At 60.1% G+C, this 230,686-nt stretch carries 210 protein-coding genes and 2 pseudogenes (2 of these 212 only partly in view); 95 read left to right on the top strand and 117 right to left on the bottom strand.

Annotated features, from left to right (window positions below; translation table 11 throughout):
- Window positions 1–1,133: the 5' portion of an MFS transporter gene (locus ACZCWR_RS29450; RefSeq protein ID WP_487305199.1), read on the bottom strand. It extends 307 nt beyond the left edge of the window; only the first 1,133 of its 1,440 coding nucleotides appear in the window; the start codon lies at window positions 1,131–1,133; its stop codon lies off the left edge, out of view.
- Between the two features lie 214 nt (window positions 1,134–1,347).
- Between ACZCWR_RS29450 and ACZCWR_RS29445 the strand changes: the two genes are divergently transcribed.
- Both ACZCWR_RS29445 and ACZCWR_RS29440 read left to right on the top strand, forming a co-directional pair.
- The gene (locus tag ACZCWR_RS29445; protein ID WP_487305198.1) at window positions 1,348–1,947 is read left to right on the top strand and encodes a nuclear transport factor 2 family protein; all 600 of its coding nucleotides are present in this window, start codon (window positions 1,348–1,350) and stop codon (window positions 1,945–1,947) included.
- 3 nt (window positions 1,948–1,950) lie between these two features.
- Window positions 1,951–2,748: a sugar phosphate isomerase/epimerase family protein gene (locus ACZCWR_RS29440; protein ID WP_487305197.1), complete on the top strand. Its 798-nt coding sequence runs from the start codon at window positions 1,951–1,953 to the stop codon at window positions 2,746–2,748.
- Window position 2,749: 1 nt separating this feature from the next.
- On the opposite strand, the gene ACZCWR_RS29435 is transcribed toward ACZCWR_RS29440, so the two are convergent.
- Together ACZCWR_RS29435 and ACZCWR_RS29430 are read right to left on the bottom strand one after the other, a co-directional pair.
- A complete protein-coding gene (locus ACZCWR_RS29435; protein ID WP_487305196.1) occupies window positions 2,750–3,529 on the bottom strand; it encodes an IclR family transcriptional regulator in 780 nt (259 codons plus the stop codon).
- A gap of 103 nt (window positions 3,530–3,632) precedes the next feature.
- Complete coding sequence (locus tag ACZCWR_RS29430; protein ID WP_487305195.1) at window positions 3,633–4,541, bottom strand: alpha/beta fold hydrolase; 909 nt, start codon at window positions 4,539–4,541, stop codon at window positions 3,633–3,635.
- A gap of 93 nt (window positions 4,542–4,634) precedes the next feature.
- On the opposite strand from ACZCWR_RS29430, the gene ACZCWR_RS29425 reads away from it, so the two are divergent.
- Complete coding sequence (locus ACZCWR_RS29425; protein ID WP_487305194.1) at window positions 4,635–5,024, top strand: MerR family transcriptional regulator; 390 nt, start codon at window positions 4,635–4,637, stop codon at window positions 5,022–5,024.
- 3 nt (window positions 5,025–5,027) lie between these two features.
- Here the strand turns inward: ACZCWR_RS29425 and ACZCWR_RS29420 are convergent, their stop codons facing one another.
- Window positions 5,028–5,882: a CAP domain-containing protein gene (locus tag ACZCWR_RS29420; RefSeq protein ID WP_487305193.1), complete on the bottom strand. Its 855-nt coding sequence runs from the start codon at window positions 5,880–5,882 to the stop codon at window positions 5,028–5,030.
- Window positions 5,883–6,011: 129 nt separating this feature from the next.
- Window positions 6,012–6,635 carry an FMN-dependent NADH-azoreductase gene (locus ACZCWR_RS29415; protein WP_487305192.1) on the bottom strand — a complete coding sequence of 208 codons (624 nt, stop codon included), beginning with the start codon at window positions 6,633–6,635 and terminating at the stop codon, window positions 6,012–6,014.
- A 127-nt stretch (window positions 6,636–6,762) separates the two neighbouring features.
- On the opposite strand from ACZCWR_RS29415, the gene ACZCWR_RS29410 reads away from it, so the two are divergent.
- The 3 genes from ACZCWR_RS29410 to ACZCWR_RS29400 all read left to right on the top strand — a co-directional run bounded on the left by ACZCWR_RS29410 (window position 6,763) and on the right by ACZCWR_RS29400 (window position 8,825).
- Window positions 6,763–7,179 (top strand): CopG family transcriptional regulator, encoded by a 417-nt coding sequence (locus ACZCWR_RS29410; RefSeq protein WP_487305191.1) that lies wholly within the window; start codon window positions 6,763–6,765, stop codon window positions 7,177–7,179.
- A gap of 31 nt (window positions 7,180–7,210) precedes the next feature.
- Complete coding sequence (locus ACZCWR_RS29405; protein WP_487305190.1) at window positions 7,211–8,221, top strand: extracellular catalytic domain type 1 short-chain-length polyhydroxyalkanoate depolymerase; 1,011 nt, start codon at window positions 7,211–7,213, stop codon at window positions 8,219–8,221.
- A gap of 157 nt (window positions 8,222–8,378) precedes the next feature.
- The gene (locus ACZCWR_RS29400; protein WP_487305189.1) at window positions 8,379–8,825 is read left to right on the top strand and encodes a YjjA family protein; all 447 of its coding nucleotides are present in this window, start codon (window positions 8,379–8,381) and stop codon (window positions 8,823–8,825) included.
- Window positions 8,826–8,896: 71 nt separating this feature from the next.
- Here the strand turns inward: ACZCWR_RS29400 and ACZCWR_RS29395 are convergent, their stop codons facing one another.
- On the bottom strand, window positions 8,897–12,949 hold the full coding sequence (locus ACZCWR_RS29395; RefSeq protein WP_487305188.1) for a bifunctional nitrate reductase/sulfite reductase flavoprotein subunit alpha: 4,053 nt from the start codon (window positions 12,947–12,949) through the stop codon (window positions 8,897–8,899).
- Window positions 12,950–13,241: 292 nt separating this feature from the next.
- Window positions 13,242–14,636, bottom strand: a complete 1,395-nt coding sequence (locus ACZCWR_RS29390; RefSeq protein WP_487305187.1) for a glycosyl hydrolase — start codon at window positions 14,634–14,636, stop codon at window positions 13,242–13,244.
- Between the two features lie 279 nt (window positions 14,637–14,915).
- On the opposite strand from ACZCWR_RS29390, the gene ACZCWR_RS29385 reads away from it, so the two are divergent.
- The 6 genes from ACZCWR_RS29385 to ACZCWR_RS29360 all read left to right on the top strand — a co-directional run bounded on the left by ACZCWR_RS29385 (window position 14,916) and on the right by ACZCWR_RS29360 (window position 21,462).
- Window positions 14,916–16,169: a cation:proton antiporter gene (locus ACZCWR_RS29385; protein ID WP_487305186.1), complete on the top strand. Its 1,254-nt coding sequence runs from the start codon at window positions 14,916–14,918 to the stop codon at window positions 16,167–16,169.
- A 91-nt stretch (window positions 16,170–16,260) separates the two neighbouring features.
- Window positions 16,261–16,989, top strand: coding sequence for a GntR family transcriptional regulator (locus ACZCWR_RS29380; RefSeq protein ID WP_487305185.1), 729 nt, complete (start codon window positions 16,261–16,263; stop codon window positions 16,987–16,989).
- A gap of 11 nt (window positions 16,990–17,000) precedes the next feature.
- Complete coding sequence (locus tag ACZCWR_RS29375; protein WP_487305184.1) at window positions 17,001–18,512, top strand: sugar ABC transporter ATP-binding protein; 1,512 nt, start codon at window positions 17,001–17,003, stop codon at window positions 18,510–18,512.
- 20 nt (window positions 18,513–18,532) lie between these two features.
- Complete coding sequence (locus ACZCWR_RS29370) at window positions 18,533–19,558, top strand: ABC transporter permease (RefSeq protein ID WP_487305183.1); 1,026 nt, start codon at window positions 18,533–18,535, stop codon at window positions 19,556–19,558.
- A 50-nt stretch (window positions 19,559–19,608) separates the two neighbouring features.
- Entirely contained in the window at window positions 19,609–20,550 is a 942-nt protein-coding gene (locus tag ACZCWR_RS29365; RefSeq protein ID WP_487305182.1) for a substrate-binding domain-containing protein, read from the top strand.
- A gap of 186 nt (window positions 20,551–20,736) precedes the next feature.
- Window positions 20,737–21,462 (top strand): DeoR family transcriptional regulator, encoded by a 726-nt coding sequence (locus ACZCWR_RS29360; protein ID WP_487305181.1) that lies wholly within the window; start codon window positions 20,737–20,739, stop codon window positions 21,460–21,462.
- Between the two features lie 872 nt (window positions 21,463–22,334).
- On the opposite strand, the gene ACZCWR_RS29355 is transcribed toward ACZCWR_RS29360, so the two are convergent.
- From ACZCWR_RS29355 to ACZCWR_RS29315, 9 genes are all read right to left on the bottom strand, one after another.
- On the bottom strand, window positions 22,335–23,396 hold the full coding sequence (locus tag ACZCWR_RS29355) for an ABC transporter permease (RefSeq protein WP_487305180.1): 1,062 nt from the start codon (window positions 23,394–23,396) through the stop codon (window positions 22,335–22,337).
- Window positions 23,393–24,922 (bottom strand): sugar ABC transporter ATP-binding protein, encoded by a 1,530-nt coding sequence (locus ACZCWR_RS29350; protein ID WP_487305179.1) that lies wholly within the window; start codon window positions 24,920–24,922, stop codon window positions 23,393–23,395. The genes ACZCWR_RS29355 and ACZCWR_RS29350 overlap by 4 nt, the downstream gene beginning before the upstream one ends.
- A gap of 62 nt (window positions 24,923–24,984) precedes the next feature.
- The gene (locus ACZCWR_RS29345) at window positions 24,985–25,989 is read right to left on the bottom strand and encodes a substrate-binding domain-containing protein (RefSeq protein WP_487305178.1); all 1,005 of its coding nucleotides are present in this window, start codon (window positions 25,987–25,989) and stop codon (window positions 24,985–24,987) included.
- A gap of 46 nt (window positions 25,990–26,035) precedes the next feature.
- Window positions 26,036–27,076 carry an ABC transporter permease gene (locus ACZCWR_RS29340; RefSeq protein WP_487305177.1) on the bottom strand — a complete coding sequence of 347 codons (1,041 nt, stop codon included), beginning with the start codon at window positions 27,074–27,076 and terminating at the stop codon, window positions 26,036–26,038.
- Entirely contained in the window at window positions 27,073–28,008 is a 936-nt protein-coding gene (gene rbsK / locus ACZCWR_RS29335) for a ribokinase (RefSeq protein ID WP_487305176.1), read from the bottom strand. The genes ACZCWR_RS29340 and rbsK overlap by 4 nt, the downstream gene beginning before the upstream one ends.
- Window positions 28,005–28,478 (bottom strand): RbsD/FucU family protein, encoded by a 474-nt coding sequence (locus tag ACZCWR_RS29330; RefSeq protein WP_487305175.1) that lies wholly within the window; start codon window positions 28,476–28,478, stop codon window positions 28,005–28,007. The genes rbsK and ACZCWR_RS29330 overlap by 4 nt, the downstream gene beginning before the upstream one ends.
- Before the next feature lie 59 nt (window positions 28,479–28,537).
- Window positions 28,538–30,937: an aldehyde dehydrogenase family protein gene (locus tag ACZCWR_RS29325; protein ID WP_487305174.1), complete on the bottom strand. Its 2,400-nt coding sequence runs from the start codon at window positions 30,935–30,937 to the stop codon at window positions 28,538–28,540.
- A gap of 41 nt (window positions 30,938–30,978) precedes the next feature.
- Complete coding sequence (gene deoC, locus ACZCWR_RS29320; protein ID WP_487305173.1) at window positions 30,979–31,986, bottom strand: deoxyribose-phosphate aldolase; 1,008 nt, start codon at window positions 31,984–31,986, stop codon at window positions 30,979–30,981.
- 126 nt (window positions 31,987–32,112) lie between these two features.
- The gene (locus ACZCWR_RS29315; protein WP_487305172.1) at window positions 32,113–32,955 is read right to left on the bottom strand and encodes an alpha/beta fold hydrolase; all 843 of its coding nucleotides are present in this window, start codon (window positions 32,953–32,955) and stop codon (window positions 32,113–32,115) included.
- Window positions 32,956–33,059: 104 nt separating this feature from the next.
- Between ACZCWR_RS29315 and ACZCWR_RS29310 the strand changes: the two genes are divergently transcribed.
- A complete protein-coding gene (locus ACZCWR_RS29310) occupies window positions 33,060–33,428 on the top strand; it encodes an ArsR/SmtB family transcription factor (protein ID WP_487305171.1) in 369 nt (122 codons plus the stop codon).
- On the top strand, window positions 33,415–33,912 hold the full coding sequence (locus ACZCWR_RS29305; protein ID WP_487305170.1) for an SRPBCC family protein: 498 nt from the start codon (window positions 33,415–33,417) through the stop codon (window positions 33,910–33,912). The genes ACZCWR_RS29310 and ACZCWR_RS29305 overlap by 14 nt, the downstream gene beginning before the upstream one ends.
- 14 nt (window positions 33,913–33,926) lie before the next feature.
- Here the strand turns inward: ACZCWR_RS29305 and poxB are convergent, their stop codons facing one another.
- The 4 genes from poxB to ACZCWR_RS29285 all read right to left on the bottom strand — a co-directional run bounded on the left by poxB (window position 33,927) and on the right by ACZCWR_RS29285 (window position 39,154).
- Window positions 33,927–35,648 (bottom strand): ubiquinone-dependent pyruvate dehydrogenase, encoded by a 1,722-nt coding sequence (gene poxB, locus ACZCWR_RS29300; RefSeq protein ID WP_487305169.1) that lies wholly within the window; start codon window positions 35,646–35,648, stop codon window positions 33,927–33,929.
- 281 nt (window positions 35,649–35,929) lie between these two features.
- A complete protein-coding gene (locus ACZCWR_RS29295; protein ID WP_487305168.1) occupies window positions 35,930–37,276 on the bottom strand; it encodes an MFS transporter in 1,347 nt (448 codons plus the stop codon).
- Window positions 37,277–37,436: 160 nt separating this feature from the next.
- Window positions 37,437–38,327 (bottom strand): SMP-30/gluconolactonase/LRE family protein, encoded by an 891-nt coding sequence (locus ACZCWR_RS29290; RefSeq protein WP_487305167.1) that lies wholly within the window; start codon window positions 38,325–38,327, stop codon window positions 37,437–37,439.
- Window positions 38,324–39,154 carry an NAD-dependent epimerase/dehydratase family protein gene (locus ACZCWR_RS29285; RefSeq protein WP_487305166.1) on the bottom strand — a complete coding sequence of 277 codons (831 nt, stop codon included), beginning with the start codon at window positions 39,152–39,154 and terminating at the stop codon, window positions 38,324–38,326. Before ACZCWR_RS29285 ends, ACZCWR_RS29290 begins: the two co-directional genes overlap by 4 nt.
- A gap of 237 nt (window positions 39,155–39,391) precedes the next feature.
- Here ACZCWR_RS29285 and ACZCWR_RS29280 point away from each other — a divergent pair, with 237 nt between their 5' ends.
- Window positions 39,392–40,396, top strand: a complete 1,005-nt coding sequence (locus ACZCWR_RS29280; protein ID WP_487305165.1) for a LacI family DNA-binding transcriptional regulator — start codon at window positions 39,392–39,394, stop codon at window positions 40,394–40,396.
- A gap of 61 nt (window positions 40,397–40,457) precedes the next feature.
- Here the strand turns inward: ACZCWR_RS29280 and ACZCWR_RS29275 are convergent, their stop codons facing one another.
- Entirely contained in the window at window positions 40,458–41,747 is a 1,290-nt protein-coding gene (locus ACZCWR_RS29275; RefSeq protein WP_487305164.1) for an MFS transporter, read from the bottom strand.
- A gap of 382 nt (window positions 41,748–42,129) precedes the next feature.
- Here ACZCWR_RS29275 and ACZCWR_RS29270 point away from each other — a divergent pair, with 382 nt between their 5' ends.
- The gene (locus ACZCWR_RS29270; RefSeq protein WP_487305163.1) at window positions 42,130–43,002 is read left to right on the top strand and encodes a DMT family transporter; all 873 of its coding nucleotides are present in this window, start codon (window positions 42,130–42,132) and stop codon (window positions 43,000–43,002) included.
- A gap of 15 nt (window positions 43,003–43,017) precedes the next feature.
- On the opposite strand, the gene ACZCWR_RS29265 is transcribed toward ACZCWR_RS29270, so the two are convergent.
- The 5 genes from ACZCWR_RS29265 to ACZCWR_RS29245 are packed head-to-tail and all read right to left on the bottom strand — an operon-like array spanning window position 43,018 to window position 46,679.
- Window positions 43,018–43,827 (bottom strand): SDR family oxidoreductase, encoded by an 810-nt coding sequence (locus tag ACZCWR_RS29265; protein WP_487305162.1) that lies wholly within the window; start codon window positions 43,825–43,827, stop codon window positions 43,018–43,020.
- Window positions 43,828–43,857: 30 nt separating this feature from the next.
- Window positions 43,858–45,090, bottom strand: a complete 1,233-nt coding sequence (locus ACZCWR_RS29260) for an NAD(P)/FAD-dependent oxidoreductase (protein ID WP_487305161.1) — start codon at window positions 45,088–45,090, stop codon at window positions 43,858–43,860.
- Window positions 45,091–45,093: 3 nt separating this feature from the next.
- A complete protein-coding gene (locus tag ACZCWR_RS29255) occupies window positions 45,094–45,402 on the bottom strand; it encodes a non-heme iron oxygenase ferredoxin subunit (protein ID WP_487305160.1) in 309 nt (102 codons plus the stop codon).
- A 34-nt stretch (window positions 45,403–45,436) separates the two neighbouring features.
- Window positions 45,437–46,516, bottom strand: coding sequence for a fatty acid desaturase family protein (locus tag ACZCWR_RS29250; RefSeq protein WP_487305159.1), 1,080 nt, complete (start codon window positions 46,514–46,516; stop codon window positions 45,437–45,439).
- 28 nt (window positions 46,517–46,544) lie between these two features.
- Window positions 46,545–46,679, bottom strand: a complete 135-nt coding sequence (locus ACZCWR_RS29245) for a hypothetical protein (protein ID WP_487305158.1) — start codon at window positions 46,677–46,679, stop codon at window positions 46,545–46,547.
- Between ACZCWR_RS29245 and ACZCWR_RS29240 the strand changes: the two genes are divergently transcribed.
- From ACZCWR_RS29240 to ACZCWR_RS29230, 3 genes are all read left to right on the top strand, one after another.
- Window positions 46,663–47,715 carry a LacI family DNA-binding transcriptional regulator gene (locus ACZCWR_RS29240; RefSeq protein ID WP_487305157.1) on the top strand — a complete coding sequence of 351 codons (1,053 nt, stop codon included), beginning with the start codon at window positions 46,663–46,665 and terminating at the stop codon, window positions 47,713–47,715. The two genes, ACZCWR_RS29245 and ACZCWR_RS29240, sit on opposite strands and share 17 nt — an antisense overlap.
- Before the next feature lie 382 nt (window positions 47,716–48,097).
- Window positions 48,098–49,186, top strand: a complete 1,089-nt coding sequence (locus tag ACZCWR_RS29235; protein WP_487305156.1) for a glycosyltransferase family 2 protein — start codon at window positions 48,098–48,100, stop codon at window positions 49,184–49,186.
- 63 nt (window positions 49,187–49,249) lie between these two features.
- Entirely contained in the window at window positions 49,250–49,513 is a 264-nt protein-coding gene (locus ACZCWR_RS29230) for a hypothetical protein (protein WP_487305155.1), read from the top strand.
- A gap of 3 nt (window positions 49,514–49,516) precedes the next feature.
- On the opposite strand, the gene ACZCWR_RS29225 is transcribed toward ACZCWR_RS29230, so the two are convergent.
- On the bottom strand, window positions 49,517–50,908 hold the full coding sequence (locus ACZCWR_RS29225; protein WP_487305154.1) for an HdeD family acid-resistance protein: 1,392 nt from the start codon (window positions 50,906–50,908) through the stop codon (window positions 49,517–49,519).
- Window positions 50,909–51,044: 136 nt separating this feature from the next.
- Between ACZCWR_RS29225 and ACZCWR_RS29220 the strand changes: the two genes are divergently transcribed.
- From ACZCWR_RS29220 to ACZCWR_RS29200, 5 genes are all read left to right on the top strand, one after another.
- Window positions 51,045–51,629, top strand: a complete 585-nt coding sequence (locus tag ACZCWR_RS29220; RefSeq protein ID WP_487305153.1) for a DUF1349 domain-containing protein — start codon at window positions 51,045–51,047, stop codon at window positions 51,627–51,629.
- Between the two features lie 103 nt (window positions 51,630–51,732).
- Window positions 51,733–52,812, top strand: coding sequence for a LacI family DNA-binding transcriptional regulator (locus ACZCWR_RS29215; protein WP_487305152.1), 1,080 nt, complete (start codon window positions 51,733–51,735; stop codon window positions 52,810–52,812).
- A 68-nt stretch (window positions 52,813–52,880) separates the two neighbouring features.
- On the top strand, window positions 52,881–53,855 hold the full coding sequence (locus ACZCWR_RS29210) for a substrate-binding domain-containing protein (protein ID WP_487305151.1): 975 nt from the start codon (window positions 52,881–52,883) through the stop codon (window positions 53,853–53,855).
- A 66-nt stretch (window positions 53,856–53,921) separates the two neighbouring features.
- Window positions 53,922–55,439 carry a sugar ABC transporter ATP-binding protein gene (locus ACZCWR_RS29205; protein ID WP_487305150.1) on the top strand — a complete coding sequence of 506 codons (1,518 nt, stop codon included), beginning with the start codon at window positions 53,922–53,924 and terminating at the stop codon, window positions 55,437–55,439.
- A gap of 15 nt (window positions 55,440–55,454) precedes the next feature.
- Window positions 55,455–56,732, top strand: a complete 1,278-nt coding sequence (locus ACZCWR_RS29200; protein WP_487305149.1) for an ABC transporter permease — start codon at window positions 55,455–55,457, stop codon at window positions 56,730–56,732.
- Here ACZCWR_RS29200 and ACZCWR_RS29195 read toward each other — a convergent pair whose 3' ends face one another.
- Window positions 56,733–57,521, bottom strand: coding sequence for an aldolase (locus tag ACZCWR_RS29195; protein WP_487305148.1), 789 nt, complete (start codon window positions 57,519–57,521; stop codon window positions 56,733–56,735).
- A gap of 267 nt (window positions 57,522–57,788) precedes the next feature.
- On the opposite strand from ACZCWR_RS29195, the gene ACZCWR_RS29190 reads away from it, so the two are divergent.
- Complete coding sequence (locus ACZCWR_RS29190; RefSeq protein ID WP_487305147.1) at window positions 57,789–57,992, top strand: cold-shock protein; 204 nt, start codon at window positions 57,789–57,791, stop codon at window positions 57,990–57,992.
- 193 nt (window positions 57,993–58,185) lie between these two features.
- Entirely contained in the window at window positions 58,186–58,692 is a 507-nt protein-coding gene (locus ACZCWR_RS29185) for a hypothetical protein (protein ID WP_487305146.1), read from the top strand.
- A gap of 97 nt (window positions 58,693–58,789) precedes the next feature.
- Here ACZCWR_RS29185 and ACZCWR_RS29180 read toward each other — a convergent pair whose 3' ends face one another.
- Window positions 58,790–59,557, bottom strand: coding sequence for a sulfite exporter TauE/SafE family protein (locus ACZCWR_RS29180; protein WP_487305145.1), 768 nt, complete (start codon window positions 59,555–59,557; stop codon window positions 58,790–58,792).
- 82 nt (window positions 59,558–59,639) lie between these two features.
- On the opposite strand from ACZCWR_RS29180, the gene ACZCWR_RS29175 reads away from it, so the two are divergent.
- Together ACZCWR_RS29175 and ACZCWR_RS29170 are read left to right on the top strand one after the other, a co-directional pair.
- Window positions 59,640–60,530: a LysR family transcriptional regulator gene (locus tag ACZCWR_RS29175; protein WP_487305144.1), complete on the top strand. Its 891-nt coding sequence runs from the start codon at window positions 59,640–59,642 to the stop codon at window positions 60,528–60,530.
- 85 nt (window positions 60,531–60,615) lie between these two features.
- A complete protein-coding gene (locus tag ACZCWR_RS29170) occupies window positions 60,616–60,909 on the top strand; it encodes a hypothetical protein (protein ID WP_487305143.1) in 294 nt (97 codons plus the stop codon).
- On the opposite strand, the gene ACZCWR_RS29165 is transcribed toward ACZCWR_RS29170, so the two are convergent.
- From ACZCWR_RS29165 to ACZCWR_RS29145, 5 genes are all read right to left on the bottom strand, one after another.
- The gene (locus ACZCWR_RS29165) at window positions 60,906–62,012 is read right to left on the bottom strand and encodes a mandelate racemase/muconate lactonizing enzyme family protein (RefSeq protein ID WP_487305142.1); all 1,107 of its coding nucleotides are present in this window, start codon (window positions 62,010–62,012) and stop codon (window positions 60,906–60,908) included. The two genes, ACZCWR_RS29170 and ACZCWR_RS29165, sit on opposite strands and share 4 nt — an antisense overlap.
- A 12-nt stretch (window positions 62,013–62,024) precedes the next feature.
- Complete coding sequence (locus ACZCWR_RS29160; protein ID WP_487306181.1) at window positions 62,025–62,816, bottom strand: carbohydrate ABC transporter permease; 792 nt, start codon at window positions 62,814–62,816, stop codon at window positions 62,025–62,027.
- 88 nt (window positions 62,817–62,904) lie between these two features.
- Window positions 62,905–63,846, bottom strand: coding sequence for a carbohydrate ABC transporter permease (locus tag ACZCWR_RS29155; protein WP_487305141.1), 942 nt, complete (start codon window positions 63,844–63,846; stop codon window positions 62,905–62,907).
- 11 nt (window positions 63,847–63,857) lie between these two features.
- Window positions 63,858–65,183, bottom strand: a complete 1,326-nt coding sequence (locus ACZCWR_RS29150) for an ABC transporter substrate-binding protein (protein WP_487305140.1) — start codon at window positions 65,181–65,183, stop codon at window positions 63,858–63,860.
- Between the two features lie 40 nt (window positions 65,184–65,223).
- Window positions 65,224–66,294, bottom strand: coding sequence for an ABC transporter ATP-binding protein (locus ACZCWR_RS29145; RefSeq protein WP_487305139.1), 1,071 nt, complete (start codon window positions 66,292–66,294; stop codon window positions 65,224–65,226).
- A 171-nt stretch (window positions 66,295–66,465) separates the two neighbouring features.
- Between ACZCWR_RS29145 and ACZCWR_RS29140 the strand changes: the two genes are divergently transcribed.
- Together ACZCWR_RS29140 and ACZCWR_RS29135 are read left to right on the top strand one after the other, a co-directional pair.
- On the top strand, window positions 66,466–67,275 hold the full coding sequence (locus ACZCWR_RS29140; RefSeq protein ID WP_488876504.1) for an IclR family transcriptional regulator: 810 nt from the start codon (window positions 66,466–66,468) through the stop codon (window positions 67,273–67,275).
- Between the two features lie 137 nt (window positions 67,276–67,412).
- Window positions 67,413–68,636, top strand: coding sequence for a DUF2252 domain-containing protein (locus ACZCWR_RS29135; RefSeq protein ID WP_487305137.1), 1,224 nt, complete (start codon window positions 67,413–67,415; stop codon window positions 68,634–68,636).
- Here ACZCWR_RS29135 and ACZCWR_RS29130 read toward each other — a convergent pair.
- Window positions 68,615–69,283: a hypothetical protein gene (locus ACZCWR_RS29130; RefSeq protein WP_487305136.1), complete on the bottom strand. Its 669-nt coding sequence runs from the start codon at window positions 69,281–69,283 to the stop codon at window positions 68,615–68,617. The two genes, ACZCWR_RS29135 and ACZCWR_RS29130, sit on opposite strands and share 22 nt — an antisense overlap.
- A 44-nt stretch (window positions 69,284–69,327) precedes the next feature.
- A complete protein-coding gene (locus ACZCWR_RS29125) occupies window positions 69,328–70,779 on the bottom strand; it encodes a SulP family inorganic anion transporter (protein ID WP_487305135.1) in 1,452 nt (483 codons plus the stop codon).
- Between the two features lie 80 nt (window positions 70,780–70,859).
- Here ACZCWR_RS29125 and ACZCWR_RS29120 point away from each other — a divergent pair, with 80 nt between their 5' ends.
- The 3 genes from ACZCWR_RS29120 to ACZCWR_RS29110 all read left to right on the top strand — a co-directional run bounded on the left by ACZCWR_RS29120 (window position 70,860) and on the right by ACZCWR_RS29110 (window position 73,629).
- Window positions 70,860–71,168 carry a hypothetical protein gene (locus ACZCWR_RS29120; RefSeq protein ID WP_488876503.1) on the top strand — a complete coding sequence of 103 codons (309 nt, stop codon included), beginning with the start codon at window positions 70,860–70,862 and terminating at the stop codon, window positions 71,166–71,168.
- 103 nt (window positions 71,169–71,271) lie between these two features.
- A complete protein-coding gene (locus ACZCWR_RS29115; RefSeq protein ID WP_487305133.1) occupies window positions 71,272–72,045 on the top strand; it encodes an SDR family NAD(P)-dependent oxidoreductase in 774 nt (257 codons plus the stop codon).
- Between the two features lie 12 nt (window positions 72,046–72,057).
- The gene (locus tag ACZCWR_RS29110; protein WP_487305132.1) at window positions 72,058–73,629 is read left to right on the top strand and encodes a ribulokinase; all 1,572 of its coding nucleotides are present in this window, start codon (window positions 72,058–72,060) and stop codon (window positions 73,627–73,629) included.
- A 48-nt stretch (window positions 73,630–73,677) separates the two neighbouring features.
- On the opposite strand, the gene ACZCWR_RS29105 is transcribed toward ACZCWR_RS29110, so the two are convergent.
- Complete coding sequence (locus ACZCWR_RS29105) at window positions 73,678–73,935, bottom strand: hypothetical protein (RefSeq protein WP_487305131.1); 258 nt, start codon at window positions 73,933–73,935, stop codon at window positions 73,678–73,680.
- Between the two features lie 475 nt (window positions 73,936–74,410).
- Between ACZCWR_RS29105 and ACZCWR_RS29100 the strand changes: the two genes are divergently transcribed.
- Together ACZCWR_RS29100 and ACZCWR_RS29095 are read left to right on the top strand one after the other, a co-directional pair.
- On the top strand, window positions 74,411–75,277 hold the full coding sequence (locus ACZCWR_RS29100; RefSeq protein WP_487305130.1) for a glucose 1-dehydrogenase: 867 nt from the start codon (window positions 74,411–74,413) through the stop codon (window positions 75,275–75,277).
- A gap of 67 nt (window positions 75,278–75,344) precedes the next feature.
- Window positions 75,345–76,421: an alpha/beta fold hydrolase gene (locus tag ACZCWR_RS29095; RefSeq protein WP_487305129.1), complete on the top strand. Its 1,077-nt coding sequence runs from the start codon at window positions 75,345–75,347 to the stop codon at window positions 76,419–76,421.
- A gap of 12 nt (window positions 76,422–76,433) precedes the next feature.
- Here the strand turns inward: ACZCWR_RS29095 and ACZCWR_RS29090 are convergent, their stop codons facing one another.
- The gene (locus ACZCWR_RS29090) at window positions 76,434–77,774 is read right to left on the bottom strand and encodes an aminotransferase-like domain-containing protein (RefSeq protein ID WP_487305128.1); all 1,341 of its coding nucleotides are present in this window, start codon (window positions 77,772–77,774) and stop codon (window positions 76,434–76,436) included.
- An 86-nt stretch (window positions 77,775–77,860) separates the two neighbouring features.
- Here ACZCWR_RS29090 and ACZCWR_RS29085 point away from each other — a divergent pair, with 86 nt between their 5' ends.
- Window positions 77,861–78,346, top strand: a complete 486-nt coding sequence (locus ACZCWR_RS29085) for a PaaI family thioesterase (RefSeq protein WP_487305127.1) — start codon at window positions 77,861–77,863, stop codon at window positions 78,344–78,346.
- Between the two features lie 3 nt (window positions 78,347–78,349).
- On the opposite strand, the gene ACZCWR_RS29080 is transcribed toward ACZCWR_RS29085, so the two are convergent.
- The 15 genes from ACZCWR_RS29080 to ACZCWR_RS29010 all read right to left on the bottom strand — a co-directional run bounded on the left by ACZCWR_RS29080 (window position 78,350) and on the right by ACZCWR_RS29010 (window position 93,265).
- Window positions 78,350–79,699, bottom strand: a complete 1,350-nt coding sequence (locus ACZCWR_RS29080; RefSeq protein WP_487305126.1) for a reverse transcriptase family protein — start codon at window positions 79,697–79,699, stop codon at window positions 78,350–78,352.
- A gap of 227 nt (window positions 79,700–79,926) precedes the next feature.
- Entirely contained in the window at window positions 79,927–81,996 is a 2,070-nt protein-coding gene (locus ACZCWR_RS29075) for a TonB-dependent receptor (RefSeq protein ID WP_487305125.1), read from the bottom strand.
- Between the two features lie 264 nt (window positions 81,997–82,260).
- Entirely contained in the window at window positions 82,261–82,518 is a 258-nt protein-coding gene (locus tag ACZCWR_RS29070; RefSeq protein ID WP_487305124.1) for a hypothetical protein, read from the bottom strand.
- Window positions 82,519–82,557: 39 nt separating this feature from the next.
- The gene (locus ACZCWR_RS29065; protein WP_487305123.1) at window positions 82,558–82,818 is read right to left on the bottom strand and encodes a hypothetical protein; all 261 of its coding nucleotides are present in this window, start codon (window positions 82,816–82,818) and stop codon (window positions 82,558–82,560) included.
- Window positions 82,819–82,860: 42 nt separating this feature from the next.
- Entirely contained in the window at window positions 82,861–83,121 is a 261-nt protein-coding gene (locus ACZCWR_RS29060) for a hypothetical protein (RefSeq protein WP_487305122.1), read from the bottom strand.
- A gap of 416 nt (window positions 83,122–83,537) precedes the next feature.
- Window positions 83,538–83,798, bottom strand: coding sequence for a hypothetical protein (locus tag ACZCWR_RS29055; protein ID WP_487305121.1), 261 nt, complete (start codon window positions 83,796–83,798; stop codon window positions 83,538–83,540).
- A gap of 282 nt (window positions 83,799–84,080) precedes the next feature.
- On the bottom strand, window positions 84,081–84,875 hold the full coding sequence (locus tag ACZCWR_RS29050; protein ID WP_488876502.1) for an SDR family oxidoreductase: 795 nt from the start codon (window positions 84,873–84,875) through the stop codon (window positions 84,081–84,083).
- A gap of 24 nt (window positions 84,876–84,899) precedes the next feature.
- Window positions 84,900–86,363: an FGGY family carbohydrate kinase gene (locus tag ACZCWR_RS29045; protein WP_487305120.1), complete on the bottom strand. Its 1,464-nt coding sequence runs from the start codon at window positions 86,361–86,363 to the stop codon at window positions 84,900–84,902.
- A gap of 7 nt (window positions 86,364–86,370) precedes the next feature.
- Window positions 86,371–87,453 carry an ABC transporter permease gene (locus tag ACZCWR_RS29040; protein ID WP_487305119.1) on the bottom strand — a complete coding sequence of 361 codons (1,083 nt, stop codon included), beginning with the start codon at window positions 87,451–87,453 and terminating at the stop codon, window positions 86,371–86,373.
- A 45-nt stretch (window positions 87,454–87,498) separates the two neighbouring features.
- On the bottom strand, window positions 87,499–89,034 hold the full coding sequence (locus tag ACZCWR_RS29035; protein WP_487305118.1) for a sugar ABC transporter ATP-binding protein: 1,536 nt from the start codon (window positions 89,032–89,034) through the stop codon (window positions 87,499–87,501).
- A complete protein-coding gene (locus ACZCWR_RS29030) occupies window positions 89,031–89,663 on the bottom strand; it encodes a DUF2291 family protein (RefSeq protein ID WP_487305117.1) in 633 nt (210 codons plus the stop codon). The genes ACZCWR_RS29035 and ACZCWR_RS29030 overlap by 4 nt, the downstream gene beginning before the upstream one ends.
- A gap of 65 nt (window positions 89,664–89,728) precedes the next feature.
- Window positions 89,729–90,673: a substrate-binding domain-containing protein gene (locus ACZCWR_RS29025; protein WP_487305116.1), complete on the bottom strand. Its 945-nt coding sequence runs from the start codon at window positions 90,671–90,673 to the stop codon at window positions 89,729–89,731.
- Window positions 90,674–90,723: 50 nt separating this feature from the next.
- Entirely contained in the window at window positions 90,724–91,521 is a 798-nt protein-coding gene (locus tag ACZCWR_RS29020) for a GolD/DthD family dehydrogenase (RefSeq protein WP_487305115.1), read from the bottom strand.
- Between the two features lie 27 nt (window positions 91,522–91,548).
- A complete protein-coding gene (locus tag ACZCWR_RS29015; RefSeq protein WP_487305114.1) occupies window positions 91,549–92,493 on the bottom strand; it encodes a transketolase family protein in 945 nt (314 codons plus the stop codon).
- Window positions 92,486–93,265: a transketolase gene (locus ACZCWR_RS29010; protein ID WP_488876501.1), complete on the bottom strand. Its 780-nt coding sequence runs from the start codon at window positions 93,263–93,265 to the stop codon at window positions 92,486–92,488. The genes ACZCWR_RS29015 and ACZCWR_RS29010 overlap by 8 nt, the downstream gene beginning before the upstream one ends.
- 250 nt (window positions 93,266–93,515) lie before the next feature.
- Here ACZCWR_RS29010 and ACZCWR_RS29005 point away from each other — a divergent pair, with 250 nt between their 5' ends.
- Window positions 93,516–94,283 carry a DeoR/GlpR family DNA-binding transcription regulator gene (locus ACZCWR_RS29005; protein WP_487305112.1) on the top strand — a complete coding sequence of 256 codons (768 nt, stop codon included), beginning with the start codon at window positions 93,516–93,518 and terminating at the stop codon, window positions 94,281–94,283.
- Here the strand turns inward: ACZCWR_RS29005 and ACZCWR_RS29000 are convergent.
- A complete protein-coding gene (locus tag ACZCWR_RS29000; RefSeq protein ID WP_487305111.1) occupies window positions 94,274–94,927 on the bottom strand; it encodes a DsbA family oxidoreductase in 654 nt (217 codons plus the stop codon). The genes ACZCWR_RS29005 and ACZCWR_RS29000 overlap by 10 nt on opposite strands.
- A gap of 113 nt (window positions 94,928–95,040) precedes the next feature.
- Here ACZCWR_RS29000 and ACZCWR_RS28995 point away from each other — a divergent pair, with 113 nt between their 5' ends.
- Complete coding sequence (locus tag ACZCWR_RS28995) at window positions 95,041–95,949, top strand: LysR family transcriptional regulator (protein WP_487305110.1); 909 nt, start codon at window positions 95,041–95,043, stop codon at window positions 95,947–95,949.
- Here ACZCWR_RS28995 and ACZCWR_RS28990 read toward each other — a convergent pair.
- Window positions 95,901–96,716, bottom strand: a complete 816-nt coding sequence (locus ACZCWR_RS28990; RefSeq protein ID WP_487305109.1) for an alpha/beta fold hydrolase — start codon at window positions 96,714–96,716, stop codon at window positions 95,901–95,903. The two genes, ACZCWR_RS28995 and ACZCWR_RS28990, sit on opposite strands and share 49 nt — an antisense overlap.
- A gap of 1,120 nt (window positions 96,717–97,836) precedes the next feature.
- Between ACZCWR_RS28990 and ACZCWR_RS28985 the strand changes: the two genes are divergently transcribed.
- Both ACZCWR_RS28985 and ACZCWR_RS28980 read left to right on the top strand, forming a co-directional pair.
- Window positions 97,837–98,865 (top strand): SGNH/GDSL hydrolase family protein, encoded by a 1,029-nt coding sequence (locus ACZCWR_RS28985; protein WP_487305108.1) that lies wholly within the window; start codon window positions 97,837–97,839, stop codon window positions 98,863–98,865.
- A gap of 183 nt (window positions 98,866–99,048) precedes the next feature.
- Window positions 99,049–100,086: a hypothetical protein gene (locus ACZCWR_RS28980; protein WP_487305107.1), complete on the top strand. Its 1,038-nt coding sequence runs from the start codon at window positions 99,049–99,051 to the stop codon at window positions 100,084–100,086.
- Here the strand turns inward: ACZCWR_RS28980 and ACZCWR_RS28975 are convergent.
- On the bottom strand, window positions 100,083–101,270 hold the full coding sequence (locus ACZCWR_RS28975) for a M20 aminoacylase family protein (RefSeq protein ID WP_487305106.1): 1,188 nt from the start codon (window positions 101,268–101,270) through the stop codon (window positions 100,083–100,085). The two genes, ACZCWR_RS28980 and ACZCWR_RS28975, sit on opposite strands and share 4 nt — an antisense overlap.
- 16 nt (window positions 101,271–101,286) lie before the next feature.
- Window positions 101,287–102,597, bottom strand: a complete 1,311-nt coding sequence (locus ACZCWR_RS28970) for an MFS transporter (RefSeq protein WP_487305105.1) — start codon at window positions 102,595–102,597, stop codon at window positions 101,287–101,289.
- A gap of 188 nt (window positions 102,598–102,785) precedes the next feature.
- Here ACZCWR_RS28970 and ACZCWR_RS28965 point away from each other — a divergent pair, with 188 nt between their 5' ends.
- Both ACZCWR_RS28965 and ACZCWR_RS28960 read left to right on the top strand, forming a co-directional pair.
- Complete coding sequence (locus ACZCWR_RS28965; protein ID WP_487305104.1) at window positions 102,786–103,694, top strand: LysR family transcriptional regulator; 909 nt, start codon at window positions 102,786–102,788, stop codon at window positions 103,692–103,694.
- Window positions 103,695–103,938: 244 nt separating this feature from the next.
- Window positions 103,939–106,203 (top strand): multicopper oxidase family protein, encoded by a 2,265-nt coding sequence (locus tag ACZCWR_RS28960; protein ID WP_487305103.1) that lies wholly within the window; start codon window positions 103,939–103,941, stop codon window positions 106,201–106,203.
- Here ACZCWR_RS28960 and ACZCWR_RS28955 read toward each other — a convergent pair.
- Entirely contained in the window at window positions 106,188–107,411 is a 1,224-nt protein-coding gene (locus ACZCWR_RS28955) for a YbfB/YjiJ family MFS transporter (protein WP_487305102.1), read from the bottom strand. The two genes, ACZCWR_RS28960 and ACZCWR_RS28955, sit on opposite strands and share 16 nt — an antisense overlap.
- A gap of 110 nt (window positions 107,412–107,521) precedes the next feature.
- Complete coding sequence (locus tag ACZCWR_RS28950) at window positions 107,522–108,433, bottom strand: LysR family transcriptional regulator (protein ID WP_487305101.1); 912 nt, start codon at window positions 108,431–108,433, stop codon at window positions 107,522–107,524.
- 982 nt (window positions 108,434–109,415) lie between these two features.
- On the opposite strand from ACZCWR_RS28950, the gene ACZCWR_RS28945 reads away from it, so the two are divergent.
- Both ACZCWR_RS28945 and ACZCWR_RS28940 read left to right on the top strand, forming a co-directional pair.
- Window positions 109,416–110,159, top strand: coding sequence for a response regulator (locus tag ACZCWR_RS28945; RefSeq protein WP_487305100.1), 744 nt, complete (start codon window positions 109,416–109,418; stop codon window positions 110,157–110,159).
- The gene (locus tag ACZCWR_RS28940; protein WP_487305099.1) at window positions 110,156–111,487 is read left to right on the top strand and encodes an ATP-binding protein; all 1,332 of its coding nucleotides are present in this window, start codon (window positions 110,156–110,158) and stop codon (window positions 111,485–111,487) included. The genes ACZCWR_RS28945 and ACZCWR_RS28940 overlap by 4 nt, the downstream gene beginning before the upstream one ends.
- Here ACZCWR_RS28940 and ACZCWR_RS28935 read toward each other — a convergent pair.
- The 6 genes from ACZCWR_RS28935 to ACZCWR_RS28910 are packed head-to-tail and all read right to left on the bottom strand — an operon-like array spanning window position 111,484 to window position 116,370.
- Window positions 111,484–112,251, bottom strand: coding sequence for a glycosyltransferase family 2 protein (locus ACZCWR_RS28935; protein ID WP_487305098.1), 768 nt, complete (start codon window positions 112,249–112,251; stop codon window positions 111,484–111,486). The genes ACZCWR_RS28940 and ACZCWR_RS28935 overlap by 4 nt on opposite strands.
- 39 nt (window positions 112,252–112,290) lie before the next feature.
- Window positions 112,291–113,112: a lysophospholipid acyltransferase family protein gene (locus ACZCWR_RS28930; protein ID WP_487305097.1), complete on the bottom strand. Its 822-nt coding sequence runs from the start codon at window positions 113,110–113,112 to the stop codon at window positions 112,291–112,293.
- On the bottom strand, window positions 113,105–113,971 hold the full coding sequence (locus ACZCWR_RS28925; RefSeq protein ID WP_487305096.1) for a MipA/OmpV family protein: 867 nt from the start codon (window positions 113,969–113,971) through the stop codon (window positions 113,105–113,107). Before ACZCWR_RS28925 ends, ACZCWR_RS28930 begins: the two co-directional genes overlap by 8 nt.
- On the bottom strand, window positions 113,968–115,296 hold the full coding sequence (locus ACZCWR_RS28920) for an NAD(P)/FAD-dependent oxidoreductase (protein WP_487305095.1): 1,329 nt from the start codon (window positions 115,294–115,296) through the stop codon (window positions 113,968–113,970). The genes ACZCWR_RS28925 and ACZCWR_RS28920 overlap by 4 nt, the downstream gene beginning before the upstream one ends.
- Before the next feature lie 22 nt (window positions 115,297–115,318).
- Window positions 115,319–116,035: a 3-oxoacyl-ACP reductase FabG gene (fabG, locus tag ACZCWR_RS28915; RefSeq protein WP_487305094.1), complete on the bottom strand. Its 717-nt coding sequence runs from the start codon at window positions 116,033–116,035 to the stop codon at window positions 115,319–115,321.
- A gap of 41 nt (window positions 116,036–116,076) precedes the next feature.
- A complete protein-coding gene (locus ACZCWR_RS28910) occupies window positions 116,077–116,370 on the bottom strand; it encodes a phosphopantetheine-binding protein (RefSeq protein WP_487305093.1) in 294 nt (97 codons plus the stop codon).
- A 426-nt stretch (window positions 116,371–116,796) separates the two neighbouring features.
- On the opposite strand from ACZCWR_RS28910, the gene ACZCWR_RS28905 reads away from it, so the two are divergent.
- From ACZCWR_RS28905 to ACZCWR_RS28850, 12 genes are all read left to right on the top strand, one after another.
- On the top strand, window positions 116,797–117,450 hold the full coding sequence (locus ACZCWR_RS28905) for a COG4648 family protein (protein ID WP_487305092.1): 654 nt from the start codon (window positions 116,797–116,799) through the stop codon (window positions 117,448–117,450).
- Window positions 117,447–119,141, top strand: coding sequence for an AMP-binding protein (locus tag ACZCWR_RS28900; protein ID WP_487305091.1), 1,695 nt, complete (start codon window positions 117,447–117,449; stop codon window positions 119,139–119,141). Before ACZCWR_RS28905 ends, ACZCWR_RS28900 begins: the two co-directional genes overlap by 4 nt.
- Before the next feature lie 4 nt (window positions 119,142–119,145).
- Window positions 119,146–120,108, top strand: a complete 963-nt coding sequence (locus tag ACZCWR_RS28895; RefSeq protein WP_487305090.1) for a lysophospholipid acyltransferase family protein — start codon at window positions 119,146–119,148, stop codon at window positions 120,106–120,108.
- Between the two features lie 4 nt (window positions 120,109–120,112).
- The gene (locus ACZCWR_RS28890) at window positions 120,113–120,703 is read left to right on the top strand and encodes an outer membrane lipoprotein carrier protein LolA (RefSeq protein WP_487305089.1); all 591 of its coding nucleotides are present in this window, start codon (window positions 120,113–120,115) and stop codon (window positions 120,701–120,703) included.
- A 7-nt stretch (window positions 120,704–120,710) separates the two neighbouring features.
- Window positions 120,711–123,065 (top strand): MMPL family transporter, encoded by a 2,355-nt coding sequence (locus ACZCWR_RS28885; RefSeq protein ID WP_488876500.1) that lies wholly within the window; start codon window positions 120,711–120,713, stop codon window positions 123,063–123,065.
- Window positions 123,062–123,886 (top strand): polysaccharide deacetylase family protein, encoded by an 825-nt coding sequence (locus ACZCWR_RS28880; protein ID WP_487305087.1) that lies wholly within the window; start codon window positions 123,062–123,064, stop codon window positions 123,884–123,886. Before ACZCWR_RS28885 ends, ACZCWR_RS28880 begins: the two co-directional genes overlap by 4 nt.
- Window positions 123,883–124,602, top strand: a complete 720-nt coding sequence (locus tag ACZCWR_RS28875) for a class I SAM-dependent methyltransferase (protein WP_487305086.1) — start codon at window positions 123,883–123,885, stop codon at window positions 124,600–124,602. Before ACZCWR_RS28880 ends, ACZCWR_RS28875 begins: the two co-directional genes overlap by 4 nt.
- A 108-nt stretch (window positions 124,603–124,710) precedes the next feature.
- Complete coding sequence (locus ACZCWR_RS28870; protein ID WP_487305085.1) at window positions 124,711–125,925, top strand: beta-ketoacyl-[acyl-carrier-protein] synthase family protein; 1,215 nt, start codon at window positions 124,711–124,713, stop codon at window positions 125,923–125,925.
- Window positions 125,922–126,731 carry a beta-ketoacyl synthase chain length factor gene (locus ACZCWR_RS28865; protein ID WP_487305084.1) on the top strand — a complete coding sequence of 270 codons (810 nt, stop codon included), beginning with the start codon at window positions 125,922–125,924 and terminating at the stop codon, window positions 126,729–126,731. Before ACZCWR_RS28870 ends, ACZCWR_RS28865 begins: the two co-directional genes overlap by 4 nt.
- Window positions 126,728–127,183, top strand: a complete 456-nt coding sequence (locus ACZCWR_RS28860) for an ApeP family dehydratase (protein ID WP_487305083.1) — start codon at window positions 126,728–126,730, stop codon at window positions 127,181–127,183. The genes ACZCWR_RS28865 and ACZCWR_RS28860 overlap by 4 nt, the downstream gene beginning before the upstream one ends.
- A gap of 681 nt (window positions 127,184–127,864) precedes the next feature.
- Window positions 127,865–128,701: a hypothetical protein gene (locus ACZCWR_RS28855; protein WP_487305082.1), complete on the top strand. Its 837-nt coding sequence runs from the start codon at window positions 127,865–127,867 to the stop codon at window positions 128,699–128,701.
- A gap of 9 nt (window positions 128,702–128,710) precedes the next feature.
- Complete coding sequence (locus ACZCWR_RS28850; protein WP_487305081.1) at window positions 128,711–129,163, top strand: hypothetical protein; 453 nt, start codon at window positions 128,711–128,713, stop codon at window positions 129,161–129,163.
- Between the two features lie 387 nt (window positions 129,164–129,550).
- Here the strand turns inward: ACZCWR_RS28850 and ACZCWR_RS28845 are convergent, their stop codons facing one another.
- The 3 genes from ACZCWR_RS28845 to ACZCWR_RS28835 all read right to left on the bottom strand — a co-directional run bounded on the left by ACZCWR_RS28845 (window position 129,551) and on the right by ACZCWR_RS28835 (window position 132,111).
- On the bottom strand, window positions 129,551–130,318 hold the full coding sequence (locus ACZCWR_RS28845) for a class I SAM-dependent methyltransferase (RefSeq protein ID WP_487306179.1): 768 nt from the start codon (window positions 130,316–130,318) through the stop codon (window positions 129,551–129,553).
- A gap of 233 nt (window positions 130,319–130,551) precedes the next feature.
- Window positions 130,552–131,280, bottom strand: coding sequence for a hypothetical protein (locus tag ACZCWR_RS28840; RefSeq protein ID WP_487305080.1), 729 nt, complete (start codon window positions 131,278–131,280; stop codon window positions 130,552–130,554).
- A gap of 243 nt (window positions 131,281–131,523) precedes the next feature.
- Window positions 131,524–132,111: a flavin reductase family protein gene (locus ACZCWR_RS28835; protein ID WP_487305079.1), complete on the bottom strand. Its 588-nt coding sequence runs from the start codon at window positions 132,109–132,111 to the stop codon at window positions 131,524–131,526.
- Window positions 132,112–132,260: 149 nt separating this feature from the next.
- Between ACZCWR_RS28835 and ACZCWR_RS28830 the strand changes: the two genes are divergently transcribed.
- Window positions 132,261–132,992 carry a PadR family transcriptional regulator gene (locus tag ACZCWR_RS28830; RefSeq protein WP_487305078.1) on the top strand — a complete coding sequence of 244 codons (732 nt, stop codon included), beginning with the start codon at window positions 132,261–132,263 and terminating at the stop codon, window positions 132,990–132,992.
- A gap of 3 nt (window positions 132,993–132,995) precedes the next feature.
- Window positions 132,996–133,835, top strand: coding sequence for a siderophore-interacting protein (locus ACZCWR_RS28825; RefSeq protein ID WP_487305077.1), 840 nt, complete (start codon window positions 132,996–132,998; stop codon window positions 133,833–133,835).
- Here ACZCWR_RS28825 and ACZCWR_RS28820 read toward each other — a convergent pair.
- The 9 genes from ACZCWR_RS28820 to ACZCWR_RS28780 all read right to left on the bottom strand — a co-directional run bounded on the left by ACZCWR_RS28820 (window position 133,832) and on the right by ACZCWR_RS28780 (window position 141,908).
- Window positions 133,832–134,707 carry an isocitrate lyase/PEP mutase family protein gene (locus tag ACZCWR_RS28820; protein ID WP_487305076.1) on the bottom strand — a complete coding sequence of 292 codons (876 nt, stop codon included), beginning with the start codon at window positions 134,705–134,707 and terminating at the stop codon, window positions 133,832–133,834. The genes ACZCWR_RS28825 and ACZCWR_RS28820 overlap by 4 nt on opposite strands.
- A gap of 23 nt (window positions 134,708–134,730) precedes the next feature.
- Window positions 134,731–135,348, bottom strand: coding sequence for a 3-isopropylmalate dehydratase small subunit (gene leuD, locus ACZCWR_RS28815; protein ID WP_487305075.1), 618 nt, complete (start codon window positions 135,346–135,348; stop codon window positions 134,731–134,733).
- Window positions 135,345–136,751, bottom strand: coding sequence for a 3-isopropylmalate dehydratase large subunit (gene leuC / locus ACZCWR_RS28810; RefSeq protein WP_487305074.1), 1,407 nt, complete (start codon window positions 136,749–136,751; stop codon window positions 135,345–135,347). The genes leuD and leuC overlap by 4 nt, the downstream gene beginning before the upstream one ends.
- 2 nt (window positions 136,752–136,753) lie before the next feature.
- Window positions 136,754–137,530 (bottom strand): ABC transporter permease, encoded by a 777-nt coding sequence (locus tag ACZCWR_RS28805; RefSeq protein WP_487305073.1) that lies wholly within the window; start codon window positions 137,528–137,530, stop codon window positions 136,754–136,756.
- The gene (locus tag ACZCWR_RS28800; RefSeq protein WP_487305072.1) at window positions 137,527–138,285 is read right to left on the bottom strand and encodes an ABC transporter permease; all 759 of its coding nucleotides are present in this window, start codon (window positions 138,283–138,285) and stop codon (window positions 137,527–137,529) included. Before ACZCWR_RS28800 ends, ACZCWR_RS28805 begins: the two co-directional genes overlap by 4 nt.
- Window positions 138,282–139,142, bottom strand: coding sequence for an ABC transporter ATP-binding protein (locus ACZCWR_RS28795; protein WP_487305071.1), 861 nt, complete (start codon window positions 139,140–139,142; stop codon window positions 138,282–138,284). Before ACZCWR_RS28795 ends, ACZCWR_RS28800 begins: the two co-directional genes overlap by 4 nt.
- 7 nt (window positions 139,143–139,149) lie before the next feature.
- On the bottom strand, window positions 139,150–140,148 hold the full coding sequence (locus ACZCWR_RS28790; protein WP_487305070.1) for an ABC transporter substrate-binding protein: 999 nt from the start codon (window positions 140,146–140,148) through the stop codon (window positions 139,150–139,152).
- 154 nt (window positions 140,149–140,302) lie between these two features.
- A complete protein-coding gene (locus tag ACZCWR_RS28785) occupies window positions 140,303–141,001 on the bottom strand; it encodes a GntR family transcriptional regulator (protein WP_487305069.1) in 699 nt (232 codons plus the stop codon).
- A 19-nt stretch (window positions 141,002–141,020) separates the two neighbouring features.
- Entirely contained in the window at window positions 141,021–141,908 is an 888-nt protein-coding gene (locus ACZCWR_RS28780) for a LysR substrate-binding domain-containing protein (protein WP_487305068.1), read from the bottom strand.
- Window positions 141,909–142,049: 141 nt separating this feature from the next.
- Here ACZCWR_RS28780 and ACZCWR_RS28775 point away from each other — a divergent pair, with 141 nt between their 5' ends.
- Window positions 142,050–142,838, top strand: a complete 789-nt coding sequence (locus tag ACZCWR_RS28775) for a glutaredoxin domain-containing protein (RefSeq protein ID WP_487305067.1) — start codon at window positions 142,050–142,052, stop codon at window positions 142,836–142,838.
- Window positions 142,839–143,041: 203 nt separating this feature from the next.
- A complete protein-coding gene (locus ACZCWR_RS28770; protein WP_487305066.1) occupies window positions 143,042–143,737 on the top strand; it encodes a GntR family transcriptional regulator in 696 nt (231 codons plus the stop codon).
- Here the strand turns inward: ACZCWR_RS28770 and ACZCWR_RS28765 are convergent.
- A complete protein-coding gene (locus tag ACZCWR_RS28765; protein ID WP_487305065.1) occupies window positions 143,708–144,214 on the bottom strand; it encodes a universal stress protein in 507 nt (168 codons plus the stop codon). The genes ACZCWR_RS28770 and ACZCWR_RS28765 overlap by 30 nt on opposite strands.
- Window positions 144,215–144,338: 124 nt before the next feature.
- Here ACZCWR_RS28765 and ACZCWR_RS28760 point away from each other — a divergent pair, with 124 nt between their 5' ends.
- The 5 genes and pseudogenes from ACZCWR_RS28760 to ACZCWR_RS28740 all read left to right on the top strand — a co-directional run bounded on the left by ACZCWR_RS28760 (window position 144,339) and on the right by ACZCWR_RS28740 (window position 147,972).
- Window positions 144,339–145,610, top strand: coding sequence for a LysR family transcriptional regulator (locus ACZCWR_RS28760; RefSeq protein ID WP_487305064.1), 1,272 nt, complete (start codon window positions 144,339–144,341; stop codon window positions 145,608–145,610).
- A 47-nt stretch (window positions 145,611–145,657) separates the two neighbouring features.
- Window positions 145,658–146,329 carry an O-methyltransferase gene (locus ACZCWR_RS28755; protein ID WP_487305063.1) on the top strand — a complete coding sequence of 224 codons (672 nt, stop codon included), beginning with the start codon at window positions 145,658–145,660 and terminating at the stop codon, window positions 146,327–146,329.
- A 114-nt stretch (window positions 146,330–146,443) separates the two neighbouring features.
- A complete protein-coding gene (locus ACZCWR_RS28750; RefSeq protein WP_487305062.1) occupies window positions 146,444–146,959 on the top strand; it encodes an anti-sigma factor in 516 nt (171 codons plus the stop codon).
- A pseudogene (locus ACZCWR_RS28745) lies at window positions 146,956–147,102 on the top strand (sigma factor); the annotation flags it as partial. The gene ACZCWR_RS28750 and the pseudogene ACZCWR_RS28745, both read left to right, overlap by 4 nt.
- Before the next feature lie 84 nt (window positions 147,103–147,186).
- Window positions 147,187–147,972, top strand: coding sequence for an anti-sigma factor family protein (locus tag ACZCWR_RS28740; protein WP_487306178.1), 786 nt, complete (start codon window positions 147,187–147,189; stop codon window positions 147,970–147,972).
- Window positions 147,973–147,976: 4 nt separating this feature from the next.
- Here the strand turns inward: ACZCWR_RS28740 and ACZCWR_RS28735 are convergent, their stop codons facing one another.
- Window positions 147,977–149,560, bottom strand: coding sequence for a SulP family inorganic anion transporter (locus ACZCWR_RS28735; protein WP_487305061.1), 1,584 nt, complete (start codon window positions 149,558–149,560; stop codon window positions 147,977–147,979).
- An 81-nt stretch (window positions 149,561–149,641) separates the two neighbouring features.
- Window positions 149,642–150,274, bottom strand: a complete 633-nt coding sequence (locus ACZCWR_RS28730; RefSeq protein ID WP_487305060.1) for a carbonic anhydrase — start codon at window positions 150,272–150,274, stop codon at window positions 149,642–149,644.
- Window positions 150,275–150,456: 182 nt separating this feature from the next.
- Here ACZCWR_RS28730 and ACZCWR_RS28725 point away from each other — a divergent pair, with 182 nt between their 5' ends.
- Window positions 150,457–151,278 carry an alpha/beta fold hydrolase gene (locus tag ACZCWR_RS28725; RefSeq protein ID WP_487305059.1) on the top strand — a complete coding sequence of 274 codons (822 nt, stop codon included), beginning with the start codon at window positions 150,457–150,459 and terminating at the stop codon, window positions 151,276–151,278.
- On the opposite strand, the gene ACZCWR_RS28720 is transcribed toward ACZCWR_RS28725, so the two are convergent.
- The 3 genes from ACZCWR_RS28720 to ACZCWR_RS28710 all read right to left on the bottom strand — a co-directional run bounded on the left by ACZCWR_RS28720 (window position 151,268) and on the right by ACZCWR_RS28710 (window position 154,320).
- Window positions 151,268–152,104 carry a polysaccharide deacetylase family protein gene (locus tag ACZCWR_RS28720; protein WP_487305058.1) on the bottom strand — a complete coding sequence of 279 codons (837 nt, stop codon included), beginning with the start codon at window positions 152,102–152,104 and terminating at the stop codon, window positions 151,268–151,270. The two genes, ACZCWR_RS28725 and ACZCWR_RS28720, sit on opposite strands and share 11 nt — an antisense overlap.
- The gene (locus ACZCWR_RS28715) at window positions 152,101–153,186 is read right to left on the bottom strand and encodes a glycosyltransferase family 4 protein (protein ID WP_487305057.1); all 1,086 of its coding nucleotides are present in this window, start codon (window positions 153,184–153,186) and stop codon (window positions 152,101–152,103) included. Before ACZCWR_RS28715 ends, ACZCWR_RS28720 begins: the two co-directional genes overlap by 4 nt.
- 375 nt (window positions 153,187–153,561) lie before the next feature.
- Window positions 153,562–154,320, bottom strand: coding sequence for a FadR/GntR family transcriptional regulator (locus ACZCWR_RS28710; protein ID WP_487305056.1), 759 nt, complete (start codon window positions 154,318–154,320; stop codon window positions 153,562–153,564).
- 500 nt (window positions 154,321–154,820) lie between these two features.
- Here ACZCWR_RS28710 and ACZCWR_RS28705 point away from each other — a divergent pair, with 500 nt between their 5' ends.
- On the top strand, window positions 154,821–155,204 hold the full coding sequence (locus tag ACZCWR_RS28705; protein ID WP_487305055.1) for a hypothetical protein: 384 nt from the start codon (window positions 154,821–154,823) through the stop codon (window positions 155,202–155,204).
- Window positions 155,205–155,252: 48 nt separating this feature from the next.
- Here ACZCWR_RS28705 and ACZCWR_RS28700 read toward each other — a convergent pair whose 3' ends face one another.
- Entirely contained in the window at window positions 155,253–155,495 is a 243-nt protein-coding gene (locus ACZCWR_RS28700; RefSeq protein ID WP_487305054.1) for a hypothetical protein, read from the bottom strand.
- A 145-nt stretch (window positions 155,496–155,640) separates the two neighbouring features.
- Between ACZCWR_RS28700 and ACZCWR_RS28695 the strand changes: the two genes are divergently transcribed.
- Window positions 155,641–158,322 carry an excinuclease ABC subunit UvrA gene (locus tag ACZCWR_RS28695; RefSeq protein WP_487305053.1) on the top strand — a complete coding sequence of 894 codons (2,682 nt, stop codon included), beginning with the start codon at window positions 155,641–155,643 and terminating at the stop codon, window positions 158,320–158,322.
- Here ACZCWR_RS28695 and ACZCWR_RS28690 read toward each other — a convergent pair.
- A complete protein-coding gene (locus tag ACZCWR_RS28690; RefSeq protein ID WP_487305052.1) occupies window positions 158,286–158,825 on the bottom strand; it encodes an HD domain-containing protein in 540 nt (179 codons plus the stop codon). The two genes, ACZCWR_RS28695 and ACZCWR_RS28690, sit on opposite strands and share 37 nt — an antisense overlap.
- A gap of 112 nt (window positions 158,826–158,937) precedes the next feature.
- Window positions 158,938–159,654 carry a YdcF family protein gene (locus tag ACZCWR_RS28685; protein WP_487305051.1) on the bottom strand — a complete coding sequence of 239 codons (717 nt, stop codon included), beginning with the start codon at window positions 159,652–159,654 and terminating at the stop codon, window positions 158,938–158,940.
- Between the two features lie 384 nt (window positions 159,655–160,038).
- Here ACZCWR_RS28685 and ACZCWR_RS28680 point away from each other — a divergent pair, with 384 nt between their 5' ends.
- The 5 genes from ACZCWR_RS28680 to ACZCWR_RS28660 all read left to right on the top strand — a co-directional run bounded on the left by ACZCWR_RS28680 (window position 160,039) and on the right by ACZCWR_RS28660 (window position 166,135).
- Window positions 160,039–160,287 (top strand): acyl carrier protein, encoded by a 249-nt coding sequence (locus ACZCWR_RS28680; protein WP_487305050.1) that lies wholly within the window; start codon window positions 160,039–160,041, stop codon window positions 160,285–160,287.
- Window positions 160,284–161,555: an acyl-CoA dehydrogenase family protein gene (locus ACZCWR_RS28675; protein WP_487305049.1), complete on the top strand. Its 1,272-nt coding sequence runs from the start codon at window positions 160,284–160,286 to the stop codon at window positions 161,553–161,555. The genes ACZCWR_RS28680 and ACZCWR_RS28675 overlap by 4 nt, the downstream gene beginning before the upstream one ends.
- 5 nt (window positions 161,556–161,560) lie before the next feature.
- Entirely contained in the window at window positions 161,561–162,622 is a 1,062-nt protein-coding gene (locus ACZCWR_RS28670) for an amino acid--[acyl-carrier-protein] ligase (RefSeq protein WP_487305048.1), read from the top strand.
- Entirely contained in the window at window positions 162,619–163,605 is a 987-nt protein-coding gene (locus ACZCWR_RS28665; protein WP_487305047.1) for a DUF1839 family protein, read from the top strand. The genes ACZCWR_RS28670 and ACZCWR_RS28665 overlap by 4 nt, the downstream gene beginning before the upstream one ends.
- A gap of 64 nt (window positions 163,606–163,669) precedes the next feature.
- Window positions 163,670–166,135 carry a glycosyl hydrolase 2 galactose-binding domain-containing protein gene (locus ACZCWR_RS28660; protein WP_487305046.1) on the top strand — a complete coding sequence of 822 codons (2,466 nt, stop codon included), beginning with the start codon at window positions 163,670–163,672 and terminating at the stop codon, window positions 166,133–166,135.
- Here ACZCWR_RS28660 and ACZCWR_RS28655 read toward each other — a convergent pair.
- From ACZCWR_RS28655 to ACZCWR_RS28625, 7 genes are all read right to left on the bottom strand, one after another.
- On the bottom strand, window positions 166,123–167,940 hold the full coding sequence (locus ACZCWR_RS28655; protein ID WP_487305045.1) for an alpha/beta fold hydrolase: 1,818 nt from the start codon (window positions 167,938–167,940) through the stop codon (window positions 166,123–166,125). The two genes, ACZCWR_RS28660 and ACZCWR_RS28655, sit on opposite strands and share 13 nt — an antisense overlap.
- 115 nt (window positions 167,941–168,055) lie before the next feature.
- Window positions 168,056–169,312, bottom strand: a complete 1,257-nt coding sequence (locus ACZCWR_RS28650; RefSeq protein WP_487305044.1) for a glycosyltransferase — start codon at window positions 169,310–169,312, stop codon at window positions 168,056–168,058.
- The gene (locus ACZCWR_RS28645; protein ID WP_487306177.1) at window positions 169,206–170,534 is read right to left on the bottom strand and encodes a glycosyltransferase; all 1,329 of its coding nucleotides are present in this window, start codon (window positions 170,532–170,534) and stop codon (window positions 169,206–169,208) included. The genes ACZCWR_RS28650 and ACZCWR_RS28645 overlap by 107 nt, the downstream gene beginning before the upstream one ends.
- Before the next feature lie 56 nt (window positions 170,535–170,590).
- Window positions 170,591–171,832 carry an MATE family efflux transporter gene (locus ACZCWR_RS28640; RefSeq protein WP_487305043.1) on the bottom strand — a complete coding sequence of 414 codons (1,242 nt, stop codon included), beginning with the start codon at window positions 171,830–171,832 and terminating at the stop codon, window positions 170,591–170,593.
- Window positions 171,829–173,295: a DUF6418 domain-containing protein gene (locus ACZCWR_RS28635; RefSeq protein WP_487305042.1), complete on the bottom strand. Its 1,467-nt coding sequence runs from the start codon at window positions 173,293–173,295 to the stop codon at window positions 171,829–171,831. Before ACZCWR_RS28635 ends, ACZCWR_RS28640 begins: the two co-directional genes overlap by 4 nt.
- Window position 173,296: 1 nt before the next feature.
- A complete protein-coding gene (locus tag ACZCWR_RS28630) occupies window positions 173,297–174,496 on the bottom strand; it encodes a glycosyltransferase (protein ID WP_487305041.1) in 1,200 nt (399 codons plus the stop codon).
- A 95-nt stretch (window positions 174,497–174,591) separates the two neighbouring features.
- Complete coding sequence (locus tag ACZCWR_RS28625) at window positions 174,592–176,826, bottom strand: polysaccharide biosynthesis tyrosine autokinase (protein WP_487305040.1); 2,235 nt, start codon at window positions 176,824–176,826, stop codon at window positions 174,592–174,594.
- 226 nt (window positions 176,827–177,052) lie between these two features.
- Between ACZCWR_RS28625 and ACZCWR_RS28620 the strand changes: the two genes are divergently transcribed.
- Window positions 177,053–178,324 carry a glycoside hydrolase family 71/99 protein gene (locus ACZCWR_RS28620; RefSeq protein WP_487305039.1) on the top strand — a complete coding sequence of 424 codons (1,272 nt, stop codon included), beginning with the start codon at window positions 177,053–177,055 and terminating at the stop codon, window positions 178,322–178,324.
- Between the two features lie 6 nt (window positions 178,325–178,330).
- Here ACZCWR_RS28620 and gmhB read toward each other — a convergent pair whose 3' ends face one another.
- From gmhB to ACZCWR_RS28600, 4 genes are read right to left on the bottom strand one after another with little or no spacing between them, the layout of a single operon-like run.
- Window positions 178,331–178,882, bottom strand: a complete 552-nt coding sequence (gmhB, locus tag ACZCWR_RS28615) for a D-glycero-beta-D-manno-heptose 1,7-bisphosphate 7-phosphatase (protein ID WP_487305038.1) — start codon at window positions 178,880–178,882, stop codon at window positions 178,331–178,333.
- The gene (locus ACZCWR_RS28610; protein ID WP_487305037.1) at window positions 178,872–179,603 is read right to left on the bottom strand and encodes a nucleotidyltransferase family protein; all 732 of its coding nucleotides are present in this window, start codon (window positions 179,601–179,603) and stop codon (window positions 178,872–178,874) included. The genes gmhB and ACZCWR_RS28610 overlap by 11 nt, the downstream gene beginning before the upstream one ends.
- Window positions 179,600–180,181, bottom strand: a complete 582-nt coding sequence (locus ACZCWR_RS28605) for a D-sedoheptulose 7-phosphate isomerase (RefSeq protein WP_487305036.1) — start codon at window positions 180,179–180,181, stop codon at window positions 179,600–179,602. The genes ACZCWR_RS28610 and ACZCWR_RS28605 overlap by 4 nt, the downstream gene beginning before the upstream one ends.
- Window positions 180,178–181,221, bottom strand: coding sequence for a GHMP family kinase ATP-binding protein (locus tag ACZCWR_RS28600; RefSeq protein WP_487305035.1), 1,044 nt, complete (start codon window positions 181,219–181,221; stop codon window positions 180,178–180,180). Before ACZCWR_RS28600 ends, ACZCWR_RS28605 begins: the two co-directional genes overlap by 4 nt.
- A 448-nt stretch (window positions 181,222–181,669) precedes the next feature.
- On the opposite strand from ACZCWR_RS28600, the gene ACZCWR_RS28595 reads away from it, so the two are divergent.
- Complete coding sequence (locus ACZCWR_RS28595) at window positions 181,670–182,284, top strand: HAD family hydrolase (RefSeq protein ID WP_487305034.1); 615 nt, start codon at window positions 181,670–181,672, stop codon at window positions 182,282–182,284.
- A 17-nt stretch (window positions 182,285–182,301) separates the two neighbouring features.
- On the opposite strand, the gene ACZCWR_RS28590 is transcribed toward ACZCWR_RS28595, so the two are convergent.
- Window positions 182,302–182,691 (bottom strand): tautomerase family protein, encoded by a 390-nt coding sequence (locus ACZCWR_RS28590; protein ID WP_487305033.1) that lies wholly within the window; start codon window positions 182,689–182,691, stop codon window positions 182,302–182,304.
- 132 nt (window positions 182,692–182,823) lie between these two features.
- Here ACZCWR_RS28590 and ACZCWR_RS28585 point away from each other — a divergent pair, with 132 nt between their 5' ends.
- Entirely contained in the window at window positions 182,824–183,720 is an 897-nt protein-coding gene (locus tag ACZCWR_RS28585; RefSeq protein WP_487305032.1) for a LysR substrate-binding domain-containing protein, read from the top strand.
- A gap of 4 nt (window positions 183,721–183,724) precedes the next feature.
- Here the strand turns inward: ACZCWR_RS28585 and ACZCWR_RS28580 are convergent, their stop codons facing one another.
- Genes ACZCWR_RS28580 through ACZCWR_RS28560 form a run of 5 tightly spaced genes read right to left on the bottom strand, consistent with a single transcriptional unit; the run spans window position 183,725 to window position 188,998 of the window.
- Entirely contained in the window at window positions 183,725–184,891 is a 1,167-nt protein-coding gene (locus ACZCWR_RS28580; RefSeq protein ID WP_487305031.1) for an ABC transporter permease, read from the bottom strand.
- A gap of 12 nt (window positions 184,892–184,903) precedes the next feature.
- Window positions 184,904–186,058 carry an ABC transporter permease gene (locus tag ACZCWR_RS28575; protein ID WP_487305030.1) on the bottom strand — a complete coding sequence of 385 codons (1,155 nt, stop codon included), beginning with the start codon at window positions 186,056–186,058 and terminating at the stop codon, window positions 184,904–184,906.
- A gap of 6 nt (window positions 186,059–186,064) precedes the next feature.
- Window positions 186,065–186,790 carry an ABC transporter ATP-binding protein gene (locus ACZCWR_RS28570; RefSeq protein WP_487305029.1) on the bottom strand — a complete coding sequence of 242 codons (726 nt, stop codon included), beginning with the start codon at window positions 186,788–186,790 and terminating at the stop codon, window positions 186,065–186,067.
- Window positions 186,759–188,030 (bottom strand): efflux RND transporter periplasmic adaptor subunit, encoded by a 1,272-nt coding sequence (locus tag ACZCWR_RS28565; RefSeq protein ID WP_487305028.1) that lies wholly within the window; start codon window positions 188,028–188,030, stop codon window positions 186,759–186,761. Before ACZCWR_RS28565 ends, ACZCWR_RS28570 begins: the two co-directional genes overlap by 32 nt.
- 41 nt (window positions 188,031–188,071) lie before the next feature.
- A complete protein-coding gene (locus tag ACZCWR_RS28560; protein ID WP_487305027.1) occupies window positions 188,072–188,998 on the bottom strand; it encodes a LysR substrate-binding domain-containing protein in 927 nt (308 codons plus the stop codon).
- Between the two features lie 117 nt (window positions 188,999–189,115).
- Between ACZCWR_RS28560 and ACZCWR_RS28555 the strand changes: the two genes are divergently transcribed.
- The 5 genes from ACZCWR_RS28555 (at window position 189,116) to ACZCWR_RS28535 (ending at window position 195,692) form a co-directional block, all read left to right on the top strand.
- Window positions 189,116–190,198, top strand: a complete 1,083-nt coding sequence (locus ACZCWR_RS28555; protein ID WP_487305026.1) for a tartrate dehydrogenase — start codon at window positions 189,116–189,118, stop codon at window positions 190,196–190,198.
- Between the two features lie 158 nt (window positions 190,199–190,356).
- Window positions 190,357–191,679, top strand: a complete 1,323-nt coding sequence (locus tag ACZCWR_RS28550) for an MFS transporter (RefSeq protein WP_487305025.1) — start codon at window positions 190,357–190,359, stop codon at window positions 191,677–191,679.
- A gap of 206 nt (window positions 191,680–191,885) precedes the next feature.
- Window positions 191,886–192,689, top strand: coding sequence for a hypothetical protein (locus tag ACZCWR_RS28545; RefSeq protein ID WP_487305024.1), 804 nt, complete (start codon window positions 191,886–191,888; stop codon window positions 192,687–192,689).
- A gap of 257 nt (window positions 192,690–192,946) precedes the next feature.
- Window positions 192,947–194,530, top strand: coding sequence for a sensor domain-containing diguanylate cyclase (locus ACZCWR_RS28540; protein ID WP_487305023.1), 1,584 nt, complete (start codon window positions 192,947–192,949; stop codon window positions 194,528–194,530).
- Window positions 194,531–194,639: 109 nt separating this feature from the next.
- Window positions 194,640–195,692, top strand: coding sequence for an FUSC family protein (locus ACZCWR_RS28535; protein WP_487305022.1), 1,053 nt, complete (start codon window positions 194,640–194,642; stop codon window positions 195,690–195,692).
- Window positions 195,693–195,816: 124 nt separating this feature from the next.
- Here ACZCWR_RS28535 and ACZCWR_RS28530 read toward each other — a convergent pair whose 3' ends face one another.
- From ACZCWR_RS28530 to ACZCWR_RS28510, 5 genes and pseudogenes are all read right to left on the bottom strand, one after another.
- Entirely contained in the window at window positions 195,817–197,046 is a 1,230-nt protein-coding gene (locus tag ACZCWR_RS28530; protein ID WP_487305021.1) for a CaiB/BaiF CoA transferase family protein, read from the bottom strand.
- A 68-nt stretch (window positions 197,047–197,114) separates the two neighbouring features.
- Window positions 197,115–198,401, bottom strand: coding sequence for an MFS transporter (locus ACZCWR_RS28525; protein WP_487305020.1), 1,287 nt, complete (start codon window positions 198,399–198,401; stop codon window positions 197,115–197,117).
- Window positions 198,402–198,432: 31 nt separating this feature from the next.
- The gene (locus tag ACZCWR_RS28520) at window positions 198,433–201,447 is read right to left on the bottom strand and encodes an FAD-binding and (Fe-S)-binding domain-containing protein (protein ID WP_487305019.1); all 3,015 of its coding nucleotides are present in this window, start codon (window positions 201,445–201,447) and stop codon (window positions 198,433–198,435) included.
- A 23-nt stretch (window positions 201,448–201,470) separates the two neighbouring features.
- A pseudogene (locus ACZCWR_RS28515) lies at window positions 201,471–202,234 on the bottom strand (2-keto-4-pentenoate hydratase).
- Window positions 202,231–203,451, bottom strand: coding sequence for a pyridoxal-phosphate-dependent aminotransferase family protein (locus ACZCWR_RS28510; RefSeq protein ID WP_487305018.1), 1,221 nt, complete (start codon window positions 203,449–203,451; stop codon window positions 202,231–202,233). The pseudogene ACZCWR_RS28515 and the gene ACZCWR_RS28510 overlap by 4 nt, the downstream one beginning before the upstream one ends.
- A 164-nt stretch (window positions 203,452–203,615) precedes the next feature.
- On the opposite strand from ACZCWR_RS28510, the gene ACZCWR_RS28505 reads away from it, so the two are divergent.
- The gene (locus tag ACZCWR_RS28505; protein ID WP_487305017.1) at window positions 203,616–204,365 is read left to right on the top strand and encodes a GntR family transcriptional regulator; all 750 of its coding nucleotides are present in this window, start codon (window positions 203,616–203,618) and stop codon (window positions 204,363–204,365) included.
- Between the two features lie 75 nt (window positions 204,366–204,440).
- A complete protein-coding gene (locus ACZCWR_RS28500) occupies window positions 204,441–204,803 on the top strand; it encodes a hypothetical protein (protein WP_487305016.1) in 363 nt (120 codons plus the stop codon).
- Between the two features lie 7 nt (window positions 204,804–204,810).
- Here the strand turns inward: ACZCWR_RS28500 and ACZCWR_RS28495 are convergent, their stop codons facing one another.
- Window positions 204,811–204,936, bottom strand: coding sequence for a hypothetical protein (locus ACZCWR_RS28495; protein ID WP_487305015.1), 126 nt, complete (start codon window positions 204,934–204,936; stop codon window positions 204,811–204,813).
- A 121-nt stretch (window positions 204,937–205,057) separates the two neighbouring features.
- Here ACZCWR_RS28495 and ACZCWR_RS28490 point away from each other — a divergent pair, with 121 nt between their 5' ends.
- Window positions 205,058–205,981, top strand: a complete 924-nt coding sequence (locus ACZCWR_RS28490) for a DNA-3-methyladenine glycosylase family protein (RefSeq protein ID WP_487305014.1) — start codon at window positions 205,058–205,060, stop codon at window positions 205,979–205,981.
- Between the two features lie 8 nt (window positions 205,982–205,989).
- On the opposite strand, the gene ACZCWR_RS28485 is transcribed toward ACZCWR_RS28490, so the two are convergent.
- Window positions 205,990–207,135, bottom strand: coding sequence for a peptidyl-alpha-hydroxyglycine alpha-amidating lyase family protein (locus tag ACZCWR_RS28485; RefSeq protein WP_487305013.1), 1,146 nt, complete (start codon window positions 207,133–207,135; stop codon window positions 205,990–205,992).
- 146 nt (window positions 207,136–207,281) lie between these two features.
- Between ACZCWR_RS28485 and ACZCWR_RS28480 the strand changes: the two genes are divergently transcribed.
- The 4 genes from ACZCWR_RS28480 (at window position 207,282) to ACZCWR_RS28465 (ending at window position 211,670) form a co-directional block, all read left to right on the top strand.
- On the top strand, window positions 207,282–207,704 hold the full coding sequence (locus ACZCWR_RS28480) for a hypothetical protein (RefSeq protein WP_487305012.1): 423 nt from the start codon (window positions 207,282–207,284) through the stop codon (window positions 207,702–207,704).
- A 105-nt stretch (window positions 207,705–207,809) separates the two neighbouring features.
- The gene (locus tag ACZCWR_RS28475) at window positions 207,810–208,622 is read left to right on the top strand and encodes a hypothetical protein (protein ID WP_487305011.1); all 813 of its coding nucleotides are present in this window, start codon (window positions 207,810–207,812) and stop codon (window positions 208,620–208,622) included.
- A gap of 132 nt (window positions 208,623–208,754) precedes the next feature.
- Window positions 208,755–210,107 (top strand): TAXI family TRAP transporter solute-binding subunit, encoded by a 1,353-nt coding sequence (locus ACZCWR_RS28470; protein ID WP_487305010.1) that lies wholly within the window; start codon window positions 208,755–208,757, stop codon window positions 210,105–210,107.
- 12 nt (window positions 210,108–210,119) lie between these two features.
- Window positions 210,120–211,670: a phospholipase D family protein gene (locus tag ACZCWR_RS28465; RefSeq protein WP_487305009.1), complete on the top strand. Its 1,551-nt coding sequence runs from the start codon at window positions 210,120–210,122 to the stop codon at window positions 211,668–211,670.
- A gap of 9 nt (window positions 211,671–211,679) precedes the next feature.
- On the opposite strand, the gene ACZCWR_RS28460 is transcribed toward ACZCWR_RS28465, so the two are convergent.
- Window positions 211,680–212,657: an aldo/keto reductase gene (locus ACZCWR_RS28460; protein WP_487305008.1), complete on the bottom strand. Its 978-nt coding sequence runs from the start codon at window positions 212,655–212,657 to the stop codon at window positions 211,680–211,682.
- Window positions 212,658–212,763: 106 nt separating this feature from the next.
- Window positions 212,764–213,684 (bottom strand): LysR family transcriptional regulator, encoded by a 921-nt coding sequence (locus ACZCWR_RS28455; protein WP_487305007.1) that lies wholly within the window; start codon window positions 213,682–213,684, stop codon window positions 212,764–212,766.
- A 334-nt stretch (window positions 213,685–214,018) separates the two neighbouring features.
- Between ACZCWR_RS28455 and ACZCWR_RS28450 the strand changes: the two genes are divergently transcribed.
- Window positions 214,019–214,873, top strand: a complete 855-nt coding sequence (locus ACZCWR_RS28450; protein ID WP_487305006.1) for an oxidoreductase — start codon at window positions 214,019–214,021, stop codon at window positions 214,871–214,873.
- Between the two features lie 38 nt (window positions 214,874–214,911).
- Here the strand turns inward: ACZCWR_RS28450 and ACZCWR_RS28445 are convergent, their stop codons facing one another.
- The 3 genes from ACZCWR_RS28445 to ACZCWR_RS28435 are packed head-to-tail and all read right to left on the bottom strand — an operon-like array spanning window position 214,912 to window position 221,939.
- Complete coding sequence (locus ACZCWR_RS28445; protein ID WP_487305005.1) at window positions 214,912–215,820, bottom strand: transglutaminase family protein; 909 nt, start codon at window positions 215,818–215,820, stop codon at window positions 214,912–214,914.
- Complete coding sequence (locus ACZCWR_RS28440; protein ID WP_487305004.1) at window positions 215,817–218,432, bottom strand: circularly permuted type 2 ATP-grasp protein; 2,616 nt, start codon at window positions 218,430–218,432, stop codon at window positions 215,817–215,819. The genes ACZCWR_RS28445 and ACZCWR_RS28440 overlap by 4 nt, the downstream gene beginning before the upstream one ends.
- Before the next feature lie 42 nt (window positions 218,433–218,474).
- Window positions 218,475–221,939: a transglutaminase family protein gene (locus ACZCWR_RS28435; protein WP_487305003.1), complete on the bottom strand. Its 3,465-nt coding sequence runs from the start codon at window positions 221,937–221,939 to the stop codon at window positions 218,475–218,477.
- Window positions 221,940–222,099: 160 nt separating this feature from the next.
- Between ACZCWR_RS28435 and ACZCWR_RS28430 the strand changes: the two genes are divergently transcribed.
- On the top strand, window positions 222,100–223,161 hold the full coding sequence (locus tag ACZCWR_RS28430) for a zinc-binding metallopeptidase family protein (protein WP_487305002.1): 1,062 nt from the start codon (window positions 222,100–222,102) through the stop codon (window positions 223,159–223,161).
- Window positions 223,162–223,168: 7 nt separating this feature from the next.
- Here the strand turns inward: ACZCWR_RS28430 and ACZCWR_RS28425 are convergent, their stop codons facing one another.
- Entirely contained in the window at window positions 223,169–224,179 is a 1,011-nt protein-coding gene (locus tag ACZCWR_RS28425) for an alpha-E domain-containing protein (protein ID WP_487305001.1), read from the bottom strand.
- 71 nt (window positions 224,180–224,250) lie between these two features.
- Complete coding sequence (locus tag ACZCWR_RS28420; RefSeq protein WP_487305000.1) at window positions 224,251–225,723, bottom strand: circularly permuted type 2 ATP-grasp protein; 1,473 nt, start codon at window positions 225,721–225,723, stop codon at window positions 224,251–224,253.
- Between the two features lie 420 nt (window positions 225,724–226,143).
- On the opposite strand from ACZCWR_RS28420, the gene ACZCWR_RS28415 reads away from it, so the two are divergent.
- The 5 genes from ACZCWR_RS28415 to ACZCWR_RS28395 all read left to right on the top strand — a co-directional run.
- Entirely contained in the window at window positions 226,144–226,848 is a 705-nt protein-coding gene (locus ACZCWR_RS28415; RefSeq protein ID WP_487304999.1) for a YceH family protein, read from the top strand.
- Window positions 226,845–227,573, top strand: a complete 729-nt coding sequence (mnmC2, locus tag ACZCWR_RS28410; protein ID WP_487304998.1) for a tRNA (5-methylaminomethyl-2-thiouridine)(34)-methyltransferase MnmC2 — start codon at window positions 226,845–226,847, stop codon at window positions 227,571–227,573. The genes ACZCWR_RS28415 and mnmC2 overlap by 4 nt, the downstream gene beginning before the upstream one ends.
- Window positions 227,574–227,727: 154 nt before the next feature.
- The gene (locus ACZCWR_RS28405; protein ID WP_487306176.1) at window positions 227,728–227,934 is read left to right on the top strand and encodes a DUF3311 domain-containing protein; all 207 of its coding nucleotides are present in this window, start codon (window positions 227,728–227,730) and stop codon (window positions 227,932–227,934) included.
- Window positions 227,931–229,412: a monocarboxylate uptake permease MctP gene (gene mctP / locus ACZCWR_RS28400; protein ID WP_487304997.1), complete on the top strand. Its 1,482-nt coding sequence runs from the start codon at window positions 227,931–227,933 to the stop codon at window positions 229,410–229,412. The genes ACZCWR_RS28405 and mctP overlap by 4 nt, the downstream gene beginning before the upstream one ends.
- A gap of 31 nt (window positions 229,413–229,443) precedes the next feature.
- On the top strand, window positions 229,444–230,686 hold the 5' portion of the coding sequence (locus tag ACZCWR_RS28395; protein ID WP_487304996.1) for an amidase. It continues 209 nt past the right edge of the window; the window shows 1,243 of its 1,452 coding nt (coding positions 1–1,243); its start codon is at window positions 229,444–229,446; its stop codon lies beyond the right edge, outside the window.

The raw sequence follows: 230,686 nt of genomic DNA, 5'->3' as shown, positions 1-230,686 counted from the left end.
GAACTCACGCGCATGCGAGTGGGAAATAACTCGGGATAGAAGCTCGGATAAACCGCGTTCTGCCCTTGATAGACCAAGCCCCACATGAGGATCGACAGCACGATGGCAAGCCCGACGTTGTGAATGCTGATTGCATAGAGATACGCGAACGAAAGCACCCCGGAACCCAGCGATGCCACGATGATCGGAATGCGCCGTCCTATGCGGTCGGAGAGCGCGCCCCAAAGCGGAATGACGATCATCCCGCTGACATTGCCGAGCACCGGAATCCATAAGTACCAACTCTTGCTAAAGCCGATGCCATACGCCTGCTGCACCGCATACGCCCCGCCAAATACGGTCGCGACGACCGGAATGACGTTCATGATCGACATCAGCATGACGCGGAGCATGTCGTCCCAGCAATGCCTGAATGCAAGCCTGACCGGCGAGCGCGGCGGTCCCTTATCGTCGCCCGTCTGCGCAAAGGCCGGCGTTTCGTGCACCTTGCGTCGGATGAAATAGCCTGCGACCAGCACGAACGCGCTCATCAGGAAAGGAATGCGCCAGCCCCATGAATTGAATGCGTCGTCGTTCATGAAGTGACTCAGCGGCAGGAACACGGCTGCCGCCAGCAATTGCCCGGCCGTCACGCCCTGCATGCCGAAACTGCCGTAATAGCCGCGTCGGCCGAATGGCGCGTGTTCGAGAATCATGGAACTCGCGCCGGAGATTTCACCCGCGACCGCGAAGCCCTGAATGAGCCGCAACACCACGAGCAGCACCGGCGCCCAGAATCCGACTTGTTCATAAGTGGGCAGAAACGCGACCGCCATGGTCGAGAAGCCCATCAGGAACATGCAGACCAGAAGCACCGATTTGCGTCCGTGCGTATCGCCCCAGTGACCGAGCACGAAAGCGCCAATCGGGCGCGCGACATAGCCGATGCCATAAGTCGCAAGCGATGCGGCGATCGCCACTTTCGCATCGCCCTTCGGAAAGAAGATTTGCGGAAAGATCAGCGCCGCGGCCTGTGCGTAGATGAAAAAATCGTAGTACTCCAGCGCGGAGCCGATCCATCCGCTCATGGCCGCAAGCTTCGACTGATGCGCGCCCGGTGGTTCGTGTGACTGACGCTCGATTGCGTTCGACATGGATGTCTCCGTGATGGCTCGGTTAAGTTTCCATCTGTGTGTTTGTTCCATGTTAGAAACTTCGACTTTTTCTTGTCAACGCCTTTCCATTCACAATTTCCATATGAGAACAAACTAGGGATAGTCCGTATACGGCCCAAGTATCGCTTGACGCCGCGAGACCGGATGAATCACTATGAAAACAACTTTCCATATGAGAACACGAGGTTACACGATGAATGAAGCCATGCAGGAACGGATCGCCATCCGCGAAGCCATCGAGAACTGGGCGGTGTGGCGCGATGCCGGCGACTGGGAGCGCTTCGCGACGCTTTGGCATCCTGAAGGCGTGATGATGGCGACGTGGTTTCAGGGCACCGGCCCTGAGTTCATCCGCGTGACGCAGGAAGGATGGGCGCGCGGCGTGAGCATCCTGCATTTCCTGGGGGGAACGTCGGTCGATCTCGCGGGCACGCGCGCCATCGCGCAAACCAAGATGACCATCTCCCAGCGAGGCGATGTGGAAGGTCATCGTTGCGACGTGGTCTGCACCGGGCGCTTCTATGACTTTTATGAAAAACGCGATGAACAGTGGCTTTTGCGTTTGCGTCAGCCGATCTATGAGAAGGATCGGCTGGACCCGGTGGAAACCGGCGTCAAATTGAATCTAGACCCCGAAATACTGGGGCTTTTCCCGGAGGGTTATCGCCATCTCGCTTATATTCAGACGAAGATCGGCTATAAGGTCAAACGCGACATGCCCGGCCTGACCGGCGCCGAAGTGCAAGCGCTCTATGCGCGCGGACGCGCGTGGCTCGAACACGGCACGCTTTGAATCATGCGCAAGCTGTCCTTGCATCATCTCACCATGTTGGATGCACATCCGCTTCAACTCGTCGATGCGGCGCACGCGGGCGGATTCGATTATTACGGACTCCGTGTGGTCGCGCCCACTTCGGCAGATAGCGTCGTCGATGTCGCGCATGATCCCGTCCTTATCCGAACGCTCGAGGCGCGCATGCGGGACACCGGCGTGCGGCTGCTCGATATCGAAGCGATCTGGTTGCAGGAAAACACGCGCATCGATAGCTTGCTGCCTGCGCTGGAAGCGGGTCATCGTCTGGGCGCGAAGCATGTATTGACCGTGGGCTACGATGACGACCGCGCGCGCCTCATGGACAACTTCTGCGCGCTGTGCGAAGCCGCCGCGCGTTTCGACATGACGGTCGGACTCGAACTGATCACGTACTGCGCCATCGGCACGCTGGACGATGCGCTCGCGACGATTCACGCCAGCGCGCAACCGAACGCGCGCTTGCTGATCGACGCGCTGCAATACTTTCGCTCGGGCGCGGAGATCGGCGATATGAATCGCGTGGACCCTGCGCTCATCGAATACGTTCAGATATGCGACGGGCCGCTGGCCTCGCCGGTTTCAATAGCCGAGCGACGCACGGAAGCACGCACCGCACGCTTGCTTCCCGGCGATGGCGAGTTTCCCCTGCGCGATCTACTTGCCAGGCTGCTGGACGACCTCACGCTTGCCGTGGAAGCGCCCACGGTTGCCTTGCGCGGCCTTCCCTTCGATGAACAAGCCCGCACGATCATGGCGAGGATGAAGCGCTTTCTCGCGTGACTTATTCCGCGAGATATTGACGCTGGATGCGTGCGGCGGCGGCTTTGAGAATCGCCACCGAGCGCTCGCCTACTTCGGCGGAAAAGCGCACGGCGGGTATGGCGAGATTGAGCGAGCCGAGCGGAAAGCCCGTGGTCGAGAGAATCGGCACGCCGAGACCGACAATGCCCGGCGTGTATTCTTCCATCGAATGGGCGAAGCCACGCTTGCGCACGTCGTCCAGTTCGGCCAGCAAGCCTTTTTTCGTGGCGATGGTGTTCTTTGTGAAGCGCTCGAAGGACACGGAACGCATGTACTCGTTGCGCATGACATCGGGCAGATACGCGAGAATCGCCTTGCCGCCGGACACGGCATAAAGCGGCGCGAGGTCGCCCAGCCTCATGTGCGATTGCAACCGCTGCTGGCTGACGACCGTCGCGACCACCTCGACCTGCTCGCCCTTGAGTTGATTAAGCGCGCACGATTCCGCCGTTTGCTGCGTGATGTCGTTGAGCACCGGCTCCGCGCACGCGATCAGATCGCGCATCTGACTGGACTGCTGCGCGAGTTTGAGAATGGCGTCGCCGAGACGATAGCCCTTGGTTTCAGGCACGAAACGCAGATAACCCCGGTCGGTCAGATTGCGAATGAGTTTGGTAAGACTGCTCTTCGGAATATCGAGTGCTTCGGCTATTTCCGCGTGCGACATCTCGCGGCCCCAGCGCGCGAGCAATTCGAAAAGATCGAGCACGCGATCCGCCGATTTGACCGTGCCGCCCGCATCGAATTCTTCACGCCGCATGATGTGCTCCTCGTTCATATGGAGGAACAGTTTATCGCCGCGACGTGAGGAGTCAAGTTTTCGCTGCGGTTCGGCTCCAGACGCATTCCCATGGAGGAACTCATCAATGTTTCGATGCAGCTTCCATGAAAGCGCTCAGATCGCGATTGAAACGCTGCGGTTCCTCGATGAACGGCGCATGCCCCGACTCCGCATAAAGCGCGCTGCGCACCGCCGGATTGAAAGACTTGGCACGCGCGATGGCAGGCTTCGCCTTGACGAGCGCATCGCGTGCACCGTAGATCAGCAATACCGGCACGCGTGCTTTTCCGAGCCCTTCCTGTGCGGGAACGCTCATCGATTGAACAGCCGATTGCATGTCCCACGATGCCATCGCCGCATTGGCGAGCAAGCGTTCGAAGGTAGCCTGGTCCGGCTGACGATTGAAGCACAAGCCAAGAAACGTGCGCTCGCCATCGAGATGCGTGCGCAGGTCCGGCGATGTCATGTCGTGATACACCTCGGGATGCGCGACGATCTGATCGGGCTTGAGTTCGATCACGCCATCCACGTAGACCGCGCCGGCAATCGCGTCATCGCCGTGTGTGGCGAGATAGTTCGATATGACCGCACCGCCAAGGGACCAGCCGACCAGCACCGGGCGTCGCGCATGCGTCGCCTCGATCACTGCGGCGAGATCGTCGCCCCAGCGGCGGCCATCGGTGTAGGCATCCGCATGAGTGGGTTTGCCGGACAGGCCATGACCGCGAAGATCGTAGGTAATGAGGCGATAGCCCTTCAATTGCGGACTTTTTATTTGTGCATCCCAATTCAGGCGGCTGCCCAGCAAACCATGAATGAACACGATGGGCTGACCGCCGGGATCGCCCGATTCCTGCACGGCGAGCGTGACGCCATCGGGTGTATCGACGGTGTAATTCCGGCCTTGCGCGAACGCGACGGGAGAAGCGGAAGCGAATGCGAACAAGGCCGTCAAGACCCGCATCGCGCCACGAATGAATTGAAAGGACATGAACGTTTTCCTCTATTGAATCGAATGGAATACGTTCTAAGTCTCGCGCCTCACACTAATGTCAGAGTCAAGCAAAAGTGCTAACTTTCCAACATGACGAAATCCACCGAACACACACTGCTGAGTATCGGCGAACTCGCACGCGCGACGGGTGCGAGCGTGCGCTCTATTCGTCATTACGACGAGAACGGTCTGGTCACGTCCGTTCGTGCGGACAACGGTTATCGCGTGTTCGCGCATGCGGCCATCACGCAGGTCAGGCAGATTCAACGCCTGATCGCGACCGGCTTCAGTCTCGCAGATATCCGCTCGTTTCCCGATTGCATGCGCCTGATCGAAGGTGCGGCGGCGTGTCCGGAAACCGGTGCGTTACAGCGCGAGCGTCTGATGTCGATCGAACGACAGATCGCGGATCTCGAACGGCGCCGCGCGCGTTTGCTCAAGACGCTCAACGAAGGGACTGTTCCGCCGCTCGAACAATGATGCTCAGGGCACGGCCTGCGCAAGCGGTTGATGTGCATCCATGGTCGTGAATGCCCACGTCAGATCGAAGCGCGATCTCGCTGACAGCTGGCGCAACGTGCCGCGCGCGCGGACGGTATAGCGTGTCGCAACCTCCAAAGGTTCCAGAGGCGTGCAGACAGCGGTATTGCGCGCGGCATCGGCGGCAGTAAGCGGCGCGATCCGGCAAGGCACTTTCGTGCCGTGTGCATCGCGCAGTTCGACGCTTTGCAGTTCGATATGCGCGTTCGGACCGCCTGACAGCGTGACGGGATAGCCGAGAACTTTTCCGTGAAAGCCGCTGAACGGTCCCATCGGGTCCGGTTGCTCGTTATTTTCCCATGCAGTCGGGACTTGCCTCTGACCATCGTAAGGCCATGCGATTAGTTCGTTGTCCGCAAGTGATGGCGCAATGTCCGCGAAATCGATGACGGCAACTGCGCTCGTCCCCGCCATCAGGCTTTCACCGGCACGCGCCCAATCGAACAACAACGCGCCTCGGTGATATGGCGACGCGAAAATATGCACGACCGGTGACGCGGCATGCTGCGCACCGCCGATCAGCGCCAGCACTTCGCTGGCGTTGCGCGCCTGCGTATGCAGACGAATGCGCGTCAGAATGTCTGTTCCCGTAAATCCCGGCTGGCCTTCGATTTCCTCGTGCGTGCCCACATGATTGAGCGCAAGGTAACGCGCGTGAGCGAAGGCAGCGGCATCCAGCCCCGGGTCGGCCGCGATCGGCGGCAGGCCCACTTCAGCGCGCCGGTCGTTCACGTAGCCGATGGCGGTCGTCGCCGAAACATGCATGGAAGCGGCGGCGCCCGGTGCGGTTCGCAGCACGACGGGTGGCCCCGAATAGGCGTATTCGTCTTGTCTAACCGTTTTCGATACGCAGCCCGCGAGGACAGCGATGACAGATAGTAAGGTTAGCTTGATAATCCGCATTGAGCCTTCGTCGAATGTTTCGGCTTACAGGCTCGCGGCAAGTGCCCGCGCCTTCTCGCTCGCTTCCTCGCGAGACGCGTGATCCTGCTCGGGACCGGCCAGCGTTTTCTCCACGCTGATCGTGTGAATATCCGTAATGCCGACCATCTTCGACCAGCACGTCATATAAGCCGACTGAAAATCGTACTGATCCGGCGGAAAGTCCGCACCGAGTTGCACGCCGCGCGCCGCGATGGTGACGACCGTCTTGTCATTCAACATGCCGTTGAGGCCGCGCTCATCGAATGTGAACAGCACGTCCTTCTGCGAGATGACGTCGAACAGATGCTTCAGACGATAGGGAATGCCGAAATTCCACATAGGCACGCTGAACACAATCACGTCCGCCTGCCTGAAGCGTTCCGCCAGCGTATGGACGATGCGCCATGCGTCGGCCTGCGCGGGTTCGAGTTCGCGGCCTTCGATGCCTGCGTACTTCGCCTCCAGAATCGGACCATCGAAGACTGGAAGATCGGTCTCCCACACATTCAGTTCGTCGATGGTGGCGCTGGAATGGCGAGCCTTCCACGCCTCGATGAACGCGTGCGCGACCTGCCGCGACGCCGAGCGTTTCGTCCGAGGTGATGCAATCACATGAAGCAGCCGCATAGGGCCTCCTGTCGTGAGCATCGTCACAGTAACGCAAGGAATGCTCCCGCGCATTAAACGTTGACTCCATCCAGAAATCAGCCTATAACCATCCATATGGATGGTAACCGGATGGTTGGACAGAAATATGGCAAAAGAAGTGCTCGATCGATCGCGTGGAAGCGAAACCGAAAAAATCACGATCAACCTGGGTCCGGTGGACCTCGGACAGATCGATCTTCTCGTGGAAGAAGGCTTCTACTCGAACCGCACGGACCTGATTCGCACGGCAATCCGCAATCAGTTGTCGATTCACGCGCCCGTCGTCAAGGACACCGTGACGCGGCGCGAACTGGTGCTCGGGCTTCAGTACTTCTCAAGAGAAGACCTCGAAGCCGCGCGGGCCGCGAATCAGCGCTTGCGCATTCAAGTGCTGGGACTCGCGAGCATTGCCGCCGACGTATCGCCGGAACTTGCACTGGCCACCATCGATTCGATCCTCGTTCGCGGCGCGCTTCATGCTTCGCCGGCCGTCAAGGCCGCGCTGGCGGATCGCATCCGATAACCGCGACGCTCTCCTAACAATTGGAACAAAAATGAAGCTCAACGAAGGTTTTCTCGATTCGATGAAGGAAGCGTTCGCGCTCTTTCAAGGTAACGATGCGGCGGCAGCAGCGGAAGTCGTCAAGCGCGCGATGCATGGCGAGCACACGCAGAGTGAAGTCGTGGAGGCGCCCAAATCAGCACGCGCACCCAAGGCCGATGTAGAAGATCGCGGCCACTTCAGCACACAACGCTTCACGAACGCCGCAGGCCAGCGCAGCTACAAGCTCTACGTGCCGGGCGGCGAACGGACCGGTCTTTTGCCGCTCGTCGTCATGCTGCACGGCTGCACACAGGACGCCGACGATTTCGCAGCCGGCACGCGCATGAATGCGCTCGCGGAAAAGCATGGCTTCATCGTCGCTTATCCGATTCAGCCGCAGGGCGCGAATGCATCGAAGTGCTGGAACTGGTTCAAGCCGGGCGATCAGCAGCGCGAGCAAGGCGAGCCATTGCTGATCGCAGGCATCACGCGCGAGATCATGACGAACCACGCGGTGGACCCGAAACGCGTGTATGTCGCGGGCTTGTCGGCCGGTGGCGCGATGGCGGCGATCATGGCGCAAACCTATCCCGATCTTTACGCCGCCGCTGGCGTGCATTCCGGCTTGCCAGTCGGCTCCGCGCACGATCTGCCCTCCGCGCTCGCGGCCATGCGTGGCGGCAAGAGCCGCGCGAGTCATCGCGACATACAAACGCCACGCTGCCCGCTTATCGTGTTTCACGGCGATGCGGATGCCACCGTGCATTACGCCAATGCCGATGAACTGCTGCGTGGTTTCGTAGCGACGGCGAATGCATCGAATCCAAGTCAGGGAGCGCGCAAGCATACGGTGAAGCGCATGTCATCGCAGAACGGCTTGAAAGCGGAACTCTGGACCGTTCATGGCGCGCCGCATGCGTGGTCCGGCGGTGCATCGAGCGGAAGCTATACCGACCCGAGCGGCCCCGATGCCAGTGCGGAGATGGTGCGGTTCTTTCTCGAACAGGCGCACGCTCGTTGAATTTTGTTGAACTGCGTCGCGTGAAAGGTGTCTTCGTTCAATCACTGAAACTTTGCGGTCGATCGTTGAACCGGCTATTCATGCGTTCGATGGTCAAGACAATTGTCGACCTCAAAAGAACTATAGTGAGAGTCTGACTTACCCAAACGGAGGCACCATGACCTTATCGAAGCGCCATCTCTGCGCCACTGCATTGCTTACCGCCACGGTGCTCTGTGCGCCCCTCGCGCACGCCCAACTCGGGAACCTGCTCAATCAAGGCAAGGACAGCGGGTCCGGCGGCGGATTGAGCAGCCTGGGCGGGCTCGGCAGCGGCATGTCGCTCAATTCGCTCACATCGAATAGCACGGGCAATGTCGCGGGCGTGCTGCAGTATTGCATCAAGAACAACTATCTTGGCGGTAATGCCACGTCGGTCAAGGACGGGCTCATGAGCAAGCTCGGTGGATCGTCGTCGAGCGATAGCGGCTACACGGACGGCGCGAAGGGCATTCTTAACAGCGGCAACGGCAAACAAGTCGACTTGAGCGGCGGCGGATTGAAGGAACAAATCACGAAGCAGGTGTGCGACAAGATTCTTTCGCAAGGCAAGTCGCTTTTGTAAGCGTTGCGTCAGGACTCACAGGCGGCTGCGGTTGAGCTTCGACGCGGTTTCCGCCGCGTCGCTTTGCGAAATCAATACACGTCGCGCACGTAGCGCTTGTCTCGCGTGAGCGTTGCGACATAATCCGCCGCCTTCTCATCCGACATACCGCCATGCGAGGCGACGATCTGACGCAGCGCCGCATCCACGTCCTTCGCCATGCGGCTCGCGTCGCCGCAAACATAGAACGACGCGCCATCCTGAAGCCACGACCACAGTTCCGCGCCCTGCTCGCGCATGCGGTCCTGCACGTAGATTTTTTCATGCTGATCGCGTGAGAACGCCGCGTCGAAACGGTTGAGCAAGCCGCTTTGCTGCATCGCCTGCAATTCGTCGCGATAGTAGAAGTCCGTGGCGGCGTGCTGTTCGCCGAAGAAAAGCCAGTTGCAGCCCGTATCGCCGCGTGCGCGCCGCTCGTGCAGAAAGCCGCGAAACGGCGCCACGCCGGTGCCGGGACCGACCATGATGATCGGCACATCGCCGTCGCGCGGCGGGCGGAAATGCGCGCTTTTCTGCACGAATACGGGGATGCTCGCATCGTTCGCGCGGTCGGCAAGGAAGGTCGACGACACGCCCTTGCGTTTGCGGCGTCCATTGTCATAGCGCACGGCAGAAACCGTCAGATGCACTTCGCCGATATGCACCTTCGGGCTGGACGAGATCGAATATAAACGCGGCTGCAAGCGTCTCAACACACTCAGCAGCTCGTCTGCGGACATGTGCGCAGGATATTCATGCAACACGTCCGCGAACTGTTGTCCCCATAGCCACGAGCGCAGATCCGCCTTGCGTTCTTCGCTCAACAAGTTGCGCAAGCCGCTCTCGCGTGTGCGCGATGCGATGAAGTTCAGCGCATCCGCACTGGGCCGCGCGATTTCGAAGTGGCTGCCGAGCGCATCCGCGAGGGACATGTCGCCCACGCCCGCGACTTGCACCGGTGCGCGGCCATCGAGCTTCGTCAGGACGAGTAGTTCATCGACAAGTTCAGGGCAGTTGGTCGGCCACACACCGAGCGCGTCGCCCGCTTCGTAGTCGAGACCGGATTCGCCCGTGGCGAGCGCGAACGAGCGCGTGTCCTTCGAGGCACCCATGCGATTGAGCCGCACGTTGCGCAGCAGGCGTGTTGGCGCGGGCTTCGTTTTCGTCGCGACATGATTCGCGTTGGTCTTGAGGACATCCGGTATCGCGCCTTCAGCGGGCACGGCATGCAGCGCGGCATCGTCTTCCTTGATGCGTGCCACCACGCGTTCGATCCACGCATCCGCGCTGGGCTGGAACTCGGTGTCGCAATCCACGCGTTCCAGCAGACGCACCGCGCCAAGCTCCGCGAGACGTCGGTCGATATTGCGGCCGTGTCCGCAGAACTGATCGTAGTTGCGGTCGCCGAAGGCCAACACCGCATAATGCAGCGATTCCAGACGCGGCGCGGAATCGGCCTTGAGCGAAGCCCAGAAGTCCTGACCATTGTCGGGTGCATCGCCGTCGCCGAAGGTGCTTGTCATCACAAGCAGATAATGCGTCTTCGCCAGATTCTCGACGGCATGATCGGACATGCACGCGGTACGGATCTCAAAGCCCGATTCCATCAACTGCGTGGCATAACGTTCGACGAGCGATTCCACGTTGCCCGTCTGCGATGCCCACAAAAACGCGACCTTGGGCCGCGTATGCGCAATCTGCACTTCTGGATTCGCAGGCATGGCTTCACGGCTGAACATGCCCGCGAGCAAGCCATCGACCCACACACGCGTGGCCGGTGCAAACGGCGCATTGGCGGGCAGCACCGGCACGCCGCGCGCTTGCGTATCGGATGTCGCACGCAACCCGCTCACGAAGCCGCTCAGATACAGGCGATCGCTTTCGCTCAACGAAGGCGTGGCGATATTGCCCAGTCCGAGCAGACCTGCGAGCGCGTCGATGCGTGACATATCGGATTCCTGATGAACAATCTCAACGGGTGCGGCGGCGGCCGCGCGGCTCAGACTCACCGCGCAAAATTTGAGTTCGGGCTGCTGCGAAATGGGATCGATGGCATCGCTCGTGACCGCGTTGATACACAGGTCATCGCCGAACATGTCGTTCCAGTGCATGGGCGCGAAGCAGTTGCCGGGCCGCACGCGATCCGTGACGACAGCGGGCAGCACCGCGCGCCCGCGTCGCGAGCGAATCTCGACCTGATCCTTAGCCGCGATGTTCAGCGTCGCCGCATCTTCGGGATGCAGTTCCACGAACGGACCGGGATTGAGCTTGTTGAGCATCGGCACCTTGCCGGTCTTGGTCATGGTGTGCCACTGGTGCTGAAGGCGACCCGTATTGAGCACGACGGGAAACGTATTGTCGGGTATTTCCGCAGGCGCGACATGCGGGCGCGCGAAGAACACGGCGCGTCCGTTCGGCGTGGGGAATGTCAGGCGTTTATCGGATGCTTCGTTCACGTAGCGAATCGGATTGCGATCATGCTTGTCATCGGGCGCGCACGGCCATTGAAGCGGCGTTTCGCGCAGGCGTGCATGACTCGCGCCACGCAGATCGTAGCCGGTCTTCGGGTTCGAGAAGCGCTTGATTTCCTCGAAGACTTCGGCGGCGCTCGTGTAATCGAAGGCTTCGGCATAACCCATTGCAGAGGCGATACGCGCGATGATCTGCCAGTCGGGCAATGCATCGCCCGGTGGCTCGACGGCTTTTTGCATGAGCGTCATGTTGCGCTCGGAATTGATCATCACGCCTTCGGCTTCGGCCCACAGCGCGCCGGGCAGAAGGACATCGGCATAACGGTTTGTTTCCGTGTCCAGAAACGCATCCTGCGTGACGACGAACTCAGCGGCCTTCAGTCCATCGATCACGGTCTGTCTGTTTGCAACGCTTGCCGCCGGATTCGTGCAGACGATCCAGCACGCCTTGATATCGCCCGCCGCCATGCGCGAGAACATCTCGATCGTGCCGCCGCCCACGCTCGTTTTAAGCGTGCCGTGCGGCACTTGCCAGATATTCTCGACGAACGCGCGGTCGTCATCCACGAGCACTGAACGCTGACCCGGCAAACCCGGACCCATGTAACCCATTTCGCGGCCACCCATTGCATTGGGCTGACCCGTGAGCGAAAACGGCCCGCTGCCGGGACGGCAAATCTTGCCCGTCGCCAGATGCAGATTGCAGATGGCGTTGGTGTTCCATGTGCCGTGCGTGCTTTGATTCAAGCCCATCGTCCAGCAGCTCATCCACTCGGGCGCGTCGCCGATCATGCGTGCCGCTTGCCGCAAATCGTTCTCGTCGATGCCGGTCATCTCCGCGACTTTCGCGGGCGTGTAGTCGGCGAGGAACGCGGGCATCGCGTCCCATCCTTCGGTGTACTGCGCGATGAAATCTGCATCTGCATGGCCGTTTTCATGCAGCAGATGCAACAAGCCGTTCAGCAGCGCGAGATCGGTGCCGGGACGAATCTGCATGAAAAGACTCGCCTTCTCGGCAGTCGCATTGCGGCGCGGGTCCACTACGATCAGCTTCGCGCCCGCCTTCACGCGGTCCATCATGCGCAGAAACAGAATGGGATGACAGTCGGCCATGTTCGCGCCGATCACGAAGAACAGGTCCGCGCGGTCGAAGTCCTGATACGAACCCGGCGGCCCGTCTGCACCCAGCGAGAGCTTGTAGCCGCTGCCCGCGCTCGCCATGCACAGCCGCGAATTCGACTCGATGTTGTTCGTGCCGACATAACCCTTCGCGAGCTTGTTGACGAGGTATTGCGCCTCGATCGACATTTGGCCAGAGACGTAGAACGACAGTGCATCGGGGCCGTGCTCATCGAGGATCGCGCGCAGACGGTGCGCGGTGTCGGCAATGGCCTGATCTATAAGCATCGGCGCGGGATCGTCGGCGCGGCGGCGTCTCACGAATGCTTTCTCCAGCCGTCCCGACTTGCGCAAAGCGACGTGTGCGGAAGAACCCTTCGTGCACAGCCTGCCAAAGTTGGTCGGATGATCCTTGTTGCCGGAAATCTTGATGACCTGTTCGTTCTCGACGTGCAGCGTCATGCCGCAGCCGACGCCGCAGTATGGGCAGACCGTATCGACGGTTCGGGCCGTCATGCATGGCTCCGTGCAGCGAACATCAGTTGGCTCTCCAAAAGAAAAACGGCGTCCACGAACGAGGCCGCGTGGCCGGTTCGAGGACGCCGTTGTCCGAATTCCCTGTTTTGATGCGTGTGGCCCGTCGTTGGGCCGGTTGCGTCATGACAAGGCAACTTTCGGGCCATCTGCGCTTTAAGTCGCCGGGGAAGCCTTAAACAAAGGCGTTTCCGGCGATTTACCGTCTTCAATATGCCGCGCGTCTATCACCATTGATGGTGCGACGCAGCACCGAAATCGTGCTTCCCACGCCCTACTTCGGGTTAGCGACGACAAACCGCTTGAATGCCTCGTAAGCCGGCTTGAGCGTCTTGCCGTCGTTCTTCATCAGACCGTACGGGCCTTCGCCGGTCTCGGGATCGTCATAGAGTTGATAGACCTGAATCGACTGGATATCGTACTTGTCGGCCACGGACAGGAAGCCTGCCATCATCTTCGTGCCGACCATGTAATCCGCGATTTGCTGGTCGCTGCCATGCCACGGACGCACGCCGAATTCCGTCATCCAGATCGGCTTGCCGAACTTCTGCAACTCGGCCAGCACGTCATGACAGCCGGTGCCCCCGCATGCCCGCGTGATATCGCCCTGATCCGAATACCAGTGCCATGCCGTGATGTCCCAGTTCACGATGGGATGCCCCGTCGTGCCGTCCGGCTGCGTGCCGTTCGCGAGCATCTGATAGAAGCCGTAATGCAGCCACGTATCCCCGCCGATGACGATCTTGCCATGCGGGTCCACCGAGCGAATGCCCGCGATCATGCCGCGGATCACGCCGCGCGCCTTCTGATATTTCGCGTTGTCGAACTGCTGCGGATAAACGCCATCGACATTACCGGCAATAGCTTGCGCGCCAAGTTCGTTGCTAACTTCGTAGTACGGATATTTTCTGGCAGTGGCCGTTTGCTGACCGAGCGTATAACCGACGTTGTACGCGTCCTGTTCGTTCGAGCGCGCGCTGATACCGCTCAGCAGGACCGGATACACCGTCACGCCGCCTTCGGCCATGGTCGCGGCGATTCCCGCGAGCTTGTTCGCCGAGGCCAGGTTATACACCTCGTTGCGATACAGCTTCACATGCAAGTCCTGCAACTGCTGAAGCTGAAGCGCGGGCGAAGAAAGGCCATAAGCGCCGCCGCCGTTGTTGTGGCCGTTCGCGCCGTAGAAAATGCGCTTGCTCATATCCGCTTTCGCGCCCGCGATGTTATAGACGTTCACGTTGACGCTCAACACCGACTTCGCGCCCGTCTTGCTGTTGGTCGCCGTGAACTCCCACGTATGCGCGCCGTTCGAGAGGTTGGTCGTGTCGTAGTTGGTCAGGAAGGAGCCGCCCGATGGCGTCACGTTCGCGACCGTCTTGCCCGTGTGCTTGTCGATAGCAGTGACGTTCGTCCAGTTCGTGGCGAGCGGTCCTTTCACGACGACCGTGCCATTGAGTTCTGCGTTCGGCAAGGGCGCGTTGATCTGAAATGCAGGACCGCTGGTGCTCGCGACGGCTGCTGCGGCTTTCGCGGTGGAGCCCACGTCGAATGCATCGCTGCCACCGCCACCGCATGCGGTCAGAAGCAGGCCGGCGAATATCGCGGCGGCGATCATGCTCGCCTTTGGCGCGCGAAAGATGCCCGTAGATTGGTTGGTCTGGTCTTTCATATTTTTATCAGGGATACGAAATACATGAATGAGCGCGGTACACGATCGGTTCGCGATGGATGCGCGATTGCACCGCTTCGGAAGGTCTCCTTGTCGCAAGACTTCTTTCGCCTTGCTTACATGAAAATTAACGGCGACCTGTGCCCAAGGTTTAGTGCGATCGGGCGAAATGTTTCCGGGAAGTTTTCGTGACGAACGTAACTTTTGCCGGTTTCGCGCATTGACAAGCGTTCCGGGTCACCGTCAGACTTCCGCGACAACTGAATACGATCTTGTCCAATGCCCATTTCCCAGCTTTCCGTTTTCTTCTTTCTTCAGGCCGCCGTGATCGTGCTCGCGAGTCAATGCGTCGGCAAACTGGCCCGGCGCGTGGGTCAGCCGCAGGTGGTCGGTGAGATGATCGCGGGCGTGTTGCTCGGGCCATCGCTGTTTGGGCTCGTGCTGCCGCATTGGCAGCAGGCGCTCTTTCCTAAAGCGACCATGGGCATGCTCTACGTGGCCGCGCAACTCGGCGTTGGTCTCTATATGTTTCTGGTGGGAACCGAGTTTCGCGCGGACCAGTTTCGCGCGCGCGCACGCAGCGCCATGAGCGTGTCGGTCGCGGGCATCGTCGTGCCGTTTGTGCTTGCGTTCGCGCTCGCGCCGTGGCTTCACACCATTCCGGGATTGTTCGCCGTGAAGACGCGGGTGTTCGAAGCGTCGCTGTTTTTGGGCGCGGCCATCGCCATCACGGCGTTTCCCATGCTCGCGCGCATCATTCACGAACGCGGGCTGGCGGGGACGTCGCTCGGCACGCTGGCATTGACAGCAGGCGCATTCGACGATGCCGCCGCGTGGTGCATTCTCGCCATCGTGCTCGCGAGCTTCGGCGGCTCGTGGATGAGCGCCTATGCGGCCATCGGCGGCGGTGCTGCGTTCGCAGTGTTCATGATCTTCGCGGGACACAAGCTGCTTGCGCGGCTCGCGAGCGGACTACATGCGGACTTGCCCTTGCCGCATAGCGTGCTGGCCGTGGTGCTCGCGCTGTTCTGCCTGTGCGCCTTTGCGATGGACGCCATCGGCATTCATGCTGTATTCGGCGGCTTCCTGCTCGGCGTGGCCTTGCCGCGCGGACCGCTCACGGAAAAGCTACGCGAGATGCTGCAACCCTTCGTGGGGGTCTTTCTCTTGCCGATGTTCTTCACCTACTCCGGCTTGAACACGCGTCTGGACATGCTGATGGACCCGGCCATCATGGCTGCGGCCATCGCCATCTTGCTGGCTTCGTTCGGCGGAAAGGGGATCGCATGCTGGGCCGCCGCGCGCATGAACGGCGAACCTTCCGGCGATGCCATGGCGATCGGCGCGCTCATGAACGCACGCGGTTTGATGGAGCTCATCATCATTAACATCGGGCTCGCGGCGGGCGTGATTCTGCCGGGCCTGTTCTCTATTCTCGTATTGATGGCCGTAGTCAGCACGCTTATGGCCACGCCGCTATTCAATTGGATCGTGCGGCGACAGGCTTGCCAAGACCGCATTTCCCACACTTAGAGACGCCGCTTAACCTAGCGTTATCACGCGTTGACAAAGCGTGCCTTGCTTTCTAGCATGCTAGCATCTTCAACGGTGATTCCAGGCGCGCGTGAGCACTTCGTCCGATCCGGCAAGCGTCATCAGCACTCCGTATGATGCACTGCGCAAAGCGAAAAGCGGCGACCGGGGCAGCCTGACGGATGCCGTCGAAGAAGCGTTGAAAGACGCCATTCTCACGCTGGCTTTCGAGCCGGGTTTGATGATCGACAAGCTCGCGGTCTGCGAACGCATGGGTGTGTCGCGCTTTCCGGTTTCTGCTGCCTTGGCGCGGCTCGCGCATGCGGGGCTAGTCGAAGTGTTGCCGCAGCGTGGCACGCGCGTGAGGCCCATTGCCCTCGAAGACATTCATCAGCACTTGTTCATTCGCAGCGCGCTCGAAGTCGAGACCGTGCGCAGTGTGGCCGCCACGCACGACAAGGCCACGATCGATGCCCTCGCGCTTAATCTCGATCAGCAGCGTGCCTCCGTGAAAAGCGGTCAGCGCCTGGCGTTTCACACACTCGACCTCGCCTTCCACGAAATTCTGCTCGATGCGATCAGCCTGCCGCGCGTGAAAGAGATCGTCGCGGTATCGCGCAGTGCGCTGGATCGGGCGCGCCAGCTTGTCGCGAGTCCCGAGCGCATCGTGCATACGCTCGACGAACATCAACATATTTTCGATGCCATCAAAAACGGCCGCGCCGATTCCGCCGCCAAGGCCATGCATGATCATCTCGCGCAAGTGGTGAACGAGCTTCGCCGCGCGGCACATGAACGCCCCGACATCTTCGCGCCATGAGTGACATTCCGATGACGCCTCTCATCTCAGTCAACCAACTCTGCAAGCGCTTTCCCGGCGTGCGCGCGCTGCATGAAGTGCGCTTCGATCTTCTGCCCGGCGAAGTGCATGCATTGATGGGCGAAAACGGCGCGGGCAAATCCACGCTCATGAAAATTTTGGCGGGCGTCTACACGCGCGATTCTGGCGAGATGCTGATCGACGGCAAGCCGGTCGACTTCACCAGCCCCGGCGAAGCGCAGGCGCTCGGCATCGGCATCATTCATCAGGAGTTGCAACTGATGAATCATCTGACGGTGGCGCAGAATATTTTCATCGGGCGCGAGCCGCGCAAGATGCTCGGGCTTCTGCTCGATGAAGACACATTGAACCGTCAGGCAAGCGATATTCTCGCGCGCATGCATGTGGCGCTCGATCCGCGCACCATCGTCGGCACACTCACGGTCGCGAGTCAGCAGATGGTGGAAATCGCCAAGGCGCTGTCCTTCGATTCGCGCGTGCTCATCATGGACGAACCGACCTCCGCGCTCAACGACGCTGAAATTGCCGAACTGTTTCGCATCATCTGGCAACTGAAGGAACGTGGTGTCGGCATCGTTTATATCTCGCACAAGATGGACGAACTGGAGCAGATCTCGGACCGCGTGACGATCATGCGCGATGGCGAATATGTCGCGACCGTCAACACGAAAGAGACCAGCGTGGAGACGATCATCGGCATGATGGTGGGACGCACGCTGACCGATCTCACGTCGTTCCTGGGCGGCTCGAATCAGGGCGATGTCGCGCTTGAGGTGCGCAATCTCAATGCAGGCCCGCTCGTGCGCGATGTGAGTTTCACCTTGCGACGCGGCGAGATACTCGGCTTCGCGGGCTTGATGGGCGCAGGCCGGACCGAAGTGGCGCGCGCAGTTTTCGGTGCGGACCCGGTGGAATCGGGCGAGATATTCGTGAAGGGCGCGAAGGCTTCCATCAAGCGGCCGAGCGATGCGGTCGCGCGAGGCATCGGCTATCTCTCCGAAGACCGCAAGCGTTTCGGTTTAGCCACGGGCATGGACGTGGAATCGAACATCGTCATGTCGAATCTCGGCAAGTTCCTTTCTGCACGCATGTTTCTGCGCCGCGCGAAAATCCGTAGGACAGCCACGCATTTCATCAAGCTGCTGGCGATACGCACGCCCTCGCCCACGCAACCCGTGCGGCTGCTTTCGGGCGGCAATCAACAAAAGATCGTAATTGCAAAGTGGCTTGAGCGCGATTGCGACGTGTTGTTCTTCGACGAACCCACGCGCGGTATCGATGTCGGCGCCAAGAGCGAAATCTACAAGCTCCTTCGTTCGCTCGCGCAGCAAGGCAAGGCGATCGTGATGATCTCGTCCGAATTGCCGGAGATTTTGCGCATGAGCGATCGCATCGTCGTGATGTGCGAGGGACGCATTACCGGTGAGTTGTCTTCGAGCGACGCGACGCAAGAGCGCATCATGCAGCTCGCGACGCGGCGTGAAACCCTGAAAGCGGCCTGAAGCCGCAAGAGACCGAACCCATGACCCAACCCACCGATACCGCGACCGTCGCGCGAGAGAAAGGCACGACGGGTTTGCGCGCGCGCGTTTTTTCGCCGACTGCCTTGCAGAAGCTGCTTGCATTCGCGAGCCTGATCTTGCTGCTCGTATTCTTCAGCTTCGCATCGCCCGCGTTCATGCAGATGGACAACATGCTCGGCATTTTGCAGGCCACGGCGGTGAATGGCGTGCTGGCGATTGCCGCGACGTTTGTCATCATCACGGGCGGCATCGATTTGTCGGTGGGCACGTTGATGACATTTACCGCCGTGATTTGCGGCGTGTTCCTCACTTACTGGCATTTGCCGATGTGGATCGGCGTGATTGCGGCCATCGTGACGGGCGCATTGTGCGGAACGGTGTCCGGCACGCTCACGGCCAAGATGAAGATACCGCCGTTTATCGCGACGCTCGGCATGATGATGCTGCTCAAAGGATTGTCGCTCGTCGTCTCCGCAGACAAGCCGATCTACTTCACTGACACCGAAAACTTCTACATGATTTCGCAGGACTCGCTCATCGGCTACTTCCTGCCGAGCGTGCCGATTCCGAATGCCGTGCTCATTCTGTTCTTCCTAGCGGTTGCCAGTTCCATCACGCTGAACCGCACTGCGTTGGGACGTTATACCTTCGCGCTCGGCAGCAACGAAGAAGCCGTGCGTTTGTCCGGCGTGAACGTGGACCGCTGGAAAATAGGTATTTACGGGCTTGGCGGTGCGATTTGCGGTATCGCGGGTTTGCTGATTGCATCACGCCTGAATTCGGCGCAACCGGCGCTCGGACAAGGCTATGAACTCGATGCCATCGCAGCAGTGGTGATCGGCGGCACGTCCCTTTCGGGCGGCTCGGGAACGATACTTGGCACGATCATCGGCGCGTTCATCATGAGCGTGCTGACCAACGGTCTGCGCATTCTGTCGGTGGCGCAGGAGTGGCAGATCGTGGTGACCGGTCTCATCATTATTCTCGCGGTGTATGCGGACATTCTGCGCCGCCGCAAAAGCTGAAGTATTCGGAGATTCATACAACGAGGCCAACCCTCTGGAGGAGAACCACCATGTCGAAAAGAAAAATCCTGAGCGTCCTGATTGCAGCGAGCGTGTCGATGGGCGCGGCAACCGTGAGCCACGCGGACGAGCCGTATATTCCGCTTATTTCCAAGGGCTTTCAGCATCAGTTCTGGCAAGCGGTGAAGGCCGGCGCCGAGCAATCGGCTAAGGAACAAAAGGTTAGGATTACCTTCGAAGGCCCGGAGACGGAAGCCATGGTCGATAAACAAATCGACATGCTTTCCGCTGCGCTTGCCAAGAAGCCGCAGGCCATCGGCATCGCGGCGCTGGACAGCAAGGCCGCCATTCCGTTGCTCAAGCGCGCGCAGAACAACAAGATTCCGATCATCGCGTTCGACTCGGGCGTGGATGGCGACATTCCCTTGACCACGTGCGCCACGGACAATCTCGCCGCCGCCGCGCTCGCCGCCGACAAGATGGCCGACGCCATCGGCAATGCGGGCGAAGTGGGTTTGATCGTGCATGACCAGACGAGCCGTACCGGCGTGGACCGGCGCGACGGCTTTCTCAACGAGATGAAATCGAAGCATCCGAACATCAAGATCGTGTCGGTGCAATACGGCGGCGGCGACCACTTGAAGTCGGCTGAAATCGCCAAGGCAATGATTCAGGCGAACCCGAATATCAAGGGCATTTTCGGGGCTAACGAAGGTTCGGCGGAAGGCGCGGCCATCGGCGTGAAAGAGTCCGGCAAGAAGCTCGTGTTGATCGGATATGACTCGGGCAAGGAACAAAAGGACGATATCAATTCGGGCTTGATGCTTGGAGCCATTACACAGAATCCAATTGGCATTGGCAAATGTGTCGTGGATTCGGCGGTCAAAGCGCTTAAAGGCGAGAAGCTCCCGAAGAAAGTCGATACCGGCTTTTACTGGTACGACAAGAGCAATATGAACGATCCCAAGATCTCGGCCGTGCTCTACGATTGATTTCTCTATAAGCCCACGAAAAAGGAAGCCTTCCGAGGCTTCCTTTTTTTATGGTGTCCGGATTTACCCGTGCCATGCACTTAAAACGACATCCCTCACCCCTTGCATTGTTATAATCCTCTCAATCGACGACCAAAACCTAACACCGCGCGTCACGCGTGAAAGCGCTTCGAACGCGCCGCCCCGATGGCCAAGAACGACCGCTTGCGCACGCTTTCGAGCGCGCTGGAAAAACAGAACGTCATGCGTCTGCGCGATGCCGCCGCGTTGCTCGGCGTATCGGAAATGACGGTACGGCGTGACATCGCGGCGAACCCTCGCCAGTTCACCTATCTCGGCGGCTATATCGTCAGCGCCGCGGATGTCCCCAATGACGCGGGCTATACCATCGAGGAAGAGAAGGATCATTTCGCGCAGGCGAAGGCCATTGCGTCTACTCAAGCGGCGCGGTTGCTTGTTGATAGCGAAACCATCTTCATCGATTGCGGCACCACGCTTACCACGCTCGCGCGGCAGATTCCGGCGGAGATGCATCTCACCGTCGTGTGCTATTCGCTCAATGTCGCGGAAATTTTGCGGCGCAAGCCGAACGTGCGCATGATTCTGCTTGGCGGCGTCTACGTGCCTTCGTCGGAATCGTTCGCGAGCGATGAAAGCGTGGAGACGCTCAGGCGCATGGGCATCAATCAGGCGTTCATGTCGGCGGGCGGTGTGGATGAAGCGCGTGGTGTCACGTGCTGGAACTTTCATGAGGTCGCCATTAAACAGGCGGCGATGGCGAGTGCGGTGAAACGTCATCTTGTGGTGGATGCGAGCAAGTTCGGTAAGGTCAAGGCTGTGCGGTTTTCTCAGCTTTCCGAATTCGATTCGGTTATCACGGAGGCGGGACAGGCGCTTAATAGCCGCGCTTGAGTGGTTTTATCTAGCTGGTGCTATCGGGTAGCGTCAGGTTAGGTGTTGCGTGCAAGGGGCTGCTGTTGTTTGGGGTTTTATTGCAGTAGCCGCCTCCCCGGCGGGGGGGTAACTTTCTTTGCTGCTGCAAAGAAAGTCACCAAAGAAAGCAGCTTTTTACACCATGCACGCTGGCTGGAAAGTGTGGCCTGAATTAACGATACAGTGGCCGCAATAGGACTTGCCACGCATAACGAGCCGCTTAGGCAACCTGGCGATTTCGCGCTCGAATTCTTTGGCGTTAGTGGACCGCGCTCATTCAATCGGCCATGCGCTGCGCGCGCCGAGAGCTTTAGGACGGAATCCCGCAGCCTATCAGCGCCCAGCCACATTAAACTTCTCCGCAAGATTGCTATTCGGTCCTACCTTGGTTAGTGCTCCGACTAAAAGTTGACTTGCGTTGGTGTGAGCGCTTTGCCCAGAAGTACTTGCCAAGGTAGGGCCGAATAACGATATAGCGGTGCGGTGTGAGGTGGCTGGGCGCTTATAGGCTGCGGGATTCCGTTCTTACGTTCTCGGCGCGCGAAGCGCATGGCCGAAAGAATGAATGCGGTCCACTAAGACTCAAGGATTCGAGCGCGTAATCGTTAGGTTGCCCGTACGCTTAACCAACCGAGGGACGTCCTAACGCGGCCACTGTATCGGTTAATCCAGACCAACCCTCTCCAGCCATCGTGCATGGGGTAAAAAGCTGCTTTCTTTGGTGACTTTCTTTGCAGCAGCAAAGAAAGTTACCCCCCCGCCGGGGAGGCGGCTACTGCAATAAAGACCCAAAAACCAGCAGCCCCTTGCACGACAAAACAAGAAAACCAACCCGACAGCAAAAAAACTGCCTACTGCCGACGCCCCAACGCAAACAACGTCCCCGCGACCAAAATAAACGCACCAATAATCACCTTCTGCCAAGTACTAGGCACCCCTATAAGAATCAACACGCTATTAATAAGCGTCACCAACACGACACCAAGCAACGTACCCACCACCGTTCCCGTGCCACCCGTAATACGCGCACCGCCGAGAATAACCGCCGCAATCACATCCAATTCCGTGCCAACGAGATCGAACGGATTGGCAAGCCGGTTCGTCGATACATGCAAAATGCCCGCGACGCCCGCAAGCAAACCGGTATAGCCGAACACAAAGAGATGAATCGCGCGCAGGTTATAGCCAAGACGTTCGGCAATGGCGAGACTGCCGCCCATTGCATAGACGCCACGGCCCATCATCGTGCGATTGAGCAGCCACCACGTCACCACGGCTGCGATCACAAGCGCCAGCACCGAAACAGGCAGCACAGCCCGCAGGCCATCGGATGTGCGGTAATAGAACAGCGGCAATTGCCCGAACGTATCCATGCTGTGCGGAATGTTCATGAAGAACTGCGTGCCGACGAAGGTCAGCAGCAAGCCGCGATAAAGATACTGCGTGCCGATGGTCACGATCAGCGAAGGCGCCTTCAGGCGATGCACGAGCATGCCGTTGATCACGCCGAATATCACGCCGCCGATAGCGCCGGTGATAAGGATCAACGCGAACGGACAGTCGGGCCACCACGCGAACACTGCCTTGGTGATCGAATACATCGTCAATGCAGCAATGGCCGTGAACGATACGTCGATGCCACCGGATGCCAATACCACCAGCGTGCCGAGCGCAAACAGCGATACCGTGGTCGCCGAATGCAGCATGTCGAACAAGGTCGCAAACTGAAAGAAGCGCGGATTGATACTACCCACGACCAGACACGTCAGCAGGATCAGGCCAACCGTGAACCATTCAGGATTGCGCATCAGTTGCGCGACAAGATTACCCTTGCGCACGCGCGGCGTGACGTCGCTGACCGGCAGCGCTTTCGTCTCGCTTCCCGTGCGGCGGATGGATTCGCTCATGCTCATGCTGCCTCTGAAAGTAATGCGTGATAAAGCTCGGCCTCGCTCATGCGGTCGGCGCGATATTCGCTCGCAATGCGGCCTTTCTTCATCATGAGGATACGGTCGCAGTTCTGCAGCAGCTCGGGCAGATCGTCGCTGATCAGCACGATACCGATGCCCTCCTTCGAAAGCCGCTGCATGATGCGGTAAATGATGTCCTTCGATCCCACATCCACGCCGACTGTCGGCCCGTGCAGAATCAGCACGCGCGGATCGATAGCAAGCCACCGGCCGATCAGCACGCGTTGCTGATTGCCGCCCGAAAGCGATTGCACCGGCTTGTCCACATCGGGCGTGGCGATCTGCAAGTCCTTCACGGTGCGTTCTGCCAATTCCTGCGCGCGCGTTCTGTCGATCTGGCCAAAGCGGTCGCGCAGGCTCGAAATCATCGCGGTGATCACGTTGTCGCGAATCGGCTTGTCGAGAAAAAGCCCTTCGTTCAGGCGGTCTTCCGGCACGTAGCCGATGCGTTGGAGCTTGGCATCGGCGGGCGATTGCAGACGCACGCGATTGCCGTCGAGCGTGACTGTGCCCATGTCGGCGGGCGCGACGCCGGCAAGCGCGCGCGCCAGTTCGTTGCGGCCTGAATCGAGCAAACCGGTGACGCCAAGAATCTCGCCCTTGTGCAGTTTGAAGGATACTTCGGAGAACTGGCCTTTGCGGCCCAATCCCTGAACATCGAGCACGATCTGCGGCGCGCTTTCTTCGCCGTCCGCGCGATAGCGTTCCGTCGAAAGATGCTTACCCGTCATGAGTTCGCTGATCTGCGCCTTGGTGTAATTCTCGATCGGCCCTTGCGCCATTTTCTGACCGTCGCGCAGCACGATCACTTCGCCGCCAATGGCATAGCATTCGTCGAGCTTATGGCTCACGAACAGCACTGCAACACCATCCGCGCGCAATTTCGCCAGCACGGCGATCAGATTGTCCACTTCCTTTTGCGTAAGCGATGTCGTCGGCTCGTCCATGATGACGAACTTCGCCTCGCTCGCGATAGCGCGCGCGATAGCGACCAACTGACGCGTGGCAAGCGGCAATTGCTCGATGAGCGTCTTTTGAAAATCGGCATCGCCCGGCAGGCCGACCGCTTCGAGCGCGCGCGCGGCGGTGGCAGCGAGTGCGCGTCGGTCGAACGTGCGCGCGAGCTTGCCCGCATGCGTGGCGAGTTCGGCGGTCAGCGCGACGTTCTCCGCCACACTCATGTTGGGCAATAGTGAGAGATCCTGATAAACGGTCTCGATGCCCGCCGCAAGCGATTCGAGCGGCGAAAGCTTGCTGTGCCGCGCGCCTTCAATGACAAGTTCGCCTTCATCCGGCGGCTGCGCGCCTGAGATGATCTTGATGAGCGTGCTCTTGCCGCAGCCGTTCTCGCCGAGCAAGTGATAAATCTGCCCGCGTTGGAACGAAAGACTCACGCCACGCAGCGCATACACGCCGGTAAAGCGTTTATGAATATCGACGACTTCGAGGAGCGGTGTCTCTTGGGTCATGGCTTATGTCGTTCATGCGGCGCGCGCTTCACATCGAAGCCCGCGCCGCGAACATCACATCATCAGAAGTTGTAGTTCTTGTAGTTCGTCTTGTCGACGTCCACCCAGCCGGTGCCGCGCACGATCACGCCCTTGCCCGGACCCTTGCTGACGGTAACTTTGTTATAGCCGACGATGCCCAGGTCCGCGCCATTCTGCACTTCCTTGCCATCGACGAGCATTTGCGCGACCTTGTTCATCGCCAAACCAGCAAGCTTAGGATCCCAGAATGCAATGCCATTGATCGCACCGCTTTCGAGGAACTTGGCGGCTTCTGTCGGCAGGCCCGTGCCATACACGCAGATCTTTCCGACCTTGCCCGCCTCTTCCACCGCGCGGCCAATGCCAATCACATCCAGCGACGACGAGCCTTGAAAGCCCGTCAAATCCGGATGCTTGCGCAACACTTCCTTCGCGACCTGATACGCGCGTTCACCATCGTTATTGGTTTCGAGCTTAGGCTCGACCAGATCCATCTTCGAATACTTGGCCTTCGCGTTATTGATACCGCCATCGGCCCATTGCACTTGCGAGCGGCTACCGAGCGAGCCGACCAGCACGGCCCATTTGCCTTGCTGACCCATGCACTTGGCCAGACGTTCGTTCAGGCCCGCACCATAAGCCGAATTATCGAAGGCTTCGATATCGACCATCGTGTTCTTGGCGTTGTCCGCTTCGTGCGTGACCACCTTGATGCCGCGATCCATCGCCTTCTTGAGCGCGGGTTCGAGCGTCGGCGGATCGTACGGAACCACTGCAATTGCAGTGACTTTCTTCGCGATCAAGTCTTCGATGATCTTGAGTTGCTGCGCCGCGTCCGCGCGTCCCGGTCCGGTCTGATACGCATTGATGTTCGGGTTTTCCTTGCCGAACTCCTTCACGCCTTCATCCATGCGATTGAACCAGTTGATGCCCGTGACCTTCACGACCGTCACGATGGTCTCATTCGTCGCGGCCTGCGCGGCGGCGATTGCGCCCGCTGCGAGTGCGACCGCCGTGAGCGCGGTGCCGAGTTTATTCAGTTTCATTGCAGTCTCCTTTTTGTTTCGAATGATGGAAGGCGATAAAAAACGTTCAACGTCCCGTCGATGCAGGCGGCGGCACCTTCGGCGTGGGCGGTGCGCCCTTCATGCCGAAGATCGCGCGCACACGCTCGCCACCGGCAAACGCCAGCGACAACAGCAGCAAAAAGCCCCAGGCGCAATCGCCAAAAAACTGCGAGACACCCAAGAGATTAAAGAGGCTCGACAGAAATTGCAGCACCGTGGCGGCCAAAAACACACAGACGATACGCCCATAGCCGCCCGCCGGATTCACGCCGCCCATCACCGCGATCAGGATGGCGATCAGCAGATACGAATTGCCGTAGTCCCATTTCGCGCTGGACGTATGCGTCGCGCTAATCAGGCCTGCGAGCGATGCGAGCACGCCGCACATGCCATACGTGAGAATCAGCATGCGTGCGCGCGGAATGCCCGCATAAAACGCGGCCTTGGGATTCGTGCCCATAAGATAGAGTCGCAAGCCGAACGGCGTGCGTCGCAGTATCCAACCAAGCAACAACACTGCGGCGACGAAGATCCATAACGAGATCGGCACTTGCAGGAAGGTGCCGTTGCCGATGTTCGAAAGCGGATCGACATATTCGACGCGCACCGATGCGCCATTGCTCAATACCACGGAAATGCCCGTGAAAAGCAGTTGCGTGCCGAGCGTGCAGAGAATCGGCGTGAGTCTTAGACGTGCGATAACAACGCCATTGAGCAAGCCGCCGATCGCACCGACGATCACGACGATGCACACGAACACGCCTGTATAAAGCGCTGGCGAATCATCGGCGGAAACCATGTGCGGCAACATCATGGCCGCGACCATGCCCGATAGATTCGCGAGCCCCACGCCCGACAGATCGATACCGCCATTGCCCGACACCATCGACAGCATGATGCCGAGCGCGAGCAAGCCCAACTCGGGCAACTGTCCGCCCATCGACTGAAGATTATCGATGTCGAGAAACTGCCCATGCGAGAGCACGGTCGCGACGATCACCACCAACAGGTTCGCGCCGATCAGAAAGTTGAACTGCCGGTCGGCGAGCCACTTCGACGCTTTCATTGCAACACGCTCCCTTCCTTGAGCACGGCGTTGATTTCTTCGAGACGCGGCATGGAAGGCGCGGTGCCGGGGCGCGTTACTGAGAGACTGGCGAGTGCGCAGCCGAAGCGCACGGCATCTTGCGGGCTTTCGCCGCGTGCCAATGCTGCGGCGAAACCGCCTGTGAAGCCGTCGCCTGCGCCTGCGGTTTCTACTACACGTCCGCACTTGAATGCGGGAACGAGCGTCGATTCTTCACGCGTATGCAGCAGCGCGCCTGCTTCGCCCAGGGTCACGATGACCGCGCGTGCGCCCTTGTCGAGCAACACGTCGGCGGCACGGCGTGCATCATCGGGATTACTGATTTCTATGCCAGTCAACGCGGCCGCCTCTGTTTCGTTCGGCGTGATGTAGTCGCACAGCGGATAGATGTCGTCGGTGAGCGGCATCGCGGGCGCGGGGTTGAACACGGTGATGACGCCATGTTTGCGCGCGAGTTCGAGCCCGCGCTGCGCAGCCGGGATCGGTTGTTCGAGTTGAGTGACGAACACGCCCGCTCGCGCGATATCGTCTTCGATCTTGTCCACGTCTTCAGGCCCGAGCGTACCCGCCGCGCCCGCAGCAACGATGATCGCATTGCCCCCGGTGTTTTCATCGACGTAGATGTGCGCTGCGCCCGTGGCCGTGTCCTGCATGACCGTGGCGCGCGACGTGATGCCTTCCGCGCTCCATGTAGCCTGCGCGATCTCGCCGAACGCATCGGCGCCGATGCGCGTGCAGAAGATCACATCCGCACCCGCGCGCGCGGCCGCCACCGCCTGATTCGAGCCCTTGCCGCCCGGGCCCATCTTGAACGCGGAACCCGCGACGGTCTCGCCGAGCAAAGGCATGCGTTGCGCGCGGAACGCGAGGTCCGTCACGTAGATGCCGAGAATGACGACGCTCTTTTTCATCGCGCATCTCCAACGGCTGCATCGGGCGCGAGTTGCACGCCCTTCTTGAAGATGAAGCAACCGTAACCGCGCGCTTCGCCTGTCGCGATCACGCAGTAAGCGTTCTTTGCGCGCTCATAGAAAGCGAAGCGTTCGATGGACGCGAAGCGTGTTTCGCGGCCTTCTGCCTCATTCACTTCGCGTTGTGCTTCTTGTTGCACCGCGGGCAGAGTCTTTGCATCGCCGACGACTTCCATGCGGCCTGCGGGATCATCCACGAACGTATCGAGCGGCAGCACGGACAACACCGCGCGCACGGCACGCGGCGCGCTCGCGCCATCCACGCGCAGCACGCGGCCCAGCACCGTTTTACGCGCTACAGAATCAGCGGGAAAATGCGCGTCGCAGATCACCACTTCGTCGCCGTGCCCCATTGCGGCCAGAGCGTAGAGGATGTCGGCGTTCAACAGCGGATCGATATTCTTAAGCACAGCGTCTCCTCCATGCGTGGGCGCGTCTCGTGTCGAGATCTGCGCCCGATGAATGCGGATCAATCTCCGTAAGGAATCCAGATGTTCTTGACCTGCGCGGCCTGACGCAAGAAAGCCAGGCCTTCGCTTGCGGCATCGTGCCAGTCGAATGCGCGTCCCTGATCGACGAAAGTACGCTTCAGGTTGCTCACGGATTCGCGTTCAGCCATTGTCGAAAGCGTTGCGCCGTGGAAGCACCAGAGTGCATCGACATCATCGTGTTGCGCCAAAGTTTGCGCTAGCGAGCGCGTATCGCCCGTGACGATGTTCAGCGCGCCGCCCGGTACGTCCGACGTATCCGCGATCTGATAGAAGTCGGTTGCCATCAACGGGCATGTTTCGCTCGGCACCACGACCACGCGATTGCCCAGTGCAAGCGCGGGCGCGAACAGCGATACAAAGCCCAGCAACGGCGCTTCATCCGGACATACGATGCCGATCACGCCAAGCGGTTCGTGCATGGCAAGCGCGACGCCATGCAAGGGCGGTGCATGCACTGCGCCATCGAACTTGTCGGCCCATGCGGCATACGTGAAAAGCCGCGCGATGGATGCGTCCACCTCACGCTTCGCGTCTTGCGTGGTGTAAGCGGAACGGACGGTTAGTTGCCTGACGAATTCATCTGTACGAGCACTGAGATTTTCCGCGAGGTAGTACAGCACTTGCGCGCGATTGTGCGCACTGGCCGACGGCCACTTCGTCATGCTGCGTGCGGCAGCCACCGCATTGCGAATGTCCTTGCGATTGCCCTCGCCCACTTCGCCGACGATCTCGCCAGACGGCGCGCGCACAAGCCGTGAATAACCGCTATCCGGACGTGCCTGCTTGCCGCCGATAAACAACTTCGCTGTCCGATCGATCGCGCTGACGTTGCCCGCATCGACCAATGAATCGGGCGATGCCGGAGCGGGCTTTGCATCGCCACGCATCGGCAATTTGGCCCATGCTCGCGGCTTCAGATATTCATACGCGCCTTCGCGGCCGCCTTCGCGACCGAAGCCCGATTCGCGGTAACCGCCGAAGCCCACGGCTGCATCGAAGAGATTCGTCGCATTGATCCACACCACGCCGCATTGCAGTTGCGGCGCGACATCCAGCGCGCGGCTGATGTTCTCGCTCCACACGCTCGCGGCGAGCCCATAGCGCGTGTTGTTCGCGAGCGCGACCGCTTCGTCAGGCGTACGAAAGCTCATCGTCACGAGTACCGGTCCGAAGATTTCTTCCTGTGCGAGCGTCGAAGCGGGCGATACGTTTGTCACGAGCGTCGGCGGGAAAAACGCGCCGCCTTCCGGCAATGCGAGACGTGCAGGTTGATGAATCACGCAGCCTTCATCTTCACCCTTCTCGATCAGCGAATTGATGCGTTCGAGCTGCACCTGATCGACAATCGCGCTCATGTCGATGCCCTTGTCCAGCGAGGTTCCCACGCGCAGCGTATCCATGCGGCGCTTGAGCTTTTCGACAAAGCGCGCTTCGATACCTTCCTGTACGAGCAGACGCGAACCTGCACAGCACACTTGCCCCTGATTGAACCAGATGGCATCGACGATGCCTTCCACGGCGCTGTCGAGGTCGGCATCATCGAATACGATGAACGGCGACTTGCCGCCGAGTTCGAGCGTCAGTGACTTGCCTGAACCAGCGGTAGCTGCACGAATGTGCTTGCCGACTTCGGTCGAACCGGTGAACGCGATCTTCGCGACGCCTTTATGTTCGACGAGCGCTGCGCCCGTGCGACCATCGCCCGCAACGACGTTGAGCACGCCCTTGGGCAAGCCTGCGCGATGCGCAAGTTCCGCGAACAACAAGGCCGTCAACGGCGTGTATTCCGCAGGCTTGAGGACCACCGTATTGCCGAGCGCGATAGCAGGCGCGATCTTCCATGCCAGCATGAGCAGCGGAAAATTCCACGGCACGATCTGCCCGACCACACCGAGCGGCGCCCAGTCCGCAAGCTCGCGATCTTGCAACTGCGCCCATCCCGCGTGATACAGAAAGTGCCTTGAAACAAGGGGGATATCGATATCGCGCGACTCGCGGATCGGCTTGCCGTTATCGAGTGATTCAAGCACGGCGAACAGACGGCTGTGACGCTGCACCATGCGCGACAGCGCATAGAGATGCCGCGCGCGGCCCGGTCCGCCCAACGCCTGCCAGCCTTCGAGCGCGCCTTGTGCGGCTTTGACGGCAGCATCGACATCGGCTTGCGTGCCTTGCGCGATGGACGCGAGCACGCGTCCCGTCGCCGGTTCACGTGTGTCGAATCGTTCGGATTCGTCGGAGTCCGTAGGATTGCGCCATGCGCCATCGATGAAGTGGCCCAGACGCCCTTCGTGTTGATCGAGCCACTCGCGCACGGCGCGATCGTCTTCGGGTGCGGGTCCGTATTCCATCGAGGAGAAGTATTCGGCTACGCTCATGAGGCTTATTTTCAGGGGATAACGCGTGGATTTCGTGAGGATCAGGCAACCGGATGGCGATTGAACGCCGAATAGTGGCCGCTGACATGATGTTCGAGTTGGCGCTCGATATCGGCAAGCAAACTCGATGCGCCGATGCGGAACAGATCGGGTTCCAGCCACGCGCGCCCCAACTCCTCCTTCATGAGGATTTGATATTCGAGCGCGGTTTTCGCGGTGGATACGCCGCCCGCCGGTTTGAAACCGATCGCGATGCCCGTGCGCGCCAGATACTCGCGAATCATGCGCACCATCACGAGCGATACATCGAGCGTGGCGTTCACGCTTTCCTTGCCGGTCGACGTCTTGATGAAATCGGCACCCGCCATCATGCAGATCATCGATGCCTTCGCCACGTTCGACAGCGTGCGGATATCGCCGGTGCCGAGAATCGCCTTGACGTGCGCATCGCCGCAGGCGGCGCGGAACTCGCGCATTTCGTCATAGAGCGCGCGCCAGTTTCCCGTCAGCACATACTCACGGGTAACGACGATATCGATTTCCGACGCGCCATCCCGGACCGATGCCTCGATCTCGCGCAACTTGAGTTCATGCGGATTGAGGCCAGCCGGAAAGCCGGTCGAAACCGCCGCGACGGGAATGCCGCTGCCTTCGAGCGCGTTGACCGCGGCCTTCACATATCGGTGATAGACACATACCGCGCCCGTTTTGATGGAACCAGGCGGCATGCCTAGCGCATCGAGCAAATCCTCACGCAACGGACGACGCGCCTTTCCGCACAGCCGTTCGACGCGCGCGGTGGTGTCATCGCCGCTCAACGTAGTCAGGTCGATGCAGGTGATCGCCTTGAGCAGCCACGCGGCTTGTGCGTCTTTCTTCACGCTGCGGCGCGTGCCGAGCGTGGACGACCGGCGCGTTACCGCACTCTGGTTCACGCGCAGGCCGTCGAGCCATGCAAGGTCGTAAGGCACGCCGGGATTGCGCGCGGAGGTGGCGGCCTGCGTCTTGCCCGGCCACGCGACGATGGACTTCGATGCGGTTTCCAACATGAGATCGGCTCGAATGACCTGCCGTGCTTTGTGCATCGCACAACAGTTTTTGATAGATTGATCTCAGTTTATACCAAGTTTGTTACGATCGTAACATAGGGAAAGTGCGGAGTTCCCGAGTTGCCTTCAACCAATCAGGCGAAGAAAACTGAGCAACTCGCCGACGATGGCTTCGGGTGCATCCTCCTGCATCAGATGCCCGCAGCGAGGCACGCGCGTGAACTTTGCATCATGAATTTTGCATGCAAGTTCTTCGCCGCGCGCGACGGGAATCCACTGATCGTCTTCGCCCCAGAGAATCGAAACCGGGCATCGGAGTTCGTTGTAGCGACTTTGAACTTCGTCCGTGTAGCGCTGATCCATTTGCGCAATCTGGCGATAGAACGCCGCTTGTCCCGGCTCGCCGGTCCACGGTTCCGTATAGACGCGCAACACGTCCGCTGACATGGGACGATGCACCGCGCCTTGCAGATAGGCATCGAGCATGGCCTGATGCATGTAGGGCGGCACACCGGCGAACGCGGCTTCATGTTGACGCACATGCCGCACAAAGGGCGAGCCCCACGGCGCAATGGCAACCGGATCGATCAGCAGAAGCGAACGGTATGAACAACCGTCGAGGATGGCGGCACGCAGGGAAGTCGCGCCGCCGAAATCATGCGCAACGACATCCGGCTGTTCAATGCCGCAATGCCGCAGAAATGCCGCGAGCACGCGATGCTGCACGCCGAGCGAGACATCCTGCCCTTCCCGCTTATCCGATAAGCCGTAGCCAAGCAGATCGAAGTAATGCACGCGACGGAAACGCGCAGCAATAGGCGCAATACGGCGCCACACTTGCGAAGAAAACGGCGTGCCGTGCACCATCACAAGCGGCGGTCCTTCGCCGATTGCGCCATGCCGTATGGCCTGTCCTTCGAAATCGAACACCTGATCGAGCGGCAGCGCGCCCGCGAACGATGCACTCATGTCCGGTCCTCTTGATGCAGACTCATGAGGATAGACCAGACCCTTGACGAATGCTGAGCGACCTTTTATATTCCTTTCAGGCTATATAACCGAAAAGTGATCGAATGAGTGTGAAGGAACGCAATCTGAATCACGTATTCGCCGCACTTGCGGACCCAACGCGTCGCGCCATCGTGGCACGACTTGCGGCGGGCGAGGCCACCGTCAATGAACTGGCCGAGCCGTTCGACATGACGCAGCCTTCCATCTCCAAGCATCTGAAGGTATTGGAACGCGCCGGGCTGGTTTCGCGTTCCAAAGCAGCGCAGACGCGCCCTTGCCGGCTCGAAACCGCCGCGCTGGATGCCGTGGTGAGCTGGGCCGAAACCTATCGCGCCCAGTGGGAAGCAAGCCTCGACAGACTGGATAACTATCTCAAGACGACGAAGCGTTCGCCGTCATCAATCAAAGGAAAAAGACATGCCGCAAAATGATTCCACCGTGGTTTTCGAGCTTGACCGTACCGTCGATGCCTCACGCGAGCGCGTATGGCGCGCATGGAGCGAAGCCGATGAACTCGCGCAATGGTGGGGACCGCAAGGAAGCAAGATCGAAGCGCATCGCTTCGAGTTTCGTGCAGGCGGCTTCTTTCACTACGCCATGCAGTTCGCGAATCTGCCGCCTATGTATGGGCGCTTCAGCTATCGCGAGATCGTGAATGGCGAGCGCATCACATGGCTCAATTCGTTTGCGAACGAGCATGGCGGTATCGCGCGTGCGCCTTTCAATCCGCTGGTGCCGATGGAGATCGAAAACGTCGTGACGTTCACGGAAGAAGGCGGGAAGACGCGTATCGCATTGCGTGCCTCGCCCTTTGGCGCCACACCGGAAGAACGGCTTTTCTTCGACGGATTGCGGCCGTCACTCGAACAAGGTTTTGGCGGTACGTTCGAGCAACTGGCCGCTTATCTCAAGTAAGAATGTGTCGAGACTCAGCGTAGATTCGTCCGCGCGAGTTCGACTATTTCGTTACCCTGACTATTTAAAATCGCGCGCAGCATGTAGAGACTGAAGCCCTTCGCCTGCGAGAACTCCACGTTGGGCGGCATCGCGAGTTCGTATTTGTCGATGACGACATCCACGAGCGCCGGGCCGTCGTGCGCGAAGGCCTCTCGCAGCGCGCCTTCGAGTTGTTCCGACTCTTCCACGCGTACCGACCATATGCCCGCACCCTTCGCGATCTGCGAGAAATCGGTCTTGCTCAAATCGACATTGGTATCGATGTAACCCGCCGCCTTCAGTTCCATCGAGACGAAGCCGAGCAGGCTGTTGTTGAATACCACGATCTTGATGGGCAGCGCGTGCTGCTTGGTCGTGAGCAAGTCGCCCAGCAGCATGGCGAGGCCGCCATCGCCCGACATCGAAATGACCTGACGCTTCGGATGCGCGCCCTGTGCGCCGAGCGCCTGCGGCATGGCGTTGGCCATCGAACCGTGATTGAACGAGCCGTGAAGCTGGCGCTTGCCGTTCATCTTCAGATAGCGCGCGGACCAGATCGTGGGCGTGCCGACATCGGCGGTGATGATGGCGTCGTCATCCGCGAGTTCATCGATCAGGCGTGCGACATATTGCGGATGAATCGCCCTGCCCGGCGCGGACGGACACGCCAGCCGGTCGAGATCCTTGCGCGCATCCTTGTAATGCTTCAGCGCGTTGTCGAGAAAGCGACGCTCGGTCTTGCGCGTGAGTTTGGGCAGCAACGCGGCCACGGTTTCCTTCACCGTGCCGACCACGCCGAGTTCGAGCGGCGCGCGCTTGCCGAGTTGCGAGCCGCGCCAGTCGACCTGCACTACCTTCGCGTTCGGCGGATAAAACGGTCGATACGGAAAGTCGCAGCCGAGCAGAAGCAAGGTGTCGCAGGACATCATCGCGTGATAGCCGGAACTGAAACCGATCAGGCCCGTCATGCCGACATCGAACGGATTATCGTATTCAATAAACTGTTTGCCTCGCAGCGCATGGACGATGGGCGCGCCGAGCGTGTCGGCTAGCGCGACCACTTCGTCGTGCGCACCGGCCACGCCGCTGCCGCACATGATGGTCACCGCATCGCATCCGTTCACGATGCCTGCGAGTTGGTCGATGACCGCATCGGAGGGATGAATGGCCGGAACGGCCGCAGGCGCGAAACGCGGCTCGATGGCCGGGCCTTCCAGGAGCGCGACGTCGCCAGGCAAAACGATCACCGCGACGCCGCGTTGTTCGATAGCGGAACGCATCGCCCGTTCGAGCACGCGCGGAAACTGCGATGCATTGGTCACGAGTTCCACGAAGTAACTGCACTCCCTGAACAATTCTTGCGGATGCGTCTCCTGAAAGTAGCCGAGACCGATCTCCGTGGACGGAATGTGCGCGGCAATCGCGAGCACCGGCTGCTGGTTGCGGTGACAGTCGTACAGCCCGTTGATGAGATGCAGGTTGCCCGGCCCGCAACTGCCCGCGCATACCGCGAGCTTGCCCGTCGACGCCGCTTCCGCGCCCGCCGCGAAGGCCGCGGATTCTTCGTGGCGCGTGTGCATCCAGTCGATCTTTCCTTCGCGCCTGAGACTGAATGCCAGCCCGTTTAGGCTGTCTCCCGTGACGCCCCAGATACGCTCGACGCCCGCAATCGCCAGCGTCTTCGCCAGATAATCCGCAATCGTGTTCTTCGCCATGACGGCTCCCTGAAGGAAGGAGAGAAGCACCATGCATCTTTCATTTTGAATGCCACCTTACGGGAATCGCGTCCATCGTCAGGAACCGCGATGCCGCGAGCGTTCGCAAGGCAGCCCAGAGTGTACGACGCGAATTCCGTGCTGTCAGAGACGGTGCCTATCCGTCATGGGCCGAGATTTGCATTTTGCGTTTTGCGTTTTGCGTTTTGCATTCATAACGCAAAAAGGCCGCGTCCGAACCATCCGGACGCGGCCTTCTTCATGCAATCCTTCGAAAAACCTCAGCGAGCCACTTGCGGCTCCGCATCGTCGATATCGTGCGCACCCTGTATCGTCTCAAGCGCCGAATCGTGATGCAGCAGCAGTACCGCCGCGACGCCGATCAGACCCGCACCCGACAGGCACAGCAACCCCGCGCCAAAGCTGCCGGTGCTGTCCTTGATCCAGCCCATCGCATACGGACCGAAGAAGCCCGCCAGATTGCCGAGCGAATTGATCGCCGCGATGCCGCCCGCCGCCGCCGCGCCCGAGAGGAACGAAGCCGGCAGCGTCCAGATCACCGGCAGGCAGCCGAAGATGCCAAAGCCCGCGATGGACAGCGCGATCATCTTCAAGACCGGATTGTCCAGCCCCGCCGATGCCGCGATACCGCCCGCCGCGACCAGCAGCGCAATCGCGACGTGCCAGCGGCGTTCGAGCTTGCGATCCGAATGACGTCCCCACAAGATCATGCTCACGACGCCGACCGCATACGGCAGCGACGTCACGAAACCCGTCTGCAGGTTGGTCAAACCGAACGCCTTGACGATCTGCGGCAAGAAGAAACTCAATCCATAGTTCGTGGCATTCGCGCCGAAATAGATCAACGCGATGGCCAGCACGCGCGGATTCAAAATCGCTTCCTTCACGCTGAACGCATGCTTCGCTTCACGATGCGCGCGCTCCTGTGCCTGACGATCCATCAGCCACTTGCGTTCGTCTTCGGCGAGCCAGTGCGCATCGGCGGGCTTGTCCGTCAGATAGAAGAACACGACGAACGCCAGAATCAGCGCCGGGCACGCTTCGATCAGATAAAGCCATTGCCAGCCCTGCATGCCGGCAAGCCCATCCATTTGCAACAACGCGCCGGAAATAGGGCCGCCGATGACCGTGGACAGCGGAATGGCCGCCATGAAATAGCCGACCACACGGCCCCGGTATTTAGCCGGAAACCACAGCGTCAGCAGAAAGATGATGCCGGGAAAGAAGCCCGCTTCCGCGATGCCGAGCAACACGCGCAGCCCGTAAAACACGTAGGCGTTCGACAAACCCGTCGCCTGCGCGATATGCGGAATGTACGCCATCAACGCTGCGAGAATGCCCCACGTGAACATGATCCGCGCGATCCAGCGCCGTGCGCCGAAGCGTTCGAGCAGCAGGTTCGACGGAACCTCGAAAAAGAAGTAAGCAATGAAAAAGATACCCGCGCCGAAACCGAACATACTCGCTGAAAAGCCGAGTGCCTTGTTCATTTGCAACGCGGCAAAACCCACGTTGACGCGGTCTAGATACGCGATGAAATAACAAAGAATCAGGAACGGTACGAGGCGAAGCATCACGCGCTTCATGGTGCGGGCTTCAAGGTCCATCTATGTCTCCTCCGGATAGGAAGTCGTTAGATCGCTTCTTGGGTTTCTTGTTCGAAAGACGCTATCTGCGGAGCCTACTCTTTACGGAGACACTACAAAAGTAGTGTTTTGCCTGTTGTATGCGGGATGCGCCGATCCGGTGCAGCGTCCCCCGCATTGATTATGCGACCGGTAACACGCCTGCGTAATTCACTTCGGGCAAACCCTTAACGCCGGGGTTCAGCGCGAACACGCAGCCGTCATATTCGGTTGCACCTGTGCCCGGCCGAATGCTCGTGACATAGAGCGTCGAGTAATCGTCGCCACCGAATGCGCACATGGACGGCTTGCTTGCCGGTAGCGCGATTTCGCGATCGAGCGCGCCTTGCGGAGTGAATCGCAAGAGGCGGCCTGCGTCGTTGGCGCAGGTCCAGTAGCAGCCGTCGGCATCCACCGCCGCACCGTCCGGACGTCCCGCATGATGATGCAGGTCCGCAAACACGCGGCGATTGCGCGGCGTGCCGGTTTCAGGCTCGAAGTCGAACGCCCAGATCAGGCGCTTGGTCGGATGCGAGTCGGAGAGATACAGGGTCCTGCCATCGGGCGACCATGCGAGGCCGTTTTGCGTGACAAGGCCATCGACGATGGGCGCGGACAACTTGCCACGCTCATCGAAACGGTAGAGCTTGCCAGCAGGATTGCCGAGCGCCATGTCCTGCACCATCGTGCCGGCCCAGAAACGCCCTTGGCGGTCGCACCGGCCGTCGTTCATGCGCATGCCGGACACAAGGTGTTCCGGCGCTGCCAGAAGCCGCGTACGGGCTTCTCCGTGCTCGCCCAGGGTAACGCTGTGAAAACCGCTTTCCATGCCCGCTATGACGGTCCCTTGCGCGTCGAACGCAATGCACGCGACTTGCTCGGGACACTGCCACTCGTCGCGTCGGCCGCTCGCAACGAGCAGCCGCACGATTTTGCGCGCCGGAATATCGACCCAATACAGCGCGCTTTCTTTCGCACGCCATAGCGGACTTTCCCCTACCGTGGCGCGCCCTGCCGCTTCAATAACGCTCAACGCTTCTTCTCCATCGGTTCGCCGAGCACGAACGCGCCGCCTTGAAACTGTTGCGCGGGGTCGTCGCGTTCGTCCGTGGGCGCGCGCGTCGGGAACAGGCCGTCGAACTGCGTGGAGCTGTCCTGCGGATTGAAGCCGAGGAAACCGGCCTTCGCGTTGTCCCACCACTTCACCGGATTGTCGGAAGCGCCATACACCACCGCATGGCCGACGCGATTCGTGAACAGCGAGCAACGCACGAGTTCGACGAAATCGCGGTAGCTGAGATACGTCACGAGCATGCGCGGATTCTTCGGTTCTTCGAACGACGAACCGATACGCAGACACACCGTTTCGATACCGAAGCGATCGAAGTAATAGCGCGACAGCGATTCGCCGAAGCACTTGGTCACGCCATAAAGACTGTCCGGACGTTGCGGCGCATCGGCATCGATTACTTCGGTAACCGGATGAAAACCGATCGCGTGATTAGAACTCGCGAACACGATGCGCTTCACGCCATGACGCCGCGCCGCTTCGTAAATGTTGTACGTGCCGCGAATGTTCGCTTCGATCAGATCGTCGAACGGCGCATCGATGGAGATGCCGCCGAGATGAACGATGGCGTCCGTGCCTTCGACCAGACGCATGACCGCGTCGCGGTCCGCGAGATCGGCGGCGCTGACTTCCTCGTGCGCGGCGGCGTCGTCGAGCGGGGCGATGTCGGTGAGGCGCACCACGTCGGCCCAGTTCGCGAGCGGTTCGCGCAACTGACGGCCCAGGTTGCCGGCCGCGCCGGTCAGAAGCAGGCGCTTGAACGGTTTGGCCGCTGCGGTTGACTGGTTCATCGAAAAACTCCTGTGAATCGGGAAATCATTGAGTCATTGGAAGCACGCCGAGCGTGCCCGAAAGCAAATCATTAGAAAACGTTTTCGGCTGGTCCGCGAGTCTTCGCGGCATGGCCCCGGTGCTCGATCTGGCGTTATGAATGATGCATGCAAAATACCAAACGCGCAGCCGTTGTTTCCCGCTTTTCTGCGACAATGAGTTAAATCTGGAAACCCAAGGCGAAAACGTTAACCTGCATGAAAAAAACATCCCCGACCATTCGTGACGTCGCGGCCGCGGCGGGTGTATCAGTGGCGACCGTCTCCAAGTACATCAACGGCGCGCAACGATTCTCCGCACCGGTCGAAGCCCGGCTCAAGGCGGCGGTCGATTCGCTCGGCTACCGTTCCAATCCGCTCGCGCGCTCGATGATCACGGGCCGCACGCGCACCATTGGCCTGACCATCCTCGACATCAGCAATCCGCACTTCACCAACGTCGTGAAAGGCGCGAACCGGATCGCGCTCAGGCACGACTACACGCTGCTGCTCGTCGATATCGACGAAAACCAGGCGCGCGAACGGCCGCTGATCGAAGCGCTCGCCCAACGCGTGGACGGTCTGCTCGTCAGCTCGCGCCTGCCCGACGAAGACGCGCAATGGATGCTCGATCTCGGCAAGCCCGTCGTGCTGCTGCGCAACGCCGAACTGCCGATTCCGAGCGTGGGCATCAACAGCCGCCTTGCTACCTACATGCTTGCGCGCCATCTGCTCGACCTCGGGCATCGGCGCATTGCGTATCTTGGTTTCGAGCATGCACGCATCAACGATGAACGCATTCGCGGCGCGCGCGATTGTCTTGCCGAAGCAGGCCTCGAACTCGACGTCTACGAAGCGCACGCGCCGACTTCCGTCGCCGGCGAAAACGCCTGTTCCCGCGTGATGCTCGGACCGAAGCGGCCGCAAGCGGTCATCTGCTACAACGACCTGATCGCGCTCGGCTTCATGAAGGAAGCCGCCTCGCTCGGCATTCGCGTGCCGCAGGACGTGTCCGTCACCGGCGTGGACAACGTGCCTTATGGCGCATATGCCGCACCGGGCCTCACGACCGTCGACATCCAGAGCGAGAAGATGGGCGAGCTTGCCATGCAAAAACTCATCGACGCCCTCGCCGGCCATGCCGATCCGGTCAATCACATGTTCGAGCCGCGTCTGATCGTGCGCGAATCGACCGCTGCTGCCTGTGCTGCTTTGAATACATAATTCATCATTCATGATGCATCATCCGCCTCGAACAAGAGCGGACGATGCATCGCAAGACTACTTATGCCGGGAGCTTCGCCGGCGCCATCTTCGGCGTGAGGATATGCATGATCGCGAAGGCAATCAGATACGCCGATGCCCCGATCGCGAACAGCACCCAGTAGTGTCCCGTGCGTTGCAGGACCTGACCGATCACCTCCGAGAACAGCACGCCGCCGATGGAACCGGCCATGCCGCCGATGCCCACCACCGCGCCCACCGCCCGACGCGGGAACAGGTCGGAAGCCGTCGTGAACAGATTCGCGGACCAGCCCTGATGCGCCGCCGCAGCAAGACCGACGATCGCCACCGCCACCCACAGGTTTTCAGCTTGCGACACGAATGCGATCGGCAACACGGCGCATGCGCAGATCAGCATGGCGGTCTTGCGCGCGGCATTCACCGTCCAGCCCGCGCGCAGCAACGCCGATGAAATCCACCCACCGCCGATGCTGCCCACGGTCGTGATCGCATAGATCACCACGAGCGGCAGGCCGATATGCTGCATGTCCATGCCGCGCGACTCGTTAAGCCACTTCGGCAGCCAGAACAGATAGAACCACCACACCGGGTCCGTCAGGAACTTGCCGACGATGAACGCCCACGTCTCGCGCTGCTTGATGAGCACCTTGAAGCCCGGTGCGCCTGCTTTCGCGTGAGCGGCGTCGGCGGCCTTGGCTTCGTCGCCTTCGTCGGCGATTTCGTCTTCATACGCGCTGCCGTCCGGCTGGCGATACATCACGAACCACACCGCGAGCCACACGAGACCGATCGCGCCGATCATCACGAAGGCCGCGCGCCAGCCGAAGGCCACCGCGAGCGCCGGAATGATGGCGGGCGCGAACACCGCGCCGATGTTCGCACCCGAGTTGAAGATGCCGGTGGCAAGCGCCCGTTCGCGGCGCGGGAACCACTCGGCGGTCGTCTTGATCGCCGCCGGAAAGTTGCCGCCTTCGCCGATGCCGAGCAGCGCACGCACCATGGCGAAGCCCATCACCGAGCCGACCGCCGCGTGCAGCATCGCCGCGATACTCCAGATGAACATGGCCATTGCATACGAAATGCGTGTGCCGAGCCAGTCGACGATCCGCCCGAAGCACAGCAGACCGATGGCGTAAAACGCCGAAAACGCGATCACGATCCGGCCGTACTGCACCTGCGTCCAGCCGATGTCATGCTGCAACACCGGTGCGAGCAGGCCGAGAATCTGCCGGTCCATGTAGTTGATGACGGTGGCGAAAAAGAGCAGCGCGCACACGGTCCAGCGATATCGGCTGGCAACGCGTGCGACGCCGGCAACGGCAGTGTTCATTCGAGTCTCCGGGGACGCGGCGGCGCTCGTCGTGCCGCGTTCTCTGTTGCATGTCGGCGACGAGCGCCGTTGGCGTGGCCATGCGGTTTTGCATTCAAAATGCCGCACGCCATCCGTGGTTTGGAAAACGTTTTTTGGAGAATAGAGAAATTCGCCCGAAAAGCCAGCCCCGTGTTTGCCCTAATAAACGCGTTTTCCTTGCTTCCAAGCCTGTCGGGGAGCCATTCGAAGCCGATCCGCGATTCGAGTTAATCGTTTTACTCTTTGTTTCCTTGGTCGTTTTCTACGGGATGGCGAACGCATTTTGTGTTTTGCATGCCGCATGCAACCTGCCCGCCTGTATGATCGATGCCCGATAACAAAACGATACAAAACGCATCTCATGCCTGCTCGCCTGACGGGGTTCATCTTTTTGCTCGTGACCGCCACCGGGTGGGCGCTGAACTGGCCCGCCATGAAGGTGTTGCTGCGTGAGTGGCCGCCGCTTTTCTCGCGCGGCGTGGCGGGCGTGGCGGCGGCGCTGCTGCTCGGCGTCGTCGCCGTGTGCATGGGCGAGGATATTCGCGTGCCACGCACGTGGATTTCGCGCTTGCTGCTGGCCTCATCCACCAATGTCTTTGCGTGGATGGGGTTCTCCACGCTGTCGATGAAATGGCTCTCCGTCGGCGAAGGCGCGCTGCTTGTCTACACCATGCCGATCTGGTCGATGCTGCTCGCATGGCCCATTGCCGGGCGCAAGCCCTCCGCCGCCGGTTTCTGCGCACTCGCGCTCGGGTTGGCCGGCGTCGGCGTGTTGCTGTCGGCGCATGGCCTGTCGTTCGATTCGGGCAAGATCGCGGGCATCTCGTTCGCCCTGCTCGCCGCCGTGCTGTTCGCGCTCGGCACGGTTATCACGCATGCAGCCGTGCCGATTCCGCCCATCGCGCTCGTCGCATGGCAAGTGGGCATCGGCTGCGCGCCGATGATCGTGCTGGGACTTTTGATCGAACATCCGCGACTGTCCGCGCTCAAGGGCGATGGCTGGGCGGTGCTGATCTACATGAGCCTGGTGCCGATGGCCGTGTGCTATCTCGCGTGGTTCGCGACGCTCAGACGCTTGCCCGCCGAGCTCGCCTCGATCGGCATGCTGCTGGTGCCGATCATGGGAATAGTCGCGGCGGCGCTCGCGTTGGGCGAATCGCTCGGCGCGCGGGAAGCGATCGCGATGGCGCTAACGTTGTCCGGCGTCGCGCTGGCCATGCGTCAGCGGCGCTGATTGCCGATAAACGAATTAAAGCGGTGCCTTGGGATGAGGCGCATCGTCATACGCGCCCCAGATCGACTGGTCATAGTTCACCATCGAGCCGGTCATGAGGCCGGATTCGTCGCTGGCCATGAACGCGATGGCGCGCGCTGCCTCTTTCGGATCGATCAGCCGTCCGAACGGTTGCTCGGCAGCCGCGCGCGCGAGCCAGTCGTTGTCCGCACCGTGATGCGTGCGCTGAATGCGATCCTCGCCGTCACTCGCCATCCAGCCGAGATTAAGGCCGTTCACGCGAATGCGGTCGCGCAGGAGCGCATAGGCCGTGTTCTGCGTGAGCGTGGCCAACGCACCCTTCGATGCACAATAGGCCGCGATGAACGGCTGTCCCGATAGCGCCGACATCGAGCATACGTTCACGATCGACCCTTCTATGCGCTCTCGTTTCATGATGCGGATGGCTTCCTGCATCAAAAAGAATGGCGCGCGCACATTGGTGGCGAACATGCGGTCGAACAGTTCGGAGTCCGTATCGAGAATCGTGCCGCGATCGGTCGTCGCCGCCGCATTCACGAGCACGTCGAGGCGGCCGAACTTCGCATCGGCAGCGGCGATCACGGCGCGGCAATCTTCCACGCGCGCCAGGTCTGCCGCGACGAACTGCACTTGCGTGCCATGCGTTTCGGACAACTGCCGCGCCTTGGCTTCGCCCTTCTCTTTCGAGCGCGCGCAGATCACAATTCCCCGCGCGCCGCGTTCGGCGATCAGCGCCGCGACCGCCGCGCCCAGACCCTGTGCACCGCCCGTAATCACGACGACCTTGCCATCGAACCGGTTCATCGTTTGTTCTCCTTCGATTGATCGCGAGTGCTAAAGCAGCGACTTGAGCTTGATGTTCGAATCGGCAAGCGCATTTTCTTCGGGCTTGGCGCCACGCTCGATCAGCATGCGCGCGACTTTCATATCTTTGGCAATATCGCTGACGGTTCCAAAGCCACTGGCACCGATGAGCACGCCCTCCGCATCGATATAAAACTCAATGGAGCCAGCCTCCCGCTTCACCGTGCGCGTACCAAGCGACGGTTCACCCGCTACCTGCAATTGATGATCGTATTGATCCGACCAGAACCATGGAACCGCACGATAAGGCTCGCTTTCACCGAGCATGTTACGCGCGGCGATGCACGCTTGCGTCTCTGCGTTGTGCCATGTTTCCTGGCGAATGGGGCGCCCGGAAAAGCGGCTTGGAAAGATCGCCGCATCGCCTGCTGCATAGACATGCGGCGCCGAAGTCTCAAGCGTCGCGCTTACGATGATGCCGCGATCGACCGAAAGCCCGGCCGCACGCGCGAGTTCATCCGCCGGTTCGATACCGATGCCAACCAGCACGGTGTCTGCCCGTATGTTCTCAGTATTATTAAGGATTACCGAAAGCGAACCATCACGCATCCGCTCGATTGCCATAGGAGTGACATTCAAACGAACCAGCACGTCATTTCGTTCATGCAGGCGCTGCACTTGTGCCGCGATGGATTCAGGCACCACACGCCCAAGCAAGCGCGATGCACCTTCCAGCACGCATACTTCGCAACCGCGCATGCGCGCCGAAGCCGCCGCCTCCAGTCCGATGAATCCGCCGCCTATGATCGCCACGCGCGAACCTTTCACCAAGCGCGGTGCGATGCGCGCGGCGTCATCGAGTGTGCGAAGCGTATGCACGCCGTCGAGGTCCGCGCCGGAAATACTCAGGCGTCGCACATGTCCGCCAGTTGCAAGTAAAAGCGCTTCGTAGGCAATCGCGCTGCCGTCCGCAAGCGTGATTTCACGCTTGAAAGAATCGATTTGCACCGCTCGGGCGACAATACGTTCTATGCGGTCCCGGTGCCATTCTTCCTCGGTGCGCAAAAGACAATGCATTGCTTCGCGCTCGCCCGTCAGTAATTGCTTGGAAATAGGCGGACGCTCATACGGCCAGTGAGATTCCATTCCGATCATCACGATGCGTCCCGGCCAGCCGCGTTCGCGCAAGGTCTGCGCAGCGCGCCCGCCAACGTGCCCCGCGCCGACGATCGCCATGACGCGCTCGGGTAAATCGTTTGTCATCGCTCAAATCTCGATCAGGATGCGACCGCCTTCGACCCTTGCGGGATACGTTTTGAGCTTCACGCAAACCGGTGCGCCCAACGGCCGGCCGTCACGAATATCGAAGCGTCCATTGTGCTTCGGGCACTCGATGACATGATCCATGACGAGCCCATCGCTTAAATGAACCTGCTCGTGCGTGCATAGACCATCGCTTGCGAATACCACGTCATCGACGCGATAAATGGCGTAAGTGTGGCCGTCATGGTCGAAGCGCATCACGTCTTCGTCCTCGATATCGTCCAGTGCGGCCGCGTCGATCCATTGCGTCATGGCGCGTGTCTCCTGTATGAATTGTGAAGTGCGCTCAGGCTTGAGTGGCCACCGGCACGGGCCGCTCGACATGATAGGAAGGGTCGCGCGTCTGACGCAGCAACGTGGGAATGATTTCCGCATAGGCCGCGATCGTGCTCGGATAAGGCGGCGGCATGTCGTGCTTCACGACTTCATGCAAACCGGGCAAGGCGTGATAAGGCACCATCGGGAACATATGATGTTCGACGTGGTAATTCATGTTCAGATAGAGAAAGCGGAACACAGGATTCATTCGGATCGTGCGGCAGTTCTTGCGGTGGTCAAGCACGTTTTCCGGCATGCCCGCATGTTGTGTCAGCCCGAAGTAAAGATAGAGCCATGCGCCGTAAAGACTCGGCAGCCCGATATAGAGCAAGGGCAACACGCTTCGGAACACGAAACATGAAGCGATGACAACCGCATAAACTACCATCCAGATACGCGCTTCTCGAATGACTACCGGCCATTCGGACTCGGGCACGAAGGTCTTTTCTTCTTCGCCGATATTACCGAATGCCGCGCTGACTACCTTCGGCAATTCATTGGCGACGTGCTTGAGCGCGAATACATTGAGCAAGAGCGCCCGCCAGTCCGTTGGAACCGGCACGCCGATTTCCGGATCACGACCGACGACGAGCGTGTCCGTGTGATGCCGCGCGTGACTCCAGCGCCAGACCGTCGGACGACGAAACACCTGAAAGGAAGCCGCCTGATAAAGCGCCCGGTTCATCCAACTCGTCTTGAAAGCGGTGCCGTGACCACTCTCGTGCCAACGCGAATCCGCCGGGCTGCAATAGAGCGTGCCATAGAGAAAAAAGGCGGGAATGGCCCATAGACTTTGAGCGCGCCATGCAAGATAAGCGAGCGCGCCACTCGCGACGATGCCCGCGTACCAGATAACCGTATCGCGAATTGCGCGCGCGTCGCTGCGCTGCATGAGGGACTTCATGACCGGGCGCGCCACGACGCACTTGTACCAGGTTGCGTTGGCAAATCCCGCTGCTTTGGCGTGCTCGCCCGCTCCACCGATCAGTCGATACGCAACGTGCTTATCGCGGACCTCTGCGCCATGCGTTTGCTCTGTTTCCATCATGTTGTCTCATGAGATGATTGAATTCACATCATTTGTTTTTTGTTGAGTCGATAATAAGAGCCACGCGCAGCGCGCGCAATAAGGCACGCGATTTGGTATCTTTAGCCATCATCGCGCCTTTGGAAAAGACATCATTTACCTCAATCATGAGCAAGCGACCCACGCTGCAATCCGTGGCCGACGCCGCCGGCGTCAGCCCCGCCACGGTCGATCGCGTCTTTAACGGACGCATCGCGGTACGTGAAGGAACGGCCTTGCGCGTGATCGAAGCGGCCGAGCGAATCGGCTACCACGGCGCGGGGCTCATGCGAGAAAGGCTGCGCGCGCAACTCGGCGCGCAGCAGGAACGCTATACGCTCGGTTTTTGTCTGCAAAAGCGCGCGGATCCTTTCTATCAGACGTTTGCTCGCATCCTGACCGACAGTGCGGCGTTGCATGAGCCTGAGCGATGCACCGCCGTCATCGAATACATGGATGAACTCGAACCCGCATCCATCGCGCGCACACTGCTATCGCTCGGTGCTCAGGCCGATGCGCTCGGCGTGGTGGCGGTGGATCATCCACATGTCACTGCGGCGATCGAGACGCTGCATGGGCAAGGCAAGCCGACCGTCACACTGCTTTCCGATCTGAGCGCGCCGCTACGTGCGGGTTATATCGGCGTCGATCCACGTAAAAGCGGCCGGACGGCGGCATGGGCCGTCAGCCGCCTGAGCCGTCTTGAAACCGGCACGGTTGGCGTGTTCGTCGGTACACCGCGCTATCTCGGACAGGAAAGCTGCGAGATCAGTTTCCGCTCCTATTTGCGTGAGCATGCCCCTGGCCTTCGCGTGCTCGATACGCAAATCAATCTCGAAGACAAACAACTGGCTTACGAAGCAACGCTTGCCATGCTCGCGCGTCATGACGATCTCGCGGGCCTCTACATTCCCGGCGGCGGCGTGGGCGGCGTCATAAGGGCATTGCGCGAAGAAGCAGTGGGCCGGCGAATCGTGACGGTGTGTTCGGATTTGATGCCTGACCGATATGAAGCGCTCGTCGATGGCGTGATCGATCTCGTCATCGATACGCCGCTGCAACGTATCGCCGAAACTGCCGTTCAGGCCATGTTGCGCGCATTGCAAGCGCTGCCCGGCGAAACGGCGCAAGCGAGTCAGTATCCGTTGGCTGCACAGCTTTACACGCCGGAGAACGTGTGAAGCCATCCTAACTAAGCGCGAGTTCCTTGCATTTGTGTCCGTCTGGCTTGCATAGCCAACGTCCAGAGCTTAGGGTAACGCGCTTATACTCGTCACTGAGTTGAATCGGGACACCGATTTCGATTCATCAGTTCATGTGGCATCGGCATTGCTATAAGAAGCCATAACAGGCTGCCTGGCCATTGCACGTCATGCGAGCGGGGCATGTGAACCGTTTGCATGCTGCGCAATAAAGCACGAATGCACCAAAAGCGTAGTCGATGTCTGTCCTTTGTGCATATGGACAGACAAAAGCATGTGCCGAAGTGCATGCCTTCGCTACCTTTTAGCTCGGACCATCTAATCCACGGAGAAACAGAATATGCCGCTTGAGCGTGCCTCAGTGCGAGAATCGAACCGAGACACCCAGCCGCTGCTCAGCATCGTGGTGGCCGCTTACAACATCGAAGGTTATATCGAGGAAGCGCTCGAATCTCTTTTGACTCAGCCGTTGCTCGACAGAATGAGGATCATCGTTGTCGACGATGGTTCGACGGACGATACGTTCGCGGCCGCGCGCAGCGTGGTGGATCGCGATGGCGGCGCGCACATCGAGTTGCTGCATCAGCCCAATGCCGGGCTCAGCGCTGCGCGCAATACGGGACTCGCGGCAGTACGCACGCCTTATGTCGGCTTTCTCGATGGCGACGATATCTATTTGCAAGGCTTTTCTCAGGCGGTCATTCCATTGCTCGAGGAAAACGACTGGGACCTGCTCGAATACAACGTCAAGATCATCGACGACGATGGCAAGCATCTGGACGACATCACACTCGTTGCCAACGGCGCGAGCGGTGGACAGAAAATAGGTCACGCGGAACGCTGCGATTTCGCCGACAAGTTTCATAACTTCGCGTGGACGCGTTTGTATCGCACCACATTGTTCGAAGGCCTGACATTTCCGCCGGGACGGCATTACGAGGACATGGCCGTAGTGCCGCAACTCTTTCTCCGGGCAAAGAGCATTTATCGAATTCCGTCGCCGCTGATCGGGTATCGCCGGCGCTTCGGCAGCATCACGCAAAAAGCAAAATTGCGCGATATGCGCGACCTTCGCACCAACGGCATCGAAGCGCTCGCGCGCTGTGATGGCGGCGAGCTCGATGAATACTGGCTGACGGTTTTCGACCGGCTTTTTCAGCGCGCGCGGCATGTTTGCGCACGTGTCGATCACCGTTCGTTCAGGCAGGCGGCGGAAGTCTTGTCCGCGATGTCGGCGGACCATCGCCGTGCCTGCACGGCGCTTGCCGCGCGCGGCGGTCGCAAGTTCGAAGCGTTAAGCGCGTTCGATTTCAATCTGCGCGCGGATCGCTCTATTTTCTTCCTTAAAGGTCTCGTCAAGAAAGTCTTGCGGCGCAGTCTCGATCATCACGCTCGCGAGCGGCGCCCCGCTGTCTCGCGTCAACTCAGTGGATCGGCGCGCGGTCAATGATCGTCCGAATGCTGTCCGAGTCTGGTGTCAAAAGACGCTAAAGAATCGCGATAAACTAAGGGCATGGAAAAATGCCCTTACTGCGAGCGGATTCGTGACGAATGGGACTGTCACGGCCAAACGTGCCGGACTGCCATCGCGCGTGCGTTGCGTCGTCAGCGCATGGGTCTGCCGATGGTGGCCAAGGTCATCCGCAATGAAATTCCGCCGGGTGCGAGCACAGGCGAAGTGATCGCGCAACTTTCACGTCAGCGTCTCAAGGCGCGTCGCGCAAATGAAGAACGCCGCGCGCGCAAGGAAGCGGACGATCTCGATCTCAAGCCGTAGGCCTTAACTCATGGCGCTTTCGTTCGACCGCCGCGCTTCGTCGCGCCAGCCGCGCCTTCTTTCACGCATTCTCGTGAGCGCCATGCGCGCGACCTTGTGCCAGGCATAAGGCCGCGGATCCGCGACCATGCTGAGGGCGCGCGCATAGTCGAGCGTCAGTCCTGGCGTCCATGCCATGGTGACCGCGCGCTTGCGGATCTGCGCGGCGACCCATAATTCAGGCGTCACGATCATTCGAAACAATGCGCCCCAACCCGCACGCGCGCCGTATAGACGGCTCGCCGCGCCTTCGAGCGCGGCCTCGAGCGCGCGCGACACGCTGCTCGAACAATTGCGATGCGTGAGGTTATACGTCGTGTCCGCACGATAGGCATGCCAGAAGCGTTCGAGCCGAACCGGATCGTAATTGCGGATGCGCACGCGCATGGTCGAAGGGCACCATGCCTTCGATTCGATCGGATAGCTCGGCTGAAACACGCCCGGGACATCGTTTTCATGCGTTGCACGAAGCAGGCGCGCGAAGTCTTCCGGAGAACGATCTATTTCGGCGGCGGGATAAAGACTCACGTAGATGCCGTCCGGCGATTCAAGCGCTGCATGGCCTGTCGAAATAACGCCATTGCGATCCACCGCAGCGATATAGCGATCCACCAGCGGACGCCGCTGAACCTCCTGCTTCGACGAGCCCACCGGCGTCCAGACATGCACGGTCAGCGCGGGTTCGTCGTCGGCGGGAGGTCCATCCCATTCGTGTTTGCCGAATACAGGTGCTGCGCTTTCGACCGCACTTTCGACTGCGCTTGCTGCCTGCGCGCTTGCATCGCCCGCCAGCGCCGGGTTGCTTGCGAGCTTGCGTGCACGCGAAGCAATAAGAATAAGATTCCAGCCCGCGAATATGCAAAGCGCACCGACGCAATAAGGCACGGTCCCGACATAATGCGTCGGATAAGGTTGAAACATGAAAATGGCTAGCGCTATTTCAAAGATCGCAAAGCCCAGCGCGGTTTGCCAGCGTCGATACCGCACCACTAAAGCCGACGCCGCCTGCAATAAGCCATCGCTAAGAAATACCGCGCCTATGAGCAGAGAGAGAATGAAATTGCCGTGATGCGCGCCGCCAAGTATCAGCAAGGCCGCGATGAAAAAAGTCATGCCCTTCGCATACCGAAGCCTGCGTTGGCCGCCGACGCCCGACCATGCCACAGAGAGCGTGACCAGCCCTTCTCCCAGAAGGAACCAGCCGACCCACACAATGGGAAAGCCGAGCGCGCCATCGAGCGCATCGATGACAATGCCAATTCCCGCAAGCAGCAGCAGCCAGCCCGCCACCGTGAGACTTCGCCAGCGGTTGCGCAAATAGTCCACGCCCAGCAGGATCATGATCAGCTTGACCATTGTTATCGACTCTGGATATCAAGGATGGCGAGGAACCTGTGCGTGGACGTATGGTAATGCAGCATAAGCGCGTGCATTTGTTTAGCACGACCATTCGAAAACGGATTCTCCGATCACGCGAACCGATGAGGCCGCCATGTTCGAACAATGCCAGTGGATCAACGAGCCCGCCGAATGGCGTATCGACGGTGAAACGCTCCATGTCACGACCAATCCCCAGACCGATTTCTGGCGCAAGACGCATTACGGTTTCGTGCGCGACAGTGGGCATGTTTTCGCCGCCCGCGTGGATGGAGACTTTACGGTGGATGTCACAGTAAGCGGCGAATTTTCCGCCCTCTACGATCAGGCCGGACTGATGGTGCGCGAAAGCCCCGAGCGATGGGTCAAGGCCGGCGCGGAATACAACGACGGCGCGCTGACTTTCAGCACGGTACTGACCAATGAGTTTTCGGACTGGTCGCTTGGCGCACGCGCAAGAACGAATAAGTTTCGATTGCGCATGACGGTTGCCTCCAATGTGCTCAAGGTGCAATGCAGCACGGACGACGCCACATGGACGCTCATGCGTCTCGCGCCCTTCGCATCGTCAGGCGATACGCCGCATTGGTTCGTGGGCCCGATGTGCTGCACGCCGGAGCGCGGCGGTCTCGACGTTCGTTTCTCGGACTTCAGGATCGGGCCTCCGGTCGTGAAGGAGTTGCACGATATCGCGGTATAAGCCCGCTCCGTACAAATACTCATTGGCCACTTAGCCCGAGGCTTCCTACTATTCTGAAACGTTTCATTATTCATGGCTCTGAAAACACACGACGGCAAGCGCCTTGGATTCGAGAAAGAAAAACACCACCACACTCAAGGACGTCGCCAGCGCCGCCGGTGTCTCGCTAGGCACTGCATCCAAGGTGCTTGCCGGCACGGAAGGCGTGAGTCCCGCGCGGCGTCAACAGGTGTGGGATGCAGCGCGCCGGCTCGGCTACCGGCGCAACAGTCTTGCAGCCGAATTGCGCAGCAACCGTTCGACATCGGTCGGCTTCGTCGTGCCCGATCTCACGAATTCATTCTTTATCGAACTGCTTTGCGTCGTCGAGGATCATGCACTCGCCAGTGGTTATCGATTGCTTCTGGCGCATGCGCAGGAAGACCCTGAACGCGAGGCCGAACGCATTCGCTTTGTGTTGTCGCGACAGGTGGCGGGCATGATCATCATTCCGTGTCATGGCTACGAACATGCGATCGAGGAACTGCGCGCGTGCGATGTACCGCTCGTGATGGCCGACCGGGTCGACAACAGCTTTCCCGCGAACACGGTGACGACGGACAGCAAGCGCGCGGCACGCGATGGCACGGAGCATCTCATTGCGCTGGGGCATAAGCGCATCACGTTCATTGTCAACGCGCTCGATCTCGTCAACAGCCGCGAGCGCGCCGACGGCTATCTCGATGCGATGAAACGCGCAGGCCTCGCGCGTTATGCGCGCATCGTCGTGTGTGGCATGACGGATACCGAAAGTCACGCGGCAACGCTCGGACTGCTCTCGGAACGCGAGCGGCCCACCGCGCTTTTCACGGGCGCGAACGTGGCAACGCTCGGCGCTTTACGCGCGATACGCGATGCAGAACTGCGCCTGCCCGACGACATCTCTTTGCTTTCATTCGACGATGCGCCGTGGATGTCGGTATTGCATCCGCGCATCAGTTCGATTCATCAACCCGTGGAAGCGGTCGGACGGGCCATCTGGCAATTGCTGCACAAGCAATTGCAGGGCGAAGGCACGGAGCCTGTGCATCTTCGAATGAAGGCGGATTTGCTGGTGCGCGAAAGTACCGCGCCGCCGCCGGTGACAAGCAAGGAGACCCAGGCCGTTCAAGCGAACCATAGTCGCAAGCGGCAAGCACTATAACGTTTTATTTTTCGCACCACGAAAGCGGACAAACCCAAGGCCCGCGACCATAAAAGGAGAGAGACGCGATGGACACCAAACGACGCATCGTCACAGCAAGTCTTATTGCCGCGCCGCTCGCGAGCGCAATAGCGACTTTCTCGGCGCTCATGACGCAGCCCGCCTTTGCTCAAGGCAAAAAATATCGCTTCGGCTTCTCGCAGGTCACGACGGTCGAGCCGTGGCGCGTGCAATTCAACAAGGACATGAAGGCCGAAGCGGGCAAGCATCCTGAAGTGGAACTCATCATTGCCGACGCGGGCGATCGCACGGACAAGCAAAACGCCGACATGGAGAACTTCATCGCGCAGAAAATGGATGCGATCTTTATCTCGCCCAAGGAGTCGGCCGGTTTGACGGGCGTCGTCGAAAAGGCCTTCAAGGCAGGCATTCCCGTATTCGTTCTGGACCGCGAAGTAAATGGCGATCAGTTCACGCAATTCATCGGCGGCGACAACGTGCAGATCGGGCAGGAAGCCGGCAATTTCATCGTCAAGCTGCTGGGCGGGCCGGGCAAGGCGCAAGGGAGTCTGGTCGAGATATGGGGAGGCTTCGGCGCGCAGCCTGCGCACGATCGTCATGACGGCGCGGATAAGGCCATTGGCGCGGAAAAAGGCATCAAGCGCGTGGGCGAGCGCGTGGATTGCGACTGGAAGCAGGACAAGGCGTACGACTATATGAAAACCGTGCTGCGCGTGCAGCCCAAGATCGATGTGGTCTATGCGCACAACGATCCGATGGCCTACGGCGCGTATCTCGCCGCGAAAGATGCGGGACGCGACAAGGGCATCAAGTTCGTGGGCATCGACGGCTTGCCGCAGGAAGGCGCGACATGGGTCGAGCAAGGGCTGCTCGCGGGGACGTTCATGTATCCGACGCCGGGTGCGGAAGGCATTCGTCAATCGCTCAAGGTGCTGCATGGCGATAAGGTGCCCAAGAAAGTCACCTTGCCCACGCAAGGCATTTTCGCGGATAACGCCAAGCAATATATCGCGAGTCACTAAAGAACGAATGAAGATAAGCGGCGTGCTTTCTTTAGCACGCCGCTTATAAGAAACGGGAGGATCTGGATGGCCACCGTCACCGCGCCGCTCATCGAGGCCACTGGACTATCCATCGCATTCAATGGCAGCCCCGCGCTCAACGGTGTCGATTTCGACATTGCAGCGGGCGAGATTCATGCGCTCGTCGGCGAGAACGGTGCGGGCAAGTCGAGCCTCATGAAAATTCTGGGTGGACTCTATAAGCCGGATAGCGGAAATATCCGCGTGAATGGCGAAAACCTGAGTCTTGCAAGCGTCAACGATGCCACGCGTGCGGGCATTGCGATCATTCATCAGGAATTGAATCTGGTCGATACGCTCTCGGCGGTCGATAATATTTTTCTCGGCAAGGAATTGCGTACACGTTCGGGCTTTCCCGACCGGCGCGCAATGCAGGCGGCTTCAAAGAAAATACTTGGGCAACTCGGGTTTCGCCTGTCGCCGGATGCGCTCGTCGGCGCGTTGCGCGTGGGAGAGAAACAGCTCGTCGAAATCGCCAAGGCGCTGCTCGCGGATGCACGCGTGCTCATCATGGACGAACCTACGTCTGCACTTTCCGATACTGAAACCAAGGCACTTTTGGGCCTGACACGCGATCTGCGCGAACGCGGCATGGGCATCGTGCTGATCAGCCATCGTCTGGGTGAAGTGTTCGCGGTAGCGGATCGCGTGACCGTGCTGCGCGACGGACGGCGTATCGCGACCTTGCCGATGCAACAGGTCGAATCGTCTGCCGCGCTGGTCTCGATGATGATCGGCAAAGACTTCGCACCGCCCGAAAGAAGCGTGGCCGAAGCGCCCGAACATCGCACGCTGGCTGTGGACGTATGCGCGCTCACGCTATTCAGCGCAGCACGCGCAATGATAGAAGACGTTTCCTTCTCGGTGCAGCAAGGCGAGGTATTCGGCATCTCAGGACTGCTGGGCGCGGGTAAGACTGAAATACTCGAAGCGATCTTCGGCATGTCGCCTTATAGGCGTGAAGGCGATATCCGTATAGAGAACAGCGCTCATGCTTTCGATTCGCCGGAACGTGCCGCTGCCGCCGGGCTTGCCTTCGTCACGGAAGATCGCAAGAAAGACGGACTCGTGCTCGATCAATCGCTCGAAGCCAATCTATTGCTGCCGTCGCTTTCGCGTGCGCCGGGCTTTCCCTTTTACCGGCGTAAGCGCTTGCATGCGTGGGCTGCATCGCAGGCACGTGCATCGAATGTCAAGCATCGCACCTTGGCGCAGGAGGTGAGCACGCTATCGGGCGGCAATCAGCAAAAGCTCATCATCGGCAAATGGCTCATGACACGTCCGCGTGTTCTTCTGCTCGATGAACCCACGCGCGGCGTCGATGTCGCGGCCAAGGCCGAAATCTATCGGCAAGTGCTCGCAGCCGCCCGCGAAGGCGTGACGGTGATTGTCGCGAGTTCCGAGATCGACGAACTCATGCTGTTGTCCGACCGCATTCTCGTGATGTGCGAAGGACGCGCGCGCGGCGTACTTACACGCGAGGACTTTTCGAGCGAACGGCTTATCGAAATGGCCTCACCCTGAACGGAGATTCTCACCATGCTTCACGCGCAGGACCAACTCGCGGAACCCGCGGCCACGGCGCGGCAACGACATCTCAGCACGCTGCTCACGGTGCTCAAGTATTACCTTGGCCTGATCGTGTTGCTCGTGGTCGGCGCATTCACCTCGCCGCACGCAGCGGACGGCAGCAACATATTCTTGTCTAGCGCGAATATCTCGGATGTGTTCCGGCAAGTCGCCAACGTCGGCGTGATTTCGATTGGCATGACGCTCGTCATCATTACGGCGGGCATCGATCTTTCTGTCGGCGCGATCATGGGACTGGGCAGCGTGCTCACGGCCATGCTGCTCACCACGGACGGATGGAGCCGCGCGACCTATGCCTCGATCGTGCTCGATGCAATCTCGATGTTCGCGATCGTGCTTGCTGCGATCAACGTCGCACGCGGTTTCCTGCGTGCGCGTCGGGGCCAGCATGCGCTGCGTGCCCGGCCTGCGTCGATCGTGCCGCAACTCGGCGCGGCGCTCGTGGTGACCGCGCTAGGCTGTGCTTATATCGCGCTGCATGGCGGCCATCGCATGCCCTTGCTCGCGGTGATGTGGATCGTGCCGCTCGCGGGCTGCACGCTCGGCGCGCTCAATGGCTGGATCATCACGCACGGACGCATGCAGCCCTTCATCGTGACGCTCGCGGCCATGGTGGGCGTGCTGGGCGCGGCACGTCTGATCGCGGGGCAGGACACGGCCGTCTATTCGATCTATAGCGGCAGCAATGCAACGACCGATATCGAAGCCCTGCGCGCCTTGCTGTTCAATATCGTTCCAGTGCCCGCGTTGTTCTTTATCGTGATCGCGCTGGTGGTCGGGTTCGTCATGAACCGCACTATCTTCGGCAAATATCTCTATGCAATTGGCGGCAACGAAAAATGCGCAGTGGTTTCGGGCCTCGCGGTCGCGCGTCACAAGATGGCGGCTTACGCGATTTCCGGCCTGCTGTCCGCGCTCGTCGGCGTGCTCTATGCGGCCCAATACCGGCAAGGCAAGGCAGATGCCGGCATGGGCTGGGAACTGGATGCGATCGCCGCCGTGGTGATAGGCGGGACGAGTCTTTCTGGTGGCGTGGGGCGCGTGTCGGGAACCGTTGCGGGCGTGCTGATCTTTGGCTTCCTTAGCAATATTCTTCTGCTCAATGATATCGACAGCAACACGCAGCTCGTGCTCAAAGGGCTCATCATCGTCATCGCGGTATTCCTGCAACAAACCGATGTGGGCAAGCGGCGCGGCTGGTTCAGGCGCAAGACTCAAAAGTCATGATCAGGTGTCGAAGTCGATACCCATTGCCCGCAATTGCCGCATGCCGCTGGCGAGATGGGCTCGCGCGCTTTCCGCGTCGCCGGCGCGCATCTGTTCGTAGCTGCGTTGCGCCACGTCGTGAGGCACCGGTTTGAGCGGACGGTTGCTGCTCATCGCGCGCAATTGCACGTCTGCGGCGCGTTCCAGATAGTAGAGATCGTCCCATGCCTCGGCAATGCTCGCGCCCGCGACCATCACGCCATGATTCTTGAGAAAGAGAATGTCCGCATCGCCCATGGAATCCGCGATGCGGTCGCCTTCCGAATCGTCTAGCGCCAGTCCGTTGTAGTGTTCGTCCACCGCCGTGCGCCCATAGAATTTCAGTGATGTCTGGCCGAGCCACAGAAGCGGCGGCCCGTCGAGCAGACAAAGCGCGGTCGCATTCGGCATGTGCGTGTGAAACGCAGCCTTGACGCGCGGCATCCGCCGATGCAACCGCGCATGGATATAGAACGCCGTCGCTTCGGGCTGCCCTTCTCCGTCTATCACGCGGCCGTCCAGATCGCAGATCAGCAAACGCGATGCGGTGATTTCGCTGAAGGCGTAGCCATAGGGATTCACGAAGAACAGATCGTCGTGGCCCGGAACCATTGCCGAGAAGTGATTGCAAATGCCCTCCTCCAAGCCATGCAGCGCCGCGAGACGAAAACACGCGGCGAGTTGCGCGCGTGCATCGGCAATGTCGCGAGATTCGAAATTCAATGGGCGAGACGAGAGGTGTTCGCGCGTCGTGTAAAAGGTATGAGCCATATCAAGAGTTCGCGTTGTCTTTATGCGCTCAAGTCTGCCCGGAGATTGGGTTTGGCGTTGCGGAAAAGAATTCCCTTTAGCGCAAACGGAAAAATAGACCGACCATGCTAAGCGCGGATGTGTAATTTCGCCATCTGTTACGCCCTTATGTCTGGGTTCTTAGCAAAAACGCTTATTGGACTTGTCGCTTATGTCATGGTAAAAATCCTTGCCGCTCGAAATTCGAGCGCATTTTCAACGTCATTCGTTTCAATGGGATTCGGTCAAATGGCAACAGGTACAGTGAAGTGGTTCAACGACGCAAAGGGTTATGGTTTCATCACGCCGGACGACGGCGGCGAAGACCTGTTTGCTCATTTCTCTGAAATCCAGTCAAAGGGTTTCAAGTCGCTGCAGGAAAACCAGAAGGTGACCTTCGAAGTCAAGCAAGGCCCCAAGGGCAAGCAGGCTTCGACGATTCAACCTGTCTGATCGACTGCATCGCCTGAGATACAAGACGGCCCTTCGGGGCCGTTTTCTTTTGGTGCACCACATGACCGCTTCAGGAAAAGCTAAAACTGGTATACCAAAAGGTCTTTGCTCAAAGCTCTAAACTAAAAAGAAATAAATCAGTAGAATCAGCTCTGCTGTTAAAGCCCGGTCAATCCATTCTTTGCAGACTCGCGTGAATCCGCATCAGCCAACCACTCGCCGCTATTCACTGCGGCATGCCTCCCGCGCTTCCTTCTTTGCCTTCATTCTCTATGTTTTGGCATGTAATGCACACGCGCAAACGTTTTCGTCAGATTCTCGCGCCGTGCGCTTCGTCACCGAAATCGTACTCAATGACTTTCATACCGCTCAGGCCGGCGGCGGTTATGTCTTCTCTTACGACGGGCACGAGACCGACGACACGCTCGTCGCCAAGCTTCAACGCTGGTTTTCCGGCAAGGCACCCCAAGCAATCGGCATGGAGCCTCCGGAAAAACAAATGCTGTTCGGTTTCTACTGGGCCGCAACCATGATGTCCGCCAACTCGCCCTGCTTCGCTGTCATGGCCAACGACGGCTGTCAGGACGAGCTTTCGAAGTGGCTGGCGCTCGAGATGAGTGACGATCCCCGCTTTGTGCGCGCGTACCGGGCAGCCAGTGCGGCCCTAGGCTTACCGCCGCTGGACCGTACCGGACGTTAGCCCTTAGTCCACTTGCGAAGCCGCTTGAATTCGGCCACGACGCTCATCAGCACCACGAGCGCACCCAGAGTTTCCAGCAAGACGCCATTCATGATGATCACCTTCCGGGCAACATCGGCCCGTAAGTCTTGATGAAAAACGCGACGGTAATGCACGCGCTCAACGCCAACGTACACGCCCGCACCACGCGTGGCGGCGCACGCTTGCCGATTTGCGCGCCACCGTAACCGCCCAGCATCGCAGCGAGCAACATTGCGATCGTCTCGGGCCAGCGCACCGCGTGGGCGACCGCGAAGGTCAGCACCGCGACAGAATTCGCGGCGCTGACCAGCAGCGTGCGCGGGGCATTCAGGCTCTTGAGATCGCGCGTATCGAGCAGGCCCCAGACGGCCAGCATCATCAAACCGACCGCGCCGCCGAAATAACCGCCATACACGCCGAGCACTAACTGAATCACCAGCACCGTTGGCGCGTTGATATGCCAGCGCTGTCTCAGCGCGTCGCCGAGCTTGCGCCCGAAAGCCAGCGCCAGACTCGCGCACAACAAAAGCCACGGCAGCAGGAACGAAAACGTCGCCGACGAGGTAGACAACAGCAAGATCGCGCCGATGAACCCGCCGATCAGCGTGACCACGAGCATGTTCCTGATCGGCACCGAGCCCACCGGACTCAATCCCTCGCGATAAGCCCACGCACTGACGACGCCGCCCGGAAACAGCGCTACCGTGGACGAAGCATTCGCCTGAACCGGTGGCAGACCTGCGGCGATCATCGCGGGCAAGCTCACGAACGAGCCGCCGCCTGCCAGCGCATTCATTGCGCCCGCCACGAAACCAGCGGCGATCACGAGAAATAGAGGTTCCATGCGATCCATCGTAGTCTTGAGTCCATGCGCTTACAATCTGGCAATTCCAATGCGAGACTCAGGCTGAACCGAAGGATCGACCATGCGCTTCGACCTCACCGATATGCGGCTGTTTCTGACCGTCATCGAGCGCGGCAGTATCACCAAGGGTGCGCAGGCGCTGCATCTGGCGCTTGCTTCGGCGAGCGAACGAATCGCGGGCATGGAAGAAGCGCTCGGCGCGCCGCTGCTCGAACGCAACCGGCGCGGCGTGCGAGCCACGGCGGCGGGCGAAGCGTTTGTCCGGCACGCGCGCGACATTCTGGGTCAGGTCGAGCAGATGCGCGGCGACCTCCGCACTTACGCGACCGGTCTCAAAGGGCGTATCAGGCTGCAATCGAATACGGCTGCTCTCGCGGCCTTCTTGCCGCCGCGGCTTGCGCGTTTTCTCGCGGCCAACCCTGATCTGTCGATCGATCTGGACGAGCGCCCGAGCTTCGAGATCGTTCCTGCGATCGTGAGCGGGCGTGCCGATCTAGGTATCGTCGCCGACATCACGAATCTGGCGAATCTGGAGACGCATCTCGTCGCACAGGACCATTTGGTTGTGGTGGCAAGCAGCGCGCATCGTCTGGCAAGCGGGAATAGCGCGTCTTTCAGCGATGTGGTGAACGAACCATTTGTCGGACTGGCGGATGCCGCGCTGGAAATGCATCTGGCCGAGCAAGCCGCGCGGCTCGGGCGGCAGATTGCCTATCGCATTCAGATACGCGGCATGGAGAACGTGGCTGCGCTCGTGGAGGCCGGGATTGGTATCGCGATCCTGTCGGAAGTATCGGCGCAAGGGATACGCCGCCCGAGCCTCGCGGTGATGCCGCTCAACGAGCCGTGGGCCACGCGTCGCCTGTTGCTATGCGCTCGCAGCTTCGACGCATTGACGCCGCATGCCGGTTTGCTCGCACGGCAGCTTATGAACGATGACGTGTCCTCTTAAGGCTAAACCCTGCACCGCTCGGGCACCGGCCTTGCGCACTTGTAAGGACTGGCTTGCCAGTCATCATGACAACACGGAGGCCATCATGAGGTTCAATCACGCATTGCTTTTAGGCGCTAGCTTATTTTGCGTTGCTGCGACGGCACAGGCCGATAGCCGCGCGCTCAAGCTGGGGCAAATCGGCGTCATCAATCAGACGCTTGCGCCCAAGCCTGTTCGCTCGTCGCCCGGCTACAACAATCCGAACAATGCGAATTCGACTTATAACGCGAACACAGTGAATTCGAATAACGGCGCCAACACGGCCAATCCTGCGAACAATGCAAATGCCGCATATGGGCGGGGCGGCACGAATGGCACCACCGGCAACACCCGTTAGCGCGTCGATTTCACATGCACATGGCGGCGTCGCCGGATCGCATCCCAATCCCATGCGATGCCAAGCCCCGCGTCCATCGGCGCATAGGCGTGACCATCTTCTATACGCACGCGCGAGTGAGTGAGTTCGTCCAGTTGAGGAATGTATTCGACCCACATGGAATTGGGCACGGCGGCGCACAGGCTCACGTGCAGTTCCATGAGAAAGTGCGGACAGATCGCTATGCCGAGTGCTTCCGCCGCATGCGCGACCTTGAGCCACGGCGTGATTCCGCCGATTCGCGCGACATCCGCCTGAACGATGCTGCACGCACCGGCCTTCAGATACTCGCCGAATTGCGACGGGTGATACATCGATTCGCCGACTGCGATCGGCACGCTCGTGGCATCGCTCAATTGTCGATGCGCTGCTATGTTTTCTGCGGGCAACGGCTCCTCCAGCCACGCGAGATCGAACGGCTCGAATGCATGTGCGCGTCGAATTGCTTCGGAGAGCAGAAAGCCCTGATTCGCATCGGTCATGATTTCGAATGCGTCGCCTACCGCTTCCCGCACAGCCGCGATACGACGCACGTCTTCCGATAAATGCGGCCGCCCTACTTTCAGCTTGGCACCCGAAAACCCGGCCTCTTTCGCCTGAAGCGTCTGCTCGACCAGTTCGCTTTCATTCAGATGCAACCATCCGCCTTCTGTCGTATAGGTGCGTAAATGCGATTTCGCACCACCCGCCGCGATCCACAAAGGCAGACCCGCCGCGCGTGAATTGCGGTCCCATAGCGCTGTGTCGATAGCCGCCAGCGCCAGACTCGTGATCGCGCCGACCGCTGTGGCATGGGTGTGATAGAACAGGTCGCGCCAGATCGCTTCGTATTCCGATGCATTGCGCCCCAGCAATTGCGGCACGAGATGATCGTGCAACAGCGCCACCACCGACGATCCGCCCGTCCCGATCGTGTACGTATATCCGGTTCCTTCGCTGCCGTCCTTGCAGCGTATCGTCACGAAGACGGTTTCCTGCGTGACGAACGACTGGATGGAATCGGTGCGCTTTACTTTAGGCGGCAGATCGACTTGTTGAATTTCGACGGCTTCGATAATGGCCATGAATTTTTCCTCTTATCCCTTCACACCACCTAATGTGAGCCCGGCGATCAAGTGCTTCTGCACGATGAACGTAAGCACGATGGCGGGCAGAATGATGATGACCGCCATTGCGCACATGCCCGCCCAGTCCACCGAAAATTGCGCGGTGAAGTCCATCAGTCCGACCGGCAGCGTCTTGGTTTCCGGGCTGCGGCAAAGTTGCGACGCCAACGCGAACTCATTCCAACTTGTCAGGAACGCGAAGATGCCCGCGGACGCCACGCCCGAACGCGCGAGCGGTAACTCGACACGCCAGAACGCTTGCCAACGGTTGCATCCGTCGATCTGCGCGGCTTCGGCAAGCTCGGGTGGCACCTCGCGAAAGAAGCCATCGATCAGCCATACCGTAAAGGGCACGTTCATGGCCAGATAGACGAGAATCACACCGATCTTCGTATCGAGGAGTCCGGTCCACGCCCACAGAATAAACACGGGCAGCGATAGCGCAATGCCGGGAATCGCGCGCGTGAGCATCAATGCGACGAAGACAGATTGCTTGCGCCTGAATTCGAAGCGCGCGAATGCATAGCCGCCGAGCAATCCGATGACCACCGCGCCCACGGTGCTCGCGCACGAGATGACGACGGAATTGACGAAGTATTCGCGGATTGGCAACGACGCTATCGCGCCGAAGCCGAAGATGGTTCGGAAGTTATCGAATGTATAGCCATCCGAAGCAAACAGCGATGCGTTCGATACGATCGCCACGTTGGGCCTGAATGCATTGAGCACGACCCACAGCCCCGGCAGACAGATCACACTCATGACGACGAACACGAGGATGCGTGTCAACAGGCGTCCGATGGCACCGTGAGCACCGGGTTTCGGGTCGTCGGATAGAGCAATGTGCATGTCAGACCTGCGCCATGTGCCGGCGTGCGGCATTGAGTTTTCGGAAGAAATACAGCGTGAAGAAGATCGACACCAGCACCGACACATAACCGATCGCGTTCGCATAGCCCATCCGTGCATCGTCGTAACCAATGCGGCCGACCATCGTCCACAACAACTCGGTGCGGCCACCCGGACCGCCGTTCGTCATGATGCGCACGATGTCGTAGGCGCGGCCCACGTCGAGCGAACGAATGGTCATCGAGATATAGATGAAGGGCATGAGGAACGGCAGCGTGACATAGCGGAACGTCTGCCACGCGTTGCAGCCATCCACCTTTGACGCTTCGATGGGATCTTGCGGAATCGCCATGAGTCCGGCAAGCAGAATGACCGCGAAAACGGGCGTGGAATTCCATATTTCCGCCGCCAGCAACGACATGAACGCCAGCTTTCCGTTGACGAGAAAAGGTATCGCGGTCTTCACGCCGAACACGCTTTGCAGCACGTTGTTGACGAGTCCCGTGCTGTCGCTCAGCATGAACTTGAACTGAAAGCCGACGAGAATCGGCGAAAACATCATCGGGAACATCATGATGGTGCGCAAGATGCGCTGGCCGCGCGTGACTTGCACGAGCAGCAGCGCAATGCCCAGACCCAGCAACAGTTCGAGATTCAGCGCGATGGTGAGAAACAGCACGGTGCGCCCGAACGCGGCCCAGAAGTCTGCATTGCTCAACGCGCGCACATAATTACGGACACCGATGAAATGCCAGATGGTCTCCGGTTCGGTCAGCCTATAGGTCGTGAAACTCGTGTACAGCGAGAACAGCAAAGGCAACACCACGACCAGCGCCACCGACAAACACGCCGGCAGCAGCAATCTGACGACGAGCGGAATACGCTCGCGCGTCGGCTTCAGGTCCAGCGATGCATGCGGCAAGGTTCGCGATTCCGACTGCATTAACGCTCCCGTTACTGGCTGTCTTCCATGATGTCGCTTACATGCTTCGCGGCATCGTCGAGCGCCTGCTTCGATGACTTGTCGCCGATGATCGCCTTCTGCAACTCAGGCCATAGCGCGTTCGACACCTCGTTCCACTGCGCAAGCTGGGGCGGTGCAAAGGAATCGTTCCGGGCTGCGGCGCTGAACACGGCGATGGCATCTGCCATGAAAGTATTGTTTTGTGCCTTGAACTCCTGCATGGCGGCTTGCTGCGCGTCCGTGCGCGACGGAATGGTGCCGAGCCGTGCTTCGACCATCTGCGAATCACGGCTCGTCAGAAATTCGATGAAGCTCGCCGCAACTTCCGGACGCTCGCATGCCTTGGTGATCGAGAAACCGTGCGAGCCAGACCATCCCGGATGCTTGCCCGCAGCACCCGCCGGTGCGCGCACAACGCCGACGTTGCCCGCGACCTTCGAACTCTTGGCATCGTTATAGAAGGATGCGAAGCCGGGCCAGTCCATGTCGAGTGCGACCTTGCCTGCGGCGAAGTTGTTGCCGAGATCGTCCCATACATAGTTGGGCACGCCTTTGGGCACCGCGCCGGCCTTATAGAGATTCACGAACCAATCGAGCGTCTTCACGCCTGCGGGCGAATTGAAGGCGGGTTTCATCTTCGCGTCGAACATCTGGCCGCCGTTTGCGACCAGCAGCGAATAGAACGTGCCGGTCAGTGCTTCGTCCTTGCCGGGAAATTGCGCACCATAGAAATTCGGCGCTTTCGTGAAGAACTTCGCTTGCTGCGCGTATTCATCGACATTCGCGGGCGGCGCGAGTGGCTTGCCGAATTGCTTCTGATAGGCGGTCTGATTCGCGGGATCGGCGTAAGCGGTCTTGTTGTAGTAGAGCGCTTCGATATCGGTCGAACGCGGAATCACCAGCAATTGCCCTTTGAGCGTGGCCTGCTTGATGAGCGCCGGAGAAAACGCCGCAAGCGTGCTGGCGGGAAACAATGACTTCATGTCGCGGAAGATCGAATATTGCGCCATGAAATTCGTATGATTCGACGACACGCAATAGTCGATATGGCCCGACGCGATATCCTGCTTCAACTCTCGATCCAGCTCGAAATGACTCTTGCGCGACACAATCTCGACTTTCGCGCCGGTCTGCTTTTCCCACAGCGGAATGCGTGCATAGAGCGGCTCGTACATCACGCCGCCTATGAGTTTCACGCGCAAGGTGTAGCCGTTGAACTGGCCTTGCGGCTGCTGCGCCGTCGCAACGGTGCATGCAATGGCACCCGCCACGGCAAGCGTCGATCCAATCAGCCTGACGATATTCCTGTAGCGCACGAGGCGTCTCCTGTTTGGCTTTGGCTTATGTCTTGTCGGGTCAGTGCAGACGCCGCCCGCTTTGCTCATCGAAAATCATGACGCGGCCGGGCATGGCATGAAGCGACACGACGCTGTTCGGCTGCAAGGACACGCGTTCATTGAGCATCACGCAGCAGCGTTGACCGCCGATGCTGCCGAACAACTCTGTCGATGCGCCGGTCGGTTCCACGACTTCAATGGCGAAAGGAAACGCGCCCTCGGCGTTTTCATCCGCGAGCGTGAGATGTTCGGGCCGCACGCCAAACAACACGGCTTGTCCGTTCTCGGCTTCAACCGCAGGCGCGGGCAGACGCAAATCGCCCGCGCGCACCGAGGCCGACGCACCGCGTTCATAGCGTCCCGGAATAAGATTCATCGATGGCGATCCAATGAAACTCGCAACGAATACATTGTCCGGTTCGTCATAGAGATCGAGCGGCGGTCCGACCTGCTGAATCACGCCGCCATTGAGCACGACGATTCGATCGGCCATGGTCATCGCCTCGATCTGATCGTGCGTGACATAAACCGTCGTGGCACGCAGACGTTGATGCAAGGCCTTGATTTCGGCACGCATCTGCACGCGCAGCTTGGCGTCGAGATTGGAAAGCGGTTCGTCGAATAAAAACACCTTAGGATTGCGGACGATTGCGCGGCCCATCGCCACGCGCTGCCGCTGGCCACCCGACAGATGGCGCGGATAACGGTCCAGCAGGCTTTCCAGCCCGAGAATGGCCGCTGCATCCCGCGCGCGGGTGTCGATTTCGTGCGCGCCCAGATTGCGCAGCTTGAGTGCGAACGTCAGGTTTTCCAGCACGTTCATGTGCGGATAGAGCGCGTAGTTCTGAAACACCATCGCGATGTCGCGATCTTTCGGCGGCAAGGCATTGACGACTTGCCCGTCGATCAAAATACGCCCGCGCGTTACGCCTTCGAGGCCCGCGAGCGCGCGCAGCAGCGTGGACTTACCGCAACCGCTCGGGCCTACCAGCACGAGGAATTCGCCATCGGCAACAGTCAGATCAATCTGCTTGAGCACGTGCTGCGTGCCGAAAGATTTGCGTACCTGCTCGAACGCGACTTCCGCCATGTCTTGCGTCTCCGGTTTATGCTCGCATTTTAGATACGAAATCGCTTTTTATACATGAAATATTGATGGGGCTTTCCCTAAGTCCTCATTTGTCGGGCAAGCCTGCGGAAACATGCTGAAGAAGCCCTAGAATGTCGCGGATGACGTGCATTTCGCCACGGCCATCGATCAATGGAAATCATGTTGAAAGCGAACAAGCCTGACTATTCCGCGCCGGCGCTCGAAAAGGGACTGGACATCATCGAAATGCTGTCGGAGCACGCGCAAGGGTTGACGCTCGGCGAATTGAGCAAGCAACTGGGCCGCACGACAGCCGAAATCTTTCGCATGGTCGTGACGCTCGAAACTCGCGGTTATCTGCGCGCGGTGGGCGACCGGTATGTGCTTTCGCTGCTTCTGTTCCAGCTTGCGCATCGTCATCAGCCGGTGCGCTCGCTGGCTTCCACCGCGTTGCCCTTGATGACGCAACTTGCCGGCGAGGTCTCGCAGTCTTTTCACATGTGCGTGTATCAGGGCGGGCGCGTGCTGATCATCGTCGCGGTGGAAAGCCCTGAACGATGGAGTTTTTCGCTCAAAGTCGGCACGTCGATCGGTCTGACGGACACGGCTTCCGGGCTCGTGCTGCTTGCGTTTCAGGAAGACGAGACTCGCAGAAAGATGGTCGAGCAACATGTGCTCGTGGAAGGCGAACCATCGCCCGACGAAGATCGGCTGACTCGTGAACTCGAACAGATTCGTCGGCGCGGTTTCGCACGCATGGCAAGCCGGCAGGCGCGAGGCGTGAAGAATCTCGCGTATCCCGTGTTTGGACGCAGCGGTCATGCGATTGCGACCATCACCACGCCTTATCTGGAACGTATCGACAATGCGCCGACGCCGGATATCGCGGAAGTCGGCGAGCGGATGCAGAAAGCGGCCGCGGAACTCACTACGCTTTTGGGGCTTAACGTGTATTGGGAAGTCGAAACTTCGTCATGCTGAGTTTTCTGGTCTAAGGCAGATTGCTTTGAATATGTAAGGCATTTGTTATTGAATGGAAAGGCATCAATCCTGCTAAGGGAGAAAAGCCGTCGAGTCGCGAACGGCGCACTTTTCCAATGCATATAAGAAAGAAGCCAATGCCTAAAATAACCGCCCGCACGCCACGCTTTCCCGCTTTGTCCCGTCGTGAAGCCATACTCAACGAGAAACGCAACGCCAAGATGGCGCGTTCCGTTCACGCTTATGTGCGAGGCAACACGCTCAAGTTCTATGAATGGCTGGATGACGCCGAAATCAAGCGGCTCCCTCAGGGACCGGGCATCTGGATTTGCGGCGACTGTCATACGGGCAATCTCGGTCCGGTGGCGAATGCCAGCGGGGAAATCGAAATTCAGATTCGCGATCTCGATCAGACCGTGATCGGCAATCCCGCGCACGATCTCATTCGCTTGGGGCTGTCGCTGACGACGGCGGCGCGCGGCTCTGCACTATCCGGCGTCACCACGATCAACATGATCGAGGCACTGTTCGATGGCTATATTCAGGCCTTCGAAAAAGGCCGCGCACGCAAGACCCTGGATAAACGTCCGGCGGTGGTACGCGTCGTCATGCGCGAGGCGGTACGGCGTTCATGGAAGCATCTGGCGGTCGAACGCCTCGCGGATACACAGCCGACCATCCCGTTCGGCAAGCGCTTCTGGCCGATCGATAAAGCCGAGCGCGACGAAATTCAATCGCTATTCGAGCGCGAGTCCCTCGCCCAACTCGCAACGAGTCTGCGCGGCCGGCCGGATACCGGCGAAGTCAGCGTGCTGGATGCGGCGTACTGGGTCAAAGGTTGCAGTTCGCTGGGACGCCTGCGCTATGCGGTCCTGCTCGATGTAGACGGCGGCGTGGTCGAAGGCGACGATCTGTGCCTGATCGACATCAAGGAAGGCGTGACGGCGGCCGCACCGCGTTACGCGAAAGCGGCCATGCCGAGAGACAACGCGGAGCGCGTCGTGGAAGGCGCGCGGCATTTGTCGCCGCATCTGGGTGAACGCATGCGCGCGGCGCGACTGCGGGGCAAGTCGGTGGTCATCCGCGAATTGCTTCCGCAGGATTTGAAGCTGGATATTGAAGAGATCGGCCAAAGCGAGGCGATGGATGTCGCGCGCTTCCTGGCGGCAGTTGTCGGCCACGCGCACGCCCGCCAGATGGACAGCGACGCGCGGCGCGACTGGGTGGCCGAACTTCGCCGCAACAAGACCAAATCGATGGATGCGCCGCTGTGGCTCTGGAACAGCATTGTCGAACTGGCGGGCGCGCATGAGATCGGCTATCTCGAACATTGCCGCCGTTACGCGCTGGATGCGGCCTGATTGGCTTCGCAATCGTCCCAATACCGCAGCGGATCGCGATGATCGGGATAGCGCGCATTCAGCCACGTCGAGAGCCGCCCCCAGTCGGGATGATTCGTGCCCGTGTTGGCCGACCAGTTCGACGAACGTTCCAGAATCTGGCCGTTGCCGCGATCACGCACGAGCACGCTGCCAAGCCCGCTCGAACTGTTCGCCTGCGGTTCGAGCATGTAACGCGGCAGGATTCTGACTTCGGCGTCCTTCGCCCAGCCATACATGGCGCGGACCACGCCGGACGGATCGCGCAATTGAATAGGACCGCTCGCGGGGCGAACGGCCGTCCAGCCTTCGGGAAACTCGGTGACGATTTCCGAGCCGGTTTCTCTGATCCATTTGACGCGCCATGCCCTGACCAACGCTTCCCGCAAACGTTCCACCGATGCATATGCAGAAGGCAACTCGAACGCCTTGGGCAGCGTGATGAGATTGTCCTTCCATAGCTTCGCTTCGTCGTCCTGGGCGAAGGGGGCGTGTTTGGGCGTGGTGGAAGGTGCATCGCCGAAGGGGTTTTCCGCGCGGCTCGAAGAAGCACGTGACGTTGACGCCGGTAAGCCTTCGAAAAGCCGCTCGGCGTCCTGACGGGTCAGCTTGGTCTTTCCTTTGTTCATTGCGCGCTCCGCGACATGTTGTGTCCAGCTTTATTCTGCACCGTTTAACCGACATTGAGTTTGCCACTCAAACGCGCATGAAACGCGTGACTGCGTTCGTCGAGTCCGACAATCGTCACGTCAGCCGCATGCTGCCGGTATTTGAGTTCGATCGAATCCAGCGCGGCCACCGACGATGCATCCCAGACCTGCGACTTCGTGAAGTCGATGACGACCGTGCGCGGATCGATCGCGTATTCGAACTGCTCGACCAGATCGTTGCTGCTGCCGAAGAAAACCGGCCCATGCACTTCATAATGCACGCTCTGGCCATCGTCGGAAAGCGTGCGGACCGTGCGAATGACATGCGCCACGCGTCGCGCGAAGAGAACGGTCGCGAGCAGCACGCCGCCCGCCACGCCCACCGCCAGATTGCCCGTATAAACAGTCAGGATGACAGACAAAAGCATGACCGATGTCTCCATCAACGGCATGCGGCGCAGCGTGGCCGGATGGACGCTGTGCCAGTCCACCGTTTTGATGGCGACGATCATCATTACGCCGGCGAGCGCGACCATGGGAATACGCGACATGATCTGACTGAGCTCGGTGATGAGCAAAAGAAGCGTGGCCGCCGCCGCAAGCGTGGACACGCGCGTGCGTGCGCCGCCGATGTTCACGTTCACCACGGTTTGCCCGATCATCGCGCATCCGGCGATTCCGCCGAAGAAACCCGCACCGAGATTGGCCAGCCCCAGCGCCCACGATTCGCGCGTCTTGCTCGAATGCGTTTCGGTCATCTCGTCCACCAGCTTGGCGGTGAGCAAGGTCTCGAGCAAACCGACGAACGCGATGGACACCGCCGTCTGCCAGACGATCTTCACGGTGCTCAAATCGAATGGAACGGTCCACGCGGTCAAGCCGGGCAAATCCGCCGACATCGGATGATTACCGCCCACGGTCGGCACGGCCCAATGCAACATCACCGCGATCAGCGTCGTCACGACGATGGCCACGAGCGGCGCAGGCACCGCACGCGTGATGCGTGGGCCGATCAGCACGATCGCGAGCGTCACGGCAAAGAGCACATACACGACAGGCGGCTGGCCGATGAGATGCGGCACCTGCGCCCAGAAGATCAAAATGCCGAGCGCGTTGACGAACCCGAGCATCACCGAACGCGGAATGAATCGCACGATGCGCGCCAGCCCGAGCAGACCGAACGCAACCTGAATGAGCGCACCGAGCAATACCGCGGGCAGGATATAGCCCGTGCCATGCGCATGTGCCATGGGTCCGACAACGAGCGCGACCGAACCGGCGGCCGCGGTGACCATGGCCGGGCGGCCTCCGAACAACGAGGTGACGACCAACAGCACCACCGATGCAAACAAAGCCGAGCGCGGCTCCACGCCGGATACAAACGCGAAAGAGATGACTTCGGGAATCAAGGCGAGACTGGTGACGATGCCCGCGAGAATCTCGCGCATCCATGCCGTGGGCGTGTCGTTGTTCATGAAGGCGTCGGTGCTAAAGCGATGAAGCGCGAATTTTAACAGTATGGTGAAACGCCGACGTTCGTTGGCAGGAACGAAACGTGCGCAAGGCACAGACTTTCCAAAAGGGCATAAAAATGAACTCAAAGAAAATCGTATTGATCGCGTCCGTCTTATTCGTGGCAGCCGGGCAAGCCAATGCTGCAGGATGTCTTAAAGGCGCAGCAGCAGGCGGCGTTGCGGGGCATTTCGTCGGCAACGGTCACGCAGTGCTCGGTGCGGCGGGCGGATGTGTCGTTGGACGCCATATGGCGAACAAGAAAGCGAAGGAAGATGCCGCGCACGCGCAAGACCAACAGGCGCAAAATCAGGCCGCACGGCAAGGGCAACCGGAGCAGCAGACTCAATAACAATAAATAAGAAGTGTGTCGCCATCGAACAAGTCCACGAGACTATTTTTTATAATGCTCTCGAAGCGTCAGGACTCACTCTCTCAATGACACGGAGTATTCGATGGCGGCAAGCGACGACAATTGGGCAGGTAAAGGCGTATTCATCACGGGCGGCAGTCGCGGTATCGGCTTCGAAGCCGCGCTTGCGCTCGGTCAAGCCGGGGCGAAAATCTTTCTCTCGGACCTGACGGAACAAGCTTTGGCCGATGCTGTCGAGCGGCTGCGCGAACAAGGCATCACGGCCGAGGGTGTCACGCTCGATATCACCGATCCCGAACGATGCAACGCCGTCGCGGCGCAATTCAATGCCGGTGAAAACCGCATCGACACGCTCATTGCGAATGCCGGAATCGCATGGCCCGATACCGCCGCCGAAGACATGCCGAACGATGCATGGCTCAAGGTCATCGACACGAATCTGAACGGGACGTTCTGGACGTGCCGCGCTTTTGGCCGCTACATGCTCGAACGCCGGACAGGTTCTATCGTCACGGTCGGCTCCATGTCGGGTGTCATTTCGAACAAGCTGCAGCGGCAAGTTCACTACAACGCGTCGAAGGCAGCGGTGCATCATCTGACGAAGTCGCTGGCTGGCGAATGGGCCGAGCGAAACGTACGCGTGAATTGCGTGGCGCCGACCTACGTCAATACGCCCATGTCCAATGTCACCGCCAAGGACGAACGCTTCTTCAAGCCGTGGATGGACAACACGCCCATGCGCCGCATGATCGAACCGGAGGAAGTGGCCAGCGCCATCATGTTTCTCGCATCTGACGCGGCCAGTGCTGTGACCGGTGCCATTCTGCTGACCGATGCGGGCTACACCATCTGGTAATCAGGCGAACTCATGACAAGCTCCCGCTATTTGATCGGGCTGGACTATGGAACGGAATCGGCGCGAGGCGTGTTGATCGATATCGTATCCGGCCAAGTCTGCGCGGCGCATTCCGTTATGTATCGCCATGGAACGATGACATCTGCGCTTTCCACAGGATGCGCCCTGCCCTACGGCTGGGCGCTTCAGGATGCGGCTGACTATCTGGAATGCGCGCGGCTCATTCTGTCGAAGCTCGCGCGCGACAAGCAGGTCGAGGGCATCGGCATTGGGTTCACTGCAAGCACGCCGATGCCCGTCACCGCCGACGCCACGCCGCTTTCGACGCGCTATCCGAACGAGCCGCATGCGTACGTCAAGCTCTGGAAACATCATTCGGCTCAGCCGTGGGCCGATGCTATCAATGAGGCGGGCGGCGCGTTTCTGAATAAGTTCGGTGGCAAGACGTCTGCGGAATGGTTGCCCGCTAAAGCGGCGCAAATGGCAGCGGAAGCACCTGCGCTATGGGCAGATACGGCGCGCTTTATCGAAGCGGGCGACTGGCTCGTGTGGCAACTGACGGGACAAGAAAGCCGTAGCTCCGACATGGCTCGATTCAAGGCGCATTACACGGAAGATGATGGCTATCCGCAATTCAGTGTTGGCGATCTTTCGCAACGTCTTGCGCCGCCGGACATCGTCGGTACGTCAGGTGGGCGTTTAAGTTCCGAATGGCAGCGGGAAACCGGTATCGTCGGCAATCCTGCCGTCGCGGTCGCGGTGATCGACTCGCACGTCATTCTTCCCGCGCTCGGCGCGGTCGAAGCAGGAACGCTCGTCGGCTCGCTGGGCACATCCGCCGTCTGGATGCTGCTCGATGATGAGGAACGCCAACTTCCTGGCGGTATCGAAGGCGTCGCCAAAGATGCGGCGCTTCCGGACGTGTGGTGTTACGAGGCGGGTCAGGCGGGCTTCGGCGATGTCCTCGCCTGGTTTGCCAAACTCGCGCCGATCTCGCAAGACAAGGACGAAAACTTCCGCGCCTACAACGCGGCGGCCGCTGCGCTTGCACCCGGACAATCAGGACTGCTCGCGCTCGATTGGTGGAGCGGATGCCGTGCGCCGCTTTCGGACCCGCTACTGAGCGGCGCGATACTCGGCCTGAGAGTGACGTCCTCGCCGGATGAAATCTACCGAGCGTTGCTCGAATCGATTTGCTACGGCGCGAGGACAATCGTCGAATTGTTCAGGCATGCTGATATTCCCATCGAGCGAACGATTCTTGCCAGCGGTCTCACGAAGAACAACCGCTTCCTCGTGCAACTCATGGCAGATGTGCTCGGCACGACGGTCGAAGTGCCCGACATAGAACACAGCACGGCGGTGGGCGCGGCAATTCACGGCGCCGTCGCGGCGGGAACGGTCGGGAGTTTCGCGGAAGGTGCGTCGCGATTCGGCGCGCAGCGGTTTGCCGCATGCCAACCGCAAGGCGAAGCCTCGGCGATCTACGACGTGCTGTTCGAAGAATACACCGCGATGACGAGCCAGAAGCGCGTGCGCGAAACCATGCATCGATTGGGGAAGCTCGCGCAAATGCGGTCTTGATAAGCGCCGGCTGCTCCGCGAAGCAAAAAGCCGGCGCCTTCCGTTCGCTTATTGTCCTTTATAGATATCGCAGAAAGACACAGGCCCGACGCAATCCTGTAGACGAGGCCGCCCCGTCACCGACATCGATCCCGAGTCTCCTTTTGCGCGCGTGCCACCGTAGGCCGTGTCGTCGGTCGAGGAAGATATTGCATTGGTCTGGCTTTGAGCGGTCGTTTGTGCGTCGTTTATCGGCGCGTCCTGTGCTTGCGCCGCGCCGAACGAGAACGTGGCGACGATTGCGGCCATGAGCAGTTTCGTAGACATTTCCAATCTCCTTGTTACCCACAATGAAAGCGGTAACGACCTTTTCCACTCAAAGACGATCAGTCATGCTGATCGTCCCGGTCGCTCCCGATTGGCTAGAAAATCACAACAGATGCGCGTCCGCTTTCGGGGTTGAAGCTGTCCCGGCGGTCTCGATTGGTGAGGTGACGTCCGCGTGCGTGCCAAACGCTTTTTTGTTTTGAGCCTCGAATCGATTAATGAACGCGCCCGGCACGATTAGAACGATAGAACGTGCCCAAAAATGAATTAGCCTCGATTCGCGGGGATAACGCTCATCCTTTGGAGGGGAGACTTTAGTCGATTACAGTTTGATTCCGCTTGGTTGACAGAAGACTATTGCCGCATTCGAAGCCCTTTTGGCGAGATCTTTTTCTGAACATCTTGCGCCATGCGAGGGCCAACCCCTGGAACATCCCATGCTGAAAGCCCTTGTAAAACCCACCGGAGATTCAGCATGACTCAAACCGACTACCCTCGCCCCCCCTTGCCGGAGCAACAGCAGGATCGTCGTCCCGGCCTGACCGCGCCGATGCAGCCGCAGCCCGATCACGGCGAATCCACGTACAAAGGAAACGGCAGGCTTGCTGGCAAGGTGGCGCTCGTGACAGGTGCGGACAGCGGCATCGGACGCGCGGTGGCGATTGCCTACGCGCGCGAAGGCGCGGATGTCGCCATCGCCTATCTCGATGAGCACGAGGACGCGAAAGACACCGCGCGATGGGTCGAAAAGGCCGGCCGGCGCGCGCTGCTTTTGCCCGGCGACGTGACCGACCGCGACCATTGCAAGGCACTCGTCGCGACGACTGCGGAAACGTTCGGACGCATCGACGTGTTAGTGAACAACGCGGCCTATCAGGCAACCTATGACAAGCTAGAAGACATCAGCGACGACGAGTGGGACAAGACCTATTCGACGAACATTGGCGCGATGTTTCGCATCACCAAGGCGGCGCTCGCGCATATGAAAGCGGGCGGCGCGATCATCAACACCACCTCGGTGAATGCAGACGCGCCGAACCCCGGACTGATCGCGTACGCCAGCACCAAGGGTGCGATTCAGAACTTCACCGGCGGCCTCGCGCAATTGCTGGCCGAACGCGGCATACGCGTGAATTGCGTGGCGCCCGGCCCGATCTGGACGCCGCTGATTCCTTCGACCATGCCACCCGACAGCGTGAAGAACTTCGGCTCGCAAGTGCCGATGAAGCGGCCCGGACAACCTGCGGAGCTGGCGGGCGCTTATGTGTTGCTGGCGTCGGACGAGGCCAGTTACATCTCCGGTGCGACCATTGCGGTCACGGGTGGAAAGCCGATCATCTGAACGCAGCGGGCGCTCGCTGACGCTTTTAAAATAGCGCGGATCCACCCGCCAGTCAGGAGCGCCACGCATGACGCATTCGTTCGCCCGCCGCTGTTTACTGCATCTCACGCTCGGCGCATTAGCCTGCTGCGCGTCCATCAATGCCTTCGCCCAAAGCGATCCCGCCCCGCGCGACGGCGACTGGACCGCGCCGAGCTTCACCTTTCACACCGGACGCACGCTCGAGAACGTGCGGCTGCATTACGTGAGCATTGGCGATCCGTCGCTTCCTGTCGTCCTGGTGCTGCACGGCACCAATCAGACCGCCAAGACCATGCTTTCGGCGGCCTTCGCGGGCAAGCTGTTCGGCCCGGGCCAGCCGCTCGATGCGCGCCGCTATTACATCGTGATTCCGGATGGTATCGGCGTGGGCGAATCGACCAGGCCTTCCGATGGTCTGCGCGCCAACTTCCCGCACTACGATTACGACGATCTCGTGCTCGCGCAATACCGGCTGCTCACCGAGGGCATGAAAATCTCCCATGTGCGGCTTGTCATCGGCAATTCGATGGGTGGCATGCAGACATGGCTGTGGGGCGAACGCTATCCCGGCATGATGGACGCGCTCGTGCCAATGGCCTCGCAGCCCACCGAAATGTCCGCGCGCAACTGGATGATGCGGCGCATGCTGGTCGAATCGATCCGTCGCGATCCGGCCTACGATCACGGCAATTACACCGTGCAGCCGCCCTCGCTGCAACTTGCCAACGCGATGTTCTCAATCGCGACCAGCGGCGGCACGCTCGGCTATCAGGCGCTGGCGCCCACCCACGCGAAAGCCGACAAGCTTGTCGACGATTTGCTCGCCGCGCCGATCGTCAGCGATGCGAACGATTTCGTCTATCAATGGGATTCATCCGCCGATTACAATCCCGAGCCCGCGCTCGGCAAGATCGACGCGCCATTGCTTGCCATCAATTCCGCCGACGACGAACGCAACCCGCCCGAAACCGGCACCATGACCAACGCGCTCATGAAGGTGAAGCAAGGCAGTCTGTATCTCATTCCCGCGAGCGCGAACACGCGCGGTCACGGTACGACCGGCAACGCCGCGTTCTACGCGACACGTCTCGCGGAATTCATGAAGGAAACGGACAAGCCGTGAAATGTGGCGCGCTCAGATCGGAAACCGCTCGATGGTTTCGCGCGTTTGCATCAATACGTCCTTGAGTTGGTCTATCGGCACCGAACTCAGGCCGAGACGCAACGCGCGCGGCACATGTTTCGTCGTGGCGTACGCTTCCGCCTTGGATACCGCGATGCCTCGATTGGCCAGCGCGGTCGCTATTCTGTCGGCGCGCAGGTCTTCAGGCAGTTTGAGCCAGACGAACAGCGACGCCGGATGCGCGATCGTTTGCATTCCCGAGAATACGGCGCGCGCAATGGTTTGACGCCGGCGCGCCTCGCGACGCAACAGCGTTTCGTGGCGCGCGGCTGTGCCGTCGGCCATCCAGCGCGTGGCGATCGCCGTCACGATGCCGGGCAGGCTCCAGAAACTCGCGCGGATCGCCGCCTTGATACGGCTTGCGAGATGCTCCGGGACGACGATATAGCCAAAGCGCAATCCGCTCGCGAGGCTCTTGGAAAGACTTGAAACGTAGACCGTTCGCTCAGGCGCGAGCGTGATCAACGCGGGCGGCGCGCGACCGGCGAGATAAGCATAGGACGCATCTTCGAACAACAGACAATCGTGACGGCGCGCGATCTCCACGAGCCGATGGCGTTGCCGTTCCGTCAGCACCCAGCCCATGGGATTGTGCATGCTCGGCATGGTGTAGATCGCACGAATGCCGTGACGGCGGCAACATGAGTCCAGCGCGTTCAGATCGGGGCCGTCGTCGAGAGCGGGAACGGACCGCAAGGCAAGGCGCTGGAGGTCCGCGAGCATCTTGAAGCCGGGATAGGTCAAGGCGTCGACGGCAACGGCATCGTGAGGCGCAAGCAAGGCGCGCACGGCGATATCCAGACCTTGCTGACTGCCGTTGACGAGGAACACATGCGCGGGATCGGCGCGCACGCCGCGCTGCTTCGCCAGAAAGTCCGCCACGATGCGCCGTTCATGCCGTCTGCCGCCCGGTGGCTGCTGATGCAACAGCGCGGCGAGATCGCCCGACGCCGCGAGATCGCGCAGCATCGCGCGCAACAGGTCCGCCTGACCCGGCAAGGAGGGGTGATTGAACGACAGGTCGATGGCGCCCGCATTCAACCGGCTTTCGTCGTTGCTGTCCCATTCGCGTTCCTGTGGCCGTTCACGCACGAAAGTGCCGCGTCCGGTTTCGCCGATCACGAGGCCCATCGATTTCAATTGCGCATACACCTTGCTGGCCGATGCGATCGCCACGCCGTGCCGCGCAGCCAGTTGCCGATGCGTGGGCAGCGACGCGCCGGGCGCGAGCTTGCCGCTGCGGATATCGGCGGCGATTTGTTCCGTGACAAGGGAAACCGGAGAAACGGACATGGCGGCGTACCTAGGACAATTTCTTGATCGTACTAGTCTACGGGACTACGCTCTCATTCGAAAGCAATCACCGGGAATACGACGACATGAAACGCGACACAGCGCGCTTATCCGTGCTTGAATTTCTGCAACGCGAGCTCGAAGGCCGCCTGCTGCCCGGCGACGCAACGCATATGTCGTATCCCACGGCGATTTCCGGCCTGCTGGGCTTTCGCATCGTGGAGATTGGCGACGGCACGGCCACCATCGAACTGAACGCGGATGCAAGGCTCCACGGCAATCAGCAAGGCACGGTGCATGGCGGCATGCTGTGCGAACTGGCCGATGCGGCCATCGGCACCGCGCATTCCACGCGCATGGATCAGGGCGAGACGTTCACCAGCATCGATCTGAAGGCGACGTTTCTTCGGCCGGTGTGGCAGGCGCGCTTGCGTGCGCGTGCGTGGGCCACGCATCGTGGACGCACGATCAGCCACTACCAATGCGATATCGAGCGCGAGGATGGCAAGCTCGTCGCGAGCGTCGCAAGCGCGGTGATGACGCTACGCGGGGCTCATGCCGAAGGACGCTGAACGCTATAGATCGACATCGTTCGTGTTCCAGTCAATGCGCTCGAAAATGGCCATGAGCCTGGCGCCGCGCGCGGAATTGAGCATCGTTGCATGCGCGACACGTCCGCGCAGCGAGGCACGAAAATCCGCTTGCCCAAGCCTGTTTTGCGATTCGGGCCCGTGCCTCACACAGTTGGTAAGAATGGCCTTGAGCGTGTCGAACTCATCACGCGCGAAGTTCGGATGCCGGTTCACGACGACACCCGCGAGCCGCTGCCGCACGCCTTGCGGCATGAAGCGCGTCTTGCGCGGCTGCACCGAGAATCCTTCTTCGATGGCGATCGCGTGAACCCTGACCGGCAAACGCGCGCATGCACCGGACAAGGCATCGCCGCCGGAAAACGCGAGGTCATCGGCATAGCGCGTGTAAGTCGCATTCATGGAGCGTGCGAGCGCGGCAAGACGCACATCGAGCCGAAACGCACACAGGTTCGCGAGTGCCGGCGATGTCGATGCTCCTTGCGGCAGATGCCGCGTCCTGAGGGCTTGCTTCTCCAGCCAGTCGAATATGTCCTTGAGTTCGGCGGAATTGAGGATCGCACTCGGCACGCGATTGGTCACGAGCGCGCACAAGGCTTGCGTGACTGCGAGCGGATACCCGAGCGCGCGAAACAACGCATGAACCCGCGCGGCCGTGACGGATACAAAGAAGTCCGAAAGATCGAGACGAATCACCCACGGCTTGCCTGCATGCGGCGCGGCGAAGGAGACGATGTTTCTCCCCTTTCTAAAGCCATGCGCGGCTTCGTGCGGTGGCACGTGTCCGAGCAAGCCGTGCAGAATCTTGTGCTGCGCCACGCGTAACAAAGGCTTCGGACGCTCGATCAAACGAAAGCGCCCGTCACGCTTCTCACATGCACGATAAGCATAATGATGCACGCGCGAGGACGCTTCGCGCGCCTCTACCCGCCAGCGATTCGCCATCCAGCCGAGATCGCCGGGCGTGAGTTCGAGCCAGTCCGCGAGATCGGCGAGCGTCGGTAAATGTGGAAGCGCCACGTGCGCCAGTGGCTTGGGCGGTGCTTCCTGTCGCGCCGCGCGCACGACGATACGCGTGACCACAGGCGGATGCTCGCTTCTCCACGCAGACACGAACGCAGGCATTTCCGCGATGACCGGAACAAGCTCATCGGCCTGTGTTTCTTCCCAACGCTCGCCGAAGTGTTCAAGCGCCAGTTGCGCGGCATCGTTCAGCCACGAAGCCTGTTCGCCGAGCGTAGCCGCCATGCGCGCCACGATGCCCGCTGTTTCCGGCTCACCGGCGAGCATGGCGTCAGCAATCGTGATGGCGGTTTGATTAAGACCTAAACGCATGACCAGGGTTAAAAGCGGAGCGATGAATCAACGTGCCGGTTCTGCGAGAGCGGGTTTGCGCACAGCGCAACGTGGCTCTTGCGGCGTCATGCAGATTGCGAGTCATCCACGGGGTAACCCCGTGGTCCGGGTTCATCGACTTCCTGTTCCCGAAGTGTGCTTGACCCACCGCTCCGCGCGTGCACGATAGACGCTTGCCGTCGCCGTTGTCAAGGCCGAAGACCACGCTAGAACGTCGTGCGTAGACCGACCATGACGCTGCGGCCGCCTTCCGGCGCAATATCGCGGACCACCGAACTCGCATAGCGAATGTCCTGATTCGTCAGGTTGTCGCCGCGCACATAAGCGAGCCAGCGCGTTTCGCCAACATGGAATTTATACGTGAACATGACGCCGAGCTTCGTGTAGCTCGCGGTCGGCAAGTCATCCTCGGGCACACGATGCTGGCCCCACGCGTGTTCCATTTCCGCGCGCGCGCCGAACGGCCCATAGCCGTAATCGACAGCAAGCGTCGCACGCAAAGGCGAGATGCGCGGCAGCGGCTGACCGGTGTCCATGTTTCGCGCATGCGTGTAATCGCCGACGAGCGAGACATCGACCTGATGCGCGCCGTGCTCGTACACGCGCCATTTGCTGTCGAACTCGATGCCGTAGAACTCCGCGCGCACGCCGCGATAGACGGCTTCGTTCAATGCATCGTCGGTGCCTTGCGGCACGACTTCGTCGTCGTCGTTGACCAGACGCCCTGTGTTGAACTCAGTCAGATAGTTGCGGAAACGGCTGTAGAAAGCACCGAGGCTGCCTTTGTTCGGACCACTAGCGAATCGCAAGGACAAGTCGGCGGAAACGGCTTTTTCTTTCTGCGCGTCGGGATTGCCGATTAGGTATTGGCCCGTTGCATCGTGCGGACCGTTGGCGAACAGCTCGTAAAGCGCAGGCGCGCGCTCCGTATAGGCGACATCGCCCGCTACCGACCACACCGGCGTCAGCTTGTAGAGCGCACCGAGCGATGCACTGAACGCGTTGAAATCGCGTGTGGTGGCGCTCGCGAACTTGTCGTCGCCGGCAGCGGTCGGGTCTTGTCTGACGTGCTCGTAACGTGCGCCTGCGCTCAGCTTGAACGCATCCGTGACGTTCCATTCTTCGAGACCGAATAGCGCGACGTTGGTCGTTTGCGTGGTCGGAACGAGCGCTTCGTCGCCGAGCGCGGAGAACGTGTTCTGGCTGACCTGCACGCCTATCGCGCCTTCGAACGGTCCGATTTTGCGATGCCGCGCTTCGACACGCGCTTCATAGCCGTGATTGCGGAACGTGGTGCCGGTCACGCCGTCGTCGATCTCCCTGTGCTCGTAATCGGTATAGCCGAAATCGAATTTCAATTGCGTGAACGGACCGCTCAGATTGCGCACTTCGGATGCAAACGCCACATGATCCTGATGCATGCGCAGACGCACATCGTCCTCGGCTACCGACCCGTAGTTCGCTTCGTAACCGTTGTAGGACAGGCCCGCGTAGCCATCGGCCCATGTGTATGCGCCGCCGACCGCGCCGCCGTGCCAGCGCCCGTCGCTGTTCGGGATGCTGCCGTAGGCTTCGTCGGCATCCGGCCCATCGAGCGCGCGCTGACGGTCCGAGTGCGCGAAGCCCGGTATGCGTTCCTTGCTGGTTTCGCGGTCGAAAGCATCGACGTGAAAGGCGAACTGGCCGTTGCCGCCTTCGACCATCGCTTCGCCTGCGCGGGCATTGTTGGCGCCGCCATAGCTCGTATCGACGGCGCCATCGACACCTTTGATCGGCTCGCGCGGGATGCGGTTGTCGATCGTGTTGACCACGCCGCCGATCGCGTTGCCGCCGTACAGCAAGGCCGCCGGTCCGCGCACGATCTCCACGCGCTCGACCGTGAGCGGCTCCTGCGGGACCGCGTGGTCGTACGAAAGCGACGACGCATCCCAGGCGGCCACGCCGTTTTGCAGGAGACGAATGCGGTCGCCATCCATGCCGCGGATGATGGGGCGGCCGACCATCGGACCGTATGTCGTCGTCGACACGCCGGGCAGGCCGTTGAGCGTCTCGCCTAGCGAATTAGTCTGGCGACGGGTCAGCGCATCGCCGTAAAGTGAGGTCGCGGGCGAGATGAGATCGCTGTCGCCAAGCGGATTCGCGGTCACGAAAACGGGCGCAAGCGTGCTTGTCGCGGCAGGCGCGGCGCTCTGCTGCTGCGCGTGCGCGGCAAACGCCATGCACGCCAGAGCAAGCGGCGATAGACGTTGGACACGTCCGGTCGGGTCTTTTTTCATGATGATTTTTTGAGTGTTCGGCTTCGACCTCGAACCTCGTCGCGCAACACTATATCGTTGCGTGGATACGACGAACGAGGTCCGCTTTCACATCGTCGATGGCATCCCTCCGATGTGCGGATGCAATGTTATATCATCTCGAAAAGAAACGTAATGAAAATGAGCGAGGGTTTTTTATGGCGGAGAGATCGGGGGAAAGAGAAATGTCGACGAATACAAAAAGGCGAAGGAACGCGCTGCCCCTTCGCCTCGGCCCAACCCAACTTAAATCTTGATGCCGGACACCATGCTGCCGAGCGCATCGACCGACTTCGTGACGCTCTTGACATCGACGTCCGTGTGTTGCGAAGCATCGATCTGCGTGACCGGCGCGACGTTGACCTGCGGACTGGCGAAAGACACGCCGCTTTGCACGTTCGCATTCCTGCCGGCGTTCGAAAAGATGTCCATGCCGCCTTGAATGTTGCTCATCTCCTCGCTATCGAGTTCCTTTTCAGCGGGGATATTGGCGATATCGATCATGACGTACCCCTTCCCTGTCGATGGTAGTTGTCCGAACGCTCAGATCTTCGTGCCGCCGATCAGGCTGCCGATCGCGTCCAGCGACTTGTTCACGGTGACCGCATCGACGGTCGTATGCTGGGACGCGTCTAGCTGCGTGACTGCCGCGTTATTCGTTTGCGGAGAACCGGCCGACACGCCACCCGCTTGCAGGTTGCCGTTGAATGCGGCGTTCGAAAAAATACTCGTGCCGCCCTCGATGGCGCTCATTTCGGCCTGGTCGAGTTCTTTCTCATCGGCGATGTTTTTGACAGTCAGCATGTTGGTTCTCCTTGGGTTAAATAGCGTATGTGAGTGTGAGGACTAGATCTTGACGCCGCCGAGCACGCTGCCGATAGACTCGATGGACTTGTTCACGGTGGTGGCATCGACTGTCGTCTGTTGCGAGGCGTCGAGTTGCGTGACCCCTGCGTTGTTCGTTTGCGCGGAGCCGAACGACACACCGCCGAGTTGCGCGTTGGCATTGACGCCAGCGTTCGAAAAGACAGAGTTACCGCCCTGGATTTCGCTCATTTCGGCTTTGTCGAGTTCTTTTTCTTCGGCGATGTTCTTGACGTTCAGCATGGTGATTCTCCTTGAGTGTGTTGGGTTGGGTTGAGCATTTGCGCTTGCTCGCAGGGTTCTATGCGAGGGCTGTGCCAGCGTTGCGGCTAGAAGATCGGCTCAAAAACTAAGTCCATGACTTTGCTCGTGAATATTTTTTACTGCGGCAATTTTTGCAACACTAAGGAATGCTGGATAAACAGGCTTTAGTTCGATGTACGCCAACGAACCGCACGTGAATGTCTGTGAATGGCGGACAGCTTCAATGCATGGCTTTGTTGAGACAAAAAAAGCCCGGCTTCAAAGGCCGGGCTCAAGGAACGTACTACGCCATACAGAAGCCGCCGGGATCGAGCGGACCTCTCCCTTGACCTCGTTTTTGTGAAGGGCATGGGAGAGGGAAGGGATCACGCTTCCCTTCCCTCTTCTCGACATCATTACATCTTCGCGCCGATAATCAGGCTACCGAGCGAGTTAAGCGTCTTGTTGACGGTGACGGCATCGACACTGGTGTGTTGCGAGGCATCGATTTGCGTGACCGGTGCATTGTTCGATTGCGAGGAACCGAACGACACGCCGCCGACTTGCGCGTTGGCATTGACGCCAGCGTTCGAGAAGAACGAGTTGCCGCCCTTGATAGCGCCCATTTCAGCGCGGTCGAGTTCCTTGGAAGCGGTGAGGTTGGTGATCGTCAGCATGGTGAATCTCCTTGGGTGGGTTGGGTTTGGAGCGTTATTCGTTGCGCTCGCACCACCTCACGCGAGGGGCGTGCCAGCGAGCGATTCACTTACCGATAGAATGAATTAACTCAATGAATTCACTCGTTATTATTTTTATTTGGCTCGACTTTTAGGTTGCCGATGAAATTTGGGTTGTCTTTAACAAGCCAACATAACAGTCAGCGAGTGTTTGTTTTTTTAGGTCAGCGCAAAAAAAGCCCGGCCACACGGGCCGGGCTTTAGGTTTCTCTCATCGAACCATCAAGACATGAACATCCCGCCATCGACATTGATTGTCTGGCCCGTGATATAGGCGGCATCTTCGGAAGCCAGGAATGACACCAGTCCCGCGACATCGCTTCCATTGCCCGCGCGTTTCATCGGAATGTTCGCGACCCACTCCGCCATCAGTTCGCCCGGCTTATAGTCGCCGAGCAGCTTACCCCACGCTTCATCGTTATAGGACCACATATCCGTCGTGATGATGCCGGGGCAAAACGCATTCACGGTAATGCCCGTCGGCGCAAGTTCCTTCGCAAGACTTTGAGTGATGCCAAGCACGCCGAACTTGCTGGCCGCATAGTGCGGCGTATAGACAAAACCTTGCCGCGCCTGACCCGATGCCGTATTGATGAGCCGCCCCGTCTTGCCCGCATGCAACATGCGCGTGGCCGCTTCCTGACAGCAGAGGAATACGCCTTTGGTATTCACGGCCATGACCTTATCCCATTCGTCTTCAGTGAGTTCCGGCAACTTGGCAATGGTGATGACACCCGCGTTCTGAACGGACACATCCACTTCGCCGAGCTTGGCGGCGACTTCTTCATACAAGGCGACGACCTGCGCTTTGCTCGTCACATCCATTTCCACGGAAAGCGCGTCGAAGCCTGCATCGCGCAAACGGGCGGCTGCATCATGCACGCTTTTTTCATTGGCGGTCACACAGACCTTCGCGCCTTCCTGCGCGAATCGCTCCGCAATACCCAGCCCAATGCCACGACTGCCACCCGTTACCACGACGACCTTGTTCTCGAACCGCTTCAATGCCTGAGCCACGTCGGATTCTCCAAAAGAAATAGATTAAAGACGATCGATCCAGCGCAGCCATTGCGCGTGATTCTCCGCGGCAACGCCTACACCGCTGCCCGGCTCCACCCGTCGCGCGACTTCACGCTTCGCATGCCATGCATCGAGCGATATCACGAAACCCGCCTTGCACGCCGCCAACGCCGCCGCACCCGCCGCTGAAATCTCACTCAAAGCAAGCGTGCTGACCGGACGATTCAACGTGTCCGACAAATACTGCAAGAGAAACGGCCGCTTCGTTAAACCGCCATCCAGATACAACTCGGCAAGCGGCACATCGGCCACTTGCTCCATGACCGTGATGACATCCTTGATCTGATAGACGATCGATTCATACGCCGCGCGCGCCACGTGCTGCCACGAATTGGAGAAATTCAATCCGACGATCTGCGCGCCGCCGGGGTATTTCCAGTGCGGACAACCAATGCCCGAGAACGCGGGAATCAGATAAACGCCGCCATTGTCGTATTCAGTGAATGCCTGTTCGGCCTTGGCGAAATCATCGAATAAATTCAACTTTTCCTTTAGAAATGCAGGCGTTGAACCCGCGCTGATGACAATGCCTTCCAACGCATAATCCACGCGCTCGTCCATGGCAAAGCAAAGCGTGGAGACGAGGCCATGCTCGGGCGCATGCGCCTTTGATCCTACGTTCATGAGAATAGACGAGCCCGTGCCCATCGTTGCCTTGGCAACGCCGGGGCTTAAACAACCTTCACCGACTGCTGCCGCATGTGAATCGCCGATCATCGAAAGAACGGGTATCGGGCGATTCAAAAGTCCATCGAAATCCGTCGAACCGAATTCCGATGCCGATGGCCGCAACTCAGGCAAGCGCAATCCTTGAAGGCCGAACGTCTCGATTAGATTGCGATCCCATTCGAGCGCATCGAGATTCATGAGCATCGTGCGCGATGCATTGGTGTAATCGGTGCGATACGCCGCGCCTTTCGTCAGCCGATATAAAAGCCAGCTATCGACCGTGCCGAAGTAAGCATCGCCGGCCGCGACCGCCGAGCGCACACGCTCGTCGTTCTCATTGAGCCAAATGAGTTTGGTGCCTGAAAAATACGGGTCGATCAGCAAACCGGTCGTCTGCGCAATCAGTGGCGCGAGGCCATCGCGCTTGAGGCGTTCGCAAATGCCGAGCGAACGCTGACATTGCCACGACACCGCCGGGACGATCGGCTCGCCTTTCGCATTCCATAAGACAACCGTTTCGCGCTGATTCGAAATGCCCACGCCGGCCAACTCGCCTTTGAAGCCATCGAGACATTCGGCCACTGCCTTGAGCACCGACTCATACAGCGCATCCGCATCCTGCTCCACAAAGCCCGTGCGCGGCGTCGTGCATGCCACCGGTGCGAAGCCGCGCGCATGAACGTGTCCTTCGCTATCGAACACGAGCGCCTTGGTGCCACTCGTGCCCTGATCGATCGACAATACATAGTTCATCATGCGGTCCTCAGGCGGTAAGCGACACCATGCGCGATTGCAGCCGTTGCTGCAACTGATCAATCACCACCGCGAAAATAATGACCAGCCCCTTGATGACCATCTGCCAGAAATCGCTGATGCCGCACATCACCATGCCATCGCCGAGAATGGAAATGACACACGCGCCCACTACCGACCCGAACACGGTGCCGCGCCCGCCCATCAGCGCCGTACCACCGAGCACGACTGCGGCAATGGCGTTCAGTTCGTAAGTCTGTCCGGTAAGCGGATGCGCCGTCTGCAACTGCGCCGTGATGACGAGCCCGACCAGCGCCGCGCAAAATCCCGAGAACATATAGACGAAGAGTTTCACGCGATTGGTTCGGATACCGGAGAATCGCGCGGCCTGTTCGTTGCCGCCGATGGCATAGATGCGCCGTCCAAGCGGCGTTTTTTTCGCAATGAAAATCGTGATGACCGCCAGCACGATCATGATCCACACCGGAGTGGAAAGCCCCAAAATCGTGCCATTTCCGATGAATTCGAAACCCGTGTTGCCGAGCGCCGCATTGCCTTCGAGATCCGCATACGTGCTGCCGTTGTTGACGAGCAGCGCCGCGCCGCGCACCACATAGAGCATGCCGAGCGTCGCGATGAACGGCGCGACATTGAGCATGGTGATGAGATAACCATTCACCGCGCCAATCAGCGCACCGAGCGCGCATGCAATGAGCGTCACGCCCCACGGATTGAAGAACACGACGTGATGCCCGATCTTCACGCCTTCGAGCAGAAGATACCCCGCCGCCATGCCGCTTATCCCGACGATCGATCCCACCGACAAATCGATGCCGCCGGTGAGAATGACTAACGTCATCCCAATGGAAAGAATCGCGACGATGGTCACGTGCTTGGCCATGATGAGCATGTTCCCGGTCGACAGAAAGTTCTCCGTCGCCAGTGAGAACACAATGACGATCGCGAACAGCGCGATAAAGATGCGCAGCTTGAGCACGTTCACGGCGACGCGCGAAAACACATAAGCCGAATGCCGGTTGTGTTTCGCATGCACCGGAGTGACCGGCGGATTGCTGCTATTGGGTGTGTTCATGGTTTCGATCTCATTCGCTTCGTACTTCATCGATCATAAGCATGCTTAAACGACCGCCGTCGCAGGCGTCGATGCGCGCACGATGCGTTCGCTATCGAACTGCGCACGCTCCATGATGGCGGTGAGCTTGCCGCTTGCCATCACGAAGACGCGGTTGGAAACGGCCATCGCTTCGTCGAGTTCGGATGTCGCATAGATCACCGCGATGCCCGATTGCGCGAGCAGGCTGATCGTCTTGTAGACATCTTCCTTTGCACCCACGTCGATGCCGCGCGTGGGTTCATCCATTAGCAATACTTTGGGACGCGTGAGCAGCGCCTTGCCGATCACGACCTTCTGCATATTTCCGCCCGATAGCGACGTGATCGGTGCATCGACAGACGAGGCCTTTATCGCCAGCTTCTTAACGATATCGTCGGCCGCTTCCACCTGCCGGTCCCGCGTGAGCGCGCCGACAAAGCGCCGCGTGAATTTGCCGAGACTCGATAAGGTCATGTTTTCGAGGATGGTCATGAGTTGCACCATGCCTTGCTTCTGACGATCTTCTGGCACGAGCGCTATGCCCGCTTCAATGCGTTTGGGAATCGGCATATCTTCGATAGACTTGCCCGCAAGCTCTATCTCGCCAATCGCAAGCGGATTAGCCCCAAGCAACGATTCGAGCAATTCAGTCCGCCCCGCGCCCATCAAGCCATAAATGCCGATTACTTCGCCAGCCTTGACAGAAAAAGAAACGTGATCCACCGCATAAATGCCATTGGAACGTTTTAGCGCGAGGTCTTTAACCTTCAGCACTTCCTGTCCAATCGTGTGCTGCGCAAACGCAAAGCGTTTCTTCGACGATCCGACCATCGCTTCGATGATCCACGGTATGTCAATGTCAGCAATCTCGCCTTCCGCCACGAGCCGCCCATTACGCAATACCGTGATGCAATCGCCCACCGCCATGATCTCTTCGAGACGATGCGAGATATAGATCACCGTCACGCCTTCTTCCTTCAGTTGCGCGATGATCTTGAAGAGAATCTCCACTTCTGTCTTGGAGAGCGCGGAAGTCGGCTCATCCATGATGAGCACCTTGATATGCTTCGAAAGCGCTTTCGCAATTTCAACAAGCTGCTGCTGACCGACATAAAGATCGCCCAGACGCGTGCGTGGATCGAGCGTGATATGCAGCCGGTCCAGCAACACCTTGGCCTGATGATTCTCCATCTTCGCGCGAATCACGCCGCTACTCGTAATCTCATTGCCCGCGAAAATGTTCTCCGCCACCGTCATGTCGGGAAAGAGATTGAGTTCCTGAAAAATAATGCCGATGCCATGCTTCTCCGCGCTTCGCACATCGTTGATTTGCGCGATTTGATCGTCGATCCAGATTTCGCCGGAGGTGGCCGTTTCCGCACCCGCAAGCAATTTCATCAGCGTGGACTTGCCCGCGCCGTTCTCGCCGATCAATACATTGACCTTGCCGCGCCGCACCTTGTAATCGACATCGACGAGTGCAGCGGTGCCGGGATATTGCTTCGACAGCGCGCGCGTTTCGATCACATTGATCGGGTTCATGGTTCGAGGCTGATTCATTTCCAGGCCACCGGAATAGCGCGAATCTCACCGCTCGGCTCGCTCCAACTGCTATAGACCGCAGCCACGTCCACTGTGTCGCCTGCCTTGAGTTTGGCCGATTGCGCGCGTGTCACGACGAGTTTATTCAACTCCTGACCGAAGGCGGCGAAGCGTGTTTGATCGTCGAAATCGCTGTATTTCACGCCGGGGAAGCCGTCACGCACGCCGGTGCCGATGACAACCGGTCCGGTTTCGAGCGCGATATGCACAGGCTCGCCGCCGCCTGCGGGCGAGACATCCACATATGTCTTGCCGACGCGCGATGAGTCGTCCACGCGAATGACCTTGCCCTGCACGCGCAGCCAAAAATTGCACGGAAACGCACTGCTCTGACGAAAACCGTATTGCTTACAGGCATCATCAAAATTCTGACTGAGTGCGCCAATGACTTGAGCGGCAGGCTTCGCGTTCTTGTCAGCGTACGGAATAAGCTGATCGCTCAGGATCTTTCCGGCATCCGGGCCTTTATGCTGGCCTTGCGAGCGGATCTGCGCAAGCTCGGTATCGGTGACGACGTGGCACGCGGCAATGCTCGTGATACTCAGCATCACGAGCACGCACCGCATCGCGGAAAAGGGTTGAAACATGACGACCTCACATGACAAGCATTGCACGGGCGCGTTTTCGCCGCGCCCGTTCCCGACAACAGGCGTTACTTGTTGTAGTAGAAGTCCTTGACCTTCGATGCGTTGTCCTTGGTAATCAGAATACCGCGGAACAACTGGCGTTCCGGCTCACCGGTCTTGCCCGTGGTGATGTACTTGTCCAGCAAATCCACACCATGAATGGCGATGCCCTGCGCCTGCAACATCACAGTCGCCTTGAGCTTGCCCGCGAGCACGGAATCGCGTTCGTCGTTGCTGCCATCGATGCCCATCACCACTACGTCCTTGCGTCCCGCCGATTCGAGCGAGGCAATTGCGCCGAGTGCAACCGGGCCATTGCCGCAGATCACGCCCTTGATCTTCGAGTGCTCCTGAAGAATCGAATCCATTGCCTGCTTGCCGGGCAACAGCGCGCCCTTCGCATCCTGACGCGCGACCATCTTCAAGTCAGGATATTGATCGAGCACTTGATGAAAGGCTTGCGAACGCGTCACGCAATTCTTATCGGCAAGATTGCAAGTGAGTTCCACATATTCGCCCTTTTCGCCGATGGCTTCGACGAAGCGCTGCGCCACTTCCGTCCCCGCTTGCAGATTGTTATGGCTCAACTGCGCGATGGCGATACCGTCCTTCGGAATCTCACGGTTGATCAGCACGACCGGCACTTTCTTATCGGCGGCTGCGCGCACCGTGGCGACGCTCGAATTCGAATCCGCGTTATCGAGCACGATGCCCTTCACGCCCTTGCCGATCACGAGATTGACCAGTTCGTTCTGCTTGTTCACGTCCTCGCCATGCGAGAGCACGATGGTGTCGTAGCCGAGCTTCTTCGCTTCGCTTTCCGCGCCCTTCGCTTCTGCAGCGTAGTACGGGTTATCGAGTGCATTCACGAGAATGGCGATGGTGCCCTTGCCCGCCGCGCTGGCGGTGCCCGGCATAACGGCGGTGAACGAAACGGCTACTGCGGCGGCGACTGCAAGCTTCTTCCACATGTTCTTGTCTCCAATTGAATTTGTCTTTCTAGAGCGACGTTTTTGATAAATCAGGCGATCGTGTAGCCTCCATCGATCATGATGTCGGCGCCGGTAATCATGTCCGCGCCGTTGGACAGCAGGAAAAGAATCGCGGCGGCAATCTCATCGGTATAAGCGAAGCGGCCGACCGGAATCAGCTTCTTCATGTTCTCGCCCTTCTCGCCTTCCCATGCGGCGGCGCCCATCGGCGTAAGCACGACCGTGGGCGATATCGTATTGACCGTGATACCGCGCGCCGCCCATTCCTTGGCGAGAACCTTCGTCATGCCAATCAATCCCGCCTTGGCCGATGTATAGGCGCAGTGCTGATCGATAGCGACCGTCGCTGCCTGCGAAGCAATATTCACGATCTTGCCGCCATGCCCGCTCGCGAGCACGATGCGCGCAAAGTGCTTCGAGCATAGAAACGGTCCCGTGAGATTCACGCCAATCTGCCGCTGCCATTCGTCGTAACCGATGTCTTCGGCCTTCGTCAGCGTGATGCAGCCCGCCGCGTTGACGAGCAAATGCAGATCGCCGAAATGCGCATGCGCCGCTTTCATCGCCTTTTCAACATCGGCCTCATTGGCGACATCGCAGGCGAAGGCTTTCGCTTTGTCCGCGCCGAGTTCATCGATTGCCGCCTGCACACGCGGCTCCTCGAAACTCGGATAGAGAATCGCCACGCGCGCGCCCTTCGCAATCAAGGCCGCATTGGTCGCCATCGCGATGCCGCCCAGTCCGCCCGAAACCACCGCGATCTTTCCATCGAGCCGAAAATCGAAATCGACGCCGTGGCGCAGCGACATATCGTATTGAGTGCCCATCTGTGTCTCCTTCGTTGTCGTCGTGCTTCAGACTGCACAAAGCGCGCGGATAGCCTGCGCAATGCCCTTCGCGTCGATGCCATAGTGAGCGCGAATACCCTTGCGCGTGCCGTATTTGGCAAACTCGCCTTCGGTGATGCCAAGCATTCTCAGCGACCGGTTAAGCTGACGGCGCGCCATCAACACGGCAACCGTCGCGCCAATGCCGCCATGCAGCGAATGTTCTTCCACGGTGACAATCGCATCGTGACGCTCGATGATCGATGCAAGCGCATCCTGATTCAAAGGCCGCAGCGACGAGAGATTCACGAGCGTCGGATTCACCAAACCATCCTTTTGCAGCGCTTCGCACGCTTCGAGCGCTTCGCCCACCACCGAACCCAGCGCGATGACCGCGACGCGCGATCCTTCGATCAATACATCAGGACGGCCCGGTTCGAAGCGATACGACGCATCGTGAACCACAGGGAACTTGGCATTGTCCAGCCGAATGTAGACAGGTCCGTCTACCGACGCCGCATAGTCGATCATCTGCGCGGTTTCTTCTTCATCGCACGGCGCGAAAATCTGTACGTTGCCGAAGCCGCTCATGATCGAGATATCGTCGATGGCGTGATGCGTCGAGGCAAGCGGCCCATACGCCACGCCCGCGTTGAGGCCGAGCATCTTCACGTTGGTGGCGCTGTAGCAGACATCGTTCTTCACTTGCTCGTTGGCGCGTCCGACAAGGAATGGCGCGGCGTTCGCCGTGAACACGATATGACCGCCGAGCGCCATGCCCGCCGCCATGCCGACCATGTTCTGCTCCGCAATCCCCACATTGATGACGCGTTCCGGATAACGCTCCAGAAATGGCCCGATCTTCGAGGTCGAAGTGGAATCCGCCACCATCACGATGATGTCCTCGCCCGCCGCCGTCAGCCGGCTGATCGCGCCCACCGCACCGTCACGCAAATCCGCGAGTTCACGCATGGTCCAATTCCTTGAGCGCTTGTTGAAGTTGTGCTTCGTCGGGGAACTTGTGATGCCATGCCGGCACGTTCTCCATGAACGACACGCCGCGCCCCTTGATGGTGTGGGCGATCACGACTTTTGGCTTTTTATTGCCGAAGTCGAGACTTTCCAATAGTTTCCAAATCGAATCGGCTTGGTTTCCATTGACATCATGAACCTCGAAACCGAAAGCGCGAAATTTTTCGTCGAGCGGGTCGAGATCCATGATGTTGTGCGTGAAGTCGGCCAGTTGAAGCCGGTTGCGATCAACGATCACGACCAGGTTCGACAGTTCGAAATGCGCGGCGGCCATCGCCGCTTCCCAGTTGGAACCTTCCTCCAGTTCGCCGTCGCCGGTCAGCACGAAGACGCGTCCGGGTGCATCTTCGTTCTTCGATGCATGGCGCTGCTTCGCCATCGCAAGACCCGCCGCGATCGGCAGACCATGACCCAATCCACCCGTGTTGACCGTCACCAGCGAAGGCAGTTTTTGCCGCACAGGATGGCCCGGAAGACGCGAATCGTCCTTTAAATACGTGAGCAGTTCCTTTTCTTCGAGCCAGCCGAGTTCGGCGAAGCAGGAATAGAGACCGCCGACGCCGTGGCCTTTGCTTAAAATGAATTCGTCATGCCAACTAACGCGGTTGCTCGCATCGAGTTCATAACGCAGTACGTGGAAATACAGCGCGGCGAGGATATCTGCCTCCGACATATCGCCGCCCGTGTGGCCACTTTTGGCCGCGGCGTTCATGACGCAAATCTTCTTGCGGATTTCTTGAGCCCGGCGGTGAAGCGCGTTGCCGGACTGCTTGAAGGGGTTTTCCATTCCTGCTCCCAGACTTCCTGTTTGCCTGATCGAAAGTTTGTTTTACTTTCGATAGAAAGTCAAAACAAAAGCGAGGAACGAAGGGAAATTACCTAGGCGGCTTCTGGCGGGCCTTGCTTCAGGCAGAATACGGAGTGAAAAGTACGCCTTAGCCGGGCGTGCGCAGGAAAGGAAAATGGACCAACGGACCCGAACAGAAAAAATTTTCGAACGCGTGCAGGCCGCCAAGCTGGTGAAGCTCTCCGAGCTGTCCAGCGAATTCGGTGTGTCGATGCCGACCATTCGAAAGGACATCGACGAATTGCAGCGGCTCGGGCGCGTGGAGCGCGTGCATGGCAACGTGCGGCTGAAGTCCGCGCATTCGGAACCGGTGCGGCGCGCTTACGAAGCGCCGGTGTTGCCCACCAGCGCGGAGAAAGCGCTCATCGGGAAGAAGGCTGCGAGCCTGATCGAGAATGGCGATTCGATCATCCTCGATTGCGGCGCGACTGCAACCGAGCTTGCGAAGAATTTGCTGGACCGGCAGAACCTGCGCATCGTGACGAACGCGCTGAATATCGCCATTCTGCTGGGCGCGGAACCGACCAATCGCGTGATGCTCACAGGCGGCGTGTTCAAGCCGGAGACGATCGCCGTATCGGGCGAGAAGGCGTCGACGTTCTTCGAGGGCATGTTCGTCGACAAGCTCTTTCTGGCGGCCGGTGGCGTGTCGATGGAATCGGGCATCTCGTACCCCGACTTTATCGATCTGCATGTGAAGCGCGCCATGATCGACGCGGCGAAAACCGTCTATCTGCTCGCGGATTCGAAGAAGTTCGGCAAACGCGAATTCGCCGCGTTCGGCGCGATGGACCGCGTGGATTATCTGGTGACGGACGATGGATTGAGCCAACCGTTTATCGACTGGCTCACGGGTAACGGCACGGAGATTCTTTACGCTTGATTGAGAGGTTCCGCGAGAACCTTTCGAATCGCTTCCTCGAAAGTCTCGACAGGCTGGCCGCCGCTCACGAGATACTCTCGTTCGAAAATAATGGCCGGCACCGAGTTGATGCCCAGTTCCTGAAACGCGCGTTCTTCGGTGCGCACATCGTCGGCGTATTCGTTGCTCGCGATCACGGCGCGGGCACGCTCGACATCGAGACCGACGCTTTGCGCGGCAGCAACGAGCACTTCAGGATCGCTAGGGTTCTTGCCTTCGCCGTGATAGGCCGTAAGCAATGCGAGCTTGAGCGGCAACTGCTTGCCTTCGAGTTTTGCCCAATGCAGCAGACGGTGTGCATCGAACGTGTTGTAGACCCAATCGCGCGGGCCGAACGTAAAGCCCACGCTTGCGCCGCGTTCGCGCAGCATGGCTTGCGTTTCTTCGATCTGCGCGGGCGTGCGGCCATATTTGCGGCCCAGATAATCGACGATGCGCTCGCCCTGCGGCCCCATGTCGGGATTCAGTTCGAAGGGATGCATGGTGATCTCGGCATCGACCTCGCCGCCCACACGCTCGATGGCGCGCAGCAATGAGGACAGGCCGACGGCGCACCACGGGCACGCGATATCGGAAACGAAATCGATCTGTACTTGACGGGTCATGATTGCAATCTGCACTAAAAATTAGCCGGATCTGAAAGGCTAACTTAAATCGCATCGCCTTGCTGACACGTTCTGTCGATAATGCATCGACGCTTATCTGTATCGAGGATTGAATGGACCGTCTGACTGCCATTGCCGTGTTCGTTGCCGCTGTCGATGACGGAAGCATCGCGGCTGCGGCGCGGCGTTACGGACTCTCGGCGGCGATGGCGGGCAAGTACATCGGCGCGATCGAAACGGAGCTGAACGCGCGGCTGCTTCATCGCACGACGCGGCGTTTGAGCCTGACCGACATCGGCCAAAGCTATTACGAGCGATGCCGCCACATTCTCGAAGCCTGGGACGAAGCCAGCCGCGAAGCCAGCGATGCGCAAGGCACCGCGCGCGGCAAGCTGCGTGTCGCGGCGCCGGTCACGTTCGGAGCGCTGCATCTGGGCGAAGTCATCGCGCGTTATCTGGATGCGAATCCGCACGTGGATATCGAAGTGACGTTGAGCGATCGCTATATCGAACTGCCGGAAGCCGGCACGGATGTGGCCATTCGCATCGGACGTCTGCCCGATTCGGGGCTGATTGCGCGACGGCTTGCGCCTTGCCGCATGGTGCTGTGCGCGTCGCCGGAATATCTGGAACGTCATGGCGTGCCGCGTCATCCTGACGATCTGCGGCGCCCGCCGCGTCTTGCGTTCAGCGAAGCGGTGTCGGCCGGTGATTGGGTGCTGACGGACGCGAAGCAACGCGCGCATGTGATCGATGGTCCATGTCGTCTCGCGGCCAACAACACGCAGATGTTGCTGGCCGCCGCGCTTGCTGGCGCGGGCATCGCGTATGGACCGACCTTTGTATTTGCCGCGCCCATCGCGCAAGGGCAACTTGTTGCGCTCCTGCCGGACTATCGCACTTCGGAACTGGCGATTCAGGCGGTTTATGCGAGCGCGCGTCATTTGCCGCTCAAGGTGCGGCGCTTCGTCGATCATCTTATTACGGCATTCGGCGATGAACCGCCGTGGGATCGAGCTTGAGTCATGAAGCCATCGATGGCATCGGCGAGCGCATCGGGTGCTTCGAGTGGCGACAAATGCCCGATGCCCGGCAGCACCATCAATCGCGCATTCGCCACGCGCGGCAGCAACTCACGCCGATGCGTTTCCACCTCATCGACCTTATCCTGCTCGCCCGCGATCACCAGCACCGGCACGTCGATACGCGCCACGTCCGCCGTGATGTCTTCGAGCATGCCCGCGTTGGGCCACGCGGCCTTCGCCTGAGGCGCGCCGCGCAGGCTATCGGCGATCACCTGCTCGCGCAACGCCGAAGGCAACGCGGTCGCGGTCAGCACGTTTTCCAGCACGTGGATGATGGATTCGCGCGAATCATAGGCCGCTGTCATCTGAGCGCGTTGTTCGTCGGAAAACGTCATGGGCGATGGCGGCGATGGGGCGACGAGCACCGTGCCCATGAGCCCGCGCGGCCTGCGCGAGGCCAGCAATTGCGCGACTTTGCCGCCCATCGAATGACCGACGAGCACGAAGCGCGAGAGGCCCGTGGCATCGATTACGTCCTGTGCATCGTCGGCGAGATCGGTGATGGCGTAGCCTTGTGCGGGGGCGGTTGAATCGCCCCAGCCGCGTTGGTCGAGGGCTATTGTCTTGTATCGCTCTGAGAGCTTGTTTGTCACGCTGTCCCAGGTGCGTGCGGAACCGCCCCAGTAGTGTAGGAATACGAGTGCTATATCGCCCGTTCCCTTTTGGTGGATATGGATGCGCGCGCCGCGGGTTTGTATGTTCATTTGGCATGCTCCTTTTTAGCCGAAGGTGGAGACATAGTAGGTCGCTGGGTCGTGGGCGATAAGTGCCGGTGTGAGATCGGCTGTCGATCATGGGGTGATTGAATCGGCTTGCGTTCTGCTTATCTGCGGGACGATGTTGTTCCGTCTTGTTCTGTCGTGCAAAGGGCTGCTCTTGTTTGTGTTGTTTATTCAGTAGCCGCCTCCCCGGCGGGGGGGTAACTTTCTTTGCTGCTGCAAAGAAAGTCACCAAAGAAAGCAGCTTTTTACCCCATGCACGCTGGCTGGAGAGGGTTGGTCTGGATTAACGGATGCAGTGGCCGCATTAGGACTTGCCACGCAGAACAAGCCGCTTAGGCAACCTCGCGATTGCGCGCTCGAAGAATCAGCGCTCAGTGGCCCGCATTCATTCTTTCGGCCATGCGCTTCGCGCGCCGAGAGCTTTAGAACGGAATCCCGCAGCCTATTCGCGCCCAGCCACATCACGCTTCCCCGCAAGATTGCTATTCGGCCCAACCTTGGTTAGTGCTCCGACTAAAAGGTGACTTGCGTTGGTGTGTGCGCTTTGCCCAGAAGCGCTTGCTAAGGTAGGGCCGAATGACGACATAGCGGTGAGGTATGAGGTGGCTGGGCGCTCATACGCTGCGGGATTCCGTTCTTACGTTCTCGGCGGGCGCAGCGCATGGCCGAAAGAATGAATGCGGACCACTTTGACTAGAGAGTTGGAGCGCGTAATCGCCAGGTTGCCTAAGCGACTCGTTAAGCGTGGAAAGTCCTATTGCGGCCACTGTATCGGTTAATCCAGACCACCCTCTCCAGCCATCGTGCATGGGGTAAAAAGCTGCTTTCTTTGGTGACTTTCTTTGCAGCAGCAAAGAAAGTTACCCCCCGCCGGGGAGGCGGCTACTGCATAAACAACACAACAAGAAGAAGCCCCTTGCACGACAGAACAACAACATCAAACGCCTCGCCTACTGGCTACCGCCTACCCTCAATCCCCTCCAAAAAGCCCAACCGATAAACCAGCGCATCTTTCTTGCTTTAAAACCTGACGATTACCCGCGCACACCAATCACCAAAAACGGCGCATCGGCCCGCCAAGGCCGATAGACAAGGAGGCCCCATGTCCAAAACCTCAACCTCGACAAAAATCCGGTCTGTAGCTTCTGCCACGCTCATTGCATTGCTTACCTCATGCGGAGGAAGCCACTCCGATTCCGGCAGCAATTCAGGCGCATCGAACGGCACCGGCGGCGTGACCCTGCAAGTAGTCTCGTTCGGGGACAGTCTCTCCGATGTCGGCACCTACGCGCCCATCGCAAGCGCGGTCGGCGGCGGCCGCTTCACGACGAATCCCGGCCAGGTCTGGGCGCAGGACGTCGCGCAGTATTATGGAAACACGTTGAACGTCGCGTACACCATCGACCTTGCGCATGAATTGAAAGCACAAGGCGGTTTCGGCTATGCGCAAGGCGGCGCGACCGTCGCCACGCCCGCGAACCAAAGCCCGTTTCTGACCGACGTGACCGGCGATATCGAAATGCCCGTGAATCAGCAAATCACGAGCTATCTCTCGGCGCACGGCAGCTTCAACGCGAATCAACTGGTGCTCGTCTGGGCCGGTTCGAACGACGTCCTTCGCGCGGGCACACCGCCCAACGCGAATACCACGGTGCAAGCCGCGGCCACTATCCTCGCGCAACTCGTCACGCAGATCGTGCAGAACGGCGCGACGCATGTTGTCGTGGTCAACGTGCCGAACATCGGGCTTGCGCCCGAAGGTCTCAAAGCTACGGATGGAGGCGCGAACTTCACGCAACTCTCGCAACTGTTCAACGCCACGTTGCTCAATGCCCTGCAGACCGATGGCGTGCAAAGCAAGGTGATCCTCGTCGATGCCTACACGTGGACCACGCAGACCATCCAGAACTTTCAGTCCAATGGCTTCACCGTGTCCAACACCGCGCAAGCCTGCGACCCGTCGAAAACGCCAGACGATACCTCGCTGCTGTGCTCACCGGCCACGTATGTCTCGTCGAACGCGGACCAGACCTATATGTTCGCGGACGAACTACATCCGACCACACGCATGCACGCGCTCTTTGCGCAGTATGTGGAAAAGCAGATTGCCGCGACAGGCTTGGGCCATTGAGCGCGCTGCTCGCGTCAATCGTCCGACTTAAGCATCGATTGAAAGAATGATTGACATTTGCAAGCCGCACTTCGACACTTTGGAAATCATTCTGGCATCCTTTCGAATCCTTGTGACGATACGACCAACCGCCGCCGAACCGCGCACGCCCTCACCGCACGCTTGCCCGGCGCAAGACGAACGATGACCACTTTCCTGTATCTGCCTTCGATCGGTGGCACCAACCAGTATTGCGACAACATGGCCCAAGCCTTGTCGCGATTCGGGCCGGTCAGCGGATTCACCGTCCGGCAGGGCATCATGCAGATGATGTCGGGCAAGAAGGTGCATGCGGATGTCGTCGTCCTCAACTGGATGGAGAACGAGATCGTCGGCAAGAATGGCGCTTTGTCGGTCATTGGATTTGCCAAGGCACTCTGCAAGGTCTTGCTTAGCCGCTTGTTCGCGCGAAAAGTCCTATACGTGCGCCACAATCGCTTTCCGCATTGCACCGCCGGGAAACATGCGAAGGCCGTCACGCGCGCGACGGATTTTCTGGAACGCTGCTGCACGCTCGCTTATGTTCATTCCGTGACGGAGACCAAGCCGAAACGTCTTTATGTGCCTCATCCGCTGTACAGGATCGAGGCTCAAGACACGCACCCGGACGAGGCGCGGTCGGATTATTTCGCATGCTTTGGCCGCATCTTGCGCTATAAGAATTTTGGGCCGCTGGTGCAAGCGTTCCCCGCCGATCGCAAGCTGCTTATTTTCGGCGCATGCGATGACCCCGCTTATCTCGAAGAACTCAAGGCAATGTCGCCGCCTAATGTCACCATACGCAGCGGCTACGTGTCGGAAAAAGACGCGCAAAAGATCTTGCTCGACAGCGAAGGCGTGCTGATTTGTCACGCGGAAGAAGACATCATCGTGAGCGGCGCGTTTCTTTATGCGCTGAGTCTCGGCGTGAAAACGTACGCTATCCGAACCGATTTCACGGCATGGGCCGAGCGCGAAGTCGGCCCAGAACGCGTGAAGGTCTTCTCCGATATTCCCGAACTCGTCAGAAGTCTGCCTGCTGCGCCCCACGCGCCATCTTCCGCAGAAAGCGATTCACGCGTGCAGCGATTGTTCGGCAATCAGGCGGTGCATCAGGCTTTGGCGGATGTGCTCGCGCGCATGGGTCTTGCGGAAGAACATCCTGTGGCCGATCCGGTCAGTGTGGTCTCGACCAAGCGCTAACGCAACGAAAGCATGTCCCGTGCGAGCGCCACCCACCAGGCCACGCCGGTTTTCAGCACGGCATCGTTGAAGTCGTAACTGGGGCTGTGTAGCGGAATCGCGCATCCGCAGCTACCGTATTCCGAACCATCGCCATTGCCGATGAACACATAGCAGCCCGGCCGATGCTGCATGTAGAACGCAAAGTCTTCGGATGGCATTTGCGGCGACACATCCACGTTCACGCGATCTTCGCCCACGAGCGATGCCAGCACCCGCGCCGCCCGCGCAGTCTCCTCGTCATGATTCACCAGCGCCGGATACACACGCTCGAAGCGGAAGTCCGCGCGCACGCCGTGCGCATCCGCGACGCCCTGCGCGATCTCGTTCATGCGGCGCTCGATCAGATCGAGCACGTCGTCGCTGAATGCGCGCACAGTGCCGGAAAGCGTGGCATGCCCCGGAATCACGTTGCCCGCGCTGCCTGCATGCATTTCCGTGACGGACAATACAGCGGAGTCCTTCGGATCGATATTGCGCGAGACGATGCTCTGCCATGTCTGCACGACCGCGCACGCAGCCAACACCGGGTCTGCCGCGCGATGCGGCTGCGCGGCATGCGCGCCCGTGCCGGTCAAGTCGAGCCTGAACGTATTGCTCGATGCCATGATCGGCCCAGCTCGCAGCGCGAACTGTCCCGCCGCGATGCCCGGCCAGTTGTGCGCGCCGAACACGGCATCCATCGGGCATCGCTCGAACAGACCGTCCTCGATCATCAGACGCGCGCCTGCGCCGCCTTCCTCGGCGGGCTGGAAGATGAAGTTGATCGTGCCATCGAAGCCGCCGTGCTGCGCGAGATAACGCGCCGCGCCGAGCAGCATCGCGGTATGGCCATCGTGACCGCACGCGTGCATGCGGCCCGCTATTTTCGATGCATGCGCGAAGCGGTTGTGTTCCTGCATCGGCAAGGCATCCATGTCTGCGCGCAAGCCGATCGAGCGGTTCGCGTCGCCACGGCGCAGCACGCCAACGAGGCCGTATCCGCCGATGTTGCGTTCCACATGAATGCCCCATTGCGTGAGCAGCGCAGCAACGTACTCCGAAGTATCGCGCTCTTCGTGGCGCAGTTCGGGATGGGCATGAAGATGCCGTCGAACGCGGATCATGTCTTCTTCGATCGCATCGAGGCGCGGGTCGTTCAGCATAAGTTCTTCCAAAGGTTCATTCAGTAAGAGCAACGGGCGAGCCATGTTCTTCATGACGCACGGCATCGCGCGGTGCGACGAACAACACGGCAATACCACTCACCACCGCAGCCGCCGCGAGGTAATAGCCGATCACGAGCTTGTCGCCGGTCAGGTCGATCAGGCTCGTCACCGCGAGCGGCGTGAGGCCGCCGAACAGCGTCACGCCGATGGCATACGCGAAGCCCACGCCCGTGGCCCGCACACGCGTGGGGAAGATCGATGCAAGCACGTTCGACGCGCACGCCGCATAACACGCAAGCAGCAAGCCGATGCACGCCTGCACCGCCATCAACGAGAACGGACCGGGACGATGCGCAAGCAGCCAGAACAGCGGATACGCACAGACTGCCGTGACAGCCGCGCCGAACAGCATCGGCTTTCTCACGCCGATCCGATCGGACAGCATGCCGATGAGCGGGCACATCGCCATCATCGTGATGCCGTAGGCGAGCTGGCCGAGATAGCTTTCGAAGAGCGAGAGATGCAGTTCGCGCACGGAGTACGTCGTGAAGTAATTCGACACGTAGGTGGCAATGGTCCAGAAGACCATCACGGCCACGCCTGCCAGCAGTTGCAAACGATGCGACATCAGCATGGCACCGAGCGCGGGCGCGGGCTCCTTGCGCGCCTCTTCAAACGCAACGGTCTCGGGAATCGAGCGGCGCACATACCAGCCCACCGGCCCGATCAGCAAGCCGAATGCAAACGCGAAACGCCATGCGCCTGCGTTGATCTGCGCATCCGTGAAGACATGCGTGAGCACGAGGCCAACGAGTCCCGCGAGCAACGCACCGCCGCCTTGCGACATCTGCTGGAACGACGATGCAAAGCCCCGCTTGGATTCGGGCGCATTCTCCACGAGCATGGCCACGGAACCGCCTATTTCGCCGCCTGCGGAGAAGCCCTGCACCAACCGCCCCAACGTGATGATGACGGGCGCCGCGATGCCGATCGTCGCGTACGAAGGACACACGGCAAGCACGGCCGTGCTTGCGGCCATCAGCACCAATGTGAGCGACAATGCGCGACGGCGTCCTGCACGATCCGCATAGCGCCCGAGCACGAGCGCGCCGACCGGCCGCGCGATGAAGCCCACCGCGAAGGTCAGGAACGTGAGCAAAAGGGAAATCAATTCGGAGTGCGTCGAGAAAAACGTGCGGGAGATGGGGACTGCGAAGATGCCGTAAGCGATGAAGTCGTAGATTTCAAGCAGGTTTCCGATAGCGGCCGCGGCGAACGTCTTTCGCGCGGTGGCGCTCGCGGGCGGGGTGATGGATCGTCGCATGAAGGATCTTCCCTTTGATTTTTTGGTTTTTCAAAGGTACTCCCACCGGCACGAAACGCCTCAATACTCTTCAAAAATAGGCGCTATACCTTGCGGGCATAGGTTGTTTATTTCGGGTAAGCGCGGCTTTTCCAGGGGTTTTTGATGTGCGACCCTAGACGACTGAGACCACGATCACAACACCCTCAATGGACCTCAGGCATTTGCGGTACTTTCTCGCCGTCGCGGATTCGGGAAGCGTGGCGGCAGCGGCCCGGCAGTTGCATATCGTGCAACCCGCATTGAGCCGGCAGATTCGCGACCTCGAAGAAGAACTCGGCGCGGCGCTGTTTTCGCGCAGCGCGCGCGGCGTCGAACTGACTGCGGCAGGCGAGCAGTTCGCGCTCGATGCGAGGCGTTTGCTCATCGACATGGAATCGGCGCGGCAGCGTGCATTGCGGGTGGCTCAGGGTAGCGCTGGGACGCTGCGCATCGGCGTGTCGCCCACTTACGGGTGGCATCCGTCGATACTCGGGCATATCAACGGCTTCCGGCAGAGTCATCCGGACATCTCCCTCTATATCACGCCGCTGCTGGCAGTGAAGCAGATCGAAGCATTGCTCGATGACCGGATCGACGGCGGCTTTTTTGGCTGGCGCGATCTGCGCGACCCGCGTTTCGAAGCGGTCACGGTGTTCCGATGCGGGCTGCGTCTGGCCGTGCCCGAGCGGCCCGATGCGCCCTTCGAAGTACCTCAGCGCCTCGCCGATCTCGCCGACAAGCCCTGCGTCTGGTTCGATCGCGATGCCGCGCCGCCCTACTACGACTTTCTCATCCGGCAATGCCAGTTGGCGGGATTCTCGCCGAACATCGTGCAACTCGGCGGCGACACCATGACCATACTCGGGCTGGTCGCGGCGGGCATCGGCTATTCGATCGTGCCGGATACATCCGTGCATAGCTGTCCGGCAGGCACGCGACTGGTTGCGCATCCCGAGCTTACGTTGACTTATCCGGTCGAGTTCGTATGGAAGCACGATGAAGAATTCAACGGGCCGCTTGCGCGGTTCATTCGAGAAGTCGGCTCGCGCGTGGCGCAGGAAAACGCGGCGGCGTAATAGAAACGTAATCGGTCGTGTACTGTTAGAAATACTGAAATGAAATAGCGTTTCGCTTCACGCCGTGGCGTTTGCAATCTCGGCGCATTGGGTGCATTGCGCACGCTTTTCGCCTTCGCGCACCACCGAACATCATCGTGTGCGTTAGCGCACGGAGATCAGAAGATTAGGCATACGACACGATTTCCGATCTCCTAATGTCCTCTTGCGGTGGGCTGACGCCGCGATGACACGAGGAGCCATCATGAAGCCGAGCATCGTCCGGATCGTCAGGGTCGCGTCAGTCTGGCTGGCGCTGCTCGCCTTGCCGTGGGCCATGTCGCCGTGCTTCGCGCAAAGCACATCGACCGCACGTTCGTTCACCGACCTGAGCGACACTACCGACGCTACATCGGACAACGATGCAGTTTCTACCGCTGGCTCGCTCCTGTCCGCGCTGGCGCGCCTGAAATGCCTGATCGCGCTCAATCCTTCGGGCAACAACGCAAACGTTACACTCAACGTGCAGAAAGGCGCCTACCGCATCTATAACCCGTCGACCAACGCCTTCGACGATGTTTCCATGCGCAGCTACAACGGCTGTCCGACGGGGCCGACCATCAGCATCAGGCCGGGCGCGACGCTCAATCTCACGCTCAACAATCGGCTCAAGGTGAACGACCCGCCCGATACGTGCCCGCCCGATCCGGACCACTCGACGCCGCATTGCTTCAATCACACCAACATCCACACGCACGGCCTGCATGTGTCGCCCTCGGACCCCGCCGACGATGTGCTGCTCACCGTGTTGCCGGGCGCCTCGCAGCACTACACGTATCACATTCCGGCGAACCATCCTTCGGGTACGTTCTGGTATCACGCGCATCTGCACGGCTCCACCGCGATCGATGTCGCGAGCGGCATGGCAGGCGTATTGATCGTGCGCGGCTCGCGGCAGGCGAAGCGCGGCGTCGCCGATGGCAGCGCGGACATCGACACGATCCTGCATCGCCGGTTGCTCGCGCTGCCGTTTCGCGAGCACGTCATGCTGTTTCAGCAGATCGAATACGGCTGCTTCAGCGACGCCAGTTCCACCGTGCCGCTCGCCGATCCAACGACCTTCGAATGGGTCTGCCCGCCGGGCGCCGTCGGCGAGATTCGCGGCTATACGAACCAGCTTTCCTTCGTGAACGATCCGCGTCCGGGCCATGCCACTCAGCTCAATTCGACATGGGTCATCTCGGGCCGCTATACGCAGATCAACGGCGTGGTGCAGCCGGTGTTTCCGAGCGCGGTGGGGTTCGTGCCGTCAGGCGAGATCCGCAGGCTGCGCATGGTGCACGGCGGCAATCGCGACACCATCAACGTGAAGATCGTGAAGGCGAATCTCTCGGCGCTGGGTCTGGCGAATTCGCAGTCGCTCAGCGCCGCGCAAGTCAGCACGGCCGCGAGCGCGGCAGTCACGGCGCTCGCGAACGACAAGACCAAGACGACGCAGACCGTGACACTCGATCAGTTATGCAGCGGCGAAACCGTGAAGCAACTGGAGTTCGCGGAAGACGGCATCACCATGGCGTCGATGGTCGAGAAAGACGTCAACTCGATGAACCCCGGTTATCGCAGCGACGTGCTGGTGGCGTTTCCGTCGCCGGGTCTGTATTGCATACTCGATGAAGCCGCGGATGCATCGGCCACCATCAATTTCCGGCCCAATTCATCCAAGGTCAAGGACCGCAGGCTGCTGTCGCTCGCGCGCGTGGGGCCGGGCGTGACCATTCCCAACACGACCGTGGGAAATCATTCGAAGTACTGGCAATATATTCGCGATCAACTCGTGGCCGCGAATCCCGTGCTGGCCGAACCAGCACGCGGCGATCTGCAATCGCTCAAACTCACCGCGTTCGCGCCGACCATTCCGGTGGATGGAGAGGTCAACCATGTCGTGAATAACACCTTCGATATCGACGTTTTGCACGGACCAGCCAGGTTCCTGCTCAACACCATGCCGTACGACCCGAGCAAAATTGCCTACACGGGCGTGCTCGGCGACATCGATCAGTGGAATGTGAGTGCCACGCTGATCGCCACGCACGTGTTTCATATCCACACGAATCCGTTCAGGATCACGGATATCATCGACGCGGGCGGCAAGTCCATCTATAAGAGCGATGGCACGTGTACCGATGCGGAGATCGGCACCGGCGACACCGAGTACTGCAACCTGAAGGGCGTGGTGCGCGATACGCTGTTCATCAAGGCGGGCTATCAGCTTCAGATGCGCACCGTCTATCAGGATTTCACGGGCGAATTCGTCATGCACTGCCATATCCTCGATCATGAGGATCGCGGCATGATGGAGAACGTTGCCGTGGTTTCGCCGGGACAGGCCATGCTCGATCGCGTGAGCGCACCCTTCACGGCGATGACACAGAACGCGAACCGCTGGCTCGCGCGCTTTCGCAACAAGGACGAAACACAACTCGCGCTGGCCAGTTCTCTATGTTCCGCGAAGGACTATACGCGGCGTTGATCGTTCCGCGTTCGCAGCGCCACGCTCAGATCGACCACGAGCGCCACCGAGAGCGCTGCCGTGCCCACTGCGAACAACAGCCGGTACTCGCCGCCGGTGCTTGAAAACAGGTATGAAAGGCCGTAGGCGGCAACGGCCTGCATCACCGCGAAACTGGTGGTGGCGGTGCGCCACGCGTTTTTCTGCTGCGCGGGATGATGCGCAAGCAGTTCGTGCACGCGTCCGAGCACGAGTGGCACGATGCCCGGCGTGAACGCGCCGACGATCGCGCTCGACACCATCAGCCCGAAGGGACCGGCGCCGAGCGCGGGCAACGCAACCGCGCCGATCTGCAACACGTAGGCCACGCGAAGCGCAGCGCCGAAGCCCGCGCGGTCCGCGAGATGTCCGCACAACAGCGGCCCGACGATCGCACCGAGTCCATACAGCACCCAGTATTGCGCGCCTGCATCGACACCCTTGCCGAGACCGCGCGCGACGAAATCCACGAGAAAGATCATGTGCGGCACGAGGCCCGCTGCATTCAACGCATATTGCGCGAACAACGCGCGCAGCGTGGGCGAAGCATGGGACTGCTGATGATGTTTCGGCTCATGTGCCAAGGGCACGGCGGGGGCTTCCTGACGCGGCCAGCCATTCCACGCCACCGCCGACAATATCAGCGACACAACGGCCAGCCCGCACCACGTTTGCATCAAGCCTTGATGCAGCAGCAGCGGCACGATAGTCCCCGACGCCGCGATACCCAACCCGATGCCCGTGAAGATCGCGCCGCTCACGAAGCCCCGGCGCGCGGGCGGCACATGCGCGAGCACGGTGGGCGCGGCGAGCACCATCAACGCGCCGCCGGACACGCCCGACACGAAGCGCCACAGGAAGAACCACAGGAATGAGACCGGCACGGCACAGGCGACGAAGGCGAGCGTTGCGGCGAGCATCATCGTGCGAAGGATGACGATGGCGCTCGTTTTGCGCGCGAGCCAGTTCGCCGCGAGTGCGCCTGCTAAATATCCGCCAAGATTGGCCGCGCCGAGATAAGCCGCCGTCGATGCCGGAAACCAGTGCGCGCCGATGATGGCCGGCAATAGCGGCGTATAGGCAAACCGCGCCAGCCCGATGCCGACGAGACTCGCGCTTGCACCGGCGAGCACGCCGCGCCAGAGCTGAAACGGTGGTTGATCCGATCTATCCGTGACTGCGACACCCATGCTTGTTCTCCGCTGCGGGGTGAATCGCCCGCTCATCACGCAGTCTAGATTCAATCGCGCAATGAGTGAATCCGCGCGCTGCGGAAAAGAATCTTCCGCGCGGCGCACGATCAAAGCGCGAGCGCTTCGAAACGTTCACGCAGACGGGGCGCGGCGAAATCCACGAAGGCCCGTACTTTTGGCACGGCGAGCCTTCCGTGTGGCGTCAGCAGATGCACGGGCAAGGGCGCGTGTTCGCTGTCCGGCAGAACGATTTCCAGCGTGCCCTCTCTGACGTGATCGGCGATGTGATACGAGAACAGACGCGTCACGCCTTGCGATGCGAGCGCGGATGCGGTGGCTGCGCGAATCGTGTTGACGATATAGCGCGGCGTGAATTGCACGGCTTGCGCGATGCCTGAGTTGCTTGTTGGCGGGAAGCTCCATGAATCGAGGCCGAAATGCGTCATCGAGATGATTTGATGCTGCGCGAGGTCGTTGGGTTCTGTTATGCGCGGATGTGCCTTCAGATAGCGCGGTGACGCGACGATCACGCGGCGCACTTCGCCGATGGGAATGGCGACGAGCGTCGAGTCCGAGAGATGCGCTATGCGTAGCGCTATGTCGACGCCTTCGTCGATCAGGCTGACCGGGCGGTCGAGCATGTGCAGGCGCACGCTTACCGTGGGATGGCGTTCGATGAAGTCATCGAGCAGCGGGCGGATCAGGTCTTCGCCTGCGGCTACGGGGGCTGTGATCGTTAGTAAGCCCCTTGGGGCGGAGTGTTCGTTTGCTATGAGCAGGTCGGCTTCTTCGAGGTCCGTCAGGATGCGGCGGCAAGCTGCGGCGTAACGCTCGCCGGCTTCTGAGAGTTTTATGGTGCGGGTGGTTCTGTGTAGTAGAGCTGTGCCGGTGTGTTCTTCTAAATATGCGATGGCTCGGCTTACGGCTGCGGGGGAGCGGCCTAGGCGGCGGCCGGCGGCGGCCAGGCTGCCTTCGTCCAAGGTGGCGATGAAGACTTTCATCGCTTCGAGTCGGTCCATGATTTTTGCTAGGTGTTGGGTTTTGTCGTGTTTGTCGTGCAAGGGGCTGCTGTTGTTTGTGTTGTTTATGCAGTAGCCGCCTCCCCGGCGGGGGGGTAACTTTCTTTGCTGCTGCAAAGAAAGTCACCAAAGAAAGCAGCTTTTTACCCCATGCACGCTGGCTGGAGAGGGTTGGTCTGGATTAACAATGCAGTGGCCGCAATAGGACTTGCCACGCATAACGAGTCGCTTAGGCAACCTGGCGATTACACGCTCGAATATTCATGGCATAGTGGACCGCATTCATTCTTTCGGCCATGCGCTGCGCGCGCCGAGAACGTAAGAACGGAATCCCGCAGACTATAAGCGCCCAGCCACATCACACCTCCCCGCAAGATTGCTATTCGGCCCTACCTTGATTAGCGCTTCTGCCTTAGGGCAAAGCGCGCGGGCCACGCAAGGTCAAGATTAAACCCACTTGTCTAAAGTGGTGTCGCTAACGCGGCCCGCGAGTCGAAGCACCAACCAAGGTAGGGCCGAATAACAATACAGCGATGTGGCGTGAGGTGGCTGGGCACTTATACGCTGCGGGGTTCCGTTCTTACGTTCTCGGCGCGCGCAGCGCATGGCCGAAAAAATGAATGCGGTCCACAAAGACTAAAGGATTCGAGCGCGAAATCGCCAGGTTGCCCACACGCTTAACGAAACGTGGGACATCCTAACGCGGCCACTGTATCGTTAATCCAGACCAACACTTTCCAGCCAGCGTGCATGGGGTAAAAAGCTGCTTTCTTTGGTGACTTTCTTTGCAGCAGCAAAGAAAGTTACCCCCCCGCCGGGGAGGCGGCTACTGCATAAACAACACAACAAGCAGCAGCCCCTTGCACAAAGAACCAAAACGTATCCACCACCACCTACGATACACAGAGATACAAAACCCACCCCACCAACAAAAAATCCAGCGTATAACGCAAAAAGCCCCCAATGCGAAAGCAAAAACAAAATGGACCCAACCGACCACATCCTAATAGTCGACGATGACCGCGGCATCCGCGAACTAATCGCCGAATACCTGCAAAAAAACGGCCTCCGCGTCACGCTCGCCGCAAACGGTAGACAGATGCGCACGCAACTAGAACAACAGGGTGCCCCCGACCTGATCATCCTCGACCTCATGCTCCCCGGCGAAGACGGCCTGATCCTGTGCCGCGAACTCCGCGCCAGCAAATTCCGCACAGTGCCCGTGCTGATGCTCACCGCCCGCAACGAAGAAGCCGACCGCATCCTAGGTCTGGAAATGGGCGCCGACGATTACCTGCCCAAACCATTCGCCGTGCGCGAACTCCTGGCGCGCATCAAGTCGGTGCTGCGCCGAACTCGCATGCTGCCGCCGGGAATGGAAGTCACCGAATCGGCGCAAATGCTCGGCTTCGGCGACTGGCGGCTGGATACCACGGCGCGTCATCTGCTCGATGCAGAAGGCACGCAGGTCGCACTCTCCGGCGCGGAATACCGCCTGCTGCGCGTGTTCCTCGATCATCCGCAACGCGTGCTCACGCGCGATCAACTGCTGAACCTGACGCAAGGACGTCAGGCCGATCCGTTCGACCGCTCCATCGATCTGCTCGTGAGCCGCCTGCGCCAGCGCCTGCGCGACGAACCGCGCGAGCCGCGCTACATCAAGACGCTGCGCAGCGAAGGCTATGTGTTTTCAGCGGCAGTCACGCCGGTGGCGGGCGATCAATGAGCATCCCGATGCCGATGCCAACGCCCGCGCGCGTTCGCCTGCCACGCACGCTCTTTGCGCAACTCGCGGTGATCTTCGTCATCGGGCTGGCGCTCGCGCAGTCGTTCTCCTTCTGGCTCACCATGACGGAGCGCGACCAAAGCATGGCCACGATGATGTCCGGCTATATCGAACGCGATCTGTCGAGTTCGGTCGCGCTGCTCGATCATCTGCCACCCGCGGAACGCGCTGCATGGGTGCCCATCCTCGCGCGGCGCACGTACCACTTCGTGCTCGGGCCGGGCGTGAGCGGCCCGCCGCCCGACAGCGTCATGTCGCAGCGATTCGCGACCTCGGTCGCCGCAGGCCTCGGCAAGCGCTATGCATTGACGGTGAACGCATTGCCCGACAACCGCGAGCGCTTTCAGGTGCATCTGCATCTCTCGGATGGTGCGCCGCTCACCATCGACATGAGCCGCACGACAGGCATGCCGCTCTCGGCGTGGTTGCCGGTCGTGCTCGGGCTGCAACTCGTCGTGCTGGCTGCGTGTTGCTGGCTGGCGGTGCGGCTCGCCACGCGTCCGTTGAAGCAACTCGCGCAGGCTGCCGATAAACTCGGTCCCGATCTCAAGGGCGAACGTCTGCATGAAAGCGGACCCGAAGAAGTCGCGCGCGCGGCCAAGGCATTCAACGCCATGCAGGATCGCGTGCAGATGTACATGACGCAGCGCATGCAGATACTCGCCGCCATCACGCACGATCTGCAAACGCCGATCACGCGCATGCGCCTGCGCGTCGACACCATGGACGATGCCACCGCCGGCGCGAAGCTGAGTCAGGATCTCAAGGAAATGGAATCGCTCGTGAAGGAAGGCGTGACCTACGCGCGCACGCTGCACGGCACGCAGGAAACGCCGGTACGTATCGATCCGGACGCGTTAGTGGGCAGCATGGTCGATGACTATCTCGATGCGGGGAAGGATGTCGTGCTCAACGGGCAAATCGGTCACGCGCTGGTGACGCGGCCGCAGGCGTTGAAACGCATCGTCGGCAATCTGATCGACAATGCATTGAAGTATTCGGATGAACAGCAGGTCGAAGTAAGCGTGCAGGCGATGCAAGGCGAGCGCGTTTGCATCGCGGTGAAGGATCGCGGGCCGGGCATTCCCGCGGAATCGCTCGAAGCCGTGTTCGAGCCGTTCGTGCGGCTGGAAGGATCGCGCAACCGCGAGTCGGGCGGCACGGGACTGGGGCTTGCCATCGCGCGACAACTCGCGCGAGCGATGGACGCAGAACTGACGCTTAGGAATCTTGATGAAGGCGGACTGGAAGCGCGACTGGTGATCTAACGGCCCGCGAACCTTCTGAATACGAGCAAGGGCAAGCGCAATACAAAGCCGAGAAAAAGCCGCGCATGCATCCACGTGAGCAGCAAGTTGTCGCGTCCATAGTGAAAATGCGACACGCCGCCCTCTTCCTGCGTGAAGTATTTCACCGGCGCATCGATATTCAAGGGTTTCACGCCGCGCCAACATAAGCGCACGACCGCTTCGGGATCGAAGTCGAAACGGCGCATCCAACTCTGCGAGCACATGACGGCCGCAAGCGGCGCGATGGGATACACGCGAAACCCATAAAGCGAATCGCCGATGCCCATCCATAACGTTTCGAGATTCGCCCAGCCGTTCGAGATGCGCCGCCCCTGCACGCGTAGTTGCGGCGCGCTGGCATCGAAGGTCGGACGGCCGAGGATCATCGCGGCGGGCGATGCAGCGGATGCCGCCATGAACGCACCAATCAGCGATGCGGGATGCTGCCCGTCCGAATCCATCGTGAGCGCGTGCGTGTAGCCAAGCTTTGCGGCTTCGTCGAGGCCCGCGAGAATAGCCGCGCCCTTGCCGCGATTCTCCGGCAGCACGATCACGCGCAAACCGTCGTCTGCTTCGGCCATCTGAAGCAGACGTTCGGCGCTGCCATCGGTGCTGCCATCCACCACGACCCACACCGGATTCCATTGCTCGCGTGCGCCGCGCACGGTTTCATCGACCTTCTCGCCGGGGTTGTAGCTCGGAATGAGCACGAGATGCGTGCGGGAAACGCGAGTCGAATACATGAGGTGCAAAGCGTCGGGCGCAAATGACAAAGCCTGATTCTAACGGCTGTCCGCGCGTCGCCCCGTTTGCTCGTGACGATGATCCAGCTCACCCGCATAAAACCGCTGCAAATCGCCGATGAACGCCTGCAACGCGGCATGATCGCGCTTCGGCGGCGCAAAGCGGCGGCCCAACGTCACGCGATAGGTAATCGGTAACGTAGGTTTCCTGAAGATCTCCCAACCCTTGCCGAGAAATCCCGAATCCGTCTCGATGATAAGCGTCTGCACCGGCACCTGCGCCCTGGCCGCGATCAGCGCAATGCCGCCCTTCAGCGGATTGACCGAATCGTTCTCGGTGCGCGTGCCTTCGGGAAACAGCAGCAGCGGACTGCCGCGCCGGAGTTCCGCCACCGCCGCGCGAATCAAACCAACCGGCGTATCGTTGACGATGTACCCCGCCAGCCGCGCGCCCGGCCCGAGAAAGACGTTGCCCGCGACATCGCCCTTCATCACGCAGCAGGTATCGGGCACGCGCGAAGCGATCAGCAACGCGTCGAGGAGGCAGGGGTGATTCGGCGCGAGGATCATCGGCGTGTCGCGCGGCAGCGTGTCCAGTTCGGTGAGATCGAAGCGGCATGCGCCGAGCGTGCGCAACAGCACGAAGTAAAGATGCCACACGCGCTGCACGACGGTGCGCCCGACGTGACGGCCCGCATCGACGGATAGAACGTGTCGCAGCAGCCACGCGAACGGATACCACGCGAGACATACGAGCGCTAGAACAGTGAGCGCGAAGTAAAACGCGATATGCTGCCCCACCGTTCCCGAAGAACCCGCCACGGACGATGCCGAATCGAGTTTGCGGTGCGCGTCACTCATCGCTCGCCACCATCTTCGACGACTGCCCGAACACCCACGCCACCGCGATTCCGCCCGACAGCACGCTTTTCGTGCGCACCAATGGACTATCCGCGAAGTGCGCGCCGGAAAGGTTCGCATACCGTACGAATGCGCCAACCCAGTAACGTGAGAAGCGCCGCGACATCGAAAAGAGCGTTTGCGCGCCCGCATAACCGCCGCTTGCTTCGAAAGCGGGACGGCCCGGGCTCGCGTATTGCGGCGCGACCGAATAGTAATGCTCGGCGTAACGGCCATTGGCGAACATCGGCCCTGCGAACATGCCGATGCGCAAATCCGGCACGTTCATGACATCGACGATATCGAGGTTGAGGTTCGGCGTGAACTGCCAGCCGACTGTTTTGGGCGACGATTCCAGCGTGATCGCCAGCCGCGCAGGCATCCGCAGATCGAGCAACACATCGCGCGATGCCGAACGCCACAGATGCCATTCGACCGATGGCCCCACTTCGATGGTCGGCTTGAGATCGGGCATGCCCGCGCGCGCGTTGTCATCGCGGCTGGAAACGGGCAGCGAACCGAGCACGCTGACATTGAAATTCACGCGATCCGTATCGAGGAACTGGCCGCGCACGCCGTCGCGATCCGCGCGAAAGAACTTGCCGCGATAAACGATGTACGGAAACGGAAACACCCACGCGCGGGTCTGATCCGAGCCGGGGTAATGCGGAAATGCCGCCACGCCCGTGCCGATGCCGACTTCCCATAGCGGCTTCGTGGGCGGCGGCGCGGTGTCGTCGGCGTGCGCGTTCGTACTCGCAACCAAAGTCGCAAGCAAGAGCGCAAATCCGAACGAGGAAACAACCGGCAGCGTGCTCAATTGGCCGGAATCTCCGCACGTTCCGCTTCGTCGAGATTGCGCTTGCGCATCCGATACGCGCGCAGCGAATTGCGCCAGTCCAGCGCGGCCGCGATGTAATACACGCCCTTGAACGCGCGCAGCGAATGCCAGATCGGCGTGGAGCCAAAGATATCGCCCGCCAGCAGCGACAGCAGCGCTTCCTTCATGCGCAGCGGATTGCGCGGCCCCATGAAAAGATTGCGCATGGTCGGCGACGTCATGCGATAGATGAACCACGAGAATTCGCGCGGACCGTGCCGCACGTCGCGGTCGAATCGCGCGAGCGCGGCTTGCGCCTTTTCCGGCTTCGACAACGCCGTGTCGATGGCTTCTGCGCCCGCGAAAGCGCTCTGCATCGCGAGCATCACGCCGGAGGAAAACACGGGATCGATGAAGGCGAAGGCATCGCCCAGCAGGAGGAAGTTGCGGCCGTGCGTCATGTCGCCGGTGTACGAATAATTGCCGGTGGCGTGGACTTCGCTGATTAGTTCGGCATCCTTGAGACGTTGCGCGAGCGGCGCGCACAGTGCGATCGTCTCAAGGAAAAACGTTTCCACCGAGGTGCCCTTCGCGCGCTGCTTCAGATACGCCGGCCACACCACCGCGCCGATGCTCGTCGCGCCATCGGGCAGCGGAATGAACCAGAACCAGCCGTGCTCGAACCAGAATACGGTGATGTTGCCTTCGTTCTCGCCCGCGTTGCGTTGCGCGCCGCGAAAGTGCCCGTAGAGCGCCGACGAGTTGTGACGGTCGTTGCGCCGCTTGGTCTTGAACTGATTGGCGAGCAAGGTATCTCGGCCCGATGCATCCACCACGAAACGCGCGCGGATGGTTTCGCGACGGCCGTCGTCGTGTTCGGCGGTCAGCGTGGCGTCGGTGTTGTCGTCCGCGAAAACGACATCGCGCACGCGGCAGCCTTCGCTCACGTGCGCGCCGTGCTTCGCGGCATTGCGCAGCAGAAGTTCGTCGAGTTCGGAACGGCGCACTTGATACGCGCTCGGCATGGACTTGTCCCATGCATCGGCGAAAAGGAAGCGTTGCATGCGGTTGCCGTGCTGCGGCGAAACGAATTCCGCAGCCAGCTTCACCATGCCGATGGCGCGTACTTCATCCGCCACGCCGAGCCGTTCGAACAAACGTAAATTGGCTGGCAACAGCGATTCGCCGATATGAAAACGCGGATGCCGCGCCTTTTCGATCAGCCGCACGCGATAGCCGCGCTGACTCAAGAGCGTGGCCGCGGTCGAGCCCGCCGGACCGCCACCGATCACCGCGACATCCCAGGTTTGCATCGCTTCGCTCATCGTGCTCCTTCGTGCGGCGCGTTCACGCAATGCCGCCGTTGATCGACAAGACCTGACCCGTGACATAGCATGCCGCATCGGAAACGAGATAGGCGACCATGCCGGCGACTTCTTCCGCCGTGCCCGCGCGCTGCACAGGCACGAGTTGCTTGATGCGCTCGGGGCCGAATGCGTCGCCCAGCATCGGCGAATCGATGATGCCCGGCGCCACCGCATTCACGGTGATGCCGCGCGAGGCGAGTTCCTGCGCGAGCGCCCGCGTCGCGCCGATCAGCCCGGCTTTCGCCGCCGCGTAGTTGACTTGTCCGCGATTGCCCATCAGCCCGGACAACGACGCCATGTTGACGATGCGGCCCCGGCGCGTGCGGATCATCGGCATGAGCAATGGCTGCGTCACGTTGAAAAAACCGTCGAGCGTAACATCGAGCACGCGCCGCCATTGCGCGCGCGACATGCCGGCCATCGGGGCATCGTCGTGGATGCCTGCATTGTTGACGAGGATTTGCACCGGGCCGTCCGCGAGGATGCGTTCCAGCGCGCGTTCGGTGGCGTCGGGATCGGTGACGTCGAAAGCGACGGCATGCGCCGCGCCGCCTGCATCGGCAATTTCTTGCGCACACGCCTGAGCGCGTTCGATGCCGCCGTTCGCATGCACCCAGACTTCGTGCCCGGCCTGCGCCAGCGCGCGGCTGATGGCCTGTCCGATGGCGCCGCTGCCGCCCGTCACGAGCGCGCGCATGGCGTGGCTCCTGTCATGCCTGGCTCCGTTTCAGTTGCAGTTCAGCGCGTGCGATGCGCCGCCACATGCGCGGCAAGCGCGCCGAGACTGGCGAAGATCTTCTGATTGTCCGGGTTGTCCGAGCGCAACTCGAAACCGTATTTCTTCGAGATCAGCAGCGCGATTTCCAGAATGTCGATCGAATCCAGCCCGAATCCTTCTTCGTACAACGGCGTATTCGCCGACACGGCCTTGGGATCGACATCCTCCAAATTCAGTTCGGTGACGATCAGCCCGGCAAGCTCTCTTTCCAATTCATTCATCGTGTGTGCGGACAAGCGCCGGGGCGCAGACAAAGTGTTCCAAAAAAACCGCGCGCCGCGTTTCCCCCACGCTGCCGGCCATCAGTTTTAGAGATCGTTGCAGTGGCGAAATTCTAGACGAACCCCCTTTGGACGCCTAGTAGTAAAGGTAACCGGCGGTTTTTGCTGGATCGTTTGCTTATTTTCGAGAAAGATGAGCGGAAGCTGCAAATGGCTTGAGCGACGGCGCGCTCGGGTAAAATCCGGCAGGTCTGACGAATGTAATTGCGTCGAACAATCGGTTACAGACCGGCCGCTCGCGCCCGCGAGACAATTATTCTCACAATGACCGTTCGGCAGGGGACTGCTGAGTTTTTGTTCAACACTCGATCAGACTGGCGCGCATGTCGCGCCGCTGCGGCAATTCATGTTTCGTATTCGCCTTAAAACCACACCTTCCGCCTGTGCGGAGAATTTGAAATGAGCGCGGGCCGTTTTGTGCGCGTGGCGCTGGCCGTCGCGGGGATCGTCGCGTATCAGGTCGGCGCGCATCATGCCGTGGCGACGCCGGGCGAACACGGGTTCGGACTGGCGCTCGTGCTGGCGCCGCTGCTTCTCATCACGTTCAATGCGGCTGCGAATTCGGCCGCGCGCGCGTGGTGGCTGCCGCTTTGGCTGCTGGCCTGCGCGGGTTTGTGGGCGTGCCGCGCGCCGCTCACCGCGCATTTCGGCTGGGGACTTTATCTGGAACACGTCAGTTTCAATCTCGCGCTGGCGTGGATGTTCGGCCGCACGCTCGCAGCCGGACGTGAACCGCTCTGCACACAATTCGCCTGCATGGTTCACGGGACGATGGAACCGCGCCTCGCCCAATACACGCGGCAAGTGACGCTCGCGTGGACGCTGTTTTTCGTGGGCATCGCGGGGATTTCGAGCATGCTGTTCGCGTTCGCGTCGATGATCGCCTGGTCCACGTTCGCCAACTATCTGGCGCTGCCGGCCGTCGCGCTGATGTTCGTCGCTGAGCACGCTTGCCGCCGTTTTGCGTTGCCGGGCATGCAGCGTTCGTCGATTCTGGATGCCGTGCGCGCCTACACGCAGTCCACGCAAATGAAGCGGAGCGGCGCGCAGTGAGTTCCTTTCAGACTTCCGCGTTTCCGCTGGTTTTTCATGCATCGCCGGAACAGGTGATTGCGTGGCGCGACGGCGTGCCGGTCAGCGTGCGCGCGTTTCTCGCGGATGTCCGGCGCGTAGCCGCCGTGCTTCCTTCAGGCGATCACGTTTTCAACGTCTGCGCGGACCGTTATCGGTTCACGGTGAGCCTGTGCGCGACGCTCATCGCCGGGAAAACGAGTTTGCTGCCTTCCACGCACACGCCGGAAATGGTGCGCGCGCTCGCTTCCTTCGCGCCGGATGCGTTTTGTCTGCACGACAGCGACGATTGCGCGATCGCCTTGCCGCGCTTTCGTTATCCGGATGCGTTGAACGTGGAAGATGACGACGCCACCGTTCCGCAAATCGACGGCGCGCGCGTCGTGGCCTACGTGTTCACATCCGGCTCGACGGGAACGCCGGTGCCGCATCGAAAGACGTGGGGATTTCTCGTGCGGAACGTGCGCGCCGCCGCCGCGCGCCTCGGTCTGCTCGATAAAACGCCCGCGACGCTCATCGGCACCGTGCCGCCGCAGCATATGTATGGTTTCGAATCGACCGTACTGCTTGCGATGCTCGGCGGCATCGCGTTCAGCAACCGTCAGCCGTTCTATCCCGTGGACATTCGCGCGGAACTCGCCGCCGTGCCGGAACCGCGCGTGCTGGTGAGTTCGCCGGTGCATCTGCGTGCTTTATTTGCAAGCGACGATGCCCTGCCACGCGCCGCATTGGTCCTCTCGGCCACCGCGCCCCTATCGGAAAAACTCGCGCTCGATGCCGAAGCCCGCCTGCAAGCGCCGCTGATGGAAATCTACGGCAGCACCGAAACCGGCCAGATCGCCACGCGCCGCACCGCGCAAACTGCGGCGTGGGAACTGTTTCCCGACGTGGTTTTCACACCACGTAAGCCTGAAGAAAGCAACGATGACGACGACGCCACGCCCACGATGTGGGCCTCCGGCGGCCACGTCGAAACGCCGGTGCCGATGGGCGACGCGCTCGAACTCATCGACTCGACGCGTTTCCTGCTGCACGGACGGCGCGCGGATCTCATCAATATCGCGGGCAAGCGCACGTCGCTGGCTTACCTGAATCATCAACTGAACGCGATTCCAGGCGTGATCGATGGCGTGTTCTACATGCCCGACGAAGCATCCGCCGACGATGCGCACGAACCCGTGCAACGGCTCATGGCGCTGGTCGTCGCGCCGGAACTCAACGCGGTCGACCTGCAACGCGCGCTGCGCGAACGGATCGATGCCGCGTTCATGCCGCGTCCGCTGCTTTTCGTGGATACGCTGCCGCGCAACGCGACCGGCAAGCTGCCGCGCGATGTGCTGAAGCAACTCATCGATCAGGAACGTGCGAGAAAACCCGCGCTGCGCTTCACGATCGCGCCCGATCATCCTGCGCTGGCGGGGCATTTTCCGGGGCGTCCCATCGTGCCGGGCGTCGTGCTGCTCGACCGCACGCTGAATGCCATCGGCGGCGCGCTCGGCCGCGATCTGAACGCGTGCACCATCGAATCGGCGAAATTTTTAAGTCCTGTGGCACCCGGCGAAGCGCTGGATATCGCGTTCGAAACCGCCGCGAGCGGCACGATCCGCTTCACGATTCGCGCGGGCGAACGCGCCGTGGCGAGTGGCGCGATTGCCGCGCCGCCTGCGGCCTGATCGCATGGACCGCGACGACTGGGCCGATCGCCAGGAGCGTAGCAATCTTGCGCTGCTGCGCTTCATGACGTGGGTGTCGCTGCGTTTCGGACGGCGCGCGGGGCGCGTGCTGTTGCGCGTGATCGCCGCGTATTTCGTGCTGTTTTCACCGAAGGCGCGGCGCGCATCGCGTGCTTATCTGAACCGCGCATTGGGCAGGCATGCGGGCTGGCGCGACGGTTACCGCCATGTATTCTCGTTCGCTTCGACCATTCACGACCGCATTTATCTGCTCAACGAACGGTTCGATTTGTTCGATATCCGCATCCACGGCGTCGAACATGTGGATGCGGCACTCGCGCAAGGACACGGCGCGTTTCTGATGGGCGCGCATCTCGGCAGTTTCGAAGTCGTGCGGGCGATTGGGCGCGCGCAGCCGCATATCCGCATCGCCATCACGATGTACGAAGAGAACGCCCGCAAGATCAACGCGATTCTCGCGGCCGTGAATCCCGCCGCGCATCACGATGTGATCGGTCTCGGCAAGGTCGATGCCATGCTCAAGGTGCGCGAGCGGCTCGATGCGGGCAGCCTCGTCGGCATCCTCGCGGACCGCACCTTGCGCCAGGCGGGCGATGCCCTCGCCCAGCGCGATTTTTTCGGCGCGCGCGCGGAGTTTCCGCTCGGACCGCTGCACATGGCGGCGGTGCTGAGGCGTCCGGTGATCTTCATGACGGGTTTGTATCGCGGCGGCAACCGCTACGATATCCACTTCGAACCGCTGGCGGATTTTTCGCATACCGCACGCAGCGAGCGCGCCGCCGCCGTGGATGCCGCACTGTCACGCTATGTCGCGCTGCTCGAACACAACTGCCGCGCCGCGCCCTACAACTGGTTCAACTATTTCGATTTCTGGCAGACGAAACCGGCCGCCGAGACCGCGCGCGCCGAGGATCGACGCCTTGAAGAAATCGCGAGGGATTCCTGAATATATGCGAGTGTTAGCTGCTTTACTGACCGCCGCGCTGTTGATGGCAACGTTGTCCGCACGCGCGGCGGACGCGCCTTCGTCCGCATGGACGCTCGACCGCCTGATGAACACGCTCGGCGCGAAGAAATCTGGCCGTGCGAAGTTCACGGAGACGCGTTATCTGAAGATCGCGCAGCAGCCGCTTGAATCATCAGGAGAACTGGTATTCGTGGCGCCCGATCATCTGGAAAAGCATACGGTCAGTCCGAAGCCCGAGAATCTCGTCGTGGATGGCGACATGCTCACCGTCGATCGCAACGGACACAAGACGACCATTCCGCTGCGCAATATTCCGGAGGCGGCGGCGTTCATCGAAAGCATTCGCGCGACGCTCGCGGGCAACCGTTTTGCGCTGGAAAACGCGTACAAAGTCTCAGTCGAAGGACAAGGCGATAACTGGACGATGACGCTCGTTCCCATCGATTCGCGCATGCAGCAGAAGGTGTCGTCCATCGTGCTCGCGGGTAGCGGCGATAGTCTTGCGCGCGTGGAGATCAAGGAAGCCGATGGCGACCATTCACTGATGCGCCTGCAAGACGCGTCCGCGCATTGAGCCGATGATGCAACGCCTGAGGCAGCCCGCCGTTATCGTTTGGTTGTGTTGTCTCGCGGCCTGCGCCGTGGTGATCGCGCGCGCGAACTTTTCCGCCGATCTGTCCGCGTTCCTGCCGCGCTCGCCGAGCGAACAACAGCGCGTGCTCGTCGAACAACTGCGCGATGGCCTGGTATCGCGGCTGATTCTGATCGGCATCGAAGGCGGCGATGCAAACGGTCGCGCCGATGTCTCGCGCAAAATGGCCGCGACGCTGCGAAACGATCCACGCTTTTCAGCGGTCAACAACGGCGAGCAAACCGGCGAGGCGCGCGACGAGCGTTTCGTTTATGAGCATCGCTATCAGTTGAGTCCGGCGGTGACGCCCGAACGCTTCACCGAATCCGGCTTGCACGATGCATTGGCCGACAGTCTCGACTTGCTCACGTCGTCGGCGGGCATGGTCGCGAAAGACCTGTTGCCACACGATCCGACCGGCGAAGTGACCGCGCTCGTCGCGCAACTGGACAGCGGCGCGCAGCCTCATGAACAGAATGGCGTGTGGGCCTCGCGCGATGGAAAGCGCGCCGTGTTGCTCGTGCAAACTGCAAGCGCCGGTTCGGATACAGACGCGCAGGCAGCAGCGATTGCCGCCATCCGCCACGCCTTCAACGCAGCATCGCCCTATCGTCTCTTGATGACCGGCCCCGGCGTGTTCGCCGTCGAAACGCGCGACACCATCATGCATGACGTGCGCTGGCTCTCGGCTGCGAGCACGGCGTTGATCGTTGTGTTGCTGCTGGCGGTGTATCGCTCGGTGCCGACGCTCGTGCTCGGCTTGATGCCCGTGCTCTCCGGCGTCGCGGCCGGAATCGCCGCCGTGAGTCTCGCGTTCGGCAACGTGCACGGGCTCACGCTCGGCTTCGGCACGACGCTGATCGGCGAGGCCGTCGATTATTCGATCTATCTGTTCGTGCAATCCTCGGGCGCGCAGCGGCGCGAATCGCTGCGCGATTGGGTCGCGGGCTTCTGGCCGACCATTCGCCTCGGTGTGCTCACGTCGATCTGCGGCTATGCCTCGATGCTCTTTTCGGGCTTTCCCGGCCTCGTGCAACTCGGGCTGTATTCGATCGCGGGACTGGCGACGGCGGGCATCGTCACGCGCTTCGTGCTGCCGTATTTGTTGCCGGAAAACTTCGTTATTCGCGATGTCTCGCGCTTCGGGCTCGTGCTCGGACGCTTGACCGCGCGCGCTTCGCGCCTTCGTGTAGCGCTCGTGGTGCTGCTCGTCGCGGCGGTCGTTGCGTTGCTCGTGCAGCGTAACGGCTTGTGGAGTCAGGAGTTGTCGGCGCTGAGTCCCGTTCCGCAAGCCAGCCAATCACTCGATGAACGTCTGCGCGCGGATGTCGGTGCGCCGGACGTGCGTTATCTGATCGTCGTCTCAGCGGCGAGCGAGCAACGTGCGTTGGAGAATGCCGAAGCCGTCGCGCGTCAATTGCAGCCGCTGGTCGATCAACGCGTGATCGCGGGTTACGAAAGTCCCGCGCGCTTTCTCCCAAGCGATGCCGCCCAACGCGCACGTCAGGCGAGTCTCCCGGATGCCGCCACGCTCCGCACGCGCCTTGCCGCTGCCCTGCGCGATCAACCCATCCAACTGAAGCCGGACACGTTCGAGCCTTTCATCGCCGATGCCGACACCGCGCGTCACGCCCCTTTGCTGACCCGCGCCGACCTGCGCGGCACCTCGATGGCGCTCGCCGTCGATTCGCTGCTCACCGAACGCGACGGCCGCTGGTCCGCGATGCTGCCGCTGCGCGCGCCCGACGGTTCGGACCTTCAGGCGCAAAAGATTCGCGCGGCGCTGGACGAAGCGCATCTGCCGGACGCGCTTTTCGTGGATATGAAAACCGAGGCGGACAAGCTCTATCAGAACTACGTGCGCGAAGATATTCGCCTGTCGCTCGGCGGGTTCGCGGCCATCGTCGTGCTGCTGGTGATTGCCTTGCGTTCGCCGATGCGCGCCGCGCGCACGCTCGCGCCGCTGGTTGCCGCCGTGCTGGTGGTGATCGCGGGACTGGCGGCGGCGGGCACGCAACTGACGATCCTTCATTTGATCGGCATGCTGCTGATCGTCGCGGTGGGATCGAATTACGCGCTGTTTTTCAATCACCGCGCGCATGGCGATGAAGAACGCATCGCGCCGCAGACGCTCGTGTCGCTCGTCGTCGCCAATATCGCGACGGTCGCGGGCTTCGGCCTGCTCGCGCTGTCGAGCGTGCCGATGCTGCACACCTTCGGGCTGACCATTGGGCCGGGCGCGATTCTGGCGCTGGTGTTCTCCGCGATCCTCGCGCCACGCCGAAGAGTCGAGGTGCGTTCATGAGCGGCTATGCTTCGATGCCCGGTCCCACGCGAAGCTGGCGCCCAACGCCGCTGATCGGCGGCGCGCTGGCCGTGCATGTCGGCGCGGCGGCGGCGCTGGTGGCCGCGCCTGAAACATGGCCGTGGGCGGCGGGCGGCGTGATCGCATCGCATGCGGCGTTGGCGGGGGCTGGACTTTGGCCGCGCAGTGATTTGCTCGGCGACAACTGGACTACGTTGCCGGAGCGTGTAGGTTCGTGCATCGCCATTACGATTGATGATGGTCCCGATGAACACGTCACGCCGCGCGTGCTCGATCTGCTCGATAAGCACGCCGTACGCGCGACGTTTTTCTGTATCGGCGAGCGGGCGCGGGAGCATCCGCGCATCGTCGAGGCAATTGTCGCGCGCGGGCATGCGGTCGAGAATCATAGCGAGCGGCATCGTCATCATTTTTCGTTGATGGGACCGGGCGCGATGCGTCGCGAGATCGAAGCCGCGCAGAACACGCTCGGCGAGATCGCGGGCACGCGGCCGCTCTTTTTCCGCGCGCCTGCGGGACTGCGCAATCCGTTTCTCGAACCGGTGCTGTGCCGCCTCGGTTTGCAATTGGCCGCCTGGACGCGGCGCGGTTTCGACACGCGCACGGCGGATGCATCCGTGGTCGCGCAACGGCTGCTGCACGGACTGACCGCACGCGACATCCTGCTGCTTCACGACGGCCACGCAGCGCGCGACGAACACGGCGCGCCGGTCGTGCTCGCGGCGCTCGACACCGTGCTTCGGCACGCCGCCGATGCAGGCTTGCGTTGCGTGACGTTGCGCGAAGCGATCGCCTCGTGATCCCGAAGGCGCTCATCCATTCCGTGAGCCTGCCGTATCGCGCGAGCGGCCGTTTCGCGTGGCATTTCGCGATGGCCAAGCTGCGCCACGATCCCTTCTTCGCGCATATCCTTGCGCACGGCCTCATTCCCGACGATGCGCGCATCCTCGATCTCGGCAGCGGTCAGGGCTTGCTTGCGGCGTGGCTCGTCGGCGCGCAGGCGTGGCATCGCGATGAATTGACCGAATGGCCCGCGCGCTGGCCTGCGCCGCCTGCGTGGCGCTCGATTCATGGCATCGACCTGACGCCGCGCGATGTGTCCCGCGCGCGCATCGCGTTGCGCGAGCATGCGGCGCGTGTTCGCTTCGTGTGCGGCGATATTCGCGACGAACCGTTTCCCGCAAGCGATGTCGTGGTCGCCTGCGATGTGCTCCACTATCTCGATGCCGATGCGCAATTCGCCATTCTCCAACGCGTGCGCGCGAGTCTCGCGCCGGACGGCGTGCTCCTTCTTCGCGTCAGCGATGCCGCCGCCGGCTGGCGCGCGACGTTCGATCGCGCGGTCGATTTCGCCGTGCAACTGACGCGCGCCGGACGCACGAACCGGCTGACCTGCCGCAGCGAAGCGCAATGGCTCGCGCTGCTCGCAGACCTGCGTTTCGACGTGAAGCCACTGCCGATGGGACGCGGCACGCATCGCGCGAACCGGCTGCTGATCGCGCGGCCCATCGCCTGAAAAAAATGCTCGCTTAAGATGCCTCAAGCCCCGCGCAGCAAGCCTCTGCGGGCGTTTGTTACAATTCATCGAAACGCCCTCGTCACCCGGCTCAGGACCGAACGCGCAGTGAATCCTCTCTTGCTCACGCATTTCACCGCCACGAGTTGCGCGGGCCGCGGCCTCGACGCCACGCTCGCCGCGCTGCGCGACAAGCGCAGTGGACTCGCGCCCTGCGACTTCGACGGCGCCGCGCTCGATACGTACACGGGGCGCGTCGCGGGCATCGAAGAAACGCCGGTGCGGGCATTGCTTGCGGAATACGACTGCCGCAATAACCGGCTCGCGCAGATCGGTCTGGAACAGGACGATTTCGCGCAACACGTTCACGAGGCGATCGCGCTTCACGGTGCGGCGCGCGTCGGCGTGTTTCTCGGAACGAGCACGGCGGGCATTCTCGAAACGGAACGCGCCTACCGTAACCGCGATCCCGAAAGCGGCGCGCTGCCCGCCGGTTTCCATTACGCGACGACCCACAACCCCTATTCGCTCGCCGGTTTCGTGCGCGCGTATTTCGGTTTGCGTGGGCCAGCGGTGTCGGTGTCGTCGGCGTGTTCGTCGGGCGCGAAAGTGTTCGGGTCGGCGCGGCGCATGATCGAAGCCGGTCTGATCGATGCAGCCGTGGTCGGCGGCGTCGATACGCTTTGTCTCACCACGCTCTACGGTTTCAATTCGCTCGAATTGCTCGCGCCCGGTCCGTGCAAGCCGTTCGATGCCGAGCGCGATGGCATTTCCATCGGCGAGGCGGCGGCGTTTGCGCTGCTCACGCGCGATTCGTCGAGTGCTCCCGACGATGCGATTCGGCTGCTCGGCATCGGCGAATCGAGCGATGCGTATCACATGTCGTCGCCGCATCCCGAAGGACTTGGCGCGCGCCTCGCGATGCAGGCCGCGCTTGCGAGCGCCGGGCTCGATGCGCGCGACATCGGTTACGTGAATCTTCATGGTACAGCGACGCCGAGCAACGACGCAGCGGAAAGCCGCGCCTTCACGAGCCTGTTCGATGACGTGCCGTGCAGTTCGACCAAGGGCGCGACCGGTCATACGCTCGGTGCGGCAGGCGCGCTCGAAGCGGTGATTGCGGCGTTGGCGCTGCGTCATCAGATCGTGCCGGCCGGTGCGAATACGGTGCTGCCGGACCCGGCGCTCGGGCTGGACTATGTGTTGAATACGCGCGATGCGTTAATCGATGCCGTTCTCAGCAATTCGTTCGGTTTTGGCGGGACCAATTGCAGTCTCGTTCTTGGACGCGGGCGGCGTGGTGCGGGAGGTTCGTCGATATGAAACCCTTGCGCGCTTATATCGATGGGGTCGGCGTGATCGGTCCGGGATCTGCGAACTGGCCGCAAGCTGCGGATATGCTGGCGCGGCGTGTGATACATGAATGGGCGTCTACGGTGCTGCCCGTTCCCGCCGGGCTGCCTGCTGCGGAACGCAGACGTACCGGGCCGGTCGTGCGTGCGGCGCTGGCTGTCGCGCACGAAGCGACTGCCGACTGCGGGCGTGATCCTTCGACGCTGGCTTCGGTGTTCGCGGCATCCGGTGGCGATGGCGGGAATTTTCATGCGATCTGCGAGACGCTCGCGAGCGCCGATCCGCAGTTGTCGCCGACGCGCTTTCATAACTCCGTGCACAACGCGCCTGCGGGGTATTGGAGCATCGCGACGCGCGGGATGGCATCGTCGAATGTGCTGTGTGCGTATGACGGGAGTTTCGCGGCGGGCTTGCTGGAAAGTCTTGCGCAGGTTTGCGTGGATGATGCGGCGGTGTTGCTCGTGGCGTATGACGTGGATTATCCGGAGCCTTTGCGGCGTGTGCGAGCGGTCGAGGATGCGTTCGGGATTGCACTTGTGCTTGCGCCGGAGCCTGGAGAACGCACGGTTGCCTCCGTCGAAGTGCGTTTGTCGGATGCTCCCGCTACTGTTTTTACTGATGCCGCTCTTGAAGCGTTGAGGCTTTGTAATCCGGCTGCGCGGGGGTTGCCTTTGCTCGAAGCGTTGGCCTTGGGACGCAGCGCGCACGTCGTGCTCGATTATCTCGATGACACTCGGGTTGAGGTGGATATCGATGTGGGTTCGTTTCTCTCATGATCGATGCGTTTGATTTGCCGCTCGGGCGCGAATGGATTGCTTCGCGGATTCCGCATTCGGGTGCGATGTGTTTGCTCGATGCCGTGACTGTTTTTGATTCTGAGCGGATTGTTTGTTTGGCTTCCAGCCATCGGTCTCTTGATAATCCATTGCGGTTTGGTGGGAGGCTTGGGGCGGTTTGTGGGGTTGAGTATGCTGCGCAGGCCATGGCGGTGCATGGGGTTGGGTTTGTTGCTGATGCTGATGCTAGTTCTGTTCCGCCGGTTGGGATGCTGGTTAATGTGCGTGGGGTTCGTTGTTTTGTCGAGCGGCTCGATACGCTGGTTGAGGAGCTTTCGGTCGAAGCTCTGCGACTCGGGGGGGATGAGGGGACGGTTTTGTATCGGTTTTTTTTGAGGGCTGGGGGGTTGGTGGTGGTTGAGGGGCGGGCGGTGGTTTTGCTTGGGGCGTAGAGGTTCGGGGTGGGTCGGGTCGTTCGTGCAAAGGGCTTCTGTTGTTTGTGTTGTTTATTCAGTAGCCGCCTCCCCGGCGGAGGGGTAACTTTCTTTGCTGCTGCAAAGAAAGTCACCAAAGAAAGCAGCTTTTTACCCCATGCTCGATGGCTGGAAAGTGTGGCCTGAATTAACGATACAGTGGCCGCGTTAGGAGGTCCTACGTTCGGATAAGCGTGTGGGCAACCTCGCGATTACGTGCTCGAATCCTTTAGCCTTTGTGGACCGCATTCATTCTTTCGGCCATGCGCTACGCGCGCCGAGAGCTTTAGTATGGAATCCCGCAGTTTATAGGCGCCCAGCCACCTCAAACCTTCCCGCAAGATTGCTATTCGGCCCTACCTTGATCCGCGATTCGAGGCAAATTAAAAGGATGGTACGCGCCCTTAGTCGAAGCACTAAGCGAGATGCGACCGTTTCGGCTTTTCTACATCTTCGGCGCTTGCATCGCTGTCTAGGATCAATTGTGCGTGGCTGGCGCAGCAAAGCGACCACCTCGAAAGGTTTCCCCTTCGTTTAACCACGCCTGCTTGCTTCCGCAGGCCATCGATTCAATTTCGGACAAACGCACTTTTTTCTTGCGCCACGTCGTGCTACTTCTATCACTTGCTTTTGATAACGGCAGAAAGAGAAAAACGATCGATGCTATACCTTGGTGAGGATTACGGCCTTTTTGGTGAATACAGGAAGTACGCACATCTCCTTTGGCAAAGCACACATCACCCGATCTATTTGAGCGTGGAACATCCAGGCATGTTTTTTCCGGCCAGCTATTACGGTTTTGCGACGAACCGAAGTGCCGCTGGTGTCACCCATGACGAGATGAATGACATTTGCTCCGCCATGCAAGCCGCGCGACAGGCATTTCTTCGAAATTTTGACATGATCCTGATGACGTGCTCATGCGAAGACTTCCGCTCAGTGCTTGGACGTTCCGACGAATCCTTTCCGGAGTGGGTGTGGAGGGATAGTAGTGAGATTGCCAAAGCCGTGTATCAAGAGGTAAAGAGCGGGCGGTTAATTTTCGTACCGAAACACGAGGACTTGCGTGCTTGCGTAAAGACCATTCAAGAGGATCGGCTGAAGCCGCTCCCGCAGGGCGAATTGCAAGGTGCTCAGAGTCCGAACCCGTATGCAACCGTACGGCAGATGATGGGCAAGCCGCCACGCATACCGCAGAATCTCGTTACGCCGACCTCGTTTGCTGATGCGCAGCCCTTCGAGTATCAGCCGGATATGCCAGACTGCGATGTAATCGATCTTGCCAAAACACCGAATGACGGTGAGCCAGGCACTTGGTACACGAATTCGGGCAGCGGCCAGATGCGTTTGTATGGAAACGATGGTAAGCCCGTAGTCGATTTTGACTTCGACCATGATCATGGACAGGGCGTACCACACGCGCACAACTGGCACATCAACCCCCTTACGGGGAAAAACGATCGCGGCTCAGGCGTTCCTTTCTCAATTCTTCCGTAGCGCTTAAAGATGAACACTCCCGACTTCACACGCATCGACGACCTCGATGTATTCCCGAGCTTTCACGATGCCGAACTCATTTCGCTTGAACATGATCCTGACGCGAAATCTCTTGTTCTTCGATTCAAACGAGTGTCGGGTCCTGTCGAAACGCTCTTGTTCTCCGGCGTCGTCGCTCAGCGAGTGATCGATTTCGCCGATCAGAATGTCGCATCTCGCCTATTGATTTCCCCAATGCACACATTCTCAATTGATGACTTACGCGCGTGGGTCCGTTGGATGCACGGCCGGGACGACGCTCAGGCATCGGAGCTGGCTCACGCGATCATCGAGGGTTTTCATCGGGACGTCGTGGACGGACGCAAAGCGCTTTTCATTCTCGAGCCATCATGCGGTGCAGAGATGGCGGTGTTATGCGAGTCCATCTCTATTCGCCAGACCAAAGGCACTCACACTCATTAAACATCGGAGCGCCAACCAAGGTAGGACCAAATAGCAATCTTGCGGGGAGGTGTGATGTTGCTGGGCACTGATACGCTGCGGGGTTCCGTTCTAAAGTTCTCGGCGCGCGAAGCGCATGGCCGAATGAATGAATGCGGTCCACTAACACTAAAGAATTCGAGCGCGCAATCGCAAGGTTGCCTAAGCGGCTCGTGATGCGTGGCAAGTCCTATTGCGGCCACTGTATAGATTAATCCAGACCAACCCTCTCCAGCCATCGTGCATGGTGTAAAAAGCTGCTTTCTTTGGTGACTTTCTTTGCAGCAGCAAAGAAAGTTACCCCCCCGCCGGGGAGGCGGCTACTGCATAAACAAAACAGCCAACCGAAACCGCAAGGCACCAAAAACCCTACCCCTTAACACCACAATAAGCCGAAAACACCCCCATCTCCACCTCCCTACGCACATCCAAAAACCCCGCCCGTTCGATCGCAGCGAGAACCACATCCGGCGGAACGCAGGCCTCGATCGTATCCCAGTAATACCGCATCAATTCGACGCTCTCCGCATGCCGCCCAACGACGCGCGCAATGAAAGGCACCACCCCGCGCATATAGAATCGCAGCAAACCACCAGCAAAACCCGAAGAAGGCCGCGTGATTTCAAGCACGCAAATCTTTCCCCCCGGCGCGAGCACCCGAAAATACTCTTCAAAGACTCGCGAAAGATCGCTCACATGCCGCAACGCAAATCCCATGCTTAAAAAATCATAAGCACCGTCATCGCAAGGCAAATTCTCCGCAGAGCCAATCAGCGCCCGCACGCCCAAAGGCAAACGCGCTTGAGCAACCATCCCCGGACTCGGATCGACACCGGTCACGAGCGCGGCATCGCCGGTAATCAAAACCGCTTCACGCGTGACAAGTCCGGTGCCCATGCCTACATCGAGCACACGCATGCCACGCGCAAGCCCCGCCGAACGCAACGCCCGATTGCGATACCAACGCCCGGAACCCAGCGCCATCGCGCGTTCGATCGCGTCGTAGTCGGATGCGGTCCGGTCGAAGATGCCGCGCAGCCACGCACCGCGCCGGGCTTCGTCGGGATAGTAGGCGGTGAGCGGCTCATGTGGAGGTGCATCGTGCGAGGAATCTTGCGCAGGCCGGGGCGATGTCATCACGTCTCCTGTCTGGATCGGAAGGCACGATAAAAACGCGCCACGTTCCACATGCAAACGTCTGGATGAACGAACTTCGGCGATGCAAGGCACGAAGTCCGGAACAACGTGCTTGATACCACATTTTCAAACAGGACCTGACATCGCATTTTGAATTCATCATGCAAAATGCAAAAAGCGGGACGCTCCATCAAAGCGCCCCGCGTCGGAACAAGGCCACGACGAGCGAAGACTTATTCCGCGACCGCCGCCGGCATCAACACTTCAGCAGTAACACCTGCGACGAACGCCAACGCAGCAACGCCGACCGCATTCTCTTCATGCCGCACGACCGGCGCAGGCAACGCCAACGCCGCCGCAGCCGCCCGCCGTGCCCGCATGGTCGAACGCGTTCGACGCTCCGGCCGGCTCAACATGCCGCCGCCAACCAACGCGACGAACGAGCCAATCAACGGCACCGCGACAAGCATGGTCGCGAACCGGAACATGCCGGTCTTGAGCGGTCTGCGCGAAGCCAGCGCCGAATACATCAGCGCGAATATGAAATAGGCCGCACCGGCCGGTGCACCCGCAAGCTCGGGCATGCCGATGAACCGCGCGAGCGGCATCGGAAAGACGAGAATGAACAGTGCCACGCTCGCGAGCGCATGCATCATGAGCGCGCGGCGTTTGTTGAATAAGCCGGAAATCGACCAGAACACCAGCAGGAGAACGAACGGCGGACACGCAGCGACCACCGCCGCGATGGCGAGATAACTCAGCGCCCCGCCCGTCAGATTGCGCAGGCGCCCTTCCGAGCCCGCGAACCAGATCATGTAGCCGGTCGCGAGAAACGCGACGCAGCCGATCCACGCGAGCATGCCGTCGTCGCCGTTTGGCGAGATCAGCAGCCTGAGCCAGATGAGGCTCGTGAAGCAAACGAGATAAACGACAAAACGAATGCCAGAAAAACGCTGTTCCATACCACACCCCTTTCCCCGGATGGTGCGAGCGGTGATCGCCGTGTCGCAGCCCACTTCGTGGGGCCGTCAACCGGCGAAACCTGTCCTCACCCATCTATTCGCCCTCGTCCAAAATCGTTGTTTCGAATCGCGGGCTGTTCATGTGACGCGGATGGACCAACGGTGCTCCGCGCTCAACGAATGCTTAACGGTCGGATCGGGGGAATTCTTTAGGGGTGTTGAAGCATTCCTAGAACGACTGCTCTAACGGCGGGCAGCAAGCGGTTTGGCAATGTGCAGATTCGAGCCGAGCACGAACTTTCCGGCACCGAGATGATGGATGGTATGCAGCGGCGCGTTCGTTTCATCCACATTCCAGTGACCGTCGACGAAGATGCGCGCATCCGCCGCCGCCGACACGACTTCGGCGAAACAGGTGTCGTAGGCATCCTCCGTGTGCGGCTCGTCGATCAGGCGGCACTCCATCCACGCCGCGCAATTCGTTTCGATGAGCGGCAGACCGAGCACCGGACCATCGATCGTGTCGATACCGAACGCGTCGAACTTATCGATCTCACGCCCGCTCGTCGAACCGACGGCGTAGGCCTGATCGATCATCGCCGCGCCCGGCACGATCAAGCCGAACGTACCGCTGGCAGCCGCGAGTTCGCGCGTGAACGTGTTCTTGTCGATGACCACGGCGATGCGCGGCGGCGTGAATTCGACCGGCATCGACCAGGCAGCGGCCATCACGTTGCGACGCCCGCCGTGCGCGCTGGTGACGAGCACGGTCGGTCCGTGATTGATGAGGCGGCTGGCGTGTTCGAGCCTGACGGGACGGAAATGGGACATGGACTTGAGCCTTCGGTTGGGAATCTGCACGATTTTACGGGGCCGCCGTCCCGCCCGCCGCACGCCGTGGAATCTCAAAAACTTCCTTGACAGACGCTCTTACGATATATATCTTTAGATATGTTTTACGACATATCAGGAGTGTCACCATGAAATCCCGTTGTTTTCATCGTGGTCGCGAACAAGGCTTTCGCGCATTCGGCTTCGATTTTCCGTTCGACGCACCCGCGTGGACCGAGCGCTTCGCGTTCGAGCGCTGGGGCATGATTGGCCGTCATCGTCATGGCGGCGGACGCTTCGACGGTGGTCCCGGCGGCCCCGGCGGCATGGGCGGTTTCGGCGGCGAGGACGGCATGATGCCGCGCGGCCGCAAGTTCTCCTCCGACGATCTGCAACTGCTGCTGCTCGCCATGCTCGCGGAAGCGCCGCGTCACGGCTACGAACTCATCAAGGCGCTGGAAGACCGCTCGAACGGCTTCTACGCGCCGAGCCCCGGCATGGTCTATCCCGCGCTCACGTATCTGGAAGAACTCGGCTACACGACCGTCGAGCTTGAGGGCAATCGCAAACGCTACGCCTTGTCCGATGCAGGCCGCGAATACCTCGCCGCCAATCGCGAACGCGTGGATCTGATGCTTGCCAAGCTCACGCATTTCGCACGCAAGATGGATCTCGTGCGACGCGCTTATGCAGGCGAAGACGTGGAAGAAGCTGCAGCCGGAACTGGTTGGGTATCCGAACTTATTACCGCCCGCCGCGCGTTGAAGCGTGCTCTGCTCTTGCGCACGGATGCCTCGCAGGACGAGCAGCGCCGCATCGCCGCGATCCTCGCGCGCGCCACGGCCGAAATCGAACAAGACGCATCCTCGAAAAAGGACTGAACAATGAACGATTCAATCACTGCAACTTTGCAAGACCGTCCCGCGCTCGAAGTCACGCGCGTGCGGCATGCGTTGAAGTTTCGCTTGCTTGAAGTCATACGTGTGCAGACGCTGAACCCGCATTTTGTATGCATAACGCTCGCGGGCGACGCGCTCGCGGATTTCGAAAGCGCATCGTTCGACGATCACGTGAAGGTGTTTTTCCCCGCGCCGGGTGAAACGAAACCCGTCGTGCCGCAGGCCGGGCCTAAAGGTCCGGAGTTCGATCCTTCGAAGCCGCGTCCGGTCGCGCGTGATTTCACGCCGCGCCGTTTCGATCGTGAAGCACGCGAGCTCGATCTCGAATTCGCGCTGCACGAAGCCGGTCCCGCGACTGAGTGGGCCATGCAGGCCGCGCCCGGTCAATATCTCGGTATCGGCGGGCCACGCGGTTCATTCGTGATTCCTACGCAATTCGACTGGCATCTCCTGATCGGCGATGAAACCGCCCTGCCCGCCATCGCGCGTCGGCTGGAAGAATTGCCGGAAGGCACGCGCGTGGCCGCGTTGATCGAAGCTGCGGACCCGTCCGCACGCATCGAATTCGATACACGCGCCGATCTCTATGTGCAATGGCGCTATCGCAGTGTGAGCGAGCATCCCGGCGCTGCATTGCTGCTCGCCTTACGCGAAACCTTCGTGCCCGATGGCGAAGGCTACGTATGGGCCGCGGGTGAAGCCACGCTCATGCGCGCCGTGCGCCAATTGCTGTGCGACGAACGCGGCATCGACAAGAAGCGTATCCGCGCATCCGCGTACTGGAAGCGCGGCGAGCAAGGCGTGCATGGCACCATCGACGATTAAGACGCGTCCGCGAAGCGCTTTTCGATGCCGACCGCCTCATCCAGACCCACGAAACGGTTGTAGTCGCCGAACGTGGTCATCTTGTCGGCGATCGCATCGGTGCTGCCTTCGCGCATGAAGATTTCGAAGATGTCTTTCACGGCCTTGTGCATGGCCAGCATCGATTCGATCGGCGCGAGTGTGTAATCGAAGCCTATTTCGTGGGCCTCTTTGATCGATACGTAAGGGCTTTTTCCGGTGCGCGCCTGATTGAAAAGAATCGGTTTGCCGAGTGGTTTAAGGCGCCGCGTCAGTTCGCGCATGTGCTCGATGCTTTCGGGTGCATCCGCGTAAAGACCGTCCGCGCCCGCTTCCGCGTAGGCTTCGAGCCGCGCGATGGCATCGTCGATACCGGTCACGGCAATGGCGTCGGTACGCGCGACGATAAAGAAATCGGGATCGGTGCGTGCCTCGATCATCGCGCGCAATTTGAGGACCATCTCCTCTTTCGATACGAGTTGCTTGCCCGCGTAGTGGCCGCATTTCTTGGGCAGCGCCTGATCTTCCAGATGCAGCACGGACGCGCCTGCCTCTTCCCATAAACGAATGGTGCGCTGAACGTCGAGAATGCCGCCATAGCCCGTGTCCGCGTCCGCGAAAATGGGCACGGACGTCACGCGGCAAATGCGGCGGATATGCTCGAACATCTCCGTTTGCGAGAGCACGCCGACATCCGGCTGACCGGCGATCACGCCCGATGCGACGAATCCCGATACATACAATGCCTTCGCGCCCGCTTGCTCGGCGAGCATGGCGGTCAGCGCATCGTGCGCGCCCATGCAGACAAAAGGCCCTTCTTTGAACAACTTGCGAAAGCGTGCGGAACGGGTCAAGGTGGATCTCCGGAAAGGTTGAGTCAATCGAAATAAGCCCATGCGCGCGCTGCGCGGTCGCGGGCGCGATAGCTCGTGATCTGGTCGTTCATGCGGCGCGTCTGGTCGATCTCGTCGAGACCGGCGAGCAAGGCATCGCGTTGTGCGGCGTCGAATTCAAAAGCAATCGGCTCGATGCCGGGCGCGCGAATTTCTTGTGCGCGTAAATCCACCGTGACGCTTGCGCCATCCTGCGCGGCTTGCGCGATTCGTTCGATATCCGAATCATCAAGTCGAATGGGAAGAAGCCCATTCTGCAGGCAGTTGTTGTAAAAGATATCGCCGAACGATGGCGCAATCACGCAGCGAATGCCAGCCTCTTCAAGCGCCCACACGGCCATTTCGCGCGAACTGCCGCAACCGAAATTCTTTCCGCCGAGTATCGTGCATGCCTTCCAAAACGCAGGCCGATTCAGCACGAAATCTTCACGCTCGCCGCTCGACGGTCCTTCGCCGCGATAGCGCAACGTTTCCAGCAAATACGGCCCGAGTTGTCCGCGCACGAGTTGCGAGATGCGTTCTATGCGAATGATGAGGTCCGTATCCACGTTGTCGCGTAGAAGCGGCGCGGCCGGTCCTTCGATGGTGGTGAAGGCTTTCATCCTTGAGTCTCCACATCGGGCGCAGCGATATGTCCGGCAAGCGCGCTGGCCGCCGCCACTGCGGGACTCGCCAGATGCGTGCGCGCGCCCGGCCCTTGTCTGCCAATGAAATTACGATTCGATGTGGACACGCACCGCTCGCCGCGCCCTACCACGTCACCATTCGCGCCGACGCACATCGAGCAACCCGGTTCGCGCCATTCGAAACCCGCCGCGCGAAATATCTCGTCGAGCCCTTCCTCATGTGCTTGCCGCGCGACCGTAAGCGATCCCGGCACGACCCACGCTTTCACATCGTGCGCGACATGATGTCCATCGACGACACGCGCGGCCGTGCGCAAATCCTCGATACGGCTGTTCGTGCACGAGCCGATGAACACGCGGTCCACTTTCAACTCATCGAGATGCTGCCCTGCGCGCACGCCCATATAATCGATGGCATTACGCGCGGCCAGACGGCGCGATTCGTCGTCGAACGCGGCGGGATCGGGCACGGTGTCATCGAGCGCGATGACGTGCTCGGGACTCGTGCCCCACGTCACCTGCACGCGGATGTCCGCTGCATTAATGCTTATTTCACGGTCGAATCGTGCATTCGGACCGGATGCGAGCGCTTTCCAGTCTTCGACGGCCTGATCGAATTTCGTACCCTTCGGTGCATAGGGTTTGTCGCGCAGATAATCGAAGGTGGTCTGGTCCGGTGCGACAAGGCCGAACTTCGCGCCCAACTCTATGCTGAGATTGCAGAGCGTCAATCGTCCTTCCATCGACAGGGCGCGCACTGCATCGCCCGCATATTCGACTGCGTAGCCCGTGCCGCCCGCCGCGCCGATCTTGCCGATGAGATAAAGGATCATGTCCTTCGCGCTCACGCCTTGACGCAACGTGCCATCGAAAGTCACGCGCATGGTTTTAGGCCGCTTTTGCCGGATGCTTTGCGTCGCGAGCACATGCACCACTTCCGTCGAACCGATGCCGAATGCAAGCGCGCCCATTGCGCCATGCGTGCACGTATGACTGTCCGCGCAGACGATCGACGTACCGGGCAACGACAAGCCCAGTTCAGGACCGATCACATGCACGATGCCCTGTTGCCCATCATGGCCGATATCGAAGATGGGAATCGTATGCTGCGACATTTGCTCGCGCATCGTATCGACCATTTCGGTGCTCCAGCCGGCATCGCCCGCAACACGCCCGGGCACCGTCGATATCACATGATCGAGCGTGGCGAATGTCAGCGACGGACTATCCACTTGCAGGCCGCGCCGCTCCAGCACGCGCACGGCTTCGACGCCTGTGAGTTCGTGCATCAGATGACGGTCCACTTGCAAAAGATCCGCACCGCCCGGCAAATGCGCGATGGTGTGATCGTCCCAGAGCGTGTCGAAGAGCGTTTTCATATTCAGTCGCTATGCGTGAGATGCTTCTGCCAGCCGAGAAACAGCATGTTGACGAGCGTTGCGAAGACGAACAGCATGAGCGCGAGCGCCATGATGGTGCTGGTCTCGTTGCGATTCATTGCGATCATCAGCAAATGGCCGATGCCGCTTTGCGACGCGAACATCTCGCCGATAAGCGTGCCGAGCAAGGTCAGCGAGAAGCCGATGCGCAGGCCCGACACCACTTCCGGCACGCATGCGGGAAGCAGGACATATCGCGCGAAATCAACCGGGCGCATGCGATACGTGCGTGCGGCGCGTCCATAAATGGGCGGCATATTGCGCACGGCATTCATCGTGAAGAGTGTGATCGGCACGACGCCGTGCATCACGCCGAAAACAATCTTGGCCCATAAACCCAATCCGCAGGCGAGCAATACAACCGGATAGAGTGTGACCTTGGGAATGGAATAGAAGCCCATCATGAGCGGTTCCATCACGTCGCCGGCCATGCGTCGTGCGCCGAGCACGAGGCCGAGCAACACGCCCGCGATGGCGGAAATCGCGAATGCAGAAGCGAACGCCACGGACGTAACGTAAAGGCTCGCGGGGAAATCAGGATCGCTTACGATGCGAATCGCGCGCCGAACGGTGCGTGCGGGCGATGTCAGCACGTCCGGTCCGAGCAACTCACTCGCACCCTGCCATAACGCGACCAGGACGATCACCAGCACCAGCGCATCCATCCAGCGCCGCGTGTGTCGCGGTCTCGCCGTATGCGCGACGATAACGGTGCTCATGCCGCCTCCCTTCTGATACGCCTGTAAAGCCTTCTTTCCGCCGTGCGCAGCAAGCCGTTCACCGTGCCGACGAAGATCAGCATCAACAGCATGAGACCGTACATGGTGGGATTGTCGAATGCGTTGTAGGCGAAGGCGATCTGATAACCGAAGCCCGAGCCGGACAGCACGAACTCACCGGCCACCACGGCGATAAACGCATACACCACGGTGAGCTTGATGCCTGTGAAGACGAACGGAAGGCTCGCGGGCAAGGTAATCAGACGGATTTCATCGAACGTGCCGAGCCGGCAGACGCGTGCGGTGCGAAGCAGCACGCGCGGTACACGTTCGAGTCCGTTGAGCGTGTTCACCGCCATCGCGACCACAGCGAACAGAAAGCCGATACCGACCAATGGCCAGCGATTCAGGCCGAGAATCACGATCAGGATCGGATACAGCACGAACACAGGCACCGCGTAATACGACAGCAGCAGCGGATCGAGCACGCGTCGCAAACGAGGCAAACGGAACAGCAGCACGCCGCCGATGAAACCCACCACGACCGCAAGTGCCACGGCAAGCATCGCGCTGCCGAGCGTCTGCACGATATCGATCGTGTACTGGCCCGAGGTGAGAATATCCCACGCACTCATGGCCATGCGCGAGGGTGGAATGAACGATACGGGATTGATCCACGCCAGCCGCGCCGCGATCTCGAGCAACACGATCAGGCCTACTACGAGTCCGATACGCCAGCGTGCGGCCACGCTCATGACTGACTCCCGAGCGCCTTGAGCGCTTCGTCGCGTAACAGGCCCCACACTTGGGCCGTCAATTCTCCGAAGCGTGGATCGAGCGCAATCTTGCTGTCGCGCAGACGCGTCCATCCCGTTTCGATCGTGGCGATAAAGCGGCCCGGACACGCCGACATCACACCGATACGGTCCGACAGCAGCACCGCTTCATCGATCGAATGGGTGATGAGCATGACGGTCGCGCCCGTGTCGCGCCAGAGCTTGAGCGTTTCGTCGCCCATCAGCAGGCGCGTTTGCTGATCGAGCGCGCCGAACGGTTCATCGAGCAACATGAGACGCGGGCGCACTACCATCGCGCGTGCAATGCACACACGTTGCCGCATTCCGCCTGAGAGTTGCGCCGGATAAGCGCGCGCAAACGACTTGAGGCCCATGAAAGACAATGCGTGATCCACGCGCTCGCGCACCTCGTTTTCCGGCACGCCAGCGCGGCGCGCGGCGAACGCGGCGTTATCGAATACATTGAGCCATGGAAAGCTCGCGTCCTCCTGAAACACCACGGCCACGCCATCGGGCACTTCGTTGCCGACCGCCTTGCCTTCGAATTCCACGCTGCCACCGCTCGCGGGATTCAGGCCCGCCAACACGTCCAGCAAGGTGGATTTGCCGCAGCCCGAAGGCCCGACCACTGAAAAGAATTCGCCCGCGCGCAATTCGAGGCTAACCGGCCCGAGCGCATGAAAAGGCTCTTTTCCAGCGGTTCCGGGATAGATGCGCGTGACATCCGTGAGACGCGCCTGCACGCGCCCGGCATCCTGCTGCGCGGCATCGCGCGACACAACGGAAATCTTCGGACGACGCGGCAATACGCTCATCGCGGCCTCACTTCTTCGTTTGGAGATCGGCGGGAAGCTGCGATTCGTCGACGATCTTCGACCAGTCGAACGCACCATCGGGAATCGCCTTGACAAGAATGAGACCCTTCAGCACCTCGTCCATGCTCTTGCGGTCGAAGCTGCCTTCGCTCCAGTATTTCGGGTCTGCATTGAGCACGTTATTGATCGACGATGACGCGACCGCCGGTTCCATCTTGTACTGCTTCGCCAGAATTTGTGCGGATTCCTCACGATGCGCGGCGATGTACTGAACAGCCTTGCGCCGCGCCGCGATAATGCCCTTGATGACTTCCGGATGCGACTTGAGGTAATCCGTGCGCACGATGCCGACCGTCTGCGTTTCGTTCGGCACGATATCCGACGAACGGAACGCAATGCGCAACTGATCCTTCTTTTCACTATACGAGGGCTCCGTCATATAGGCCACGTCCACCGCCTTCTGCTGAAGCGATGTCAGCATGCCGCTAGAGCTTCCCACCGGCTTGCGCTGCACCTGACCCGTCAGTCCCGCGCGATCGAGTGCGATGGTCACGACCGTGTCCGTGGTCGACTTCGGACTGCTATAGCCGATGGTCTTGCCTTTCATCTGCTGGATATTGGTGATCGTGCCGTCCTTGAGTTCGACCCATACGAGGTCGGCCAGACTCTGCACGCCGCCATGCACGATAGTCAGATCGACGCCCTGCTTCACCGCGGAAATGGCCGCAGGCAGCGCGACTTCGCCATAAGGTATTTCGGAGGCCATGGCATTTCGCACGGTCGTGCCACCGCCTTCCGATGTGATGAAGCCCGTCACATCCACGCCGGCTTCCTTGAAGAAGCCCTTCTCCATTGCGACGGCAAAGGGCACGCCGTACATGCCGTCACCCCAGTGGGTGACGGTGAGCGGCGCGGCATGCACGCTTGCATCGACAGCAAGCGCCGCACACGCGGCGATCAGAAATTTCGAAAACACGCTGCGAGTGAATCGTCGTACTTCAGGCATGTAGGCGTCTCCAACCTTTGTGTTTTAGTCTGACTTACTCTATGCCGCGCGGCTTTTCGCCTAAGCCGACGATTAACCGTGCAAGTTAATGTATGCATTAAATCGCGCGAAGTCCAGCCAAGTCGAGAGCGGATTTACCCGCGCTTTTCAGTTCTTAGGCTTGCTGAATGCCGTATTGCTGCAGTACGTTGGTCTGGTCGCGCCAGCCACGCTCGCGGTGCGCGCGATAGAGTTCATCTGCTTTTGCCGCATCGCCGCAACGCATGGCATCGATGATCGCGTAATGCTCCTGAATGGATTTGAGCGGCTGCGGATGCGGCTTGACCATCTGCGTGAAGCGCCGCACGCGATGCACCTGATCGCGGCAATTCATCACCACGCGCGCAAGCCGCGCATTGCCGCTCAAGGCAATCAATGTTTCGTGGAAGACCTCGTCAGCCGCTGCCCAGCTCAGCATGTCGCCCCGTTCGAGCGCGGCGCTCATCGTCTCGCAGGCTTCCACCAGTGGCGCGAGGTCGATATCCCTGCGCGCCGCGACAAGGCTCGCCGCCGTGGATTCGAGACTGATCAATACCTGATAGATGTTCTTGATGTCGGAAATCGAAGTCGGCACGATGCGGATGCCGTGACGCGGCACGATCTGCACAAGCCCCTCGCCTTGTAGACGAATGGCCGCTTCCCGAATGGGCGTGCGCGAAAAGCCTAGCAAGAGCACAAGTTCCTGTTCCAGGAGATTCGAGCCGGGCGTCAATTCACTTTCTATTATTCTGCGGCGCAATTCCCGGTAAGCGAGTTCCGTTGTATTGGCCTTGACCGGCTTTGAAATCGATTGCGTCTTGCGTGGCGTATTCATGACAAGATCCTCGAACTAATCAAACGCTGGCCAAGTGCGTGACGAGTTTCCTGCACGCTTCGGGCAAGGCATCGAGCGAACGCACACCGATGAGCAATTCGCGTTCGGCCCATGTGTCGGTCAAGGCAACGATGCCAAGCTCCGCATTGCGCGCATGCTGGCGAGCCACGGCAAGCGGCATCACACCCAAACCAAGATGCGCGGCGATCATCAGACATTGCGCGTCATAGCTCGTGACCTGAATGCGCACCCGCACGGCCCGTGCAATCTCATTGGCGACGCGCGTCAAACATTGGCTGATCGCGGTGTCGGATGGCAGCGCCACGAACTCATGATCGAGCGCATCGGCGAAAGAGATTGATTTCGCCTGCGCCAAAGGGTGATCGGATGGCGTCACGAGCACGAGATTGTCGCTGCGATAAGGGATAGTCTGGATCGCGTAGCCATGCGGGACCGAGGTGAACACGCCAATGTCCGCCGCGTTATCGGCCACCGCGCGCACCACTTGGGCACTGGGTTTCTCATCGAGTTGAATACGCACATTCGGATGCTGAGCCGCGAACGACTGAATATCGTGCGGCAAGAATTGCACGATGGAAGAAACATTCGCCGCCATGCGCACGATACCGCTCGTGCCGCTCGCGAAGTCGCGCATTTGCACGGCTATATCGTCGAATTGATGCAGCGCACGATGCGCCAGAGCCGCCAATCGCTCACCCGCCGCGGTTGGCGCGACACCCTTATTCGTGCGATGCAAAAGCGGCACGCCCACTGCATCTTCTATCTCGCTGATCCGCCGGCTGACGGCCGCCGCCGCGATATGTTCCCGCTCCGCCGCGGCGGCAATGGTGCCCGCCTCCGCAACGGCGATAAAGAGTCTGAGTGAAAGCGGATCGAGTGAATTCATGATTTTATTTCTCGCCATGCACGATCGCAGTGTACTGAAACTTTTCTCGTCATCGCCAAAGACGATGGCGGCATGACGAAGCATTGCTATGCGGGCACTCGGCTCGCCCGCACAATGCTTACATCGAGGAAAGGAGCAGACATGGACATTCAATCGCCGGAACGAGCAAGCGACACGGCCACGCGCATCCGCGTGTTCTGGCAGCCCGGATGTTCGTCCTGCCTGCGCACGAAAGAATTTCTCACGCGTCAAGGCATAGAATTCGAATCCATCGATGTCCATAACGATCCCGAAGGCCTTGCCGCCTTGACGGCACTCGGCGCGCGCAGCGTGCCGGTTGTCGCGTTAGGCCAGAAATATACCTTCTGTCAGTCGATCAACGATGTCATTCGCTTTCTGGACCTCAAGACTTCGGCAGCGCCGCCCTTGCCGCCCGAGCAACTGGTGAAGAAGCTCGCGCACGTACTCGAATCGAATGCGCGCTATGCACGGCAATTTAAGGGCGACTATTTTCGTCAGCCATTTCGCAACCGCAACCGCACGCCAGCGGGACTTTCCTTTCATGTTTTCCGCGTGGCCGAAATGGGCGTGCAGGCTGCCCATCAGATTGAATTACGCTTTGAAGGCTTTGACGATCAGCCGCCCGCCGATTGGTACGCGGAAGATATCGCGCGTTGGGGCGAAAGCGTGCGCGAAAAGCTACTCGAATGGTGGGACAAGGAAAGCGATCGCACGCTGTCATATGACGTGCCGACTTATTACGGTCGCCGCTCCATGCATGAAGTGCTTGAAAGAACGGCCTGGCACAGTGCGCAACATACGCGGCAAGTCATGCTGATGCTCGAAAGCGACGGCGTGGCGGTGGATCGTCCATTGACCGCTGACGACCTCGGAGGCTTGCCCTTGCCGGAAGAAGTCTGGGACAAGTGATCGCCCGGTACTGGTCCGAGCGCTCGCACGGCGCGAGCAAGCCTGCATTTCAGCCGCCCTTTCCTTGGGGCGGCTTTTTTTATTCTTAGCGCTTTTATCGAGCGCTAACGCGCGCTAACGTATACGTTGAGCGATACAGGCAATTTCTTCTCTTATAATGCTGGCATTCCACGCACGAAAGACATTCTCCCGGATTGCCCATCATGGCTCACGCCCGGACCGCCGAAGCAATCGACAAGCCGCGCGAAAAGTCGACCGATGCGGTCTACCAGAAAATTCGCGAGCAGATTCTAAGCAACGCGTTGCGACCCGGTACGCAGATGTTGGAACAAGAGCTGGTGCAGCTATTCGGCGTGAGCCGCACGCCGGTTCGCGAAGCGCTTATTCGTCTGCAGAACGAGCATCTCGTGCAAGTCATTCCGCGCCATGGAATGCGAGTGCGCAATATCTCGATGACAGACTTGCGCGAAGTCTTCGAAGTGCAAACCAGTCTTGAATGCACGGCAGCTTCAGTGATTGCATCAAGAAAGCCGGGCATGCGCGAACTCAAGCCGCTCGAAAAATCCTGCATTCAAATGGAACATGCGTTCGCAAACAATGATCGCGACGCGTGGTCGGCCGCTTGCGAAAGCTTTTACGCGCATATCGTCGCGTTGAGCAATAACCCCCGACTGATGCAACTCGTGAGCGACTGCAACGATCAAGTGCGGCGCGTGCGCGATCTCACGCTCAAACTCATTTCCTTTAACGATTCCCAAACGCGTGTCTTGCGCGCCATGATCGACGCCTTGCAGCAAGGCGAAGCGGCGCTTGCGTCGTCGCTTTGCCGTCAGCATCGTGCTCATAATCTCGACGTTCAAATCGATGCGTTACAGCGCTTCAGGATATTGGATGTCTGATCGGGATGGCAATGCAATGACTTCTGCCCTTTGCCGCACGCTTTCTTTGGCGACCAGCACTTCGCAAAAGGCACGGCGACACACGACATTGCGCACGCGTTGAATCCCAAGCGCGAGCAAACCGCGACGGCGCGCGCCAAGCACGATCAAATCCGCTTCGAGTTCGTTCGATACATCGGCGATCACGCGCGCCACGCTATTGCCATCGCATGGTGAAGAACGAAGCTGCCAATGCGCTTCGATGCCCGCCTCGCGCAGCATCTTCTCGCTATTTTTTCGGATGCTGAGCGCAAGCTGATTCATGAGCGCGGGCGTATCGCACAATGACTCCGCGAATGCCCCGGACCACCACGGCGTTTCGTCGATCACATGCAGCACGGTCAGACGCGCATTCGTTTCACGCGCCCGGGCAATAGCAACCGACAAAGCGGCCTCACTAAAGCTCGGCCCCACGGCAATGACGATGTTCTTGTACATGATGGACGCTCCCCGGTGTTCGTATGGAAGCATCATCGGCGATAAAAATTAGCGCTTAGTGAGGACATACGCGCGAGCGCGCCGATAAATTAAACTGATTCAATCTGCTTTCGCGCACAAGGTCATGGACGATCGAGAACTCTTGAACCTCGCCTATCTGCGCGCCTTTCGACTGGTTGCTCAGACCGGCAGCGCGACACGCGCGGCCGCCGCGCTATTTCGCGCCCAATCCGCTGTCACGCGTTCCTTGCAGGAACTCGAAGCCGCGGTCGGTGACACGCTGTTGGAGCGCCGCCCGTCCGGCATGCTGCCCACGCCTGCAGGCCGCGCGGTATTGCTCCGCTGCGAGCGCATCTTTTCGGAACTGGAAGAACTCGGGCAATGGTGCGCGGCGCGTCAATCGCGCCGGCGGGCGCAAGCGGGCACCACGCTACCCGCATTTCTGCTCAATACGCGCCGGCTGCAATTGTTCTCCGCGCTTGCGCGTCATCGACATATGCCAAGCGCCGCGCAGACCTTGGGGCTAAGTCAGCCCGCAGTCAGCAGCGCCATCAGGATCATCGAAACCGGTGCGGGCATGCAGTTGTTTCATCGCAGCCCGCGCGGGCTTTTATTGACGAGCGAAGGCGAGACCTTTCTCTTGCATGTGCGTCGCGCGCTCAACGAATTAAGGCATATCCCCGACGATCTCGCGGCCTTGCGAGGCACGATTCAAGGTTATGTCACGGTCGGCTCCTTACCGCTTGGTAGAACGCTGATACTGCCCGGCGCCATTGCCCGTGTGGCCGTGCAATATCCGGGCGTTCGCATCGTCACCGATGAAAGTGCCTATGAAACGCTTGTCGCCGGCTTGCGCGCGGGGGAAATAGACTTCGTGCTGGGCGCACTGCGCCACAACGATGCATCCAGCGGGCTGACCAATGAGCGTCTCATGTCGGAAGACATGGTTGTATTGGCGCGGGGCGATCATCCGCTTGCAGCTTTAAAAGGACTCACGCTCAAGGAATTGATCGCGGCGCAATGGGTTTTGCCGCGAAGTCATGCGCCTGCGCGGGGCATGTTCGAATCGCAATTCAAGAAGTGGAAACTCAAGCCGCCCATGCCGACAGTCGAGACGGCGGACCTCGCCGTGATTCGCGGACTGCTGACGCATACCGACATGCTTGCCGCCGTGTCCGCGCAGCAATTGCATTACGAATGCGCGTCAGGTCAGCTCGTGGTCCTCGATATCGCCATGCAGAACACGAGGCGCGATATCGGCCTCACGATGCGCGCGGGCAGCACGCCATCGCCTGCCGCGCGCGCGCTGATCGATGCAATTCGCCTGACAGTCGATGAACTCGGACACGCGTTGCGAAGGCAATTGAAAGAAGGCGGCGTTTTGTTGCAGCCTTGACGCATCGTTTAATCTTTAGTTCTACCGTGCCTCTTTAAGGACATTCAATGAACGAGCAGCAATGGAAAGCAATGGACGCTTATCTTTGCGACCGCACTCAATCAAACGATGACGCGCTCGAAGCCACGCTCGAAGCCAGCAATGCCGCCGGCCTGCCCGCTATCAATGTCGCACCCAATCAGGGCAAGCTCCTTTACCTTCTGGCGAGAATGCGCGGTGCCCGGCGTATCCTCGAACTCGGCACGCTCGGCGGATACAGCACCATCTGGCTCGCCCGCGCCTTGCCCGAGAACGGCGAATTGATATCGCTCGAAGCCAATCCGGATCACGCGGCGGTTGCGCGCGAGAATCTGGAGCGTGCCGGCGTATCGAAGGTCGCTTCGGTCGTCGTCGGGCCTGCTGCCGAAACGCTGGAGAGATTCGTGAAAGAAGGCGTGGAGCCCTTCGATTTCATTTTTCTAGATGCCGACAAGAAAAGCTATCCCGACTATCTGCGCCTGACGCTCGCTTTGAGCCGCCCCGGCACGGTGATCGTCGGAGACAACGTGATTCGTCGTGGCCATGTCGCTGAAACGAATAGCGACGATCCGGACGTGCGTGGCGTGCGCGCGTTCTTCGACCTGCTCGCCGCGAACGCGACTGTATCGTCGACAGCCATTCAAACGGTTGGCAGCAAGGGATGGGACGGTTTTTCCTTGTCTATCGTCGGAGATCAATGAGGCAAAGGATTGAATCGAGTCAATCCTCAGATTTTTTATCCTTTCATTAATGGAATAAAAGAGCCCGCAATTCTGTTAGCGCTTCGTGAGCCCTGAAACCTTCGATGCGCCAACATGAACCAGCCCCTCTCCGAGCGAAGCGGCGGTCTTCGCTATAAACCTTCCTCACGAGGTTGGCGCACGGTCAAGGCGAGCGCGCTGCTTGCCGCGCTCGCGTTCGCGGCGCTTGTAGCGTTGAGCGTCGATGAAGACGCGCTCGACGCCGCGGCGGTCGTGGCGCTGACCAGGGCATCGCATCCGCACTCGGTCGATGCAGCGCAGCGTCTCACGCTCGATCCGCATTTCATGGCATTGACGCCGCTCGGATACGAATTGATGGGCGCACGCACGCGGCGTGTAAGTGTCGTCTCCAGCCTCGACGAATTCGACTATCGCACAGCGGACGGCGACGCGATCGCGCTCGTGACCGCATTCGCACCGCTTGCCCCCGACGCGCCGCACTGGACCGCGCAACGCGTCGGCAACGTGCGTCTGCTTTGCTGGACGAAAGAAGGCAGGCGTTATGTGCTCGCGGGACACGCGGACACAAGCGGCCTCATACGCGCCGCCGATGCATTGACCCTGCCATGATGGACTTTCGCACTCGAATCATGGAGCACGTCCCGCGCTTGCGACGTTATGCACGCGCGTTACTCGACCATCGCGAACGCGCGGACGATCTCGTGCAGGATACGATCGAACGTGCCATGTCGAACGCAAAGGCATTCAAGGACGGCGTTGATTTGCGCGCATGGCTGTTCGCGATCATGCATGAAGTCTTCGTCGATCGGGTTCATCGGCCCATTGAAGGCGATACGATGAACGAGCGTCAAGCCCCGGTGAGCGAAGAAGACCTGCACGCCTACGTGGACGGCGCGCTTTCCGGCGAACAGCGTGCCCGAGTAGAGCGCGCCATTGAAATCGATCCTTCGCTGGCTGCCCGCGTGAGCGATTATTTCTTGCTCAACCATATGATTCACGAACGTTACGACCGGGTCATGAACGAGCCTGTTCCTGCGCGCCTGCTCTTTTCGCAAGAACGATGCAGACTCCTGCGCGCGCAATGGCCGCGATGGGCGGCGGCGCTTATGCTTGGCCTTTTAATTGGCGTCGCCGCGGGCATGCAGATAAGCCCATCGTCAGGTCGGTCCGGCATTGGACCGGAGGCGTTTGTGCATCAGGCTACTGTTGCGCATGTCGTCTACATGCCTTCTGTCGAACGGCCCGCTGATTTCGGAAGCGATCGCGAGCAAGACTTCGCGCAATACGTGTCCGACAAACTCGGCATTGGTTTGCATCCTCCACTGCTTGACACGAGTGGCTTTGAATTGACGGGCGGACGTCTTCTTCCGGGCAGCAACGGTCCGATCGCGCAATTCATGTATCGCGATGGCCGGGGCGAACGCATTACCTTGTGTATTTCGCGTCGCTTGCCCGGCACCGACATGACTACGTTCAAACTCAGCCAGGATGGACCCGTCAATGTGTTCTATTGGGTCGATGGCGGCTTTGACTACGCCATCTCAGGAGGCATCGACAGTCAGATCATGCTCGAACTCGCGCACCATGTTTATGCGCAATTGACCGCATCGACGCCTGGCTAAAGGACTATTCGGGTTTGAGTTGCGCCGGTGTAGTACGACCACTATCACGCAAGCGCCATCCGCTCATTTTCATGTGCGAACGTTCACGAGGCATTTGCCTGCATTCGACGTGCATTCCACGGGCGGGCGCGTCCTCCACAAATTTGTCGATGAGTTCACGAACGTCGGGATCGACATAGTCCACGCGCGACGCATCGAGAATCACCGTTGAACCGGACGGAATGCCGCGCAAATGATGCTTGAGCGCGACCTTGCTCAGAAACGATACGTCCTTGCGGAAAGAGAGCAAATAATGATCGTCGTGCTGCGCGATCGTGATCGGCCGCGTGAGATTGGCGCGCACGGCGAGCACGAGACTGCACGCGATACCCAGCACGATGCCCATCAGGAGGTCGGTCATCAATACGCCGGCAATGGTCACGATGAATGGCGCGAAGCGTCCGAAGCCTTGTTTCGCAATAGCGATGAAAAGCGAAGGCTTGGCAAGCTTGAGGCCCGTGAAGATCAGAATAGCAGCAAGACAGGCAAGCGGAATGAGATTGATGATGCTCGTCAGCGCGAACACGCTCAAAAGAAGCAACGCTCCATGAATGAAAGACGACCACCGGCTTTGCGCGCCTGCATGCACGTTGGCGGAACTACGCACGATCACCGACGTGATCGGCAATGCGCCGATTGCACCGGCAATCATGTTGCCGACTCCTTGCGCCTTGAGTTCGCGATCCGGATGCGCGGAGCGCTTTTTCGGATCGAGTTGTTCGACGGCTTCGAGGCTTAGCAATGTTTCCAGACTCGCCACGATGGCGAGCGTCACCGCGAGACGCCAGACATCGGGATTGATCAGTTGGGCGAAGTTTGGCAATTCGAATGCCTGGGTCAATGCAGAGAAAGATTCGAGCGACGGCAACGCCACGCGATGCTGCGCGGGCGGAGCCAGTCCCGGCGCGAACACATCGAGCAACAGCGTCACGCCGATACCGGCGGTCACGACAGCGAGCGGCGCCGGCACCAGACGCACGAGGGCGAAGCGTCGCATGGCGCGCGTCTCCCAGCTAGCGAGCATGACAAGCGAGATGATGGCGACGGCGCATGCCGCTATCGAAATCGCGCCGAAGGGCGTGTCGAGCACGCCTGCGCCGCTTGCCGCAGGCGCGCCTTCGTTGGCCAAGCCCGCTGCGAGCGGTATCTGCTTGATGACGAGCAAAAGGCCGATTGCAGCAAGCATGCCCTTGATGACCGCCGAAGGCACATAGGCGGCAAAACGGCCCGCCTTGAGCAAACCAAAGCCGAATTGAATGGCGCCGGAAAGCAGCACGGCAAGCAAGAAAGCGGAGAAACTGCCGCCGAGCCCCGCGATGCCATCCACCACGATCACGATGAGACCCGCCGCCGGACCGCTCACACTCAATTGCGAGCCGCTCAGGACCGCCACCACCAGTCCGCCGATGATGCCCGACAAAAGCCCCGCGAAAGGCTCCACGCCGGATGCATTCGCAATGCCGAGACATAGCGGCATGGCGACGAGAAAAACAACGGTCCCGGCGAACATGTCGCGCGGAAAATCACTAAGGAATTTGCTTGAATTCATGTTCGTTCTGGATGAAGTGGGGCCTGCGGCGTCACGTTTGGCGACGCTGCATGGGTGTTGCCCGGGTAGGCGCTTCTATGATCAGGCGGTCTGGAGCCGCTCTGTATCGAGCGCGACGGCTTCGTCCTCATATCCTGAGGACAGCACGTTCAGCAATCCATCGTGAAGGCCGAAGATCCAGCCATGCACCAACGGCGGCGTTGGCCGATCCCGAACGATCAGCGTCTCGCGCAACAACCGAACTTGTTCGAGCACGTTCAGTTCGGCCAGCCGGTTGGTGCGCGCATCCAGTTCGGACAACGATTCAAGTTCGGCGCGATGACGCTCGCCCAAGGCGCATAGCGGCGCGATACGCCGGTTGACATGCGGCAATTCACTGGAAAGCGGCAGGAGCGAAGCGCGCACGCCACCACATCCATAATGCCCGCATACGATGATGTGATCGACCTTCAGCACGCGTACGGCGTATTCCAGCACGCTCATTGTGTTGTCGTCCGCAGGACAGAAAAGATTGGCGATGTTTCGATGAACGAATAAATCGCCCGGGTTGGCATGGGTGACCGTCTCTGCCGGCACGCGGCTGTCCGCACATCCTATCCAAAGCACTTTCGGGCTTTGTCCTTGCGCCAGGCGCGGGAAGAATTGCGCATCGCCATGTGCGGTTTCACGCGCCCAGGCAATGTTTTCCACCAGCATGCGTTTAGGTCGATTCATGCATTGTTCTCCGGAAGCGATGTGGGGCCGCACGCATTAGTGCAGCGCAGCGGATACCTTACGAATTACTTTCGCAGAAAAAGTTCAGCATCGTCCAGAGAAAAAAATGGGAGATGGTGCGCCGGATTGGTGCGTGGCATGTGTCTGTTACGCTTGCGTCTTCTTAAATTCTTTGTTGCGCCATGAGCCAAAGCGATACGTTATTTGCCGAACTGGATTACGGCCCTTACCCTGTGCGTATCGAGTATCGGTGGATCGACGCATGGCGCGTGGATGCGCCCATTGCCGTATTCCTGCATGAGGGGCTTGGTTCGGTCGCGCTATGGAAGGATTGGCCGCAGGAATTGTGTCGACACCTGAAGTGCCGTGGAATGGTTTATTCACGGCCGGGGTATGGCCGCTCAACGGCGCGTGCCAAAGAAGAAAAGTGGCCCGTCGAGTTTTTGCAAAAACAGGCGTGCGAAGTATTGCCGGCCTTGCTCGATGCCCTGCATCTCAGCGATGCCGAACGTAAGCGCATGTGGCTCGTTGGACATAGCGACGGCGGCACCATTGCATTGCTTTATGCCAGCGCATTTCCCGATTCCCTGGCGGGCCTGGCAGTCATGGCACCCCACGTATTCGTGGAAGACATGACCACGCAGGCGATCGCCAAAGTCAGATCGGACTATGAAACCACCTTGCTGCGCGAAAAGCTCAAGGCCTATCACGACGACGTGGATTCGGCCTTCTATGGCTGGAACGATGTGTGGCTTTTGCCGGCCTTTCGCGATTGGGACATCACGGCCGAACTGAAAACGATAAGGCGTCCGCTGCTCGCCATTCAAGGCCATGACGACGAGTATGCTTCCATGTCGCAACTCGACAAGATCAAGTCATCCGTCGGGCATGCGCGCCTGCTCAAGCTCGAAAATTGCAGACACTCGCCGCATCGGGATGCGCCCGCGCTGGTTAATCTTGCTATTGAATCGCTCGTTGCATCCGGCTCTGTCCTTAGCGTTTAATGCTCAAATAAGCCTTGCTAAGAAATGGACGGCTGTGTACCCACAGACGCGAAGCAAGCCAGGATGCCGGCCGGTCGCGCACTTCGAGCCGGTTGATCGAACGCTCGCCGGTCATGTCGCGTGTTCCCGCATGGGAATTCGTGCCCGCATGGCATGTATAGAAATTCTCAAAGCCCGCGTCGCGCGCGATGCCGCGATAATCGTCGTCGTAGAAGCCCTGGGGCCAGCAAAGATGATTCGACACGCCGCCCAATCGCGACTTCAAGGTATCGCGCGCAGTGGCCAAATCTTCCTGCAAGCGTTCCCGCTTTTCATTGCGTGATTTCGCGACCTGATCCCAACGTATATGCGTATGCGTGTGGCTATGAAATTCGAACGTGCCTGCCTGGCGCATGGCTTCTATCTCGGACCAGCGGAGAATGGCGTCGTCCGCGCGGCCTGCATCGATCGCGCGTTCTCCTGAATGATGATCGAGCAACGGCGGCAAGGCTGCCGGTTTCGCATTCGACGCGTGGGTTCGCACGGAGCCCATGCCAGGCCAACTGCTGACGAGAAAACAAAGCGCGGTCAAGCCAAGTCGTTCCAATACGGGATGCGCATGAACCCAGTTGTCGAGATAGCCGTCATCGAAGGTAATGACGAGCGACTTTTCCGGCACGTCCTCACCGCGCAAAAATGCGGCCAAGGTCTGCGCACCGAGCGTGCGATAACCCGCGTTCGCGAGATACTCCATCTGCGCGGCGAAGTGTCTGGGCGACACGGTGATCATGCCAGGCGATGTACTGACGTGGTGATACATGAGCACGGGCACGGCACGCGCGCTCATCGGCGATGCCCCCGCTCATTGAGCGCCTGACGATAAAAATGCGCGGTTTCATGCGCCATGTCGCCGACCGTGAACCCGCGCTCCGTGATGCGCACGCTTTCGCGACGCAAACGCTGACGCAGTAATGGATCGTCGATCATCCGCCTGATGGCATTTCGCAGAGCCAAGGGATTATGCGGCGGCACGAGCAACCCGTTCACTTCGTTTTGAATGAGTTCGGGCACGCCATCCACATGCGTGCCGATCACGGGCAAGCCCGCTGCCATCGCCTCGATAAAGGCCTGACCGAGCGCTTCCTGATGTGTGGGCAAGACAAAGAGATCGCTGGCTCGCAGAATGTCGGGCACGTCGGTGCGAAAACCCAGCAAACGGATGCGCGATGCGAGCCCGTGGCTTCTGACGATGCCTCGTATGCGTTCGAACCACGGTCCATCGCCCGCCATCACGACATGGAGATTCGGATGCGTGCCGAGCAGCGGACGCACGGCGTCGATCAAGTCCTCGTGACCTTTGCCGTCACGCATGATGGCCACCATGCAGGCGATCATCGCGTCCGCCCCGAGACCGAGTTCGGCCCGCAGCGTGGATTCGCCCGAGGGCTCGTGCCTTGGAATACCGTCGTAGATCGTGTGGACTCGTTTTTCCGACACGCCCGCCGAGATCAGATACCGTCTCACGAAGTGACTGACGGCAATGACCCGATGCGGGATCCAGCTATAAGTTGCAAGCGAACTGATCGGCAATGCGAGGTGACGCGTGCGCACGACGAGTGGCGTGCCGGCAAGACGCGCCGCGGTGCCCGCGACCAGACTATCGTGGCCGCTGTGTGTGTTCAGTACGTCGAACTTGCGCTTGCGCAGAAGCGCCTTGACACGCAGCATCGACGACATATCGCCGCCGCCGCGCATCCGCGCCTGATGGACTGCAAAACCCAATTCCTTGCAGCGTATGCCGAGGCGCGCATCGCCGGGACAAACGAGTTCGACCGTATGCCCCGAATCTCGCAACGCCACCATTTCCTTCAATGTACGGATCTCTTGTCCGCCCCAGCCTTTCGACGACTCGCTATGCAAGATCTTCAAAACCTTCCCCGAAAACTCCGGCGCTGACAAGGCCGAATATTTGGTAATAATTTAATTGCCTTGCTGCCCATGCGTGAGTCGTAAGGGAAATTCAAGGGAGTCTTTAGGCCCGAACGGGTCTGGCGAACGAAATTCCCGGCCGCTTTAGCGCTTGGCGCGGGAGACGTCACGAATGAATGCGCAACTGCGCGCGATGGCCGCGCTGCGCGATCTTACGTGGATTGAAAGAAGATTCTTGAGATACCTGACTAAGTTTCAGGTGCTTACGCAAGGATGGTGAGAGCTTCGACGCCGCAAACGTTCAATGCTTGCACGCGATGGTCGATGTGTTTGAAAAAAGAAAGGCTAAAGAAAGCACTAAAGAATCTTTGTGAATCACGATGGAGCATCGCCCGCCTTCGCCGCCGCTTCTTGCGCGCGCCTCAGCCGTTCGCGGCTATTGGACAAATGCATGCGCATGGCAGCACGCGCGGCCTCGGGGTCGCGCCGCTCGATGGCGTCATAGATATCCTCGTGCTCGCGGTTCACGCGATCGAGATAGCCGGCGGGATCGTTATGCGCGAGCGCTGCGGAATTCACCCGTGTGCGCGGAATGATGGTGTTGCCGAGTTGACTCAGGATGCTGTGAAAGTACCGGTTGCCGGTGGCTTTGGCGAGTTCCAGATGGAACGCGACGTCCGCGGCCACGGCGTTTCCCGTGCCTTGCGCGATGTGCCGTTCGAATTCATCCAGCGCCCGTCGCATTTGCGTGAGGTTGTCGTCCGTGCGGCGCACGGCGGCAAGCCCCGCCGCTTCCGCTTCCAGGCTGATACGCAACTCGAGAATCGCCATGACGTCCCGCACGGTCAGGTCACCTTCCGCTTCAATCTGGAAGCGGTCGTGATCGCTGGCTTCGAGCACGAATGTGCCGATACCATGCCGAGTCTGCACGAGCCGGCCAGCCTGCAAGCGCGAGATGGACTCACGCACGACCGTTCGGCTAACGCCTAATTGCGCCATGATCTCGGATTCGGTCGGCAACTTGTCGCCCGGCTTGAGCGCGCCACTGCGAATTCTTTCCGAGAGTTCGGATACCACCTCCTCGGTGAGATTTTTGGAGCGGCGCAGCGTGCCATTGGTCAGGGACGAAGACATATCAGGGCGATGAGTGTATGCACGACGAATCATTATAGGGGTGCCGCGTTCACTTGTACGATGACGCATCTCTTGCATGTAAAACACAAAACGCAAAATGCACTTTTGAATGCACTTCGATCGACCGCGCCAATTGTCGAAAACCCTTGGCCGATCAGTGGCTTAGGGCCAAAACAACCCATTGAAAAACCGTTTCTTGCGGCGTAAAGTTCATGTACCGCATGAAGTGAAAAGCGCACGGCGGCCAACGCACATGGCCCGTTGCGCATTCCCTTTTGGAAGTCACTCGGAAATCAGGCTCGCGAATCCAGGTCCGCCTCCGTTGGATTCGCCATCTTCTCGCGCACTCGCGAGCTCTGTCGCGGTAAGCCGGTCGGTTCGTGGTTCGAAGCGTCGCGCGGCACGGCTGTTGGCCGCGGCGTTCAATGCGCGTCAGGCCGGCATCGAAAGCATTGGAGTCATGAGTCAGCAACGGGTCAACGATGGGGCAAGGAGAAGCAATGATGCGCGAGGTGTCAGGGGCAATTTTCGGTTCCCGCAAACTGGACGAAGCACTCGAAGACCTGAAAGCGGAAGGGATCGCGGGCGACCGGGTTCGTATCGCCGAAATGATCGGATTCGCGGATTTCCAGCCCTGCATGGAGCACATGGAACTCAGCACGAGTGCGCCAACGCAGTGGATCACCGCCGAATACGCTTATGACGATCTTCGCTTTCCAATCGTCGGCGCCTCTCATGACGATATCCTTCCCATACCGAATTACCATGACGACAGTGATGCTCACGCCCTCAAGCGAGTGATGGTGAGCATTCGCGACGACAGCGAGATGCGCATTGTCTGCGACATCTTCTCGCGGCTCGGCACGGATGACGTAGACGCCTGAGGTAAAGCGGCGCGCGTCCTGTGCGCGCCGCGTGAACCCGCCTTGACGTTACTGAGCCGTATCAGCCGGCTTGGCTTTCTTCTTGTGCTTGAAGTGGAAGCCCTTGCGCGTGCTGCCCGGCGTGGACGTATTGTCACCGCCCGCCGTCGGTGCGGCCGTCGCCGCGCCGTGCGCATTGCCGCCGCCCGAACCTCCGTTACCATTGCCGCCGGCCTGAGCCATCGCGCCCGTCGCGCTCAACGCCACGCCGGCCGACAACGCCAGTAAAGCCGTCAGTTTTCCGATCCTCATTGCTTTCCTCCCGTCAAGTTGATTGGCTTGATGCTGATTTCGCATGCAAAATTCATAAAACCAAGGAGCAACGGCCAGCCTTGATGGCAAGGCACGCGGTGTGCGTCCAGCTCTTTCCTTCGCCACCGTCCCACCTTGCCCGCTCATGGATGCCCGCCACGCCACCCTCAAAAAACAAGAGTCCGCGCCAGACGCCCCGAGCGCTTCATCAGCAGGTTTCGTGCGCGTTCGCGGCGCGCGTGAGCATAACCTTAAAAATGTCGATGTAGACGTGCCGCGCGATGCGCTCGTCGTCTTCACGGGCGTGTCCGGATCGGGCAAATCGTCGCTTGCTTTTGGCACTTTGTATGCAGAAGCGCAACGGCGTTACTTCGAGTCGGTCGCGCCGTACGCGCGGCGGCTGATCGAGCAGGTCGGCGTGCCGGAAGTCGATTCCATCGAAGGGCTGCCTCCCGCGGTCGCGTTGCAGCAGCAGCGTGGAGCGCCCGGTGCGCGCTCATCGGTCGGCAGCGTGACGACACTGTCGAGCCTCGTGCGCATGTTGTATTCGAGGACGGGCAGCTATCCGCCGGGTCAGCCCATGCTGTATGCCGAGGACTTTTCGCCGAACACGGTTCAGGGCGCGTGCCCTGTCTGTCATGGTTTGGGACGCGTGTACGAAGTCACGGAACGATCGCTGGTGCCGGACGACTCGCTCACCATTCGCGAACGCGCCATCGCGGCATGGCCGCCTGCGTGGCATGGACAAAACCTGCGCGATATCTTGGTCACGCTGGGTTACGACGTCGATAAGCCCTGGCGCGATTTGCCCAAGAAAGATCGCGATTGGATTCTTTATACCGAGGAGACGCCTACCGTGCCGGTCTACGCGGGCCTGTCGCCCAAGGAAACACAAGCGGCTCTCAAGCGTGGCGCGGAGCCGAGTTACCAGGGCACGTTCACCGGCGCGCGACGTTATGTGCTGCATACCTTCGCCCATACGCAAAGCGCGCTCATGAAAAAGCGTGTGTCGCGCTACATGGTCGGCAGCGATTGCGCTTTGTGCGGCGGCAAGCGGCTCAAGAAAGAAGCGTTGACGGTGACGTTCGCGGGCCTCGACATCGCCGATTTCTCGCATTTGCCTTTAGGGCGGCTTGCAACCATGCTTGAGCCGATCGCGCAGGGTGCGTGGCCGGATGACGAACGTAAGGAAAAAAGTACGCTCTCCAGAGAAGCGCGGCGAGCCGCAACCGCTAAACGCGTCGCGGAAGGCGGCTCTGCGCACAAGGCCGCACCCGACGTGCGGCGCACGCCCAATCTCTCGAACGAAAAGCGCGCTGCCGCCGAGCGTATCGCGGCGGAATTGCTCGAGCGCCTTCGCACCCTCATCGATCTCGGGCTTGGCTATCTCTCGCTCGATCGTGCAACGCCCACATTGTCATCGGGCGAGTTGCAAAGGTTGAGACTGGCCACGCAGCTCTCGTCGCAACTCTTTGGCGTGGTGTATGTGCTCGACGAACCCTCGGCGGGATTGCACCCGGCCGATAGCGAAGCGCTTTTTTCCGCGCTGCAACGCCTCAAGTCCGCCGGCAATTCACTCTTTATCATCGAGCACGATCTGAACACCATGCGCCGCGCGGACTGGCTCGTCGATGTCGGACCGGCCGCGGGAGAAGGCGGCGGCGAAGTGCTGTATAGCGGGCCGCCAGCGGGGCTGGCATCGATCGAGGCATCGCAGACGCGCAAGCATCTGTTCGCGACGCACGAAGCGCCTGAAAACAAGCCTCGTACGCCGCGAGGCTGGCTGCAACTTGAAGGCATCACGCGCAACAACCTGCATGGCATCAATGCCTCGTTTCCGTTGGGTTGTTTCACGACGGTCACCGGCATTTCCGGTTCGGGCAAATCGAGCCTCGTGAGTCAGGCGTTGCCGGAACTGGTCGCAGAACATCTCGGCCGGGCAATGGAAGAAACCGACGATGATGAACAAGACCCGTTGCTCGCGACGACCGTCACGCCAACCGACGGCCGCATCGCGGGCGGCATGCAGTCCATCCGGCGTCACGTGCGCGTGGATCAAAAACCGATCGGCCGCACGCCGCGCTCGAATCTGGCTACCTACACCGGCTTGTTCGATCACGTGCGCAAGCTTTTCGCCGATACGCCCGCCGCGAGAAAACGCCGCTATGGCGCAGGCCGTTTCTCGTTCAACGTGGCGCAAGGACGTTGCCCGACATGCGAGGGCGAAGGCTTCGTCAGCGTCGAATTATTATTCTTGCCAAGTGTTTATACCTCGTGTTCGACATGCCACGGCTCGCGCTATAACCCGCAAACGCTCGAAATCACCTGGCACGGCAAGACCATCGCCGATGTCCTCGCCATGAGCGTCGACGCAGCCTGCGCGTTCTTTGCCGACGAACCGAACATCATGCGCGCGCTTGCCGTCTTGCGCGACATAGGTCTGGGTTATTTGCGACTGGGCCAGCCCGCCACCGAGCTATCCGGTGGCGAGGCGCAACGCATCAAGCTTGCGACCGAATTGCAACGCGCGCATCGCGGCGACACGCTCTATATCCTCGATGAACCCACCACGGGCCTGCACCCTGCCGACGTGGATCGCCTCATGACGCAACTGCAGGGTCTGGTCGATGCGGGCAATACCGTGGTCGTCGTCGAGCACGACATGCGCGTGGCGGCGCGCAGCGACTGGATCATCGATATCGGTCCGGGTGCGGGCGAGGAAGGCGGGAAGATCGTGGTCGCCGGAACGCCGGACGTCGCCGCGCGGAACGCCCAAAGCAAGACCGCAAGCTATCTGCGCGATGCATCGAGCGCCAGCCCTTCCTGATAGGCTGCATCGAACAACGCTTCGAGTAAGGGACTGACGCCGCGAAGTTCATTCACCACGCGGCGCGACCATTCGAAGTATTGGCACTTGCGCGGCGCGTCCCAGTCAGCGGGCGGCATTGAAATGATGTCGCGCACATTGCAGATCTTGTCGGCGAGCTTGACGAGTTTCGCGCCATCGCTGATATGCCTTGCGTGCTCGATCTGCAGACGTTTGCGTTCTTCACGCGGCAGCGCTTTGTCGTCCGTTACTTCGGCGACGATCTTCGCCACCTCATGCCCGAATGCATCCAGCAAGGCTTCGTGTGAGGTATCGGTATCTTCCAATGTGTCGTGCAGCACGGCAGCGGCGAGCACGGTTTCATCGGAGATATTCGCTTCGTTGGCCAATACGTCGGCCAAAGCGATCGGATGATTGATATAAGGCGATGCCTGCGCATCCTTGCGACGCTGATTACGATGCTTGTCTGCCGCGAAGGCAATGGCTCGAATGACTTGATTCACGCTGAACAATCCTCAATGCGCGTCACGACGACGCTTCGCCCGTGAGTTTAAATCCGGGCTTAGCGACTCGTTGTCGTAAAGGATCACATATAAGCCATTCAAGCCATTCGCCTTAGTAAAGACCGAGCCATCTCCATACGATGAATCGCGCATCGCCAAGAATTTCATGCAAGGCGCTGTCGGAATCGATCCATCCTTCGGGATGCGGCACCCACCACGATTTTGGATTGCGCACGAATGCAACCGCTGGCTGCGGATGCATGTCGAATGCTTCAAAGGAAAGCAGCGCACGACGCATATGCAATGATGAAGTGATGAGCACAGTGGTATCGTATTGCCTCGTCTTCAAGATGTTGTACGTATTGCGCGCGTTTTCATATGTATCCAGACTTTGATCTTCAAGAATGAGATCGTCACGCTTGACGCCTGCATCGATAAGCAAGCCTCCATACAAATCGGCTTCGCTTTGCGTGTGATGCTGCGGATTGCCACCGCTCATGACGACCGTGCAGTGATAGCCCATGTCGATGCAGCGTTTGTAAATGGCCGAGGCTAGCTCGACACGCGTCATGGAGTCGCCCTTGGGGACGAGACGCTGCGAGCGGTCCATCTCCGTGCCGCCGCCCAGCACGATGATCGCGGCGCGTGGCGCAAGCTGGGGCCATCGCGTGGTGTCGTGACCTACTTGCGCCAGACGCACCAACGGTCCCGCGAGCCAGCTGCCAAGCACCCAGAACACGGTGCCCGCAATGAGAAATATCGCCAGGCGGCGCTTGCGCCAGAAGATGAACAATGCAACGAAGAACAGCAGCAGACAGATCAGAACCAATTGCTTTACCTTGAATCGTTTAGGTTTCAATTACCTTGCGACCAAGCATGGAAATTGCAAGGAATGAAGTTTAAGGCCGGCCTAAAGCTCGTCGTTAAAGGCTGACGCCAGTCTGAAGCAATTTCGCTGAAGAAAGCGTGGGCGAGCTAGCACACCAAGTGCTTGAGCCAAAGAACGACCACCGTGCGCCATCGCACGGACGCATTCCCCCCGGAATTCGTTAAATACGATCAAACAAACCTCGACGGCGCGTGCGAGGGTTTTCGTGAAACTGACTTGACGAAAACGAACACCGCCCTGTTGGCTTCAGAGCGTGGCATTCCGAGCAGCACGCCACCACGCTTCGAAGGCCGCACCGTTGGCCAGGTACAAGGAACCGAAAAAATGAGAACTGAATTGCGCCGCATCCTTGCCGAGTCCGCACGACTCGACGTGCCGATCGACACGCTCTCCGACAGCGACGATCTCTACGCCGCGGGCCTGTCCTCGCTCGCGACCGTTCACGTGATGCTGGCGATCGAAGACGAGTTCAACGTCGAGATTCCCGATCACATGCTCACGCGCCGGCTGTTTTCGAGCGTCGATACGCTCGCTGCCGCCGTCGACGAGCTACGCTCGCAGGCGGACGCATGAACGCCCCGGTGCAGGAGCTGGATGCGGCTCGGTGCGCCGCTCAGAGTTCCGATAACGCGCAAGCCGCACGCAGCCCGCGAACCGAAGCGGAGCTGCTCGAATCAGCACGCCGCGTAGCCGCGGTCGCCGCGAAAAATGCAGACAGCGTGGATCGCGAAGCGCGCTTCCCCATGGAAGCCGTGGCCGCCATGCGCGCCGAACGCCTGTTTTCCGCGATGATTCCGCGCGAACACGGCGGCGACGGTCTTGCACTCACGGGCGTGGCTCGCGTGTGCGAGATCATCGCGCAGGGCTGCGCTTCGTCTGCCATGATCTATGCGATGCATCAGAGCCAGGTCGTATGCATCGTCAATCATGGTGTAAGCGTGCCCTGGCAGCGCGCATTTCTCGCGCGAATGGTCGATGAACAATTGCTGCTGGCGTCCGCCACGTCGGAAGAAAACATCGGCGGAAACATGCGCACGAGCGCATGCGCGGTCGATTTGATCGATAACGCGTTCAGCATCGAGAAGCTCGCGCCGACCATCTCTTATGGCAAGTACTCGGACTGCATTCTCGTCACGGCACGCCGTCATCCGGACGCACCCGCATCGGATCAAGTATTGATTGTCGCGCCGAACGACACGTTGACGCTCGAACAACGCGGTACGTGGGACACGCTCGGCATGCGCGGCACGTGCAGCGAAGGGCATCGACTCGTCGCCAAAGGTACGGCCGAACAGATCCTGCCCGACCCGTTCGCCAAGATCGCCGACGAAAGCATGCTGCCCGTTTCCCATACTTTGTGGTCCTCTGTATGGTGCGGCATTGCCAGCGATGCAGTGAACCGCGCCCATGCGTTCTTTCGCAATCAGGCGCGCGGCAAACCGGGGGCATTGCCGCCGTCGGCATCGCGGCTGGCTCAGACGGTCACCACGATCAAGCTGATGCAGGCACGTCTGCGCGAATCGCTCGCGAATGTGGAAGCCGCCAGCGCCGCGCGCGCGGGCCGCAGTAGCGACGACAACGATGCGCCGCTGTCTGCGTCCATCGGTATCAATGCGGACCTCAACATGCTCAAGCTGGCGATCTCGCAAGCAGCCGTGCAAGTCGTGCAGGAGACGCTCATGATTTGCGGCATGGCGGGCTACAAGAACGACACGCCGTTCAGCGTGGGCCGCCATCTGCGCGATCTGCATTCCGCGCCGCTCATGATCAGCAATGACCGTATCGAGTTGAACACTGCGAATCTGCTTCTTGCGCAACGTACCGCCACAGGGACCTTATAACGATCATGAACATGCCGAACGAACAGGCCGCGATGCAGCAGGCCGAAGCACAATCACACACTGAGAAAGCGCCGTACAACGCATCGGATCTCACCTTGCGCGACCGGCTGATCGAAGCGGGCCTTCTGATCGACACGGGCGAAGACGGACTCTATGGCCGCAGCGCCGTGTTCGAGGATGTCATCGAACGGCTCAATCAGGCCATCACGCTGCTGGGCGCGGATCAGCACGCGGAAGTGCTGCGCTTTCCGCCCGCCATGCGTCGTCGCGATTTCGAAGACAGCGAGTACCTCAAGAGCTTCCCGAATCTCGCGGGCACCGTGCATTCGTTTCAGGGCAACGATCGCGGACATCATCGTCTGCTCGAAGCGCTCGACAAGATCGTGCATATCGGCGAAGAAGAAGAACGCTCCGATGACTGGATGGATCAGCAAAAGCCCACGCGCCTCGTGTTGACGCCGGCTGCCTGCTATCCGATCTATCCGCTCGTCGCCAAGCGCGGCAATCTCGCGGCCGATGGCGCGATCTTCGACGCATTCTCGTATTGCTTCCGTCATGAGCCGTCGATCGATCCGGGCCGCATGCAGATGTTCCGCATGCGCGAATATATTCGCGTCGGTAGTCCTGAACAAGTCATGGCGTTCCGCGAGAAGTGGATCGAACGCGGTTCGCTGCTCGTGAACCTGCTGCAATTGCCGTTCGAAATCGATCTCGCCAACGATCCGTTCTTCGGTCGTGGCGGCAAGATCGTCGCGGACAGCCAGCGCGAACAACAGCTCAAGTTCGAATTGCTGGTGCCTGTCGCGACGCCCGACCGTCCGACCGCGTGCCTGTCGTTCAACTATCATCAGGACCATTTCGGCGAACTGTGGCATATCAGTCAGGCCAATGGCGAAGTCGCGCATACGGCGTGCGTGGGCTTCGGCATGGAGCGAACCACGCTCGGCCTGTTCCGTCATCATGGCCTCGATGTCGATGCATGGCCCGAAGGCGTGCGTCAGTTGTTGTGGGGCGATGCAAAGCCGCTGATCGAAGCGGGCCTCGCTAAAACGGGCGCTGGCGCATGAATGCACGAACGCCCGCCGATGCGCCATCGCAAGACGAGGCGAGCCGCCATGCGTTGCATCGCGGCGAGCGCGTGTGGATCGAGACGAATTGCTATGTCGATCTCTGGATCGAACTCTTGCATTACTTCGGCTGCGATCCACACGCGGCGCTTGGCTTTACCGTGACGCAGACGTTCGAAGGCGATCAGTTCACCTTCCCCAAGTTCTCGCTCGACGACATCGCGCGGCTTTATGGCTTGCAGGCGCAAGAGCTTGCCATCTATGACACGCTCGAAGCGCATACGCTGGAGCAGGTCAAGCGCGGGCATGTCGTCGTGGCGGAGGTGGATTCGTTCTATTTGCCCGATACACGCGTGACGGCTTATCGTCAAACGCATACGAAGACGACCATCGCGGTCACGTCGATCGATCCTGCTGCAAAGCGTATTACCTATTTTCATAACGCCGGTCAGTTCTCTTTGGAAGGCGAAGATTACGATGGCGTGTTCCGGCTGCAACCGGGCCTCGCCAGCGATGTGCAAGCGCTCTTTCCTTATGTCGAGTTCGTCAAGCGTGCACGTCCCTCGCTCGAAGGCGAAGCACTCGTGCAACGCTCTATCGAACTGCTCAAGCTGCGGTTAATGGATCGGCCTGCGTCGAATCCAGTCACGCTTTGGCGCGCGGAATTCGCCGATCATTTGCAGACTTTGCTCGAACGCGATCCTTCCTACTATCACCTCTATACGTTCAATGTGCTGCGTCAGCTCGGCTTTAACTTCGAGCTTCTCGCGAAGTACATTGCATGGCTCAACGAACGTGGCATGAGCGTGCCCGTCGAGATACAGACCAGCGCGCAAACCATCGCAAGTGAAGCCATGGTGATGCAATTCCGTCTCGCGCGTGCGCGCATGCGTTCGCGCACGGATGCCTGCACCGAATGTCTGGGCGCAATGGAAGCGGCCTACGACAAGACCATCGAGCCGCTCTCCGCGCACTTTCTTTGAAGCCCCGGCGGACTCGGTCCGCCTGGGTTATCTTTGCAAGACTTTCCCGATCAAAGGAACACGCATGTCCGGCGCGGCTGAAGACGCCTCGAATCCGTTTGTATCGAATGCCATCGTCGATGGCTGGCAATGCGTGAGCACGCCTGCGGGCGCTTGTGCAACGCCCGCCATGCTCGATACCTTCACGGACTGGATCGATGCGCCTGTGCCCGGCACCGTGGCGTCTGCGCATCGTGCAGCGGGCGTGAATATCGAAGCGCTCGCGCAGCCTTTCGCGCATGCGGACCATTGGTATCGCGTGCGTGTGAATGGCAATGAAACACGTCGATTGCGCTTCAACGGCCTGGCGACCATCGCTGAAGTCTGGCTCGATGAAACGAAGCTGCTCGATTCCGAATCGATGTTCGTCACACACGATATCGATATCGAACTGAATGGCGAAGCCACCCTCTTCCTTTGCTTTCGCTCGATTACGCCCGCGCTTGCCGCGAAACGGGGCCGCGCGCGCTGGCGTCCCAAGCTCGCGCAGCCTGCGACATTGCGCAACGTCCGCACGACCTTGCTCGGCCATATGCCCGGATGGTGTCCCGCGATTCAACCGGCGGGGCCGTGGAGAAGCATCGAATGGATCGGTGTCGATGGCATCGACATGCGAACAAGTATCATCGGCGACGATGGCGCGCTCGATATCACCGTGCGCTTTCTCCATCCACAAAAACGTTCCGTACTCTTGATCGAATGCGGCAACGCCCAAACCGAACTCGAATGGCAAGACGACTCTGTTGCCCATGGCCGCGTGTTCGTCAAAAACGTCGAACGATGGTGGCCGCATACGCACGGAAAGCCCTTTTTATACGAGGTCAAGTTATCCGGCCACTTGCTGGGCAACGTAGGTTTCCGTTCGATTGAAGTCGACCGCGGCGCCGATCATGCTGGCTTTCAGCTCGTGGTCAACGGCGTGCCGGTGTTTGCGCGCGGCGCATGCTGGACGTCGGCGGATATCGTTTCACTCGATGCACCGCGCGACAAGCTCGAAGCGTTGTTCTCCCTCTGTCGCGATGCAGGATTCAATCTGCTCCGCGTGAGCGGCACGACGCTCTACGAGTCGGACACTTTCTACGAAGTGGCCGATGCGCACGGCATCATGATCTGGCAGGACTTCGCGTTAGCCAACTTCGACTATCCGAGCGACGATGCCTTCGAACGCACCGTGAAGCAGGAAGCCACGCAATTTCTCACGCGCACGCGCCGCTTTGCATCGCTTGCGGTGCTGTGCGGCGGAAGCGAAGTGCATCAGCAGGCAGCCATGCTTGGACTGCCGTTCGACGCTTATCAGCAGAGCCTTTTCACCGAACTGCTGCCGTCGATCGCGGCCGCGCAACGGCCTGATGTGCCCTATGTCGTCAATTCACCGAGCGCGGCGCCGGGCGATACGGTGTCGATGCCCTTTGGCACGCGCGGGGGCATCACGCATTACTATGGCGTGGGTGCCTATCAACGCCCTTTCGACGATGCGCGCCGCGCGCAAGTGCGTTTCGCTTCGGAGTGCCTGGCATTCGCGAACGTGCCCGACGATGAGGCATTACGATCGACGCTCAATGCGTCGCGCGCACACGAGCCGCGCTGGAAAGCAGGCGTGCCGCGCGATCCCGGCTCCGCGTGGGACTTCGACGATGTGCGCGAACATTATCTCCGCGCGCTTTATGGTCTCGATGTCGCGCGGCTTCGTTATGAAGACCCTGAGCGCTATCTCGAACTGTCTCGCGCGGTCGTGCCCGAAGTCATGGGCGCGGTCTTCTCGGAGTGGCGTCGAAGCGGTTCGACATGCGCGGGCGGCATCGTGTGGAACCTGCTCGATTTACGTGCCGGCGCAGGCTGGGGCGTGATCGATGTGCTGGGCGTGCCCAAGAGCGCGTTGCACGGGATGGCGCGTGTGCTTCAGCCCATACAGGTATTGATCACCGACGAAGGCCTGGACGGCTTGGACATTCATCTCGTCAATGAAACCGCGCATGAGATCCGCGCACGCCTTGAGCTTGCATGTCTGCGCGAAGGTTCGATCAAGGTCGCGGGCGGCGCATGCGATGTCGTGATGCCGCCGCGAAGCGTGCAGCGCATGTCTTCTTCGCGCTTGCTCGGTGCGTTCTTCGATATTGCTTATGCTTATCGCTTCGGACCACGGGCGCATGACGTATCGCATGTCGTGCTGCACGACACGCAAGCGTCGAAAATGATTTCCGAGGCGTTTCATTTTCCCGATCCGGCAATCGGCGAGCGTCGCGATATCGGCTTGAGCGTGGCGGTCGAAAATGATGCGCAAGGCTTTAGCCTCGTCGTCGAAACCGCACAGTTCGCGCGTTGGGTTCATGTCAATGATTCGAACTACCGGGCGCGCGCCGACTGGTTTCATCTCGCGCCGGGGTACACGCGGAGAGTCCCACTCGTTGCGCGGCATGCGAACGTGCGCGCCGCGCCCGAGGGAGAAGTCACGGCCATCAACGCTTCGAGACCGGCGTCCTATCGCGCGTGACGGCGCTTGTACGACACGGCGGGCGTGCCAACGGACGCTTTGCTTTCCACTGCCTGCTCACCCGCTTTCCTGATCACGTCCTCGCAAAGCGCGATCACTTGCGCTGAGCATGCCGGATTGAACAAGGCATGATCGACATCATCGAAAATGGCCATGCGAACCGACGCAAAACGCGAAAGCCGCGCGCCACGTGCGCCAAAGTGCGCGGCGATCACATCCATGCTTGCGTCGAAAGCGCCATGCACGAGCACGGTTTTCACGCCTTTTGCGTTGAGCACGCGCATCATGGCGGAAGGCTCCGTTGCGCGCTCCGGCGACACGCTGCCCAGTGCGTCGAGCCTGAGCGTGTCGATCACGCGCGAACGGACCCGCGCCAGCAGATTGTTTGCGACAAAACGAATAACCGGCATGAGTTTCTTTTCGCCGCTCAACACCGTTTTCCATTTCTTCGGATCGAGCATTGAAATGGCATACCCGGCCATGGAGTTTCGAGCCGCTTCTCGTGGTGCATCCGGCGCTTTAGGCTCAGGCTTCCTGAACGTCGGCATATTGACCGCGACCACGCCTGTGATGGCCTTCTCGACGATCGCCGCCTTGAACGCGTGATAGGCCCCGGAGCAAATACCAAACGTGAAGATGGTTTTATAGCCTTGCGACGCAAGCCAGCGCGCGGCGGTCGCCGTGTCTTCCGTTGCAACCGGATCGTAAATGCTGGCAAAAGATTTGGCCGTGGTCGTGACGCCCGGAGCGGTGGCGCTGTCGCCGCGACCGCGCGCGTCGATACGCAAGGATGCAATACCGCGACGAGCGAGATCCCGCGCGATGCGAACCGACAACCGGCTATCGCCGACATGCGCGCTGGCAGACGTATTGGCGAGGATGTACGCCGGAGCGCGCGTGGTCATCGAACGCGGTTCGCACAGGATACCGAACAAACCTTGATCGCCAAACCATACCGGGCGCTCTACCGCTTCGGGCGTTTCGATGGTGATATCGTTGGCCGCCTGCATATCCACTTGCGATGGCAGGCCGCGCTCATTGCCCTGAGACATCCACTCGACGGCATTGGCCAGGGAACGCTCAGGCAGAACAGAGAAAGCCGTTTCCTGAGCAAAGCCGGTCAAGTCTTCAAAGAGTCTCGTATCGGTTTGCACGCCCAGCGTCTTTAGCGTTTCGCTCAGAGGATCGTTTGCGCTCAGGCGCGCTTGCATCACCAAGGTCCGGCCTGCGGGCGCTTGTGTGCTTTGCTTCAGGTCCGCAACCAGATCTGTCTTTTCCAGCGCTTGCCTGAACCCATCGCAATAGACCTGACCCAGCACGTTGAGCGGCGTTTCCTGCTGTACCGCACGCAGCGGCGGCGCGAGTTGTTCGAGCCAGGTCTTTCGGACAACCGAAAGCTCGCGCATATACGTGCGCCCGCTCACGACCGGCGCGAGCAGCACGAGATCGTCCACGGGCTTTTGCAAGGCCGCGGCAAGGGCGAATGTCGCACCGAGACGAAAGCCGCATAAGCTCACATGCTCGACACTCGCTTGCGACTTGAGTAAGTCTATCGCCGCGTGAATGTCGCACACCGAAGTATCGAACTGGTCGGGATCGTCGTCCATGCCGACTGAATCACCCGTTCCCAGGTAATCGAAGCGCAAGACCCAGATGCCTCGCGCGGACAACTCATCCGCGAGATGACGCATGCCGTTGCGCGTCCAGACCGATTCGTGACCATAAGTGCCGCACAGGACCACGCCGCGTCGACTCGCACCGGCATGCAGCCAACCAAAACGTCCTCCGAAGACGATAGGCTTCATTTTGTGTCGTCCTTGTCTCTCAGGACGCGCGAGAAATATGGCTGAATGCCCTCGGTCTCGCGACGCCTGCTTTAGTTATGAATGATGTCTCTTTGAATCTTTACTTACAGTGCGATTACAGACGCAACGCCTGATGTGCAGGAATGCTCGACGGCGCCGGTTGTTTCGACGCGGCGGGCGGAAGACTCAAAAGATTGCGCCAACGTGCGGTGAATGCAGCCACGCTATGCTCCGTCTCGCACCATGAGGCAAAGCGCGTGGCTGCTTCGAGCACCGAATCCATGTGCGGCCACGGATTGGCGACGAAGCTCTCGAATTCGGCTTCGTTCATGGCAAGCGCGGGATCGTCGAAGCCCAGCCCTTCGAACGCAAGGGCATTGCCGACCGGCACGCAGCCGTGTGCAATCGCTTCCATGACCTTGGACTTGATGCCACCCGCAAGAAATGCCGGACACAACGCGAGAGAATGCTCCGTGTAGACATCCGCTTGCGAAGGCGCGAAGCCTGCAAAGCGCACGTTAGGCACGGGCTCGTATTGACGCACCATGCGCCCGTAGATCACCAGTTCGATATCCGGCGCGCTGCGCTGCCAGAGGTCGCGCAAATACTCGATCGACAAGCGATTTTGTAATTGGCTGTCCGAACCGATGAACACGAAGCGCACCGGATCGAGCGGCCGAGTCAGGCCACGCACGGTCGCGACCGGTGGCGCGATGACGTGTACCTTGCGGATCGCGCGGGCGTCGAGCGCGCGTCCCAGCGCGGCAGCGTCCGTCGTGGATACCAGCGTGACCGCATCGGCGGCTTCCACGGCGTCTCGCTCGTGACGCGTCAGGCAGAATGCTTCGTAACGCAATAGCACATCGCGCATGAATCGCGAATTGATTGCGTTCATCACGGGCGCGGGGATGAACCGAGTGAGATAGCCTGCCGAAAGCGGCATGCTGGCGCTCAGCAAGGCCGTCGCGCGCCGCGACATCAAATCATCGAAGTCGACGATGATGGGCCGCCCTTCGGCCAGACGCGAGATGTGCGGCAAATGATCGGCCAGCCGAATGCCATCGATATAGATCACATCGGGACCAATGGTGCGTATCGCCTGCGCGAGGGCTGTCGTGTGACGGCGGTCGGAAAACATCGCCACCTGCAACGCGCACGGCGCACCGGACACGACACCTCGCGCAAGCCTCGCAAAAGCGCCTAGCTTGGGCAGCGCACCCGGTGTTTCGAACACCGAACGAAGTTTGAATTCATGCAGTTCGATGTCACTGCCGATCGCCTCCCGAATGAAGCGCAGCGTGCGCTCGCGGCCGTTGGTCGCCGCTTCCGGGATATCCCGGGTCATCACCATCAACACGCGTTTTATTCTCATGTTGGATCCCGTCTTTGCGAATACGCCTCGCTTGGTCTTTATTTAAATTGTTATCGGCGATTGACGGACGCGCCTTTCCAGCGTCTCGCTTCGCCGTTGAAATCAAAATACGTTCGAACTCGTTCACCTGATCGCGCGGCAGGAAACGCCCGCGCTCGATGTGGCAGCGTCGCGCCATCTCCGCATAGAATTCGGTGTCGCGCGCGAGCTTCGCAATCGAGGCGCCCAGAGCCTCGACATCGCCGCGCGGGACGATCAATTCGGGCAAGCGCGCAAAGACTTCCGGCAAGCCGCCCGACGCGAAGGCCAGCGAAGGTCTATGAAACTCCCACGGCTCGATGGCGACGATACCGAACGGCTCGGCCCACATCGACGTCACGACAACCAGATCGACCAGTCCGTAAAAGTCCTCGCGCTTCATGAAGCCATGATGCTTCACATTGAGTTGCGGATAACGCGCGATCAGTCCCGGAACGCATTGTTCGTTATCCTTTCCAGCTATATGCACTTCAATGTCGGCCACATTGGCGGCCGCGACGCTTGCAAAGAATTGCTCGATTCCCTTGGTTTTATCCGTTCTGCCGATAAAGCCTACTTTAAAGGGATTTCCCGGCTTGCGAGGTTCTGAGCGCGGTTCCGAGCGTGTTTCACGCATCAATGCCGGCGCGTTATAAATGACAATGGGTTCGGCATGCGCGAAGAACCCCGCCTGACGATGACGCTCGTCCACGAAACGGCTCACGCTGACAGCACGATCCACGAAACGCGAAAGCCATGCCTTTGGACGCGACACTGCACGGCAGTCGCCACAAGGCGTCGCGCAAGCATGGTCGCCTTTGAACATCGTAGAACGCGGGCAGGTCAGCCAGTAATCGTGGTTTACATGCACGACCGGAACGCCGCGCAGGCGTGCCGCGATCCACAGTGCAGGACCGATACCTTTGAGTGTGTTGGTGCAAAGCACGTCGGGCGCGAGCGTCTTCAAACGCCGCCATGTCAGCGCGAACATCAGCGGATTGAATATATCGACGATGCCAAACAGCATCTTGACGATTCGTCCGCGCTCGGCATGCTCGAACTGGTCATATACATTGAGATTCGGCAACACGCGGACATCGAGCCCGTCACGCGTTTCGCTTGCTCCCTTGCGCGTGTTCGAAAGCGTCAGGATCGACACTTCATGACCGCGCCGCTTGAGTTCGACGGCAAGCGCATGCACCATCACCTCGGCGCCGCCCACGACGTTCGGCGGAAACCGGTTCGCGCACAGGGTGATCTTCATGCGCGCTCCTTGTGATGCAATGAAAAGCCGAAGGTCACCGCCCAAAACAATACGAGCGACACGGCCGTTCCGGTCGAGGGCGAATACATCATCAAGGCGCGCGGCATCAGGAATGGCGCAGCAGCGATGGCCGCGACCGTGACCGCCTGCTTGACCATGATGAGCCTGTAGCGGCGCGCGGCGACGAGCCACGTGCTCAATCCCGCGTCCGCGAAGGTAGCGACCGCACAGAGCGTCGCGTAGATCATCACGGGCACGCCTGCTTCGAATTGAGGACCGTAGATGATAAGAAATGCGCGATGGCCAATAAAGATGCTCGCAATCCACGCGATCACGCCCACCACGGCGAGATAGAACGCGAGCTTGAGCGAGCGCGCGCGGAGCTGTTCTTCCGTGCGCGCGGCATAGACCATGCTCGGAGCCAAGGCCAGCGCAAGCGTGGTGCCCACCGAATTCCATTGCTCGACGAGGGATGCCGCGGCCGAATAAATCCCGAGATCCGCCTTGCTCATCAACACGCCTAACAAAAGACGATCCATGCGCAACACGACAACGCTCGCTGCAATCGCGGGCCAAATTTTCAGACCGCGTAAAACCAATGTTCGCGTGATGACGGCATTGCCGAAATGAGTCGGCCGCGGACTGTTGAAGGCGAGCGAACGATAACGGCTAAACGGCGCGACCGCCGCCACGCATGCTTCGAGCGGCCACGCAAAAGAGGCGATGACGGCGCCCATCGACGCATGCGCCGCGCCCAAGAGCCACAGCACGCGAATGCCGCTTGCATAAGCCTTGGCGCGCGTGATGACCCAGGGCTTGGTTTCCGCATAAGCCATCAGCGAGCCGAGCGCCAAAGGCTCCACGGTCAGTACGAGCGCGGCGATCAACGTCAACGCGGTCGCGCTGGACGATGGCATGGCGAGCGCGACAATCCCCATGAAAACGAGCATGACCGCAAGCGACAGCACCAGACGCAAGCGAAACGTGCGATAGAAAATCATATGCCGCAAACGGCGATGCTTGCCGAGCATCGGCGCAATGACAGGCGAACCAAATATAAGCGCCAGGCTGCCAACTACATAGGCCAGTGACAACGCAAACTGCAATTCTCCAAAGAGCCGCGCGCCATAGATATTGGCGAACAAATGATTGCTCGCGATCGCGGCAAGCGCGCCGACTACCTTCTCGGTGACGACGCCCGAGAAAGAAGAGAGCAAGAGTTGCAAGAACGAATTCACTTCATCACCACTTGCGTTGAGGGCGGACCGCGCCGCGCGCCGCGTGCATCCACGCAATACCACCAGGCGAACGCAATCAGCGCATAGCCGAGCGTGCGAACGCCGAAGATGTTCCAGTACTCTCCTTGCTGCAATCCGAACGACGCATACGATACGACCTTCGCTGTCAGCCAGAGCAGGACAATGCCGCCACGCATCGCGACCACGAGCTGCAAGGCGGCGAGCGCGCCATACACCAATCCCGTGAACGCAATGAAAATCGCCGCGCCGGCGAAACCGAACCAATACACGGGCACGGCCATCTGTCCCATCGTGAAGGTCACGTCGTCATGAATGTAGGCATGCAGAATATCCGGCGTGGCATAAGCCAGCATGAGATCGCGCAAGCCACTCACCACGCCGCCGTCGAAGAAAGTCGGTGCGTTCGGTGAGGCAAGCGAAGTCAATACACGGCCGAATGCCGCGGAGCCGCCTTCGGGCGCGCTGAAAAGGCCGGCATCGCCATCGGCTACATACCAGACCTGGCCTTGCAGAAGAACACGCGAAAATACGGTGTCCGACATATCGAGACCTTGCCCCTTGTAGGCATAGAACACGGACACACTACCCAGCACGAGCGCCAGACCCGCGCCGATGCCGAGATAGCGCACGACGGGCTTGCCGTTCATTGCATGCACCGCGATAAACGGCGCGAGCATCGACAAGCTAAGGCCCAGCACTGACATGAATTGCTCGCCGTGCAGCACTTCGAGGCCGATATCCGCGATGCTCATCATGAACGCGAGCCATCGAACCCAACGCTGCGAGGCCGTGCAAAGCGTGCCAAGCAGCATCGCGAGAAAGAGTTGATTGTTGAGAAAGAGATTGAATATCGGACCCGCGCCTTCGCTGTCGTTGCGCAGTGCAAAGCGATTCACGCCCTTGAGCAACGCAAAGCCTTCCGTGACGCCCGCCAGACAACCGGCCGCCAGCACCGCCGCTGCGAGACCCAGACCGAGCATCAGGCTTGGGTGGTCCATGGTCAGGCGCGGGACAATCCGCGCGCGTGTGCGTCGGCGTTCGGGCAGCACGCGTTCGAAGCCGACGAGCGCGCAGAGCGTGAAAATCACATAGAACCAGAGCAGACGACTAAACGCGCCGTTTGCGTCGCCTTGCACACCGGTTTCCGTCAGATAACCGCCGCCCTCGATACCCACGCCAGCAAGAAATACAGTAAGACTGATTGCGAACAGATAGAGCATCGACACTGAAAATACTGGCTTATATCTGACAAGAACGATCACGCCCACGCACGCGAGCGCGAGCGTGGTCGCCGCACTGATCGAGGCGAGCCCGAGCGCCGGCAACGCCGCGTTCGTGGCGAACGCCAGCAACAGCAACGTCGCGACGATCACGCCGAACGCACCGTGAGTCGTTGTGTGCGGCGGCGTTTTATCGGCCGGCATGGATGAACGCGCAAGCATGTCAGTTCCCGGCCTTCCGGCCTGCAACCACACTCAACGCGCGATGCAGGTCGCGGCTCACGGTATCGCTGGAATAGCGCTGCGCATTGAGGCGGCCGCGTTTCGAATAGTCCTGCCGTAATGCAGCATCATCTGCGATGCGCGCGATCTGCTCACGCCACATGGCGGGTTGCAACGGGTCTGCCACCGCGAGAAACGTCTCGCGCATAGTAAAGCGATAGACCGGCAAATCCGACGCAATCACCGGCAAACCCACGAGTTGCGCTTCGATCACCGTGCGGCCAAAGCCTTCGTGCAAAGTCGGCGACACATAGACATCAGCGGCCTGGTAGCAATACGCGAGGTCTTCATCGCTTGCGCCCTCGATGAAATGCGTCGTGATGCCTGCTTGTTTGGCGAGTTCCTGGCATTCCTTACGGTTACTCGCATTTTGCGCCTTGCCCACGCGCAACATCACAATGTCTTTACGGCCCATTTCCGCTAACGCTTTAAAGACCGTGATGTTGTTCTTGCGCGTTTCATCGGTGCCGACATTCAGCAATACCGTAGCGTCGCCGAGTTGCACACCGAAGCGTTCCTGCAAAACCCGCCGCGCGCGATGACGCACCGATGCATTCGTTGGCGCAATTACTTCGTCGAATGCATTGGGCACGAGCCGGATTTTATTCGGCTTGATACCGAGCCAGGAAGTCGCGTCGTTGATCGTTACATCAGTGGTGGAAATGACGAGGTCCGCACGCGCGATAAGCGGCTGCAACATGCGCATATAGCGCGCCTTGAGCGTTTCAATGAATCCGCGCGTTCGATCGGGAAACACGACATGATGCATCACGATGCACACCCGTCCGCCCGCGAGCTTCACGAACGGAATCATGTAAGCCATGTCTTCCTGATACAGCACGATGGCATCCACCTTGCGGGCGAGACGCATCGCGCGCAGCGGATAAAGGACGAAATGCGTCCAGTAGCGCTTGATGGAACGCGACGGCGCGGGAATGTCGATGGCCTGAATCGAGAAGTCGTCGAAACGCTTCATGATGTCCACGCAATCCAGGCTATAGCGCATCACGCCATTCCAACTCGCGGGTCTCGGTCCGAGAAACCACACGACCCTGGCCTGCGCGACGGTGTCGGCGATGTTCGCGCGCGCGCTCTTGCCGAGCGCCGCGCCATCGAGCAACGACTCACTGATTCTGCTCATCCTGCATTCCCCGTGCCGTGCGCCTTGAGGCGCTTATAGATCTATCTCATGGCGGGCCTAAGCCTTGGCCCTCGACCGCTTGAAACCCGGAAAACTCATTCGAGTCTCGCGGTCGTTTCCTCGTGATACTTGTACGCATCCGAGTAATACCCATAGCGCAAAGGCGATGGCTCGAAACCATTGAAGACCAGACCATCCACCTCGGTGCCGACTTTATTCAGACGCGAAACCGATTCCGTGACTTCCGAATAACTCACCATGCCCTGACGTGCGACGAAGATCGTCGCATCGGCGACCTTCGATAGCGCGGCGGCATCGGCCATCGGCAAGACGGGCGGCGAGTCGATCACGATCATGTCGTAATCGTTGCGCAAGGACTCAATCAATGTATTGAGCCGTTCGAAGCCAAGAAGATTACGCACTTGACGGACGTGCTTGCCGGCAGGCATCGCATGAAGATTTTCGAAGGGCTGGCTGATTGCCTTGGCCGGTGCGACCTTGCCTTGGAGGACATTCGACAAGCCTTCGTCACGATTCACCGACATATAACGATGCATGGTGGAGCGTCGCATGTCGGCATCGATGATGAGCGTCTTGAGTCCACGCTCCGCATAGAGATAGGCGAGATTGGCCGACAGCATGGATTTGCCCTGCCCCGGCACCGCGGACGTCACGAGCACGACCTTCGAGCCTTCCTTCGAATCGAGTTTGTGTTGCAGGGAATGCGCGAGCGCATCCATTGCTTCGACGAGCGGTGTATCCGATTGCTCATGGCTCAACATGAAGCGGGCGGATTTGCCATTGCTCGCTTCGAGTTGATGCGGGGAAATAGGCAGCACGCCAAGCGTCTGAATGCCGACCATCGATTCCAGACGCTTGGGGTCGCGAATGCGTCCCGACAGCAAAGGAATCAATTGCGTGATTGCAAAACCGAGCACCACGCCAAAGGCTGCGCCAAGCAAAAGAACGATAGCTTTCTTGGGACGCAGGGGACGAACCGGAACGAGTGCCTTGTCCACGACGGCAGCATTGCCGACCGCACCCGCTTGCGCAATTTGCAATTGCTGGGCGTTGTTCATCAAGCCGACGTAAAGCTGATTATTCACTTCCACGTCGCGTTGCAGACGCAAGAACTGTTGCTGCATTGCCGGAAGGCGTGCAATACGGCTTTGCAATTCCGCAGCCTTTTGATCGAGCGCGCGGAATTTATTTTCCGCGGCGACGAGCTGAGGCTGGCCCGGACCCCAGCGCTGTGCCAGATCCTGATAATTCAGTCTCGCTTCGAGGCGCGACTTTTCCACCAATGCCGATTCATCGAGTAAGTTCTTGGCTTCGCCTTGCACGTCGATCGTGCCTTGCTTGTTTCGATAATCGTTAAGCGCCTGCTCCGCTGCTTGCACACGCTCTTTCACGACAGGAAGTTGCGAGTTGAGAAACGCAAGGCTACGTTCCGAATCCGCAGCGCGGCGCTTGCTATTGGATTCAAGATAGGACGCCGCCACGGCATTGACGAAGCGGGCAGCAAACACAGGGTCCGCGTTCTCGAATGAAAGCTGCATCACGCCGGATTGACGTTTGGTTTCGGCCGCGCTAAAGACCTTCTGAATCTGTTCCAGACGCGTTTGAGTAGGTTCGCGCTTGACCGTGAATTGCGTGCCCGGATTCGCCACCATTTCCGCGATGTCGATCTTGTAGCCGTCTTCTGTCGCAGGCGCACCGACCGACCCGCTCAGGAGCGTGCGACCTTCGCTATCCTTGAGCGTCCATCTTCCATGGTCGATGTAATCGAGTTCGAGCTTCTTGCCGAGCTGATTGTCGGGCACTTCAAAGGAACGGAAAACGATATGTTCGCCGCCCCACGCCCAATGCGGATCTTGAATCAGAGGATCGACCAGACCGTTCGGCTCGCGCGGCAGGATGGTGGAAAGAAACCCACCGACGAGCGGCACGTGGTTCTTCACCGATACTTCGGCCTGCGCAACGGTCGCGTCCATTGCCTGAAGCATGACCGAGCGCGAGCGCAGGATATCGAGCTCGCCTGCGACGGGGGATTCCTGCACGTCGAGCGCCTTCGAGACATCCGACAGCGAGCCGAGCGGACTGGATTTTCGTTCTTCAACCTGAATGAGCGCGTCGGCGTTATAGACCGGCGTCGAAAGAACGATATAAGCGATCGACAACGCCACGCACGCGACGAAGATGCCGATGAACATTAACTTGCGGTCGAGGAGATTTTCAAGCATGTCGACGGGCGACAGCTTCAAGCCCTCTTGAGCACTTCCTTCCCGCAGATCGAACACATCGTGCGGTGAAGTTCGGTGGAGGCCCATTCGTTGACTCCGGAGTTCTTTATAAATTGATGGACGCAACGCACTACGGGTCTGCCGTGGTCTAAGCGGCAGGAATTAAGCATGTCATAACATGAGACCACAGCGTATGTTCGGATTCTGTTACCCAACCAACACGACGCTTTGAGTCGCGCGTTTTAACCTTGCGCCATTGTTCATTAGTTCGTTTCTTCATTTCGTCATTCGACTTGAGAGTCTGGCAGGCTTCATGAATTCACTAAAACAAACCGTGCTTGCTTCTGTGCTTTCGGCCACGTTCGCGCTGATATGTGCATCGTCGATGGCCGACGAAACGCTCAACCCACCGAATACGTCAGGCAGCCCACGCTTTACCGGATCGTCCAATGGCAATCTTCCGGGCAGCGCTTCCATATCCAAGGTCGATATTCATTCCCTGCTTTATCCCGGCAGCACGACTCAGGTGCTTGCGCACTATCTGCCGTGGTGGGGACCGGACCCGCGCGGACTCGACGTGGGCTATCGCTCCGACGACCCTTCTCAGGCGCGCCGCACCTTCGCCGATATGCGCTCGCACGGCGTGGATGGCGTGATCGTCGACTGGTATGGAGAAGGACACTTCGTCGATCGCGCATGGCAAGCGTCGATGCCTGTGCTCGCGGAGTTTCCCAAGCTGACGTTCTCGATCATGATCGATAGCGGCACGTTCAAGTTCAACGCATGCAAGGGTTGCGATCTCACGCAAACGATTCTTCATCACCTCGATTACGCCGTGCAGCACTATTTCCCTTCGCGTCAATATCTTCGTCAAAACGGCCGGCCCGTGATGTTCGAGTTCGGCATGGAAGCGGTCGGCAATGCGGACTGGGCACGCATTCAGGCAGCGCATCCCGAAGTGGTCTGGATTCACATTCATGCGCATGGACTCAATGTGCCTGCGAGCCAGGGCGCTTTCGTTTGGGTGGAAGCCGGCAACAAGGCGCAATATCAAGGCGGCCCTGCCGATCTCAAAGGGCTGAATATCTTCTACAACATACTGACCAGCCAGCCATCGAAGATCGCGGTGGGCGGGGCATGGAAAGGCTTTGACGACTCCAAGGCGCCGTGGGCCGCCGCATCGCCGCATCTTCTTCCGCAAGACTGCGGCAATACATGGCTCAATACGTTCAAGCTGCTCAACGAGCATTACAGCGAACACAATCAGCTTCCCTATCTTCAGCTCGTGACGTGGAACGATTACGAGGAAGGCACCGCGCTTGAAACCGGCATTGGCTCCTGCACGAAGATCGAGGCAAGACGCGCGGGGCAAACGTTGTCGCTCAACGTGAGCCATGCGGACACTGTCGATCATATTGAACTCTATAAACAAGCCGAACACGGTGCGCTCGAATTCGTCGGTAACTACCCTGTTTCCGCCACGTCCATTCATTTGAGCGATACGACCGCTTATGTCTATTACATCAAGGCTGTCGGAAAGCCATTCATTCAGAATGTCGTGTCAGGTCCTATTGCCGCTCAATGATGCCGCTCAATGATTCCGCTCGATGATCTCCATGCTTCTCAGCACGGCGCTCAAGGCGTGGATGCGTTGCGCCCCGCTCCCTTTCGGCTCGTCGTCCGATAGCAGAAACCGATGGCCGACGCCTGCCCGACGTGCCGCCTCCATGTCCGATTCCTTGTCGCCGACCATGATCGACGCGTGCATGTCCAGATCGAACTCGGTTCGCGCGCGCTCGAGCATGCCGGGTGCGGGCTTTCTGCATCCGCACTCGCGACGCAATGCATCCGTGCCCGCATCGGGATGATGAGGGCAGAAATAGATCGCGTCGATGTGTGCGCCTCTTAGCGAAAACTCATTCAACATCCAGCGCATGAACGCGTGAAATTGCGCTTCGCTGTAGTACCCGCGCGCGATGCCCGCCTGATTCGTCACGATGGCGACGACGAAGCCTGCCTCGTTGGCCGCGCGCACGAGTTCGAAAATGTTATCGACAAAAATGCAATCCTCGGCGCGATGCACATAGCCGAAATCGACGTTGATCACCCCGTCGCGATCGAGGAATAGCGCTTTAGATTTCATCGACGCTGGTCTGAAAGCATGCCGGTATGAAAGTCTGAGCGCGCGCGAAATCCTGTGGCACGCCGATATCGATGAATTCACCGACATCGGTGAAAACACGAACATCGAGTGTGTCGAGCGACGCGCCGAGGAAATCACGTTCGAAGGAAAATTTCTCAGGCAAACCGCGCGCAAGCAGGCGTTTTGCATCGATTGCATAGATGCCTGCGTTGATAAAGCCCGCGCCTTCGCGCTTTTCCCTGAAGGCTTTGATACGCTTGGTCTGTGCATTGAATTCAAGCGTGCCGTAGCGCGATGCATCGGACACCTGAGTTGCCGCGATAACGAGATCCGCATTCGACGCGTGGAAGCTGACGCTTAGGGCAGACAGATCGAGTTCGCACAGCGTATCGCCATTCATGACGATCATCGCAGGCGCACCACGCGTTTTCAATGCGTGAAGGATTGCGCCGCCTGTGCCTAGCGGCTCGCCTTCCTCGACGAAAGAGATTGCGATATCCGGCCTGAACCAGCTAATGAAATCTTTGATTGCCTCGCCACCAAAGCCAAGCGATAACACCACTTCCGGCACGCCTTGCCGCGCAAGCGATTGCAATAGCCAGCCAAGAAATGGCCGGCCTGCCACGGGCGCGAGCGCCTTGGGGCATTCGTCGCCGAGCACCGAACGCAAGCGCGTGCCCAGGCCGCCCGCGAGTATCAGACATGGCAGCGGCGTGCTCATGCGAAGATATGTTCTTCAACCAGACCGCAAATGATATGGCCGCAAACGAGATGCCCTTCCTGAATGCGCGGTGTTTCGGCAGAAGGCATGTCGAGCAGAATATCGCAGCGCTCGCGCATCATTGCCGAACCGGGACCGTTGCCAGTCAGGCCAACTGTATAAAGACCTGCTGCACGGGCTGCTTCCAGCGCGCGCAGAATGTTCGGCGAACGGCCAGAAGTCGAATACGCCCAGAACACATCGCCTGCGCGGCCCGTCGCCTGGACTTGCCGCTCAAAGAGTTTTTCGAAGCCGTAGTCATTGCCGATTGCCGTCATCACGGATGAATCCACCGTCAATGCAAAAGCCGGCAAGCCCGGACGATCGAACATGAAGCGGCTCACGAATTCGCCGGCGATATGCTGTGCATCCGCGGCGCTTCCGCCATTCCCTGCAAGCAGCACTTTATTGCCAGCGCGAAACGCTTGAGTAATGCGCTCTGCCACGCGCTCGATGCGCTCCAACAGGCCTTCGTCTTCGCAGATAGCCTGCATGAGCGCCGCCGTCTTGGCGACCTCTCCCCGAACACTCATGGTCATTTGTTTTTTCTCCACGATTGCGCACCCAGATCCGTGAACGTGCAATTGAGCACGCTCCCGGCCAATTGCGTATTTCTCAAGGTACGCATGAGATGCGGCCGATCCACCGGATCGACAAAGAACATCATGAAACCGCCGCCGCCCGCGCCCGATACCTTTCCGCCCTTGGCTCCGGCATTCACCGCGACGCGGTAAAGCTCATCGATCATCGGATTGGAAATGTTCTTGGCCATGCGCTTTTTCGATTCCCATGCATCGCGCATGGAAGCCGCGAACGAATCGAAATCGGCCTTTAAAACAGCCTCTTTCATGCGCACCGCTTCTTCTTTCACACGATGCAGCGCCGCGAGCGAATCCCCTTCGCCCTTGACGACATTCGCGCTCTGTTCCTTGATGATGTTGGCCGATTCGCGCGAGACGCCCGTGAAATAGAGCACGAGCGACGCTTCGATTTCCGCCTTAGTTTCCTGCTTGATGCGCAAGGGATTCACGATCACGCGGTCGCCATAGAACTCCATGAAGTTCAGGCCGCCAAACGTCGCCGCATATTGATCCTGCTTGCCGCCCGCGAGTTTCAGGTCTACGCGCTCGATGTCATGCGCGAGCGAAGCCACGTCATATTCCCCGAGCGGCAGCGAAAGCAGTTCGCAAAAGGCCTGCACGAGTGCAACGACGATGGTGGACGACGACCCCAGTCCCGAGCCCGGCGGCGCTTCCGAACAGGTCGTGATCGTCACCGCAAGCGGATGACCGTCGTTGAAATCCCTGACGATGCGGTTATACACGCCGACATGCAACGCAAGGCCATCGTGCGCTTCGAGTTGCGGCGCAACAGGTCCGCACCATCGCACATCGGTATCGGCTGCGACGAGCTCGATTCGTGCATCGTCGCGTGGAGAAATGGAAGCGTAGGCGAACTTGTCGATCGTGACATTGAGCGCCAGGCCGCCGAAACGGTCGGAGTACGGCGGCACATCGGTGCCGCCGCCTGCGAGCCCCAGTCGCAGGGGTGCCCGGGAACGGGCGATGAAGCTGGTCATTTTGTTGATTCTCTCTTGGTAACCACTTCTTTTTTAATGCAAGCCGATCATCGACCACGGTCCGCCCGAACCAGTCCGATCTTTTTTGTTCGGATAACTGATTGCATGACGAACAACGATGCCGATCCCGCGGCCGTTCCAAAACTGGTCTCCCTTTGGTCAAGGGAAGCATTCGCTCCTGAATAAGTCGGTTCGACGAAGCCAACGCAAGCATCTTTTTATAGTGACGCTTTGTTGAAATGATTGTGCAACAGTCGACCAATGGTATGAGTGCGGCGGCGCACGCAATACAAGATCTCCACATTCTTTTACACGCAGACGTATTCGCGCGTGGTTAATTCGCGAAGGCAAACGGCAAACGGCAAACGGCAAAGCGCAAACGATTCGATCGGAAGGGGCTTTTTGTTTTGCTAGTATCGTTTCGCGCCCACCTTCCTCCGGCTAAGCCATGACCGTTAATCTTTCGCTCGTCCTGTTCGACATGGAAGGTGTCTTGACCCACTATGACCGTGACGTTCGCGTCGCGCATCTTTCCGCGGCGACGGGCTGCGCGCCGGAGGTCATCCGTCAGGCGATCTGGGGTTCGGGACTGGAGGCGCGCGCGGATGCAGGAACGATCGATGTCGCCGACTATCTCGCGCAACTGGCCGCGATGATGGGCTATCCGGTGACCGAAACGCAATGGCTGGCATCAAGGCGTGCATCGATCACACCGAACGCGCAAACGCTTGCGCTTGCGGAGAAAGTCGCCGAGCGTTGCAGCATTGCCATACTGACCAATAATTGTTATCTGGTCACGGACCATCTGGATTATCTAAATCCGGCCGTGAATCGTTTGTTCGGCAAAGCGATTTATTCGTCGGCGTCTTTCGGTGCGACCAAGCCGTCGGCACAGGCTTATCTTGGCTGCATCGGACAGATAGGCGTCAAGCCCGAAGAAACCCTGTTTATCGACGATACGGCAGCGAATGCGGAAGGCGCGATCGGCGCCGGTCTGCAAGGCTATCTATTCAAGGACGCCCAAACGCTTGAGGTCGAATTCAAGCGACTGGGCTTGCTTTGAGCTAACTGCGAGTCCGCCTAAGCATCTTTGACATAGGATGCCAGCCCGTGCCCGAATGACCAGTCTTCGCGCATGTTGGGCGCGAGCACGATCAACACATCCTCTGGCCTCAATCCGGGCGATGCACTCAGCTTATCCGCAAGCGTCCGATAAAACGCCTTCTTGGTTTCGAGGTCACGCCAATCGCTTGCGGTAATGTGAATGAACACGACATCGTCAGTGCGCTCGATGTCGAGGTAACTCGGATCGTAAAAGAAATCCTCGCGACGGCGCTGCTCGATTAACTGAAAGCGGTCTTTTTCAGGCACCTGAAACGCTTCGACCAAGGCTTCATGAATGGAATCGGCGATCGCGCGGATATGCTCGCGCGGCTTACCCTCGATCAGCGAAATTCTAACGAGCGGCATGTTTGGCCTCGTTGCAATGAGTTTGAAAGCACTAGGCTAAGAAAACGCTTCCTTGACGCAAACCACTCTACACCTCAAGATTGATTCATAAAATTTGAAAGTTCCAAACCTTTACTTTCAAGAAATCGAATCATGAAGTCACGCGTCAATCTGGATATGGACGTGTTGCGCACCTTCGTCACCGGTTTTGAGCTGGGAAGTTTCGCGCGCGCCGCCGAGCGGTTGGGCCGCTCGCAGTCGGCCATCAGCACGCAATTGCGCAAGCTGGAAGAACAGGTCGGCCAGCCGCTCGTGCAGAAATCGGGACGTGGTCTCGCACTTACCGGCGCTGGCGAGAATCTGCTTGCCTATGCGCGGCGCATCCTCGATCTGAACGATGAAGCAGTGCAAATGTTGCGTGGCGCCGAAGTCGAAGGATGGGTCAGGCTAGGCCTGCCGCAAGACTTCGCCGAGAGTTGGCTGCCTACGGTGCTTGGGCGCTTTGCGCGCTCGCATCCGAAAGTGCGCGTGGAAATTCGTGCGGAACGTAATGCGGATTTGCTCGGGCGAATCGCCAGGAATGAATTGGATCTCGCGCTGGCATGGGATGACGGAAATCGCGGCGCGCATGATTCATCGCACGTAAAACATGTCGCGGATTTGCAGGTCGGCTGGATAGGCCGCAAGGAATGGACTGCGTTGGATCTCTCTGCAAACGAGCCCCTGCCGCTCGTGGCCTTCGAGTCGCCCTGTGTGTTTCGCTCGCTCGGAGTCGAGGCGTTGAACAAGGCGGGCATTGCGTGGCGTGTAGCGGTGACGAGCCCGAGTCTCGCGGGTCTTTGGGCCGCTGCCGAGGCGGGATTCGGTTTAGTGGTGCGCACGAGCATTGGCGTGCCGGGCACGCTCGCCATGCTCGATCCTGAGGCCACGGGCTTGCCCGAATTGCCGCCTATCGCGCTGGACTTGCATTGCGTGGAAGCTCAGCCCAAAGGGGCCGTGGCGCGTCTCGCGCAGATTCTTGATGAAACCATTCGCGATCACCTCGTCTAAGCGCTTAGCGCGTGCGCAATGCATCGACGATATTCAAACGCGAGGCGCGCAAGGCAGGCAAGAATCCGCCGATAAAACCCATGACGAGCGAGAACACCACAGTTTGAATCACAACCGTGGGCGTGAGAATGAAGCGGAAAGAAAGATCCGCAAAGGTCTGGAAATTAGTGGTCGAAAACGAAGCGAACTGCATGAGCGCCGCACAACACAGGCCGGCCATGCCACCGGCTAAACCGAGCAATAACGCTTCGAGTAGAAACGCACCGAGCACATCGACACGCTTGAAACCGAGCGCGCGCAATGTGCCGATTTCCGCGACGCGATTGGCGACGGACGCGTACATTGTGATCATTGCGCCTATCATCGCTGCAATGGAAAAAATACTCGATAACGTAATGCCTAGAATATTAATGAACGTTGAAAGCGCCTTGGACTGGTCGCCGTAAAAAACCTGTTCGCGCTTGGCTTCGTCGGTCAGCCTCGGGTCCACGTCTATATCTGCGCGGAAGCGTTCGAAGGCATCGTCACGCGCAAGACGCAGCACCATCGACGAAAAGCTCGTTCGACGAAACGCTTGCATCAATTGATCGACGTCGCCCCAGATTTCCGAATCGAAGCCGCTGCCGCCGGCATCGAAATGGCCGACGATAGTCCAGTCGCGCTGCGCGAAACGCAAGTGATCGCCTATGCGTGTACCACCGAATTCCCGCGCGATACTGCTGCCCACGATGATCTCCGACGAGCCATGCCTGAACATGCGCCCCGCTGTCAGCTTCACTTGAGGCCGCAACGAAACGCCCATCGGCGACACGCCGCGTATCACCACATTGGCGGGCGTATTCGTATTCAGCTTGATGAGCGAAATCAAGACGACTGTTTCCTTGGAAACGAACGGCGCGCCATCGCCATTCAGTGCAATGGTTGGATGCATCTCCATGACATTGGCTTGTGCGCGATCCACCGAACTCTGTATCTCGGTTTCAGCGCCCTTGCGAATGACCACGATGTTATCGGGCTCCCCTGTCGAGACGAGCGTCTTCTTGAGTCCCGCATCGAGCATGAGCACAGTGGCGAACACGAAGACCACGAGCGCGAGTCCGCTCGCGGTCAAGAGCGTCGTGAGCCGCCGTGCCCACAGATTGCGCGCGACATAGGAAACAGGAATGGCCATGTGTGTTCTTTCTTAGCCGATGGCCCGCAAGCCTTCGACGATGCGCACGCGGCTTGCCTGCACCGCCGGCACGATCGCCGCCGCCATTCCAACGATCAGCGCGCAGGCGGCTTGCAGGAGCATCGTTTCGTGCGACACCTTGAAGACCGGGAACACGCCGCCCGTCGCTTGCTTGAAGAACTCGGCGGCCGGTGGTGTCGCGAGCATGCCGATAGCGCCGCCGATCGTGCATATGGCCAGCGATTCACCGAACACGAGCACGCTCAAGAATGCCGGTCCAAAACCCAATGCCTTGAGCGTCGCGTATTCGACGGTGCGTTCGCGCGCACTCATGGCCATTGCATTCGCCATGACAGCCATGATGATGAGGATTACCACGTAAGAAACCAACCGGATGGCCGCGATGATCTGATTGGACATCGCGACGAATCCAAGCTGAAATGCCTGCTCAGTTTCGGTCAACGTTTCCGCGAGGGAATTCTTGAACACGTTATCGATATTCCTGGAGACGACCGCGGCCTGATCGGAATGTTGAATGCCCACGACATAAACACCGACTTGATCGACCTGACGCTTGGTCGTCTTGCGAATGGTTTCGTTCAGATAATCCCAATGAAATATGAGTTGCCGGGTGATCGTGGATTCATCGCGTCCTTCCAGGATACCGCGCACGACGAAATCCCATGTGCCGGGATAGATCGTGCCTTTAAGCGGAATGACATCGCCCACCTTGAATCCGTAAAGCGTTGCGAGTTGACGACCGATGAGACAGCCTTTGCGGTCGCGCTCATAATCCGAACGCGCTTGCGGCGTGACGATCAGTTCCGGGTATAGATCGAGGTAATTATCCGATACGGCAAATTGCGCGAAAAAATTCTTAGGATCGCGATAGATTCCACCGAACCAGTTCGAACGCGAAACCAGCGTCACGCCATCCACGCCGCGTATGCGATTCTCATATGCAAGTGGCAAGGGAAAGACCAGCGAAATAGCATTGCGCGTGACGAGCCGCGCATTCGATGCCGCCGCCGCGCCCGCATACCAGGCATCGACCACGGTATGCAACAGGCCGAAGGCCAACACGGCGATGGTGAGCCCGAACACGGTCAACGCGGTGCGCAGTTTATGGCGCGATGCATTGCGCAAGATCAGCTTGAGCGTGATCATGATGTCCTAGCGCGCGCCGCCATCGATCAACTCTCCCTTCTCCAGATGCACGAGCGCCTTTGCCGCGTTGGCCGCATGCGCATCGTGCGTGACCATGATGATGGTCTTGCCCAGACGTTCGTTCAGGCGTTGCAGCATGGCCAGCACCTCGCTTGCGGACTGTCTGTCGAGGTCGCCCGTCGGTTCGTCCGCGACGATCAGCGTCGGGTCCGTGATAAGCGCGCGCGCAATCGCCACGCGCTGTTGCTGTCCGCCGGAAAGCTCCGAAGGATAATGACTCATGCGGTCCGCCATGTTGACCATGTCGAGCACCATATCCACGCGCTCGCGCCGTTCGTGACGCGTGAGCCGGGTCAGCATCAAGGGCAGTTCCACGTTCTCGAAGGCACTGAGCACGGGCATCAGGTTATAGAACTGAAAAATGAAGCCCACGTTCGCGGCGCGCCAGTCCGCAAGCGCCGCTTCGGGAAGACGCGTGATGTCGAGTCCACCGACGAGCAGCTCGCCGCTGTCGGGACGATCTATTCCCGCGATCAGATTGAGCAAGGTGCTCTTGCCGGAGCCGGACGGTCCCATCAGCGCGACGAAATCGCCTTGGGCAATGTCGAGCGTGATATCCGTCAGAACGGGCACGGTCTGCACGCCGCGCCTATAAGACTTCACGACATGGCTTATCTTGACAAGAGATGTCTCGTCCACGTTATTTCTTCGCTTGTGAGACGTGCGCGCCATCTTCCATGCGCTCACCGGGCGCGAGAATCAGCGTGTCGCCCGGCATCACGCCATGAACGGAAAGCAGGTCGCCCATTCGCGGGCCGGTCGTCACCGGCACTTCGCGCGCCTGTTCGTTTTCGATTCGATAGACCACGCTCCGGCCCCGTCGCATGACGACCGCCGAAGGTTGAACCGCGATGACGGGCTTTTCCTCATCGGGCGGCACGGCTTTGTTCAGAAATGCGATCTTTGCGCTCATGTCAGGCAGCACGCGCGGATCATGATCGACGAAGCGCACTTTCACGAGCACCGTGGCCTTCGAACGATCGACCGTGGGCACGATGCGCGACACTCGGCCCGCGAAACGCACGTCGGGCAGCGCATCGAGCAGAATCTCGCAGGGCTGGTCCACGTTGATCTTCGAAATATTCGATTCCGCGACATCCGCCTCGACTTCGAGTGTCTTCATGTCCGCGATCGTCACCACCGCACCCTTGCTGTCCGATGCTGAGGAGAACGGCGTGATATTGTCGCCCACGTTTGCATGCTTCTCCAGCACGACCCCATCGAACGGCGCGCGGATAATGGTCTGATCGACCGCCACCTGTGCCGCACGCGCGTTGGCACGCGCCGAGATGATCGACGCCTGATCGCTATTGATCGATGCGCGCGCCTTGTCGTAGCGGGCACGTGCCGCATCGAACTGCGTGGCCGGAATAGCGCCTTGCGGCGCAAGCACTTCGAAACGCCTTAGATCGACTTCCGCATTCTTAAACTCTGCCCGCTGCAATTCGAGGTTGGCTTGCGCCACCTTGATCTGGGCTTCGGCTTGCGCGAGCGAGGCGGCCACGTCATCGCTTTCGAGCCGCGCGATGATCTGCCCTTCCTTGACCGGCGTTCCTTCGAGCACGCCCAGCCATTCCACGCGCCCCTGCCCCTTGGACGCCACGGCGGCCTTGCGCTGAGGCACCACATAGCCCGTGGCATTGAGCAGCGTGTAGCCTTGAGAGGGATAAACCGACGTGACCGTGGCTGTTTCGACGCTTTGCGGGCCCTTGAGCCTGAAGGCAATCCCAGCCACGACGAACAAAAGCACGACGATCACGCCATAGCGCCACCAGCGGCGCCGCCTGCGAGGAACGACGGTGGACGGAGTGCGTTCGATCCTGAGCTTTTCTAAATCGTGTTCGGCCAATTTGCGGACTTGCGCGGGACCATGCTTGAGCGGTCCCTGAGCTTTTATCGTGTGATGGGACAATCAGTATAGCGCCGTGTTTCCGAGCCTCAGGAAATGATCAATTACTTCGGATACCTTTTCGTCTTGATCAGTTCCGATGCAATGAAGTCGACGAATCCGCGAATGCGGGCCGACATCTGATGCCGCTTTGAATAAACCGCGTAGATATCGGCGTTGGGCGTTTCATGCTCGGGCAACACGACCACCAGACGGCCATCCGCGAGATAGTCCTGAATGTCCCATTGCGCGCGCATCAGGATGCCGTGTCCGTCGAGCGCCCACTTCACCGCGATCTCGCCGTCATTGGTCGTGAGATTGCCCTTGATGCGCACCGACTCTGTCTTTTGCGATGCTCCTCGCCCGATCGAAAGCCGCCAGACGCCGTACGCTTCGTCGCCTTGACGAATGCCGATGCAATTGTGCCGCGAGAGATCGTGCGGGGTCGCGGGCATGCCGTGTGTTGCGATATAAGCCGGCGCGGCGCATAGCAAACGTCGATTCTCCGCAAGCCGGCGCGCGATGACCCGCGTATCCGGAGGCTCGCCGAAACGAATGCAGACATCGAAGGTATCGTCGGAAATTGGCGGCGGCGCGACCGACAATTGAAGCTGCACCGACACTTGTGGATGCAGGGCGACGAAACGCGAAATCCATGGGGCGACATGACTGCGGCCAAAGCCCAGCGTCGCGTTCACCCGCAGCAAACCCTTTGGACTTTTTTTAGCGCTGCCGAGCAATTCCGCGAGTTCGTCGATCTGATCCAGAATGCGGCGCGCGTGCTCCAGATAGAGTTCGCCCTCGGGCGTGAGCATCATCCGGCGCGTGGTGCGATTGACGAGCGGCACGCCCGCGCGCGCCTCCATTTGCGTGAGACGCTTGCTGACGGCCGCCGCGCTCAGGCCCAGTTCACGGGCTGCCGCGCTCAGGCTGCCCGATGCGGAGAGCGTTGAAAAAAAGCTCAAATCGGAAGGCTGAACCGCTTCGGCCATGGTTTCACTTGTGAATCCAGGTTAAAGATGCTTTGAGTTTAGCACCGGTTTCAATCTCCGAAGTTGGGTAGAGTGGGTTCACGCTTTGGCGAGACTCAACACTGACAGGAGACAGACATGAAGACCTACCGAATCGCGACCATTCCCGGTGACGGCATTGGCAAGGAAGTCGTACCGGCCGGCAAGCAAGTGCTCGAAGCGCTCGCCAAATGCACACATGATTTTGAATTCAATTTCGAGGATTTCGACTGGGGTGCGGACTACTACCGCGAACACGGCGTGATGATGCCCGCAGACGGGCTCGACGCGTTGCGCGAGAAGGACGCGATCCTGTTCGGCTCGGCGGGCGACCCGGACGTGCCCGATCACATCACCTTGTGGGGTCTGCGCCTGAAAATCTGCCAGGGGCTCGACCAGTACGCCAACGTGCGCCCGACGCGCATCCTGCCGGGCATCGACGCACCGTTGAAGCGCTGCAAACCCGAGGATCTGAACTGGGTGATCGTGCGCGAGAACTCCGAGGGTGAATATTCGGGCGTCGGCGGCCGCGTGCATCAGGGACACCCGCTCGAGGCCGCGACCGACGTCTCGATCCTCACCCGCGCCGGCGTCGAACGCATTATGCGTTTTGCATTCAAATTGGCGCAGTCGCGGCCCCGCAAGCTGCTTACCGTCATCACCAAGAGCAACGCGCAACGTCACGCCATGGTCATGTGGGACGAAATCGCGCTGCAGGTGTCCAAAGAGTTTCCGGACGTGAAGTGGGACAAGGAACTGGTCGATGCCGCCACCGCGCGCATGGTCAACCGGCCCGCCACGCTGGACACCGTCGTCGCCACCAACCTGCACGCGGACATTCTGAGCGATCTGGCCGCCGCGCTCGCGGGTAGCCTTGGCATCGCGCCGACGGGCAATATCGATCCCGAGCGCCGCTATCCGTCCATGTTCGAGCCGATCCACGGTTCGGCGTTCGACATCATGGGCCGAGGGCTCGCCAATCCCATCGGCACGTTCTGGTCGGTGGTGATGCTGCTGGAGCATCTCGGCGAATTCGATGCCGCGAAGCGCGTGATGGCGGCCATCGAAACCGTCACCGGCGACCCGTCGCTCCACACGGGCGATCTCGGCGGCACGGCCACCACCGCGCAGGTGACACGGGCCGTCTGCACGCTCATCGAACGCGTGGAAGCGGCCGCCTGACCGACACACGCTCACCGCAGTAAAAGCCGGTCGTCCGCGCGCGGCCGGAGACATTGCATGCAATGCGATTGCGTTATGCATTCTGCATTTTGCATGCGATGTGGATGCGTTCGCCCATTCCCATAAGAGCACCGCTCGACCTCCAGAGGAGGAGACACATGCAAACCAGCATCGATCCGCATATCGAAGCCCGCGTGAATCGCAAGCTCGCACGACGCATCATTCCTTTCGTGATGCTGTTGTACTTCGTCAGCTTTCTCGATCGCGTCAATGTCGGGTTCGCCGCGATGACCATGAACAAGGCCATTGGTTTGTCGCCGACCGCGTTCGGTCTGGGCGGCGGGCTTTTCTTCATTGGCTACTTTTTGTTCGAAGTGCCGTCGAACTTGATCTTGCATAAAGTCGGCGCGCGCCTGTGGATCGCACGCGTGATGATCACGTGGGGCTTAGTCTCGGTGGCCTCGGCGTTCGTCACGGGACCGGCCAGCTTCTATACGCTGCGCTTTCTGCTTGGCGTCGCCGAGGCGGGATTCTTTCCGGGTGTCATTCTTTATCTGAGCCTGTGGTTCCCGGCCAGGCAGCGCGCGGTCGCGGCCGCATGGTTCATGGCCGCCGCGCCGATCTCGACTGCCATCGGCTCGCCGCTTTCCGGCGCCATCATGCAGTTGCCACCGGTTTTCGGGCTCGCCGACTGGCAGACGCTCTACATCATCGAGGCAGTGCCCGCCGTGCTGCTCGGCTTCGTGGTATTGAAATACCTCACCGACACGCCATCGAAAGCCCACTGGCTCGCGGACGACGAACGCACGTGGCTCGTGACGAAACTCAAGGCGGAAGCCGACGCGAAAGAAAGCCACGCGGGCCACACCGCCGGCGCGTTGAGCGCGCTGCGCGATCCACGCGTGCTGGCCCTGGCGCTGATCTACTTCGGCACGTCCGCGGGTCTCTACACGCTGGGTTTGTGGGCCCCGCTCATCATCCGCCAGTTCGGTTTCAGCGCGATGGAAACCGGCTTCATCAATGCCGTGCCGAGCGTGATCGCGGTGGTCGCGATGATCGCGTGGGCGCGGCATTCGGACCGCACTCAGGAACGCACCTGGCACGTGGTCATTCCCTGCGCGCTTGCCTGCATCGGCTTCGTTTTCGCGGGTCAGGCGAACACAGCCGTGTTGATCGTGCTGGCGCTGGTCGTGGTGAATGTCGGCATCAGCGCGGCAAAAGCCCCACTCTGGGCCATGCCGAGCATGTTCCTCTCGGGTGCCGGCGCCGCCGCCGGTATCGCGATGATCAATTCGGTCGGCAATCTGGGCGGCTTCGTCGGTCCGTTCGCGATCGGTTGGCTCAAGAACGCGACGGGCGGCTACGCAGCGGGCCTGTACGTGGTCGGCGCGACACTCGCTGTGTCGTCCGTCGTCACGCTGATGCTGAGCCGAAAGGGGAAAAGCGGTCGGGAGCATCCGTCACCCGCTCGGCCAATGTGATTGCATGCAAAATCACGCATGCAAAATGCCAAAAGCCACGATGCTTGCCGTATCGCCGGTTTCTTCCATGCCACTTTCATGGCTTCGTCTTAAGATAGCGTCTTTACCGTGAACGGCGCTGTCTCATGGATATGGACGGGTTCTTTTCGAAGCGAAGGCGAAATACCACCGGACTGGCCAGCGCTTGCCTTTGGGCGGCGCTCAACGTGGCCACACCCGTCGCGTTCGGTGCGAACAACACGCTGGCCAGCGGCGCTCATGCGGCGAGCGCGGCTCAACCCGCCTTTTCCAGCGGCGAAACCAACGATCCCGTGTCCGCGCTGCGTTCCGCCGATGCGCTCCCTCCAAACTTCACCGGCGACGACCCCGAGCACGTCCGCAATGCGTTGCGCGGCCATTTGGGACCGTCCGGCGCCACCCCTTCCATCACGAGCCGCGTGCGCAATCTGCTGGAACATCCGATTCAGTCGATCCGCAAGGGAACACCGGCCAGCACGCGTATTTCGACCGATCGGCAGGCGGCCCGAACATTCCTGTTCGTCATACCGGCTTCATATGGCGTGCGCTATGAGTCCAGACGCAAGCTATTGAGCGTGAATGTCTCGCTGGCGTCGCCCGATCAACCCAATGCAATTCTGCTCAAGCAAACCGTCAAGGGGCAAAGCGGACGCAAGCTCGTTATCGCGCCGGAAGCCAAGGCCAAGGGTTTCATTCAGACATTCGACACCATCCTGCTGCAAACGGACAACGACACCCCGACCAATGTCAGAGGCAACGTGCGTGGCCCCACGATCACGAATGCGCGCAACGGCGACTTCGCCATCGTGCTGGTGTGCACGCTCGAGCCGCCTTACCTGACCGAAGACGTCGAGCATAACGATCCGACCGAGGAGGAGCCCACGGATATCACGCGCAGAACGTCCTCGCTGCAAGGTATCGTGAATGAAGTATGGCTCATCGATCGCAAGGACGGCACCATCGTGTCCAAGCAGTTGAGACTTGCCAAATAGGTCTTGCGTCTAAATTCTACTCAGCGTTTTGCTTGCGCGCTAAAGAATTCTTAGCGTCTTTGGCTAAACGCACGCGCCATGTCAAAGGGTTGAAAGCCAGGCGAATTCACCGCGAACGACGGCACTTTTGAAGGGCTACAATCGTGCACGCATGAATGTCATGACGTTTCCATCCCCTGTTTCGTGATGTTTCTTCGAAAGACTACGAGGCGCCGCGATGAGAGAGTGAAGGAATATCCCGCATCCCGGAGAAAGGAATGCCCTTTGGATTCAATGCCGTGCGCAGGACAAGCCGCTCGGTCGGCCGTCGGCTGATACGACGCAACAACAGCGCCGCGATGCGCATCGCCGATGTTTTCTCGCGCTATCCCGTGCTCGTGGGGCTGATCGGCACCGCGCTCGCGCTTTCGATGGCCGTGCTCTCGTTTGCGGCGCTCTGGCAAGGCCGCGCGCAGGCGCTGCAAAACGCGCATCAGGCATCCGCGAATCTGGTCTCGACCTTGAGCGCCGATATCGCCCGCAACATAGAAACGAGCGACCTGTCGCTAAAGAGCATTGTTGGCGGCGTCGAAAATCCCGACGTGATGGCCTTGTCTCCCGCACTGCGCAAGCTCGTGCTTTTCGATGGCGCGACCGCGGTGAGTTATGTCGGCGGCGCATTCGTGATGGATGCGCAAGGCCGTATCGTGATCGATCGCGACGACGGGAAGCACCCGGATATGTTGTTCAGCGACCGCGATTATTTCAAGGTTCACGCCGAACGTGCCAATGTCGGACTTTATATTTCCGCGCCTTATCGTTCGAGGCTTCGTCACGGCGCCTATTCGCTCGCATTGAGTCGACGCATCGATGCGCCTGACGGCTCGTTCGCGGGCGTCGCCGTGATCGCGCTCGATATCGACTACTTCAGCACGCTGTTGTCCCATGTGACGCTCGGACCCAAGGGCTCGGTGTTCGTCGTGCAACAAGACGGACTGATGCTCGCGCGCAAGCCTCCTTTGCCCGCGTCCGCCGCAAGTTCCGTGGCCAGTTCGCCGACCTTCAACGTCATGAGCACGCAGACTTCTGGTTCGTATGTATCGGTTTCCGCGTTCGACGGCGTGCGTCGCATCTACAACTTCGCGCGGGTGCCGGGCACGCATCTCGTCGCCGTGGTCGCGCCAGCCGAGGCCGATGTGCTCGCGTCCTGGCAGGAGCGCAGCCTCATCATCGGCGGCCTGACGCTCATGTTCGGCGCAGGCTTCGTGATGACTTCGTGGCTGCTCGCCATTTCTTTGCGCTCGCGCGCCATCGCTCAGGAGAAGTTGCAGCGACTGGCGGGCACCGACTCACTGACGGGCCTGTCGAACCGGCGTGCGCTGGACCGTCGGCTGGACGAGGAATGGCGGCGCGCCCGGCGCACGGATCAGCCGCTTTCCGCCTTGTTCGTCGATGTCGATCACTTCAAGCTTTACAACGATACCTACGGTCACGCAATGGGCGATGACGCGCTCGTGACGGTGGCCGATTGCATACAACATTCAATCAAGCGTCCCGGCGATATCGTGGCGCGCTATGGCGGCGAGGAATTCGTGGTCGTGCTGGTCGGCGCGCCGGCCCATGGCGCGGTCCGCTTCGCCGAGCAATTGCGCGCCAGCATGGAAGCGCTGGAGATCCCCAATCGGGAATCCCCGACCGGCATTCTGACCATCAGCATCGGATGCGCGACGGCGTTTCCGCGTCATACCGACGATGCGCTGCAACTCCTCAACAATGCCGATGCCGCGCTCTATCGCGCCAAACGCACGGGCCGGAACCGCGCAATACACGAAGACAGCATGGTCGATGGCGCGGGCGCCTGATACCTGACGTCTGACGCTCGGGCGCGTTTATTGCCCTTCTGAATTTTGCATGCATGATGCATTGTGCATGGCGCTGCACTTCCTTCGAATCATTCGATCACCGGACCGCATGAGCACGCTGAATTCGATCCGCGACTGGCTTCCCATGACATTCGGACGGCCCGAGGCGCGGCGCCTCGCGCGAACGCTCGCCGGTTGCGCGATCAGCTACGGCGCGGCACGGCTCGCCGCCTTGCCCGAAGGGTACTGGGCGCTCATCACGACGCTGGTCGTCGTCACGCAGCCGAGTCTCACGCAGGCGATCGGCACTGCGCGCGACCAGATCATCGGCGCGTTCATCGGCGGCGTGGTGGGCATGCTCGGGGTCATCGCGATCGATCAGGGCGCGGCCCCGCTCGCCGTGTTCGTGATCGCGCTCGTGCCGCTTGCCGCGCTGGCCGCCGAACGTCCCGCGCTGCGGCTCGCGTGCGTCACGCTCGTGATCGTGGTGCTGATTCCCGCGCAGGCCGGGCCGTACTATCAGCGGCCGCTGCATCGGGTGCTGGAGATCATGATCGGCGCCGCGTCCGCATTCGTGGTGGCCGTGCTGTTTCCGAATCGTGCGCTGAAAAGCGCGCATCGATGCGTCGCCGATACCTTGCGAAGCCTCGGGCAACTCGTGAGCCTGCATCTCTCCGCACAGGACGATGCCGCCCGCGCACAGACGCTCGAAGCACGCAGCACGCGTTCTCAGCAAGCGCTGGACGATGCGCTGCAGGAGGCGCAACGCGAACACATCATCGTGCCGCTGCAAAGCGGACGCGCGGACGCGATCGACAAGGCCGCGCCGTTCCTGCGCCGTCTGCACAGCGACACCCAGTTTCTCGCCAAGGCGGTGTCACGCGATGATCGCACCGAATGCGCGCGCCGCTTTCATGACGACGCGCACGCCTTGCAGGACATCTTCGACGCACTGGCGGACGCCATCGACACGACGGACACGCATGAGGCCGACATCGAGCGCGCCCGCGCGGCATCGCACACGCTGGTCGCGACGATCAGGACGCATGTGCAGCATGAAGACGATCACGACGTGGCGCATTTCGTGATCGGGCTAATCGCGATCGATCTGGATGCGATGATTTCCGCAATCTATCCCGAGCCGCAGGCGACGCGCGATTGAATTCTGCATTCAAAGAACGAAACTAGCGGGACAAGCCTCCGCCATGTCATTCGGGCGGACGAGGTGGAATGGCCGGTCACGTTAGCCGCCAGTTTTTTGCATGATGAATGCAATCGACCACCGCTCACCTTGTCGCATCAGTTTCCAGCACCGCACCTTCGTCCTTCAGCGCCCGGATGCGGGCTTCGTCGAAACCATATTCGGCGAGCACCTCGGCGCTGTGCTGCCCCAGCAAGGGCGCGGGGCGCGACGCCCTTTCGCAGCCATCGGAAAAATGGATCGGGAGGCCGATGCCGCGCATCGGTCCGGCAAGCGGATGCATCGTCTCGACGATCATGCCGCGCGCCAGCGCCTGTTCGTGCGACGCCGCTTCCGGCACGCTCAGCACCGCGCCACTGGGCAGACCGATCTCATCGAAGCAGGCGAGCCACTCATCCGTGGTGCGCTCGACGAGACGTGCCGTGAGAATCTCGACCAGCGCCTCTCGATGCTTCAGGCGGCCGGCGTTCGTGCTGAATCGTTCGTCATCCGAAAGACCTTGAATATTCAGCGCGTTGAGGAGACGCTCGTAATTGCCCTGGTTTGCCGCGCCGATGTTGATCCAGCCATCGCGCGTGCGGAACGCCTGATAGGGCGCGCTGGTCGGGTTCGCCGAACCGACCTTCTCCAGCACGGTGCCATCGGCGAAATAGCTGGCGAAAGCCCAGTACATCTGCTGCAGGCCCGCTTCGAAGAGCGACGTATCCACCATCTGCCCGCGCCCCGTGCGCTGCCTTTGCGCATACGCGGCGCTGATGCCGAGCGCCGCCAGAATGCCCGCGTTGATATCTGTCACGGGCGAGCCGGCCTTGATCGGCGCCTGACCCGGTTCGCCCGTCATGCTCATGAGACCGCTCAGGCCCTGCGCGATCAGATCGAAGCCGCCTTTGTCCGCCATCGGCCCGGTACGCCCGTAACCCGAGATCGCGCAATAGATCAGACCCGGGTTCAGTTCCTTCAGCGTGTCGTAACCCATGCCGAGCTTTTCCATGGTGCCGCGCCGATAATTTTCAGTGACGACATCGGCGCTCGCGAGCATCTTCCTGAGCACAGCTTTGCCGCCTTCCGTCTTGAGATTCAACGCGATGCCGCGCTTGTTCCGGTTGACGATCATGAAGGCCGCCGACTCGCCGGACGGCAGCGTCGGCGCGAAGCGGCGGCAGTCGTCCCCGCCCGGTATTTTCTCGACCTTGATGACATCCGCGCCCATGTCCGCGAGCATCATTCCGCAGATCGGGCCGGACATGATGTGCGCAAGTTCGATCACGCGCATGCCGGCGAGCGGGCCTTCTCCTTTCGTTGCTTTCTCTGCCATCTTCGACGATCCTCGCTCGTGGTCTCTGGTTCTTTGCATTCAAAATGCGATAAACCGAACGCGGCGGCTCACACGTATTTGCTGGCAGGCGTGGCCGGTGCTTGCGCGCCTTCGGATTCGAGCACGCGATCGGGACGCATCGTGAAAGACAGCACGATGCCCGCCGCCATCAGGATCATCGAGACGGTGAATGGCAGGTTCCAGTTGCCGGTACGGTCGATCAGCCAGCCGCCGACCACGGGACTGATGATCGCCGCGAGCGCGGAACCTGAATTCATAATGCCGGATGCCGTTCCCGAATGCCTCGGCGCGATATCCATCGGCACGGCCCACATCGGGCCGATAGTCATCTCATTGAAGAAGAAACCGGCGGACAGGCACAGCGCCGCGAACGTGACGGAGATATCGGAAACCAGCATGATGGGCGCCAGCGAAAGCAAGGTGAGGAACATGCAGACCGCGACCATCGCGTTGCGCGCGCGGCGCACGTTACCGCTCTTGCGCAGGATGCGGTCGGTCACCGCGCCGCCCAGCCAATCACCCAGCACGCCCGCGAAGAACACGCCCGAGGCGAACAACGCCGACTGTGCGAGATGCATGTGATAGCTGTGCAGGAAGTATTGCGGAATCCAGCCGAGAAAAAGCCATAGCACCCAGCCGTAACAGAAGTACACGGCGGTCACTGGCGCCATGCGCGCGAACAGCCTCTTCCATGGCACCGCAGGACGCTCCTTGACGCCGGAATAACTTGCGAGCGTCGCACATTCGCTTTCGGTGATACGCGGATGTTCACGCGGATTGTCGCGGAAGTAAAAGACCCACACCATGGCCCACAAAAAGCTCACGATGCCTGTGATGATGAACGCACCGCGCCAGCTCGTGGACACCATCAGCCACACGATGAGCGGCGGCGCCACCGCATTGCCGATGCGCGAAGCCGCATGCGTGATGCCCTGCGCGAAACCACGTTGATCGGCGGGCATCCAGTTGGACATGGCGCGCGTCGCGGTCGGAAAGGTCGCACCTTCGCCGAGACCGAGCAGCAGGCGCGCGACGATCAGCGAAACGAAGCCGCCTGCGAGGCCCGTGAGCACGGTCGCGCCCGCCCAGATGATCGCGCACACCGTCAGCGTGCGACGCGGACCGAAGCGGTCGCCGACCCATCCGCCGATGATCTGAAACACGAGATACGGATAGGCGAACGCGGAGAAGACGAAACCGATCTGCGTGTGCGACAGACCCAGTTCCGCACCGAACTGACTCGCCGCCGTGCTCACGTTGACGCGATCGATATAGGTAATCAGATACATCGCGCACAGCAGCAGCAGAACGCGCGTGGTGGCTCGGCGGAACATCGTCGTCTCCTTAAGGATGAACCTCGGTTCACTAACTAAGCGCGGCATCCAGAACACGTGCCACATGCAACGCCTTGACATGCGCGCCATCCGCGATCTGATGACGACAGCTCGTGCCATCCGCGACGATCAACGCATCGCCTGCCGCACGTATCGCGGGAAGCAGCTTGAGTTCCGCCATCGCTTGCGATGCCTCGTAATGCTCGGCCTCGTAACCGAAGCTGCCTGCCATGCCACAGCACGACGATTCGATCGTGCTGACTTCGAGGCCGGGAATCCATTTCAATACCGTTTCGACGGGACGCAATGCATCGAAGGCCTTTTGATGACAATGACCGTGCAGCAGTGCTTTCTGTTGCGCGAGCGGCGAGAGCGCGAGATTCACGCGCCCCCGTGCTTGCTCCCGTACAAGGAACTCTTCGAACAGCAAGGCGGATTCGGCCAGACGTATGGCTTCATCGCCGTAGCCGTAGCTCAGGAATTCGTCGCGCAAGGACAGCAGGCACGAAGGCTCGAGGCCTACGATCGAGACACCGCGCTCGACGAAAGGCATCAGCGTATCCAGCGTGCGCCGCGCTTCGGCTTTTGCTTCATCGATCAGGCCTGCTGATAAAAACGTTCGACCACAACACAAAGGCCGCTCGCCAGTTTTGACGTTCACATGCACCGTATAGCCTGCGGCTTCGAGTACACGCTGCGCCGCACGTGCGTTTTCCGGCTCGATATAGTTGTTGAAGGTATCGACGAAAAGCAGCACTTCCTTTTTCGACGATGCCGGGGACGTACGCATCGCATCCTTTAAAAAAGGCTCTGCGAAGCGTGGAAAGCTGCGTTGTGGTGCAAGACCCAACTTTGCTTTGAGCCATCCAGCGACACCCGGCATGCGCGTTTCGAACGCCGCGCTCAACACGCGCATGCGGCTTGCATGAGGCGCATAACGCGGCAGAAACGCAACCAGACGTTCACGCATGCTCACACCATGCCGCGTTGCCCAGACCGCGCGCGCCTCGATCTTCATGCGAGCCATATCGACACCCGTCGGACAATCGCGCTTGCATCCCTTGCAGGAGACGCAGAGATCCAGCGCGTCCTTGACATCGCGGCTGGCGAGACCTTCATCGCCGAGCTGCCCGGACAGGGCGAGCCTCAGCGTATTCGCACGTCCGCGCGTGACGTGTTGCTCGTCTCGCGTGATGCGATAGCTCGGACACATCGTGCCTGCATCGAACTTGCGGCAATGGCCGTTGTTGTTGCACATCTCCACTGCTTTCGCGAGACCGTGCGTGAGATCGCCGCCCGAACCCGCTGCGCCCTCCTCACCCGTCAACGGATCGCGCGTCACGTTCCATGACGACCAATCGAGCGCAGGTTCGAACGCCTGTTCGCGGTAGCGCAGTGGAAAGCGAAAATTCGCGGCGTCGTCCATCTTAGGCGGACTAACTATTCTGTCCGGACTCATGCGATTCTCGGGATCGAACAGACGCTTGATATCGCGAAACGCCTCGTTGATGCGCGGTCCATATTGCCACGCGACCCATTCGCCGCGACACAAACCGTCGCCATGCTCGCCCGAATAGGCGCCCTTGTATTCACGCACCATCGCGCTGGCTTCCTCGGCGATGGCGCGCATCTTCAGCGCGCCGTCGCGGCGCATGTCGAGAATCGGCCGTACGTGCAGCGTGCCGACGCTCGCATGCGCATACCAGGTGCCTTCGGTGCCGTGCTTTCTGAAGACATCGGTGAGTCTGCGCGTGTATTCCGCCAGATGTTCGAGCGGCACCGCGCAATCCTCGATGAACGACACCGGCTTGCCGTCGCCCTTCATGCTCATCATGATGTTAAGCCCCGCCTTGCGCACTTCCCACAAGGCCTTTTGCGGACCTGCATCGGGCATTTCGACGACGGCGCCGGGCAAACCGAGATCGCCCATCAGTTCGACGAGTTGCGCGAGCTTGTGCAACTGAGGCGCACGCTCCGCGCCCGCGAATTCGACCAGCAACACCGCTTGCGGCGCACCGACCAGCGCGCGCTCGATCACGGGCCGGAAAGCGGGGTTCGACATGGCGAGATCGATCATCGTGCGATCGACCAGTTCGACGGCGACAGGTCCGAGCTTCACGATGTGCTGCGTCATGTCCATCGCATCGTGGAAGCTCGGGAAGTTCACGACGCCGAGCGTTTTATGCACGGGCAAAGGCGCGAGCTTTAGCGTCAACTGGCGGCTGAATGCGAGTGTGCCTTCGGAGCCGACCAGCAAGCTGGAAAGGTTCGGCTCGTCATCGTCCGTGAAGGGCAGCGGGCTTTGGCAATCGAACAGATCGAGGTTGTAGCCCGCGACGCGTCGCAATACCTTCGGCACGCGCTCGCGCATTTCGTCTCGCTCACGCAGCGCGATTCGCCGCACTTCGTCGATGAGCGTGCGCGTGCGTGCGTCGTCGCTCATGGCGGACAGCTTGCCGAAGCGCGTCTCGTGACCATCGGCGAGGATCGCGTCGATTGCATGCACGTTGTGCACCATGATGCCGTATTCCATCGAGCGCGAGCCGCACGAATTGTTGCCCGCCATGCCGCCGATGGTGCATTGCGCGCTTGTCGAAACATCGACGGGAAACCACAGTCCATGCGGCTTGAGCCACGCGTTCAGATGATCCAGCACGATGCCCGGCTCGACCGTGACCGTGCGCGCCGCCTTGTCGAACGAAACGATGCTGTTGAGCCATTTGCTCGTGTCGATGACGAGCGCCTCGCCCACGGTCTGCCCACACTGGCTCGTGCCCGCGCCGCGCGCCAGCACGCTTGCGTGAGCGTCGCGGGCGATGTGCAAGGCCAGCCGCAAGTCCGCCTGATCCATCGGCACCACGACGCCGACCGGCATGATCTGATAGATCGATGCATCGGTCGAATAACGTCCCCGCGAGGCACGGTCGAACAGCACGTCGCCCTTGAGTTCGCGCGAGAGGCGCGTTTGCAGCGGCGTTGGCGCGCGTCCCGATGCGGGCATCAGCCGAATGGGCTTGACGAGCGGTTCGGTGGGGGAATTGAGCATCGTCGTTTTGAATGCGTGATGCGTTATGCAAAATGCAATTCGACGGGCGGCAAGCCTTCTATCGCGCCGGTCACGTGGCCGGTTTCGCTCGGTAACGCGAGTCCCGTGTAGGAGCCTGCCGTGATAAGCGTGCCGCGTTCGAATGCAATGCCCTGCGCCACGCTGTGATTGACCGTCCACGCCAGAAGCCTGCGGGATCGCCCGCCGGATTCGCCGGCTTGCCACCGAAAAGCGGACGGCCTTCGAGCGTGAAGGTCATCGCAGGCGAGACGAAGGGAAACGCCTCGTCGTAAGGCACGCCCTCGCCCACGATCAGCGCGCCGTGGTTTTGCAGATCGGCGAGTTGCCAGAGCTTGTCCACATCGGGCCATGCCGCGAAGCGGCTCGCGACGACTTCGATCGTGGCATGCACGGATTCGATGGCGCTCAATATTTCGCCATCCTCATAAGGTCCGCTGGACGCATCGAAGCTACGATTGAAACGAAACGCCACTTCGAGTTCCAGTCCTGCCTTGCCGAATGCATGCCGCGACACGCGCGCGCCCGAAGCGTGAACACCGTCCGCCGGCAAGGGCGCTCCCTGAATGGGACCGTCAACCGTTTTCGAGCCGACCTTCCAGCCCGCTGCGTTCACGTCTAATGCATGCAATGTCGCTTTCTGGGCGGCATAAGCATCGTTTAAATTTGCGGGACGCGCGTGGTCGGGCAAGGTATCGAGTTGCGCACGTCGGGCACGTGCCTCGACGAAGAGACGCGCGAGCGCATGGGCATCGAAGGCGGCGCTCATGCAGCCGCCTTCAGCGCGGGCTTGGCAGCATGGCTCGTCAGATAGTCCATCGCCGCGACCACGCCGCTGCTTTCGAGGTCCACGCCCGCGAGTTTCAGGCCCATTTCGCATCCGGTCAGCGCGGCCATGAGCGTGAGATCGTTGCAATCGCCGAGATGACCGATGCGGAACATGCGTCCCTTCACCTTGCCCAGCCCCGTGCCCAGCGACAGGTCGAAATGCTCGTAGATGATCTTGCGCACGGCGTCCGCATCGACGCCTTCCGGCATCATCACACCCGTCAGAACGGGCGAATAAACCGCCGGGTCCGCGCACTGAATCTCAAGTCCCCAGGCCGTGACCGCTGCACGGCATGCCGCCGCCAGGCGTTGATGACGCGCGAACACGTTGTCGAGCCCTTCGCCGAGAATCATGTCGAGCGATTCCGCGAGGCCATACAGCAGATTCGTGTTCGGCGTGTAGGGCCAATAGCCCTGCTTGTTCATCTCGATGATCTCTTTCCAGTCCCAGAACGCACGCGGCAACGTGGCATGTTTCGAGGCCTCACGCGCCTTCTCCGAGACCGCGTTGAAGCTGATGCCCGGCGGCAGCATCAGGCCCTTCTGCGAGCCGGAAACGGTCACGTCCACGCCCCATTCGTCATGCCGGTAATCGGCGGATGCAAGGCCCGAGATGGTGTCCACCATCAGCAGCGCGGGATGCCCGGCGTCGTCGATTGCGCGGCGCACGGCGGCGATGTCGGAGGTAACGCCCGTCGAAGTCTCGTTATGCACGACGCATACGGCCTTGATCGCATGCTGCGAGTCTTCGCGCAGGCGCTTCCCGATCATGTCGGCCTGCACGCCACGCCGCCAGCCTTCGATACCGGGCAGGCCGAGAAACTCGGGCTTGAGACCGAGGTTTTCCGCCATCTTTTTCCAGAGCGTGGCGAACTGGCCGGTCTCGAACATGAGCACCGCATCGCCCGGACTCAGCGTGTTGCACAGCGCCGCTTCCCACGCGCCGGTGCCCGATGCCGGATAGATCACGACCGGTTCGCTCGTCTTGAATATTTTCTTGATGCCGTCCAGCACCGTTAGGCCTAACGCGCCGAACTCGGGACCGCGATGGTCGATCGTCGGATAGGACATTGCACGCAAGATGCGATCGGGAACGGGGCTCGGTCCGGGAATTTGCAGGAAGTGGCGTCCGGCGGGATGAAAGTCGAGCTTCAGCATGTGCGCAAATCCTCAAAAATTGAATTTTGCATGCAAAATACTGTAGCGCAGGCGATCAGACGAGCAAAGGGATATATAGGCCGAACGGCCTAGGGATAACCCCTTGGCGGTTTTTTCCGGTCCGGCTGGGATAAACTTGCCGAAATGGAACTGTGAGGTTTTGAATGCAAAATCCAGATTTGCCCGATGCACGCTTTTCTTCGACGCTGCCGAAGCTGGAACGCCTGCGCCTGCATGACACGGTGGTCGATCACTTGCGCAATTTCGTCGTCGAAGGACTGCTCGCGCCTGGCGCGAAGCTCAATGAACGCACGCTGTGCGAGACGCTCGGCATCTCACGCACGCCGCTGCGTGAAGCGCTCAAGGTGCTGGCCGCCGAAGGGCTGATCGAGATATCGCCGAACCGGGGTGCATCGGTATCGCAAATGAGCGAGCTTGAGATACGCGAAATGTTCGAGTTGATGAGCGGGCTCGAAGCATTCTCGGGAGAACTCGCTTGCGAACGCATCACGCAGGCGGAGATCGCCGAGATCAAGTCATTGCATTACGCCATGCTCGCGTGCCGTGCGCAGAACGATCTGTCCGGCTATTACAGCCGCAATCAGGCCATTCACGACAAGATCAACGAAGCCGCGCGCAATGGCGCACTGCGGCAAACGTATGTGTCGATCAATCGGCGGCTCATGGCCTTGCGTTTTCGCTCCAACTTTCAGACGCCCAAATGGGATAGCGCGATTCGCGATCACGAAGAGATGCTCGAAGCATTGGATGCGCGCGATGGCCGGCGCATGGGAGACATCATGCGCAAGCATTTGTTGAGCAAGCGCGATGCGGTGCTGGCCGAACGCACGCTATCGACGGTCAAGGCGGCAACGCCGGCAAGAAAGACTAAGCAGCGTGCGGCTGCCGACTGAACGATCGGGTTATTTCCCCTAACGTCGGGCACAAGCCTGGGGTATTGGCCTCGGGCGCCTGGACGGGAAAATAACATGAACAAAATGCGCTGGGCAGGGACTGCGTTAGGCGTCGCACTCGTCATCGCGGGCTTCACGCGATATTACGAAGAAGACTACAACGATTCGCAAGCGGCAACGGATCGCGAGACCGTGGAATGTCTCACGCGCGACCTGACGCATGACGAGAAGGCGCGCATTGCCCGCTACACGGCGGCGCATGACGATGAAGACCTGCGGCCCGTTTATACCGACATTCTCTCGCGCTGCGTGGTGCGTTCGGATCAATGGGAGCGGCGCTCGCAGATCGTCGCGGGCGCACGGCAGTCGTTGTCTTACGATGCCGAGTTTCGCCAGCTTTTGAGCGCAAGCTCGATGGATGTCGCGCGGCGTCCTTGAATGCGATTCACACCCAGCGGCCATGTGCCGACAGCACGACTCTTTCATGCTGCACGTAATGCGTGACCGGCGCGACCAACGCAAGCGCGGCGGTAATGACGATAGCGAAAATGCTGATCGAGATGCTGTTCATGTCCGGCTCCTTGTTTTCCATGAACAGCATTGTCGGCATTGAAACTTAGAGAAGAATGAGCGGAGTACCATGTGCGCTCATTCTTCTCCGCGCTGTTTGCATTAAGCATTCCGCATTCAAAATGCAATCGACCACTTCTTCAGACATCGCCACGCTCGAATTGCCGTTCAAGCGCCCGTTCGACTGGACACGCATGTTGAAATTCATCGGCGGACGCGCGTCGGCGGGCGTCGAGTCGGTCGAAGACGGTGTGTACCGGCGCGCGATCGAGTGGAACGGCGCGGACGGCACGCTGGAAGCGCGGCCGCATGCGCGCAAGCATCGGCTCGTCGTCACGATCGATGGCGATGCACGCCATCACGCGAACGAGATCGCCGCGCCGCTCGCGCGGATGTTCGATCTGCATGCGGACCCGCAGGAGATCGGCCGTTGCCTGTCGCTCGATCCGTTGCTCGCGCCACTCGTCGAAGCCGCACCCGGTCTGCGCGTGCCGGGCGCATGGTCGGGGTTCGAACTGGTCGTGCGGACCATCGTGGGGCAGCAGGTCAGCGTGAAAGGCGCATCGACGATCGTGAACCGCATCGTGCAACGGGCCGGACGCCGCATCGCGGGTCATGTGCACGAAGGCACCGCGTGGCGCTTTCCGACGCCGGCCGAACTCGCGGATGCCGACCTCGAGAAAATCGGCATGCCGACGCGGCGCATCGAGGCCGTGCAGAACTTCGCGCGCGCGGTCGCAAGCGGCGAATTGCCATTGGATACGCCGGGCGCGGATCACGAAACCCTCAAGCGCGATCTGCTCGCGATGCCCGGCATTGGCCCGTGGACGGTCGGCTATGTGGCCATGCGCGCGCTACGCGATTCCGACGCCTGGCCCGATGCCGACCTCGTGCTGATGCAGGCCATCGCGCGGCGCGATCCATCGCTGCTCAAACCCGCGCAACAGCGTGCGCACACGGAGCGCTGGCGGCCGTGGCGCGCCTACGCGGCGATGCATCTGTGGAACGGTGTGGCAATGGAAACCGGAACCGCGCGAGGCGGTTGAATTTTGCATCATGCATGCAATACGAGTTTTTGCACGCGCCAGTTCAACAGCTCCGCGACGAACAACGTATCCGGCGCGGGACATGCCATCTCGTGAATCCAGCCGAACTGCTTCAACTGTTTGCCTGACTGCCCCAGCACGCCGAGCAGCTTGCCGTCGAGCGAGAGCTTGTAGATGCGTCCCGGAAAGGCATCCGCGCTGTAGAGCACCTGATTCGGTCCCGGCGATATCGCGATGGCCCAAGGCGAACCGGGCGCGAACGTGCCTTGAGCAATCGTCGCTTCATCGGGCATGTTGCCGATGGCGGGACGCGCATCCGGCGGCACCGGTACATCGATCGTGATCTGCCGCTGGAAATTGCCTTCGCCGTCGAACACCTGAATGCGGCGATTGCTGCGATCGGCCACGTACACGAGATTGTTCGCATCCACGGCGATGCTGTGTGGCGTATGAAACTGCCCCGGCTTCGTGCCGCGCTCGCCCCAGGACTTGAGCCAGTTGCCATCGCGATCCACCTTGCCAACGCGCGAATTGATGTAACCATCGCTGATATAGGTGTTGCCCGAGGTATCCCACGCGACATCGGTCACTTGCCTGAAGCGTCCCGGTTCCGACGGCAGCGGCGGGTTGGGATGCTTGAGCGGTGCAGTCTCTTCGTCCGCGGCTTCCTGCTTGCGGCCGAACACCATCGCCACGCGTCCTTCCGGCGTGAACTTGATGACCATGTCCGAACCCTTGTCGGTGACCCAGATGTTATCTTGCGGATCGATCTTGACGGTATGCGCGAACGACCACGCATAGAGGTTATGACCGATCTCGCGAACGAAGCGCCCGTTGCGGTCGAATTCGAGCAACTGCGCCGCTGCCGCGCCATAAGCGGGTCCAATGCTGTTGCCGCGAGAAAGCACGAATACGTGTCCCGCCGAATTCACCGCGACGCCCGAGCATTCGCCGAAATACATGTTTTGCGGCAATTGCACGGGATCGCGCACGGAGTCGTAGGCAATCGCGGGCACGCTGTCGTCGGCGAATGCGAGATGAGGAAACAGCGCGAGTGCGGCCGTGCTCTGCGCGGCCATTGCAAGAAAACGGCGGCGGCTTGCATTGCCCATGCCGCCGCAGCAGGAACAGAACATCGTGTGTTCGAGGCTCATCGGTTACCCTCCTTTTGTTCGTCGTCTTAAGGGATGGGATACGCTCAGGCGATGGCCAGTTTAGTGCATTTAGGGTAAATGGCGTTTAGCATCGTCAAAGGGCTTTCGGCCTTGAAAGCAAGCGTATTCATCGAGGAGTCAAAGCAATGACCGAAGCATGGCAGTATCAAGTGAGAGTGAAACTCGCAGCGCCTTATGCGGAGATGGCGCGCAAGAATGAAGACAATGCCGTGCTCGCGGCGCTCAAGCATGTGCTCGAACGTCATCACGCCACCCTGAAATGTCAGTTCGATGCCTTTGCGGATTACGTCGCGCAAGCCGAACGCGATGGCACGGAGCACTACCCGCTTTATCGATGGACACGCGAAACCATCGAAAATCCCGTCAAGAAAGCGAAGTATCTCGAAGCCTTCACGCTCTATGTGAATGGCGACGAAGTCTATGACCGCGCCTTGGCCGATGCACTCGAAGCCGATCTGCAAGCGCTATCCAGCGAAGCGATCACCGAGATTCGCAAGCTCGATACCAATCCGGCCAATAGCCCGCAACCGCCTTCGTATGACAAATGAACGTGAGACGTGACATCGAATGAAATAAGTTCTCGCGAGACATTGCGCGAGCGGTTTTTTATAGTCCTCTTCGTCGCCACCCGCTTAAAGACCGAGAGGAAAACCATGAACAGCAAAACGACCGTTGCATCGCGCCGCGCACTGGCAGCGCTATCCGCCGCCGCCCTCATGCTCGCGAGCACTTCGGCCTTCGCGGGATGGGCGCGCGGCGGCACGGCCTATACCGGGCGCGGCGAATACAACAGCGCGCACGTGGGTTCGTGCGGCGGCGGTTCGTGCTCGCATGCCGGTGGCGTGATGAACCCGTGGGGCGGCGTCGCGACCAACTCCGGCACCGTCACGCGCACGGCACCCGGCCAGTTCTCGAATTCCGGCACCGCCTACGGACCCAACGGACGCGCAGTGCAGCATTCGGGCGATACGTCCTGCGCCAACGCGAGTTGCACGCATACCGGCAGCGCGACCGGACCCAACGGCAAGACCGCCACGGGCACCGACACGGTCTCGCGTACCGCGCCGGGGCAATACACGTCATCGGGCACGGTGACGGGGCCGAACGGCAATACGTCGACGCACACGGCATCCACGAGTTGCGCGGGTTATACGTGCAACCGCTCGGGCACGATCGACACGGCCAACGGCGGGACCGTCACGCATGCGGGCAGCGCCACGAGCGTGGCGCCGGGCGTGGCGGTGACTTCGGGCAGCGCCACCGTCGTGACGAGCGCAACGAGCGCGACGGTCGTGGTGCCGCCTCCGCCGCCCGCCACGGTCGTCGTGGCCGCACCCCCTCCGCCGCCCGTCGCGACCGTCTACGTCGCCCCTAAACCGGTCTACGTGGCCCCGCCGCCGCGTCCGGCAGTCTATGTCCCCGGCCACTGGATCGGCACGGTGTGGATCCCCGCACATTGGGTCTGAGCGGGCATCGGCAAAGCGGTACACTTCGCATCACCGCCGCTTTCGATACAGGCCCGCCATGACCCGTGTCTTTTTCGCAGCGCCCGCTCGCCGCAGCGGCCGTTGGGCCGGTCAGCCATGACGGGGCCGCGCATGAAGCGGCCGCATCTGCCGCAGGATCACGCGCGCAGTGTCCTCCACGATGTCACGTGGACCGTCGGCCCTTTCCTGCTTGCGTTGCTGATCGCCATCGCGCTGATCTTCTGGCTGGTCGATCCCGCGCCGCCGCGAACCATCACCATGAGCGCGGGTCAGCCCGACAGTTCGCTCTACTACTTCGCCAAGGAGTACGCGAAGATTCTCTCGCGCAACGGCGTGACGTTGAAGGTATTGCCTTCCGATGGCTCCGTGCAGAATCTCGATCGTCTGCTCGACGATAAACAGCATGTCGATCTCGCGCTCGTGCAAGGCGGCATCGCCACGCCCGAGCAGGCCGACAAGCTCGTCTCGCTCGGCAGCATTGCTTATGTGCCGCTCGTCGTGTTCTATCGAGGTCATGGGCTGACGTTGTTGTCGCAACTCGAAGGCAAGCGCATTGCGATAGGACGTGAAGGAAGCGGCACGCGCACGCTCTCGCTCAAGCTGCTGGAGGCGAACGGCATCGGACCGGGCGGCGACACCGTGCTGTTGCCGACCGATGGCTTGCAAGCGGCCACGCAACTCGTCAGCGACGAAGTGGACGCGGTCTTTCTGAGCGGCGATTCCGCCACGCGCGCCCTGATGTTGCGGCTATACCGCGTGCCGGGCATCTCCGCGATGGACTTCCGCGAGGCACAAGCCTACACGCGTATCTTCCCCTACCTCGACGAGATCGAACTACCGCCCGGCGTGCTCGATCTGGGACGCCGGGTTCCGCCCGAAGCCTTGCATCTGGTCGCGCCGATGGTCGAACTGGTCGCGCGTCCGAGCCTGCATCCCGCGCTATCGGACCTGCTGATAGAGGCCGCGCAGGAAATTCACGCGCAGGCCAACTTGCTGCAACATGCGGGACAGTTTCCGAATCCGATCGCGCATGAATACCCCATCAGCGAAGATGCGAGCCGCTATTACCGCTCGGGCAAGAGTTTTTTCTATCGCATGCTGCCCTTCTGGCTCGCCAATCTCGCGGACCGTGCGCTCATCCTGCTGCTTCCTGTGGCCGTACTGATCTTTCCTGCATTGAGGCTCGTGCCCGCGCTGTATCGCTGGCGCGTGCGCTCGCGCATCTATCGTTATTACGGCGCGCTGATCGCGGTCGAGCGCAGCGCCATGCAACTCAAGAGCGAAGACGAGCGGCGCGCGTTGATCGTCGAGCTGGATTACATCGAGGAATCGCTCGATACATTGCGAATACCGCTTGCCTATACGGATGCGCTTTACGTCCTGCGTGAACACGTGAGCTTTGTCCGCTCACGACTCGGCGAACACGCGCGCCGCGAGCATGACGCGGCCGTCTTTCAGCGATAACCCACTGCGCCCATGAAAAAACTTTTCGCGCTATTCCTGACGACACTGCTCTGCGCCTGCGCGAGTCTTCCACCGCAAAGCGGACGCACGCAGACTCACGCGCTCACCGACACGCGCGATACCCGTCTTGGCAAAACCTTTGCCGCAGGCGAAGCCACGCACCCCGGCGACAACGCATTTCATCTCTTGCCCGATGGTGTCGATGCACTCGTCGCGCGCGTGCTGCTCACCGAAACCGCCGAGCGCTCGCTCGATCTTCAGTACTACATCTGGCACGACGATCTGACCGGCAGTGAGATCGCCGCATCGGTATTGCGCGCGGCGGATCGTGGCGTGCGCGTGCGCCTGCTGATCGACGATCTTGGCACCAATGCGAACGATCAACTGCTGCTGGCTGTGGCGTCGCATCCGAACGTGCAAGTGCGGCTTTTCAATCCGGTGGCGAACCGCGCCTTTAAAAAGCTCGGCTCCGCAGCCGAGTTCTTTCGCGTGAACCGTCGCATGCACAACAAGGCGTTGATCGCGGACAATCAAGCCGCCATTCTCGGTGGACGCAATATCGGCGACGAATACTTCGGCGCATCGAGCACGGTAGCGTTCGGCGATTTGGATGTGCTCGTGCATGGTCCCGTCGTGCGAGATGTCTCGAGCGCATTCGATCTGTACTGGAATTCCGCTGCCGCCTATCCCATCGAAAATCTCATGGGCAAGCAAGCTGATCCCGACGCGTTGGCCGCATGGCGCGACAAGCTGAACAACTACCTTCTCTCCGAACAGCAATCGCCCTATGTGGCGCAAGCACGTCAGCGCGTGGCGGACGTGCTCGCCTCGCAGGACACCGCATTTTCATGGGGCAAAGCCACCTTGCTTTACGACGACCCCGCCAAGATCACGCGCGAGCCGGGCGACACGCAAGGCCATCTGATGTCGCAATTCAAGGCCCTGAATCTGGAGCCCGAACATGAAATGCTGATCGTCTCGCCCTACTTCGTGCCGGGCAAGGAAGGCGTCGAATGGATTCGTTCGATGACCGCGCGCGGCGTGCATGTGACCGTGCTCACCAACTCACTCGCCGCCACGGATGTCGCAGCCGTGCATGCGGGTTATCAGCGCTATCGGCGAGACCTGCTCGAAGCAGGCGCGAAGCTGTACGAACTAAAACCAGTCGCATCCGAGAATGGCGACAAGGAAGACAGAAAGTCCGCGTTCGGATCATCCAAGGCATCGTTGCATGCCAAGACGTATGTGTTCGACCGCAAGCGCATTTTCATCGGCTCGATGAATCTCGATCCGCGCTCGGTGGAACTCAATACGGAAATCGGCGTGTATTGCGAGAGCGAGCCAGCGGCCGTGCAGGTGGCCGATGGCATCGGGCGTAATATCGATCGCATCGCGTGGCGCGTCGAATTGCGTCCGATACACGACGGCGGCACGCGCATGGTGTGGGTCGACACCGACGCCAACGGTTATCAAACCGATCTCGACAGCGAACCGGATACATCGGCATGGATGCGCACAGGAATCTGGATGCTGGGCATCCTGCCGATCGAATCCCAACTATGAAACACGCGCTTATTTGAACCCGGCGACCGCGTGCGGCACATACGGCGCTTCGAGTTGCGCGATCTCTTCCGCCGTGAGATTCAATGTCAACGCGGCGGCGGCGTCCGTCACATGATTCGGTTTCGATGCACCGATGATCGGCGCAGTCACCGGCGACTTTTGCGCGACCCATGCGAGCGCGACCTGCGCACGCGGCACGCCACGCGCCTTCGCTACCGCGGCCACCGCTTCCACCACGGCGCGATCCGCTTCCTCGGTCGAATACAGCGTGCTGCCGAACGAATCGGATTCCTGACGTTCGCTCGTCGCGTTCCATTCGCGCGTGAGACGGCCGCGTGCAAGCGGGCTCCACGGCATGACGCCGATGCCCTGATCCTTGCACAAGGGGAGCATCTCGCGCTCTTCCTCGCGATACAAAAGATTCAAATGGTTCTGCATGGTCTTGAATTCGGTCCAGCCATTCGCACGCGACGTATAGAGCGATTTGCTGAACTGCCACGCATACATCGACGACGCGCCGATATAACGCGCCTTGCCCGCCTTCACGACATCGTGCAGGGCTTCGAGCGTTTCCTCGATAGGCGTGGTGTAGTCCCAGCGATGAATCTGATAGAGATCGACGTAATCCGTGCCGAGCCGGCGCAGGCTGTTATCGATCTCATTGAAAATGGCCTTGCGCGACAGACCCGCGCCATTCGCACCGGGCCGCATGCGATTGAATACTTTCGTCGCGATCACGATATCGTCGCGCTTGACGAAATCGCGCAAAGCACGGCCCACGATTTCTTCCGATGTGCCATCCGAATACGTATTGGCCGTATCGAAGAAATTGATGCCTGCATCCAAGGCCTGTTGAATGATCGGCCGGCTTTGTTCTTCTTCGAGCGTCCATGGATGCGTGCCGCGTTCCGGTACGCCGAAGGTCATGCAGCCAAGGCAAATGCGTGAAACTTCCAGTCCGGTCGAGCCGAGCTTGACGTATTCCATCTTGAGGTTCTCCTTACATGAAGACAACATGCGCCGTTTTCGTGGACGTACAAGCCCAGACATTAGCGCATGATCGACATGTGTGCTTTCCCCGTACCGGACCCATTCACACTTGCATAGAAGACTCACGCCGGTCGAACGGCAATTCAGGCCACGCCATGACGTAATCGATGAATTGCCGCACGCGCGCCGGTATGCGCTCACGCTCCGAATAAAACATGAATACGCCTAGCCGTCTCGTCGAACATTCGGGCAGCAAAGTGACAAGCGCGCCATCTTCGATATCTCGCGCGATCAGATAATCAGGCAATTGCCCGATGCCGATCCCCGCACGCACCGCGGCGACTTCCGTATCGACATCGTTGAAGGTCGCCACGGCCTTGACTTCCTTGAACACGAATTCGTTATCGATAAGCAATTCCCACGGCACCACGCGTCCCGTGTTCGGATGACGAAAGCCCGTGCAACGATGCACCGCGAGATCATCCGCGTGCTGCGGCATGCCATGCTGTTGCACGTATTGCGACGATGCACAGACGATCAGCGCCATCGCGCCGAGCGAACGTGATATGACATTGCGCTCGGGCGCGGTGCCTGCGCGAAAGCCTATATCCGTGCGATGCGCGACGATATCGGTGAAGTGATCGTCCAGTGTGAGATCGAATTGAATGTCCTCATGCGTTTCCCTAAAGGCGGCGATGACGGGCACCAACAATTTCGCACCCAACGAACGCGGCGCGGTAATACGAATAAGTCCGCCCGCCTGTTTCGCATAAACGGTCTTGTCCATCGCTTCGGCAAGCAAACGCAGACCGGCATCGGCGAGTTCGTAAAGACGCGCGCCCTCGTCGGTCAGACTGACGCGCCGTGTCGTGCGGTGCAAAAGGCGAATACCCAGATGGTCCTCCAGTTGCGCGATTGCGCGGCTCACCGCAGGCGTGGTCAGACCCGTGTCGTGCGCCGCCTGACTGAAGCTTTGCGTGCGCGCCACGTTCAAGAAGATGTTCAAAACTCTCGTCGTGTCCATGCAGTTCTCCGAACTGGCACGTCCATGCGAAACGCGCGCACGCACACGTCCGACGTGATCGGACGCGCACGCATGCCGCTGGCTTCAATTATCAGGAATGAGGGGAGTGCCTGCACGCAAATAAGGCGCTTGCTAACATGCGTGCGATCGGGCGAATGAATGGCCCGTGCTACTGACTCGATTATTCATGCAGCGTTGCGTTGCCGTCAAAGGGAAACGTATAAATTTATTTTGATCCTTATTCGACAGAGCAATTCGAATCGGGAGTGGGAATGCGATGTGCAATGAACGTTGATCGTCGATGTCCCTTCTTTATTCTTAGGAGATGCGCTTCATGAACGCCTCAACGAACAAACCTGTCTGGTTCATCACTGGTTGTTCAACCGGTTTCGGTCGCGAGCTTGCGGCTAAAACGCTTGGGCTGGGCTATCCCACGGTCATCACCGCGCGCAATCCCGATGCGATCAAAGACCTCGCGGAGCAATATCCCGATCTCGCTTTATCGCTCAAGCTGGACGTCACGCAACCGGAGCAAGTCAAAGCAGCGGTAAGCGATGCACTTGCAAAGTTCGGACGCATCGACGTGCTGGTGAACAATGCGGGCATCGGCTATTTCGGCTCATTCGAAGAGAGCGAGATGGACGAAGTGCGCAAGATGGTGGATATCAATTTCTGGGGACTCGTCGATATGACGCGTGCGGTGCTGCCATCCATGCGTCAGCAGAAAAGCGGCACCATCGTGAACGTTTCTTCGATTGGCGGGATCATCGCGTTCCCCGGCGTGAGCTTTTATCATGCGACGAAATTCGCGGTGGAGGCGGTGTCGGAATCGCTTTCGCATGAGCTTGAACCGCTCGGGCTTAAAGTGCTGCTCGTCGAGCCGGGACCGTTCCGCACGGATTGGGCCGGTCGTTCGGCGAACGAAGCGCCGCGCACCATCGCCGATTACGCAACGACCGCGCAGGCGCGCACCGATACGATCCGCACGTATAGCGGCAAGCAGCCGGGCGACCCGGTGCGCGCTGCGGAAGCCATCATTCAGGCTGTGGAAAGCGAGAATCCGCCCTTGCGTTTGTTGCTCGGCAAGGCCGCGCTGACCAATGCGCGCGTGAAGATCGACGCGCTGAAAAAAGACTTCGATGGCTGGGAAAAGGTTTCAGCGGGCGCGGATTTTCCCGAAGGCGAATGAATAATGAATGCATTGTGACGGCATGCTTAATGATGTCGTCACAATGCAAGCACATTCACCCCCACATCCACATGATGCGAACCGCCGCCGAGAATCATCCCGCGCAATAACGACACGTCGCTGTAATCGCGGCCAATCGCGAGCGTCACGTGATCGAGATCGGCGAGCACGTCGTTGGTGGGATCGAGGTCGATCCATCCGCTTTGCGGGCAATGCACCGAAACCCATGCATGCGAGGCATCCGCGCCGATCAGACGCGGTTGCCCCGGCGGCGGATCGTTGCGCAAATAGCCGCTCACATAACGCGCCGGAAGCCCGAGCGCGCGCAAACAGCCGATCATGATTTGCGAGAAGTCCTGACAAACGCCATGACCGAGATCGAAGGCGCGGGTGGCCGGCGTATCGACGGAAGTAGTTGACGGTCGATAGTCGAAATCCGCGTAAATGCGATGCATCAGATCAATGGCGCCCACCACCAGCGGCGTGCCCTTCGCAAAACTCTCCTGTCCGTATTCGCGCATGCCCTGATCCAGCGCGATGTTGGGCGACGCATAACAGAACTCGCTTTCCACGAGAAACGGCGCGCCCGCCTGATAGCGCAGCCGTTCCGCGACTTCATCCCATGCGGGCGTGGCTTCGGGATCGAGCGCCTTCCAGCGCGGCGTGAGACGCACGGTGGTTTCGCTCGTCATCGAGAGCCGTTCGTGCGGACTGTCGAGCGAGAAATACAGCACGTCGTTGCCGAACGCATCCACGCGGCTATGCAGGTACGAAGGCGCAGGCTCGATGCGTTCCGTATGCGCGATCACCTGCTGCCACGGGCAATGCATCGGCCGGATGGTCGCCAAGTGCTGCGCGATCTCCACCGGCGTCGAATAGCGATAGGTCGTGCGATGCGTGACGGCGAGCGTCGTCGAGTGTGCCTGACGGTCGTAGGCCGAGGTCATGAAGACACCTGCGCGGCGTAAGTATTGGCGTGGCTGAAATAGCGCGCGCTCACTTCGTTGGATGCCGCGCTGACCGACGCCACCAGCTTTTCGCACAGCGCGATGAGTTGCGTGTACGCGCCGTCTTCGTCGGTTTCGCAGAGCGTGTCGAGCTGCGGCAAGGAATCTGCATTTTGCATGATGTGTGCAAAATGCCCGCGACGCGCGCCGCCCGCCGATGCCGCGACTTCATCGAGCTTGGTTCGAAGCCGCGCATGCACGCCGTACAGTCCGCGCGGGTTCGTGCGGTCCACCACGAGCAGGTCGATCAACGCGGGCACTTCCAGCCGCCCCGGATAAAGCGAACGATAGGTCAGCGTGCTGTCGAAGAACTGGAGCAACAGGTCGAAGCCTGCGGGCATCGCAAGCGTGCCGTGTTCGGCCATCACGCGCAGGAAGGTGGACATCGTTGAGACGCGTTCGATGTGCCGGCCGATGAACAGCAGCCGCCACGCTTCGTCGCGCGTCATGCGGTCGCCCTGCGAACCACTGACCGCGCACAGTTGCGTGGCGAGATGTTCGAGCGCGCTCGTGAGCATGACGCGATCGTAATGGCGCGCACCGGGATTCGGGCCGTCGCGCTGACTGGCAGTGAGTTCGAGGCGCGCGAGGGCGTCGCGGAAATCGTTGCGTGAGGCGAGGATCGTGCGCCAGTGGTCGGTCGAAAGCCGGTCGCGTATCTCGCCGCTCGCGCGCACCTGGTCGGCCAGATTCCCGCCGATGCCCGAGCCCCGGTTGCTCTCCGACAAACCCGCAACGAGCGCGCGTTCGAGCGCCTGAGGCGAACTGCGCGCGAGCGAATCGATGGATGGAATCAGGCCGCTTTCCGCCGCCAGTTCCGCAAGCGTCGGGAACAGATCGCCCGCGTCGCTGCCTTCGAGCGTGCCGAGCATCAGACGGCACAACCGCACGTTGTTCTCCGAGCGTTCGCTGTATCGGCCCGCCCAAAAGAGGTTTTCCGCCGCGCGGCTCGATACGCTGCGATGCTTGCGCAACTCGCCGGGTTTCATCGGCACGGGACGCACGAGCACCGCGCCGCCGGGCTGGCTCGACATCACCCAGGTATCGACGCTGCTGCCGCCGAATTGCATCGAAACGGTCGAGCGACGGTCGGCGGCAAGTCGCGTGAAGCCGCCGGGCAAAACAGTCCATCCGCCATCGACGGTCGCGACCGCATAGGCGCGAAACACGCAAGGCCGCGAGCCGAGCGTGCCGTCCTGATAGCGCGGCGTGCTGGAAAACCGCAAGTTCTCTTGAACGGTAAAGACATCCGGCGCGCGTTCGATACGCTCGCGCCATTCGCCCAAATCCTGCACGCCCGCTTCGATGCCCGGTGCGCGATCCTGCTGCGCGCCCGGCCACGTCTGCGCGAGATACGCGGAGTCGAGTTCTTCGAAGGCTTCCTCGCGCGCCGAATCCTCACCGCACCACCAAGTGCGCACGGTTGGCAGATCGAGCCTTTCGCCAAGCAGCGCCTTCGAAATGCCGGGCAAAAACGCGTTCAACGCGGGCGATTCCGCGAAGCCCGAACCCGGCACATTGGATACCAGCACATTGCCCGCGCGCATCACCTGCAGGAGACCCGGCACGCCGATGCTCGAATCCGCGCGCAATTCGACCGGATCGCAGAAGGCATCGTCGAGCCGCTTGAGCACCGCATGCACGCGCGACAAACCTTCGAGCGTCTTGAGATACAGCTTGTCGTGACGCACGGTGAGGTCCTTGCCTTCCACCAGCGTCACGCCGAGATAGCGCGCCAGAAAAATGTGTTCAAAATACGTTTCGCTGTACGGCCCCGGACTGAGCAGCGCGATATGCGGCGCATCGTGCGAGAGGTCGCGGCGTTCGCCGGCATCGTCGCGCATGGTCGCGCGCGCGGCCTGCGCGATGGTCGCGATCAGCGCGGAATACGTCGATGCCAGCCGCGTCACGCGCATCTCGCGAAACGGATCGGCGAACAAGCTCGTGACGATGAGCCGGTTCTCCAGCGCATAGCCCAGCCCCGAAGGCGCTTCCGTGCGATGCGCGATCACCGTCCAGTCGCCCGATGGCGCACGCGCCAGATCGACCGCGACGATCTGTAGAAAGCGTCCGCACGGCGGCGTGAAGCCCTTCACCGAACGCAGATAACCGGGATGCCCGAACACCAGCGCACTCGGCAAAAGGCCGCGATGCAGCAGCGTTTGTGGCCCGTAAATATCGCTGACGATGGCTTCCATCAAACGCGCACGCTGCGCCACGCCGCGCTCGATGACCGCCCACTCCTCCTCATCGATTACAAGCGGCAGCAGGTCCAGCGACCACGCGCGCGGCTCGCCGTTGTCGGCATAAACGTTGTAGGTGATGTCGTTGTCGCGCACCTGCCGCGCGACGGCGGCCACGCCCTCATCGAGCCGCGCGATGCCCGCTTCGCCCAAGGTCTCGAAGAAATGACGCCACGGCTCGCGCAACTGGCCCGATGCATCGCGCAGTTCGTCCCAGTGTCCCTCGCGGGGCGGCAACGCGCGCAACAAGGCAAGCGCATCGATGCGCGGCGCGAGTGTGTCGAACGGCAATGTCGATTGAAACGCCAAAGTTGTCTCTTGGTTTTATGTATACAAAATTAAGGATGCGTTTCAACGATAGCGCAGGTCGAGCGTGAACGGAAATTCGAGACTCCGCTCGCGCCTGACCACCGGCATCGCGCCCGGTGTATGGCCCGAAGCAAAGAAGCGTGCGCGGCGGCGGCTTTCCGCTTCGTAGGCATTCACCGGGAATGTCTGGTAATTGCGTCCGCCCGGATGCGCGACGTGATACTGACAGCCGCCGATGGCGCGGCCCGTCCATGTATCCACGATATCGAAGGTAAGCGGCGCATGCACGCCGATGGTCGGATGCAGCGCCGACGATTGCGCCCACGCGCGAAACCGCACGCCCGCCACGTATTCGCTCGCGCGGCCGGTCGGTTGCAGCGGCATTGGCACGCCGTTGACGGTCACGATATGACGGCTGCCGTTCAGACCGAGCGCACGCACTTCGAGCCGTTCGACCGACGAATCGACATAGCGCACCGTGCCACCGGACGAACCTTCCTCGCCCATCACGTGCCACGGTTCCAGCGCATTGCGAACGGTGAGTTCGATACCGTTGCTGTCGCACGCGCCCACCAGCGGGAAACGGAATTCAAAATGCGGCGCGAACCAGCTTCGCTCGAATTCGAAACCTGCTTCGCGCAAGTCCGCGAGCACATCGTCGAAATCCATTTGAACGAACGTGCCGAGCATGAAGCGATCGTGCAGTTCGGTGCCCCAGCGCGTGAGGCGCGCGGTGTACGGCTTCTCCCAGAAATGCGCGACGAGCGCACGCAGCAGCAATTGCTGCACGAGACTCATGCGCGCATGCGGCGGCATTTCGAAACCGCGCAGTTCGAGCAGGCCGAGGCGGCCGGTCGGACCATCCGGCGAATACATCTTGTCGATGCAGAACTCCGCGCGGTGCGTGTTGCCCGTCACATCGATCAGGATATTGCGCAGAATCCGGTCGATGAGCCACGGCGGCACGGTCGCGTTCTCGCGTCCGCCGAGCAGATCGAGCTGATGTTGCAACTCCGCGAAGGCCAGCTCCAGTTCGTGGACCTGATCGTTGCGTGCTTCGTCCACGCGCGGCGCCTGACTCGTCGGGCCGATGAACAGGCCAGAAAAAAGCATCGACAGCGACGGATGATTCAGCCAATAACCGATCATGCTCGCGAGCAGATCGGGACGACGCAAAAACGGGCTGTCGGGTGGCGTCGCGCCGCCGAGCACGAAATGGTTGCCGCCGCCGGTGCCGGTGTGGCGTCCGTCGGTCATGAACTTTTCCGGGCTGAGATAGGACTCGTGCGCGGCGTTGTAGAGGAACTCGGTGTTATCGACCAGTTGTTTCCAGTTTGATGCCGGGTGAATGTTCACCTCGATCACGCCGGGATCGGGCGTGACCTGAAGCATCTTGAGACGCGCATCGCGTGGCGGCGGATAGCCTTCGACGATCACGGGAATGCCGAGATCGGCGGCGGTCGATTCGACGGCGGCGAGCAGGTCGAGATAGTCGTCGAGCGCGGTCAGCGGCGGCATGAAGACATGCAGCAGCTTCGCGGTCTGGCCGGTTTTTTCGAACGCATCGGTTTCGGCTTTCGGACCGGCGGCGCGCGCCGGATCGCGGGCTTCGACGCACAGCGCGGTGCGGGTGAGTTCGCTTGCGGACTCGCCTCGCTGTGGAACTTGAAAAGACCCGCGCCCCAATCCGGTGCCATCCACGCCACCGCGTGCGGCATCGGCGTAACGCGAGGCTGCATCGGCGTTTGTATTTTGCATGCTTGATTCAGCATTCAAATCTGCATATTGCATGCGTAATTCAATCGCGCTGCGTAGCGGGACTGTGGGCGCGAAGGGATCGTGTTCGTGCTGATACGGGAAATCGCTCTTGCTCACCCACGGCAGTGAATCGAGCGGCAGGCGGTAGCCCATCGGCGAATCGCCGGGAATCAGGTACATGCGCTCGTCGCGGAAGAACCACGGGCCGCTGACCCAACGCCCCGGCTGCAACGCCGGGCCTTCGCCGCGCGAAATCGGCAGGACGTAGCCGGTCACCGACGACAAACCCGCATCGAACACGCGGCGCAGGCGGACGCGTTCCAGTTCGTCGTCCAGTTCCGAATCGAACGGATCGACGTTCACCGGCAGGCGACGCTCGCGCCACATGTAGTACCACGTGTCCTCATACGCCGGCTGTACGTATTGCGGATCGAGCGCGAGCTTGCCCGCGAGATGATTGATAAACCGCGCGGCGTCATCGGAGGTGTAGCTGGCGGGCTTGCGTTCGTCCGCGAAAAGCGAGGGATCGTGCCAGCACGGTTGACCGTCCGCGCGCCAGTACAGCGACAAGGCCCAGCGCGGCAGTTGCTCGCCCGGATACCACTTGCCCTGACCGATATGCAGGAAGCCGTTCGCGCCGTACTCCGAACGCAGCTTGTCCATCAGCGAGACGGCGTAGGCGCGCTTGGTCGGCCCGAGTGCGTCGGTGTTCCACTCGGCGGCATCGCGGTCGCGCACGGAGACGTAGGTCGGCTCGCCGCCCATCGTCAGACGCACGTCGGAGGCGTTAAGCCGCGCATCCACGGTATCGCCCATGCGCACGACGGCTTGCCAGTCTTCCTCGGTGTAGGGCTTCGTCACGCGCGGCGTTTCCAGCACGCGCGTAATCGACATGACGTGTTCGAACTCGACTTCGCTTTTATCGACCGCGCCCGAAACCGGTGCGGCGCTGTCCGGTTCCGGCGTGCAGGCGACCGGAATATGACCCTCGCCCGCGAGCAAGCCCGAAGTCGGATCGAAGCCGATCCAGCCCGCGCCCGGCAGAAATACTTCGCACCACGCATGAAGGTCCGTGAAATCGACTTCGGTGCCGCTGGGGCCATCGAGTGACTTCGTATCCGGTGCGAGTTGCAGGAGATAGCCGGACACGAAGCGCGCCGCCAGTCCGAGATGGCGCAAGGTTTCGACCAGCAGCCAGCCCGAATCGCGGCACGAGCCCGCCGCGCTCACCAGCGTTTCCTCAGGTGTTTGCACACCGGGTTCCATCCGAATCAGATAGCGAATCTCGTCGGCGAGGCGTTGATTGAGCGCGACCAGAAAGTCCACCGTCGGCGTGGGCGTGCGCTCGATGCTCTCGACGAACGCGGCAAAGCGCGGCGTCGGCTCGCGCTTGATCATGTAGGGCGCGAGATCGTGCCGCAATTCCGGCGCATAGTCGAAGGGAAACTTCTCGGCGGACGGTTCGAGAAAAAAGTCGAACGGATTGTAGACGGCCATTTCCGCGACGAGATCGACCGTGACCTTGAATTCGCGCGTTTTCTCGGGAAAAACGAGCCGCGCCTGATAATTCGAAAACGCGTCCTGCTGCCAGTTGATGAAGTGTTCCGCAGGCTCCACGCGCATGGAATACGACACGATCGGCGTGCGGCAATGCGGTGCCGGGCGCAGACGCACCACCTGCGGCGAGAGACCGACCAAACGGTCGTAGCGATACTGCGTGACATGGTTCAACGCGACACGAATGGACACACCGCACTCCTTTATTCAATTGTCGCCGCGCGCTTTCCGCCTTGACGACGGCTCCTCGACGCACGGCCATAGTATTCACATCCCGATGCGGCACGATGCTTGCGCTTGCTCCGCCATTCCAACGCGCTCCAAGCTGAAATCAACCCTTACGGCCCCAACGATGAAGACCTTCCACTGCAACCACTGCGACCAACTGGTGTTCTTCGAGAACACGCACTGCGAGAACTGTGGCGCACGCCTCGGCTACGTCCCCGAGATCAAACAGGTCAGCGCGTTCGAAGAAACCCCGGATGGCCGCTGGAAAAGCCTCAATCCGCTCGCCAAAGATCAGTTCTTCAAACCGTGTCATAACTACGCGGTCGAGAACGTCTGCAACTGGATGGTGCCCGCCGATTCCCCCGAAACGCTGTGCGAATCGTGCCAGCTCACGAGCACGATTCCGAACCTCGCCAATCCCGACAACCGCACTTACTGGTATCGCCTGGAAGCCGCCAAGCGCCGTCTGCTCTATACGCTCTCCGAACTGGGTCTCACGGCGCAAAGCCGCAAGGTCGATCCGGAACGCGGCCTCGAATTCCAGTTTCTGGAAGGCGATGCACAGGGTCACGGCGTAATGACCGGCCACGACAACGGCCTCATCACGCTCAACATCGCCGAGGCGGACGACGCGCATCGCGAGCAGATGCGCACCGCCATGCACGAGCCTTACCGCACGCTGCTCGGCCATTTCCGCCATGAAACAGGGCACTATTTCTTCGATCGCCTGATCGGCGACACTGCGCGCATCGCGCCGTTCCGCACCGCTTTCGGCGACGAACAGCAGGACTATCAGGCCGCGCTCGATCGTCACTACAACGAAGGCCCGCCGCCGAACTGGGAAGAAAACTTCGTCAGCGCCTACGCGACCACGCACCCGTGGGAAGACTGGGCGGAAACGTGGGCGCACTATCTGCACATCGTCGATACGCTCGACACCGCTGTGTCCTGCGGCCTCGCGCTCGTGCCCGACAGCCCGCATGAGCCCACGCTCACGGATCAGACGCCTGTCGAGGACGCTTCGTTCGATGATCTGATGAAACGCTGGTTCCCGCTCACCTACGTGTTGAACAGCCTGAATCGAAGCCTTGGCATGCCGGACGGTTATCCGTTCACGCTGGCCCCGGCGGTTATCGACAAGCTGCGTTTCGTGCATCGCGTGGTGGCGGCGGCCGCACGACGTTGAATCGCGCTTACGTGGAACTTTGGGATTGACTCTGCGTTTGTCCGGTCGCGTTCGAAGGTTCTTCCGGAACCTCGGACGCGATCGGCAAGAGAAACTCCTTGCTCACGCTGCTGGCCAACTCGTTGACGCGCGCCAGAAAACTCACCAGATACGCATGCAGTCCGCCCTGCAGAATGTCGCCGATGCGCCCCTCGCGCAGTTCCGTGCTCAGGCTGCTGGCGAGCCGCGCCGCCTCGCTGTCGCGCCCTTTCGTGACGTGACCGATCAACACCTCCGCTTCCGCGATGCTCGCTGCCAGTGAACGCGGCCAGTCGCCATAAAGAATCAGCAAGCCCGCCACACGCTCCGGCGTGATGACATCCCGATACACGCGGCGATACACCTCGAAGCCCGACACCGACCCGAGCACGGCCGTCCAGTGGTGATAGTCGAACGGTTGTGCCGAGGTATCCGCGCGTTGCTCCATCATCTCGAACTTCACATCGAGAATGCGCGCCGTATTATCCGCGCGCTCGATGAAAGTCCCGAGACGCATGAAGTAAAAAGCATCGTCCTTCACGAGCGTGCCGATCTGCACGCCACGCGAGAGATGCGAGCGGTACTTCACCCATTCGAAGAACGTATAAGGTTCGCGCTTGAGAATGCCATCCGCGAGCAGACGCGCGCATTCCAGCCATGTAGTGTTCAGCGATTCCCACAGTTCGCTGTTGGTCGAACTGCGCACCGCGCGCGCGTTTTCCCGCGCCGCGCGCAGGCAGCTTGCAATCGACGAGGGATTGGTCATGTCGGCCGCCATGAAGTCGATGACCTCATCGCTTTTCATGCCGTGGTGCGACGACGAATAGATGCCGCTCAACTCGGAGATCGACAGCATCGCGCGCCAGCCGAGTTCGGCGTATTCGTCGGACTGCGGCAGAAGCGAAAGCTGATGGTTCGCATCGAGCATGCGCGCGGTGTTTTCGGCGCGTTCGGTATAGCGCGCCATCCAAAAGAGATGATCCGCGGTACGGCTCAGCATGGGTGTTTCCGGTTATTGGTTTTGATGAAACGCGGTTTCGATGAAACGCAGCAAGCGGCCCGCCGCCACGCTCAGCGTTCGAGCACCCACGTATCCTTGGTGCCGCCGCCCTGCGACGAATTCACCACGAGCGAGCCTTCGCGCAGCGCCACGCGAGTCAGTCCTCCCGGCACCATGCGCACCTCGTTGCCCGAGAGCACGAACGGACGCAGATCGATATGGCGCGGCGCGATGCCCGCATCGACATAGGTCGGGCACGTGGACAACGCGAGCGTCGGCTGCGCGATGTATTTCTCGGGATGCGCTTCCAGCACCGCGCGAAACTCCGCAATCTGCGCCGTGGTCGATGCCGGCCCGACCAGCATGCCGTAACCGCCTGCGCCGTGCGTTTCCTTCACCACCAGTTCCGGCAAGTGATCGAGCACGTACTTAAGCTCGTCCGGCTTGCGGCACATGTAGGTCGGCACGTTGTTGAGAATCGGCTCCTCGCCGAGATAGAAACGCACCATGTCCGGCACGTAAGGGTAGATCGATTTGTCATCCGCGATGCCGGTGCCCACCGCGTTGCACAGCGTGACGTTGCCGGCGCGATAAGCATCGATGAGACCCGCCACGCCGAGCGCCGAGTCCGGCCGGAACGCGAGCGGGTCGAGGAAGTCGTCGTCCACGCGGCGATAGATCACATCCACGCGTTGCGCGCCTTGCGTGGTGCGCATGTAGACGCAATCGTTCTCGGTGAAGAGGTCTTGCCCTTCGACCAGTTCCACGCCCATTTGCTGTGCGAGGAACGCATGCTCGAAATACGCCGAGTTGTACATGCCCGGCGTCAACACGACGATGGTCGGATTGCCCGCGCTTTCGGGCGCGGCGGCACGCAGCGTATCGAGCAGCAGGTCGGGATAATGCGCGACCGGCGCCACGCGATTACGCGAGAACAGATCAGGGAAGAGCCGCATCATCATCTTGCGGTTTTCCAGCATGTACGACACGCCGGAAGGCACGCGCAGATTGTCTTCGAGCACGTAGAACTCGCCCTGTCCCGCCCGCACGATATCGATGCCCGCGATATGCGCATAGATGTCGCGCGACACGTTCACGCCTTTCATCTGCGGCCGGTACTGCGAGTTATTGACGATCTGCGCTTCGGGAATGATGCCCGCGCGAATGATGTCCTGATCGTGATAGACATCGTGAATAAAGCGGTTCAGCGCATTCACGCGCTGTCGCAAGCCACGTTCGAGCGCTTTCCATTCGTCCGCGGGAAAGATGCGGGGAATCACGTCGAAGGGAATGGTGCGCTCGGGAATGATGCCGGGCACATCGCTCGTGCCGTACACGGCGAAGGTAATGCCCACGCGCCTGAAGTTGAGATCGGCCTCTGCCCGCTTGATATCGATCTGCTGCTCGCTTTGCGCGATCAGCCAGTTCATGAAATCACGGTAATGCATGCGGGCACCGCCCACGTCCACGAGCTGCGACGCCGGCACGCCGCGCGCCTCCAGATCGTTGCGCTCGAACATCTCGTTGAAGAATGCTTGCGTCATAACCGGTCTTCCATGTGAAGTGCATGCCGGGGTGGCGCGCCCCTTCTTGTCTTTCTGGTCGCACGCGCAAACGCTTCTCGAAGAGCCTGTCGGACGCGGCATCTCCTTGCGAAGTTATGCCGAGTTGTATTCCAGGCGACCTCAAAGCGCGATGCTGCCACGAATGTTGCATCGATTGCGCGGGCTGCCCCAGTGCCGTTTAAGGGAAAAGCAACTTCAATGCCAAGCAATTTAAGCTTTTACCCGCTTTAAGGAAGTGCGGAAATCCCTAAGAGAAACGCGCTTGTGCACCAAAAGCGCGCGGCATTCGAACAATGCACGCCATGCAATAGTCCGCCATGCGTTAAGACGGTGCGCGCATGCTTCGTGGATGGCCTGTCCCGGTATGATAAGCGTCTTGCCGCAAGTCTATCGAAGCTCATGAATACCACGCCCGATGCCCCTACCCGTCCGCCATTGCGCGAACTCACTCCACTCGAAGCGCGCGTGCTTGGCGTGCTGGTCGAAAAGCAGCGCACGGTGCCGGATACTTATCCGCTCTCGCTCAATGCATTGACTGCGGGATGCAATCAGAAAACCGCGCGTTCTCCGGTCATGAACGCGAGCGAAGACGAAGTGATGACCACGCTCGACGCGCTCAAACGTTTAAGCCTCGTATTCGAAGCGAGCAGCAGCCGCGTGCCGCGTTTCGAGCACAACATCGGCCGCGTGCTGGGCGTGCCGAGTCAGGCCGTCGCGCTGCTTGCCACGCTCTTTTTGCGCGGGCCGCAGACTGCGGCGGAATTGCGTGGCAACAGCGCGCGATTGCATGCGTTCGCGGATATCTCATCGGTCGAAAGTTTTCTCGATGAACTCGCCGCCAACGAACCGCCACGTGTCATCAAACTGCCGCGCGCGCCGGGCGGACGCGAAAACCGCTGGGCGCATTTGCTGTGCGGCGAAGTGAGCGTGAGCGACATCGCCATGCGCGAATCCGACGGCGGCGAATCCTTTTCTTTATCCGAATTCGAATCGTTGAAAGCGGAGCAAAAGCGGCTCACGCATGAAGTCGCGCAACTCAGGTCGATGGTGCTTCGCATGGCGGGCGAACTCGGTATTTCGCTGGACGACGACGCGGCGCAATGAACGACCGGCTCGCGCCTGCGGTCCTTGCCTTTCGTGATGACGGCACGCCGTTTTCGCCGCGTCACGATGATGTTTATCACAGCGTCGCGGGCGCGCTGGCGCAGGCGCGCCATGTCTTCTTGAAGGGCAATGCCTTGCCTGCGCGCTGGCGTGGACAACGCGCCTTCAGCGTGCTGGAAACCGGCTTCGGCATGGGCATCAATTTTCTGGCGACATGGGCCGCGTGGCAGGACGATGTACAACGAGCGTCGGCGCTCGAATTCATTTCCATCGAGAAACATCCCTTTAGCGCGGATGATTTGCGTCGCGCTCATGCATCGATCATCGACGATGCACGCGTGCTTCCCTTGGCCGATGAGCTTGTCTTTAAGTGGCCGGATCTCGCGGCGGGTTTTCATCGCATTGAATTCGATTCGGGCGCGGTCGGCCTGACGCTTTTCTTCGGCGATATCGCCGATGCTTTAAGCGCCTTGCGTGCTCGAGACATTCGCGCCGACGCACTCTATCTCGATGGCTTCGCGCCCGCGAAGAATCCGGATATGTGGTCGCCCGCTGTCTTCGAATCACTCGCGCAACTGACTAACGATGACGCCACCTTTGCTACCTACACAAGCGCTGGCAGCGTGAAACGCGCGTTGCTTGCGAATGGCTTCGCCTATAAGAAAGTCAGAGGCTTCGGCGGCAAGCGCGCAATGCTCGTCGGCAAACGCGCTGAAGAGACTTAAGAAAGCTACTTGTAATTCAAACTTTTCCGCATCGGCACCAAAACAAAAATTCTTGGATAATGCGCTCCCGTTGGCAGTGCGGCTTAAGGCTTGCGGCTTGGGTCTAAAGCCACGCGCCGACTCATGACTATTCGCGCGCAGATTCAAGAGGAGAATTGCCTTGGAACCCGACAACGATGCGCCGAGCCGCCCCTGGCTTTGGGTCGCGCTTCTGATTCCCTATATCGCCTTGCTATGGCTGCCGTTCTATAACGACACGCGTCCTTCCTTCGCAGGATTTCCCTTTTTCTATTGGTATCAGTTTCTTTGGGTGCCGCTGACTTCGCTGCTGCTCTACGTGGTGTACAGGGGCGTCAAATGAACGATCTCACTCCGGTCGATCCGGTCGCGATGACCATCTTCATCGCATTCTTTCTGCTCGTCACCGTGCTGGGCTTCGTGGCCGCGCGCTGGAAACGCGGCGATCTCACGCAATTGCATGAATGGGGCTTGGGCGGACGTCAGTTCGGTGTATTGATTTCGTGGTTTCTTGTCGGTGGCGATTTCTATACGGCTTACACGGTCATTGCGGTGCCCGCGCTGGTCTATTCGGTCGGCGCTTATGGGTTCTTTGCACTGCCTTATACGATCATCGTGTATCCGTTCGTCTTTGCCGTGATGCCCAAACTCTGGAAAATCGCGCATGCCAAAAACCATATCACCGCCGCCGATTATGTCGAAGGCGTCTATGGCGGCAAGTGGTTTCCGGCTGCGGTCGCGCTGACAGGAATCGTCGCGACGACGCCTTATATCGCGCTGCAACTCGTCGGCATGCAGGTGGTCATCAAGGGACTGGGCGTGACGGGCGAATTGCCGCTGATCGCGGCGTTCATCATTCTCGCGCTCTATACCTATACGAGCGGCCTGCGCGCACCTGCCATGATCGCGTTCGTGAAGGACATCATGATTTATATCGTGGTGATCGCGGCAATCTGGCTTATTCCTGCGCGGCTCGGCGGCTATGGTCAGGTCTTCGATGCAGCCGATCAGTTCTTCAAGGCCAAGGGCGGCGCGACGGGCATCATCCTCAAGCCATCGCAATTCATGGCTTATGCATCGCTTGCGCTCGGCTCGGCGCTGGCCGCGTTCATGTATCCACATACGATGACGGCGGTGCTGTCGTCATCGTCGGCGGCGACGGTGCGCAAGAACGCCATCTTCCTGCCCGCCTATACGTTGTTGCTTGGGTTGATCGCGCTGCTCGGCTATATGGCGATCGCGGCGGGCGTGCATGTGAAGTCGCCCTCCGATGTGGTGCCCACGTTGTTCGGCACGCTGTTTCCATCGTGGTTCGTCGGCTTCGCGGCGGCGGCCATTGCGATCAGCGCGCTCGTGCCTGCGGCGATCATGTCGATCGGTTCGGCCAATTTGTTCACGCGTAATTTGTGGCGTCCGCTGGTTTCGCCGGATATGTCGCCCGCAGCCGAGGCGACGTGCGCGAAACTCGTGTCGCTGGTCGTGAAGTTCGGCGCGCTGCTCTTTATCGTGTTCTTGCCGACGCAATACGCCATCGATCTGCAATTGCTGGGCGGCGTGTGGATTTTGCAGGTGTTTCCGGCCATCGTGTTTTCGCTGTTCACGCAAAGGCTTTCGACGCCGGGATTGTTCGCGGGGTGGATCGTCGGGATCGTGCTTGGCACTTCGCTGGCTATTTCGCAAGGATTGAAGCCGGTGTATGTGTTGCATGTGGGCGGGGCGGCGTGGCCGCTTTATATCGGCATCATCGCGCTGGTGGTGAATATCGTGGTGACGTTCGCGGTATCGTTGGTCACGCCGCGAAGAGTTGTTGCAACGGCTTAGGGCTCACATTCTCCAACATAAGGCGCGCCCGATGAATTCAACTGCAAGCACGAATATCGTTTCGCTCGATGCCATCGCTCTTTCTGAAGCGATTCACGCACGCCATGTCTCCTGCGTCGAAGTCATGGCCGCTTATCTCGCGCAGATCGAACGATTGAATCCGCGCGTGAATGCCATCGTCGCGCGTGTGGAGGAAGAAACGCTATTGGCACTCGCCGCCGAACGAGATGCCCAACTCGTTCGCGGAGAAAGCCTTGGACCGTTACACGGTTTTCCCCAAGCGCCTAAAGATATTCTGCCCGTCGCCGGCATGGTGACGACCAAAGGCTCACCAATCTTCACCGGTGAAATCAGCGCGAAAGACGCTGTTATTTTCGAACGCGCGCGGCGCGGCGGTGCGATCTTTATCGGCCGCACCAATTCACCCGAATTCGGCTTGGGCGGCCACACGTATAACCCGATCTACGGCACCACGCGCAATGCCTTCGATCCATCCCGCTCGGCGGGCGGCAGCAGCGGCGGCGCGGCGGTATCCGTCGCGTTGCGCATGCTCCCCTTTGCCGATGGCTCCGATCAGATGGGATCGCTGCGCACGCCCGCTGCATTCAACAACGTATTCGGCTTTCGCTCCACGCCCGGCTGCGTGCCCTACGCCCCCGGCGACGATGCATTCTTCCAGCAATTCAGCGTCGCAGGACCGATGGCGCGCACCGTGCCCGAATTGGGTCTGCTGCTCTCGGTGCAAGCCGGTTTCGATTCGCGCGCGCCGCTCTCGCGCCGAAGCGATACGCCAGCCGATTTCGCCCATGCGCTCGAACGAGACATGCGTGGCACGCGCATAGGCTGGTTAGGCGATCTGAATGGCCATTTACCGATGGAAGCGGGCTTGCTCGATGTCTGCGCCAAAGCGCTCGGCCATTTCGAAGCCGCAGGCTGCACGGTCGAAGCAACGCGTGTTGCATTCGATCCGGAACGGCTTTGGAACGCATGGCTCAACCTCCGCAGTTTCAACTTTACCGGCACGAATGCACCGCTTTATCGCGATGCCGCCAGGCGCGCCATGCTTAAACCGGAAGCGGTTTGGGAAATAGAGCGCGGACTGAAACTCTCGGGCGAAGACGTGGCGCACGCGGCGCGCGAACGTTCCGCCTGGTACGACGCCGTCAACGCCTTATTCGAGCATTTCGATTTTCTGGTCATGCCCGCCACGCAAGTATTTCCATTCGATGCCTCGCTCGACTGGCCGCATGCAATTGGCGCCACGACCATGGACA

Source organism: Caballeronia sp. A2-2 (genome assembly GCF_057612605.2).
Note: the sequence above shows the minus strand (reverse complement) of the source record. Positions and strands in the feature narration are given on the sequence as shown.

Coding starts and splice junctions, on each gene's coding strand:
- ACZCWR_RS28485 (WP_487305013.1), bottom strand. CDS start 207,135: ATGAGCCTCGAACACACGATGTTCTGTTCCTGCTGCGGCGGCATGGGC.
- ACZCWR_RS28550 (WP_487305025.1), top strand. CDS start 190,357: ATGCAAACCAGCATCGATCCGCATATCGAAGCCCGCGTGAATCGCAAG.
- ACZCWR_RS28755 (WP_487305063.1), top strand. CDS start 145,658: ATGAACGAGCAGCAATGGAAAGCAATGGACGCTTATCTTTGCGACCGC.
- ACZCWR_RS29100 (WP_487305130.1), top strand. CDS start 74,411: ATGACTCAAACCGACTACCCTCGCCCCCCCTTGCCGGAGCAACAGCAG.
- ACZCWR_RS28660 (WP_487305046.1), top strand. CDS start 163,670: ATGTCCGGCGCGGCTGAAGACGCCTCGAATCCGTTTGTATCGAATGCC.
- ACZCWR_RS28785 (WP_487305069.1), bottom strand. CDS start 141,001: ATGAATACGCCACGCAAGACGCAATCGATTTCAAAGCCGGTCAAGGCC.
- ACZCWR_RS28990 (WP_487305109.1), bottom strand. CDS start 96,716: ATGAACATACAAACCCGCGGCGCGCGCATCCATATCCACCAAAAGGGA.
- ACZCWR_RS28520 (WP_487305019.1), bottom strand. CDS start 201,447: ATGCTCAATTCCCCCACCGAACCGCTCGTCAAGCCCATTCGGCTGATG.
- ACZCWR_RS28625 (WP_487305040.1), bottom strand. CDS start 176,826: ATGGGCCTCCACCGAACTTCACCGCACGATGTGTTCGATCTGCGGGAA.
- ACZCWR_RS29430 (WP_487305195.1), bottom strand. CDS start 4,541: ATGTCCTTTCAATTCATTCGTGGCGCGATGCGGGTCTTGACGGCCTTG.
- mctP (WP_487304997.1), top strand. CDS start 227,931: ATGAACGATCTCACTCCGGTCGATCCGGTCGCGATGACCATCTTCATC.
- ACZCWR_RS28450 (WP_487305006.1), top strand. CDS start 214,019: ATGAACGCCTCAACGAACAAACCTGTCTGGTTCATCACTGGTTGTTCA.
- ACZCWR_RS28780 (WP_487305068.1), bottom strand. CDS start 141,908: ATGAATTCACTCGATCCGCTTTCACTCAGACTCTTTATCGCCGTTGCG.
- ACZCWR_RS29090 (WP_487305128.1), bottom strand. CDS start 77,774: ATGTCCGTTTCTCCGGTTTCCCTTGTCACGGAACAAATCGCCGCCGAT.
- ACZCWR_RS29180 (WP_487305145.1), bottom strand. CDS start 59,557: ATGGAACCTCTATTTCTCGTGATCGCCGCTGGTTTCGTGGCGGGCGCA.
- ACZCWR_RS28960 (WP_487305103.1), top strand. CDS start 103,939: ATGAAGCCGAGCATCGTCCGGATCGTCAGGGTCGCGTCAGTCTGGCTG.
- ACZCWR_RS29425 (WP_487305194.1), top strand. CDS start 4,635: ATGACGAAATCCACCGAACACACACTGCTGAGTATCGGCGAACTCGCA.
- ACZCWR_RS28560 (WP_487305027.1), bottom strand. CDS start 188,998: ATGGCCGAAGCGGTTCAGCCTTCCGATTTGAGCTTTTTTTCAACGCTC.
- ACZCWR_RS28420 (WP_487305000.1), bottom strand. CDS start 225,723: ATGACGCAAGCATTCTTCAACGAGATGTTCGAGCGCAACGATCTGGAG.
- ACZCWR_RS28510 (WP_487305018.1), bottom strand. CDS start 203,451: ATGCTGAAGCTCGACTTTCATCCCGCCGGACGCCACTTCCTGCAAATT.
- ACZCWR_RS28770 (WP_487305066.1), top strand. CDS start 143,042: ATGGCTCACGCCCGGACCGCCGAAGCAATCGACAAGCCGCGCGAAAAG.
- ACZCWR_RS28430 (WP_487305002.1), top strand. CDS start 222,100: ATGAAGACCTTCCACTGCAACCACTGCGACCAACTGGTGTTCTTCGAG.
- ACZCWR_RS29445 (WP_487305198.1), top strand. CDS start 1,348: ATGAATGAAGCCATGCAGGAACGGATCGCCATCCGCGAAGCCATCGAG.
- ACZCWR_RS28580 (WP_487305031.1), bottom strand. CDS start 184,891: ATGGCCATTCCTGTTTCCTATGTCGCGCGCAATCTGTGGGCACGGCGG.
- ACZCWR_RS28700 (WP_487305054.1), bottom strand. CDS start 155,495: ATGAGGATCGGAAAACTGACGGCTTTACTGGCGTTGTCGGCCGGCGTG.
- ACZCWR_RS28830 (WP_487305078.1), top strand. CDS start 132,261: ATGAAATCCCGTTGTTTTCATCGTGGTCGCGAACAAGGCTTTCGCGCA.
- ACZCWR_RS28495 (WP_487305015.1), bottom strand. CDS start 204,936: ATGAACAGCATCTCGATCAGCATTTTCGCTATCGTCATTACCGCCGCG.
- ACZCWR_RS29105 (WP_487305131.1), bottom strand. CDS start 73,935: ATGTCTACGAAACTGCTCATGGCCGCAATCGTCGCCACGTTCTCGTTC.
- ACZCWR_RS28590 (WP_487305033.1), bottom strand. CDS start 182,691: ATGCCGCTCGTTAGAATTTCGCTGATCGAGGGTAAGCCGCGCGAGCAT.
- ACZCWR_RS29005 (WP_487305112.1), top strand. CDS start 93,516: ATGGACCAACGGACCCGAACAGAAAAAATTTTCGAACGCGTGCAGGCC.
- ACZCWR_RS28865 (WP_487305084.1), top strand. CDS start 125,922: ATGAAACCCTTGCGCGCTTATATCGATGGGGTCGGCGTGATCGGTCCG.
- ACZCWR_RS28985 (WP_487305108.1), top strand. CDS start 97,837: ATGTCCAAAACCTCAACCTCGACAAAAATCCGGTCTGTAGCTTCTGCC.
- ACZCWR_RS28725 (WP_487305059.1), top strand. CDS start 150,457: ATGAGCCAAAGCGATACGTTATTTGCCGAACTGGATTACGGCCCTTAC.
- ACZCWR_RS29360 (WP_487305181.1), top strand. CDS start 20,737: ATGGCCAAGAACGACCGCTTGCGCACGCTTTCGAGCGCGCTGGAAAAA.
- ACZCWR_RS29195 (WP_487305148.1), bottom strand. CDS start 57,521: ATGGCTCATACCTTTTACACGACGCGCGAACACCTCTCGTCTCGCCCA.
- deoC (WP_487305173.1), bottom strand. CDS start 31,986: ATGTTGGAAACCGCATCGAAGTCCATCGTCGCGTGGCCGGGCAAGACG.
- ACZCWR_RS28970 (WP_487305105.1), bottom strand. CDS start 102,597: ATGCGACGATCCATCACCCCGCCCGCGAGCGCCACCGCGCGAAAGACG.
- ACZCWR_RS29160 (WP_487306181.1), bottom strand. CDS start 62,816: ATGAGTGTGATCTGTCTGCCGGGGCTGTGGGTCGTGCTCAATGCATTC.
- ACZCWR_RS29070 (WP_487305124.1), bottom strand. CDS start 82,518: ATGATCGATATCGCCAATATCCCCGCTGAAAAGGAACTCGATAGCGAG.
- ACZCWR_RS28730 (WP_487305060.1), bottom strand. CDS start 150,274: ATGAATCGACCTAAACGCATGCTGGTGGAAAACATTGCCTGGGCGCGT.
- ACZCWR_RS28845 (WP_487306179.1), bottom strand. CDS start 130,318: ATGACATCGCCCCGGCCTGCGCAAGATTCCTCGCACGATGCACCTCCA.
- ACZCWR_RS28800 (WP_487305072.1), bottom strand. CDS start 138,285: ATGAGCGTGGCCGCACGCTGGCGTATCGGACTCGTAGTAGGCCTGATC.
- ACZCWR_RS28425 (WP_487305001.1), bottom strand. CDS start 224,179: ATGCTGAGCCGTACCGCGGATCATCTCTTTTGGATGGCGCGCTATACC.
- ACZCWR_RS29200 (WP_487305149.1), top strand. CDS start 55,455: ATGCTTCACGCGCAGGACCAACTCGCGGAACCCGCGGCCACGGCGCGG.
- rbsK (WP_487305176.1), bottom strand. CDS start 28,008: ATGAAAAAGAGCGTCGTCATTCTCGGCATCTACGTGACGGACCTCGCG.
- ACZCWR_RS29125 (WP_487305135.1), bottom strand. CDS start 70,779: ATGAACAACGACACGCCCACGGCATGGATGCGCGAGATTCTCGCGGGC.
- ACZCWR_RS28705 (WP_487305055.1), top strand. CDS start 154,821: ATGATGCGCGAGGTGTCAGGGGCAATTTTCGGTTCCCGCAAACTGGAC.
- ACZCWR_RS29265 (WP_487305162.1), bottom strand. CDS start 43,827: ATGAACCGGTTCGATGGCAAGGTCGTCGTGATTACGGGCGGTGCACAG.
- ACZCWR_RS28655 (WP_487305045.1), bottom strand. CDS start 167,940: ATGAAGCCTATCGTCTTCGGAGGACGTTTTGGTTGGCTGCATGCCGGT.
- ACZCWR_RS28860 (WP_487305083.1), top strand. CDS start 126,728: ATGATCGATGCGTTTGATTTGCCGCTCGGGCGCGAATGGATTGCTTCG.
- ACZCWR_RS29025 (WP_487305116.1), bottom strand. CDS start 90,673: ATGTGGAAGAAGCTTGCAGTCGCCGCCGCAGTAGCCGTTTCGTTCACC.
- ACZCWR_RS29145 (WP_487305139.1), bottom strand. CDS start 66,294: ATGGCGGAAGTCGCGTTCGAGCAGGTACGCAAATCTTTCGGCACGCAG.
- ACZCWR_RS29315 (WP_487305172.1), bottom strand. CDS start 32,955: ATGAGTGCATCGTTCGCGGGCGCGCTGCCGCTCGATCAGGTGTTCGAT.
- ACZCWR_RS29045 (WP_487305120.1), bottom strand. CDS start 86,363: ATGATGAACTATGTATTGTCGATCGATCAGGGCACGAGTGGCACCAAG.
- ACZCWR_RS29350 (WP_487305179.1), bottom strand. CDS start 24,922: ATGACCCAAGAGACACCGCTCCTCGAAGTCGTCGATATTCATAAACGC.
- ACZCWR_RS28445 (WP_487305005.1), bottom strand. CDS start 215,820: ATGACCTCGGCCTACGACCGTCAGGCACACTCGACGACGCTCGCCGTC.
- ACZCWR_RS28885 (WP_488876500.1), top strand. CDS start 120,711: ATGCAACGCCTGAGGCAGCCCGCCGTTATCGTTTGGTTGTGTTGTCTC.
- ACZCWR_RS28455 (WP_487305007.1), bottom strand. CDS start 213,684: ATGGACACGACGAGAGTTTTGAACATCTTCTTGAACGTGGCGCGCACG.
- ACZCWR_RS29325 (WP_487305174.1), bottom strand. CDS start 30,937: ATGAGCGTAGCCGAATACTTCTCCTCGATGGAATACGGACCCGCACCC.
- ACZCWR_RS29080 (WP_487305126.1), bottom strand. CDS start 79,699: ATGCGTTTAGGTCTTAATCAAACCGCCATCACGATTGCTGACGCCATG.
- ACZCWR_RS29270 (WP_487305163.1), top strand. CDS start 42,130: ATGCCTGCTCGCCTGACGGGGTTCATCTTTTTGCTCGTGACCGCCACC.
- ACZCWR_RS29410 (WP_487305191.1), top strand. CDS start 6,763: ATGGCAAAAGAAGTGCTCGATCGATCGCGTGGAAGCGAAACCGAAAAA.
- ACZCWR_RS29030 (WP_487305117.1), bottom strand. CDS start 89,663: ATGTTTCAACCCTTTTCCGCGATGCGGTGCGTGCTCGTGATGCTGAGT.
- ACZCWR_RS29310 (WP_487305171.1), top strand. CDS start 33,060: ATGAGTGTGAAGGAACGCAATCTGAATCACGTATTCGCCGCACTTGCG.
- ACZCWR_RS29140 (WP_488876504.1), top strand. CDS start 66,466: ATGGAAATCATGTTGAAAGCGAACAAGCCTGACTATTCCGCGCCGGCG.
- ACZCWR_RS29385 (WP_487305186.1), top strand. CDS start 14,916: ATGCCCATTTCCCAGCTTTCCGTTTTCTTCTTTCTTCAGGCCGCCGTG.
- ACZCWR_RS29175 (WP_487305144.1), top strand. CDS start 59,640: ATGCGCTTCGACCTCACCGATATGCGGCTGTTTCTGACCGTCATCGAG.
- ACZCWR_RS28805 (WP_487305073.1), bottom strand. CDS start 137,530: ATGAGCACCGTTATCGTCGCGCATACGGCGAGACCGCGACACACGCGG.
- ACZCWR_RS29115 (WP_487305133.1), top strand. CDS start 71,272: ATGGCGGCAAGCGACGACAATTGGGCAGGTAAAGGCGTATTCATCACG.
- ACZCWR_RS28980 (WP_487305107.1), top strand. CDS start 99,049: ATGACCACTTTCCTGTATCTGCCTTCGATCGGTGGCACCAACCAGTAT.
- ACZCWR_RS28850 (WP_487305081.1), top strand. CDS start 128,711: ATGAACACTCCCGACTTCACACGCATCGACGACCTCGATGTATTCCCG.
- ACZCWR_RS29110 (WP_487305132.1), top strand. CDS start 72,058: ATGACAAGCTCCCGCTATTTGATCGGGCTGGACTATGGAACGGAATCG.
- ACZCWR_RS28905 (WP_487305092.1), top strand. CDS start 116,797: ATGAGCGCGGGCCGTTTTGTGCGCGTGGCGCTGGCCGTCGCGGGGATC.
- ACZCWR_RS28595 (WP_487305034.1), top strand. CDS start 181,670: ATGACCGTTAATCTTTCGCTCGTCCTGTTCGACATGGAAGGTGTCTTG.
- ACZCWR_RS28920 (WP_487305095.1), bottom strand. CDS start 115,296: ATGAGCGAAGCGATGCAAACCTGGGATGTCGCGGTGATCGGTGGCGGT.
- ACZCWR_RS29260 (WP_487305161.1), bottom strand. CDS start 45,090: ATGACAAACGATTTACCCGAGCGCGTCATGGCGATCGTCGGCGCGGGG.
- ACZCWR_RS28585 (WP_487305032.1), top strand. CDS start 182,824: ATGAAGTCACGCGTCAATCTGGATATGGACGTGTTGCGCACCTTCGTC.
- ACZCWR_RS28890 (WP_487305089.1), top strand. CDS start 120,113: ATGCGAGTGTTAGCTGCTTTACTGACCGCCGCGCTGTTGATGGCAACG.
- ACZCWR_RS28635 (WP_487305042.1), bottom strand. CDS start 173,295: ATGCTTGCGCGTTCATCCATGCCGGCCGATAAAACGCCGCCGCACACA.
- ACZCWR_RS29075 (WP_487305125.1), bottom strand. CDS start 81,996: ATGAAAAAAGACCCGACCGGACGTGTCCAACGTCTATCGCCGCTTGCT.
- ACZCWR_RS29210 (WP_487305151.1), top strand. CDS start 52,881: ATGGACACCAAACGACGCATCGTCACAGCAAGTCTTATTGCCGCGCCG.
- ACZCWR_RS29155 (WP_487305141.1), bottom strand. CDS start 63,846: ATGCAGTCGGAATCGCGAACCTTGCCGCATGCATCGCTGGACCTGAAG.
- ACZCWR_RS28695 (WP_487305053.1), top strand. CDS start 155,641: ATGGATGCCCGCCACGCCACCCTCAAAAAACAAGAGTCCGCGCCAGAC.
- ACZCWR_RS28750 (WP_487305062.1), top strand. CDS start 146,444: ATGAACCAGCCCCTCTCCGAGCGAAGCGGCGGTCTTCGCTATAAACCT.
- ACZCWR_RS28670 (WP_487305048.1), top strand. CDS start 161,561: ATGAACATGCCGAACGAACAGGCCGCGATGCAGCAGGCCGAAGCACAA.
- ACZCWR_RS29295 (WP_487305168.1), bottom strand. CDS start 37,276: ATGGACCTTGAAGCCCGCACCATGAAGCGCGTGATGCTTCGCCTCGTA.
- ACZCWR_RS28555 (WP_487305026.1), top strand. CDS start 189,116: ATGAAGACCTACCGAATCGCGACCATTCCCGGTGACGGCATTGGCAAG.
- ACZCWR_RS28665 (WP_487305047.1), top strand. CDS start 162,619: ATGAATGCACGAACGCCCGCCGATGCGCCATCGCAAGACGAGGCGAGC.
- gmhB (WP_487305038.1), bottom strand. CDS start 178,882: ATGAAATCTAAAGCGCTATTCCTCGATCGCGACGGGGTGATCAACGTC.
- ACZCWR_RS28835 (WP_487305079.1), bottom strand. CDS start 132,111: ATGTCCCATTTCCGTCCCGTCAGGCTCGAACACGCCAGCCGCCTCATC.
- ACZCWR_RS28710 (WP_487305056.1), bottom strand. CDS start 154,320: ATGTCTTCGTCCCTGACCAATGGCACGCTGCGCCGCTCCAAAAATCTC.
- ACZCWR_RS29065 (WP_487305123.1), bottom strand. CDS start 82,818: ATGCTGACTGTCAAAAACATCGCCGATGAGAAAGAACTCGACCAGGCC.
- ACZCWR_RS28645 (WP_487306177.1), bottom strand. CDS start 170,534: ATGGTGCATGCGCTTGCCGTCGAACTCAAGCGGCGCGGTCATGAAGTG.
- ACZCWR_RS29135 (WP_487305137.1), top strand. CDS start 67,413: ATGCCTAAAATAACCGCCCGCACGCCACGCTTTCCCGCTTTGTCCCGT.
- ACZCWR_RS28600 (WP_487305035.1), bottom strand. CDS start 181,221: ATGACCAGCTTCATCGCCCGTTCCCGGGCACCCCTGCGACTGGGGCTC.
- ACZCWR_RS28765 (WP_487305065.1), bottom strand. CDS start 144,214: ATGTACAAGAACATCGTCATTGCCGTGGGGCCGAGCTTTAGTGAGGCC.
- ACZCWR_RS28930 (WP_487305097.1), bottom strand. CDS start 113,112: ATGAGTGACGCGCACCGCAAACTCGATTCGGCATCGTCCGTGGCGGGT.
- ACZCWR_RS28630 (WP_487305041.1), bottom strand. CDS start 174,496: ATGAGCAGAATCAGTGAGTCGTTGCTCGATGGCGCGGCGCTCGGCAAG.
- ACZCWR_RS28475 (WP_487305011.1), top strand. CDS start 207,810: ATGAACAGCAAAACGACCGTTGCATCGCGCCGCGCACTGGCAGCGCTA.
- ACZCWR_RS28530 (WP_487305021.1), bottom strand. CDS start 197,046: ATGGCAGAGAAAGCAACGAAAGGAGAAGGCCCGCTCGCCGGCATGCGC.
- ACZCWR_RS28790 (WP_487305070.1), bottom strand. CDS start 140,148: ATGCCTGAAGTACGACGATTCACTCGCAGCGTGTTTTCGAAATTTCTG.
- ACZCWR_RS29220 (WP_487305153.1), top strand. CDS start 51,045: ATGTTCGAACAATGCCAGTGGATCAACGAGCCCGCCGAATGGCGTATC.
- ACZCWR_RS29435 (WP_487305196.1), bottom strand. CDS start 3,529: ATGCGGCGTGAAGAATTCGATGCGGGCGGCACGGTCAAATCGGCGGAT.
- ACZCWR_RS29055 (WP_487305121.1), bottom strand. CDS start 83,798: ATGCTGACGATCACCAACCTCACCGCTTCCAAGGAACTCGACCGCGCT.
- ACZCWR_RS29415 (WP_487305192.1), bottom strand. CDS start 6,635: ATGCGGCTGCTTCATGTGATTGCATCACCTCGGACGAAACGCTCGGCG.
- ACZCWR_RS28775 (WP_487305067.1), top strand. CDS start 142,050: ATGGACATTCAATCGCCGGAACGAGCAAGCGACACGGCCACGCGCATC.
- ACZCWR_RS28535 (WP_487305022.1), top strand. CDS start 194,640: ATGAGCACGCTGAATTCGATCCGCGACTGGCTTCCCATGACATTCGGA.
- ACZCWR_RS29390 (WP_487305187.1), bottom strand. CDS start 14,636: ATGAAAGACCAGACCAACCAATCTACGGGCATCTTTCGCGCGCCAAAG.
- ACZCWR_RS29095 (WP_487305129.1), top strand. CDS start 75,345: ATGACGCATTCGTTCGCCCGCCGCTGTTTACTGCATCTCACGCTCGGC.
- ACZCWR_RS28605 (WP_487305036.1), bottom strand. CDS start 180,181: ATGACCATGAGTGTTCGGGGAGAGGTCGCCAAGACGGCGGCGCTCATG.
- ACZCWR_RS28490 (WP_487305014.1), top strand. CDS start 205,058: ATGCAATCGACCACTTCTTCAGACATCGCCACGCTCGAATTGCCGTTC.
- ACZCWR_RS29190 (WP_487305147.1), top strand. CDS start 57,789: ATGGCAACAGGTACAGTGAAGTGGTTCAACGACGCAAAGGGTTATGGT.
- ACZCWR_RS28525 (WP_487305020.1), bottom strand. CDS start 198,401: ATGTTCCGCCGAGCCACCACGCGCGTTCTGCTGCTGCTGTGCGCGATG.
- ACZCWR_RS28575 (WP_487305030.1), bottom strand. CDS start 186,058: ATGATCACGCTCAAGCTGATCTTGCGCAATGCATCGCGCCATAAACTG.
- fabG (WP_487305094.1), bottom strand. CDS start 116,035: ATGCGCGCGCTCGTGACGGGCGGCAGCGGCGCCATCGGACAGGCCATC.
- ACZCWR_RS29440 (WP_487305197.1), top strand. CDS start 1,951: ATGCGCAAGCTGTCCTTGCATCATCTCACCATGTTGGATGCACATCCG.
- ACZCWR_RS28975 (WP_487305106.1), bottom strand. CDS start 101,270: ATGCTGAACGACCCGCGCCTCGATGCGATCGAAGAAGACATGATCCGC.
- ACZCWR_RS29165 (WP_487305142.1), bottom strand. CDS start 62,012: ATGGCCATTATCGAAGCCGTCGAAATTCAACAAGTCGATCTGCCGCCT.
- ACZCWR_RS28505 (WP_487305017.1), top strand. CDS start 203,616: ATGCAAAATCCAGATTTGCCCGATGCACGCTTTTCTTCGACGCTGCCG.
- ACZCWR_RS29205 (WP_487305150.1), top strand. CDS start 53,922: ATGGCCACCGTCACCGCGCCGCTCATCGAGGCCACTGGACTATCCATC.
- ACZCWR_RS29010 (WP_488876501.1), bottom strand. CDS start 93,265: ATGAACGCCGCGGCCAAAAGTGGCCACACGGGCGGCGATATGTCGGAG.
- ACZCWR_RS28620 (WP_487305039.1), top strand. CDS start 177,053: ATGAATTCACTAAAACAAACCGTGCTTGCTTCTGTGCTTTCGGCCACG.
- ACZCWR_RS28470 (WP_487305010.1), top strand. CDS start 208,755: ATGAAGCGGCCGCATCTGCCGCAGGATCACGCGCGCAGTGTCCTCCAC.
- ACZCWR_RS29355 (WP_487305180.1), bottom strand. CDS start 23,396: ATGAGCATGAGCGAATCCATCCGCCGCACGGGAAGCGAGACGAAAGCG.
- ACZCWR_RS29285 (WP_487305166.1), bottom strand. CDS start 39,154: ATGAACCAGTCAACCGCAGCGGCCAAACCGTTCAAGCGCCTGCTTCTG.
- ACZCWR_RS28895 (WP_487305090.1), top strand. CDS start 119,146: ATGGACCGCGACGACTGGGCCGATCGCCAGGAGCGTAGCAATCTTGCG.
- poxB (WP_487305169.1), bottom strand. CDS start 35,648: ATGGCGAAGAACACGATTGCGGATTATCTGGCGAAGACGCTGGCGATT.
- ACZCWR_RS28940 (WP_487305099.1), top strand. CDS start 110,156: ATGAGCATCCCGATGCCGATGCCAACGCCCGCGCGCGTTCGCCTGCCA.
- ACZCWR_RS29345 (WP_487305178.1), bottom strand. CDS start 25,989: ATGAAACTGAATAAACTCGGCACCGCGCTCACGGCGGTCGCACTCGCA.
- ACZCWR_RS29400 (WP_487305189.1), top strand. CDS start 8,379: ATGACCTTATCGAAGCGCCATCTCTGCGCCACTGCATTGCTTACCGCC.
- ACZCWR_RS28460 (WP_487305008.1), bottom strand. CDS start 212,657: ATGGAATACGTCAAGCTCGGCTCGACCGGACTGGAAGTTTCACGCATT.
- ACZCWR_RS28465 (WP_487305009.1), top strand. CDS start 210,120: ATGAAAAAACTTTTCGCGCTATTCCTGACGACACTGCTCTGCGCCTGC.
- ACZCWR_RS29240 (WP_487305157.1), top strand. CDS start 46,663: ATGAGCAAGCGACCCACGCTGCAATCCGTGGCCGACGCCGCCGGCGTC.
- ACZCWR_RS29020 (WP_487305115.1), bottom strand. CDS start 91,521: ATGGGCACTCAATACGATATGTCGCTGCGCCACGGCGTCGATTTCGAT.
- ACZCWR_RS28740 (WP_487306178.1), top strand. CDS start 147,187: ATGAACGAGCGTCAAGCCCCGGTGAGCGAAGAAGACCTGCACGCCTAC.
- ACZCWR_RS29035 (WP_487305118.1), bottom strand. CDS start 89,034: ATGAATCAGCCTCGAACCATGAACCCGATCAATGTGATCGAAACGCGC.
- ACZCWR_RS28500 (WP_487305016.1), top strand. CDS start 204,441: ATGAACAAAATGCGCTGGGCAGGGACTGCGTTAGGCGTCGCACTCGTC.
- ACZCWR_RS28950 (WP_487305101.1), bottom strand. CDS start 108,433: ATGGACCGACTCGAAGCGATGAAAGTCTTCATCGCCACCTTGGACGAA.
- ACZCWR_RS28945 (WP_487305100.1), top strand. CDS start 109,416: ATGGACCCAACCGACCACATCCTAATAGTCGACGATGACCGCGGCATC.
- ACZCWR_RS28855 (WP_487305082.1), top strand. CDS start 127,865: ATGCTATACCTTGGTGAGGATTACGGCCTTTTTGGTGAATACAGGAAG.
- ACZCWR_RS29040 (WP_487305119.1), bottom strand. CDS start 87,453: ATGAACACACCCAATAGCAGCAATCCGCCGGTCACTCCGGTGCATGCG.
- ACZCWR_RS28650 (WP_487305044.1), bottom strand. CDS start 169,312: ATGAGAATAAAACGCGTGTTGATGGTGATGACCCGGGATATCCCGGAA.
- ACZCWR_RS29280 (WP_487305165.1), top strand. CDS start 39,392: ATGAAAAAAACATCCCCGACCATTCGTGACGTCGCGGCCGCGGCGGGT.
- ACZCWR_RS29170 (WP_487305143.1), top strand. CDS start 60,616: ATGAGGTTCAATCACGCATTGCTTTTAGGCGCTAGCTTATTTTGCGTT.
- ACZCWR_RS29370 (WP_487305183.1), top strand. CDS start 18,533: ATGACCCAACCCACCGATACCGCGACCGTCGCGCGAGAGAAAGGCACG.
- ACZCWR_RS28840 (WP_487305080.1), bottom strand. CDS start 131,280: ATGGAACAGCGTTTTTCTGGCATTCGTTTTGTCGTTTATCTCGTTTGC.
- ACZCWR_RS28570 (WP_487305029.1), bottom strand. CDS start 186,790: ATGGCGCGCACGTCTCACAAGCGAAGAAATAACGTGGACGAGACATCT.
- ACZCWR_RS28955 (WP_487305102.1), bottom strand. CDS start 107,411: ATGGGTGTCGCAGTCACGGATAGATCGGATCAACCACCGTTTCAGCTC.
- ACZCWR_RS28720 (WP_487305058.1), bottom strand. CDS start 152,104: ATGAGCGCGCGTGCCGTGCCCGTGCTCATGTATCACCACGTCAGTACA.
- ACZCWR_RS29225 (WP_487305154.1), bottom strand. CDS start 50,908: ATGGTCAAGCTGATCATGATCCTGCTGGGCGTGGACTATTTGCGCAAC.
- ACZCWR_RS28935 (WP_487305098.1), bottom strand. CDS start 112,251: ATGTATTCGACTCGCGTTTCCCGCACGCATCTCGTGCTCATTCCGAGC.
- ACZCWR_RS29255 (WP_487305160.1), bottom strand. CDS start 45,402: ATGACGCAATGGATCGACGCGGCCGCACTGGACGATATCGAGGACGAA.
- ACZCWR_RS28540 (WP_487305023.1), top strand. CDS start 192,947: ATGCCCTTTGGATTCAATGCCGTGCGCAGGACAAGCCGCTCGGTCGGC.
- ACZCWR_RS29060 (WP_487305122.1), bottom strand. CDS start 83,121: ATGCTGAACGTCAAGAACATCGCCGAAGAAAAAGAACTCGACAAAGCC.
- ACZCWR_RS28880 (WP_487305087.1), top strand. CDS start 123,062: ATGAGCGGCTATGCTTCGATGCCCGGTCCCACGCGAAGCTGGCGCCCA.
- ACZCWR_RS29395 (WP_487305188.1), bottom strand. CDS start 12,949: ATGACGGCCCGAACCGTCGATACGGTCTGCCCATACTGCGGCGTCGGC.
- ACZCWR_RS28995 (WP_487305110.1), top strand. CDS start 95,041: ATGGACCGTCTGACTGCCATTGCCGTGTTCGTTGCCGCTGTCGATGAC.
- leuD (WP_487305075.1), bottom strand. CDS start 135,348: ATGAAAGCCTTCACCACCATCGAAGGACCGGCCGCGCCGCTTCTACGC.
- ACZCWR_RS29375 (WP_487305184.1), top strand. CDS start 17,001: ATGACGCCTCTCATCTCAGTCAACCAACTCTGCAAGCGCTTTCCCGGC.
- ACZCWR_RS28610 (WP_487305037.1), bottom strand. CDS start 179,603: ATGAGCACGCCGCTGCCATGTCTGATACTCGCGGGCGGCCTGGGCACG.
- ACZCWR_RS28415 (WP_487304999.1), top strand. CDS start 226,144: ATGAATACCACGCCCGATGCCCCTACCCGTCCGCCATTGCGCGAACTC.
- ACZCWR_RS29340 (WP_487305177.1), bottom strand. CDS start 27,076: ATGAAAGCGTCGAAGTGGCTCGCCGACCGGCAGTTCAACTTTCTGATC.
- ACZCWR_RS29130 (WP_487305136.1), bottom strand. CDS start 69,283: ATGAACAAAGGAAAGACCAAGCTGACCCGTCAGGACGCCGAGCGGCTT.
- ACZCWR_RS29015 (WP_487305114.1), bottom strand. CDS start 92,493: ATGCGTGAACTCGCGGATTTGCGTGACGGTGCGGTGGGCGCGATCAGC.
- ACZCWR_RS28760 (WP_487305064.1), top strand. CDS start 144,339: ATGGACGATCGAGAACTCTTGAACCTCGCCTATCTGCGCGCCTTTCGA.
- ACZCWR_RS28680 (WP_487305050.1), top strand. CDS start 160,039: ATGAGAACTGAATTGCGCCGCATCCTTGCCGAGTCCGCACGACTCGAC.
- mnmC2 (WP_487304998.1), top strand. CDS start 226,845: ATGAACGACCGGCTCGCGCCTGCGGTCCTTGCCTTTCGTGATGACGGC.
- ACZCWR_RS28825 (WP_487305077.1), top strand. CDS start 132,996: ATGAACGATTCAATCACTGCAACTTTGCAAGACCGTCCCGCGCTCGAA.
- ACZCWR_RS29305 (WP_487305170.1), top strand. CDS start 33,415: ATGCCGCAAAATGATTCCACCGTGGTTTTCGAGCTTGACCGTACCGTC.
- ACZCWR_RS29000 (WP_487305111.1), bottom strand. CDS start 94,927: ATGACCCGTCAAGTACAGATCGATTTCGTTTCCGATATCGCGTGCCCG.
- leuC (WP_487305074.1), bottom strand. CDS start 136,751: ATGAAAACGCTCTTCGACACGCTCTGGGACGATCACACCATCGCGCAT.
- ACZCWR_RS28675 (WP_487305049.1), top strand. CDS start 160,284: ATGAACGCCCCGGTGCAGGAGCTGGATGCGGCTCGGTGCGCCGCTCAG.
- ACZCWR_RS28480 (WP_487305012.1), top strand. CDS start 207,282: ATGACCGAAGCATGGCAGTATCAAGTGAGAGTGAAACTCGCAGCGCCT.
- ACZCWR_RS29230 (WP_487305155.1), top strand. CDS start 49,250: ATGGAAAAATGCCCTTACTGCGAGCGGATTCGTGACGAATGGGACTGT.
- ACZCWR_RS29275 (WP_487305164.1), bottom strand. CDS start 41,747: ATGAACACTGCCGTTGCCGGCGTCGCACGCGTTGCCAGCCGATATCGC.
- ACZCWR_RS28795 (WP_487305071.1), bottom strand. CDS start 139,142: ATGAGCGTATTGCCGCGTCGTCCGAAGATTTCCGTTGTGTCGCGCGAT.
- ACZCWR_RS28965 (WP_487305104.1), top strand. CDS start 102,786: ATGGACCTCAGGCATTTGCGGTACTTTCTCGCCGTCGCGGATTCGGGA.
- ACZCWR_RS28735 (WP_487305061.1), bottom strand. CDS start 149,560: ATGAATTCAAGCAAATTCCTTAGTGATTTTCCGCGCGACATGTTCGCC.
- ACZCWR_RS29365 (WP_487305182.1), top strand. CDS start 19,609: ATGTCGAAAAGAAAAATCCTGAGCGTCCTGATTGCAGCGAGCGTGTCG.
- ACZCWR_RS29085 (WP_487305127.1), top strand. CDS start 77,861: ATGAAACGCGACACAGCGCGCTTATCCGTGCTTGAATTTCTGCAACGC.
- ACZCWR_RS29405 (WP_487305190.1), top strand. CDS start 7,211: ATGAAGCTCAACGAAGGTTTTCTCGATTCGATGAAGGAAGCGTTCGCG.
- ACZCWR_RS29250 (WP_487305159.1), bottom strand. CDS start 46,516: ATGATGGAAACAGAGCAAACGCATGGCGCAGAGGTCCGCGATAAGCAC.